Origin of the sequence: Photobacterium leiognathi (assembly GCF_030685535.1) — a bacterium.
Taxonomy (GTDB): Bacteria; Pseudomonadota; Gammaproteobacteria; order Enterobacterales; family Vibrionaceae; genus Photobacterium; species Photobacterium leiognathi.
In genome coordinates, this window is record NZ_CP131601.1 from 1,787,815 (window position 1) to 2,018,500 (window position 230,686).

184 protein-coding genes, 14 tRNA genes, 8 pseudogenes and 3 riboswitches (1 of these 209 cut by a window edge) are annotated in these 230,686 nt (G+C 40.1%); of the genes and pseudogenes, 115 read left to right on the forward strand and 91 right to left on the reverse strand.

Annotation, left to right across the window (positions count from 1 at the left end):
* A pseudogene (locus Q7674_RS15305) lies at window positions 1-795 on the forward strand (inosine/guanosine kinase) (it extends 510 nt beyond the left edge of the window).
* Between the two features lie 180 nt (window positions 796-975).
* Window positions 976-2,805, forward strand: a complete 1,830-nt coding sequence (locus Q7674_RS15310) for a P-loop NTPase fold protein (RefSeq protein ID WP_045063131.1) — start codon at window positions 976-978, stop codon at window positions 2,803-2,805.
* Between the two features lie 63 nt (window positions 2,806-2,868).
* Here Q7674_RS15310 and hrpA read toward each other — a convergent pair whose 3' ends face one another.
* Window positions 2,869-6,708: an ATP-dependent RNA helicase HrpA gene (hrpA, locus tag Q7674_RS15315; protein ID WP_045063146.1), complete on the reverse strand. Its 3,840-nt coding sequence runs from the start codon at window positions 6,706-6,708 to the stop codon at window positions 2,869-2,871.
* Window positions 6,709-7,077: 369 nt separating this feature from the next.
* Window positions 7,078-8,466, reverse strand: a complete 1,389-nt coding sequence (locus Q7674_RS15320; protein WP_305422745.1) for an MATE family efflux transporter — start codon at window positions 8,464-8,466, stop codon at window positions 7,078-7,080.
* A 122-nt stretch (window positions 8,467-8,588) separates the two neighbouring features.
* Between Q7674_RS15320 and Q7674_RS15325 the strand changes: the two genes are divergently transcribed.
* The 3 genes from Q7674_RS15325 (at window position 8,589) to Q7674_RS15335 (ending at window position 11,121) form a co-directional block, all read left to right on the forward strand.
* Window positions 8,589-9,449, forward strand: a complete 861-nt coding sequence (locus Q7674_RS15325) for an AraC family transcriptional regulator (protein WP_052679866.1) — start codon at window positions 8,589-8,591, stop codon at window positions 9,447-9,449.
* A 123-nt stretch (window positions 9,450-9,572) separates the two neighbouring features.
* Window positions 9,573-10,568 carry a zinc transporter ZntB gene (locus Q7674_RS15330; RefSeq protein ID WP_045063129.1) on the forward strand — a complete coding sequence of 332 codons (996 nt, stop codon included), beginning with the start codon at window positions 9,573-9,575 and terminating at the stop codon, window positions 10,566-10,568.
* A gap of 100 nt (window positions 10,569-10,668) precedes the next feature.
* Window positions 10,669-11,121 (forward strand): tellurite resistance TerB family protein, encoded by a 453-nt coding sequence (locus Q7674_RS15335; RefSeq protein WP_045063128.1) that lies wholly within the window; start codon window positions 10,669-10,671, stop codon window positions 11,119-11,121.
* A 120-nt stretch (window positions 11,122-11,241) separates the two neighbouring features.
* Here Q7674_RS15335 and Q7674_RS15340 read toward each other — a convergent pair whose 3' ends face one another.
* Window positions 11,242-13,644: a helicase-related protein gene (locus Q7674_RS15340; protein ID WP_167335098.1), complete on the reverse strand. Its 2,403-nt coding sequence runs from the start codon at window positions 13,642-13,644 to the stop codon at window positions 11,242-11,244.
* 231 nt (window positions 13,645-13,875) lie between these two features.
* Between Q7674_RS15340 and Q7674_RS15345 the strand changes: the two genes are divergently transcribed.
* The 3 genes from Q7674_RS15345 to Q7674_RS15355 all read left to right on the forward strand — a co-directional run bounded on the left by Q7674_RS15345 (window position 13,876) and on the right by Q7674_RS15355 (window position 17,779).
* Window positions 13,876-14,772: a 1,4-dihydroxy-2-naphthoyl-CoA synthase gene (locus tag Q7674_RS15345; RefSeq protein ID WP_008986980.1), complete on the forward strand. Its 897-nt coding sequence runs from the start codon at window positions 13,876-13,878 to the stop codon at window positions 14,770-14,772.
* Between the two features lie 315 nt (window positions 14,773-15,087).
* Window positions 15,088-16,776 (forward strand): NAD-dependent malic enzyme, encoded by a 1,689-nt coding sequence (locus Q7674_RS15350; RefSeq protein WP_045063126.1) that lies wholly within the window; start codon window positions 15,088-15,090, stop codon window positions 16,774-16,776.
* A 217-nt stretch (window positions 16,777-16,993) separates the two neighbouring features.
* Window positions 16,994-17,779: a SanA/YdcF family protein gene (locus tag Q7674_RS15355; protein WP_045063144.1), complete on the forward strand. Its 786-nt coding sequence runs from the start codon at window positions 16,994-16,996 to the stop codon at window positions 17,777-17,779.
* A gap of 329 nt (window positions 17,780-18,108) precedes the next feature.
* On the opposite strand, the gene Q7674_RS15360 is transcribed toward Q7674_RS15355, so the two are convergent.
* Complete coding sequence (locus tag Q7674_RS15360) at window positions 18,109-20,244, reverse strand: TonB-dependent hemoglobin/transferrin/lactoferrin family receptor (RefSeq protein WP_045063125.1); 2,136 nt, start codon at window positions 20,242-20,244, stop codon at window positions 18,109-18,111.
* 382 nt (window positions 20,245-20,626) lie between these two features.
* On the opposite strand from Q7674_RS15360, the gene rplY reads away from it, so the two are divergent.
* Complete coding sequence (rplY, locus tag Q7674_RS15365) at window positions 20,627-20,905, forward strand: 50S ribosomal protein L25 (protein WP_045063124.1); 279 nt, start codon at window positions 20,627-20,629, stop codon at window positions 20,903-20,905.
* A 78-nt stretch (window positions 20,906-20,983) separates the two neighbouring features.
* Here rplY and Q7674_RS15370 read toward each other — a convergent pair whose 3' ends face one another.
* Together Q7674_RS15370 and Q7674_RS15375 are read right to left on the reverse strand one after the other, a co-directional pair.
* A complete protein-coding gene (locus Q7674_RS15370) occupies window positions 20,984-21,127 on the reverse strand; it encodes a hypothetical protein (protein ID WP_008987197.1) in 144 nt (47 codons plus the stop codon).
* A 12-nt stretch (window positions 21,128-21,139) separates the two neighbouring features.
* Window positions 21,140-21,247: pseudogene (locus tag Q7674_RS15375) on the reverse strand (DUF1289 domain-containing protein); the annotation flags it as partial.
* Between the two features lie 269 nt (window positions 21,248-21,516).
* Here Q7674_RS15375 and Q7674_RS15380 point away from each other — a divergent pair.
* The gene (locus Q7674_RS15380) at window positions 21,517-21,834 is read left to right on the forward strand and encodes a hypothetical protein (RefSeq protein WP_008987198.1); all 318 of its coding nucleotides are present in this window, start codon (window positions 21,517-21,519) and stop codon (window positions 21,832-21,834) included.
* Between the two features lie 77 nt (window positions 21,835-21,911).
* On the opposite strand, the gene Q7674_RS15385 is transcribed toward Q7674_RS15380, so the two are convergent.
* The 3 genes from Q7674_RS15385 to Q7674_RS15395 all read right to left on the reverse strand — a co-directional run bounded on the left by Q7674_RS15385 (window position 21,912) and on the right by Q7674_RS15395 (window position 25,733).
* A complete protein-coding gene (locus tag Q7674_RS15385) occupies window positions 21,912-22,442 on the reverse strand; it encodes a YqhA family protein (protein ID WP_023931974.1) in 531 nt (176 codons plus the stop codon).
* A 92-nt stretch (window positions 22,443-22,534) separates the two neighbouring features.
* A complete protein-coding gene (locus Q7674_RS15390; RefSeq protein WP_305422752.1) occupies window positions 22,535-24,919 on the reverse strand; it encodes a DNA polymerase II in 2,385 nt (794 codons plus the stop codon).
* Window positions 24,920-24,962: 43 nt separating this feature from the next.
* Window positions 24,963-25,733: a hypothetical protein gene (locus Q7674_RS15395; protein WP_045063122.1), complete on the reverse strand. Its 771-nt coding sequence runs from the start codon at window positions 25,731-25,733 to the stop codon at window positions 24,963-24,965.
* 241 nt (window positions 25,734-25,974) lie between these two features.
* On the opposite strand from Q7674_RS15395, the gene Q7674_RS15400 reads away from it, so the two are divergent.
* Window positions 25,975-26,301 (forward strand): HI1450 family dsDNA-mimic protein, encoded by a 327-nt coding sequence (locus Q7674_RS15400; RefSeq protein ID WP_023931971.1) that lies wholly within the window; start codon window positions 25,975-25,977, stop codon window positions 26,299-26,301.
* 117 nt (window positions 26,302-26,418) lie between these two features.
* On the opposite strand, the gene emrD is transcribed toward Q7674_RS15400, so the two are convergent.
* The 3 genes from emrD to Q7674_RS15415 all read right to left on the reverse strand — a co-directional run bounded on the left by emrD (window position 26,419) and on the right by Q7674_RS15415 (window position 30,120).
* A complete protein-coding gene (gene emrD, locus Q7674_RS15405; RefSeq protein ID WP_045063121.1) occupies window positions 26,419-27,633 on the reverse strand; it encodes a multidrug efflux MFS transporter EmrD in 1,215 nt (404 codons plus the stop codon).
* A 338-nt stretch (window positions 27,634-27,971) separates the two neighbouring features.
* The gene (locus Q7674_RS15410) at window positions 27,972-28,571 is read right to left on the reverse strand and encodes a GTP cyclohydrolase II (protein WP_045063120.1); all 600 of its coding nucleotides are present in this window, start codon (window positions 28,569-28,571) and stop codon (window positions 27,972-27,974) included.
* A 271-nt stretch (window positions 28,572-28,842) separates the two neighbouring features.
* Window positions 28,843-30,120, reverse strand: coding sequence for an alpha/beta fold hydrolase (locus Q7674_RS15415; protein WP_045063119.1), 1,278 nt, complete (start codon window positions 30,118-30,120; stop codon window positions 28,843-28,845).
* 265 nt (window positions 30,121-30,385) lie between these two features.
* On the opposite strand from Q7674_RS15415, the gene Q7674_RS15420 reads away from it, so the two are divergent.
* From Q7674_RS15420 to Q7674_RS15435, 4 genes are all read left to right on the forward strand, one after another.
* Window positions 30,386-31,852 (forward strand): EAL domain-containing protein, encoded by a 1,467-nt coding sequence (locus tag Q7674_RS15420; protein WP_305422755.1) that lies wholly within the window; start codon window positions 30,386-30,388, stop codon window positions 31,850-31,852.
* Window positions 31,853-32,356: 504 nt separating this feature from the next.
* Window positions 32,357-32,427: riboswitch (Fluoride riboswitch) on the forward strand.
* A gap of 222 nt (window positions 32,428-32,649) precedes the next feature.
* A complete protein-coding gene (locus Q7674_RS15425) occupies window positions 32,650-33,342 on the forward strand; it encodes an iron-sulfur cluster assembly scaffold protein (protein WP_008987207.1) in 693 nt (230 codons plus the stop codon).
* A 65-nt stretch (window positions 33,343-33,407) separates the two neighbouring features.
* Window positions 33,408-34,412, forward strand: a complete 1,005-nt coding sequence (locus Q7674_RS15430) for a GGGtGRT protein (RefSeq protein ID WP_023931964.1) — start codon at window positions 33,408-33,410, stop codon at window positions 34,410-34,412.
* Between the two features lie 253 nt (window positions 34,413-34,665).
* The gene (locus Q7674_RS15435) at window positions 34,666-35,571 is read left to right on the forward strand and encodes a manganese-dependent inorganic pyrophosphatase (protein WP_045063117.1); all 906 of its coding nucleotides are present in this window, start codon (window positions 34,666-34,668) and stop codon (window positions 35,569-35,571) included.
* 74 nt (window positions 35,572-35,645) lie between these two features.
* Here the strand turns inward: Q7674_RS15435 and Q7674_RS15440 are convergent, their stop codons facing one another.
* The gene (locus Q7674_RS15440) at window positions 35,646-35,879 is read right to left on the reverse strand and encodes a hypothetical protein (RefSeq protein WP_201798087.1); all 234 of its coding nucleotides are present in this window, start codon (window positions 35,877-35,879) and stop codon (window positions 35,646-35,648) included.
* 453 nt (window positions 35,880-36,332) lie between these two features.
* Here Q7674_RS15440 and Q7674_RS15445 point away from each other — a divergent pair.
* Window positions 36,333-37,578 (forward strand): annotated as a pseudogene (locus Q7674_RS15445) (outer membrane protein transport protein).
* Between the two features lie 36 nt (window positions 37,579-37,614).
* Window positions 37,615-40,011, forward strand: coding sequence for a VolA/Pla-1 family phospholipase (locus Q7674_RS15450; protein ID WP_305422756.1), 2,397 nt, complete (start codon window positions 37,615-37,617; stop codon window positions 40,009-40,011).
* 114 nt (window positions 40,012-40,125) lie between these two features.
* Here Q7674_RS15450 and Q7674_RS15455 read toward each other — a convergent pair whose 3' ends face one another.
* Window positions 40,126-41,376 carry a patatin-like phospholipase family protein gene (locus Q7674_RS15455; protein WP_045063114.1) on the reverse strand — a complete coding sequence of 417 codons (1,251 nt, stop codon included), beginning with the start codon at window positions 41,374-41,376 and terminating at the stop codon, window positions 40,126-40,128.
* Between the two features lie 425 nt (window positions 41,377-41,801).
* Here Q7674_RS15455 and Q7674_RS15460 point away from each other — a divergent pair, with 425 nt between their 5' ends.
* The 3 genes from Q7674_RS15460 to panP all read left to right on the forward strand — a co-directional run bounded on the left by Q7674_RS15460 (window position 41,802) and on the right by panP (window position 45,264).
* The gene (locus Q7674_RS15460) at window positions 41,802-42,032 is read left to right on the forward strand and encodes a hypothetical protein (protein ID WP_052679865.1); all 231 of its coding nucleotides are present in this window, start codon (window positions 41,802-41,804) and stop codon (window positions 42,030-42,032) included.
* A 433-nt stretch (window positions 42,033-42,465) separates the two neighbouring features.
* A complete protein-coding gene (locus tag Q7674_RS15465; RefSeq protein WP_045063113.1) occupies window positions 42,466-43,437 on the forward strand; it encodes a DUF2860 domain-containing protein in 972 nt (323 codons plus the stop codon).
* A 159-nt stretch (window positions 43,438-43,596) separates the two neighbouring features.
* The gene (gene panP, locus Q7674_RS15470) at window positions 43,597-45,264 is read left to right on the forward strand and encodes a pyridoxal-dependent aspartate 1-decarboxylase PanP (protein ID WP_045063112.1); all 1,668 of its coding nucleotides are present in this window, start codon (window positions 43,597-43,599) and stop codon (window positions 45,262-45,264) included.
* Window positions 45,265-45,836: 572 nt separating this feature from the next.
* Here the strand turns inward: panP and torR are convergent.
* Window positions 45,837-46,550, reverse strand: a complete 714-nt coding sequence (torR, locus tag Q7674_RS15475) for a two-component system response regulator TorR (protein ID WP_005368225.1) — start codon at window positions 46,548-46,550, stop codon at window positions 45,837-45,839.
* Window positions 46,551-46,752: 202 nt separating this feature from the next.
* Between torR and torC (Q7674_RS15480) the strand changes: the two genes are divergently transcribed.
* The 8 genes and pseudogenes from torC (Q7674_RS15480) (at window position 46,753) to Q7674_RS15515 (ending at window position 57,664) form a co-directional block, all read left to right on the forward strand.
* A complete protein-coding gene (torC, locus tag Q7674_RS15480; protein WP_008987216.1) occupies window positions 46,753-47,919 on the forward strand; it encodes a pentaheme c-type cytochrome TorC in 1,167 nt (388 codons plus the stop codon).
* 94 nt (window positions 47,920-48,013) lie between these two features.
* Window positions 48,014-50,542 (forward strand): annotated as a pseudogene (gene torA, locus Q7674_RS15485) (trimethylamine-N-oxide reductase TorA).
* A 130-nt stretch (window positions 50,543-50,672) separates the two neighbouring features.
* Window positions 50,673-51,320, forward strand: coding sequence for a molecular chaperone TorD (gene torD, locus Q7674_RS15490; protein WP_008987218.1), 648 nt, complete (start codon window positions 50,673-50,675; stop codon window positions 51,318-51,320).
* 455 nt (window positions 51,321-51,775) lie between these two features.
* Window positions 51,776-52,912, forward strand: a complete 1,137-nt coding sequence (locus tag Q7674_RS15495; RefSeq protein WP_305422763.1) for a hydrogenase small subunit — start codon at window positions 51,776-51,778, stop codon at window positions 52,910-52,912.
* Window positions 52,913-52,915: 3 nt separating this feature from the next.
* The gene (locus Q7674_RS15500) at window positions 52,916-54,619 is read left to right on the forward strand and encodes a nickel-dependent hydrogenase large subunit (protein ID WP_008987220.1); all 1,704 of its coding nucleotides are present in this window, start codon (window positions 52,916-52,918) and stop codon (window positions 54,617-54,619) included.
* 11 nt (window positions 54,620-54,630) lie between these two features.
* Window positions 54,631-55,374, forward strand: a complete 744-nt coding sequence (gene cybH / locus Q7674_RS15505; protein ID WP_045063111.1) for a Ni/Fe-hydrogenase, b-type cytochrome subunit — start codon at window positions 54,631-54,633, stop codon at window positions 55,372-55,374.
* 5 nt (window positions 55,375-55,379) lie between these two features.
* A complete protein-coding gene (locus Q7674_RS15510; RefSeq protein WP_045063110.1) occupies window positions 55,380-55,925 on the forward strand; it encodes a HyaD/HybD family hydrogenase maturation endopeptidase in 546 nt (181 codons plus the stop codon).
* On the forward strand, window positions 55,922-57,664 hold the full coding sequence (locus tag Q7674_RS15515) for a Kae1-like domain-containing protein (RefSeq protein WP_045063109.1): 1,743 nt from the start codon (window positions 55,922-55,924) through the stop codon (window positions 57,662-57,664). The genes Q7674_RS15510 and Q7674_RS15515 overlap by 4 nt, the downstream gene beginning before the upstream one ends.
* Window positions 57,665-58,223: 559 nt before the next feature.
* On the opposite strand, the gene Q7674_RS15520 is transcribed toward Q7674_RS15515, so the two are convergent.
* Window positions 58,224-58,997, reverse strand: a complete 774-nt coding sequence (locus Q7674_RS15520) for a phosphotransferase enzyme family protein (RefSeq protein ID WP_045063108.1) — start codon at window positions 58,995-58,997, stop codon at window positions 58,224-58,226.
* A gap of 13 nt (window positions 58,998-59,010) precedes the next feature.
* Window positions 59,011-59,484, reverse strand: a complete 474-nt coding sequence (locus Q7674_RS15525) for a GNAT family N-acetyltransferase (RefSeq protein ID WP_045063107.1) — start codon at window positions 59,482-59,484, stop codon at window positions 59,011-59,013.
* A 370-nt stretch (window positions 59,485-59,854) separates the two neighbouring features.
* On the opposite strand from Q7674_RS15525, the gene Q7674_RS15530 reads away from it, so the two are divergent.
* The 3 genes from Q7674_RS15530 (at window position 59,855) to Q7674_RS15540 (ending at window position 63,591) form a co-directional block, all read left to right on the forward strand.
* A complete protein-coding gene (locus tag Q7674_RS15530) occupies window positions 59,855-61,537 on the forward strand; it encodes a phosphoethanolamine transferase (protein ID WP_045063106.1) in 1,683 nt (560 codons plus the stop codon).
* A gap of 96 nt (window positions 61,538-61,633) precedes the next feature.
* Window positions 61,634-62,326, forward strand: a complete 693-nt coding sequence (locus Q7674_RS15535) for a response regulator transcription factor (RefSeq protein WP_305422766.1) — start codon at window positions 61,634-61,636, stop codon at window positions 62,324-62,326.
* Complete coding sequence (locus Q7674_RS15540; protein WP_045063104.1) at window positions 62,323-63,591, forward strand: sensor histidine kinase; 1,269 nt, start codon at window positions 62,323-62,325, stop codon at window positions 63,589-63,591. The genes Q7674_RS15535 and Q7674_RS15540 overlap by 4 nt, the downstream gene beginning before the upstream one ends.
* 346 nt (window positions 63,592-63,937) lie before the next feature.
* Here the strand turns inward: Q7674_RS15540 and Q7674_RS15545 are convergent, their stop codons facing one another.
* From Q7674_RS15545 to hypB, 5 genes are read right to left on the reverse strand one after another with little or no spacing between them, the layout of a single operon-like run.
* A complete protein-coding gene (locus tag Q7674_RS15545; protein ID WP_045063103.1) occupies window positions 63,938-64,279 on the reverse strand; it encodes a hydrogenase maturation nickel metallochaperone HypA/HybF in 342 nt (113 codons plus the stop codon).
* A complete protein-coding gene (gene hypE, locus Q7674_RS15550; RefSeq protein ID WP_045063102.1) occupies window positions 64,279-65,310 on the reverse strand; it encodes a hydrogenase expression/formation protein HypE in 1,032 nt (343 codons plus the stop codon). The genes Q7674_RS15545 and hypE overlap by 1 nt, the downstream gene beginning before the upstream one ends.
* Window positions 65,311-66,429, reverse strand: a complete 1,119-nt coding sequence (gene hypD / locus Q7674_RS15555; RefSeq protein WP_045063101.1) for a hydrogenase formation protein HypD — start codon at window positions 66,427-66,429, stop codon at window positions 65,311-65,313.
* Window positions 66,426-66,668: a HypC/HybG/HupF family hydrogenase formation chaperone gene (locus tag Q7674_RS15560; RefSeq protein ID WP_008987232.1), complete on the reverse strand. Its 243-nt coding sequence runs from the start codon at window positions 66,666-66,668 to the stop codon at window positions 66,426-66,428. Before Q7674_RS15560 ends, hypD begins: the two co-directional genes overlap by 4 nt.
* A 5-nt stretch (window positions 66,669-66,673) precedes the next feature.
* Window positions 66,674-67,408 carry a hydrogenase nickel incorporation protein HypB gene (gene hypB / locus Q7674_RS15565; RefSeq protein ID WP_305422768.1) on the reverse strand — a complete coding sequence of 245 codons (735 nt, stop codon included), beginning with the start codon at window positions 67,406-67,408 and terminating at the stop codon, window positions 66,674-66,676.
* A 335-nt stretch (window positions 67,409-67,743) separates the two neighbouring features.
* Between hypB and Q7674_RS15570 the strand changes: the two genes are divergently transcribed.
* Window positions 67,744-68,313 (forward strand): hypothetical protein, encoded by a 570-nt coding sequence (locus tag Q7674_RS15570; protein WP_045063100.1) that lies wholly within the window; start codon window positions 67,744-67,746, stop codon window positions 68,311-68,313.
* A 161-nt stretch (window positions 68,314-68,474) separates the two neighbouring features.
* On the opposite strand, the gene Q7674_RS15575 is transcribed toward Q7674_RS15570, so the two are convergent.
* The 4 genes from Q7674_RS15575 to hutW form a co-directional block, all read right to left on the reverse strand.
* Window positions 68,475-68,882, reverse strand: a complete 408-nt coding sequence (locus Q7674_RS15575) for a hypothetical protein (RefSeq protein WP_023931937.1) — start codon at window positions 68,880-68,882, stop codon at window positions 68,475-68,477.
* Window positions 68,883-69,095: 213 nt separating this feature from the next.
* On the reverse strand, window positions 69,096-69,653 hold the full coding sequence (gene hutZ, locus Q7674_RS15580) for a heme utilization protein HutZ (RefSeq protein WP_008987237.1): 558 nt from the start codon (window positions 69,651-69,653) through the stop codon (window positions 69,096-69,098).
* Window positions 69,654-69,704: 51 nt separating this feature from the next.
* On the reverse strand, window positions 69,705-70,220 hold the full coding sequence (hutX, locus tag Q7674_RS15585; protein ID WP_080892188.1) for a heme utilization cystosolic carrier protein HutX: 516 nt from the start codon (window positions 70,218-70,220) through the stop codon (window positions 69,705-69,707).
* 28 nt (window positions 70,221-70,248) lie between these two features.
* Window positions 70,249-71,646: a heme anaerobic degradation radical SAM methyltransferase ChuW/HutW gene (gene hutW, locus Q7674_RS15590; RefSeq protein WP_045063098.1), complete on the reverse strand. Its 1,398-nt coding sequence runs from the start codon at window positions 71,644-71,646 to the stop codon at window positions 70,249-70,251.
* A 442-nt stretch (window positions 71,647-72,088) separates the two neighbouring features.
* On the opposite strand from hutW, the gene Q7674_RS15595 reads away from it, so the two are divergent.
* The 11 genes and pseudogenes from Q7674_RS15595 to Q7674_RS15645 all read left to right on the forward strand — a co-directional run bounded on the left by Q7674_RS15595 (window position 72,089) and on the right by Q7674_RS15645 (window position 83,997).
* Window positions 72,089-72,907: an energy transducer TonB gene (locus Q7674_RS15595; RefSeq protein WP_305422769.1), complete on the forward strand. Its 819-nt coding sequence runs from the start codon at window positions 72,089-72,091 to the stop codon at window positions 72,905-72,907.
* A 3-nt stretch (window positions 72,908-72,910) separates the two neighbouring features.
* Entirely contained in the window at window positions 72,911-73,612 is a 702-nt protein-coding gene (locus Q7674_RS15600) for a MotA/TolQ/ExbB proton channel family protein (protein WP_045063096.1), read from the forward strand.
* Window positions 73,609-74,031 (forward strand): ExbD/TolR family protein, encoded by a 423-nt coding sequence (locus Q7674_RS15605; RefSeq protein ID WP_008987242.1) that lies wholly within the window; start codon window positions 73,609-73,611, stop codon window positions 74,029-74,031. Before Q7674_RS15600 ends, Q7674_RS15605 begins: the two co-directional genes overlap by 4 nt.
* A 61-nt stretch (window positions 74,032-74,092) precedes the next feature.
* Entirely contained in the window at window positions 74,093-74,890 is a 798-nt protein-coding gene (locus Q7674_RS15610; RefSeq protein ID WP_305424145.1) for a heme/hemin ABC transporter substrate-binding protein, read from the forward strand.
* A 61-nt stretch (window positions 74,891-74,951) separates the two neighbouring features.
* A complete protein-coding gene (locus tag Q7674_RS15615; protein ID WP_045063094.1) occupies window positions 74,952-75,989 on the forward strand; it encodes a FecCD family ABC transporter permease in 1,038 nt (345 codons plus the stop codon).
* The gene (locus tag Q7674_RS15620; protein WP_045063093.1) at window positions 75,986-76,852 is read left to right on the forward strand and encodes a heme ABC transporter ATP-binding protein; all 867 of its coding nucleotides are present in this window, start codon (window positions 75,986-75,988) and stop codon (window positions 76,850-76,852) included. The genes Q7674_RS15615 and Q7674_RS15620 overlap by 4 nt, the downstream gene beginning before the upstream one ends.
* Window positions 76,853-77,246: 394 nt before the next feature.
* The gene (gene purR / locus Q7674_RS15625; protein WP_045070453.1) at window positions 77,247-78,251 is read left to right on the forward strand and encodes an HTH-type transcriptional repressor PurR; all 1,005 of its coding nucleotides are present in this window, start codon (window positions 77,247-77,249) and stop codon (window positions 78,249-78,251) included.
* A gap of 177 nt (window positions 78,252-78,428) precedes the next feature.
* Window positions 78,429-78,519: riboswitch (cyclic di-GMP riboswitch) on the forward strand.
* A gap of 136 nt (window positions 78,520-78,655) precedes the next feature.
* Complete coding sequence (locus Q7674_RS15630; RefSeq protein WP_008987247.1) at window positions 78,656-79,246, forward strand: TfoX/Sxy family DNA transformation protein; 591 nt, start codon at window positions 78,656-78,658, stop codon at window positions 79,244-79,246.
* A 739-nt stretch (window positions 79,247-79,985) separates the two neighbouring features.
* Entirely contained in the window at window positions 79,986-80,591 is a 606-nt protein-coding gene (locus Q7674_RS15635; RefSeq protein ID WP_045063092.1) for a carboxymuconolactone decarboxylase family protein, read from the forward strand.
* Window positions 80,592-80,601: 10 nt separating this feature from the next.
* The gene (gene lpdA / locus Q7674_RS15640; RefSeq protein WP_045063091.1) at window positions 80,602-82,749 is read left to right on the forward strand and encodes a dihydrolipoyl dehydrogenase; all 2,148 of its coding nucleotides are present in this window, start codon (window positions 80,602-80,604) and stop codon (window positions 82,747-82,749) included.
* A 97-nt stretch (window positions 82,750-82,846) separates the two neighbouring features.
* Window positions 82,847-83,997 (forward strand): annotated as a pseudogene (locus tag Q7674_RS15645) (ABC transporter substrate-binding protein).
* Between the two features lie 103 nt (window positions 83,998-84,100).
* Here Q7674_RS15645 and punR read toward each other — a convergent pair.
* Window positions 84,101-85,003, reverse strand: coding sequence for a DNA-binding transcriptional activator PunR (punR, locus tag Q7674_RS15650; RefSeq protein WP_045063090.1), 903 nt, complete (start codon window positions 85,001-85,003; stop codon window positions 84,101-84,103).
* 105 nt (window positions 85,004-85,108) lie between these two features.
* Between punR and punC the strand changes: the two genes are divergently transcribed.
* The 3 genes from punC (at window position 85,109) to Q7674_RS15665 (ending at window position 87,212) form a co-directional block, all read left to right on the forward strand.
* Entirely contained in the window at window positions 85,109-86,332 is a 1,224-nt protein-coding gene (punC, locus tag Q7674_RS15655; protein ID WP_023931923.1) for a purine nucleoside transporter PunC, read from the forward strand.
* 219 nt (window positions 86,333-86,551) lie between these two features.
* Entirely contained in the window at window positions 86,552-86,782 is a 231-nt protein-coding gene (locus tag Q7674_RS15660; RefSeq protein WP_008987253.1) for a hypothetical protein, read from the forward strand.
* A gap of 178 nt (window positions 86,783-86,960) precedes the next feature.
* Entirely contained in the window at window positions 86,961-87,212 is a 252-nt protein-coding gene (locus Q7674_RS15665; RefSeq protein WP_023931922.1) for a TIGR03643 family protein, read from the forward strand.
* A gap of 64 nt (window positions 87,213-87,276) precedes the next feature.
* Here the strand turns inward: Q7674_RS15665 and Q7674_RS15670 are convergent, their stop codons facing one another.
* Together Q7674_RS15670 and Q7674_RS15675 are read right to left on the reverse strand one after the other, a co-directional pair.
* Complete coding sequence (locus tag Q7674_RS15670; protein WP_045063089.1) at window positions 87,277-88,308, reverse strand: CobW family GTP-binding protein; 1,032 nt, start codon at window positions 88,306-88,308, stop codon at window positions 87,277-87,279.
* Window positions 88,298-88,858, reverse strand: coding sequence for an LbetaH domain-containing protein (locus Q7674_RS15675; RefSeq protein ID WP_045063088.1), 561 nt, complete (start codon window positions 88,856-88,858; stop codon window positions 88,298-88,300). The genes Q7674_RS15670 and Q7674_RS15675 overlap by 11 nt, the downstream gene beginning before the upstream one ends.
* A gap of 513 nt (window positions 88,859-89,371) precedes the next feature.
* Here Q7674_RS15675 and artP point away from each other — a divergent pair.
* The 4 genes from artP to artM are packed head-to-tail and all read left to right on the forward strand — an operon-like array spanning window position 89,372 to window position 92,267.
* Window positions 89,372-90,100, forward strand: a complete 729-nt coding sequence (gene artP / locus Q7674_RS15680) for an arginine ABC transporter ATP-binding protein ArtP (protein WP_023931917.1) — start codon at window positions 89,372-89,374, stop codon at window positions 90,098-90,100.
* A gap of 59 nt (window positions 90,101-90,159) precedes the next feature.
* The gene (locus tag Q7674_RS15685; protein WP_045063087.1) at window positions 90,160-90,888 is read left to right on the forward strand and encodes a lysine/arginine/ornithine ABC transporter substrate-binding protein; all 729 of its coding nucleotides are present in this window, start codon (window positions 90,160-90,162) and stop codon (window positions 90,886-90,888) included.
* A gap of 3 nt (window positions 90,889-90,891) precedes the next feature.
* Entirely contained in the window at window positions 90,892-91,599 is a 708-nt protein-coding gene (gene artQ / locus Q7674_RS15690; RefSeq protein ID WP_042116949.1) for an arginine ABC transporter permease ArtQ, read from the forward strand.
* Window positions 91,596-92,267, forward strand: coding sequence for an arginine ABC transporter permease ArtM (artM, locus tag Q7674_RS15695; RefSeq protein ID WP_023931915.1), 672 nt, complete (start codon window positions 91,596-91,598; stop codon window positions 92,265-92,267). The genes artQ and artM overlap by 4 nt, the downstream gene beginning before the upstream one ends.
* 58 nt (window positions 92,268-92,325) lie before the next feature.
* Here artM and Q7674_RS15700 read toward each other — a convergent pair whose 3' ends face one another.
* Window positions 92,326-93,525, reverse strand: a complete 1,200-nt coding sequence (locus Q7674_RS15700) for a 3-phenylpropionate MFS transporter (protein ID WP_045063086.1) — start codon at window positions 93,523-93,525, stop codon at window positions 92,326-92,328.
* 259 nt (window positions 93,526-93,784) lie between these two features.
* Between Q7674_RS15700 and Q7674_RS15705 the strand changes: the two genes are divergently transcribed.
* The 6 genes and pseudogenes from Q7674_RS15705 to Q7674_RS15730 all read left to right on the forward strand — a co-directional run bounded on the left by Q7674_RS15705 (window position 93,785) and on the right by Q7674_RS15730 (window position 100,938).
* Complete coding sequence (locus tag Q7674_RS15705) at window positions 93,785-94,141, forward strand: c-type cytochrome (RefSeq protein ID WP_008987263.1); 357 nt, start codon at window positions 93,785-93,787, stop codon at window positions 94,139-94,141.
* A gap of 32 nt (window positions 94,142-94,173) precedes the next feature.
* Window positions 94,174-95,607, forward strand: a pseudogene (ccoN, locus tag Q7674_RS15710) (cytochrome-c oxidase, cbb3-type subunit I).
* Window positions 95,600-96,208: a cytochrome-c oxidase, cbb3-type subunit II gene (gene ccoO, locus Q7674_RS15715; protein WP_008987265.1), complete on the forward strand. Its 609-nt coding sequence runs from the start codon at window positions 95,600-95,602 to the stop codon at window positions 96,206-96,208. Before ccoN ends, ccoO begins: the two are co-directional and overlap by 8 nt.
* Window positions 96,205-98,404 (forward strand): annotated as a pseudogene (ccoP, locus tag Q7674_RS15720) (cytochrome-c oxidase, cbb3-type subunit III). Before ccoO ends, ccoP begins: the two are co-directional and overlap by 4 nt.
* 136 nt (window positions 98,405-98,540) lie before the next feature.
* Window positions 98,541-98,715: riboswitch (Lysine riboswitch) on the forward strand.
* A gap of 85 nt (window positions 98,716-98,800) precedes the next feature.
* Window positions 98,801-100,381 (forward strand): Na+/H+ antiporter NhaC family protein, encoded by a 1,581-nt coding sequence (locus Q7674_RS15725; protein WP_305422780.1) that lies wholly within the window; start codon window positions 98,801-98,803, stop codon window positions 100,379-100,381.
* A 116-nt stretch (window positions 100,382-100,497) separates the two neighbouring features.
* The gene (locus Q7674_RS15730; RefSeq protein WP_305422781.1) at window positions 100,498-100,938 is read left to right on the forward strand and encodes a VOC family protein; all 441 of its coding nucleotides are present in this window, start codon (window positions 100,498-100,500) and stop codon (window positions 100,936-100,938) included.
* A gap of 70 nt (window positions 100,939-101,008) precedes the next feature.
* On the opposite strand, the gene Q7674_RS15735 is transcribed toward Q7674_RS15730, so the two are convergent.
* From Q7674_RS15735 to Q7674_RS15750, 4 genes are all read right to left on the reverse strand, one after another.
* Window positions 101,009-101,659: a Qnr family pentapeptide repeat protein gene (locus Q7674_RS15735; RefSeq protein WP_023931910.1), complete on the reverse strand. Its 651-nt coding sequence runs from the start codon at window positions 101,657-101,659 to the stop codon at window positions 101,009-101,011.
* Window positions 101,660-101,747: 88 nt separating this feature from the next.
* Window positions 101,748-102,140, reverse strand: coding sequence for a cystatin domain-containing protein (locus tag Q7674_RS15740; protein WP_023931909.1), 393 nt, complete (start codon window positions 102,138-102,140; stop codon window positions 101,748-101,750).
* Window positions 102,141-102,265: 125 nt separating this feature from the next.
* Window positions 102,266-102,607 (reverse strand): 5-carboxymethyl-2-hydroxymuconate Delta-isomerase, encoded by a 342-nt coding sequence (locus Q7674_RS15745; protein WP_008987271.1) that lies wholly within the window; start codon window positions 102,605-102,607, stop codon window positions 102,266-102,268.
* A gap of 183 nt (window positions 102,608-102,790) precedes the next feature.
* On the reverse strand, window positions 102,791-103,147 hold the full coding sequence (locus Q7674_RS15750; RefSeq protein ID WP_023931908.1) for a DsrE/DsrF/TusD sulfur relay family protein: 357 nt from the start codon (window positions 103,145-103,147) through the stop codon (window positions 102,791-102,793).
* Between the two features lie 317 nt (window positions 103,148-103,464).
* Here Q7674_RS15750 and Q7674_RS15755 point away from each other — a divergent pair, with 317 nt between their 5' ends.
* From Q7674_RS15755 to tusE, 11 genes are all read left to right on the forward strand, one after another.
* A complete protein-coding gene (locus Q7674_RS15755) occupies window positions 103,465-104,016 on the forward strand; it encodes an adenylyl-sulfate kinase (RefSeq protein WP_023931907.1) in 552 nt (183 codons plus the stop codon).
* 164 nt (window positions 104,017-104,180) lie between these two features.
* Window positions 104,181-107,249 carry an EAL domain-containing protein gene (locus Q7674_RS15760; protein WP_305422786.1) on the forward strand — a complete coding sequence of 1,023 codons (3,069 nt, stop codon included), beginning with the start codon at window positions 104,181-104,183 and terminating at the stop codon, window positions 107,247-107,249.
* Between the two features lie 68 nt (window positions 107,250-107,317).
* Window positions 107,318-107,659, forward strand: a complete 342-nt coding sequence (locus tag Q7674_RS15765) for a hypothetical protein (RefSeq protein WP_023931905.1) — start codon at window positions 107,318-107,320, stop codon at window positions 107,657-107,659.
* Between the two features lie 676 nt (window positions 107,660-108,335).
* Window positions 108,336-109,562 (forward strand): sodium/glutamate symporter, encoded by a 1,227-nt coding sequence (gene gltS / locus Q7674_RS15770; RefSeq protein WP_023931904.1) that lies wholly within the window; start codon window positions 108,336-108,338, stop codon window positions 109,560-109,562.
* 309 nt (window positions 109,563-109,871) lie between these two features.
* Window positions 109,872-111,101 (forward strand): L-lactate MFS transporter, encoded by a 1,230-nt coding sequence (locus tag Q7674_RS15775; protein WP_023931902.1) that lies wholly within the window; start codon window positions 109,872-109,874, stop codon window positions 111,099-111,101.
* 583 nt (window positions 111,102-111,684) lie between these two features.
* Entirely contained in the window at window positions 111,685-112,713 is a 1,029-nt protein-coding gene (locus tag Q7674_RS15780; RefSeq protein WP_107229584.1) for an amino acid ABC transporter substrate-binding protein, read from the forward strand.
* Between the two features lie 129 nt (window positions 112,714-112,842).
* Window positions 112,843-114,042 (forward strand): amino acid ABC transporter permease, encoded by a 1,200-nt coding sequence (locus tag Q7674_RS15785; protein WP_045063080.1) that lies wholly within the window; start codon window positions 112,843-112,845, stop codon window positions 114,040-114,042.
* Window positions 114,043-114,046: 4 nt separating this feature from the next.
* Window positions 114,047-115,144, forward strand: coding sequence for an amino acid ABC transporter permease (locus Q7674_RS15790; RefSeq protein WP_023931899.1), 1,098 nt, complete (start codon window positions 114,047-114,049; stop codon window positions 115,142-115,144).
* Window positions 115,145-115,157: 13 nt separating this feature from the next.
* On the forward strand, window positions 115,158-115,934 hold the full coding sequence (locus Q7674_RS15795) for an amino acid ABC transporter ATP-binding protein (RefSeq protein ID WP_305422790.1): 777 nt from the start codon (window positions 115,158-115,160) through the stop codon (window positions 115,932-115,934).
* Between the two features lie 246 nt (window positions 115,935-116,180).
* Window positions 116,181-116,849 carry a Bax inhibitor-1/YccA family protein gene (locus Q7674_RS15800; protein WP_008987282.1) on the forward strand — a complete coding sequence of 223 codons (669 nt, stop codon included), beginning with the start codon at window positions 116,181-116,183 and terminating at the stop codon, window positions 116,847-116,849.
* A gap of 149 nt (window positions 116,850-116,998) precedes the next feature.
* The gene (tusE, locus tag Q7674_RS15805; protein ID WP_305422791.1) at window positions 116,999-117,328 is read left to right on the forward strand and encodes a sulfurtransferase TusE; all 330 of its coding nucleotides are present in this window, start codon (window positions 116,999-117,001) and stop codon (window positions 117,326-117,328) included.
* Between the two features lie 358 nt (window positions 117,329-117,686).
* Here the strand turns inward: tusE and yccX are convergent, their stop codons facing one another.
* Entirely contained in the window at window positions 117,687-117,959 is a 273-nt protein-coding gene (gene yccX / locus Q7674_RS15810; RefSeq protein WP_045063079.1) for an acylphosphatase, read from the reverse strand.
* 98 nt (window positions 117,960-118,057) lie between these two features.
* Between yccX and Q7674_RS15815 the strand changes: the two genes are divergently transcribed.
* The 6 genes from Q7674_RS15815 (at window position 118,058) to Q7674_RS15840 (ending at window position 127,009) form a co-directional block, all read left to right on the forward strand.
* Window positions 118,058-119,467, forward strand: coding sequence for a methyl-accepting chemotaxis protein (locus Q7674_RS15815; protein WP_045063078.1), 1,410 nt, complete (start codon window positions 118,058-118,060; stop codon window positions 119,465-119,467).
* Window positions 119,468-119,607: 140 nt separating this feature from the next.
* Window positions 119,608-120,798: a class I SAM-dependent methyltransferase gene (locus Q7674_RS15820; RefSeq protein WP_045063077.1), complete on the forward strand. Its 1,191-nt coding sequence runs from the start codon at window positions 119,608-119,610 to the stop codon at window positions 120,796-120,798.
* A 235-nt stretch (window positions 120,799-121,033) separates the two neighbouring features.
* Window positions 121,034-121,657 (forward strand): YccT family protein, encoded by a 624-nt coding sequence (locus tag Q7674_RS15825; RefSeq protein ID WP_008987288.1) that lies wholly within the window; start codon window positions 121,034-121,036, stop codon window positions 121,655-121,657.
* Window positions 121,658-122,002: 345 nt separating this feature from the next.
* Window positions 122,003-125,179: a chitinase C-terminal domain-containing protein gene (locus tag Q7674_RS15830; protein WP_305422795.1), complete on the forward strand. Its 3,177-nt coding sequence runs from the start codon at window positions 122,003-122,005 to the stop codon at window positions 125,177-125,179.
* A gap of 457 nt (window positions 125,180-125,636) precedes the next feature.
* The gene (locus Q7674_RS15835; RefSeq protein WP_373455785.1) at window positions 125,637-126,272 is read left to right on the forward strand and encodes a murein L,D-transpeptidase catalytic domain family protein; all 636 of its coding nucleotides are present in this window, start codon (window positions 125,637-125,639) and stop codon (window positions 126,270-126,272) included.
* 167 nt (window positions 126,273-126,439) lie between these two features.
* On the forward strand, window positions 126,440-127,009 hold the full coding sequence (locus Q7674_RS15840) for a cysteine hydrolase family protein (RefSeq protein ID WP_045063075.1): 570 nt from the start codon (window positions 126,440-126,442) through the stop codon (window positions 127,007-127,009).
* 87 nt (window positions 127,010-127,096) lie between these two features.
* On the opposite strand, the gene Q7674_RS15845 is transcribed toward Q7674_RS15840, so the two are convergent.
* The 9 genes from Q7674_RS15845 to Q7674_RS15885 form a co-directional block, all read right to left on the reverse strand.
* Window positions 127,097-127,363, reverse strand: coding sequence for a hypothetical protein (locus Q7674_RS15845; protein WP_008987292.1), 267 nt, complete (start codon window positions 127,361-127,363; stop codon window positions 127,097-127,099).
* 97 nt (window positions 127,364-127,460) lie between these two features.
* Window positions 127,461-128,114, reverse strand: coding sequence for an HAD family hydrolase (locus Q7674_RS15850; protein ID WP_023931892.1), 654 nt, complete (start codon window positions 128,112-128,114; stop codon window positions 127,461-127,463).
* A 72-nt stretch (window positions 128,115-128,186) separates the two neighbouring features.
* Window positions 128,187-131,141: a bifunctional diguanylate cyclase/phosphodiesterase gene (locus tag Q7674_RS15855; protein ID WP_052679864.1), complete on the reverse strand. Its 2,955-nt coding sequence runs from the start codon at window positions 131,139-131,141 to the stop codon at window positions 128,187-128,189.
* A gap of 425 nt (window positions 131,142-131,566) precedes the next feature.
* Entirely contained in the window at window positions 131,567-132,175 is a 609-nt protein-coding gene (locus tag Q7674_RS15860) for a 2OG-Fe(II) oxygenase (protein ID WP_045063074.1), read from the reverse strand.
* Between the two features lie 137 nt (window positions 132,176-132,312).
* Window positions 132,313-132,642 (reverse strand): hypothetical protein, encoded by a 330-nt coding sequence (locus Q7674_RS15865; protein ID WP_023931889.1) that lies wholly within the window; start codon window positions 132,640-132,642, stop codon window positions 132,313-132,315.
* Window positions 132,643-132,650: 8 nt separating this feature from the next.
* Complete coding sequence (locus Q7674_RS15870; RefSeq protein WP_045063073.1) at window positions 132,651-132,971, reverse strand: hypothetical protein; 321 nt, start codon at window positions 132,969-132,971, stop codon at window positions 132,651-132,653.
* 315 nt (window positions 132,972-133,286) lie between these two features.
* On the reverse strand, window positions 133,287-133,760 hold the full coding sequence (locus Q7674_RS15875; RefSeq protein WP_107229582.1) for a hypothetical protein: 474 nt from the start codon (window positions 133,758-133,760) through the stop codon (window positions 133,287-133,289).
* The gene (locus Q7674_RS15880; protein WP_146146568.1) at window positions 133,760-135,592 is read right to left on the reverse strand and encodes a hypothetical protein; all 1,833 of its coding nucleotides are present in this window, start codon (window positions 135,590-135,592) and stop codon (window positions 133,760-133,762) included. Before Q7674_RS15880 ends, Q7674_RS15875 begins: the two co-directional genes overlap by 1 nt.
* A 146-nt stretch (window positions 135,593-135,738) precedes the next feature.
* Entirely contained in the window at window positions 135,739-136,251 is a 513-nt protein-coding gene (locus tag Q7674_RS15885; RefSeq protein WP_045063070.1) for an RNA methyltransferase, read from the reverse strand.
* Window positions 136,252-136,543: 292 nt separating this feature from the next.
* Here Q7674_RS15885 and Q7674_RS15890 point away from each other — a divergent pair, with 292 nt between their 5' ends.
* Both Q7674_RS15890 and Q7674_RS15895 read left to right on the forward strand, forming a co-directional pair.
* Window positions 136,544-139,381 carry a DUF1565 domain-containing protein gene (locus Q7674_RS15890; protein ID WP_305422799.1) on the forward strand — a complete coding sequence of 946 codons (2,838 nt, stop codon included), beginning with the start codon at window positions 136,544-136,546 and terminating at the stop codon, window positions 139,379-139,381.
* 126 nt (window positions 139,382-139,507) lie between these two features.
* Window positions 139,508-140,896 (forward strand): IS4 family transposase, encoded by a 1,389-nt coding sequence (locus Q7674_RS15895; RefSeq protein ID WP_305422587.1) that lies wholly within the window; start codon window positions 139,508-139,510, stop codon window positions 140,894-140,896.
* Between the two features lie 311 nt (window positions 140,897-141,207).
* On the opposite strand, the gene Q7674_RS15900 is transcribed toward Q7674_RS15895, so the two are convergent.
* The 17 genes from Q7674_RS15900 to Q7674_RS15980 all read right to left on the reverse strand — a co-directional run bounded on the left by Q7674_RS15900 (window position 141,208) and on the right by Q7674_RS15980 (window position 148,351).
* Window positions 141,208-141,292: transfer RNA gene (locus Q7674_RS15900), tRNA-Leu, on the reverse strand.
* A gap of 16 nt (window positions 141,293-141,308) precedes the next feature.
* Window positions 141,309-141,382: transfer RNA gene (locus Q7674_RS15905), tRNA-Cys, on the reverse strand.
* 24 nt (window positions 141,383-141,406) lie between these two features.
* A tRNA-Leu gene (locus Q7674_RS15910) sits at window positions 141,407-141,493 on the reverse strand.
* Between the two features lie 63 nt (window positions 141,494-141,556).
* Window positions 141,557-141,632 (reverse strand) — tRNA-Gly (locus tag Q7674_RS15915).
* 20 nt (window positions 141,633-141,652) lie between these two features.
* Window positions 141,653-141,726: transfer RNA gene (locus Q7674_RS15920), tRNA-Cys, on the reverse strand.
* A 24-nt stretch (window positions 141,727-141,750) separates the two neighbouring features.
* A tRNA-Leu gene (locus Q7674_RS15925) sits at window positions 141,751-141,837 on the reverse strand.
* 63 nt (window positions 141,838-141,900) lie between these two features.
* A tRNA-Gly gene (locus Q7674_RS15930) sits at window positions 141,901-141,976 on the reverse strand.
* A 19-nt stretch (window positions 141,977-141,995) separates the two neighbouring features.
* A tRNA-Cys gene (locus Q7674_RS15935) sits at window positions 141,996-142,069 on the reverse strand.
* A 24-nt stretch (window positions 142,070-142,093) separates the two neighbouring features.
* Window positions 142,094-142,180, reverse strand: a tRNA-Leu gene (locus Q7674_RS15940).
* A 63-nt stretch (window positions 142,181-142,243) separates the two neighbouring features.
* Window positions 142,244-142,319 (reverse strand) — tRNA-Gly (locus Q7674_RS15945).
* A gap of 19 nt (window positions 142,320-142,338) precedes the next feature.
* A tRNA-Cys gene (locus Q7674_RS15950) sits at window positions 142,339-142,412 on the reverse strand.
* A gap of 24 nt (window positions 142,413-142,436) precedes the next feature.
* Window positions 142,437-142,523: transfer RNA gene (locus Q7674_RS15955), tRNA-Leu, on the reverse strand.
* 63 nt (window positions 142,524-142,586) lie between these two features.
* Window positions 142,587-142,662: transfer RNA gene (locus tag Q7674_RS15960), tRNA-Gly, on the reverse strand.
* Window positions 142,663-142,681: 19 nt separating this feature from the next.
* A tRNA-Cys gene (locus Q7674_RS15965) sits at window positions 142,682-142,755 on the reverse strand.
* A gap of 205 nt (window positions 142,756-142,960) precedes the next feature.
* Window positions 142,961-144,070, reverse strand: a complete 1,110-nt coding sequence (gene nspC, locus Q7674_RS15970) for a carboxynorspermidine decarboxylase (RefSeq protein WP_107229692.1) — start codon at window positions 144,068-144,070, stop codon at window positions 142,961-142,963.
* Window positions 144,071-144,159: 89 nt separating this feature from the next.
* Entirely contained in the window at window positions 144,160-145,404 is a 1,245-nt protein-coding gene (locus Q7674_RS15975; RefSeq protein ID WP_045065154.1) for a carboxynorspermidine synthase, read from the reverse strand.
* A 40-nt stretch (window positions 145,405-145,444) separates the two neighbouring features.
* A complete protein-coding gene (locus tag Q7674_RS15980) occupies window positions 145,445-148,351 on the reverse strand; it encodes a pyridoxal phosphate-dependent class III aminotransferase (RefSeq protein ID WP_305422803.1) in 2,907 nt (968 codons plus the stop codon).
* 799 nt (window positions 148,352-149,150) lie between these two features.
* Here Q7674_RS15980 and Q7674_RS15985 point away from each other — a divergent pair.
* A pseudogene (locus Q7674_RS15985) lies at window positions 149,151-149,708 on the forward strand (FAD-dependent oxidoreductase); the annotation flags it as partial.
* Between the two features lie 154 nt (window positions 149,709-149,862).
* On the opposite strand, the gene Q7674_RS15990 reads toward Q7674_RS15985, so the two are convergent.
* The 5 genes from Q7674_RS15990 to Q7674_RS16010 form a co-directional block, all read right to left on the reverse strand.
* Window positions 149,863-150,267, reverse strand: a complete 405-nt coding sequence (locus Q7674_RS15990; RefSeq protein WP_045065157.1) for an MAPEG family protein — start codon at window positions 150,265-150,267, stop codon at window positions 149,863-149,865.
* Between the two features lie 22 nt (window positions 150,268-150,289).
* A complete protein-coding gene (locus tag Q7674_RS15995) occupies window positions 150,290-150,577 on the reverse strand; it encodes a putative quinol monooxygenase (protein ID WP_045065159.1) in 288 nt (95 codons plus the stop codon).
* A 31-nt stretch (window positions 150,578-150,608) separates the two neighbouring features.
* Window positions 150,609-151,061 carry an NUDIX hydrolase gene (locus Q7674_RS16000; RefSeq protein WP_045065161.1) on the reverse strand — a complete coding sequence of 151 codons (453 nt, stop codon included), beginning with the start codon at window positions 151,059-151,061 and terminating at the stop codon, window positions 150,609-150,611.
* Between the two features lie 365 nt (window positions 151,062-151,426).
* Window positions 151,427-151,930: a hypothetical protein gene (locus Q7674_RS16005; RefSeq protein ID WP_045065164.1), complete on the reverse strand. Its 504-nt coding sequence runs from the start codon at window positions 151,928-151,930 to the stop codon at window positions 151,427-151,429.
* Between the two features lie 56 nt (window positions 151,931-151,986).
* Complete coding sequence (locus Q7674_RS16010; protein ID WP_008987311.1) at window positions 151,987-152,778, reverse strand: SDR family NAD(P)-dependent oxidoreductase; 792 nt, start codon at window positions 152,776-152,778, stop codon at window positions 151,987-151,989.
* A gap of 188 nt (window positions 152,779-152,966) precedes the next feature.
* On the opposite strand from Q7674_RS16010, the gene Q7674_RS16015 reads away from it, so the two are divergent.
* Window positions 152,967-153,722, forward strand: coding sequence for a siderophore-interacting protein (locus Q7674_RS16015; protein ID WP_305422806.1), 756 nt, complete (start codon window positions 152,967-152,969; stop codon window positions 153,720-153,722).
* 116 nt (window positions 153,723-153,838) lie between these two features.
* Here Q7674_RS16015 and pgsA read toward each other — a convergent pair whose 3' ends face one another.
* From pgsA to uvrY, 3 genes are all read right to left on the reverse strand, one after another.
* The gene (pgsA, locus tag Q7674_RS16020; protein WP_023931874.1) at window positions 153,839-154,396 is read right to left on the reverse strand and encodes a CDP-diacylglycerol--glycerol-3-phosphate 3-phosphatidyltransferase; all 558 of its coding nucleotides are present in this window, start codon (window positions 154,394-154,396) and stop codon (window positions 153,839-153,841) included.
* A gap of 109 nt (window positions 154,397-154,505) precedes the next feature.
* Window positions 154,506-156,275, reverse strand: coding sequence for an excinuclease ABC subunit UvrC (gene uvrC / locus Q7674_RS16025; protein ID WP_305424147.1), 1,770 nt, complete (start codon window positions 156,273-156,275; stop codon window positions 154,506-154,508).
* 80 nt (window positions 156,276-156,355) lie between these two features.
* Complete coding sequence (uvrY, locus tag Q7674_RS16030) at window positions 156,356-157,000, reverse strand: UvrY/SirA/GacA family response regulator transcription factor (RefSeq protein WP_008987315.1); 645 nt, start codon at window positions 156,998-157,000, stop codon at window positions 156,356-156,358.
* Window positions 157,001-157,944: 944 nt separating this feature from the next.
* On the opposite strand from uvrY, the gene Q7674_RS16035 reads away from it, so the two are divergent.
* From Q7674_RS16035 to Q7674_RS16045, 3 genes are read left to right on the forward strand one after another with little or no spacing between them, the layout of a single operon-like run.
* On the forward strand, window positions 157,945-158,496 hold the full coding sequence (locus tag Q7674_RS16035) for an ECF-type riboflavin transporter substrate-binding protein (protein ID WP_008987316.1): 552 nt from the start codon (window positions 157,945-157,947) through the stop codon (window positions 158,494-158,496).
* 2 nt (window positions 158,497-158,498) lie between these two features.
* Complete coding sequence (locus Q7674_RS16040) at window positions 158,499-160,193, forward strand: ABC transporter ATP-binding protein (protein ID WP_305422808.1); 1,695 nt, start codon at window positions 158,499-158,501, stop codon at window positions 160,191-160,193.
* A 2-nt stretch (window positions 160,194-160,195) separates the two neighbouring features.
* Complete coding sequence (locus Q7674_RS16045) at window positions 160,196-161,038, forward strand: energy-coupling factor transporter transmembrane component T family protein (RefSeq protein ID WP_008987318.1); 843 nt, start codon at window positions 160,196-160,198, stop codon at window positions 161,036-161,038.
* 74 nt (window positions 161,039-161,112) lie between these two features.
* On the opposite strand, the gene lgt is transcribed toward Q7674_RS16045, so the two are convergent.
* Together lgt and Q7674_RS16055 are read right to left on the reverse strand one after the other, a co-directional pair.
* A complete protein-coding gene (gene lgt / locus Q7674_RS16050) occupies window positions 161,113-161,913 on the reverse strand; it encodes a prolipoprotein diacylglyceryl transferase (protein WP_043128647.1) in 801 nt (266 codons plus the stop codon).
* A gap of 168 nt (window positions 161,914-162,081) precedes the next feature.
* Complete coding sequence (locus Q7674_RS16055) at window positions 162,082-163,596, reverse strand: sensor domain-containing diguanylate cyclase (RefSeq protein WP_223295619.1); 1,515 nt, start codon at window positions 163,594-163,596, stop codon at window positions 162,082-162,084.
* A 278-nt stretch (window positions 163,597-163,874) separates the two neighbouring features.
* Between Q7674_RS16055 and Q7674_RS16060 the strand changes: the two genes are divergently transcribed.
* The 5 genes from Q7674_RS16060 to copI all read left to right on the forward strand — a co-directional run bounded on the left by Q7674_RS16060 (window position 163,875) and on the right by copI (window position 171,193).
* Entirely contained in the window at window positions 163,875-164,258 is a 384-nt protein-coding gene (locus tag Q7674_RS16060) for a hypothetical protein (RefSeq protein ID WP_045065168.1), read from the forward strand.
* Window positions 164,259-164,414: 156 nt separating this feature from the next.
* The gene (locus Q7674_RS16065; RefSeq protein WP_045065170.1) at window positions 164,415-165,764 is read left to right on the forward strand and encodes a TolC family protein; all 1,350 of its coding nucleotides are present in this window, start codon (window positions 164,415-164,417) and stop codon (window positions 165,762-165,764) included.
* A 9-nt stretch (window positions 165,765-165,773) separates the two neighbouring features.
* Window positions 165,774-167,489, forward strand: a complete 1,716-nt coding sequence (locus Q7674_RS16070) for an efflux RND transporter periplasmic adaptor subunit (RefSeq protein ID WP_305422813.1) — start codon at window positions 165,774-165,776, stop codon at window positions 167,487-167,489.
* Entirely contained in the window at window positions 167,489-170,611 is a 3,123-nt protein-coding gene (locus tag Q7674_RS16075; RefSeq protein WP_045065173.1) for an efflux RND transporter permease subunit, read from the forward strand. Before Q7674_RS16070 ends, Q7674_RS16075 begins: the two co-directional genes overlap by 1 nt.
* 69 nt (window positions 170,612-170,680) lie before the next feature.
* Window positions 170,681-171,193, forward strand: a complete 513-nt coding sequence (gene copI, locus Q7674_RS16080; RefSeq protein ID WP_023931865.1) for a copper-resistant cuproprotein CopI — start codon at window positions 170,681-170,683, stop codon at window positions 171,191-171,193.
* Window positions 171,194-171,312: 119 nt separating this feature from the next.
* Here copI and Q7674_RS16085 read toward each other — a convergent pair whose 3' ends face one another.
* The 3 genes from Q7674_RS16085 to Q7674_RS16095 all read right to left on the reverse strand — a co-directional run bounded on the left by Q7674_RS16085 (window position 171,313) and on the right by Q7674_RS16095 (window position 173,813).
* Window positions 171,313-172,230, reverse strand: coding sequence for a cation diffusion facilitator family transporter (locus Q7674_RS16085; protein ID WP_023931863.1), 918 nt, complete (start codon window positions 172,228-172,230; stop codon window positions 171,313-171,315).
* A gap of 136 nt (window positions 172,231-172,366) precedes the next feature.
* Window positions 172,367-172,843, reverse strand: a complete 477-nt coding sequence (locus Q7674_RS16090) for a YehS family protein (protein ID WP_023931862.1) — start codon at window positions 172,841-172,843, stop codon at window positions 172,367-172,369.
* A gap of 76 nt (window positions 172,844-172,919) precedes the next feature.
* Window positions 172,920-173,813 carry a hypothetical protein gene (locus tag Q7674_RS16095; RefSeq protein ID WP_237156786.1) on the reverse strand — a complete coding sequence of 298 codons (894 nt, stop codon included), beginning with the start codon at window positions 173,811-173,813 and terminating at the stop codon, window positions 172,920-172,922.
* Between the two features lie 177 nt (window positions 173,814-173,990).
* On the opposite strand from Q7674_RS16095, the gene Q7674_RS16100 reads away from it, so the two are divergent.
* The 5 genes from Q7674_RS16100 to budA all read left to right on the forward strand — a co-directional run bounded on the left by Q7674_RS16100 (window position 173,991) and on the right by budA (window position 181,188).
* Window positions 173,991-175,178, forward strand: coding sequence for a vWA domain-containing protein (locus Q7674_RS16100; protein WP_045065177.1), 1,188 nt, complete (start codon window positions 173,991-173,993; stop codon window positions 175,176-175,178).
* Window positions 175,175-176,641: an MltF family protein gene (locus Q7674_RS16105; protein ID WP_080892242.1), complete on the forward strand. Its 1,467-nt coding sequence runs from the start codon at window positions 175,175-175,177 to the stop codon at window positions 176,639-176,641. The genes Q7674_RS16100 and Q7674_RS16105 overlap by 4 nt, the downstream gene beginning before the upstream one ends.
* Before the next feature lie 665 nt (window positions 176,642-177,306).
* Window positions 177,307-178,497 (forward strand): NupC/NupG family nucleoside CNT transporter, encoded by a 1,191-nt coding sequence (locus Q7674_RS16110; RefSeq protein WP_305422821.1) that lies wholly within the window; start codon window positions 177,307-177,309, stop codon window positions 178,495-178,497.
* Between the two features lie 292 nt (window positions 178,498-178,789).
* Window positions 178,790-180,454 carry an acetolactate synthase AlsS gene (alsS, locus tag Q7674_RS16115; RefSeq protein ID WP_045065182.1) on the forward strand — a complete coding sequence of 555 codons (1,665 nt, stop codon included), beginning with the start codon at window positions 178,790-178,792 and terminating at the stop codon, window positions 180,452-180,454.
* A 14-nt stretch (window positions 180,455-180,468) separates the two neighbouring features.
* Window positions 180,469-181,188 (forward strand): acetolactate decarboxylase, encoded by a 720-nt coding sequence (budA, locus tag Q7674_RS16120; RefSeq protein ID WP_023931856.1) that lies wholly within the window; start codon window positions 180,469-180,471, stop codon window positions 181,186-181,188.
* A 98-nt stretch (window positions 181,189-181,286) separates the two neighbouring features.
* Here budA and Q7674_RS16125 read toward each other — a convergent pair whose 3' ends face one another.
* Window positions 181,287-181,955 carry a hypothetical protein gene (locus Q7674_RS16125; RefSeq protein ID WP_045065184.1) on the reverse strand — a complete coding sequence of 223 codons (669 nt, stop codon included), beginning with the start codon at window positions 181,953-181,955 and terminating at the stop codon, window positions 181,287-181,289.
* Window positions 181,956-182,187: 232 nt separating this feature from the next.
* Window positions 182,188-183,867: an alkaline phosphatase D family protein gene (locus Q7674_RS16130; protein ID WP_107229690.1), complete on the reverse strand. Its 1,680-nt coding sequence runs from the start codon at window positions 183,865-183,867 to the stop codon at window positions 182,188-182,190.
* Window positions 183,868-184,322: 455 nt separating this feature from the next.
* On the opposite strand from Q7674_RS16130, the gene Q7674_RS16135 reads away from it, so the two are divergent.
* From Q7674_RS16135 to Q7674_RS16165, 7 genes are all read left to right on the forward strand, one after another.
* Entirely contained in the window at window positions 184,323-185,549 is a 1,227-nt protein-coding gene (locus Q7674_RS16135; RefSeq protein WP_023931852.1) for an NAD(P)/FAD-dependent oxidoreductase, read from the forward strand.
* A gap of 145 nt (window positions 185,550-185,694) precedes the next feature.
* The gene (gfa, locus tag Q7674_RS16140; RefSeq protein ID WP_008987337.1) at window positions 185,695-186,300 is read left to right on the forward strand and encodes an S-(hydroxymethyl)glutathione synthase; all 606 of its coding nucleotides are present in this window, start codon (window positions 185,695-185,697) and stop codon (window positions 186,298-186,300) included.
* Between the two features lie 162 nt (window positions 186,301-186,462).
* Window positions 186,463-187,032 carry an S-(hydroxymethyl)glutathione synthase gene (gfa, locus tag Q7674_RS16145; protein WP_008987338.1) on the forward strand — a complete coding sequence of 190 codons (570 nt, stop codon included), beginning with the start codon at window positions 186,463-186,465 and terminating at the stop codon, window positions 187,030-187,032.
* A gap of 723 nt (window positions 187,033-187,755) precedes the next feature.
* On the forward strand, window positions 187,756-188,886 hold the full coding sequence (locus tag Q7674_RS16150) for an S-(hydroxymethyl)glutathione dehydrogenase/class III alcohol dehydrogenase (protein WP_008987339.1): 1,131 nt from the start codon (window positions 187,756-187,758) through the stop codon (window positions 188,884-188,886).
* A 306-nt stretch (window positions 188,887-189,192) separates the two neighbouring features.
* On the forward strand, window positions 189,193-190,437 hold the full coding sequence (locus Q7674_RS16155; protein ID WP_305422827.1) for a dicarboxylate/amino acid:cation symporter: 1,245 nt from the start codon (window positions 189,193-189,195) through the stop codon (window positions 190,435-190,437).
* A gap of 304 nt (window positions 190,438-190,741) precedes the next feature.
* On the forward strand, window positions 190,742-190,891 hold the full coding sequence (locus tag Q7674_RS16160; protein WP_008987341.1) for a hypothetical protein: 150 nt from the start codon (window positions 190,742-190,744) through the stop codon (window positions 190,889-190,891).
* A 403-nt stretch (window positions 190,892-191,294) separates the two neighbouring features.
* Window positions 191,295-191,426, forward strand: a complete 132-nt coding sequence (locus tag Q7674_RS16165; RefSeq protein ID WP_272898482.1) for a hypothetical protein — start codon at window positions 191,295-191,297, stop codon at window positions 191,424-191,426.
* Window positions 191,427-191,462: 36 nt separating this feature from the next.
* On the opposite strand, the gene Q7674_RS16170 is transcribed toward Q7674_RS16165, so the two are convergent.
* Window positions 191,463-193,787 carry an ATP-dependent helicase gene (locus Q7674_RS16170; protein WP_045066273.1) on the reverse strand — a complete coding sequence of 775 codons (2,325 nt, stop codon included), beginning with the start codon at window positions 193,785-193,787 and terminating at the stop codon, window positions 191,463-191,465.
* Window positions 193,788-194,035: 248 nt separating this feature from the next.
* Between Q7674_RS16170 and Q7674_RS16175 the strand changes: the two genes are divergently transcribed.
* The 8 genes from Q7674_RS16175 (at window position 194,036) to Q7674_RS16210 (ending at window position 204,931) form a co-directional block, all read left to right on the forward strand.
* A complete protein-coding gene (locus tag Q7674_RS16175; protein WP_045066278.1) occupies window positions 194,036-194,746 on the forward strand; it encodes a DUF445 domain-containing protein in 711 nt (236 codons plus the stop codon).
* A 262-nt stretch (window positions 194,747-195,008) separates the two neighbouring features.
* Window positions 195,009-195,773: a metal-dependent hydrolase gene (locus tag Q7674_RS16180; RefSeq protein WP_305422831.1), complete on the forward strand. Its 765-nt coding sequence runs from the start codon at window positions 195,009-195,011 to the stop codon at window positions 195,771-195,773.
* Between the two features lie 192 nt (window positions 195,774-195,965).
* Window positions 195,966-197,069 carry a phosphoribosylaminoimidazolesuccinocarboxamide synthase gene (locus tag Q7674_RS16185; RefSeq protein WP_045066275.1) on the forward strand — a complete coding sequence of 368 codons (1,104 nt, stop codon included), beginning with the start codon at window positions 195,966-195,968 and terminating at the stop codon, window positions 197,067-197,069.
* A 450-nt stretch (window positions 197,070-197,519) separates the two neighbouring features.
* A complete protein-coding gene (gene torE, locus Q7674_RS16190) occupies window positions 197,520-197,696 on the forward strand; it encodes a trimethylamine N-oxide reductase system protein TorE (protein WP_008987347.1) in 177 nt (58 codons plus the stop codon).
* 43 nt (window positions 197,697-197,739) lie between these two features.
* Complete coding sequence (gene torC / locus Q7674_RS16195; RefSeq protein WP_045066277.1) at window positions 197,740-198,918, forward strand: pentaheme c-type cytochrome TorC; 1,179 nt, start codon at window positions 197,740-197,742, stop codon at window positions 198,916-198,918.
* Between the two features lie 24 nt (window positions 198,919-198,942).
* Window positions 198,943-201,411, forward strand: coding sequence for a trimethylamine-N-oxide reductase TorA (gene torA / locus Q7674_RS16200; RefSeq protein WP_045070598.1), 2,469 nt, complete (start codon window positions 198,943-198,945; stop codon window positions 201,409-201,411).
* A 67-nt stretch (window positions 201,412-201,478) separates the two neighbouring features.
* Window positions 201,479-202,873 (forward strand): IS4 family transposase, encoded by a 1,395-nt coding sequence (locus tag Q7674_RS16205; RefSeq protein ID WP_305422833.1) that lies wholly within the window; start codon window positions 201,479-201,481, stop codon window positions 202,871-202,873.
* Window positions 202,874-203,071: 198 nt separating this feature from the next.
* Window positions 203,072-204,931, forward strand: coding sequence for a PhoX family protein (locus tag Q7674_RS16210; RefSeq protein ID WP_305422835.1), 1,860 nt, complete (start codon window positions 203,072-203,074; stop codon window positions 204,929-204,931).
* Window positions 204,932-205,323: 392 nt separating this feature from the next.
* Here Q7674_RS16210 and Q7674_RS16215 read toward each other — a convergent pair whose 3' ends face one another.
* The 4 genes from Q7674_RS16215 to zwf form a co-directional block, all read right to left on the reverse strand.
* A complete protein-coding gene (locus Q7674_RS16215; protein WP_146146581.1) occupies window positions 205,324-205,776 on the reverse strand; it encodes a hypothetical protein in 453 nt (150 codons plus the stop codon).
* A gap of 115 nt (window positions 205,777-205,891) precedes the next feature.
* Window positions 205,892-207,340 carry a decarboxylating NADP(+)-dependent phosphogluconate dehydrogenase gene (gene gnd / locus Q7674_RS16220; protein WP_008987352.1) on the reverse strand — a complete coding sequence of 483 codons (1,449 nt, stop codon included), beginning with the start codon at window positions 207,338-207,340 and terminating at the stop codon, window positions 205,892-205,894.
* 1 nt (window position 207,341) lies between these two features.
* Window positions 207,342-208,067 carry a 6-phosphogluconolactonase gene (pgl, locus tag Q7674_RS16225; protein WP_045065887.1) on the reverse strand — a complete coding sequence of 242 codons (726 nt, stop codon included), beginning with the start codon at window positions 208,065-208,067 and terminating at the stop codon, window positions 207,342-207,344.
* Window positions 208,068-208,069: 2 nt separating this feature from the next.
* Window positions 208,070-209,569: a glucose-6-phosphate dehydrogenase gene (zwf, locus tag Q7674_RS16230; RefSeq protein ID WP_045065889.1), complete on the reverse strand. Its 1,500-nt coding sequence runs from the start codon at window positions 209,567-209,569 to the stop codon at window positions 208,070-208,072.
* A gap of 605 nt (window positions 209,570-210,174) precedes the next feature.
* On the opposite strand from zwf, the gene Q7674_RS16235 reads away from it, so the two are divergent.
* Window positions 210,175-210,510 (forward strand): PBPRA1643 family SWIM/SEC-C metal-binding motif protein, encoded by a 336-nt coding sequence (locus Q7674_RS16235; protein ID WP_008987355.1) that lies wholly within the window; start codon window positions 210,175-210,177, stop codon window positions 210,508-210,510.
* Window positions 210,511-210,581: 71 nt separating this feature from the next.
* Window positions 210,582-211,049, forward strand: coding sequence for an RNA methyltransferase (locus Q7674_RS16240; protein WP_008987356.1), 468 nt, complete (start codon window positions 210,582-210,584; stop codon window positions 211,047-211,049).
* A gap of 84 nt (window positions 211,050-211,133) precedes the next feature.
* Here Q7674_RS16240 and Q7674_RS16245 read toward each other — a convergent pair whose 3' ends face one another.
* The 4 genes from Q7674_RS16245 to Q7674_RS16260 all read right to left on the reverse strand — a co-directional run bounded on the left by Q7674_RS16245 (window position 211,134) and on the right by Q7674_RS16260 (window position 215,800).
* A complete protein-coding gene (locus tag Q7674_RS16245) occupies window positions 211,134-212,417 on the reverse strand; it encodes a PepSY-associated TM helix domain-containing protein (protein WP_045065891.1) in 1,284 nt (427 codons plus the stop codon).
* Between the two features lie 137 nt (window positions 212,418-212,554).
* Complete coding sequence (locus Q7674_RS16250; RefSeq protein WP_305422838.1) at window positions 212,555-213,358, reverse strand: GGDEF domain-containing protein; 804 nt, start codon at window positions 213,356-213,358, stop codon at window positions 212,555-212,557.
* Window positions 213,351-214,628, reverse strand: a complete 1,278-nt coding sequence (locus Q7674_RS16255; protein WP_305422839.1) for a hypothetical protein — start codon at window positions 214,626-214,628, stop codon at window positions 213,351-213,353. The genes Q7674_RS16250 and Q7674_RS16255 overlap by 8 nt, the downstream gene beginning before the upstream one ends.
* A complete protein-coding gene (locus Q7674_RS16260) occupies window positions 214,625-215,800 on the reverse strand; it encodes a sugar ABC transporter substrate-binding protein (RefSeq protein WP_305422841.1) in 1,176 nt (391 codons plus the stop codon). The genes Q7674_RS16255 and Q7674_RS16260 overlap by 4 nt, the downstream gene beginning before the upstream one ends.
* Window positions 215,801-216,184: 384 nt before the next feature.
* Between Q7674_RS16260 and Q7674_RS16265 the strand changes: the two genes are divergently transcribed.
* Window positions 216,185-216,748 (forward strand): C40 family peptidase, encoded by a 564-nt coding sequence (locus Q7674_RS16265; RefSeq protein ID WP_008987360.1) that lies wholly within the window; start codon window positions 216,185-216,187, stop codon window positions 216,746-216,748.
* Window positions 216,749-217,035: 287 nt separating this feature from the next.
* On the opposite strand, the gene Q7674_RS16270 is transcribed toward Q7674_RS16265, so the two are convergent.
* The 3 genes from Q7674_RS16270 to Q7674_RS16280 form a co-directional block, all read right to left on the reverse strand.
* Window positions 217,036-218,211 (reverse strand): amino acid permease, encoded by a 1,176-nt coding sequence (locus tag Q7674_RS16270; protein ID WP_305422842.1) that lies wholly within the window; start codon window positions 218,209-218,211, stop codon window positions 217,036-217,038.
* Window positions 218,212-218,623: 412 nt separating this feature from the next.
* Complete coding sequence (locus Q7674_RS16275) at window positions 218,624-218,866, reverse strand: hypothetical protein (RefSeq protein ID WP_008987362.1); 243 nt, start codon at window positions 218,864-218,866, stop codon at window positions 218,624-218,626.
* Between the two features lie 189 nt (window positions 218,867-219,055).
* Window positions 219,056-219,439 (reverse strand): DUF805 domain-containing protein, encoded by a 384-nt coding sequence (locus Q7674_RS16280; protein WP_008987363.1) that lies wholly within the window; start codon window positions 219,437-219,439, stop codon window positions 219,056-219,058.
* 258 nt (window positions 219,440-219,697) lie between these two features.
* On the opposite strand from Q7674_RS16280, the gene Q7674_RS16285 reads away from it, so the two are divergent.
* A complete protein-coding gene (locus tag Q7674_RS16285; RefSeq protein ID WP_305422843.1) occupies window positions 219,698-222,238 on the forward strand; it encodes an Ig-like domain-containing protein in 2,541 nt (846 codons plus the stop codon).
* A 358-nt stretch (window positions 222,239-222,596) separates the two neighbouring features.
* Here Q7674_RS16285 and Q7674_RS16290 read toward each other — a convergent pair whose 3' ends face one another.
* From Q7674_RS16290 to Q7674_RS16300, 3 genes are all read right to left on the reverse strand, one after another.
* Window positions 222,597-222,872, reverse strand: coding sequence for a hypothetical protein (locus Q7674_RS16290; protein WP_045065896.1), 276 nt, complete (start codon window positions 222,870-222,872; stop codon window positions 222,597-222,599).
* Between the two features lie 93 nt (window positions 222,873-222,965).
* Window positions 222,966-224,228, reverse strand: coding sequence for a NupC/NupG family nucleoside CNT transporter (locus tag Q7674_RS16295; protein WP_305422844.1), 1,263 nt, complete (start codon window positions 224,226-224,228; stop codon window positions 222,966-222,968).
* Between the two features lie 321 nt (window positions 224,229-224,549).
* Complete coding sequence (locus Q7674_RS16300; RefSeq protein WP_008987367.1) at window positions 224,550-225,464, reverse strand: LysR family transcriptional regulator; 915 nt, start codon at window positions 225,462-225,464, stop codon at window positions 224,550-224,552.
* A 455-nt stretch (window positions 225,465-225,919) separates the two neighbouring features.
* Between Q7674_RS16300 and Q7674_RS16305 the strand changes: the two genes are divergently transcribed.
* From Q7674_RS16305 to Q7674_RS16330, 6 genes are all read left to right on the forward strand, one after another.
* On the forward strand, window positions 225,920-226,741 hold the full coding sequence (locus Q7674_RS16305; RefSeq protein WP_045065899.1) for a phosphate ABC transporter substrate-binding protein: 822 nt from the start codon (window positions 225,920-225,922) through the stop codon (window positions 226,739-226,741).
* A gap of 88 nt (window positions 226,742-226,829) precedes the next feature.
* Window positions 226,830-227,741: a phosphate ABC transporter permease subunit PstC gene (gene pstC / locus Q7674_RS16310; protein ID WP_305422846.1), complete on the forward strand. Its 912-nt coding sequence runs from the start codon at window positions 226,830-226,832 to the stop codon at window positions 227,739-227,741.
* 6 nt (window positions 227,742-227,747) lie between these two features.
* A complete protein-coding gene (gene pstA, locus Q7674_RS16315; RefSeq protein ID WP_045065900.1) occupies window positions 227,748-228,635 on the forward strand; it encodes a phosphate ABC transporter permease PstA in 888 nt (295 codons plus the stop codon).
* Window positions 228,636-228,651: 16 nt separating this feature from the next.
* A complete protein-coding gene (gene pstB, locus Q7674_RS16320) occupies window positions 228,652-229,401 on the forward strand; it encodes a phosphate ABC transporter ATP-binding protein PstB (protein ID WP_008987371.1) in 750 nt (249 codons plus the stop codon).
* Between the two features lie 185 nt (window positions 229,402-229,586).
* Window positions 229,587-230,222 carry an alternative oxidase gene (locus Q7674_RS16325; RefSeq protein WP_023931819.1) on the forward strand — a complete coding sequence of 212 codons (636 nt, stop codon included), beginning with the start codon at window positions 229,587-229,589 and terminating at the stop codon, window positions 230,220-230,222.
* 26 nt (window positions 230,223-230,248) lie between these two features.
* Window positions 230,249-230,584, forward strand: coding sequence for a TehB family protein (locus tag Q7674_RS16330; protein ID WP_023931818.1), 336 nt, complete (start codon window positions 230,249-230,251; stop codon window positions 230,582-230,584).
* Window positions 230,585-230,686 lie beyond the last annotated feature (102 nt).

Consider the following 230,686-nt stretch of genomic DNA (forward strand, 5'->3'; position numbering starts at 1 on the left):
ATGAACCAACTTCGTCCAGAAAGTATTCCTGAATCTGCATTCAAAAAAGCCTCTGCATTGGTGTTATCAACTTACCTTGTGCGTGGTAAGCCAACAGACCCAATGAAAGATGCTGCACTTAAAGCTATCGAATACGCGAAAAAGTACAATGTGCCAGTAGTACTGACTATGGGTACTAAATACGTTATCGAAGATAAGCGCGAGTAGTGGATTGAGTTTCTAAAAGAACACGTAACTTGTGTTGCGATGAACGAAGAAGAAGCTGAAGCATTAACAGGTGAAAAAGACCCACTAACGGCTGCTGATAAAGCACTTGATTGGGTTGATATGGTGCTTTGTACCGCAGGTCCTGCTGGTTTATACATGGCAGGTTACACGGAAGATGAACTTAAACGTGAATCTACTCTGCCTTTACTTCCTGGTAAGATCCCAGAATTCAACAAATACGAATTCAGCCGTCCGATGGCGAAAAGCGAGTGTGAAAACCCAATCCGTGTTTACTCTCATATTGCACCACACCTTGGTGGCCCAGTTGAGATCAAAAACACTAACGGTGCAGGTGATGCAGCACTTTCTGCCCTACTTCACGATATGTCGGCTAACCGTTTCCATAAGGTTAATGTACCTAATTCTGCGAAACACACTGCGAACTTCTTATCGTACTCGTCTTTCTCGCAAATTTGTCAGTACTCAAACCGTGTAAGTTACGAAGTGTTGATCCAACATGCTCCTCGTTTATCTCATGGCCTACCAGAGCGTGAAGACTGTTTAGAAGAAGCATACTGGGAACGTTAATTCCCGTTGTAACCACATTAAAAAAAGGAGCTAATTAGCTCCTTTTTTGTTGGCTCTTACATATAATGACTTCCAACGTTATAAAAGATATGAACCCACTAATAAATATAATACTAACTACTTGTTTACATTGCTAATTATGAGATTATTTAAATAATTAGTTTAGAGAGAATTGAGTATATGTATATTCATGAATTATCCCAACAAGTCACTGATTACTTTAAAACAAATGATTTTCCATCAATTGCACTATTAAATGGAAGTTGGGGAAGTGGTAAAACTTATTATGTCAAAAAACACCTTACAGAAGAATTAAATAAAAACCACCCTTTTTATAGTTCCGATAAAAAGTGCCATAACTACATTTCATTATATGGTATTAAATCGGTCGATGATTTTAATGACCGTTTACTATCAACTATTTTATTTAAAAGTAATTCAACGAATAAAAGCTCATACATTAGAGATATATTAGGATTAATTGGTAAATCATGTGGAGATCAAGGTATTACACAAAGTGTTTTGACAACACTCAGTAAACCTCTGAAACATAAGTTATTACAGTCAATAGAAAACTGCATCATAATTATCGATGACTTAGAAAGAGCATCTACTGACGAATTAGTATCAAATGTACTTGGTGAATGTTTAAACTTAGCAGAAAACCATAATAATGTATGGATATTAGTTATAGCAAATAAGGAAAAATGTAATGCTGAGTCACTACCGCTATTAGAAAAAACCTTCTTTCAAAGTTTTAATCTAGAACATAATTTAAAAAATATTATCGATATAATAAAAGATAAATATAATCATTTTAAAATATTAGATGCTGATGATTACAAAATAATTGAAGATGCGTTTAATTCTATTAACGTTAAAAGTCTTAGAGTTATTTTTAGAATCATAGGAAGGTATATATGTATAAAAAACGAAATCAATAAAAATAAAGATACTTTTGACTTGCACCCCTCACTTGAAATAGCAATCTCTAGTATTACAAAAATATGTAGTGCTCATTTTGAGCACGGCTTTAGTCACGATGAAATTATAAATCAATTGAATCACTATAATGATAACTTGATGTATTATTCTTTTAGAAATGACGAAGAATCTGCAGAATTAATACTAAGTGATAGAGATAAATTATTACAGTCTATTCTTTTTCCAAAAGATAAGTCCCGTATTGATCTTCATAACAACTATTACATTTCAGATCTTTTAATAGAATTTTGTATTGAGATGAGAGCTTCAAGTAATAAACTGATAAGTTCAATTAATTTCCCTAAAATTTCATCTAATTTAGAAAAATTTAATAGCTCAAACATCAAGAATATCAATGAAAATGAATGGTCAGATATTGTTTCAGATGCAAGAAACTTCATCCTTAAAACTTCAGAAAAAAATTTCAGAACTTGGTGTTATACTTTAAAGAATTATATTTTTTATACTAACGCACACTACATAGACGATGATTTAACTGTATTAATAAATGATATCAAGAGTGTTATTTACCAAAATGATTTTTTTGAACAGCCTTTGTTTATAAATTTAGATGCTAAAGAAATATTTGAATATGAACTAAGAGAAGATTTTTCAAAAATACCAGATGAGTTTTTAATTTTTATTAAGAACACATTTGAGTCTATACAACGTTTTCAAAATAAAAATGAGTTTGATTCTATAGAACAACAAATATACCTATCTTACTTATCTGCATTTAAAGATAATCTGCATAAAGCACAATTTCAGAAGTCTTTTATCTCAAGGTTAGATATTGATAAATTAATTTTAGGTATAACTAACAGTTGGAGCGTTGAGGATACAAGAGTCTTTTGTAAAGATTTACAGGATTTATCACATAGTTTTTATTCAATTGAACATAAAGAACTTGAGAAAAAAGCTATTATTCAACTACGTCAAAAATTAGAAGCTAAATCTAACAATATTCGACCGTCGTTAAGGAAAGGCAAATTAATGGAAATAATAGATATTTTAGCAGAATATTAGTTACATAGAAAAAAGCCGACAGTGCTTTCACACTGTCGGCTTTCATTTATTCATGCGTGCTAATTAACACTCACTAATCGCATTACGTACACGTTTATCAGACACAGGATATGGTGTACCCAACTGCTGAGCAAAGTAGCTCACACGTAGCTCTTCAATCATCCAGCGGATCTCTTTTACCTTATCAGGTACTGGCTGCCCTTTCGGGATTTTGTTCAGTAGCTCTTTGTACTCGTTAACTACTGATTCAATCTTCAGGATATGTACACGATCTTTATTTGGATCGATTGGCAGTTTTTCCATTCGACGCTCAATGGCACGCATGTAACGCAGAATGTCTGGCAGACGTTTCCAACCACATTCAGTAGCAAAACCTTTGAAGATCAAACCTTCAATTTGTGCTTTGATATCTGACATCGCAAACGCCATGTTCAAATCAATACGACCTTTCAAGCGCTTACTGATGTTGAATGCCGTTGTTAAGATTGCTTCAACTTGTTTAGCAATATCTACAACCGTGTCGCCAAGCTCTGCACGAACAAACTCTTTCAGTGCTTCAAATGACTCAGGCTGCCATGCTAATCCGCCTTTCTCTTCAATCAGCTTATCAACACCACAAGCAATACAATCATCAATCAGATCAAGTACTCGACCATAAGGGTTAAAATACAAACCTAGCTTCGATTTGTTCGGCAGGTTTGCATGAAGGTACTTAATTGGCGATGGTACGTTAAGCAGAATCAAACGACGTTGACCCGCTTGCATCGCATTGTTTTGCTGCTCTTCGGTTTCAAACAGTTTGATACCCACTGAATCTTTGTTATCCACCAGCGCAGGATACGCTTTAACTTCAAAGCCACCACGTTTCTGTTGATAACGCTCAGGTAGCGCACCAAAGCTCCATGTTTTCAAACCATCTTGCTCGATATCATCATCAGCAACTTGCGATAACGTCTCTTGAACCTTCTCTTTCAAGTTATCTTTCAGACCATAGATATCTTTGCTTTCACGTAACTTACGATTACGGTGATCAACCGCACGGTATGTGATTTTCAAGTGATCAGGGATCTGCTCTAAGTTCCAATCTTCACGCACAATTGTCACGCCACTCATACGCTTTAATTCTTTTTCTAAGGAATCTAGCAATGGCACTTCCATTGGCTTAACACGTGCTAAGAACGCATCGGCGTAGTTTGGTGCTGGTACAAAGTTACGTCGTAACGGCTTTGGCAATGATTTGATCAACGCAACAATCAACTCATGACGTAAACCCGGGATCTGCCAATCAAAACCATCAGGCTGAACTTGGTTCAAAATAGCCAATGGTACATGTACGGTCACACCATCGTTATCTTCACCCGGTTCAAACTGGTAGCTCAGTTTCAGCTTCAAGTTACCTTGATGCCAGAAGTTTGGATAATCCAAATCAGTAACATGGCTTGCATCACCACGGAATAGCATTTCACGCTCAAAGTTTAATAACTCTGGGTTTTCTTTCGATGCTTGCTTCCACCACGTATCAAAGTGGCGACCTGACGTTGCTTTTAAGCCAATACGCTGATCGTAGAAGTTAAACAACTCATCATCATCGATCAGAATGTCACGACGACGAGATTTATGCTCAAGCTCTTCAACTTCACGTAATAGTTTACGGTTTTGATGATAAAACTTATGGCGTGTATCCCAATCCCCTTCTACCAATGCAGAGCGGATAAAGATCTCACGGGATAAAGTTGGATCAATACTGCCGTAATTCACTTTACGTTTAGCAACGACTGGAATTCCGTATAGGGTTACTTTTTCAAACGCATGAACAGCAGCGGATTTTTTCTCCCAATGCGGTTCGCTATAACTACGTTTGATCAAGTGACCAGCTAATGGCTCAACCCACTCAGGTTGAATTTTCGCTGCCACACGTGCCCATAAACGAGAAGTTTCCACCAACTCAGCGGCCATAACCCATTTCGGCTGTTTCTTGAAAATACCGGAGCCTGGGAAAATATTGTAACGAGCGTTACGCGCGCCTTGATATTCATTTTTCTCTTGGTCTTTCATACCAATATGAGAAAGCAAACCGCTTAATAGCGAGATATGAATACTGTCGTAACCAGCTTCATTTCCGTTGAGTTTCAACTCAAGCTCTTTAATCACTTGGTTGATTTGGAAGTAGATGTCTTGCCATTCGCGGATACGTAAGTAGTTAAGGTAATCTTTCTTACACAAACGGCGGAACTGATTATTAGACAGCTCTTTTTGCTGCTCTTGGATGTAATCCCATAAGTTTACAAACGCAACAAAGTCAGAATCTTTGTCATTGAAACGGCGGTGCTTCTCATCCGATTGTTGTTGCTTATCAGATGGTCGCTCACGAGGATCTTGGATCGACAAACCTGCCGCAATGATCATCACTTCACGTAACGCACCATGCTTAGGTGCTTCTAACACCATACGTGCTAAACGAGGATCAATCGGTAAACGTGCTAGCTGTCGACCCATTGGCGATAGACGCTTACGTGGATCCGTCGCTTTCGGGTTAATGGCACCCAACTCTTCAAGCAGGCGAATACCGTCTTGAATATTTCGATTATCTGGCGCTTCTACAAATGGGAAGGCTTGGATATCACCTAAACCAATTGAGGTCATTTGTAGGATTACAGATGCAAGGTTAGTACGCAGAATTTCTGGATCGGTAAACTCTGGACGCGATAAGAAATCTTCCTCAGAGTAAAGACGAATACAGATACCTTCTTGAACACGACCACAACGCCCCATACGCTGATTAGCACTTGCTTGTGAAATCGGCTCTATAGGAAGACGCTGTACTTTGGTACGGTAGCTATAACGACTGATACGTGCCGTACCTGGATCGATAACGTACTTAATACCCGGAACAGTAAGTGAGGTTTCAGCCACGTTAGTAGAAAGTACAATGCGACGACCTGAGTGCGATTGGAATACCCTATTCTGCTCACCTGCCGACAAACGTGCGTACAGTGGCAAAATTTCAGTATTACGCAGCTTACGTTTTTCTAACGCATCTGCTGTATCACGAATTTCACGTTCACCGTTCATGAAGATCAGGATATCGCCTTCACCTTCATCGCACAGTTCATCAACCGCATCAAAAATCGCATCCAATTGGTCACGATCGGTATCATCACCATCTTCAACCACAGGGCGGTAACGTACTTCTACTGGGTAAGTACGACCAGACACTTCAATAATGGGTGCATTGTTGAAATGTTTTGAAAAACGCTCAGGATCAATGGTTGCCGAAGTAATGATTACTTTTAAATCAGGGCGCTTAGGTAATAACTCACGCAAGTAACCCATAATAAAATCAATGTTTAGGCTACGTTCGTGGGCTTCATCGATAATGATGGTGTCGTACTGATTTAAGTAGCGATCGTGTTGAATTTCAGCCAGCAGAATACCGTCTGTCATCAACTTCACATGGCTATGCTCAGAGACTTGATCGTTAAATCGTACCTTGTAACCTACGTGCGAGCCCATTTCGCATTCCATTTCTTCTGCAATACGAGAAGCAACAGAGCGTGCAGCAAGACGACGAGGCTGAGTATGACCAATCATGCCGTGGGTACCACGACCGATCTCTAAACAGATTTTAGGTAACTGGGTCGTTTTACCAGAACCTGTTTCACCCGCCACAATTACCACTTGGTTATTTAAAATCGCTTGTGCAATTTCATCTTTCTTTTGGCTTACAGGCAGCTGTGCTGGGTAAATAATTTTTGGACGCTGGGTACGACGACGCTCAACGGTTTGCATTGATTTCGCAATATCTACTGCAATCTCATCAAATACCGCATGTTTGGATTTTTCGTTTTTAATTTTTGATGCGCCTTGTACACGTTTGTGTAGACGAAACTGATCGCGCATCATGCAATCTTTTATCGCAGACTTTAATGTTTTTTCGTTATTCAACACGTCTGCTTGAGTATTATTCGACTGACTCAATGTAATTCCTGTCTTTTCAATGACTAATGGATACCGAGAGTATCATGATGAAAGCTCGCTCAGTATCACTTGGCAATTCGAAATTTTTGTTAATTCTATCACAATTGAAACGGTGTGAGAGCAGCTTAAAAGACAATTACTGGGGGGTAATGATGAGCATTAAGCCCAAGATGGAAAAGAATGGATAAAATTACGCTAATTATGGTAAGTAAACAGGTGAAAACCCCAAACTTAGTCAATAAATAACAAGTTCGAGGCTTCAATGTGTGGAGCAAATTTCAGAGTAATTAAATGTTAAGCCGCTATTGCTTCTTCATCCTCATTGACTAAGTTCTTCAGCCACTTACGACCATAAATACGATAAGTCGTCAGCCCTGCTTTCACCACTTCTTCAGCCAAAATGGCGGTCAGTACCCAATGTAATGGTAAGCCAAAAACAATACCCGTGAGTACGGCTAAAGGAATGCCAATTCCCCATTGACCAAATATATCAATAAATATGCTGTATTTAATGTCGCCACCGCTACGCAATACACCACCAATGCCTACCATATTAAACACTTTTAAAAACATGCCTAATGCTAAAACCAACGTCACATTGAGTGACAGCTCCAAATTAGGTGTATTGGCTTTTGCTAACCATTCACCCACCAGCCCACTAGAGAACCAAATCGAAACACCCATAATGAACGCAATTGAAACGCTGATAACGAGAAATGACCATGATTGATGAAACGCCCGTTGATAGTTTTCCGCGCCTAACTCATGACCAAGAATGGTTGCTGCTGCCACTGAAAAACCAAAGAAAGCAGAGATCAACACCCCTTCGATTGGTGATAACAAACTAATAATTGCCAGTTCAGTCACACCTAATTTGGCAAAGATAATGCTATACACCAGCACACCCATTGCCCACGCACCATCATGAATAATCATTACGTACGCTACAGTAAAATAACGTTTTCGCGCTTTAGGTGTTCGTGCTGGCTCAATATCTTCAACAGTAGGGAGAACCTTTTTATAACTTATATAGGTAACCACGAGCAAAACCACTGTTTGTGCAGCACGAGAAATGGTTGTACCTAATGCAGCACCTGCTAGCCCCATTTCAGGAAAACCGTATAACCCAAAGATAAGTAATGCATTTAATACCGCATTAACAACCACAGCCAACAATCCGACATAGGTTGGCATTTTAGCTTCACCGATGGCACGTAATGCAGATTCCAGTGGCACAACAACGGCGACAAAGATAATCGTCCAGCCCGATATGTATAAATAGTCATGGGCGTGTTTCACAAAACTTGGATCATCACTGACCAGTGAAACAATCTGCTCTGGAAATACACGATATGCCACAGCAAAAGGTAAAGTTAATAAAATAGCGCATACCCAAGATTGTAATAAGGTACGTCTAACCCCTTCCATCTTTCCTGCGCCAAAATATTGCGCAGCTAATACGCCTACAGCACCGCTAACACCCACAATCAATAGGAAATTGAAAAATACAATTCGGTTACCAATACCAACCGCTGCTACCTGTGCCTCACCCAGTTGTGACACCATAATAACGTCAACTAAACCAAGAACTGCAAATAACATTGACTGTAACGATACAGGCAAGGCTAAGCGCCATGTTTTTTGCCAAAATGTTTTATCTACTGAGCTTCGCCATTGTTGCATGATCGCCACCTATGTATTTGTTTTACTGTGAGAGCGATCATACCTAGCCTTGGCAAAAGGCGTTTATTCTAAGCCATCAAAAACCTTTGCCAAACTATCAACTTTTATTAAATAGGCTTGTTATGGATAGCATTGATACTTTTACAATTTCGCCAAAATGCCAATCTATCATTATTGATCAGATCCAATCCATTGAGCTAGAAAGGCACAAAATCCTCCAATGTGGAATAAATTACGGCAAAGAAGCGTTCAGTATTTACCGACGTAAACCAGAAATGTATATGCTGCTCTATACCACCAAAGGAAAAGGATTAATAAAGACCCCAGAGAAAGAATGGTCATTAGAGGCTGGAAGTGTTATTTACATTCCACCAGCACAAGAGAACTGCTTTATTATCAATCCAGAAGATAACGAAGCATTAGAATGGGATGTTGCATGGGTAATGCTTGAAAGTAATAGTCATTGGGATAAAAGCTTGCCTCATGATGTTTATTACAATGATTCACAGTCGTGTGATTTACTGTTTAAAACTATCACCTGTTTAAATAATGCCTTAAGCTTTCGTTATCCTTTAGGGGATGCATTATGCCGAAGTATTACGGAACAAATTTGCTTATTGGTAGAAAATCGTTCTACATCATATGCCCCTAAAGCCCTCACTCGCTTAGAGCATGTCTTTCAACAAACCAAAAGTCAGCTTCATCACCCATGGCAAGTAAGTGACTTAGCGAAACTATATCCTTGCTCAGAGCCGCACTTTCATCGTTTATGTCAGCAATATTTCCAGCAAAGCCCAATCGCACATTTAACTCAGATCAGGATGGAGCATGCTGCTGGCTTATTAACCACTACTAACTGGTCAATTCAGCATATCAGTGATTTATGTGGCTACCCTAATCCCACCAACTTTAGTACCCGATTTAAAGCATGGAGTCGTTTTACCCCTCGACAGTTCCGTAACCAATTTCAGTCTAAAAAGTAAACAAAACCTGTAAAAACAAGCAGATTATTAGAATTTTTTTCTAACAGAAGCTTATATCAGTTAAGCTAATAACCATTAGATAGTTATTGCTTACACGTATATTGTTAGAGGAACAGGTGATCTATGAAAAACGGCTTTATCTATAGTTACCAACTTGATGCCACCAATGCATCAAAGCCTTTAACGCTAGAACACATTAATCAATGGAGTAGTAATGATGGCTTGCTGTGGTTACATCTCAACTATACCGACCCAGATGCCCTTGCGTGGATCCAAAGCAGTGCTCTACCTGACATCGAAAAAGATGCACTCACTACACGCCGTATTCGCCCACGCCTAAATCAAACAAAAGAAGGCTTCTTTCTTTCATTACGTGGGATCGATATCGAATCTAATACACATTCTGACGTACCAGCAGAAATGGTTTCCATTCGTGGTTACTACACTAAGAATATGATTATCACGACATCTGATCGCCCTGTTCGCGCTTTAGATCGTGTCTCTGCACATATCGTTGGCGGCTTTGGTCCAAAAACCATTGGGGCATTCATCTTATGCCTATGTGATCACTTAACCAGCAATAAGATGGAAGTCATCGACACATTAGATGACAGACTGACGGCACTTGAAGATCAAGTGATGAACAACAGTGACGAAAATTTACGTAATAACATTGCCGTGCTTCGACGTGAAACTGTTTATCTTCGCCGTTATGTCACCCCGCAACGTGATGCTATTGCTAAATTGCTTACCATTGATACCCCATTGTTAAGTCTTTCTGATAAACAGAAAATCCATGAAGTGAATGAAAAGCTCATCCATGTCTTAGATGACTTAAATGCAATTCGTGAACGTGCGAACGTGACACAAGAAGAACTAATGAGTTTACAATCTGAAGCCTTGAATCAGCGATTATATTTTCTCTCATTAATTACCACAATATTCCTACCGTTAGGCTTTCTAACAGGATTATTAGGCGTTAACTTAGGCGGAATTCCTGGCGCACAATATCATTGGGCATTTTTTATTTTCTGTGGCCTATTATTTGGTGTGTTAATTTTGCAACTAGTGCTTTTTTATCGAAAAAATGGATATAAATTAATAATGACAATTAAATAAATCACACTTATGTAATTCAATATTGTCAATTTCATACTTGATTAAATAAAAATATTATTAAATTATTAATATAGAAATAACTAAAATAATAAGGCTAATAATGTTCAAATCTTTACGTACGCTATTCCGACAATTAGTAAACGATACCAGTTGCGGTGATGCTGTTGATACCCCAACCCTGCACTTAGCCATGGCTTCTTTATTGTGTGAAGTTGCCAGTGCCGATCATGAACAGGATCCGAGAGAAGAGATCGCTAAACAACACTTGTTAATGAAATTGCTCGATATTAACGAGGTTGCTGCAAGTGACTTATTAACCAAGGCACAACAACAAAGTGATGCGTCAGTATCCTTATACGATTTTACCAACAAATTACGTTCACTTGAGCAATCTGAGCGCTATCAACTCATTGAAGCTATGTGGAAAGTTGCCTATGCCGATGGTATTATTGACCCACTAGAAGAAGCGGTGATCCGCCAAGTTTCAGAACTTATTTATCTTGAACATTCAGCTTTTATTAAAGCAAAAATCAATGCCAAAAGTACAATGTGATCATTTTTTAATAGAGCTAATTAATTAGCTCTATTATTCCAGCTCTTTATATTATCTTACATTTATTAATCTTTTCCAAAAAATCATAAACAATATAATCTTCACAACGCATAGATTTACTTATTTTATATCAATCACACGGCTGGCTTTTTTATATTTGATCCGCCAACCTTGCCAGCGTGGAAGTTCCCAACGTTTCGGATCCGCTTTACGATTCCCTTGAATATGATTAGCCACTACCAACTTACGTGGAATGTCGTACTCAATCGCCATGACTAAATCCGTAAGTTTGACTTCTCTTGGGTACTGCTCATCAAATTCTTGCCTCTCCCATTCTGGGATCCCATCAAAAATAAAGTCACTAGGCTCGAACAACGCTAAGTCATCGATATGTTCAATGCCTAAATCATCAATTTGATCTGTTAGCCACTGAGTAATATCAACAGGCTTAGGCTGACGCTTCACAAAATCAGCGTTATATAACCCTAGTGCCAAATACAAATTCCACTGTGAAATATCTGCAACAATTCGCGGGGCAAGTTCAGGCATAGCTTCACCTGCAAATAGCATATCGATAATCGCAGATCGTGCTGATTGACCTTCTGGTTGTGTCCACGCTGTATCAATAACACGCCCAGCGTAAATACGTTGCATAGCCGTTTTAAAAGAGCCATCGGTTTGCTCAACGGTATCGCCTTGCACAATATCCCCAAGATCAGCATCAACTATTTGTGACATTGTCACAGGTGAACAGCACGTCGCCAAAATACGGTTTTGTTTTACACCTCGCCCTGGTAAAGCAAATTGATCAAACACCAACATCGCTTGAGATAGTTGGTTGTCCTCGACTTTACAATCAATCAGTGAATCTCTAGCACTATTTACTTCTACGATACCATTACTCATGGCTTGCTGACGTTTTTCACGACGAACAAAAACCAGTTCTGGTACTGCATTAATCACCGCATTTTGCCATTGTTCACGCTTAAATCGACTTGCCACGGTGAGATCGGGTAATTCAAGAATTTCACGCATTTGAACTGACAGTAATCGCGCTTCGGCAAGCATATTGTCATCAACCGTTAGCCAATCTGGTAACGCTTCAGATCTCACGATTTTGATCAAAGCGCTAGCGTCACAAAAACTATTACCTAGCCATTGGTATAGCTTTTCTTGTGTTTCTTCATTTTTTGGCGGTTGCCATAACCGCTGAGGAATAGAAAGCGCAGCGGCTAAATCCACCATCGCTTCTTTATCAGCTCGTGTTGCCATTGCCGTAATAAGGTGAGCAAATAATGTATCTATCGGTAGCTGATATAAACAACGACCATAATCCGTAATAACCTCATCTTCTGTCATTGCTTGCATTGCTGATAACGCATGTTTTGCAACAGTAAGCGTTTTCTCTGGCAATGGATCAATAAATGGTAATTGGCTAAATTTAGCCCCACAACAAAGTGATGCTAGATAAGCTTCCACCAGCTCTTCACGTTGAAGTTCTGGCGGAGTAATTAATTCAAGAGCAGCAGCTTTTCCATATAGACGAATACACATCCCGTCAGTCACACGCCCTGCTCGCCCTTTTCGCTGCTCTGAACTGGCTTTTGATATGGCATGTAGCGCTAAAACCGTACGTCCATTACGCTGGTGGGTACGGCGCTCTAATCCAGAATCAATAATCAAAGTGACACCGGGAATAGTCACTGACGTTTCAGCTACATTGGTTGCAACAATAATACGTTGCTTATCACTTTCGGTTAAAGCACGTTTACGTTCATCATCGGTTACTGACGCATGCAGTGGAATAATATCTAACAGCCCGGCAGTAACTTGTTCACTAAATGCTTGTTTCAACGCGCTGTGAGTGGCTGAAATTTCTTTTCGACCCGGTAAGAAAATCAGAATATCTTGCTGAGTATCAATATGCTCACTTACCAAACGAGAAATGCGCTTGTCGATATTCATAATATCGGGCATATCACGACTGTCTGATGCTTGATTAATCACAGTGACAGCAAAGTTACGCCCTTTCGCATGCAGATGCTTTGCCGATAAATAATCAACTAATCGCTGACTATCAATAGTTGCAGAGGTGATCACTAAACGGTGAGATTGTTGCTGTTTTAACAAAGCCAGTAATAAATCGGTATCCCAGCGCCTTTCATGGAATTCATCAATGATCACTGTGGTGAAATCTGCTAACAAACCTTCGCTTAACCAACGCAGTGCCACACCAGGTGTTGCAAATATGATTTGGGTATTTTCATCAAAATGTTGCTCAAAACGGATCGCATAACCCACTGATATCTTTTCAGGGTTCGCTTCATCTGTTGCTAAATATTCAGCCAATGAAGTACAAGCCACACGACGAGGTTCAACCACTAGTACTTTACCTTGGGTTGATGACCATAATGGTAAGCGTGTTGACTTTCCCGATCCCGTTTCTGCTTCAACCACAATATGATCGTTACGTAATAAGGTTTTAAATGGCTGCTCGATACTATCGATTGGTAATGCTTTCAACATAATGCGTCTGTGAGTAAAGAATTCGGGTTCATTTTGGCAAGATTTTGTTTTGTTGTCAGGAGAAAAAGCCATTTGATCAATGATGAAATAACACAAGTTTTATAATTGCCTAATCTGTCACCAACTTACGTTATTTTTCAATGGTTCGTTATGGTTATTTCATCGAAAAATTGACTTTTTTATATAACTCCCTAGCCTTACATCATTAACTTATGGAGGCTACGCCACATGACAACGAAAACCATTTTTAATCCTGAGCTTTGGGACGAAGTTGAAGGCTTTGATTTCGAAGATATTACTTACCACCGTGCGAAAAATCAGCCAACAGTACGTATCGCTATTAATCGTCCTGATTGCCTGAATGCATTTCGCCCTAAAACAGTTGACGAGCTATTCACTGCATTAGATCACGCACGCCAATGGTCTGATGTTGGTTGTGTTCTGTTAACAGGTAATGGTCCTTCTCACAAAGGTCAATGGTCATTCTCATCAGGTGGTGATCAGCGTATCCGTGGTAAAGATGGTTACAAATATGAGGGTGAAGAAGCAGGTACTGCTGATGTGGCGCGTATGGGGCGTCTTCATATTCTTGAAGTTCAACGTCTGATCCGTTTCATGCCTAAAGTGGTTATCGCAGTCGTGCCTGGTTGGGCTGTTGGTGGTGGTCATAGCCTACACGTTGTGTGTGATTTAACCCTTGCATCAAAAGAGCACGCGGTATTTAAACAAACCGATCCTGATGTTGCGTCATTCGATTCAGGTTACGGCTCTGCATACCTAGCGAAAATGATTGGTCAGAAACGTGCTCGTGAAATCTTCTTCTGTGGTTTTAACTACAGCGCACAAGAAGCTTACGAAATGGGCATGGTAAATAAGGTTGTTGATCACTTTGAGCTAGAAGAAGAAGCGCTTCGTTGGGGTAAAGAAATCAACAGTAAGTCACCTACGGCAATGCGTATGCTGAAGTACGGTTTCAACTTACCTGATGATGGTTTAGTTGGTCAGCAACTGTTTGCTGGTGAAGCAACTCGCCTAGCTTACGGTACAGCTGAAGCACAAGAAGGTCGTGATGCATTCCTAGAAAAACGTGACCAAGACTTCAGTAAGTTCCCTTGGCACTATTGATTTAAAATAAACGAATAACGACTATTTGTTTGTTTTTAGCTCAATTTTACAAAGCCATGCTGTGTTATACCGCATGGCTTTTTAATACCTGCCAGACAACTGACATTAAAACGAAACACTAACAGTTGTAACTATTTCCAGTAAATAACTCGAACGAAAAGCCAATAATCAAAAAATACTAAAAAAATTCTGCCGCTTTATCTAAATAAGTGATCATACCCTTTGTATTCTTTTCCTCGACGTTCTAGCATTAGCACCTGATTGAAAACCATCGCTTGTTTTCTCCTTTATCCTTCTAGCTACAGAGTTATTTGCATGAACAACGATAAAAGACCTTTATATATCCCCTATGCAGGTCCTGCACTGCTTGAAACACCACTTCTCAACAAAGGTAGTGCATTCTCTGTCGAAGAACGTATGTTCTTTAACCTTGAAGGGCTTCTTCCTGAAGCTATTGAATCAATCGAAGAACAAACCGAACGTGCTTATCAACAATACCTTAAATTTGATAACGACATGGATAAGCACATCTATCTACGTAATATCCAAGATACCAACGAAACACTGTTCTACCGTTTAGTGGAAAACCACATCACTGAAATGATGCCAATTATCTACACGCCAACGGTTGGCTCTGCATGTGAAGATTTCTCAAATATCTACCGTCGTGGTCGTGGTCTGTTTATCTCTTACCCGAACCGTGATCGTATTGAAGACATGCTAAACAATGCTTCACGCCAAAACGTAAAAGTTATCGTTGTCACTGATGGCGAACGTATTCTTGGTTTAGGTGACCAAGGTATCGGTGGTATGGGTATTCCAATTGGTAAGCTATCGCTATACACCGCTTGTGGTGGTATTAGCCCTGCTTATACTCTACCTGTTGTGCTTGATGTAGGTACCAACAACCCACAACGCCTTTCTGATCCTATGTACATGGGCTGGCGTCATACCCGTATTACAGGTAAAGAATACGATGCGTTCGTTGACGAGTTTATCCAAGCAGTTAAGCAACGTTGGCCTGAAGCATTAATTCAATTTGAAGATTTTGCTCAAAAGAATGCAATGCCATTGCTAGAGCGTTATAAAGACAAAGTATGTTGCTTTAACGATGACATTCAAGGTACAGCTGCGGTAACCGTTGGCTCTCTACTAGCAGCATGTAAAGCGGCAGGCAGCAAACTGTCTGAACAGCGTGTTACTTTCCTTGGTGCGGGCTCTGCTGGTTGTGGTATTGCAGAAGCTATCATTGCTCAAATGGTCTCTGAAGGTATTTCAGATGCACAAGCACGTAGCCAAGTGTTCATGGTTGATCGTTGGGGCTTGCTAATTAATGAAATGCCAAACCTGCTTAACTTCCAACAAGCGCTTGTTCAGAAGAAAGAGCAACTAGCAGATTGGGATGTGGCAGATAATAACATCTCATTACTTGATGTTATGCGTAATGCCAAACCAACTATTTTGATTGGTGTTTCTGGCGTTCCGGGCCTATTCAGCGAAGAAGTGATCCGTGAAATGTACGCACACTGCGAGCGTCCAATCATTTTCCCACTATCAAACCCAACAAGTCGTGTTGAAGCAACACCGTTTGATTTGATCCGTTGGACAGATGGTAACGCGCTAGTTGCGACAGGATCGCCATTTGATCCTGTGATTTACGAAGGCAAAACTTACCCAATCGCACAATGTAATAACAGCTACATTTTCCCAGGTATTGGTTTAGGTGTACTTTCTGTTAATGCACGTCGTGTGACTAACGAAATGCTAATGGAAAGTAGCCGTGCGCTTGCTGAATGCTCACCGCTTGCAATTCATGGTCAAGGTCCACTTCTACCACCGTTAGAAGATATTCAGAAAGTATCACGTAAGATCGCTTTTGCTGTTGCAAAGAAAGCGGTAGAGCAACACAAGGCGCCAAAAAATTCAGATGAGCGTATTCGTGAGAAGATTGACGCGAATTTCTGGAAATCAGAATACCGTCGCTATAAACGTACATCATTCTAATTTATCATTCGTAATAATTAAGAGGTGCCAATATTGGTACCTCTTTTTTTGACTATAAAAACAGCAATGCATTTTATTACTTGTTTTCATTGAATATTATTTAAACGACAGCACTATAAAATGACAAAACGCAGACATTAGACTCTTTATTAATAGACATTTTATTGATTGATTAAGGTAAGATAAATGTCAGTAACTTCATATTTTTTGGATGATTATGAAACTGCTCAATTTGCTCCGTATCTCTGCAGTTATCTGTATCTTATTTGTATCATCACTACTGTTATTAGATCGCTGGATATCAGCCCGCACATCCGATCGTATTTATCATGATATCTCTGCGGTACCTAAGCATTCTGTCGGCTTGGTTCTTGGCACAAGTAAATATATAGCTAAAACATTAAACCCGTATTATGAATACCGTATTACGGCAGCCCTTGATTTATACAAACAAGGTAAAATTGATTACTTTTTATTAAGTGGCGATAACGCCCACCGTTCATATAATGAACCTTGGACGATGAAGCGTGATTTATTAAAAGCAGGCGTACCTGATGATAAAATCGCATTAGATTATGCAGGCTTTCGTACACTTGATTCTGTTGTGCGTGCAAAAGAAGTATTTGATGCCGATAACTTCACGATTATTACACAACAATTTCATTGTGAACGTGCGCTTTTCATTGCTGACAATTACAAAATTAATGCAACATGTTTAGCCGTACACGAACCCAATGGGACTGCTCAGCTTAAAATTCGTATACGAGAAGTATTGGCTCGAGTAAAAGCGATGAGTGATCTGTTTATTTTAAATGTTCAGCCAAAGTTTTTAGGCCCAAAAGTACCCATAGTAAAACCTGAGCCTCCAGTTGAAAAAGGCTCTGCTGCGAGCGCTTCCATCAACTCACCAAGATTACAGTTATCTCCGTCGTCAGTGAACAACTCTATTTCAGAAGCGACTTCTACGGTGGTTTCAAGTGCAATGTCCAGCCAAACTAAATAATAAGCTTAGTATGAGCTTAACTTCGAGCATTTAAGCTTAAGAAGATAAGTTGAACGATCCTATAGTTGCTTAAAAATACCCTCAAGCATTTCTGTTTGGGGTATTTTTATGTTGTCTCTTTGCTAATTGATGTTGATGATTTCTCTTAGCCTTAAACACTTCCCCTTTTCTCCCGCAAACCTTTAATCATAATTGATAAAAAATCAGCTAGTAAAAGAAATAAAGCAGGCATGAGACTTTGACGGTAGACTCTAGTATTCATAAAAAAACGGTCCCCAAAAGGACCGTTCATATGGATAAGTTAATTCTAAAAGACGTATAGTATTTAATTAAAAATCGTATTTCACATTCACACCGAAGTTACGACCAGGTTGAGTACGACGATCTAAACCATCTGTGGTTGGTTTCGCCCCTTCTAAGTCTTGGTACTGCCAGTATTTCTTATCCAATGCGTTAAATAGACCCGCACGAATCGTTAAGTCTTTAGCAGGACGAGCATAAGTCGTTAAATCTACCACTGTGTAACCAGCAGCGTTTACGTTGTCTTTTTCCTGCCATTTATCTTTCGAAGCAACCATGGTGACATCAATTGCACTACCCCATGTTTCTTCTGGTGAATCGTAACCAAGAGAAACGACAGAGGTTAATGGCGCGACAGAATCCAGTTTCTTACCTGTCTTTTTATCTTCGCCGTTCATGTAAGCAACAGAGGCTCTTGCATAAGTACCCATAGGTGCAGCAATCACTTCATCTAGCCACAATTTAGCACCTAGCTCAGCACCATAGATTTTTGCCTCTTCAACGTTTTCATTGATGGTGTAATCAATGTTATTAACGTTAGTCTTGGTTTCTTGGATGAAGTTTTTGTAGTCGTTGTAGTAAGCAGCAACATGTAGTTCACCAACACGACCATTCGCACGTAAACCTACTTCATAAGAGTTACTTTCTTCAGGTTTCAGATCTGGGTTCGCTTGAATAACATAACCACGTGATGAGTTATCTTTTGCGTAGTACATCTCATATAAAGATGGCGCTCGGAAACCTTGGCTGTATTGCGCGTAAGTGCTTAGATTGTGGGTGAAATGGTATACACCACCTAAACGCATTGTGAAGGCATCACTGTTATGATCTTTTAAACCTGATGATGCTTCTGGTTTCGCTTCAAAATCGTCATAACGCACACCTGCGGTGATCACTGCTTTGTTATCTAATAGATAGATTTGATCTTGTAAGAATACCGCGCGTTTTTCAGATTTCGACTTAGGCACTTCTTCAGAGCCTGGCTTAGATGTGTTGCGATCTAAGAAATAATCGGTGTAGCTAATATCAAACTTATCGTTAACTAAGCTCACACCGTAAGTGAAGTTATGCGTGCTGGAGTCAAACGCCAGCTCTTTACCAAACTGCGCGTCAAACTGAGTACTGCTTTCTTTACCTGAACGGTAACGATCACGGTAGCCATACATATCTGTATGGTCGTAGTTATTGTGCTCTGTTTTACGCTCTTGCCAGTTCAGGTGCCATTTCAAGCTATCGAATACAACATTGTCAGCTTGCCATTCGTGCTCAAAACCAAAACGTTTACGGCTATCGTCATCGTTACCGCTTGTGCGCGTATAGGTAAAACCTGGCATAACAGTGTAGCCATCACGAGATGGGATCGCGCCTTCAGCACTACGAGTGAAATACTCACCAGTAAAACCAATACGATGATTATCGTTAATTTGGTAGATAGCTTTCGTTAACACATTGTGAGAGTTAATATCTTGAGGATCTGCTGACTTGCGGTGAATACCTTTACTCTTATCATGCGTGTTATAAGCATCGGTTTCATGACCATTTCGATAAGTATAAATCACCATGGTTTCCAGATCGCCAGTACGGTTTGCCGCTTCAAAACCCGCTTTATACTCACCATTTGCACTGGCATAACCTGAAGTCACACCGACATGGGTATCATCACCATCAAGCAACATATCTTCTGGGTTTTTAGTACGAAGTAAAACCGTACCACCTAGCGCATCACTACCATACAAGGTTGAAGACGGGCCTTTGTTCACTTCAATTGCAGTTAACGTATCAACTTCATAGTTATTGCTGTTCATACGCATGGCTTCTGCACCTGGATTGTAAGAAGCCATTTGCTCAACACCATCCACCATTACTTTGACTCGGCTACCACTCATACCACGAATAGTAATATCTTCCATACCAAAGCGGCCTTGCCCGTTCACGGATACACCCGGCTCATATTTCAATGCCTGTTTCACATCAACAGCTAAATTATTTTCAATCTCTTCTGCGGTGACCTTGGCAATTGAGGCTGGTACGTTTTTGATGCTCTCTTCAGAGCGAGTACCAGTTACAACAACTTCGTCAAATTGAGAAACATCACTTGAGGCGAAAACTGAAGGTGAAAATGCGGCCAAAAGTGAACTGGCGATAAGTGTTAACTTCTTGTTCATATATCCCTACTACACTACTTATTTCTAATAATTACGTGATCAAACTAAATACCACAGAACCGTAACGATAATTACTATCATTTAGATTTGCAATTATTTTTTTGCTATTTATCAGAAAATTAGTATTTTGGGGATGTCATGACGAGAAGAAATACGGAGAGAAAATAACAAGGATAACGTTTGTTGATGGATGATTTACAGACAATTTATGCGCGAAAAACCAGCAAATAAACCAAGTTCACTACGCTCAATTAAATAACGTTATTTTTCAGTTTAATATGCTTGATAAAACGCAATATGACTGTTAGTATTCGCGCTCGTTTTACGACTCTAAGTAAGGTCGCATTACTTAGTGAATCATTAATCTCAAAGAGAATTTATTATGAAATTTGAAGCAGTAGTACGTACTGACCTAGGTAAAGGTGCGAGCCGCCGCCTACGTTCTGAAGGTCTTTTCCCTGGCATCGTTTACGGTGGCGAAGCAGCTCCAGTTGCTATCACTCTTAAGCACAGCGATGTTATCAACCAAATGGACAAGCCTGAGTTCTACGAAGGTTTCGTACTAGTAATCGACGGTCAAGAAGTTAAAGTTAAGCCTCAAGACATCCAACGTCACCCGTTCAAACCAAAAGTTGAACACATGGACTTCAAACGCATCTAATTGCGGGTTCATAACTCTTTTATAAAGCACTCTTCGGAGTGCTTTTTTTATATCTATTACATTGCCATGCCGCATTTATCAAAATAGCGACTGTTGCGGATCTTCTTCAATCCCTTTGGCCTTATCCAATTCCTGCTGTACTTTTGCACGATGTCGTCTTCGCACTTGCTGCTCTCGTCGACGACAAATATCAAGCACCTGATGCTTTTGATCATCAGTCATTTGCAGCCAGTAAAGACGCTCTTGCCTACTGCGATAACACCCCTTGCAATATCCCCTATTGTTGACTTCACATATACGTTTACAGGGGCTTGGAATATCAAAAAAGTCTTTCTGCTCCATATATCCCCATCCAAACTAAACCCAAAACAGACCACTTCATTTGAGAATAATAGATCATAATGATTTATGCTTTTCTTTAGTGAAATATGAAAGCAAAAGTTTACTAAATAGTTAATTTGGTTTTATTTTTATGAAAAATTAGACGGCTATATCAGTTGATTTCATTACCTCAACTCTGCTAAGGTTATTCGAGTTGTCACGGTTGATAACTAATTATTTACATTTATATCTATAATTCAGTGAATTAAGATATATCAGAGGAGGGAACCATGGATTTTTTTGTACCATCGGCAACAGACCTTGAGCAAGCAAAAACAGTTTATTCATCTATTGCTGCGCATGTATCAGCGCCAGTTCCTAATGATGATAAGCGAGTAAGTAAGCTTGTATGGTCGCATGAAGATACAGTTTGTATTGCTGAAGTTGGACAGCAGCCACCTGAAATTTTCCGTGCGCCAGAAGAGATCCTTGCTATTTTTGAATGTGGTGATGTTTACAAGATCTGTACCCAAAATCGTGGTGTGATTAATTTCGATCCTATTCTAGCTAATACAAAAGATGTATCTAAAGTCGAATACTTTAAATAGTCTTATCGGTTAGCCATAAAAAACGCGCTCATTGAGCGCGTTTTTTATTATTAGGAAAAGAGATAATCAAAGGAGTATTACTCTTTCTCTTCAATGCGATCTTCTGACTCTTCCGCTAGATTTAAAAACTTCAAACCTAAGCTCAAAAGTAATATTGATACTGGTAGAATTAAGATCTTCCAATCGAGATGATCAAAGTTAACCAATACTGCCTCTAAGAACTTCACAAAGAGAATGATCACAATCACTTCGGCTAATACGTTCTTCAAATGCCCAATATTTGGGGTTTTGATCCAAGCCAGTACGTTTTCTTTGTCCGCGTCAGCTGGCTTTTTATTAGAGATAAACAGCGTAAAGACACCGTGAGCAAAAATAAACAACACAAAAGCAATTAAGAAGGTATCTAGCGATTTGATCAAATAGTAAGTCGCGATATCTGCGGTATCTAAATGCGCCAAGCTGTTGTGTGGTACTTCATTAAGAAACACAACAGCAAAAGCGGTATAGGTTTTCATTGCGCCAACAATAAACAGCAATAATGACCCAAAAGTTGAACAGATAATGGCTAACCAGCCAGCATAACGAAACGCGTTAAATGTTTTTTTCATAATAAATAGTTATCTAAAATTTTCGACATTATAAGGAATTAGCAACCAAATAGTTAATACCTTTTAACAATAAAATTAGATAATAAACGCGCTTAAAACAATCCCAATTGTGGTGCAGTGATATCATCGAAGTACTTACCAATAAATGGCAAGATCCCATCAGCAACGGGTTTTAACTGTTTATCAATGTAATGATTGTAATCAATTGGGCTTTGACGATATTCACTCGGCTCTGCCCCTGAGGTAGTAAACACGTACTCAATTGTACCTTTGTTTTGATACTGCCTTGGACGCCCCAATTTTACATTCATTTCATCAGCTAAACGGGCTGCACGTACTTGTGGTGGAATGTTCTTCTGATAATCAGCAAGGTTACGTCGTAACCTTTTACGATAAATCAACTGATCATCAAACTCCCCTGCCAATGTACGCTGGGTGTATTCGCGAATATAATCATCAACAGGCTGATCGTGGAATACCATTTGATATAGCGATTGCTGAAAATGCTGTGCTAATGGTGTCCAGTCGGTTCGTACAGTTTCTAAACCTTTAAAAACGATTTCTTCTTTATCACCACGCCATACTAAACAAGCATAACGCTTTTTACTGCCCGTTTCCTGTCCACGAATAGTTGGCATAAGAAACTTGTGATAATGGGTTTCGTACTCAATTTCTAATGCCGATGTTAAACCGTATTCGTCACAAAGATGATCAGTCCACCACTGGTTAATATACTCAACCAGATCATTGCCTATCTGATCAGCATCTTGCTTTGAATGGGCTTTTTTCAATGACACAAACGTGGAGTCGGTATCACCGTAAATCACTTCATAGCCTTTTGCTTCAATCAATTCACGAGTAAGTTTCATGATCTCATGAGTACGCATGGTAATAGATGATGCTAAACGGTGATCAAAGAAACGACATCCTGAAGAGCCAAGCACACCATAAAACGAGTTCATGATGATCTTAATCGCTTGTGAGAAAGCCTTTTCACCATCTCGCTTGGCTTGATCCCGTGCCGCCCACAACTCTTCAATCATCTTGGGTAAGAAGTGTTTCGTTCGATGGAATCGTCCACCACGAAAACCGCTAATGGCTTGATCGTCAGCTTTGCCCTCTTGCAAGGTTAAACCTTCCACCAGCCCCATTGGATCGATACGAAAAGAACGAATAATCGATGGGTATAGCGATTTGAAATCTAAAACGAGTACTGAATCATATAAACCCGGCATAGAATCCATGACATATCCACCGGGGCTTGCAATCCAGTTATCACTGATCAAGTTCGGTGCAATATAGCCAGCACGATGTAATTGCGGCATATAAAGATTAGTAAAAGCAGCCACAGAACCACCCACACGATCGAGCTCAACACCTGTTAGGCGGCAACGTTCGATAGCAAAATCAAGTAAGTGAGTATGATCAAAAATGCGTGTCACCAACTCACAGTCTTGTAAGTTGTATTTGGCAAGTGAGAGCTTATCGTGACGGAACATATGGTTAATTTCCGCCATACGATCATGAACATTATGAATGGCCTTACCTTCACCCAATAACTCTTGAGAAACAGACTCTAACGACCATGAGCGGAAGTTATAGGTTGCGGTTTTTAGTGTATCAATACCATCCATCACCACACGACCGGGAATAGTAATAAATCCTTGGTTCGGATTTTGCGATGATGGTCGGTAATGCGGTGTTTGTCGTCCACGTCCGATACGTAGATTAACTTTATTCCACTCGGCACGATGGAGCAGCAAACGAAAATCGAAGTCGATAACATTCCAACCGATGATCACATCAGGATCAAACGCAGTAAACCAAGACTCTAATGCTTGTAGCAATGCCTTTTCATCATCAACCCACTCAATCACTAAATTATCGGAATCTTGATAATTATCAGGAGCTTGTCCTACCATGATCACTCGACTATCAGCTTCACTATGTAAGCCCACAGAATAGAGAACGCCCTTCTCTGAACATTCAATATCGAGAGAAACTACGCTTAATTTAGGCACATAATCCGCAGGTTTTACTTTGGTATTGGTAACTTCGGTATACCCTAACTTTACTTTGTGATCGCCAGTAAAAACTAAACCACCACGAACAAAACGCTCCATTAGGAAGCGATCCGCTAAACGTATATCAGATTCAAATACATCAATATATTCTTCTGCTAGTGCTTTGGTTGCACTAAACCCGTCCCGGATTGTTTGGGTGTAACAAGCGGAAATCGCATGATGTTGAAAGGTTTTTAATGGCAGATCGTTGAAGCGAACGGGAATATTGGCTTTCGCTAACACTTGTTGTGCTTGCGCTTTTTGCTCTGTGCGAACGAAAAATACCGGATTATCACCCACAATAGACAGACGGTGCGGCCCTTGCTCTGTTTTTACCCAGAGTATAATTTCCGTTTGCCCTTTAATGTCACGACTTTGGCGAGTGAGTACAAAACCCGTTGTTAACGACTGCAAATAAAACCTCGATTACCTTTTTCTATTCAACCTAGCTTGCTGTTTATCCGATTTTCTTTTCGATTTTTTCAAACTCAGCCACAATCCATTGACCAAATTGTTCTATTAAAAAGAGTGATGCCCTTTTTGGCACTTGCGGCCCATGAATTAAGATCTGAATACGTTCAATTTCTACTGCTTTATCTGGATAAAAATGAAGAAAGTAATCGGCACATTGTTGCTCGCTATAAGCAAGGCTCGATGTACGGTGTGCCACTAACATAAAGCTACTGCGTAACATCTTCTTACCTGCTATACGGCACAGTGCGTTATATTCAGTAACGCTTTTGGTTGCCATGATTTTTTGACGACAATCAGCAAGTACTGCTTTTATATCACCATTAAAAGCTTTAGCTATTTCCCAGCTTGGTTCAAACAGACCAAACTTACTCGCTAAATCTTCACCGTATAAACACACGCTGCAATGTTTTAGCCAGAATCCCCATTTAAAAATTGCGCTAAGTGTCATGACTTCATCAAGAGTAACAACCCGAATATCAACACTAGGCACAACATCATAACGATACGCAATATGGTCACATAACGTTGCGACTGTACATTTTTCTATTGCCGTTAATTCACGATTAACAACCATTGTCAGATTAATATCGGACTCTCCCACCGTTGCACAACGCGCAGCCACACTACCATTTAAATAAATACTGTGAATTTGTTGGGATAGATCTGCTTGTAATTGCTTTACCAGTGTTAGCAATACCGGCATGTAAGGCGCTTGGAATGGTGTAGATTGATCAAGTATTGGTAGTGTTTTCATTACAAATACATACTCGTAAACAGCGTAAAATGTACAATGGCAACAATAACGAATCGAAATAACAGCTCAATTCTTTATGCTTCATCTGCTTATATACTACCAAACCCCGCCTACTAATAGTAAAAACGCGTAATCTGTGTTTTTATGATAAATTTTCGTTCAAATCATCATAGTCATCGCATCTTATCTTGGTTTCAGTATAATCAGCAGTTCTTACAAACCAAGAGACAGATCTAAATCTATGGAAACTCAAAACCTGATTTCTTACGATGACGTTATCGAAGCGGCATACGATATTTTCTTAGAAATGGCGCAAGATAACCTAGAGCCAGCAGACGTATTACTATTTACAGCTCAATTTGATGATCGCGGCGCAGCTGAAATTGTTGAAACTCGTGATGACTGGGCTGAGCACACAGGTTTTGAAGTTGATGGCGAACTTTACGCTGAAGTGATCATTGGTCTTGTTAACGAAGAAAATGACGAACTAGACGACATTTTTGCTCGTATGCTGATCAGCCGTGATCCTGAGAACAAAGGCTGTCACATCCTATGGAAACGCGACTAATCTCGCAGCCATCGTATTGTGTAAATTAATATAGCGCAGATACAAAAAGGCGGTATCGACTTTCTCATATAGGAAAGTGATACCGCCTTTTGTTTATAAGCGATAACGGTTTACACCTTAGTTCGCCAATACACTTGTATCTTGACGCTCACTATGACGAATCCACAGCAAACTAAATACCACAATCAGTGCCATCACAGACAATACCGCACCTAGGTTGAACTGATCTTGTGCGCTCATCGCAGAAGCTGCCAATGTCGCTAAACCTGCACCTAAGTTTTGCAAGCCACCTAATACTGCACCTGCTGTACCTGCGTGTTGTGGGAACGGTTGAATCGCTAAGGTCGTCGCCGCTGGAAATAAAACACCAGCCCCGATGAAGTAAATAAACGCCCCACCAATTAAGCTCGTTACTGTGACTAACCCTTCCATACCAGGGATAATAATTGTCACCGCACCTGCAAGCAATGCGAACATACCAAGAAATAATACACGGTTAGTACCTAGACGCTTCATTAAGATATTAGAGCCCCAAGATCCTAATAAATAACCAGGTAACGGCAGAATGAATAGCCAACTTACCATACTTGGATCTAGCTTTAATACGCTACCTAGTAATACGCCTGCTGATGCTTCAAACGTTGCAACACCAGCAAAAGTCGCAATTAGACACACGACATAACCTTGGAAACGACGATTTGAAAGCACGTAACGATAGCTTACCCACACTCGCTCATGGCGACGATTTTCAATCGGTAAAGTTTCACCAAATGAGCGCATTAATGCCACTGTAACAAGCGCACCAAACACTAATAGGTAAACATAAATCGATTCCCAACCTAGATGCTCTGATAGGTAACCACCTAATACTGGCGCAATCAATGGCGAGAAAATAACACCCATGCTCACTAGGCTGTTTACTTTGTGTAGATCAGCACCATCATAGCAGTCACGTGTCACTGTACGGCTCATTGCACCACTTGTACCTGTACCCATACCTTGAATAAAACTTGCTAATAATAAGATTTCAAAGCTAGGTGCAACTAACGCGATCACCGTACCAATAAGGAAAATCACCATCCCTGAGATCATCACAGGACGACGACCAATACGGTCAGATAATGGGCCATAAACGAACTGTGACAAGCCGTATGGGATCAAATACGCCGCCATTACTGCTTGTAAGTAAGCCGCTTTAACACCAAAGTATGTTGCCATTACGGGGATCGCTGGCACATACATTGTTTGTGTCATTTGCCCTACGGCAATAAAGATAATGAGCAAAAATAGGAACTTGCCCATACTAGAAGACGATTGCTTAACCACAACCATTACCCTCAGACAGAATAATATCTCGTAAAAGATTCGAAATATGAAAAAACGAACCCATAAAAAGAATAAAATTCCAATTTAAAAACAAACAACAAAAACAACGTTTGATATTTACTATTATATTAGAATCTATGACTAAAAAAGATACGAGATGTTAATCCTCTACATGCATTTAAACAAGCAGATATTGCAGTAACTAGCACGAAATAATTTTAATTTTGGATTAGATTTTCTAATGGTGAGAATTTACTGGTTATGAAAAGCATATTCATTCAGGCACAAAAAAGCCCTGCATCAAACAGGGCTTTTATCATTAACATTAAAGGTAATAGTCAGAATTAGCTTTCAAAATTAAAACGATGGTGACCATGACTTGCTTTGGTCTTTAGATAACTTTCATTACCATCTTTAACATGTGCTTTAGTACCAACGACTTCCACGATGTTAATGCCATTTTCGCTCAGTTCACGGATTTTTTTCGGGTTGTTAGTAACAAGGCGAATATCCGTTAGACCTAAGGCTTTAAGCATTTGTGCTGCTTCACCAAATTCACGTAAATCGTCACCAAAACCTAGATGATTATTCGCTTCATAAGTATTCATACCTTCACTTTGAAGCTTATAAGCATCAATTTTATTGTAAAGACCGATACCACGACCTTCTTGGCGAAGATAAAAGATAATACCGCCTAACTCACCCATCTTTTCAATGGTTTCATCAAGCTGCTCACCACAGTCACAACGTGATGAGTGAAAAACATCACCCGTTAAACACTCAGAATGCATACGTACTAATGGCGCGGATGTTTTATCAGCATCTTTAAAAATCACCGCAACGTGTTCTTTACCAGACTCAAGCCCATTGAACGAAAGCAAATCTGCAGGAATATTGCTTTTAAGACCGACTTTAAAAGGCACTCTCGCCCTAACATTTACCATATTCTTCCTAAGCACTTTGCTAATACTCAATCATAATAACTGGATTACTTATGATGACTATCGTCGTAATTTCTTCTTTCGTAGATAATAGCGAAAATTGTCATCTGACAACAGTACTGCACATTCAAACAGAAAGTATTACGTTATAAATTCCTGTAAAAGATCATCGCTAAATCATTTTTATTGCGATTGCTACAGGTGACCTCAACAATGATAATTGTCTTTTGTTATAATATAACATATTTAATAACCAAGCAATTGACTCAGGTAATTAGCTTTGATCGGCAAGTGCCATCAACTTAGATAAGATAATCTCGCCAGCTACACCTAAACCGTTATGCTCATACTCATTAGTTATCCACGCTTTTGCTGAATGCATTGATGCTAGTGTTTGGCAACTTAAATCATATTCAACATACATATCATCCACATAAACAGCAGCAACAACTGGGACTGTATTGTTCGCAAGTTGCTCTGCATCATAAAGCGCAGGCCAATCTGTTTTAGCTGCAAGTATGTCAGCAGCGGCCTTTAGTGGTTTCAAACACTCTAGCTGTTCAAACATCCACGAATAAACCATTTCACCTGTGAACATAAATGGCTGCCCTTCGGCGTAATTAAACACTGGGTATTCATTACGTACTCGTTCTGCTGACCAGTTTGATGCTTGATGTTGACAATAAATAGACTCATGCAAAATCGCATAAATAGGATTAGTTTGGTAACTCTGCTCTGAAAGCATCTGTTGTAAGAAGCTATAACTCAGTTGTGGTTTTCCATTTACCTCAATGAAAGCTTCATCTAGCACGTAATACATAGCAAGATCACCACCACTACGGCCCAAATTAATTCCCCATAATTGGAATTGTTCAACCGTAAAGCGCTGAGCATTAGGTAAGCGAACATCATTATTTAATAGATGCTCAGCAATCTTGATACATTGCTGCTGCGCTGCCGGAAAGCGCTCAAAGAATTTTGTATTTTTCCCCAATACACGTTGATAAGTGGCACGATACACTTCATCAGCATGACCTGTGATAGGTGGAATACCACCCGTTAGATAAGCACGAGTTAAAGATTGAGGATAAAAAGACAAATAATGTAGCGAGCAAAAACCACCGAAACTTTGCCCTAAAATAGACCACTGTTTAATACCTAAGGCTTCACGAATGAACTCCGCATCTCTAACAATGTTGTCTGCTCTAAAGTGGCTTAAATATTCAGCTTGTTGCTCTGGCGTTTTCATTGCCAGTGTTTGATGCGTAATTGGGGTACTTTTACCTGTACCGCGCTGATCTAACAACAATACACGGTACTTAGTTAACGCTTGTTTTAACCAACCTGCATTTCCAGTTGGACGAGGAGATGGAAAACCAGGACCACCTTGTAGATAAACTAACCAAGGTAAATTTGAATTATCATTATTTTGATGGGTTACTTCACGAGCAAAAACATCAATATTTGAACCATCAGCATTGTTATAATCTAGTGGTACTGAAAAGTAATGAGGTTTAAATAATAAACCATCGCACTTAAATGCATCTTGCACTTTGATATCCTCTTGTAATTTTTTGCTGCATGAAAAGATAATATACTTTTACAAACTGGTTAGTAATAGGTTAAGCAACACTCTTAATGGCATTTTCATACTAGCAATATATTCATAAAAAGAATTTGAGATTGAAAGATATTCTTGAAGCAAATAGAATATCCACAACTAAGATACTCAGTCATTTTTATTTATGAACAACACTTTATGGCTTCGTTGGCGACAGCCTTTAATCATTTTTATTTTGGTTTTACTGACCCTTTCAATGATGCAGAATTTCATTAAATACGCATTGTTTGAACATGAGCTTAGTCACCGTGTTAACTTACCATTAGATGTTAACGATGCAAATGCCATTCTTATCAGTACAGCGATTAATAATCTATTGCCTGAACTATCAATGACATGCTCTGATGATGATATCGATGCGCTGCGCCTAGCAAATGACACTTCAACTAATATTCAATTTTTGCAGTTAGTCACTACTGATAAGGGTTGTTCTATCTATGGCAATGTTGCACCTGTTGGTGATGATAGCCATGCAAGACATAAAATAACGGTAGGAAATTTAACCATTTCTCCCTACACCAAGAACCGTGTAAAAGTGATCTATCATCTAAATAATGGCAGCTATGTGTTAGCTATATCAGAGCCATTTAGCCAATTTTTATATAGAAACCAAACAAATAAGCATAATATTGCTGTCTATTTGATCTACAAAGATCAACATATCCATTTACAAAGTAAAAAAAGCCTATCTGAAACATATCAAGTATTTCAAAAGTCATTAACGCAAAATTTTATACTTCAAGTTTATGCCACAAAGAAAGGTATTGATGATCTAACAAAACCAGATATTGCATTTATTAATCTATTCTTGGTACTCATATTATTCATTTTCAGCTTTTTACTGGGATTAAAAAACACTCACCAGAAAACTGTTAAATCAATGATTGAAATTGGGATCCGTAAAAAGGAATTTATCCCTTATTATCAACCTATTATTAATAGCCTTTCAGGTGAAATTATAGGCTGTGAAACCTTATTACGTTGGCATAAATCTAACGGTGATATCATACCGCCAAATGCCTTTATTGATATTGCTGAGAAGAACAAACAAATATACGAGATCACAGATCTACTTATTGATCAAGTTACTGCTGATATTTCCAGTTTAAAAGGCCTTGATGATCAGTTTTATGCAAGTATTAACGTTCTACCACGTCAATTAGAGAATCAGACCTTTGCTACTAAGTTACTGCAAAAGCTATCTGAGCATGAGATGCCAAACCATCGTCTAGCGATTGAAGTGACTGAGAGCACTCCATTTACTGATCTCAAATCAGCTAAAAGTGTTATGCAGCGCTTAATCGATAATGATATTTCAATTAAATTAGACGATGCGAGTACCGGTTTTGGTGGTTTCAGCTACTTGCAACAACTGCCATTTAATACCCTGAAAATAGACAAAATGTTTATTGATACCATTGGTACATGTGACGTTAAAGCTAACATATTAAATGCCATTATCACCTTTGGTAAGAAAGCGAAATTAACTATGATTGCTGAAGGCGTAGAAACATTAGACCAAGTAGAGTACCTAAGAGAGCAAGGTGTGTACCTTATTCAAGGGTTCGTGTACGCCAAACCTATGCCATTTGATGAATTAAAAACATTTATTAATGCTTGTAAAAGTAATGATGATAACTGCCTTGCTTGTCGTTTAGACTAAAATAACAGAGCAATATATCGTCTGTATAAATACAATAATTTAGATGTAAATATACTCACTTTTCATTATAGGAAAGTGAGTTTTTTATATCATAAATATATAAACCACTATCAATAAGCCACACAGTTTTAGTATCTTGATTTCATTTAAACAATAAAAAGAATAATCTTATTTAGTTGCAAATACTCAATAATATAAAGATTGAGTTCGATAATAATGGAAATAAATTATCGCAGGCACGCTATATTTCTTATTTAAAATATATGCTAAACCTATCCCCTTTAATTTATTACAGAGATTTATTCATCATCAAGTTTCGAAAGAGAGTAATAGTTAGTACCGTGATACATTTTAATTGCAAATGATATATATTCTCATTCAAAGATTTCAATTTTGGAATCTTTCTTTTGTTATTTAAATAACGCGGATAAAGAAAAAAAGAGTATATTGAAGTCATCAACGAAGTAGATATATTTATCACTAACCGTTTGCCATAAATAGACTTTTATGGCAGGAGATGATGTTCCTCCTTTAACCGCCTTTTCAAATAAAAGGATAATGACGTCTAACAACATTCGGCTTTAAATAGTCGAGGACCGTGTATTTGTTTAAATGGATATTTTACAGTTCGAGTTAGAATTGTACTAATTTATGCATTCGTCGCGTTGTTATTTCATTTTTGTCCTCTTCTATTTTCTGCTCGATAAAGAATTATCAATTCAACACGGCTAAGCGTTATAACTCTCCCCTATTTTGAGTTTTATAATTCGCAACGCGGTGTCAAGTGAGGCAGAGCAATGCAATACTCAACTGAAGTACAAAATATGTGTCCTATCTCTCGTGGTCCTCGTCACGAGTCTGCACCAATTCCTGTTGAAGGTCGTTGGATCAATCCAAAAGACGTTATTGCAATTTCTGGTGTTAGTCACGGTGTTGGTGCTTGTGCGCCACAACAAGGTGCTGCAAAACTAACGCTAAATGTTAAAAACGGTATCATCGAAGAAGCACTAATCGAAACTATCGGTTGTTCTGGTATGACTCACTCTGCGGCAATGGCTTCAGAGATCATCACTGGTAAAACAATCCTTGAAGCACTAAACACTGACCTAGTGTGTGATGCTATCAACGTTGCAATGCGTGAAATCTTCCTTCAATACGTTTACGGTCGTACACAAACTGCATTCTCTCTAGACGGTCTACCAATTGGTGCTGGTCTTGAAGATCTAGGTAAAGGTCTACGTAGCCAAGTAGGTACACACTACGGTACACGTGAAAAAGGCCCTCGTTACATGGAGATGGCTGAAGGTTACGTTACTAAAATTGCACTAGATGATAACGACGAAATCATCGGTTACCGCTTCGTTAACATCGGTAAGATGATGGAATCTATCGGTAAAGGTGTTCCAGCTGCAGACGCGATGGAACAAGCAACTGGTCAATATGGTCGTTTCGACGAAGCGGTTCGTACTATCGATCCTCGTCACGAATAATCAGCCAAGCTGTTATCCATATATCTAATTAAACCTAATTTGCTAAATTTATTGAGGATTTTATCATGGCTGCATTATTTGAAAGCTTTGATCGTCGTATCAACCAAATCACTCCAGTTCTAGAAAAATACGGTTTCGCATCACTAGAAGAAGCACGTCAATACATCGAAGACAATGGTGTTCGTGCTTACGATATCGTGAAAGAAACACAACCTATCGCATTCGAAAACGCATCATGGGCTTACGTGCTAGGTGCTGCTATTGCACTTAAAGAAGGCGCAAAAACAGCAGCAGAAGCCGCTGAATTCCTAGGTGAAGGTCTTCAAGCATTCTGTATTCCAGGATCAGTTGCTGACCAACGTAAAGTAGGTCTAGGTCACGGTCGTCTAGGTGCTCGTCTACTAAGCAACGAAACACAATGTTTTGCATTCCTTGCAGGTCACGAATCTTACGCTGCTGCTGAAGGTGCAATCAAAATCGCACTAAACGCAAACAAAGTTCGTACTAACCCACTACGCGTTATTCTTAACGGTTTGGGTAAAGATGCGGCTTACCTAATTGCACGTATCAACGGCTTTAACTATGTACAAACTCAGTTCAACTACACAACAGGTGAACTAGACGTGGTTAACGAGCGTCGTTTCTCACAAGGTACACGTGGCGAAATCAACTGTTACGGTGCTGACGATGTGCGTGAAGGTGTGGCAATTATGCACCGCGAAAACGTAGATATCTCTATTACTGGTAACTCTACCAACCCTACTCGTTTCCAACACCCAGTTGCTGGTACATACAAAAAAGAACGCCTAGAAGCAGGTCTTGACTACTTCTCAGTAGCTTCAGGCGGCGGTACTGGTCGTACACTACACCCAGATAACGTAGCTGCAGGTCCAGCTTCTTACGGTCTAACTGATACTATGGGTCGTATGCACTCTGACGCTCAGTTCGCAGGCTCCTCATCTGTACCGGCTCACGTTGAAATGATGGGTCTTATCGGTATGGGTAACAATCCAATGGTTGGTGCAACAGTAGCTGTTGCAGTAGCAATTGAGCAAGCGCAAAAAGCGTAAGCAGATAATTAAAAGCTTTATCTTCAAATAACGACGAAAGGCGGGGTTTTAATCAACCTCGCCTTTATTTTTATCTGCTAATTCTTTATTTGTTGAATATAGATAAAAAATCTCTAAAATCCTCGGTACAAATGAAACTTGATAACACTTATACCTATAAAAATGCAGGCTTATAGGTATAATCGGTTGTAATTAAGTAATGTCGTATTACATCATCCAGTCTTGTACTGCATGATCGAGTTAAGGAAACATCATGATCCAAGTAGTAGGTCACAAAAATCCAGATAGTGATAGCATTTGTTCTGCACTAGTTTGTACAGCTCTTCTTAAGGCTCGCGGTCTTGAAGCAACTGCAATTCGTCAAGGCGAACTAAACCGTGAAACTCAGCACATCCTAGAAGTGGCTGGCGTTACAGCACCTGAACTACGTACAAGCGTTGCTGGCGAGAAAGTATGGTTAGTTGACTACTCTGATCTAGCTCAAGCACCTGATGATCTAGCAGAAGCTGAAGTTGTAGGTATTGTTGACCACCACCGTCTAGGTGACGTGATGACAATCAACCCACTAGAAGCTTGGATCTGGCCTGTAGGTTGTACTTGTACTGTACTATTCAACATGTTCAAGATCGAAGGTCACGAAATTACTCGTGAACTAGCGCTTCTTATGATGTCTGCAATCCTATCTGACACTGTTGGTTTCGCATCACCAACATGTACTCAAAAAGATAAAGACGCAGTGGCTGAGCTTGCTCAAATCGCTGACGTTCAAGATCTAGACGCATTCATCAAAGCACTACTAATCGCTAAGACTGACATCGAAGGTCTTTCTGCAGCTGAGCTAGTTGAAAAAGATCTTAAAGGCTACCCTTTCAACAACCGTGATGTTGTTGTTGGTCAAATCGAACTTGCTACACTTGAGCAAGTAGAAGACATGATCGAAGCACTAGAAGCTGATCTACAGCGTCGTTGTGACGAAGAGAAACTAGCAATGGCTGCGCTAATGCTAACTGACATCACAACAAGCACTACTCGCCTACTTTACAAAGGTGAGTGGAACAACATCCTAGATACGCACGCAAAAGACGGCGTTCTAATGATGGAAAATACGCTAAGCCGTAAGAAACAAGGCTGGCCTTGGCTACAAACTGTACTAGCTTAATCATCAAGTATTAGTACAACGTAGTTAAAGAAAACGCGATATGAGGCAACTCTTATCGCGTTTTTTATTTATAGTTATTCTAACTCACCGAATGCGATACAAGAGGTAATACCAAGTAAAGCATTTCTCTCTGTCACATAATCAAAATTGGTTACATCAACAGACAATTTATCTGCAAGATTTTTTGATTCTTTCCTACATTTTATTAACAGACTCTTAGTATCAGGCACAAATTGATATTCTTGATATTGAATTGTTAATGTTTCTGAATCTAAGCTGTAATTAAGACCATCATCAGCATCTTTCATCTGTATCGCGTCATATTGGTGAGATGCACAACCATTTACAAATAACAAAATAAAAATTGAGAAATAGAACTTTTTCATTTAGTTAGTCACACGTTAAAGTCCAAAATAATTACTTATTAATTTCATAATACCGTCACTTATACTAGCGATATTTTGTATTCATTTGTTAACGTAAGACACCTAAAGACCACTCCAAATGTGGTTAATAAAAATACTATAAAATATTCATCAGAACACAATTAGAGCAAATACTTTAATTTTTCGCTCATTTTATTTGTATAATAAATATACCCCACGGCTGATATACAACCAAACAAACCTCATTTCTGTGACATTTCTCTAATTTTTCTTAGTATTCCTATTTGGTATACATATACTTCTCTCTCTAAAAATAATGCCGCCATTTATCACACCAATGGCAGAGCAAGAAGCGAATAAAAAGAGAGACAGTCAATGTCCATTAAAAAACGATACATAGCATGCGTAATTGGTACAGCCTTATCAAGTCAAGCCTATGCGGCTGGCTACCAAGTTTCAGAACATAGTGCTGTCGTTTTTAGGTCGAGCTTATGCTGTTGATGCTGCGGTTGCAGACACAGCAGCTGTGATTGCAAGAAACCCTGCTGCAATGACACTTTTCAAAAAAGCAGAAGTCTCTGGCGTTATCAGCGTGATCAAACCTTCGGTTGATATTTATGATCACAGCTTTGGTCAAGGTGCGACCAACATCGCCCCTGTTAGCTTTATACCTGCAAGTTACTACGTTCAACCGATTAACGACAAAGTAGCCGTTGGTCTTGGACTTTTCAGTAATTACGGTGTAACAACTAAATACCCTAACGACTTCAATGCAGGTTCATTGGCTGGTAAAACCTCTCTTGAAACCATCAACTTTAATCCAAACATCGCTTACCGAGTAAACCAACATCTTAGCTTAGGTGCAGGTGTGAGCCTTGTTTACGCTAATGCTGAATTTGACCGTCGATTAGGTGCCCTTTCTCTAGCTGTACCTAATAGTCAACCAAGTGATCATGCCATTAACCTTAAAGGTAACAGTTGGGGCTGGGGTTGGAACATTGGCGCATTATATGAATTAGATCAAAACAACCGCTTTGGTTTAAGTTACCGTTCACAAGTAGATCTTGATTTTGATGGTGACTTTACTGATTACTTAGGTCCAATCACGGGTAAACCACATAACACTGTTTCTGCTAACCTTTCGTTACCACTACCCGCTATTGCCGAATTTTCTGGCTTCCATCAATTAGATTCACAATGGGCTATCAGCTACAGCTTACAATGGACACAATACAGTAAGTTCAAAGAAATTCGTGCCACCAGCGAACAATGTAAACCGGGTTATAACGGTCAAGCTGGCACATGCTTGCTGAAAAAAGAACACTATAAAAATACTTACCGTTGGGCTGTAGGTACAACTTACACCATGAACGATAAGTGGACATTACGTTACGGTTTCGCCCTTGATCAAAATGCTGGTCAAGCAACATTAAGCATTCCAGATACTGATCGCTACTGGTACTCAGCAGGTGCTACTTACCACTTCAACCCAGATCTTTCAGTCGATATGGGTCTTTCATACATTCACAGTAAGAAAGCAACTTTTGTTGAAGATGGCAGTACCTTTACTTCTCGTGGTAAAGCCTACCTTGCTGCAGCACAGATCAACTACCGCTTTTAATGCGTTGTCAGTTATTCATTATTTGGAATATATAACATGAAATTTAATTCAATTGCCTTGGTTATTGCATCAGCATTAAGCGTTGTTGGTTGTGGCGGCGGTAGTCAAACAACGGTGAAACCAACCGTTGATCCTGATATTGCAAACAGCTTGAAAGCGGAAACTAAAGTCGATTTCGATCTGCTTTCTGCAAACAAGAAGATTGTGATCCCTAGCTACCTAGGTATGGATGTACAAGATGGTACACTAGCAACCCGTGAAGGTGCGACAACACCTGAAATCGCAATGGGTCAAACTGATGGTTGGAGCACAACCCAACCGATTACGATTAACTTCACTGGTAAGGCGCTTGATGCTACTACAGCCGCAAATAGCTTTTACTTAATCAAATCAGGCGATCCAACTAATCCTGACGATACCACGGAGCCAACACTGTTATCCCAACAAAATGGGGATTTCATGGTAACGGTTTCTGGCAATAGCTTGATCGTTATGCTGCTTAAGCCTCTAGAACCATCAAGTAACTACATGTTCGCTGTTACTGATGATCTAAAAGATGTGAATGGCGAAGCGGTAGGTATGAGTAACTCATACGCTTTATTAAAAGCTGATAGTACGCCACCAGCTGCTGCATTAGTGCCAGCGCAGAAGATCACCCATGCGACAGAAGCTGAATTTGAGCAAGTCGATGTCAATCGTGACAATATTATCTTCTCAACTTGGTTTACTACCCTCTCATCAGGTGATGTGTTATTTGCAGCTAAAATGGCAACCGAAGAAGCGATGCAATTAGGGGCTAAAAACGTATGGCAAGGATCTGCTATTGCAAGCACCGTAACAGATGAACAACTAGATAATCTATTTACCTTTTCTGAACCAACGAAAATTGAAGATAAAGATAAGGTCACGGGGAATATCAGCATCTATCAAGGTACGCTTTCACTACCTTATTACTTGGATATTCGTGCGAACAAGTTTATGAATACACCTTGGCAAAGTGGTATGCCAAGTCTTGCAAAAATTAAGTATGTATTAACTAATGGCAGTGATGCTGATAACTCTGCCGTTTTAGGTCAATTGTCTGATTTTGGTGTAACACCAGAAGATATGGCAGAGGTCGCAACCAACCCACAAACACAAGTTGAAGTACTGACTAAGCTAATGGGTAAAAAAATCACCTTAGCAAATGGTAAGCAACTCGACCCTGAACGCATTATCACCCGTTACAGTGCTGTACCTGAATTAAAGTCCGTTCAAACCATTAATTACACCTTGGTATTACCTAACAATCCTAAGTGTCAAAGCCTTGGTGCGAACAATGTGACTATTTTCCAACATGGCGTTACAGCAGATAAAAGTGTATTAACAGCGCATAGTGAAGGTTTACCCTCTTTGGCTGAAAGTATTATCGGTGATCAATGTCGTGCGATATTTGCGATTAATCAACCTCTACATGGTGAAGATCGTGGTATTCATATCACGGACGCAAACGGCAATACTCAATACGAAAATGCCTCAACTGATCCATCGATGTACTTAAACTTAGAAAACCTAACGGTTGCCCGTGATAACTTACGCCAAAGCACCATTGATGTGATAAACCTACGTGCCTCTATTGGTAAATTATTTGCTGGCATTAAGCAAAAACAAAATGATGGTACTAATCCTAAAGACGTATCACCATTAGACATGCTTAATCCTAATAATGGCGTCAGCTTTGCAGGCCACTCACTAGGTGCAATCGTGGGTACAAACGTTGGTAATATTGCTAATCGCCCAACCATGAACCCTGCTTTTGATCAGCAATACTTTGCTATTAACAAATTATCATTGGCAAACCCAGGGGCTGAAATTCCTTACCTACTGATGAACTCAGGCAGTTTTAGCGGCCTGATTAAAGCTGGTGTATTACAAGGAACCATTACTAGCCCAACAGAGATTACACCGTATGTCATTGAAACAGGTAAGTTCCTGCAAATACTTCAAACCTGTTATGAAGCACAAGACAGTCAGCATAAAAATTTAAGTAAATGTTACGTCGATAATGTTGAAGGCTATGAAAAGCAGCATCCTGAACTTAAAGCCCAATGGACACAAAATTTCGTTAAGTTTGCTTATGCAGCTCAAACAGTCATGGATCCGGTCGATCCAATCAATATGGCTCATGGTATCCCGCAGTCATTACCAGTGTTTGTACAAATGGTAAAAGGTGATTCAACTATTCCAAATATCACTACGCCATCTCAGCTACCGTATTCACCATTTACAGGTACAGAACCACTGATCAAACAACTAGGTTTAACAAAGCAAGGTGGGAACAAAGCTTGGAAAGAGTATCTGAATGGTACACATACTTCGCTACTAGATGCGACAGCATCGAATACCACCACCAAAACAATGCAAAACGATATGGCGAACTTCTTAAATAGCTAATATCGATATATCCAAGCTACTTATCAAGGCTTGGATACAACAAAGCCTTGGTAATTCTCTCTTCGATTAAAGAGGAATACCAAGGCTTCTTTTTATTCTAATTAATAATGACAGTTACTCTTTCCGTAAGCGCTGCATTAAACTGCTTCTCTCATTCAATATTTGAGAGAAACAATGTACAAACTTACGTCCGATTATTTTCCCTTCGCGATAATCCATTTCCAAATCATCACCACTGCTTAATAATGCGCGGCTATGTAGTGCTTTTTCTGGTGCAATTTGAATAACCTGTAAACCTGTCGGTGGTTCAACCAAAAATTCATTCATGTCTTGATAGGTTTTATAATATTTGGCGAGCATTTCTATTACATCAATATTATTACTTTGCCCTGCCAGCTTTAATAACCGCTCAATATTAATATGGGATAACCAGCTCTTATTTCCAAAGATAGATTGTTTTACTTTTTCATCACTCTTTGTTTTTAAATGCGTTAATTCATCCTGAATATGACGTTTATTCTCATCAATGATGTCTTCTTTTCGGTACTGCTCACGCCATTGTTCAAATCGACCAGTTAACTCCTGATGGATCGTTTTAATGCGATCAACAGGTTCATTTAAACTGAGTTTATTTATGTAATATGGAAAATATAACTCCACACTCTCACGCCAGTCTTCAAAGATCCCTCGTTCTTCTTCCCGTTCATGCTCTAATGGCTCGGTACGTATAACAACAACTAAATCGGCCCCTCTATGCCATGCCTCTTTAACCGGAACAGCAGCACTAACACCACCGTCAACCCATTCCAAATCATCAAGGTTTACAGGCAAGTTATATAGCACAGGGATCGCACAACTGGCACGCAACACTTCTCGCCAGTTCTCCTGATACATTGGCATATAAATATCTTGCAACGTATCTTTACGCGTTGCGCAGGCAAAAGCTTCACGATAGCGCAATGTTTTCTTAGCGGTAATAAAATCTAACGGCAACTCGCCCGATGGAGAAACCACTTGCAGCACCCAATCCAGATTCATCGGCTGCTGTTTACTTAAATATTTATACAAGCTAAAGAATTTGTCGGTTGTGGTGTAGTTTTGAATAAACTGATAACCAAAACGATGCTGGCGGCTAATATAAGAAGAAAGATTCAACGCCCCTGCGGAAGTGCCAATATACATAGCAAAGGGATCAAATTGGTGTTCAAGAAAACTATCTAGTACCCCTGCAGTAAAAATGCCGCGTTGACCACCGCCCTGAACAACTAAAGCGATTTTCTTATGTTGTGAGGCATAAATATGTGACGAAAAAGCTGATACCGATTCTTTATCAAAAGAACTCAAACTAAACGGCAGATAATTCATTTCTCTCCCCACAGGTTAGAAAACATTCTGACGTAAATATACTAACTTAGCTGAGTATTTAAAATGAATAAGCACTTAACAAGTAAAAGAGATAAACCTCAAACTTATCTCTTTTACTTACCAAAGTTTTAAGCTGTTAACGCAACGATGGCGTAACTAAAAATAGTCGATAACGTCAGTGTTACTGTCACTACAGCAAGTTTTAAGTCTTGCTCCATGCTCAACTCCTTATTTATCCCTGTTGGATACGTAACATTTTGTTAACCTAAGTGTAGGCATGTTACACAGATGTTATCAATTTAATTTCTGTCGAATTAAGATAATTATCACAGAAATATCAATACCGTATAACTTGCTCCAAGTTTGTTACAGCCGTCACTGATTATCCTTAGACAACATAGTAGAAGTAACTCCATCATTTTCTTGTGTTAGAAGCACTTTTAAGTGATAAATATCATCAGTACGTTGACGCTTCTCTAGAATGGTATAAAAATCTGGTGGAACTTACGGTACAGAAGCACCCAGATTTAAAAGAAGTCAGTGATTGGCTTATGCCAGGAAGAATGAACCATTTTGAATTAAACCGTGAAGCCTTTGATTGGTATTTAACCAATGATGCCACACATCTAAATTTAGACTCTTCTGTTGAATCATAGCTGAAATTATCGCAACAGGATGTGAAAGCCCTATCACAGCAAAACACCGCATTAGGACAAACGCCAAAAAAAGCGTTTAACGATCGCCAAACCAAACCACATCACAATAAAATGAGTGCGTAGTGCGTTTGCTAATTGATTAACGTACCCAGCCGATATTAAAAAGCCGTTGAATATTTATAATGAAAAAATGCAGCGTTTAGCAGCTATTACATGTAAGTAATCTTAAAAATGCTCTTATTACCAAACAGGGGCATTATTTTGCCAGTACGAATAAGACTGAATATCTCGTCTGTAATAAATAAATTCCGATTGCCTAGTTTTTTATAAAGTCTGACTACGATAAAATTGATCTATATTGTAATTTTATTTTTATTCCGTATTTCATTCACTGCTTGAAGTAATGAAATAATTGGTGAAAAGGACACTCATAATGAAACCGATCTATCTTGGTTTAGTTACCGCACTTGCTAGTTTTAATTCTGTAGCCAAGCCTGCTGATTGGACACCAGGCTTTGGCGGTGATATTTCACTAATGGCAGCCTACACTAATACCAATTCTCAATTTAGTGACGATAATGCTACAACGCCAAACCTAGATTCCCATGGTAAAGATCAAAGCTCAACAATCGTTGCACCATTAGGCACTCTTTCATACACGCTAGATAATGCAAAGCAGCAATTCTTTTTTGGTACAGATCGCTCTGATGTTGCTTTAGGTCGTTTTCACGCTGAACTTGGTTACCGCCAGAAAATGGATAACGGTAGTACGTTATCTGTAAGTTATATTCCAGGTTTATTGGATATCAAAACTTGGCAAGATCCGTACGTAACTAATAAAGCGAGAGAAAAAACAGGTAGCCACATTAAGGCTGTGCGTATAAAAGTAGATAATATTGCAGGTTCGATGTTCTCTGTTGATAGTGCTTATGGTAAGTACGATCTTGATGAAGAGAAAAGTGGTGAAAACTTTGCGGTTAATAAACAACTGCTTGATCGTAATTCAGATATATTCTTCATTGAAGGAAGCCATCTATTACCACTAAGTCAAACCCAGATGCTTCGTAGTGCGTTAAATTACACAAAAATTGATGCTTCAGGCAAAGCAATGGCTGCTGATGTATTTGGTGGCTCTGCAACCTTTATTCAGCTGTTCCAACGCTCAAGCCTTGCCTTTACATTAAGCTATAAAAAAGCCCTGTTTGATGCGGAAAACCCTATCTTCAATAAAAAACAAGATGATAACCAGTTCGGTGCCTTCCTTGCTTACGAATATAAGCAACCATTTGGTTGGAAGGATTGGGGCGTTGTATCTCTAGTGGGTTATAACACCACACAATCTAATATCAATTTCTACGATGCTGATACTATGCTTGTTAGTTTAGGTATGAACTACCACTTCTAACGAGTTTCAACACAATAAGTATTCCCTTTATTTATTGTCTTATAAACGTAATTTATGGCTCCGTTATGATACAGAGCCATAAATTTTACGAGACATAGGTTGGATTTTCCTTTAGATTAACAGCACTTTACCAAAGTTAAAGAAACGTTACTGAGTATTATGGCTGTTAATAATCGCACTGCCGATGCATCGCAGGAATCGTTGCACCGCATTTTTACAGTACCGGAAGCCCCTGATTCCACCTTAGGGATGATCGAAAAAGAGCTATCAGAAAACTTAAATGAGTTTTTACGCACACACATTGCTGCGACTGAAAAGCCTCTGCTCGAGATAGAGAAAGACTTCTCTGATCCTGCTATTCCTGAAACACCGAGTTTTGTCTCAGAGCACACCCAGTTACTATTAAATAAACTGGTATCCCAATCTGTGCACACATCAGCGCCTACCTTCATTGGGCATATGACTTCCGCCCTACCTTATTTCATGATGCCTCTTTCAAAGATCATGATTGCGCTGAACCAAAACCTCGTCAAAATCGAAACATCGAAAGCATTTACTCCACTAGAGCGCCAAGTATTAGGGATGCTTCATAAGCTCATCTTTAATGAAAATGAAAGTTTCTATCAGCAATGGATGCACAGTGCTGACCATTCCTTAGGAGCTTTTTGTTCAGGTGGCACCATCGCTAATATCACTGCCCTATGGGTAGCGCGTAATACGGTGTTAAAACCGGATGGTGAATTTAAAGGTGTCGCACAAGAAGGTTTATTCCGAGCAATGAAACATTATGGTTATGATGATTTAGCCATTTTAGTTTCCGAACGTGGTCACTATTCTTTAAAGAAAGCAGCCGATGTATTAGGCATTGGTCGTGACAGTTTGATTTCAATAAAAACAGACGACAATAACCGTGTCGATCTGGCTCACCTACAAACCACCCTCGCTGATCTTAAGCAACGCAATATAAAGCCTTTCGCTATTATCGGCATTGCTGGTACTACAGAAACAGGCAACATTGATCCCTTAGATCAACTTGCAGACATCGCTGAAGAACATCAATGCCACTTCCACGTTGATGCCGCTTGGGGTGGCGCAACCTTAATGTCGAACAAATACCGTCCTTTACTAAAAGGTATTGAACGCGCAGATTCGATCACTATTGATGCTCATAAGCAGCTTTATATTCCAATGGGCGCAGGTATGGTGATCTTTAAGAACCCTGAGCTCATGACAGCGATTGAGCATCATGCGGAATACATTCTTCGTAAAGGTTCAAAAGACTTAGGTAGCCATACACTCGAAGGGTCGCGTAGTGGTATGGCAATGTTGCTATATGCCAGCTTAAATATCATAAGCCGTCCAGGTTATGAATTGCTGATCAATAACAGTATTGAAAAGGCGCGTTACTTTGCCGATCTCATCAAGCAACAAGATGACTTTGAATTAGTGACGGAGCCTGAGTTGTGCTTGCTCACCTATCGTTACGTGCCAAAACGTACTCAACAAGCATTAGAAATTGCGACACCCGAAGAGCGTGAAATCCTGTTAGAACTGCTTAATGATCTGACGCAGTTTATCCAAAAACGACAGCGTGAATCCGGCAAGACATTTGTATCACGTACACGTATTACACCAGAGAAATGGAACCACAAAATCACCACGGTTTTCCGTGTTGTTCTGGCTAATCCATTAACCACAAATACTATCTTGCAAGATGTTCTCAATGATCAACGTGAGTTAGCGAAGGAAAGTAACATTAGCTTGCCTGAACTGGTGAATTTAACAGACCAAATAATGCTAAAAAGAGATGATAATCTTAATAATTAGCGCGATTTTCTATATAAAAATTTGCAATATTTAGCGTTAAAGCCCAGATTTTCTGGGCTTTTTACATTTTGTTACCTATTAACAATCGAAAAATTGTATGTCTGCTTTATTAATAATCTGCAAATCAACTATTAACAGTGCATTATTGTAGTATGAATAACTGATTTGTGAGGTCAATATTCTACTTCTATCCCTCGCATAGTGTTTCTTCATTTCCTTATAAATATTCAAAGTCTCTTTTTGAACAGCGATCAATAAATTCTCTTATTAACAAAATGACATTTAATTTTCGCAATGTTAAACGCAATGAATCCAAATGATTCTAGGTTGTTATCACCATTGTTAATAAAGAGTTTAAATAATCGAATTTAAATACGAGTAATTCTTAGTTATTGATTTTGAATAAAAATTGCACAAAAAAATATATTTACCTTAATTGATTTCGATCAAGAAATTAGCTCATTTTCTTCTACAAAAAAGGCCATATCATCAAATGACATGGCCTTTTTATTTCAAAATGTTTCACTCACTTAAGAGCGATAAAGTGAGAACAGTGTATGATTTGCGGCTAATTAATCGCCAGCGAACATATAACCTTCACCGTGAACTGTCACAAAAATCTGTGGATTTTTCGGATCTAATTCCATTTTAGAACGCATACGACGAATCAAAACGTCGATGGTTCTGTCGTTTGGCGCTTCTACTCGATGGCTTAACATGTTCAAAATTCGTTCACGACTTAGCACCACATTTGGGTGTGAAGAGAAAGCAACTAATAGCTCATATTCAGCCTTAGTTAGCTTCACAGGTAAGCCGTTATGAGTCAGTGCGCGTTTGTTAATATCAAACTGCCATTCACCAAAACGAATGATGTTATCTTCCTGCATTTCGACCATGGTTTCGTCGCGAGCTTTTTCCACTAAGGTCATGCGCCATAACAAGTTTTTCACTCGAACAAGCAGTTCGCGAAGCTCGAAAGGCTTAGTAACGTAGTCGTCTGCACCCATCTCTAAACCAACGATTCGATCGATGCTATCTGTGCGTCCTGTCACCAAAATAATACCCACTTCTGAGCGGCTACGAAGCTCACGAGTTAGCATCAAACCGTCTTCACCGGGAAGGTTAATATCAAGCATGACGAGGTCGATTTTTTCGGTCGCCATGATCTCTCGCATCTGTGCGCCACTATCCGCTTGGCTAACCTTATATCCTTCGTTCTCGAAATACCCTACCAGTTTAGTACGGGTAACAATTTCATCTTCCACAACAAGTACGTGATGAGTCATGTTTGTCTCTTTTAGTTTTTTAGGTGTTCTTACGAAACGTTAGCACAAACAGCTGTTATTCACAATTTGTCATAAACCTGAGTTTGCTATTCATTCGTGGCATTAACCTTATTCACATCGTGGACATAAGATTACCTCATAAAATTTATAACGTCACCGTAGTCCTACGGTGTGCATTCATTCTTATATGGAATCTTTCAACATGAAAAAACTTTGGCAAATGTTGACTAAGCCAAGCAGCAAGTACTCTGTTCTTGCACTTGTACTAGTTGGTATTGGTATCACCCTTGCGGGCATTTTTGCTGTGCATAAGGGATTTGAACACGCCTCTCAAACTGAATTCTGTATCAGCTGCCACACCATGCAGCAGAACTACGAAGAATATAAGCAATCTGTACACTTCAAAAACGCTTCAGGTGTACGTGCTGAATGTGTTGACTGTCACCAACCTAAAGACCTTCCAGGTGCTGTTCAACGTAAACTTGGCGCTTGGAAAGATGTATACAACCAATACATCACTAAGAAGATTGACACACCTGAGAAATTTGAAGAGCACCGCCTAGAGCTTGCTCAGATTGTTTGGAAGCGTATGTCTGACAACAACTCTAAAACTTGTAAGAGCTGTCACGACTACTCTGCAATGGACCACGCTAAGCAGTCTCCTGAAGCTGCGAAAGCAATGACAGAAGCTGCAGCTAAGAACATGAACTGTATCGAGTGTCACAAAGGTATTGCACACGAACTACCAAACATGGCAGGCGGTTTCCAGAAGGATTTCCAAAACCTTCAAGCTGAAGCAACTGCACAAGGTGCAACAGCAGACAAACTTTACTCTCTTGGTGAGAAAGATCTGTTCGCAACTGACGACGCTAACGGTAAATCAGAAGGTAAATTACTACCTGCTTCTGAAGTAACTGTTCTTGAGCGTAAAGGCGACATGCTGAAAGTTGAAGTAAATGGCTGGTTAGAGAAATCTGGTAAAGGCCGTGTAATGACTGAGTACATGGGTAAACGTGTATTCAAAGCAACTATCCGTGGCGACATCAAAGCGAACGAGAAGATTGTTAAAGAAGAAACAGATCCTGCGACTGACATCGTATGGCAAAACGTTTCTGTACAAGCTTGGATCACTAAAGCTGACATGATCGATAGCATCCAGCCAATCTGGAACTACGCAGAAGAAATGTACGGCTCTACTTGTAACGCTTGTCACGCGGCGCCAGCGCCAGGCCATTTTACTGCAAATGGCTGGATCGCAAGTCTGAAAGCCATGAGCTCATACTACCGTCTGTCTAAGACTGAAGAACGTACGCTACTTAAATACCTACAGAACCACGGTAGCGATACAGGCGGTGCAGGCGCGCACTAATCCCGCGAGCCAATAAACGAATAAATGATAGGCGGGGACGTCCCTAGTCCCCGCCCCATTGATAAAAATTAAAGTTTAAGGATTGACCAAAAATATGGCGACTCAAACGAATAATACAGGCATTTCACGCCGCCGCTTCCTATCTGGCCTTGCTATGGCAAGTGCTGCATCGGTTGTTGGTACTAGCCTACTTGCACCACGCAAGGCAATGGCTGCTGAAGAAGCAAAAGCTGCTTTCTCTGGTGAAGTGCTATCAGGCTCTCACTGGGGTGCTTTCCGCGCTAAAGTAGTTGATGGTGTTTGGACTGAAACAACACCATTTGAAAAAGACAAAAACCCAACTGATATGATCCAAGCGGTACGTGAAGTGGTTTACAACCCTGCTCGTATCAAATACCCAATGGTTCGTATCGATTGGTTAAAGCAAGGCTATAAGTCTGACACAACCCAACGTGGTAATAACCGTTTCGTACGTGTGCCATGGTCTCAAGCGCTAGACTTCTTCTACCATGAGATGGAACGTGTTCAGAACAACTTTGGCCCAAGTGCACTGTACTCTGGTCACACAGGTTGGCAGTCAGTAGGTAAATTGCATAACGCAGGTACTATGATGAAGCGTGGTATCGGTCTACACGGTACGACGCTTGGTAAGATGGGTGACTACTCTACTGGTGCAGCTCAGGTAATTCTTCCTTACGTTGCTGGTGCAATGGAAGTTTACGAACAGCAAACTTCATGATTACTAGTGCTTGAGCACTCTGACACTATCGTTATTTGGGCATCTGACCCAATTAAGAACCTACAAGTTGGTTGGTTAGTACCTGACCACAGCCCATACCAATACTATGAGCAACTTGCAGAGAAAGTGAAGAACAAAGAAATCAAAGTGATCTACGTGGATCCAGTGGTTTCTAGCACGCAAAAAGCCGTTGGTGGTGAGCAGATCCGTGTTAACCCACAGACTGACGTTCCATTAATGCTTGCGCTTGCGCACACGCTATACACTGAAAACTTATACAACAAAGACTTCATTGCTGATTACACAACAGGTCTTGATAAGTTCATGCCTTACGTTCTTGGTAAGACTGACGGTGTTGTTAAGAACCCTGAGTGGGCAGAGAAGATCTGTGGCGTTAAAGCTGATGACATCCGTGCACTTGCTCGCACTATGGCAAGCGGTCGTACACAAATCATCGGTGGCTGGTGTCTACAGCGTATGCAGCACGGCGAGCAGTACGCGTGGATGCTAGTAGTACTTGCAGCAATGCTTGGTCAAATCGGTCTACCTGGTGGTGGTTTCGGTTTCGGCTGGCACTACAACGATGCAGGTTCTATCACGTCTAACGGCCCACTAATGTCAGGCTTTAGCGGTGTAACTGGTATTGACCCAATCCATAACGGTTCTTACAACGGTTACTCTACTTTCATTCCTGTAGCGCGTTTTGTTGACTGTATCGACAACCCAGGAAAGACCATCAACTACAATGGTCAGAAAGTGAAGTTCCCATTCATGAAGATGGCTATCTTCAGTGGTAACAACCCATTTGGTCACCACCAAGACCGTAACAAGATGATCAAAGCTTGGACTAAGCTAGAAACTGTTGTTTCGATTGATCACCAATGGACAGCGACATGTCGTTTTGCAGATATCGTATTACCTGCTACAACTACATACGAGCGTAACGACATCGAACAATACGGTAACCACTCTAACGCAGGTATTATTGCCCTACGTAAGATTGTTGAGCCTATGTACGAATCTAAAGATGATTTCGAAATCTTCCGTGAGCTATGTTCTCGCTTTGACCGCGAAGAAGCATTCACTGGCGGTAAGACGCAAATGGAAATCATTGAAGAGATCTACAACGGTGCGCGTCTGCAAGGTCGTGGTCTAGGTGTTCGTATGCCTAACTTCAAGAAGTTCTGGGATGGTGAAGGTTTCATCGAGTTTCCTGCGGGTAAAGAGTGGGTTCGCCACGAATCATTCCGTAAAGAACCTGACCTTGAGCCACTAGGTACGTCTTCAGGTATGATCGAAATCTACTGTAAGACTATCGCAGATATGGGTTACAAAGACTGTCAAGGTCACCCAATGTGGTTTGAAAAGACTGAACGTAGCCACGGTGGTCCTCGCTCTGATCGCTTCCCGATCAACATGCAGAGTACGCACCCGAAAGATCGTCTACACTCACAGCTATGTTCATCAACTGATTTCCGCGCAACTTACGCTGTTGCGGATCGCGAGCCTATCTTCATGAACACTGAAGATGCTGCGGCACGTGGTATTAAATCAGGTGACATCGTTCGTGTATTCAACGATCGTGGTCAAGTGCTTGCGGGCGCTGTAGTAACAGACGATTACCTACCAGGTGTTTGTCGTCTACAAGAAGGTGCATGGTACAGCCCATTAGAAGGCGGTAAAGCAGGCACTATCTGTACTTACGGTGATCCAAACGTACTAACAGAAGACATCGGTACTTCTAGCCTAGCGCAAGCAACATCAGCAGCTGCTGCCCTAGTTCAAATCGAGAAGTACACGGGTACAGTTCCAGCGGTAACAGGCTTTAACGGTCCTATCTACGAAAAAGGTATCGACCCACTGTTCCCTGCAATGGACAAATAATTTAACGAGTTAGTTAAATAAAATAAGGCGATGAACGAAAATTCATCGCCTTTATTTCACCTTTTTAAAATAGATTCCAATATAATGCGTTAGGTTATATTTGAATGTGTTTTATGTGTCTGGAGTGACAATGCAAGAATTTATTGCTTTCAACGAACAACGTGCAGAAATTTACTGGTGGATGTCTTCATTGTTCGCACGCGAACTCACTGATGCGGATCTGCATGAATACCACGGCGGTGAAATGTACACATTCCTTTCAGGTTTAGGCATGACAGAGGAATTAAAAGCACCTGTTGAAGCTTTCCGTGACGCCATTAATCAATCTAACTCTCGCCCAGATGAGCAACTAGAACTTGCAGCTGATTTCTGTGGCTTATTCCTAAGTACACCGAAAACAGGTGCCCTACCGTATGCGTCTATGTATGTGGGTACATCAGGTTTACTTAACGATAAACCAGCACAAGATATGAACGTGCTAATGAACGATTACGCGATTGCGCAGCGTAAAGAGTTCAATGAGCCAGCCGATCACCTTGCGGTTGAATTAGATTTCATGGGAAATCTGATCATCATGGCTAACCAACAAGAAACAGAAGAAAAGCGTGAAGAGCTAATGCAAGCGCAGCTTTCTTTCGTTAATACTATGCTGCTTAACTGGTTGCCGCTATTCGTAAAAGAGTGCCAAAACCGTGACCAATTTGGTTTCTATGCAGCAGCTGCTAACCTGCTTTTAGCTTTCTGTAAGCTTGATGCAGCCTTCCTTGCTGGTGAGTAATCTTTTACATCACTAACGCTCGGAATACAAAACCTCGGCTTATCGCTGAGGTTTTTTGCTTTTAATGAGCAATTAATTGCTATAAAAAGCAAAACATTTCTAATATTGCTCATGCTTGTTGTTCGTCAGGCTGATTATTCATTTTTTATCTTAGATTTATGTTGCATAGCCAAGCAAGTTTTATACATTAACTAACCGATTAACTTATTCCAACATTTTATATAATCCCATAATTTCAATAAGTTAAATCTTGTATAAACATCACGGTTAATACAAAAAGTTCTCATTAACAATATCAATGACTTATTTATGCATAGCGTCATTTTTGATTTTTTATATTGTCATACAAAAAATCAAAATCTGATGTAGATCAATCATTTCCCTCCTCTATCCTCCTAAAATTCTCACGCTATACCCATAGCGCATAAGTATTATTTTATAAACAAGGTTGATAGATGGACTCGCATGCAGCCCTTTTCGAACTTGGCAAAAAACGCCTTGCTGAGTTACGAGCAATGAAACCTCTTCGTGAGGAATCATTCAAAGATAAATTAGAACAAAATGGCATTACCCGTCGTGACTTCATGATTTGGAGTGCCACCATCACATCACTTCTCGCCTTACCCCTACCTTTTAGCACCATGGTAGCTGAAGCGGCTGAGCTTTCAGATCGTGTGCCTCTTATCTGGCTAAGCCTTGCGGAATGTACTGGTTGTTCAGAGTCTCTAACTCGTACAACAACACCTGATATTAGTACCCTTTTGTTTGAACATGTTTCTCTTGAATACCAAGAAGTACTCATGGCAGCGGCTGGTCAACAAGCTGAAGAAAACCTAGAAAATGCAATGAAAGCGTACAAAGGCAAATACCTATTAGCAGCAGAAGGTGCAGTTCCTACTGCTAATAACGGTATTTATCTTACGCTTGGTAGCAAAGCTGAAACTGGTATGTCACTGATCAAGCGTGTGGCTAACGATGCAGCTGCGGTTATCTGTGTTGGTACTTGTTCTTCTTTCGGTGGTGTACAAGCGGCTCGCCCTAACCCAACCTATGCGAAAAGCGTAGGTGCTGTGATTGATCGCCCTGTAATTAACGTTGCGGGCTGCCCGCCAAACCCTGCCAACATCACAGGTACACTAATGTACTACATCATGTTTGGTCGTCTTCCTGCCCTTGATATGTTCAACCGTCCTAAGTGGGCGTATGGCGCACGTGTACATGATAACTGTGAACGTCGTGGTCACTTTGATGCTGGCGAATTCGTGACTGAATTTGGTGACGATAACGCTAAACAAGGTTACTGCCTATTTAAGATGGGTTGTAAAGGTCCATACACTTACAACAACTGTCCTACTGAGCGTTTCAACGCACACACTAGCTGGCCTGTACTTGCTGGTCACGGTTGTATTGGTTGTTCAGAACCAGACTTCTGGGATGAAATGGCGTACTTCGAGAAGCCATTAAGCCGTAAGCCATTACATGGTTTAGATGCCACTGCCGATACCATTGGCGCAGTGACACTAGGCGTTACCGCTGTGGGTATTGGTGCTCACGCAGTAAGTAGTATTTTTGCAAAGAAAGTCGAGGAATAATTCATGAGCAAGCGTGTCGTAATCGATCCCATTACTCGTATCGAAGGCCACTTACGCATCGAAGTTGAACTTGATGCCAACAACGTTATTGAAAAAGCATACGCCTCTTCTACCCTGTTCCGTGGTTTAGAGATCATCATGAAAGGCCGTACGCCTTACGATACTGGTCTATTAATGCAGCGTATCTGTGGTGTATGTACTTCATCTCACTACTTATGCGGCACATTGGCGGTTGAAAATGCAATCAATGCGCAAGTGCCTATTAACGCAAAATACATTCGTAGCCTGATCTTAACCTCACTTGAAATGCACGACCACATTGTGCACTTCTATCTACTTCACGGCCTTGACTGGGTTGATGTGGTGTCTGCTCTAAGTGCAGACCCAGCAAAAGCTGCACAAGAAGCAATGAAGTGGTCGAAAACACCAATGGCGGCAGGCGAAGGTGAACTACGCGCTGTACAAGAGAAAGTACAAGGCCTAGTAAACACAGGTAAGTTAGGTCCGTTTGCTAACGCATACTGGGGCAATAAAACTTACGCTTTCACACCAGAGCAGAACCTTATTGGTCTATCTCACTACCTTAAAGCACTAGAAGTTCAGCGTGTTGGTGCTGAGATGATGGCTATTTGGGGTGGTAAGAACCCTCACCCACAATCAATTGTTGTTGGTGGTGTGACTTGTGTTCGTGACATGCTAGATCCTGCGCGTCTACAAGAGTTTAAACAGAAGTTTGCCCACGTTGCAGAGTTTATCGAACGTGCATACCAAGCTGATATTTTGATGGCAGCCTCTGCATTTGGTAAAGAGCCAAGTGTTCTTGGTGGCTGTAACATCAGCACCTTCATGTGTAGCGAGTCTATTCAGCTAAACGAAGAAACCCATCTATTCACTAGCGGTGTAATCCGCAATAAAGACATCACTAAAGCAGAAGATGTGGATCTAAGCCTGATCGCTGAAGATGTGACTCACTCATGGTACAACGCAGATAAGCCACAGCACCCTTACGATGGTACAACCATCCCTGAACATACGCCGTTCATTGAACGTGACACTCTTGAAGGTAAGCGTCCAACCATTAACGAAGCTGGCAAATACTCTTGGGTTAAATCACCACGTTACAATGGCGAGCCAGTAGAAGTAGGTCCACTAGCGACTATCGCTGTGAACTACGCAAAAGGTAACCCATACGTAGTGCCTGTGGTTAACGAGTTCTTAAAAACAACAGGTCTTCCAGCAGGTGCCCTATTTACTACATTAGGTCGTACTGCTGCACGTATGCTGCATACATTGATCATTGCTCGTAACGGTTTAACCACCTTTGAATCTATGGTGAACAACCTAAATTCAGATCAAACCACTTACATTGAACCAACTATTGATCCAGCTAAAGAGTACAAAGGTGTGGGTGTAATTGAAGCGCCTCGTGGCCTGCTAAGTCACTGGATCCGCATTAAAGATGGTTTAGTCGAAAACTACCAAGCTGTTGTTCCAACCACATGGAACGCAAGCCCAATTGATGGTAACGGCAAAATTGCACCTTACGAAGCCTCTTTAGTTGGCTTGAAGCTAGAAGATCCAACTAAGCCACTTGAAGTGCTACGTGTGATCCACTCATTTGACCCATGTATGGCGTGTTCTGTACACGTGATGGATTACAAAGGCCAATCTTTGAGTGAGTTCCGTATTCCTGCACAAGCGATGTAAGGAAGGAATTTATGTCAACAGATACAGTGTTGTACAAACGATCCTATGTTTTCTCTTTTATTATACGTCTCTGTCACTGGCTACGTGCTTTTGCCATTTTTGGCTTAATTGCAACGGGCTTTTACATTGCGTGGCCTTTCTTGGTTGCGCCAGATAGCACCAACGTATTAGAGCAAGGCTGGATCCGTTTTGCACATGAAGTTCTTGGTTTTGTGTTAATCGCAGTCACCTTAATTCGTGCTTACTTGTTCTTCTTTAGTCGCAGTAACGTTGAGCGTCGCTCGGTGAAAGATGCAGTCAGTCCGACAAGTTGGATTAAACAGATCAAAGCCTACTTCTGGATCGGTCAACCGCCTCACCATGGCGCATACGGCCCATTACAGTTAGTGGTTTATGCGGGTATTTCTATTGCCGCTATTTTCATGTGTGTAACGGGCTTAACCCTGTATGCCAACGTTTATCATTTAGGTATGGGCGGCCTATTCTGGCAACCTGCTGAATGGGTAACGTACGCGATGGGTGGTTTAGCGAATGTTCGTGAATGGCACCATATCGTGACTTGGGCATTCATTGTGTTCGTTCTGATCCACGTTTACATGGTGATTTGGACAGGCATCCGTTTCCGTAATGGCTCAGCTGACGCCATCATGTCAGGTTACGACTACCACCCTGTGCATGTGAAAGAAGAGAACCACGGTGAACACCCGGTTCAACATCACGCACACCACGCAAATACTGACCATAAAGGCCACTAGCACTAATGAAGATATTGCTACTTGGTATTGGCAATGTCTTGTACGCCGACGAAGGTGTCGGCGTACATTTCGTCAATTACCTCACCGAAAACTACCGCTTTTCACATCCAGAACATCAGATTGATCTCGTGGATGGCGGTACCCTTGCTCACAGTTTAATTCCAACCCTGACCCAGTACGATCACTTGGTAGTGATTGATACCGTTAATGCCGCAGGCGTTGATGCAGGTGAAGTCTACTTCTTTGATTTTGATAAAGCGCCAGCCGAGATCGATTGGCAAGGCAGTGCCCATGAAGTTGAAATGCTGCAGACCTTGATCATGATGGAATTGGTCGGCGATCGCCCTAAAACTTTTGTACTGGGTGTAACACCTACCGTATTAGAGCCAATGCACATGGGCTTAACACCGAAAATTCACGCTGCGATCCCTGTCATGGAGTCTGCGATTCTTAATCATTTGCGTGAGCTAGGTGTGACTTGTGAGCGCATCAATAACATCGAAATTAATAGTTTAATACCAACGGCTTATAAGCGAGGTGTGGAAGCATGAAATTAATCCAATTTTCATTTAAATGCTCTCGCCAAGTCCCGTTTTACGCCCAGTTATGTAACGATTATTTAGCTAATGAGCCGTATGAAATCACTATCGGTTTCGTCAAGAATCGCTACATTATTGAAGCTGTGGGTGAGCAAGCGCAATTAGAAGCTTTAGCCGATAAAATTGCCCATGATTTCTTACTGTCTATCTGGTTATTAGACACCAAAGTAGAAGAAATTAGCCATCGTGAAGGTGGCGTTGTTCCACTGGTAAATACTTCGCATCAATTACCATTCTGCCAACATTGTGAGCCATTATTAGGTGATAACCAATCGCCACAATTTGGTGAATTAAGCTTGCCATGCGCATGCTGTCACGGTGAAAAGCGTCTACCTGCTGCGGTTAGCTTTAATCAAGTAAAAGCGTGGGCTGATGATGTGATCAGTAATGGTTCGGTGATTTTCACCTTAACCAACGAGCAAGGTAAACATCAGCTATTTCAGCTAAGTACATCACCCGTTTCTACTTCGTCGCAGAAACGTCCACAAGTGCTGGTTTGTAATCCCAATACAGTGCCAATGCACTTTATTACCCCATCAGCACATGTGTTGGCCTTATCTAGCTTAGAAAAACCACGAGTAACGGTTCAACCTAAAGCGCAACATCAGCAATTACATGCACCACTGTACGATTTATGTTTTAGCTACAATCGTGTTCTTACAGTACTGACCGAGGTATTACGTCAGCAAGGTATTGATTATGTATACCTTGACACCAACCACTGGCAACCCTTGATCACTTGGATTGAAAACGGTTGGAGTCAGATCGACAGTGATCCAGAAGTGTCCCTACCCGTTTCTATCAAAGCGCTAGAGCCTCTGCACGATCAAGCGTGCATTAACGGACTAAATGCTTACTGGCATAAACGTCGTATTCACTTCGACCACCAGCCTAAACATGCCAATGATGTGCCTGCACATGCACTTCCGATTTGCGCTTTACATGGTGGCAATATTGAATCAGGTAATGGTCGTAATACCACGGTGATTTATTTTGGTCGTTATGCGGCAGGTGAAATTGTTAGCCAAGATAAGTTTACTCGTACCGATAGTTTCTTAGTGCTACCGAGCCTACCTCATACAGGTCATGAGATTATTCGTGCAATGGCTGATGGTGAACAAGCGACCATATTAGCCAAATTTAAAGATGCGCAGCCTGAAAGTTATCAAGCATTAAGCCAAATCGACATTAGCCAATGTTATAACCAATTAACTGGCTTGTTTGCCGTTGCCGCAACAATTTTGGGCTTAGCGACTTCTAGTACAAATAGTATTCAATACTTAAATGATGCCTTAATTGCCAAAGCACTACAAAACAGCGGTCAAAAAGGTCATCGTGTTGATTACTCATTAGATATGATTGATGGTAAGCGTACGATTGAATGGGCGAAAACATTAGGCAGCTTAATGAGTTTCCGTTTAGTGGTCGATGAATCCGAGTTAGACAAACTCGCCTTTGGCATCATGGATTCACTGGCAGACTACATAGCAAACTGGATTGAACGTATTGATGAGACCACAGGCGTTAAAGCAGTTGTTCTTGCTGGTAGCGACTTTGCCAATGAAGTATTAACAGAACGTTTATCACTTCGTGTCGGTAAAAACTTCAACATCACAGTGAATCGTCAATTAGAGCTGGATGGTAGTAACTTAAGTGCTGGCGCCTTGTATTTAAAAATGCGTCGCCGCTAATTTAATAACGTCTTTTTGACGGATCAAAGAGACGTTTCTATTTACTAATAGAAAACTTTAATAAAAAACCAAAAAAGACCACAAGTTTTATTAAATTCAGTTTATTTTATAAATTATAATTTCATTTTTTATTGTACTTAATAGTTTATTCTTGATAAATAACAACCCTGCCTGTCATTTTTTTGACCTTAATTACTAATTTTGTACAAAATTAAGAGCAAATAAATACAATTATCTATATATGCATGTACCAAGATCTCAAAACGATTATTATCTGTTTTGAAATTATCGCCTAATCATATAAAGTTAGATTCATACCTAGCTAATATTTAGGCTCCTTGCCAGTAAATAATCTGAATCTATTGATTATTAAGCCTCATTTTTTAATGAGGCTTTTTTTATTCCCGAAGGACATAACCGTTAATGATGAAATGCTCATGAGTTGCTGTAGTGAGTTATTCTAAAACAAACATAAAATGCTTCATTATTTGTTTAAAATTACGATTTTATTACATCCTTTAATAACAACAATACCAAACAAATAGCCGTCAAAAAAATATCACTCCATTAAACCTGCAATAATTTGTTTGCCATTCTGCTGTAAATAGTCAATGTCAGCTAAATAACTCAAATGATGACCATCCGCTAAATTTGCAATAAATTGAGTATTCCCTTCAGTCGCTTGTTGCTTCATAAAATCAACCAGAGCCTGTAGTCGCTCAATCATCGTCGCTACCAATTGCTGACGCTGACTTTTTGTCATACCGTATGCATCACAAAATAGCTTGGCGCGATAAATCTGATCTGGCAACTCTCCTAATTTGTCATAAACATGGGTTTTAAACGGAGCCCAACAATAAATAGCATACGCAAGATCCCATAACCTTGGTGCAGGATGAGCAGTATCAAAATCGAAAATACCCACCACCTCATTACCTACTAATGCAACATTATAAGGTGCATAATCACCGTGGCACATTACCTCTACAGGCTCACGCACAGGTAGCATCCATTGTTGGTATTTGTAACTTGCATCTGCAATAAATCCAACCGATGCATCATGCAAGCATCTCAGTAGCTTCCCTGCACTTTTCACTGCTGCATCTGATGCTGCTGCTCCTGATAATGGGTAGTTCACGGTCTGTCCTTCAACAAAGGTGACAACCTCATTGTCGCCATCAATAGCAACAAACCGTGGAACGCCTTCAATACCTTGTTTTTCAAAATGTTGAAGTAACAAATGAATACTTGATGAATACGAATTTAACGGCCTAACAACCGTATCATTACGTTTGAAAATTGCGTTTTCACGCCCGCCAGAAAGTATTTCCATCTCACTCTCTTAATTAACTTTGCTGCCAATGCTTAAAGTCATAACACATAAATAAGCTATGAGGATCAGGTAAGTAGTCAGCAAATGGCTCACAATATTCAAAACCAAACTTTTCATATAAACGACAGGCTGACTCAAAAAAATTATGTGAACCTGTTTCTAAGCTAATGGTTTTAAACCCCATGCTCTTGGCTTCAAATAATACATGTTCTAGTAACCTTGCCCCCACCCCTTGATTTCGTGCTTCAATCTTCGTTCGCATTGATTTCAGCTCAGCACTTTCAGCATTTAGACGTTTAATGGCAACACAACCAAGCAACATATCTTGCTTCCAGCAGGTGTAAAACGTCACATCCTCTGCCTGAAGAGCATCTAAATCTAACGCATGAACACTGTCAGCAGGCGATGTAGCATACATATCTTCTAGATGTTCCATTAACAGTTGAATGACTTGTGGGTGTGTTAAGTCACCAATTTTAATATCCATGTTAAATTCCTTTTCATCGTATCTGCATCACCAACGATATTCCTTGAAGATACGGCTTCTAACATGATCCTATCGAGTGAAGATCGACTTACCCATTAGTTATAAAGTCCCAACATAACGAGCTTTACAATTCTGCCGCAATATCTCATTCGTTTGGTATAAACACTCTCTAGATTTGCAACTAAGCTAAATAGAGCACGTATCAAAAATGAGACAAATGGCATCAGCGTTGATTAATCAGAGATAAACCGTTTCAACATTTTTTTCACCTTTCAGTGTTTATAACTTACGGCGATTAACGACGTGGAGACAAAAGGAAATCATTCCGCTTATTTACATCGGTTTGGTTTGCAGCCTTTCGAAATAAACAATGAATATGATTAAGAAAAAACTTATTGGTGGTATGTCCTATGTCACCTTTACTTTCCTACTCGCACTGTATTTTACAGTGGTAGTAAATCTACCTGTATATAAAGCACTGATTGGAATATTTAGTCAACTTGAAACCGTCAAACTTGGCTTTGTACTCACGATCCCGCTTTTCTTTCTCGCCAGCTTAAACTTTCTTTTTTCACTATTTAGCTGGCCTAAGATAAGCAAACCGTTCTTTATTATCCTGCTGATTTTATCAAGCATAGTGAGTTATGCCGGATTTAATTACGGTGTCATGTTTGACTACGATATGATTATCAACATCATGGAAACAGACAGCAGTGAAGCTAGTTCATATCTCAGCTTATACTCTGTCATATGGACACTACTAATCGGCGTGATACCCGCGCTGATTATCTATAAACTGCCAATCAAGCCAATAACAAACCCTATTACATTTATTACAGCCAAGTTTGTATCAATGTTTATTTCATTAGTGGTGGTTGGATTAATTGCGGCTGCGTATTACCAAGATTACGCTTCGGTTGGACGTAATAATAGCTATCTAAAAAAGGTGATTATTCCCACTCAGTTTGTCTACAGCACTAGTCAATATGTAAAAGACACCTACTTCACGACTCCACAACCTTATAAGCAAATAGGTTTGGATGCTAAACAAAGTGACGCTACCTTAGCTCAAGCACAAACAAAACCAACACTGATGATCATGGTAGTAGGTGAAACAGCTCGCGCGCAGAATTACGAATTAAATGGCTATCACCGCAACACCAACCCTTATACCCGTGAGCTTGATATAATCTCGTTTCAAGACGTAACAGCGTGTGGCACAGCAACAGCAGTATCAGTACCTTGCATGTTTGCCAATATGACCCGAGATAATTTCAATCGCTCACAAGCGGATAACCAAGATAACCTACTTGATATTCTGCAACGTGCTAACGTTTCTCAGCTATGGAAAGAGAACGATGGTGGTGATAAATCAGTGGCGAAAAATATTACTAAGATCGAGATAGATCGTTCCCGTAAGGATGATATGTGTAATGGCTCAACTTGTTACGACATGGCGCTACTTGAAAATATCGATCAAGATATCGCAGATCTAAAAGGTAATCGCATGATCACGCTTCATTTAATCGGTAGTCACGGTCCTACTTACTATCAACGTTACCCGTCAAATAAAGCGATATTCCAACCTGATTGCCCACGTGCTGATATTGAAAACTGTAGCCAAGAGCAAATCATCAACAGCTACGATAATACGATTTTGTATACTGACTACGTGATCAGCCAAATGATCGACAAACTAAAGCAACTGGATGAGCAATATAATACCGCGCTGGTTTATATCTCAGATCATGGTGAGTCACTCGGTGAAAACGGCACGTATTTACATGGTATTCCCTATCGCTTTGCCCCTGAATACCAAACCAAAGTACCGTTAATGGTATGGATGTCACCAAGTTTTCAACAAACTAAAAATATTGACTATACGTGTTTAAAACAAGCGGCTAGAAAAACAGGTACCTACTCTCACGATAATATCTTTCATTCCATGTTGGGCGTGATGGATGTCAGTACCCAAGAATACCAAGCGCAATTAGATATTTTCAGCCAATGTCGTAATAAATTTGCAACTGAAGTTACGAAAAACAACAATTAAGTAACACGAACCAAGGAATAAGAGAAAAGAGAATCTACTAACCGATCCTCTTTTCTCTTCACTTATAGTGCTGAACAACCATCGAACTTATACATAATGAAATTATTACTAATTGAAGATCACCAAGACATAGCCAATATCATCTTCGACTTTTTTGAAATTAAAGGCTATACGCTAGATTACGCAAACAATGGTCTCCAAGGATACGAACTGGCAAAGCAACATCATTATGATTTGATCGTACTTGATGTCATGCTGCCACGTATGGACGGCTACATGGTATGTCAACAATTACGTAAAGATGGCATCGATACTCCTATACTCATGCTTACAGCCCGAGATACTCGTGAAGATACATTAGAAGGCTTCGCAACCGATGCTGATGATTATTTAATTAAGCCTTTTGATTTAGAGATCCTTGAAGCAAGGATTACCGCTTTAACCCGCCGCCGTAAAGGAAACACAGCGGCACAAATACTACAATTTGGTGATTTGTTCCTTAATCTCAAAACTCACATCGCCACCCGTGAAAACACAAAGATATCACTGAATCCTACCCAATTTACTATTTTGAAATTAATGCTATTACGAGCACCAAATATCCTAAAGAAACAAGAAGTAATGAATACCTTATGGGGCGATGATGAACCTGAAAACAATGTACTACGTAGCCACATCTATCAGCTAAGAACTCAAATAGATAAAGGCTTTAGTCATAGCTATATCAAAACAATCCCTAAGGTGGGCTACCAACTCATCAAACAGATTAAAGAAGATAATCAGAAATGAAAAAACTACGCTCTGCACGCGAAATAACGTTTTTCTATTTTGCTGTTGTCGCTATAGCAATGATCACCATCCACTTCTCCTTAGTTGAATCAACAGTGGATGAACTCGAATTATTAAATGCACAAAATGCCCTAGAGCACAAAACTGAGCAAGCAATTAATAAACTACAAAACACGCCTTCAGAATTACAATACATAACTAAAACCAGTCAAAGTTATGTTGGTTTAGCCAATGTTCCTAAACATTTTGATATTAAGGAAGATCTACCCTATAACAAAGCGGTCGAAGTTTACCAACCCAATGGATACGCAACAGACTACTTTGTAATGAAAAGCTTAATGACCGAGCGTAACGGTCATCATACCGATCTCTATACCTTTTACTTCGATGAAATTTACGAGTTTAGCGAAGATCAGATCTTTAAAGAGAATATCAAACAAGCCATTATTTCAGTCATACTATTGGTTACCACCTTGATGATTGTGATGTTAATTTCACGTCGCCTAAACCATCCTTTATCTGTTCTAACCCATCAACTGCAACATCGCTCAGCCAATGATTTAAGCCCAATCGTCCTCCCTCATGGTGTTAAAACACAAGAGTTGACCATGCTTGTTGATAGCTTAAACCAGTACCAAAATCGTATTAAGCTATCCATCGAACGGGAAAGAGCATTTAATCGATATGCAAGTCATGAACTTCGCACACCACTAATGGTAATAAAAGGTGCAACGTCTTTATTAGCGCATTCTTCAGCCCCTGAGTTTATTGAAAAACAACGTGAGCGTTTGTCTAGCGCCTGTGAGGAAATGAACGATTTCGTGACAACGTTACTTTCTCTTACCCGTGAAGAAAATCTAAATGAGCTACAAAATCGTGAATTAACCAAAGAAGAATTAGAAGAAGTAGTACAAAGTCACTTGCATCTATTAAAGAACAAGCCCGTCGAATTCCGTATTGAATTGAACCACTCTATTGACGTTAAAATTCCTAAAACCAGTTTAAAAATCCTAGTGGGAAATTTACTCAAAAACGCATTTGCTTGCACCGAAAAAGGCTCAGTGGTGATTAGTGTTACACCATCACGTATATCAATCATTGATACTGGTATTGGATCAGAAAAGAAGCCAAGAGGCGTTGAAGGATATGGATTAGGATTACTGATAGCCCGTGATATATGCCATAAATACGGTTATGAATTCGAGCTTCTGAATAACCCATACGGTGGTTGTAGTGCGCAAATTAGCATTCAGCCAGATCAGTAATTTCACTAATATACCCAAACAACTTCAAGATGCCTGATTCAGAGCGAAGTCACTGAGTTGAATTCAAGGAAGACAACGAAGCGGAATAGCGAGCTCTTTCCAAGTTGTCTGACGCAAGAAGTCGGCTCAGTGACACGCTCCCAAAGGGCGAGCGTCCTTAGCTCTCAGACTTTGTTAACTATTCTCAATGTAGAACCACTATATCTACGAATCGTTGCCGCGCCTGAGAACTAAGGTCGTCTCGCTAAACACTGCATCTTGAAGTCGCTTGGGTATATAAACATAAAGAAAGGCAGCCTCTGTATCCGACAGAGCTGCCTTTCGTCTTCATGATAGAATGTTTGCTTTATTCCAACTCAAGTTGCATCAACAGTAAATCTTCACCATCTATCACTTGAGTATGATTACTTTGGCAATGGCTACAAACCACACTACGCTCGTTATCTGTCGTTTGCTTACCACAAGCTAAACAAGAGAGTACCAGAGGCTGAATTTGCATTTCAAACGCAGCCTCACGGCAAATGCTTTCTAACTTAAAGGTTTGAAATGCCGTCTCTAACAACGCAGGTTCTACCCCGCTTAAGATACCGACTTTAATTGCAACACGAGTAACCTTAGTGGCATCGTTAGCAACGGCATGTTGCTCACATTGTTCTATCAAAGCACCAACAATGGAATACTCATGCATTAGCAAATCCTCGGCAATAGCTCACCTTGCGGTAGATCTAGATAACGACGACTCCCCCACGGACTGGTTAAAATCACACGTCCTTGATGTTCATCATTCACTTGACCAATTACCGCAGCATCACCACAGGCAGCAAACGCACTTAATACTTCTAATGCTTTTTCTGCTTGCTCTTGCGGTAATGCAATAATGAATGTGCCTTCATTTGCCAAATCAAAAGGTTCAAAGCCATAAAGCTCGCACAAACCACGCACTTCTTCACTTACAGGTACATCTTCTTCACTAACGGTAATGCCAACGTTAGATGCTTGCGCCCATTCGTTAAGTACTGCAGATAAGCCTCCACGTGTTGCATCACGCATCGCATGAATATCAAGATCTGCTTCAATCAAGGCTTCAACCGCAGTCCATAGTGTATTGCAGTCACTAACCAATTCAGATTCTAATGTTAAACCTTCACGTGCCATTAAAATCGCAGCGCCATGACGACCAATATCACGGGATACAATGATCACATCATCTTGCTTTAGGTTACGAACTGAAATGCCTTGTTTAACAATCGAGCCAACACCTGTGGTATTGATAAATAGCCCGTCAGCACAGCCTTTCGGTACAACTTTAGTATCGCCACAGACGATTTTTGCGCCTGAAATGCTTAACTCTTTTGCCATGCTATCAACAATTGTTTTTAAGTTTGCAACATCAAAGCCTTCTTCGATGATCACACTACAGCTTAAATACTGAGGTTTTGCCCCCATCATGGCTAAGTCATTTACTGTACCCGCAATGGCTAATTTCCCGATATTGCCACCAGCAAAAAATAGCGGTGAAACAGTAAAAGAGTCTGTGGTAAATGCCGTTTTACCTTCAAAGGTTAATACTGCTGCATCTTCTTCACTACGTAAAATATCGTTATCAAAGGCTTTAAAAAATAAACCTTTGATCAACTTATTCATTTCCTGACCGCCACCTCCATGACTTAACTGAATAGACTTGGTTGAAGACAGGGTTGTTAAATCAATCTCACTCATTTACACACCTCGGTAACGGAAATAGGCATTGCAGGCACCTTCAGAGCTAACCATGCAGCTACCGAGTGGTGTTTGTGGCGTACAACCACGACCAAAAACTTTACAATCTTGTGGTTTGGCTAAGCCGCGAAGAATATCGCCACATTGACAGGCTTTATGATCGTCAATGGGTGCCATGGGTAAGCAATCAGCAAAACGTACTTCTGCATCGCGATGTTTGAACGTGTTATTGAGTTTAAGTGCAGAGTTTGGAATGGGTCCTAAACCGCGCCAGCGGAAACTATCACGCACATCAAAACAGCATTTCACTGCTTGTTGAGCAACAGTATTGCCTTCTTCAGTCACAGCACGGGTGTATTGCACATCAAGCTCTGGCTCACCCGCAATTTTTTGTTTTGTTAAACGAAGGATTGACTCCATCACATCAACAGGTTCAAACCCTGCAACCACAACAGGTGTGTTGTATTTCTCAACTAACGGACGGTAAATTTTCGCCCCTTCAATCACACTCACATGTGACGGGCCAATAAACGCATTCACTTTAACCGCAGGATCAGCCATCACCGCATCAACAGCAGGTGGCACTAATACATGATTAATGTGGAAATAGAGGTTATTGATTTGACGCTGCTCGGCTTGTTCTACCAAGATGGCCGTCATTGGCGTGGAGGTTTCAAAACCAATCGCAAAGAACACCACGTCTTTATCTGGGTTTTCAGTTGCAATAGTTAAACAATCAAGCGGATCATAGATAGGTCGAATATCACAGCCTTTAGCACGGTATTGCGCCAAACTGCCTTTTGAACCGGGAACACGGATCATATCCCCAAGCGTTACCAAAATAACATTCGGTTGGCATGCCAAAGCTGCGGCATGATCAATACGCTCTTTTGGCATCACGCAAACCGGACATCCAGGACCATGTATAAAGTCGATATTATCAGGCAATAACTGCTTTAAACCGTACTTCATAATGGTATGAGTATGACCGCCACATACTTCCATCACTTTTAGCGGCTCAGGCAATTGTGGCGCTAATACTTTAATTTGCTCAGCAAGGTTAAGCACCGTATCTGCATTACGAAAGCCTTGATATAACTGTTTTAAATCAAAACTCATAATGCTAGTGGTCCAGTTTCAGCTAATAACTGACGATACATTTCAAGGCTTTCTTGGGCATCTTTCTCATCAATTTTGCTCATCACAAAACCAATGTGAATTAAAACGTAATCACCAATATTGAGTGGCTCTGTTAATAGATGACAGCTCACCGTGCGTTTAACGCCCATGGTATCAACCGTCACGCTATTATCTTGCTCATGAACCTCAACAACCTGAGAAGGAATAGATAAACACATGGTAATTACTTTCCTGCTACTTGGTTGTTATTGATCCACTCAACTAAAGGCTGGAAGCTTTCAGGTTGCTTGGTTGATAGCGTGATAACTTCAACCTCAGGGTTCAGTTTTTGTAGCTGTAATTTTGCTTCTTCAACACTGAAATCAAAGTAAGGCAGTAAGTCGCACTTAGTAATAAGAACTAAATCTGCGCGACGGAACATCACTGGGTACTTTTCGATTTTGTCATCACCTTCTGGTACAGACACCAACACAATGTTTTTATGTGTACCAACATCGTAGCTAGCAGGACAGACAAGGTTACCCACGTTCTCAACGAAACAAATGTCTAACTCATCTAAATTGATGTGGTGAAGTGCAGAATGCACCATGAATGCATCAAGGTGACAAGCAGAGCTAGTCTGGATTTGGTAAGCATTAATGCCATGTGCTTGTAGTCGGTCAGCATCACGAGAGGTTTCTAAATCCCCTTCTACCACCGCATATTTAAGTGGTGTGTACTGATGTAGATGTTCTAACAGTGTGGTTTTGCCACTACCAGGGCTACTCATCAAGTTAAATGCAGTTACATTCTTCGCATTAAAATGCGCACGGTTATGTGCCGCTTCCACGTCATTTTTATCAAGAATTTTATGAATGACAGATAATGTTTTTTTATCGTTTAATTGTGGATTAGCTTGTAATTGATGATGGTGATGATGATCACCTTGAGGCAGTGAACAACCGCAATCTTGACACATAGGAACTCCAACCTACATCGGCTTACATCAGGCTTTTGCGATACACAAAAAAGTTGTCAGCCCTGCAAAACCAAAATGGATAATGGCTATTTAACATGCAATAGCCTAAAAATTTGAGCTGAGATTATCTATGCTATAGAGGAATAATGCAATTGTATGATGATTTATTTGCGTAGAACTATGATTTACGATATTAGTAGTTAAACGGCGATGAAGCTGAGATACGAGCATTTGTCAGCTAATATTCAGACTTCATGACAATCACCTGACAAAGACTGTTTTTACACATCGTATCTTACGCTTATGCTGTATTAACAAAGAAAAGAGAAAGTAATATGCATTCTAAAACTTCAAGCTTAAAAACAAAGTTACTAAAGGCTGCTGTTCCACTAGCTCTTGCATGCGCATTTACCGCAGCACCAGCTATGGCAAAAACGGCAACAACTGTACCTGCTGCTGCGCCGCAAATCACAGCTGAACAACAACATATCGCCCAACGTATTGGTGCTATTCAGCAAGAATTAGCAGGCATTCGTAGCCAAACACTTCAAGCTCATCCTGAACTTGTAAAAGAGCTTAAGGCTTACGAAACAGCATTTAACAACAAAGTTAAAGCTATGGGTTACCAACCTGAGAAGCTAATTAAACGCGCACAAGAAATTCAGCTTGAAGCACGTAAAGAAGGTCTATCTAACGCAAAACGTACTGAGCTTGTTAAAGAGTTTGCAAGTATTCGTACTGAGCTTGCTAAACAACAACGTACTATCCTTTCTGATCCTGCGATCAGCAAACAAGATAAGCAAGTACAACAAGACGTTATTACAGCAATGAAAAAGCAAGATCCTAAAGCATCAAAGCTTCTTGCTGAATTAGATGGCTTAGTTAAGCAATTTAAGAAAAGTTAATTTTACTGATTAGCTTTAACTCAACAAAAAAAGGATAGCGATCGCTATCCTTTTTTATAAATGAACTTTCGACCTACTGTGATCGATTTGCATTAATATAAAAAAGAGTGGCTATCTAGCCACTCTTTCTTTTTATCTTAGCGTTTCTTGAATAGCTAAGCTTACAAACACATTGGTTTGTTTTGGCTTAGCATACGCATGCCTTTAACGATTTTGAACAACCAGTAAAGCACTGCTATAGCTGCAATCACACCACCAACAAATGGGATCACGTTAAGCACACTATTCATCACATCGTGAAGCATTGAGCCTTGAACCCAGTAATCAGCACCAGCAACCATACCTGTTGTTGTTGCCGCTGTTACACCCAAAACCACGAAAAATGTAAAGAACAAAAAGAAGCTACGGATAATGGAGTAATAGTGACTGTATGTAAGCTCATCAGTACCTTTATTTAATTGGTAACCAGCATAGATGATTGCCACGATACCTGAAGCCAGTAGTGTAAATGGTGTTAAGAAGCTTGCGATATAAGCAAACCAAACGCCTTTCTTATTATCTTGTGTCATAACGTTGATCCAAATCAGCAATAAGGTAATGATTTACCCCTAATTATCACAGGTATTTCACTGACTTCAAGTTTCGCTGCAAATTACGATGATCAGGATCAAAACAGCCCATTTACACTTCGCTAAAGTCTGCTATAACACCCTAAACAAACAAGTGCCCGCATATGACTATGCGGGCACTGGATAAGATTCAATCACTGTTAAATAACTTAATTACAGCTTCTCTTCTGCTGATTCAATTTCACTGCCGTCTTTAATACGACGGTGTCCTTCTTGAAGATGAACAAAATCCACTAAATCATCACCACTCACTTGGAATGCCTGACCAAAGCCTTTTACAAATAAGCCTTGCGTTGGTGCTAATCGGAACAAGCTGAAATCCTCTAGCCCACTTAGTCCTTCTACAATCTCACCAAAACGTGCTTGCAGTGCTGCAACACCTTGCTGCCAACGTTCAGAATTACGTTCAACCACACTCACATCCGCTTCAAAGGTTAAGCGTTTACGAGCATAAAGCACTTTTGATGCCGATTCGTCTTCAATCATCATCAATGATACTTGTGGGTTTTCTAATAAGTTACGTGCGTGTTTTGCAATCTGGCTAATTAGCACGTAGTAACCATCATCAAGTAAAGCAAACGGTGCATAACTTACATTCGGTTTCCCATTGGCATCAACAGTCGCTAACTGTAATGTTTGGCAGGCTTCACGGAACTCTTTAATTTCTGGGCCTAATCGGTTTTGTAAGCGTTCCTGTTTTACTTCACTCATTATTTCTTCCTCGAATTTGCTGACTTTTGTAACCTAAATCTACGCTTAGGTTTATTTCATTTGTTTTAACTGCTGGAACTTTTCAATTTGCTCAGGGAACAAGTTACGCTGCTTATCACGACCTAAGTAAACCTTAAATACGCACTCACCCGTTGCTGCAAAAAAGCCAATAAAGTAACTTTCTTGCCCCATAAATGGCTTACTGACTAATGCAATATCTGACACATTTTCTAGGCGAAGATGTCCGTGAAGCTCACCCTCTTTACCCATTAAATTATAATAACCACGGGCTTCTTTCCCTTTAGGAAAGCTGGCTTTAACCTCAAAAATCGATCCCATTGAATGCACGATAGTGGTGACGGGACCCCATGATGGCAATGCTTCTAAAATAGTTTTAGCTAGACTTCCCGGTAATAATTGCACCATGTCATCAGGGTAAGACAAGACGATTTCACCTTCAGTAACACCTAAATCTTCAGAAATAGATACCGCATGAAGTTTCGGGTTTTCTGTCAGTAGTGCTGCAACGCGAGTTTTTAACTCTTCTCGTGTGTATTTATCAAACACCTTCATTTTCCTTATTTGTCAGTGCGTTCTATGCTGCTTGCATTGTTGAATCATTAACTTTATTAATCACTTTAATCATGGCTTGCGCTAGAGTGACAGCCCAAAACTGTCCTGCTAATGTCAACGTGACATATTGGTGTTGCTCTGTTGTATTTAAAGTAACAAAACCATGCTGTTGCCACGCTTTAAATAATGGCAAACAGTAATCGAACACATTCCAACCCGCTTGCTGCTCTAATTCAATTTTAGACACAACCCCACGATCAAAAGCACATTTGATCGCCATGGTAGTCGCAGCATTAACGGGTTGCTTTATCATCATCGCCACAGGCATTGAGCCCTGCTTAATAGCTGCTAAATAACCATCAAGAGTGCGATGCTGCATTACGCCATAGCCACCAATATTGCCGCCCGCTCCTGCGCCTAATGGCAAAACCTCTGCGGTTGTTTTCGCTAGGCTGTTGTATAAGCTGCGTTCTCGATTGTCTCTTGCCCAATGGTTGACGCTTAAACGATTAAAATGATGTGCATCCATCGCAGCAACACCCGTTTCAAACATCGATGCTTTTATCGCAGTGCCAGCAGGTTGTGGTAATCGGCCTTTCTCAACCAAATCCGCCATTGGTGTGCCATTCATTTCGACTAGTTGGTATAAATCAACACCATGAGCCCCTGTTGCAAAAAAGTCGGATAAATCCTGCTGCCATATCGTCAAATCTTGATATGGCAAGCCATAGAGCAAATCAATCACAATGGGGGCTTGATCATATTGTGCTAAACGCTGAACACGAGATAACACCACCTCACGATCATCTAACCGCTTTGCTTTACGTCGTACTTGAGTATCAAAGCTCTGCACACCAAATGAAAATCGGTTAAAGCCGCCTTCTAACGCAGATTCAAACATTTCATCGTCAAAACGATTGATCCGACCTTCAAGGGTTAACTCACAATCCGTAGTTAACGGAAAATGCTGGCGTATCATCTTGCCTAGTTGTTCAATTTGCTTAGCTGATAAATCTGTCGGTGTTCCCCCACCAATATAAACCGCTTGAAAAGGAGCTGCTTGCGTCCAAGGCTGTTTTGCCTTTTCTACCAGCTCAATCATTAAAGCGGCAAAGTAATCGTCCACCAGCTGTTTGCTCGATGCATATTGGAAAAAGTTACAATACGTACAGCGCACACGACAAAATGGGATATGCACATATAAACAACGTATTGCTATGCCACTTATCGTGGATTCGCTACGTGATTCACTCTTCCCTTGCAACAAGGCTGCCATCAAGGATTGATGCTCATCAGGCTTTATCGGTTGAGAATGACCACCAGCATGCGCCGATGTTTTCTTCACAAAGCCAAAACGCAAAGGATCTGGCGTATTTTCACCGATAACATCCGTGGTTAATTGTTCCTCTGGGACTGACATCCCCTTTCCTAACGTCGAACTTTCATGGGTTTTACGCATAACTATTGGCTAATCGCCCCTCGGTTGCCCTGTGCTTATTATTAATACAAGTCACAAGGTAGAGCCCTCATAGGTTGGCATGCTATGCACAGGCTCAAGAGCAAATGTATTAGCTGTTTACTTTCAATCTTGTTGCTTTTCGCAATCTAAGCGAATGATCTTGTTTAAAAATCATCCACATAATTTTTTGTTTTAATTATCATATTGAGCATTAAATAATATTGCAAATGATAATTGATATTATTCGCATTTCATGGATAATAAATTCAAAGAGTGCTGCACTAAGTACACCAGCACCTAAATAATTAAGCTAATTCATTGAATAAACGGACTTACATCACGATGCAAATTATCACTTCCGATCAATACCTAATCATGGCTATCAGCAAATAAGGTTGTTGTTGTGAATTTAAAACGCTACGCCATTGCAGGCAGTGCTTCCATTTTGTTCCATAGCCTTCTTGTCTCTGCAATGCCTGACAAAAAAATCATCACAGTGCCAGTTTCTGAGCCTGCTAGCGTAAGTGTGAATCTGGTTTCTTTACCTATCGCCAAACCAGAACCTGTTATTCAGCCTGTCGTTGAAACGCCTGTTGAACCGATAAAGCCTGTCGCAAAAACGATGACGCCAGCGCCAAAAACAGAGATGAAAAAGCTGGTTCAGAAAACCAAGCCAGTAACAAAACCAAAAGCTGAACCTAAGAAGAAAGCTGTTCCTAAAAAACCAGCACAGCCGACACCTAAAAAAACAGTGACTAAAAAAGCTGACGTTAAAAAGCCCGTTCAGAACAAAACGGTAAAGAAAGCACAACCAACGAAACCTATTACTACCAGTAAAAAATTTACGTTAGATAAACCCAATAATAAGCCAGCCATCAAATCAGTGGTTGAGGTCAATAAAAAGACCAAAAACCAGCAAGCAACACTGGGTTCCAGCGAGCCGCAGTTGGTCTCAAAACCGACATTTGCAACTAGACCTTCCCCTGTCAGCTATCCACGTTTGGCTAAGCGTCGAGGTATTGAAGGCACTGTTTTAGTGGAAGTGTTAATTGGTAAAGACGGCAAACAACTAAAACAGAAATTAGCCAAATCATCCGGTGCTAGCGTGCTTGATAAAGCAGCACTGAAAGCAATCAAACTGTGGCGCTTTTCTCCGCACATTATTGACGGAAAAGCTATCGCCCACCGTGTACAAATTCCTGTTCGTTTCAAATTGGATTAAATCATGAGCTTTTTAGACAACCTGACCCAACAACTTGGCCTGATGGCATGGCCTCTCATTATCTGCTCTGTGCTCACAGTAATGATCCTTGTGGAGCGTTTAGTTCAAGTTTTGCTTTGCACTGGTGTTGGCAAAACTAAGGTAAACGCTATTCTTGCTAAACAGAATCGTCACGATGATTGTGCTCTAGATAAACTGACTGAAGAGTTAAAACAGCAACGCCCTCTACTTTATAAAGGCATTGCTATGTTGATTGCTCACCGCCATTTCACCAAACCTCTACGTGAAGATGCAGCTGCTATTTGGCTTATACAAAAACGTACTGAACTGCGTTCAGGCTTACGTTTGCTTAGCTTAATTGGTGTAATCAGCCCGCTATTAGGTTTGCTTGGCACCGTTTTAGGGCTAATTGAAATGTTCAGTGGCATTTCACAATCGACAGGTTCAGTAACACCTAGCGATTTAGCCGATGGCTTAGGCTTAGCCATGCGAACAACAGCAGCAGGCTTATTGATTGCCCTACCGGCTATTACAGGTGCACAGCTTTTAGGTTTATGGGCAGATAACGTAACAGCCAAATTAGAACACTGTTTGAATCGCTGTAACTTATGGCTTGAGGGCATGAATATCGAAGTGGAAAACGGCAAAACAACCGCTTGTGATACTTGTGAACAAAACCCAGCGGTTAACGGTAAAGCATTATGATCAGAGCTAATAGCAGCATAACTCAATCTGATGATATGGCCCCAGATCTGACACCTTTACTCGATATTATCTTTATTGTGATGGTGTTTTTACTGCTTACCGCTACGGTAAAAATTAAGTCTTTGGATGTCGATTTACCGCAAACTGCCACTAAGACATTACAAACCACACAGGCCGATCCTATCACCATCAATCTCGTTGCTAATGCGCCACATTGGGCGCTTCAGGGCGAAAAAGTCAATGACTGGGACAGCTTTAAGCAATCCCTGTTACAAGAAGTAAAAGCCAGCCCCAATAAGCCTGTTGTGATCGGGGCTGATAAAACAGCCTCTGTTGAACAGATGCTTAAACTGCTCGCTTTCTTACAAGAAAACAATATCAAAGCAACTCAGCTACTTATGGAAGAATCATCATCATGAAACGACGCACACTTTTAAAAACATCTTTGCTGACGATCACATTAGGATTGAGTAGCTTTTCATACGCCAATGCAGATACCAACACAAAAAAATCATCAGTGCTGGCGCATCAATTACACAAATCATTAACGCTTTAAACGCGCAAGATCAGATAGTAGCCGTAGATCTCACCAGTAAAGCACTCGTTGATAAATCTGTGCCTAAAGTAGGCTACCACCGCCAACTATCTGCTGAAAACTTGATGTCATTATCGCCAACAAACGTCATTGGTTCAGATGAGATGGGGCCACAAAGCACATTAGATTTACTCAAGCAATCAGGCGTTAGTGTGGATGTCGTAAACTCAGGTGAAACCGTCAAAGATTTACTGCAACGTATCGATCAAATCGCCTCATTGACTCACCATCAACAGCGTGCAGAGGTATTAAAAGAAAAGCTCAGTAAACAACTAAACGAGATTAAACAAGCCACTGCTAACATCAAAACCGCTAAAAAAGTGCTGTTTTTGATGATCCATGATGGTCGACCAATCAATGTCGCAGGCAGTAACACCACTGCAGATAGCATTATCTCGTTAGCAGGTGCCGTGAATCCTGCAGCTGAATCAGTCAGCAATTACAAACCGATTTCTGCCGAAGCAATTGTGACTATGCAGCCAGATATCATTCTTTTAAGCACTCGTACTGCAAGTAAGATCAAAAGTATGAAAGATCTGGTTAAGCAAATGCCGCTCATTGCTGCAACACCAGCGGCTACCAATAACGCCTTATTAACCATTAACGGTACAGCGTTAATTGGTGGTTTAGGGTTAGAAAGCGTGAATGAAGCATTAAGACTTAATCAAGTTATTTACCCTTAATCATCTATCTCAAAATAACGTCATATTCGATTAGTGCCTCATGTTTTAAGGTTGTTTTTTCATGTACGCAAAACGATTTTCAGCCCAACATATTTATATTTTAAGCATTGGCTTACTGGTGTTAGCAGGGCTTTCTTCTATTGTGATTGGCCCAATGGCAATCAGTTATAAACAAAGTCTACTTGCGCTAATACCTGGTGATCATCAGCTGGCGCAACATGTCAGCTTAGTGATCCATCAAATACGTTTACCTCGCACCCTACTCTGTTTTGCCATTGGTGCGATTCTGGCGATTTGCGGCAGCGTACTGCAAGGGCTATTTCGTAATCCTCTTGCTGACCCCGGTATTATTGGTATTACAGGCGGTGCAGGATTAGGTGCTGCATTAGCCATTGTGTTATTCGCTCCACTTACCAGCACTTTCCCGCAATTACTTAACTTTGCCATTGTTCCTGTGTTTGCGTTTATTGGTGGTGCAATTAGCACAGTTATGGTTTACCGCTTAGGCACAGATAAAAACGGCACATCAGTGATGATCATGCTACTAGCTGGGGTTGCGATTACCGCAATTTCAGCAGCAGGATTAGGCTTACTTAACTATGTTGCTGATGATGAGGCACTGCGTGATTTATCACTGTGGTCAATGGGCTCACTGGCTGGCGCTACGTGGTCTGGGATCCTTCTTGCCTACTGTACTTTAGCGTTACTATTTAGCTACTGTTATCGCCATTGTAATAACTTGAATGCGTTCTTATTAGGTGAAGCAGAAGCCAGACACATGGGCGTCAATACTCAGCACTTAAAACGTAATCTTATTATTGTCTGTGCGGCTGGTGTTGGCATTACCGTGTCTATTTGTGGCCCTATCGGATTTATCGGCTTAGTCATCCCTCATGTCGGACGTATGCTGACAGGTCCAAATCATAAAACTTTATTGCCTATTTCAGCCCTATTAGGCGGCTTAATTTTATTAGTTGCAGATATGATCGCCCGTAGCGCTTTTTCACCACAAGAATTACCCGTTGGCATTATCACCGCTATTTTAGGTGCGCCTTTCTTTATCTATTTACTTAGCGCTCAAAAGAGGCACATTTCATGACAGCAACTGCCATTGATATTGATTTACTTAGTTCGACAGAAAACAGTTCTCAAAATAACACTTCTCTAAATACAACCAGCGTTATTCAAGCAAGAAACCTCAAACTTCGTTACGGCAATAAAATCTTATTAGATGATCTAGATTTAGATATTCATTCAGGCGAAGTCACTGCCCTTTTAGGCCCCAATGGCGCAGGGAAAAGTACCTTATTAAAAGTACTCTGTGGCGAAGTAACACCTGAATCTGGAGACGTCTCTTTTTTCGGGCAACCATTATCATCATGGGACAGAGCTACACTGGCTAAACATTTAGGCATACTGCCGCAACACAGTGCACTTTCTTTTGCGTTTACAGCAAAAGAAGTGGTGGAGTTAGGCGCAATCCCGTTACAACTAACGTCACCACAGCTTAAGTCTGTGACACAGATGATAATGGATTATGTGGATGTCGAAAACCTTGCAGATAGGCTTTACCCGACGCTTTCTGGCGGTGAAAAACAACGAATCCATTTAGCTCGGGTATTAACCCAATTAAGCCAAGCTGGTGAGCACTGTATTTTAATGCTGGATGAACCAACATCAGCCCTTGATCTAGCACATCAACATCACACCTTACAAATAGCGAAGAACATGGCAATGCAAGGTGCTGCGGTTATTGTGGTATTACATGATTTAAACCTTGCAGCGCAATACACAGATCGGATGATTTTCTTAAATGATGGGCAAATAAAAGCGGATGGTACACCGTCACAAGTACTCACTGCTGAAGTCGTAGAATCACTGTATGGTTGGCCTGTTACTGTGCATACCCACCCTATAGAAAACTACCCTTATATTTTGTCAGCAAATCATCCTATTCTTTAATGACCAGTCAGTTATTAATACTGTAAGGATGCGATAAAAATCGGATTAAGCGTGACAACGACCTGCATTTTTATAACTTATCATCAATAATTTCACTCAAGATGAACAGAAAGATTGCACAACGCAAAACACACAGTAAAATGTGAGCGCAAGCGATTACACATGTAAAAGTTGTAATAAAGATTTCGATACACTGATGCCGCATTTATTGCGGCTTTAGTTGTTTATAAGCGGTGCTCTATAAAAACGGTGCCAAATTGAATAATTAAGTAGTTAATAATTAAAGAATTTCATATCTACTAGTCTCTCAACTAGCCATCTACTACGTAATTAATCAATTGGGTACCACAACCTTTTGTCAGATCTCTATCTGACCATAATTAGAAGAATAAATATGGCAACCATTAAAGACGTTGCACGTATGGCAGGTGTATCAACCACAACTGTGTCACACGTGATCAATAAAACACGCTTTGTTGCAGAAGCAACACAGAAAAAAGTGCTGGCTGCGGTAGATGAGCTTAACTACGCACCAAGTGCTGTAGCGCGAAGCTTAAAATGTAATACAACTCGTACCATTGGTATGTTGGTAACAAAATCAACCAACCCATTTTTTGCTGAAGTTGTACATGGCGTTGAAGAGTATTGTTACGGCGCAGGTTACACCCTGATCCTATGTAACACTGAAGGCAATCTTGAAAAACAACGTGATTACCTACGCATGCTGGCAGAAAAGCGTGTTGATGGCCTACTGGTAATGTGTAGCGATCTTGATCAAAAGCTACTTGAACTACTAGAGCGTCAAAACGATCTGCCAATGGTTATCATGGACTGGGGCCCAGATAAGCCACATACAGACAATATTCAAGATAACGCTGAAACTGGCGGCTATATTGCGACTAAACACTTTATCGATAACGGCCATAAGAAAATTGGCTGTCTATCAGGTCAAGGTGATAAGTCTACTTGTCATGAGCGCCTAAAAGGTTTCCGTAAAGCAATGGCCGAAGCAGACTTAAGCGTTAATGAAGATTGGCTACTTGAAGGTGACTTCGAGTGTGAATCAGCGGTTGAAGCGGCGAAAAAGTTCATTGCAATGAAAGAGCGCCCTACTGCTATCTTCTGTTTCAACGACATCATGGCAATGGCAATGATCAGTACCTTTGAGCAAGCAGGCCTACGTATTCCTGATGATATCTCTATCATTGGTTACGACAACATTGACCTTGCACCGTACTTTGCACCGCCACTAACAACAATCCACCAGCCTAAGCGTCGTTTAGGTAAAACTGCAGTGGAAATTTTGCTAGATCGTGTTAAAGACAAGAATCACGCTCGTCAAACTTTTGAAATGACACCAGAGCTTGTTGCGAGAAAGTCGGTTAAAGATCTCAACTAACGAGATTGACCTTGGTAAGTTTAGAAAAAGCCGATAAGTTTAACTTGTTGGCTTTTTTTTACTTTTTTAAAAAAGATTTATGCTCACCATAAGATAAGAACAATTACCTGAAGCAATATCACACTTTTGAGAGCTTGGATTTAATATTAAAACTAATATTTAATATAACTTTATATAGTCACGAACAGGCAAATTAATTGAAAGATTAAGACGCAAAACTTCCGGCCTAAAAATTAATTTTTTAATTCATGGTAGCGGAGTTACCGAAGGATTATAATTAGGCCGCCAATATAATGACATTTATTTTAACAATATATTGACAAGCCTAATGTGAAGATTAATTAATCTAATTCCTCGCTCTTGATGTTTAGGTGACACTCATATTTTTTTCACCGAGTAGAAGCATGGATAAACCAATATTAAAAGATTCATTAAAATTATTTGACCATTTTGGATCTGTAAAATCACGGTCGATGTTTGGCGGTTTTGGCATTTTTGCTGGTGATACAATGTTTGCATTAGTTGTGAATGATAAACTTCATTTACGAGCAAACGCTGAAACCGAAAAGGAATTCAAACAAGCTGGCTTGGAGCCTTACGTTTACAAAAAACGTGGGTTCCCTGTTGTAACCAAGCACTACGCAATACCAGATAACTGGTGGGACGAACCTGAAAAGATCGTTGCACAAGGTAGGTATTCCTTGGAAGCCGCAGAAAAAGACAAGCAAGAAAAGGAGAGTTGTGTACCTGACCGTATAAAGGACTTACCAAACCTACGGTTATCAAATGAAAGAATGCTTAAAAAAGCAGGCATAGAGACTATCGAACAACTTCAAGCAGCTGGTGCATTAGGTGCATATCAAGCGCTACAAAAAGCGCAAAACAGTCCGCTTAGTCTTGAATTGCTATGGGCGCTTGAGGGTGCAATTAGTGGACAGCATTGGTCTGTTATTCCTGAGCAACGTCGAAACGAATTATTATCTGCCCTATCCTAAGAAATACATTCTTCGACAATTCGCCTTCACTTAGAAATAAAAGATGTTCATTCTTTTATTTCTAAGTATACCTGTTAAAAATATATTCTAAATAAATCCCTTCACTCTGCTCTATTTTATATCTTTTAATACATAAACCTCTTAATGCGTAATTGCCAAATATTGCAACTAAAAGTATTTAATAACTTCTTGTTTTATATCAATGCTAAAACATAAATATTTAAAATTGTTTTTTATAACGTCAATTATTTAACGCTTTATTAATTTCAGCTCTCATTTATCGTTATTTATAAATAACCAGTGTTTTTTATTTCTCTCACCATTGGTTTTATTTTCACCAACTGATTGTAGAAAAAGCCATAATTCTTAGTAAATGAAATACAATACGGGTAGTTCAGGTCTATACCCAAATAACTTCAAAATGCAGTGTTCAGCGAGACGACCTTAGTTCTCAGGCGCGGCAACGATTTGTAGATATAGTAGTTCTACATTTAGAATCGTTAACAAAGTCTGGGAGCTAAGGACGCTCGCCCTTTGGGAGCGTGTCACTGAGCCGACTTCTTGCGTCAGACAACTTGGAAAGAGCTCGCAATTCCGCTTCGTTGTCTTCCTTGAATTCAACTCAGTGACCTCGCTCTGAATCAGGCATATTGAAGTCACTTGGGTATACATATATTCATATCTTGCCTTTACGCAGGATCTTTACCCTAACTCTTGAGTATCTTTTTAAGGAATGGCTGTGCGCATCTCAATCAAGAAAATCGATTCACTTTGGGTAAAACCATTGTTATGGCTACAAGCTCGTCATTATGGGCAAGTGCTTAATCCAGCCAAGCTATGGGGTCGTAAGCCTGTGCTGTTTTGGTTAGTCGCGGGATTCTTTGGTTTTCTGGATCGCAAAAAGTCCCCTATCCAAGATGTGATGCGTTCGCTTATTTGTGTTCGTGTATCGCAACTTAATGATTGTGCTTTCTGTGTCGATGCTAATGGCATGAAATTGGCGGAGCGTTGCGATTCTGAAGAAAAAATCAAAGCGCTGGCAAACTGGCAGCATTCTGATTTGTTTACACAGCAAGAACGCGCTGTGCTTGCCTACACGGAAGCAATGACCATTACAGGTCAACGTGTTACTGATGAGATGCTTCATGCCCTCCAGCAGTGGTACAGCAGCGATGACATCATAGAGATCACCGCATTAGTCAGCTTCCAAAACCTATCAGCTAAATTTAACACCGCATTGGATGTGCCAGAGCAAGGTTTCTGCACCCTGCCTATTAAACCGAATAATACTGCGGTTAGCCAAGAGCAAGACAAACCAAAAGCTGATACTCAGCAAACTAAATAAGGTGAGATACATGGATAAGAAAAAGCTCGCTTTACTCATCGTGATTGTCAGTCTAATTGCAAGCTGGATCCATTTCGATCTAGGGCAATACCTCACGCTTGATTTTATCAAGCAAGAGCAATCAGCCCTGCAAGCGAAAATTCAAAGCCAACCGATCGTGGCTTATGTGTCGTACTTTGCGATTTATGTTCTTGCAACTGCCTTATCCTTACCGGGTGCTGCTATTTTAACCTTGCTTGCTGCTGCCATCTTTGGTTTCTGGCCGAGCCTGATCATTGTTTCGTTTGCCAGCACCATTGGCGCAACATTGGCGTTTCTTTCAAGTCGATTTATTTTACGTGACTGGGTACAACAACGTTTTGGCTATCGCTTAAAAACTATTAATCAAGGTATCGAGCAAGAAGGCGAATTTTACTTGCTAACTTTACGCTTGATCCCTGTTTTCCCGTTTTTCCTGATCAACTTATTGATGGGCTTAACACCAATCAAAACACGTACCTTTTATCTGATCAGCCAATTGGGAATGCTGCCTGCCACAGCTATTTTCATTAATGCCGGAACCCAGCTCAGCAACATTGAATCACTGCGTGGGATTGTTTCTACGCCTGTATTACTATCGTTAGCTCTTCTGGGAACGTTCCCACTCATTGCCAAGTTCATCGTCAACGCGATAAAGCGACAAAAAGTTTACCAAGGCTTTCAGAAACCTCGTTCATTTGATCAAAACCTTGTCGTTATTGGTGCAGGTGCTGGCGGTTTGGTTAGTTCATATATTGCAGCCGCAGTAAAAGCCGAAGTGACCTTGATTGAACGTCATAAAATGGGTGGCGATTGCTTAAATACAGGCTGTGTTCCCTCTAAAGCTTTAATTCGTGCCGCCCACAGTTCACATGAAATCCAGCAAGCAAAACAGTTAGGCATTAACGCCAACATTGAAGCTATCGATTTCAAAGCCGTCAGGCAACGAGTACATCAAGTTATCGCTGATATCGAACCGCATGACTCTATTGAGCGATACACCAAGTTAGGCGTGAACTGTATTCAAGGTGATGCCACCATTGTTTCTCCTTGGCAAGTGAAAGTGAACGATAAGATCATCACGACACGTAACATCATTATTGCCACAGGTGCTTCGCCGCTATTGCCAAACATTACAGGTTTAAAAGCAGTTAATCCGCTAACTTCCGATACCTTATGGCAACTAGAACAACAGCCACAAAAACTGCTTATTCTGGGTGGTGGTCCTATCGGTTGCGAATTAGCACAAGCGTTCAATCGTTTAGGTACGTCTGTCACCTTGGTTGAAATGGCTGAACAAGTGCTCAATCGTGAAGATAACGATGCTGCTAGCGTCATTCGAAACAAACTCACTGACGAAGGCGTAAACGTATTACTTCAGCACAAAGCCGTAAGCTTTAAAGCAACCAGCAATGGTTATCATCTCGTACAGTTGAATGATCTTGCTAATAACCAAACAGTTGAAGTGGAGTTTGATCAGGTCATTGTCGCCCTTGGTCGTGTTGCCAATACCCAAGGTTTTGGTTTAGAGACTTTAAACATTGAAACCACCCCAAAAGGAACAATCAAAGTTAACGACTATCTACAAACCCAATACCCAAATATTTATGCAGTCGGTGATGTAGCAGGTCCTTTCCAACTGACGCATGCTGCAGCACACCAAGCATGGTATGCCTCTGTTAACAGCTTATTTGGTGCGATTAAGAAATTTAAAACCGATTACTCTGTGTTGCCAGCTGTTACCTATACCTCTCCAGAGTTGGCTCGAGTGGGATTAAACGAGAAAGAGGCACAAGCCCAAGGTATCGAATACAAAATCTATACTTATGATATTGCGGATTTAGATCGTGCGATCACTGACAATACCAATGAAGGTTTCATCAAAGTGCTGACACCGCCTAATAGCGACAAAATTTTAGGTGTAACCATTGTTGGTCATCATGGTGGTGAACTATTGGCGGAATTTACGTTAGCCATGCGTCACAAGTTGGGATTGAACAAAATTTTATCGACAATCCATCCCTACCCAACCATGAGTGAAGCCGCGAAATATACTGCTGGGGTGTGGAAGCAACATAACGCCCCGCAAAAGCTTTTATCTTTAGTACAGCGTTACCACCAATGGATGCGTAAACAGTAAAGGAATACACATGAAAACCACAACTATGCCACTGCTTAGAAAACTATCCCAAGGTGTCACTTTATCCGTTGCCTTGTCAATTACACTGTCAGCTTCTATGTCTGCGTCAGCAACTGAGCCAACAGTAGCTGCGACCCTCAATCATGGCAACAAGTGCTTGATAAGGCTAAAGGTCAAACCGTTTACTTTAACGCTTGGGGTGGCAGCCAAGAGATCAACGAATACCTCAAGTGGGCAGATAGACAACTGCAGCAACAATACGGTGTCACGTTAAAGCAAGTCAAAGTCACTGACATTGCCGAAACTACACAGCGTTTGCTGGCAGAAAAAGCCGCTAATAAAAACCAAGACGGTAGCGTTGATATGGTTTGGATCAACGGTGAAAATTTCCGCTCTATGAAACAACATCACCTGTTGTATGGTCCATTTACTCAACGTTTACCTAACTGGAAATACGTTGATACATCATTACCGATAGATAAAGACTTCACCGTACCAACAGACGGTTATGAAGCGCCTTGGGGCGTGGGGCAGCTAGTGTTTATTTACGACACGACTAAGCTAAAGCAACCACCACAAAGCTTTCAACAGCTATTGGCATTAGCACAACAAAACCCAGGGAAAATTAGTTATCCTCGCCCACCAGAGTTTCACGGCAGTAGCTTTTTAAAAGCGGCCTTGCTTGAACTCACAACAGATAAACAAGCGTTATACCAACCCTTGTCGTTACCTGCTGAAAAAGCCTTGTTTGATAAAGTCACCGCACCACTTTGGCATTATTTAGATCAGCTTAATAAAGTCGCATGGCGAGGTGGTAAGCAATTCCCAGCAGGTACAGCAGAAACGGTTCAATTATTAGATGATCAACAGCTGTTATTAGCGATCACCTTTAATCCCAACGCCGCCCTAGCAGCCATTGAAAACGGCAACTTAACTGACACCGCAAAGACTTATGCTTTTAAAGCTGGTGCATTAACTAATGTTCACTTTTTAGCTATCCCTTGGAATGCAACAGCAAAAGAAGGGGCATTAGTGGCGATTAACTTTTTAATGAGCCCAGAAGCACAAACTCGTAAGGCAGATACAAAAATATGGGGTGATCCAACCATATTAAAACCACAAGCATTTAAAACCTTGTCAGAGCCATATAAGAGCCAATCGTTTCAGCTTTACCCTGCTATTGCCGAGCCAAACCCTACATGGTTAACAGCAATTGAGATCGAATGGCAAAAGCGTTACGGTCATTAATCGACACTTTCATTCACAATGAATACCCTTTGCCCCGTCAGATGATGGGGCAAATTTTTTGAAGTGCTTTTTGAAATCTTTTTTGAAACACTTTTAGAAACGTCTAGCGCATCCATTCATGGTGAAGCTGCTCACTATCACCTAGGTAGTCAAGTAACCAACTTACCGCAGGGCTCATACTTTCCGTATTCCAGGCTAAACAACACGGGCTCATCGACGGCTTTACTGCTAATTCCTTTTCAACAAGCTTGCCTGATTCAATTTTACTGATAGCCATGTGGCTCGGCACAACCGTAATACCCAATCCAGCTTCTAAACACTGAAAAGCACTGTACCAACTTGGCACCATAATGCGACGTTGGTTATCCATCAGCCAAGTGGTACGTTTTGGCAAAGTGCGTGAAGTATCTTCTAAGCAAATTGCAGGATATTGAGCTAGCTCATGGGACTCAATAGGATGATCAACAGCTACTAATGGATGATCAGGCGCTACCACAAACTTCCACGTTAAAACGCCCATATCACGATAATCAAAACTACCACCAATAGGCACTGCCGCAGTTGCACCAATGGCGATATCAGCACGACCATCAGCTAAGGCATCCCATACGCCATTAAACACTTCCATGGTTAAGTGCAGCTCAACATCTGGAAAATGCAGATAGAAATCACGCACTAAGGTATTCACTCGACTTTGGCGAACCACAGTATCAAGTGCCACCGAAACATTTTCAGACCACCCATTCGCGACCCGTTGAGTTTGGTATTTGATGGTATCCATTTGTTTGATCAGCTTGCGTGCTTCTTCAACAAAATACTCACCTGCTGGCGTTAATTTCACCTGCCTGTGTAATCGAACAAATAATTCGACAGCTAATCGCTCTTCTATTAACCGAACTGTATAACTTATCGCACTGGGCACTTTGTGCAATTCTTCCGCTGCCGCTGAAAAGCTGCCACGACGGGCGACAACGTCGATAACTTGGAGATCATTGTATGAAAACATATCAAATCAAATTTTTTGAAAGCAATGTTGAAATATTAGCGTTTCACAGCGATGAAAACCAGCATTACACTATCACTATGTCTTATAGATATAGTTACTATAAAAATGAAAAAAGAACTCGCTAAACCATCAAAAATCACCCTATTCTGGTTCGCATGCCTAAGTATGCTGGGCTTTTTAGCTACAGATATGTACTTACCTGCGTTTGAAACAATCCGTGCCGACTTTGCTACATCACAATCTCTTATCGGCCTATCGTTGAGTGTTTTCTTACTGGGTATGGCATTAGGCCAACTGGTTTACGGTCCACTGTCTGATCGTATTGGTCGTATCAAAGTATTGGTTGGTGGTATCGCGCTATTCAGCGTGGCTTCTATCGCATGTTCATTTGCACCTAACATCGAAGTGTTCCTACTTGCGCGTTTTGCTCAAGCATTAGGTGCATGTAGTGCAACAGTGATTTGGCAAGCGGTGGTTGTTGACCGTTACGAAGGCAAAACATCTGAGCGTGTGTTCGCAACCATCATGCCTTTAGTTGCGTTATCGCCTGCATTAGCACCATTACTTGGCGCATTGTTAGAGCATAACCTAGGCTGGCGCAGCATCTTCATCGCACTTGTAGCATTTGGTGTTGTACTTGCAATGCTAACGCTGAAAGAAAAAGAAAGCGCAGCATTAGATAAAGAACAAGAAAGCGTGACGGTTCAGCTACGTAAAGACTACAGTCAAATCCTACGCTCTAAAAAGTTCTGGGGTAACATGGTGATTTTCGCAGCGTGTTCTGCGGCATTCTTTGCTTACCTAACAGGTTCACCATTTGTTATGTCAGCAATGGGTTACTCAGGTGCAGACATCGGTTTAAGCTACGCACCACAAACCGTTGCATTCATCGTTGGTGGTTACGGTTGTCGTACGCTACTTAATCGTTACTCTGGTAAGCAGCTTCTACCTTGGATTTTAGCGCTATTCTTTGCAAGCGTAGCAGTCATGTTTGTTATCTCGGTAACAACTACAGTAACAACAATCTGGCCTATCCTGATCCCATTCTGCTTCCTAGCAGTGGCAAACGGTGCGATTTACCCGATTGTTATTAGCGCAGCACTGTCTGACTTTAAAAACTGTAGCGCAACCGCTGCTGGTCTACTTAACTTCATGCAAACTATGGTATGTTTTGCGGCAAGTGGTCTAGTTTCAGCATTTGCTGTACACGGTCTACTAACAGTAACAACTGGCATGTTCATTACTGGCTTTATCGCACTATTTGGTTTCTCTCTAGTGGTTAAAGCACGTAAAGAAGAAGCACAAGACGCTGAACTACAAACAGCGTAATGCATAGCAATACGTAATATAAATTCTAAGGGGAGCTGATCATCAGCTCCCCTTTTTGTTTTCTAGCTGTGATATTTGAACCAGCTCGCAAAACACTATCCACATCATGATACTTCATAATAAAACTGACGATGAATACAAAGAATCACTAACCCGCCATTGCATCAAACAAGAATCCTAATTAGTACGTTGAACTATCACTCAATTAAGGACTTGCTAATGCTAGATACGTACCTGTCTTACTTTAAAATTTTGCTAACAGACTTCGTGAAATACTACCTAGCGACGGTACTTGTTCTTGGCATCAAAGGTGAACTATTCAATATCGGCTTGCGTGTTTGGTCAGACAACCAAATGTCATTTTATGAGGATGGTTTGTGGCAAATAACGTTGATCTTATCATTCTTAATTACTTGCTGTGTGATGGTACATAAGTATGCGCCTGAGTAGCTGTGTTATATAAAGTTTCTTTAATCTTAAATCCGCACAAATAAGCCGCTAAATTGTTAGCGCCCTATTTCTATCGTATCGCATTTCTATTTTTAAAATTATCGCTATTAACATCAAAAATTAAACTTTATATCAATCAATTACGTACTAGCTTTGATGTGTAAATGGAGAGTAATTGATGACAAACACACAAGAGTCACTATCACGTATCATAGAGATGGCTTGGGAAGATAGAACCCCTTTTGAGGCGATTGCAATACAATATGGTCTAAATGAGCAAGGTGTGATCAAGTTAATGCGGCAACACCTTAAACCAAGCAGCTTTAAATTGTGGCGAAAACGCGTATCAGGAAGGAAAACTAAACATTTGAAGTTACGCTCTCCCGATGTAAACCGGGGATATTGCCCGACGCAGTATAAACAGCGTTAACCAATTAGGGCTATAAGCAAGCCCTTTTCTACCTTTGCTAAAAGCATCTTTAGAATGCAGTTATTCATGATATTTCACTCATATCGTTAACAATCAAACAATTTAAAAGCTTGTCTTCCAATGTATCATCTATTGTTTCAGCGATAATTTCGACACGGCTTTCCGTACACTCATCAAGCTCAACTTCCGTTAGTCCATCGGCTGTTTTGTTATAACCAAAGATGCCGTCAAACGTGATAAAGACCGCTTTCATGCGCTCAACATGCAGCATTTGAAATAGAATTTGTAACGATTGACGATTAAAGACTTTATTAGCAGCAAAGCGCCAACCAATACTTTTAAAATCTTCACCTTGATTGGTCGCTTTAATAACGCCACTTTCAGGCATAAGAGCTTCGGATAATCCATCTTTAGATGTTCGCTGCTTATTACGGTGAAGATAAGATGGCTGTAATACATCTATATGAGTTTCACCATCGAACTCATCAAATGGGATCACGCCGTGCTTAGCAAAAATCACTTTTGTTTCCGGACTAGCAACTGGTGCCACAAAAGCTTTTAATTTTTCTTTATCACCTGTTTGATACAGATCGGTCTTATTTCCTACTACTGTATCGGCAATCGCAATTTGTTGTCTAAAGGTGTCATGTGAGGTGTAGCGAGGATCGGATAACTTTCTTGCATCCACTAATGTGATATTTTTCTGTAACGATAGGACATCACGATAATATTCAGTAGAAAGCACTTGCATCACTTCTTTAGGATGACCAAGCCCTGTGGGTTCGATGATCAAGCGATCAGGCTTTGCTTCTGAAAGTAATTGATTAAGCGCAATCTGCATCGGCAAACCTGCAGTACAGCACATACAACCGCCGGGGACTTCCTTAATAAAAATCTGTTGCTCGTTACCACTTTGCCCTTGCAACAAACTACCATCGACACCAATTTCACCAAATTCATTCACCAGTATCGCCCAACGCTCAGAATCAGGTTTGCTTTTCATTAAGTGAAGAATGGCTGAGGTTTTACCTACCCCAAGAAATCCAGTAATAATGTTGGTTGGTACACCAGAAATAGGTGATATTTTAAAGCTCATTAGCAATCCTCCTGTATCCCTGAACCAGTTCATGGTTAGCAGATACAACCGATTCAGAAAAAGCGGAATATTCAGGTGGGACTTTCGAAATACTATTTAAGTCAAAACCTGCACCAATATTGGTCATTGGCGGGACGTGAAATTTTTCAGGCAGATCTAATCCATCTACAACGCAGTTATGACGGATCACACACCCTTTACCAATGACAGCATTAAATACCACTGAATTGAAACCAATAAACACATCATCATCCACTTTACACGGCCCATGAATAATTGAGCGGTGAGCAATAGAAGAACGTTCACCAATAGTCACTGCAGCCCCCGCTTTCGAATGAATAACTACACCATCTTGAATATTGGTATCGCGTTTAATCACAATCGCGTCCATCTCACCCTGTTCATTCACTTCATCAGCACGTATCACCGCATAAGGCCCAATGAATACGTTATCTTCCACAACCACTTTGCCGCAAATAATAGCGGTAGGATCAATAAATGCAGTTTCAGATATAATTGGGATATGCCCTGTTGGATTTCTTCTTAACATCTCTTTTTCTCTTCACTATTCTCTAAATACTTCACAGCTTATGAAGCTGTCACCAAACTTGCGAAATTCGTGCAAACAAGGAAGCGGCACTATCGTTACTTAAGTATTAAACCAAAAATAACCGTTACGTTATAACATAACAGTTATGGGTTATCTATATGCTAGATATACAAAAAGATCTGTGTTGTTTATTAGCGTTTTATTCCTGTCTTCGCCCTATCCCAATACTCTCATCATTGCACTCAAAACCACCTCTCTCCCATTTGAATAATTACCCAACCAACCCCACATCAATAAATCTAAACTTTTTGCACAAATGTAAATATTCCACTAAAGCTATTTAACATTCCTAATTCACCAATTTATTTTCGCTATCTCAATAGGATATAAAACCAACAAATGATGATTATTTAAACAATTATTTAACAAATTAAAATTTTTTTACTTTTTTATTGCATAGATGAACAACTTGGGTAATATAAAACCAAGTGAGAATAAATGCAGAATAATCGCATGGGTATTCAAGTAAAGAACATTAATAAATTCTACGGCAACCATCAGGTTCTACATGATGTGACTTTTGATTGTCATAAAGGCGAAACCTTGGTTTTACTTGGCCCAAGTGGTGCAGGTAAAAGCTCTTTGCTACGGGTATTAAATCTGTTGGAAGATGCTTCGGCTGGTGAACTGAGTATCGCTGAAACCTACTTTAATTTTAAAAAGGCGGTGGCTGAAAAAGATGGATTAAAACTGCGTCGTAAAGTTGGCATGGTATTCCAGCAATACAATTTATGGCCGCATAAAACGGTGCTGGAAAATTTAATAGAAGCACCTGTAAAAGTGCTCGGTATAGATAAAGAACAAGCCATACAGGAAGCGATGACGCATTTAGCTAAATTGCAGTTAGCAGATAAAGCGGATGCATGGCCTTTGCAACTGTCTGGTGGTCAACAACAGCGTGTGGCAATTGCCCGTGCGTTGATGATGAAACCTGAAGTTTTACTGTTTGATGAGCCAACTGCGGCGCTTGATCCTGAGATCACAAGCCAGATTGTGCAAATCATCAAAACTTTAAGCGGTACTGGCATTACTCAAGTTGTGGTTACCCACGAAGTGGATTTTGCTAAGAAAATCGCTAGCCATGTGCTTTACATGGAAAACGGAAAAATTGTTGAACACGGCAGTAACGAGGCATTTAGCAACCCTCAAACACCGCAGTTCGCAGATTATTTAAAACACTAGTTAAAACTTAACGTTATATCCTCTTTTATACGTTCGTTTAAGACGCATGGAGTATCGCGATGAACAAAATTTTATTAGCAACGATTATCGGTTTGGCTTCTTCTCAAACAATGGCGCAAGAGATCAAGTTTGCAATGGAAGCCACTTACGCTCCTTTCGAGTACATGGATGAGAACAATCAAATTCAAGGCTTTGATGTCGACATTGCCAATGCACTATGTAAAGAGCTGGATGCGACTTGTACTTTTCATAATCAATCTTTCGATAGTCTGATCCCTGCTCTTAAATTCAAGCGATACGATGCGGCGATTTCAGCCATGGATATTACTGAAGCCCGCCAGCAACAAGTGAGCTTTAGCCAACCTTATTACGATAACGCTGCTGGCTTTATTTCTATCAAAGGCAAGGTTGCAGATATTGATGCTCTAAAAGGCAAGCGTGTTGGCGTACAAAATGGTTCGACTCACCAAAGCTACCTAACAGATCAAATGCCTGACGTTACTACTGTGCCTTATAACAGCTATCAAGATGCATTCATTGATATGCAAAATGGCCGTATTGATGCGGTATTCGGTGACACAGCAGTGGTTGCTGAGTGGTTGAAGAAAGACGACAAACTAGCGTATGTAGGCAAGCCTGTAACGAACCCTAAATACTTCGGTAATGGTTTTGGTATTGCAGTAAATAAAAACAATCAAGAGTTACTTAAGCAGTTGAACACGGCACTTGCGAAAATTAAGCAAGACGGTCAATACCAAGTAATTTTTGATAAGTACTTTGGTAAGTAAATTATGATGTTATCGGGATATTCACTTTCCCTGTTAGAAGCAAGCTGGATGACAGTCCAGCTGGCTTTTACCAGTTTAGTTGTTGGATTAGTGTTAGCGATGCTTTTTGCTGGCGGTGAGATGTCTCGATTTCGCCTTGTGGCATGGCCGACAACGGCTTTAGTAACGGTGTTAAGAGGCTTACCTGAACTTCTTATTGTGTTGTTTATCTTTTTTGGTTCAGGTCAGATCTTGTTTTATATCACGGGTGATTATGTCGAGATCAGCCCGTTTCTATCCGGTGTTATCGCACTTTCTTTGATCTTTGCATCTTATGCAGCACAAACCATTCGTGGTGCAATCCGTGCTGTACCAAAAGGTCAACGTGAAGCTGCGAGCGCATTAGGGATCAGTAAAAGCAGAACGTTTTTCGCCATTATTGTGCCGCAAGCAGTGCGTCATGCCCTACCGGGGTTAACGAACCAATGGTTGGTGCTATTAAAAGATACAGCATTGGTGTCATTGATTGGTGTAACGGATCTATTAAAGCAAGCGCAATTAACCTCTGCCGCAACCCATGAAAGTTTTACATGGTACGCAACGGCTGCTGGGGTGTATTTGGTGATCACCTTGATCACGCAAAAGATCATTAAGATTATTGATGCAAAATACAGTGCTCAAGATGGCGCAAGTAAGTCTAAGTCGCCTGTGGTTGAAGGAGCAATGGCATGAATGAACAACACTTCTGGCAATTGATGGATGGCCTTGCCACCAGCTTACAGTTAACTTTAGTGTCATTACTAGTGGGCTGTACGCTTGCACTATTAATGACAATGACGCTGATTTTAAGAACCTCTGTTTTGCATTGGATCAGCCGTGGCATTATTACTCTATTTACGGGTACGCCTTTGTTAGTTCAGATCTTTTTGATCTACTACGGCCCAGGTCAATTTGATGTGATCCGTGAGAGTTTCTTATGGGATTGGTTAAGTCAGCCGTGGTTCTGTGCCATGTTAGCACTGGCTTTAAATACTGCCGCTTACAGTACCCAATTGTTTAAAGGTGCATTTGACGCTATTCCAAAAGGACAATGGCAAGCCTGCCGTGCTCTAGGCATGGAAACAAAAACGACCCTAAGCACTTTGTTACCATTTGCGATTCGTCGTGCGGTACCTGCTTATTCCAATGAAGTGATCTTGGTGTTTAAAGGCACCTCCCTTGCCAGCACCATTACGATTATGGATATCATGGGTTATGCCCAACGTATTAATGCTCAAACCTACGACACGTTAACGGTGTTTGCGATTGCAGGGGCAATGTACTTAACGGTTAATGCGATACTTTCTATCCTCTTCCGCTTGTTAGAAAAGAAAGCACTGGCTTTTGAAGCTGCAAATTAAACACAAAGCCGATGTAATCTATACATCGGCTTTTTTACACTTCACTTACTGGTTATCGCTATGCAGAAACAAGCGTTTTGGTTTGAAGTACTGACGCTTTACTTCCACATGGTTTAGGTTGTTTAACTGTTAGGAAAATACATGGGATCCCCATCACAGCCATAAACCAAAACATGCTGATATCCGAATGATGCATTAACCAACCACAAGCAGCAGAGACAATAGCTAATACAAAACCCGCTGGAATAGCATGGTATAAAGATTGTAATGCAACGTAGTTGTGTTTTCTGTTTTCTTCAACGTAACGAACAGACGACAGAATGGTTCCAGAGAAAGTAATGCCGTGTAAGATTTGGCAGAAGATTAAAACAGGTAAATCTGTTGAAACCGCCATTAACCCCCAACGAAGTACAACGGCTACGACTGCTAGTTTAAATAATGTAGACACTTTCCAGCTAGAAAACGCTTTACGGCTTACTAGATAAAAAACAATCACTGAAATAGTTGATAGGCTCCACAAATAGCCAATGGTATCTGAGTCTAATCCTTTTTCAGCCCAATATACGGTACTAAAGAAGTAATATCCGCCATGACTCCCCTCTAGCAATGAAGCAACGAGTAGGAAAACCAATGTTTCTTTACAGCATAAGACTTTAAAGATATTTGGCTTTTTCTCTTCTTCGTTATGATGACAAACCATAGGAACACTGGGTTTCATTAAAGTACCAATGAATGTAGCACCTAAACCGACTGCGCCCATTACAGGGACTGCACTCACGCCAAAATGTTGAATAACCCATCCCATACATGCTGACGCAACCGTTAATGCTACCGCTCCCCATAAGCGGGTATAACCATAATCAAGACGATTATCACGTGCATAATGATTTGAAATAGCATCTGAGATCGCAACGGCTGGGCCGATTGCTAAGTTAAAAATCACTAGCAATAACGCAAGAGTCCAGAAAGATGGTGTAATAGTTCCAAGCCAAATGAATGCGATAAAACCGAGTAAGCTTAAAAACATTGACCAACGAAGGAATGGAATGAGATGTCCAACTTTGTGGAAAAAAGGAGTTAACGTAAAATTAATCACACAACGAGCAGCTAGACCAAACCCTACCAACATTCCGACATCAGCATCTGAAATGCCTAATTTTTCAAGCCATAATCCTCTGAACGGTAAATATACACCGTAAGAAAACCAGAACATAAATTGATACGTAGACATCCATAGTGATGGTCGGCATGTGAACATTGGCACACTCCTTTTTTGTGTATATCAACGGTATCGAAAATGGTTCTCATTAACAATTTGAAGAAATACCAAAAAATCACTAAAAACAGTCATGCCGTTCACTACATTCCGTTCGATAGTCTTTCACTGCAACAGTAAATATTCTCTTTTTTGAGTTGATGTTAAAAACTGACATTGATAAGCGCAGAAAACAGCTATCTTTAAAACTGTGTCTTTGTATTGCTAATTCTATAAATAGAGTTTTTAAAGGGAGGTGGGCATGTCTTTTATCCTATCCATTAAACGGTTCTTGTTTGTAGTGTTACTCGCAACACCTCTTGTCGCTTTTGCCGATGAAATAACGCCGGAGCAACAGTTTGAAATAGGTAAACAGAAGGCCCTTGTGTGTGTGACCTGCCACGGGGTTGACGGTATTTCGGCTACTGAGACTTACCCCAACCTGCAAGGTCAAAAGCAACAATACCTAATTGCAGCTCTTAAAGCATATAAACAAAACCAACGTATTGATGGGCTAGCAATATTAATGCAAGGCTATGCGAAACATTTAAGTGATCAAGATATGAGGGATCTTGCGTATTACTTCAGCCATGTAAAAACAGAAAATCATGATCAATAAAAATAAACTGCATCATTGCTAAGGTTATGACGATGGATACTCGGTACAACTATAAAATCGTTCAATACTTTATGGTTGCCAGTGTTATTTGGGCGCTAATTGGCATGTTAATCGGTGTGATTTTAGCAGCGCAACTTTACTGACCAGCCTTGAATTTAGATTCTGAGTATTTCCAGTTTGGTCGTCTTCGCCCTTTACATACTAACGGGGTGATTTTTGGCTTTGTGGTTAACCTCTTGATGGGGACATCTTTCTATATAATTCAACGTACCTGTAAGCAGCGACTATATAATATGTCGATTGCTTGGTTGGTATTTTGGCTCTGGCAATTCATCTTAATTCTCGCAGTTATCACCTTACCAATGGGCTTTACCACCTCAAAAGAATATGCCGAACTTGAATGGCCTATCGACATTCTCATTGCCATCACTTGGGTGATGTATGCAATTGTTTTCTTTATGACAATAGCCAAGCGTTCGGTACATCATATCTTCGTTGCTAACTGGTTTTATGGTGCGTTTATTATTGTTATTGCGATGATATTTATTGCTAACAATCTCGAATTACCTGTCACGATGTGGAAATCTTATTCCATTTATTCCGGCGCAGAAGATGCCATTGTGCAATGGTGGTGGGGTCATAACGCAGTAGGCTTTTTACTCACAGCAGGGATCATTGGGATGAATTACTACTTCATTCCGAAAGTTGCTGAACGCCCTATTTATTCTTACCGTTTATCTGTTATTCATTTTTGGGGATTAGTCGGCTTTTATACTTGGGCGGGCACGCACCATTTAATCTATTCATCAGTACCTGATTGGCTGCAAAATCTCGGTATTGTGATGTCACTTATTCTATGGCTACCGTCTTGGGGTGGCGCATTTAATAGCATGATGACCTTGCTTAACAATAAGCAAAAGCTCAAACATGACTATATTATGTGGTTCTTCTTCTCTGCGATTGTGTATTACGCCCTTGCTACTTTTGAAGGCCCATTACTGGCAATTCGTTGGTTTAATATGATCGCCCATAATACTGATTGGGTAATTGGACATGTTCATTCTGGCGCATTGGGCTGGGTAGGTATGTCTGCCATTGCGACCTTCTATTACTTTATTCCTCGCCTGTATGGTCATGAACAATTGTGGTCTAACCGTTTAGTGAAATGGCATTTCTGGTTAGCCCATATTGGGATTGTGTTATATGCCGTTGCCCTATGGATTGCAGGTATTGGACAAGGCTACATGTGGCTAAAAGAAGAGCCAAATGGCTCACTCAGTTATAGCTTTGTCGAAGCCATGAACTTTAGTGCCCCTTGGATGTTAGTTCGCTTTATTGGCGGTGCACTGTTTGTGCTTGGCGTAGTATTGATGATTTATAACCTTTACCGCACGGTGAAACAGCCTAAACCCAAAAACAATAATAACGCTGACACCGTAACAGAAAAGGTAGATGCGCATGATTAATAAAGACTTTACTTCATCGGTGGTGATTTTAATTGCGTCAACAGCAATTGTTGCTGCTTTCTCTTTCCTTGTTTGGGTTCTACCTGCCTTCTTCTATCAAGACAAGCTGATTGCAGAATCGACAGCAAAACCGTTAACGGCGTTACAAGTAGCTGGACGTGATATTTACATCAGTGAAGGTTGCCATACTTGCCACTCAATGATGGTTCGTCCGCTTAATGCTGAGATAAAACGTTATGGCAGATACAACCGAGAGAGTGATGATATATACGAGCATCCAAATCTTTGGGGTTCAAAACGAACAGGGCCAGATTTAACCAATCTTGGGCGTAAATATTCAGATCAATGGCATATTATTCATCTGCGTAATCCTCGTGATGTAGTACCAACATCGATCATGCCGTCTTATCCGTGGTTATTTGAGCAAGTATTAGATGGTGAAGACATTGAAGCTAAGCTCACAGCCCTACGCACTTTAGGTGTGCCCTATAGTGACAAAGAAATTCGCCAAGCGAGATTAGAGGTGAAAGGTAAAACCAAAGCACAAGCATTAATCGCCTACTTGCAAAGCTTGGGACAAGATCAAGGAGTACGACCATGAGTGCTTTTTGGAGTAGTTGGGTCATAATCTTAACGCTGATTTTTTTAGCGTTCATGACTGCAGTCGTTGTGGTGTATTGGAAAAAGAACCACTCAGCCAATGCAAACCGAACTGTTGAGAGCTTTGATGGGATAGATGAAAACGACGCGGCTGTACCCAGTCTGCTGCTTTTATCCTATCTTGCTGCGTTCATTATTGCTGCGGTTTTCTTAGTGCTTTATCCCGGCATGGGAAATTGGCAAGGATTAATGAAATGGCAGTCTACCAGCGAAGCAGAATCTACCGCTCCGACTTCACTGCAGGCACAAATCGCTCAACTGGGTGGAGATAACTTAAGTTATAAAGATTTGAGTAAATCCCCTGAAATCGTCAATGCTGGCCTCGCTTTATTTCAAACCCATTGCGCCGCCTGTCATTTAAATCAAGCCCAAGGACAACTACATTTTCCCAATTTAAGCGATACAGTTTGGCTATATGGCGGCAGTGACGAAGCGATCCATCATTCCATTGTTCACGGCCGTAATGGTGTCATGGCTAGGTTGGAAAGATATTCTAACCGAAGAAGAAATTGAGCATGTTTCCTCTTATGTCGCTTCACTTGAAAAAAATCGCATTATTGCTGAGCCTACTATTAACCTTGAACTCGGTAAAACCGTATTTGATGCAAACTGTACCGCTTGTCATGGCAGTGATGCAAAAGGTAATCAAGCTTTAGGTGCGCCGAATCTCACCGATAATATTTGGCTTCATGACGGCAGTATTGAAGGCATTAATGCCACCGTCACATATGGCTTAAATAACGTTATGCCCGCTTTTGAAAACCAACTCACTGATGATGAAATTCAAGCTCTAGGGGCTTATATACGTCATCAAGGTAATGAGCAACAAAACAAACTTGCAGAGCTCGATCAAGATATGGTCAGTAAAGGACAGTATCTAGCCTACGCAGGTGACTGTATTGCTTGCCATACAGGTGAAGGTGGTGAACCTTTTGGTGGTGGTTTAGGTTTCTTAACTCCGTTTGGTACGCTTTATTCAACCAATATTTCAGCTCACCCTACCTATGGTATTGGTGATTACACCTATGAGGAGTTTTACGACGCACTACACAAAGGAAAAGGGAAACACGGTTATTTATACCCTGCAATGCCTTACTCGTCTTATCAATATGTCACCGATGAAGATACTCAAGCGTTATGGGCGTATATGCAATCGCTTAACTTTGTAAACACCCGTAATCAAGAGAATAAGATGATGTTTCCAAGTAACATTCGTTTGGGGCTATTAGGCTGGAATATTGCTTTCTTAAACACTGCACCACTGGAATACCCCGATGATATGACCGAGCAATGGAAGCGTGGTAAATACCTCACCATGGGATTAGGTCACTGTTCGGAATGTCATACACCACGTAACGTAGCGCAAGCCTTGATCGAAAAAGAGCTATTCCAAGGTAATTTAATTGATGGTTGGAAAGCTCCTGATATTACTGCAACAGAGCTTTATCAAGACCGTTGGGATGTGAAAACTTTAACGGATTTTTTAAAAACGGGTCATTCCGATAAAGGAACCGCATTTGGTGGTATGGCGGAAGTGGTACAAAACAGTACTCGCTTCTTAACAGAGAAAGACGTCGCAGCCATTGCGGAATACTTGATCACTGGTGATAAATATAACGAGTTAGATAGCTCGGTTCCTCAGCTTAACCCTCCAGGGTTTGGTGATTTAGTGCCAGCCGATGTTGATATTCAAACCGTTGAGCTAAAACCGTTAAGTAGCGACGATCCTGAAAACGAAGCCAAACTCTATGGTTTGTATGTTCAAACCTGTGGTGCATGTCATGGTAAAGACGGGAAAGGCCGAAAAGGTATCGCCCCTACACTGCTTAATAACGGGATAATTATGCACAGTGATCCTTACGATACTATTGCCGTTACTATTCGTGGTTTATCGCCAAACTTTATGGAGCAAGACACCAATTTCATGCCAATGAGTAGCTTTAACTCAGTGATCAGTGACGCTAACTTGGCAAAACTGATCAGCTTTGTTCGTGCGAAATTAGGTGATCGTACAGTGCCAGTTACCCCGCAAGAAGTTTCTGATGTGCGTAAGGCATTAGTTGAAGGTGGTTACGCTGGAAATATTCACAGCATGACACTACCAGAAGCTAATGAGCCAAATAGTTTTACGGAATAAGCGGATATCTAAACAGTGTACAGTTTCATTATCTGCTTAACATTCCATCAACAGTAATAACTTTTACAATTTTTATGCAATTTTTCACTGTTTTATATTGCCTCTGTAAAATTTATAAGTATCATCAAATTTCAATCCTTTGAGTAGAGGCGCGCTGCCTATTAGTATCCAGATGGAGGGTGACACCTAAGAAGTCTGGGGAAAGGAGTCGGCGCCGAAGTCATTGTTGTGTCATCAACAGTGGCTGGGTCTGCATTAAATAAGTGCAGAACTGCCATAGTTTACGTAGTCTATGGAGCGCTACCCTAAGGGATACGACGAAGTATTTTTTCTACAGAAATCTGTTTCTCTATCCTTTCGGTAGATCTCCACCTAATATAGGTGTTTAAGAGATCCATGAATCTAGTTCAATATTCTGACTCCCTTTTATCAGTCGTTCCGGCATTACTTGCTGTTATTTTAGCTATCGCCACTCGTCGCGTATTGCTATCACTTGGTCTTGGCATTGTTGCTGGCGCAATCCTTCTTAATGATTACAACCCTTTAGCTGCGCTAAAATACATTGTTCATCAAGTCGTTGGTCTTATTTGGTCTGACGGTGCGGTAAATAGTGGCAACGTGAATATGATCATCTTCATGTTGTTACTAGGCGGTTTGATCAGCCTAATGACAGCAACAGGTGCAACCCGTGCATTTGCTGAATGGGGTTACCGCCGTTGTAAAGATCGCCGCAGTGCAAACATGCTAACAAGCCTAATGGTTTTTGCTTTCTTTATTGATGACTTCTTCCACAGCTTGTCTGTAGGTCCTATTTGTCGTCCTGTGACTGACCGTTTCAACATTTCACGTGCGAAACTGGCATACCTACTGGACTCAACTGCAGCGCCTGTTTGTGTCATTACACCTATTTCATCTTGGGGCGCATACATTATTGCAATCCTTGGCGGTATCCTAGCAACGAACCATATTACTGATATCAGCGCGATTTCATTATTCGTTCAAATGATCCCAATGAACCTATACGCGGTGTTCACACTGCTTATGGTTATCGTGGTTATCTTCTTCCAACTAAACATTGGTCCAATGCGTCAACACGAAGCATGGGCAGAAGAAGGTAAACTATGGGACGAATCAAAAGGTCACCCTAAAGGTCTAGAGATCACAACAGAATCTTCAGGCAAAGGCACGATGATCGACATGGTACTGCCGATCCTAACGTTAACAGTATCAAGTGTTATCTTTATGGTGATCAGCGGTGCAGACGTTCTAGCCTCTCGCGGTGAAGCATTTAGCCTAATTAAATCACTTGAACACACTGATTTAGGTTCATCACTGGTCAACGCCTCACTATGTAGCCTTGCTGTTTCAATGGTATTAGCACTTCGCTTAAAGCTATCACTAAAAACATGGCTAACAGCAGCACCACAAGGTATTCAAGCAATGATGCCTGCGATCGTTATCCTAATGTTCGCATGGACTATCGGTACTGTAGTAAGTGACATGAAAACTGGTCTGTACCTAGCTTCATTAACGAAAGGTGGCTTCCCTACTGAACTACTACCTGCATTAGTATTCGTTCTATCTTGCGCAATGTCTTTCGCGACAGGTACAAGCTGGGGTACGTTCGGTATCATGTTGCCACTAGCGGGTGATATGGCGGTAGCAAGTGATGCTCACCTACTAATGCCTATGCTTTCTGCGGTACTTGCTGGCTCTGTATTTGGCGACCACAGCTCACCAATTTCAAGCACAAGTATTCTGTCGGCAACTGGTGCTGGTAGCCACCACATGGATCACGTGATGACTCAGCTTCCTTACGCTGTAACAGTGGCATTCGGTGCATTATTAGGTTACTTAACCATGGGTATTATGTCGTCAACTATCGCTGGTATCGGCGTAAGTGCACTATGGTTCCTAGCATGTTGTACTATCCACCTTCGTCGTCACAGAAAATACCAACAAGCGGTAACAGCATAAGCTAACTGTCTAAATTCATAATAAATGAGATAACTCCCCGTTCGTTTTATCCTGTAATTGCTTTATGCTTAGGGTTAAACAACGGGGATTTTTTACATCAAATTTAGGAAAGAAACATGGAATACTTACACACAATGATCCGCGTGAGCAACCTAGATGCATCACTGGACTTTTACTGTAATAAGTTAGGATTGGTTGAAGTTAACCGTAAAGAAAGTGAGCGTGGACGCTTTACCCTTGTGTTCCTTGCAGCACCAAGCCAAGCGGAAGCAGCAAAAGAGACCAAATCACCGTTGCTTGAACTGACTTACAATTGGGATCCTGAAGAGTACACTGGCGGTCGTAATTTTGGACACTTAGCGTTTACAGTTGAGAACATTTACGAGTTATGTGCGCGCCTACAAGATAACGGGGTTGTTATCAATCGCCTACCACGTGATGGACACATGGCATTCGTTCGCTCACCTGATGGTATTTCTATTGAATTACTGCAAAAAGGTGATGCACTTGAAGCGCAAGAGCCTTGGGCATCAATGCAAAACCAAGGCGAATGGTAATAAGCGATTCTTGCTACTTGTCAGTGCAAGAGTGCTGGCAAGTAGCTTTTCAAGAAGTGAGGAAATTAAGCTATAGAACAATAATGCCTAGCTGACTTAATAACTGCTCTTGTTGCCAATCACAAATTTTCACTCCTTGTAGATTCACGCGTCGAATATCAACCCCTTCTAAATCCACATGACAAAGATCTGCCCCTTCAAACATACATTGCTGCCAATGTTCAGAAGAAAACTCACCTCGGCTAAGATCAGAGCCTTTCAAAGAAGTGGCTAATAAATTTGCCCCATTCCAACGATTTTCAAACAGCTCGCATTGCTCCAGTTTTACATCTTCAAAGTTGCTATAGCTTAAGTTACAGCCCGTAATATATGCTGAACTAAAGAAGGTATTTTGAGTGATGTAGTTGGAGAACGACGCATACTGAAAATCGGCTCCCTGCAAGTTTGAGCCTCGCATTTCAATGCCAAAGCACTGCGCATGACGAAAATTCGCCATTGATAAATTACAGTTTTTAAAGCTGGCATCTTTGAGTTTAGCGTAGGAAAAATTAGCACCCTGCTCATCACCAGCTTCAATAAAACTACAGCCAATAAAGCTTGCTTCTAACAAATTAGCTCGTGAAAAATCACAGCGATAAAACTGGCAGTTTTCAAAAATTGCTTCAGACAAATCTTGACCAGAAAAACACTCAGACTGATAACATTTACCTACAACATGCATAATTTCTATTTATTCCTTAGATAAAAAAACGCTGTTATTGATTACTCAATAACAGCGTTTCGATTTTACATTAAAGCAAACAAGCTAATTAGTTAGGTACATCACAGTTAGACACTGCAGATGGTACTTGTTTAATTTCTTTAACTTGGTAAGTGTTTTGTAGGCTACGGAACACTTTAGCACTGTAGTAATCACCATTATCAATGCTGAAAGTAATAAGGTAATTCATACCTGCAACCACTTGCTGACGCACTTCGTAAATTTTACCTAGCTGATGATCACCTGAAATTTCTTTCACAGCTTCTTTTGCAGCTTGTTCTACTTCAGGAGTGATTTTGCCTTGAGCCCAACCACCAGCAATTGCTTGAGTGAAATCACAACCTGTTTGCACATTTGCCTCTTCTTTTGTTTCGTTTTTTGCAGAGCTACACGCAACTAATACAATTGAACTTAAAGCGATCAGTAAAATTTTCTTTTTCATTTTCTTATCCTAAATACACAACCTTTCTATATATATGACCAGAAAATGTGACCAAACGCAAACAATTTTGTTTAAAACGTCATTTTATTGCTGAAAAAAGCCATAAATACAAATTTATTTGCATTTTAAATAACGTACTTTCTATATGACTCCTGATTAATATCCTCAATCTCTACTGTCACACAGATATCATTATGGAACATAGCTGCTACTTGATGGAGGATAACTTCAGCGAGATTATCTTTTTGCTTAGGATCCCTACCTGGCAGCACTCTTACCGTAATATGAACAAAAGGTTTCTCTGTTGTTCCCGTTCGATAAAACTCAAAAGGGATTGCACGTGTTTTGATGTCTTCTTCATCAAACAGACCTGAACTAAAAGTCGCATAATGGGTGGTTGCCATTAGTTCGTTAATATTGATATCAGTTTCAAGATCTTTGGCATACTCAATAATGCAATGCGGCACAACAACTCTCCTTTCCATTGATGTAATGTTTACACGAAAACACTAGCACATATAAAAACGAGAACTCATAGCAAGATCTGTTTTTTGATAAAAATCATTACTAACAACTGGGTTATTTTAGTTTCTGTGATTTATGCACGGGATCGGTAAAAAATAAGTTGTGACAATGTTACTCACGTTATTTTAAAACGTTAGCACCTTATCTGCGATTAACGTCCAGTGAGCTAAATCATCTAATGTACCTATTTCACAACCCTCAATCAGCAGTTCTTGTGATAAACCACGAGCACTACAGCATGTTTTACATAACGACACTTCACTCCCCTGTGCTAAGGCAATTTCAACCATTTGCTGAATATCATAACCTTCAACAGGATTTTGCTTATGCATTGCACACATCACAGCATCAGACATTAAGAACAGCTTAATTTGAGTGGATTGTTCTTCTTGCTCATTTAACTTAATCGCTAGACGTAACGCATTAAATGGACGCTCTGAACCATAAGGGGCATCATTAATAACAATTAAAATGGTTTGCATAACATACTCTTTCAAAAACCGGATCGATAAGAAAAAGATTGTCACACAAATATAGTGGGATTAATACAGCGTCTAATTCATTACTCCTCGTGAATAGCAATGAATAATTTAGTAATAGAGATCACATTTTAAGTGCTTTTCTCTTTAACGTGCGTTTACAAAACACTCTGTTAGCGCAAATAATTGTCGCAAATTCAATTTATATGCACATTCTGCTATTAACCGTTGAAATAATTTGGCACATTACCGCCTCAGTTGGTTTACTGCTTGATTTCCTCCAGCTGTCATGTGTTTAACTTCTAGCTAGAGATCATCAAATGAGCCATCGTCTCCAACTTACTCATGCCCCGTCAGTCCTGTTTTTATTTGGCCTTTCCGGTGCAGGTAAATCGTTCGTCGGTGATGTAATTGGCGATCACGATGATTGGTTTGTTTATCATGCTGATGATGATCTTACCGATGAAATGCTAGATGTTATTCACGCAAACCAACCATTCACTGAAGAAATGCGTGATAATTTTTTTGAACGCATTAGCAAAAAAGTAAACCAATTCCGTAGCCAATATTCTCGTGTTGTTGTCACTCAAGGCGCTTATAAAAAGAAGCATCGTGATTATCTACGTCAAACGATTAATGATATTGAATTGATTTACGTCACAGCGACAGATTCACTCATTCATCAACGTTTGGAATACCGTATTAACGGCATCTCTAATAAGAGTGCTGAAGCGATTAAACACATTTTTGAAGTACCAGACTCATCAGTTAAAACCATCTTTAACTATGAAGGTAAAACATCAATTATCGAACAGCTAAACAATTTTTATAGTGAGAAATTAATTGAAAGCAGTGAAACAATTTGCGAATAGTCATTAGATTAGCGTAATTTTACTGAAAGGTTTCTTTAATCCATATTTAATCTTTAATATTAAATAGTTCGTTCATCACGTTTCTGTATATTCACCCTTAAACATATGCATATTTTGGCATAAACTTACCCTTGTATATGTTGTGCTTATTTTAAGGTGTGTATGTGAGTGGGTTAAAACCGTATCTTGTTGTCATCTTTATGCCCTTAGTGGCAATTGTGGCTATTTTAAGTCTTTACTCTTATCAGAAAGACAGTATTCAATTAACGGAACACATCAAAGAGAATGAACTTAGTCAGTTAGAGTCTCTCATTCACCTTACTAATCTTCACCTTAATACGGTTTCCGAAGATTTAAATAGCCTTACATACCAACTGCAACAAGAACCGCTTCATGAACCACTACGTGTATTAGAAAAAGCACGTGTTTTAAAACAATTTAAAAGCCTTTTAATCAACTCCGATTTATACGACTCTATTCGCCTTATCGACTACAAAAACACCCAAGTGCTTTTCTTGAAAAAAGCAGAAAACGGCTTTTACATTGATTACAATCACACGATTAATGATGAACAGCAATTAAGAAATATCGACCATACCTTTTCTATTGAAAATAAAAAGAATTATATCGATAAATCAGATAACACGATCTCATTCTACCAACACCTTAAAATGGAGAATAGCCATTGGGTGATCCAACTAAGTTATCGCCATCTACCTATTAACGATCTCTCAAATAATAACGGACGAGTGAATTTCATTATTAACCATGATGGACAGTGGATCTCTCCTCCTTACTTGCAAAAATCATTGACGACAGAGCAGATCAATTCAAATACAGCTGAAGATGTTTTATTTTCTGATGCTTACCCATATTTATGGAATACAGTTAAACGGTTAGATAAAGGACAAACCATTATTGGTAATTACCTTTATAGCTATAGCCCAGTGATTTTTAATAGCGATCAGCATGAAGATAACCTAAGCAATGATATTTCTGAATGGGTTTTAATTTCCTCTATTAATATAAGTAAAGAGCTTAACAGCTTATATTTCTCTAACTTTACCCGTATTCGATTAGCTGCAATCTGTGCGACATTCCTAGTGCTTATAGGCAGTACTGCATTACTTGTGTGCCGACTGGTTAAGAAGCACAAGAATGAACAAGAGCTACGTCAACAGCGCGACGATAACCTTAATCGTTATGCTGCAATCATTAAAAATAGTGAAGATGGCATTATTGTGCTTAACAATAAGCGCGTGATCACCGCTATTAATGATGCGGCTTTTACTATTTTAAACCTTCACGGTAACGCTCTACACAAACCTTTAATTGATCTATTTAAATCCGAGCAAATTAAAACTGAGTTAGTTAATTTACTTAATACTATCGATCTCTTACCTAACTCTGAACATTTAAAAACCCACATCAAATTAAAATTCAGGCGTTCAAAACACTTAGAAGTTATTGCAACTAAACAAGTCAATAACGTTGACGATAACATTCTGCTTCATATAGCCGATGTCACTTATTGGGTAGAACGTGAAAAACGATTACAAGCTCTTTCTCTAGCAGCAGAGCAAAGTACTGAATCTGTTGTGATCACGGATAAAAATGGGTTTATTCAATATGCTAACGGTGCTTATTTAAAACAAAGTAATAAAACATTTAAAGATCTAGTCGGTAGCCATAGCGCGTCTTGCTTTGATGATTATTTTGATAACGATAAAGAACGTGAAACTTTATTTAATAAATTAATGTCAGGGCAATCTATCCAGCATGTTATTGCTAAAAAGAAAGAGAACGACATTACTTATATTGATTACACAATCTCACCTATTCGCGGTGATGATGGCAAAATTTGTAACTACATCGCGACCAGTAAAGACATAACAGATCGCATTACTTATGAAAATAAGCTTCATCGGTTGGCGCACTACGACTCAATAACACAATTACCTAATCGGACACTGTTTAGTCAAGATATTGGCCGTAGCGCATTAGAAGCAGCAAAGCATCAAGCTCAAATTGCTGTCATGATTATCGACTTAGAGCTCACTAAACAACTACATGAATCCATGAGTAATGAGGAGATTGAAAAAATCCTCTTAATCTTATCTAAGCGGATTAAATCTAACTTAGATTCAAATGATATGTTAGCGCGTATTGATACTGATGAATTTGGCATTTTAATTCACGCATTTCATGACACTCAAGTCATTAACCAATTAGCGAAGCGACTCTTACAAATCATCAGTTCACCACTTTCGCTTGATTGCCAAGTTTTTTCTGTCTCAGCAAATATAGGTATCGCACTCAGCTCTAATAGTGAAACAGATCCTAAAATACTACAAAAATATGCGCATATTGCCCTATATCGTGCAAAGGCATTGGCTGGCAGCAACTACTGCTACTTCACTGAAGCAATGGAAGTGGAAAATGTACAACGACTATTACTAGAATCAGATTTAAGACGAACAATTGGTACTGACAGCTATGAATACTTTTATCAACCCAAAGTTAGTACTATTACCCACCGCTTATGTGGTGTTGAAGCGCTTTTAAGATGGAAAAACTGTAAAGGTGAATACCGCTCCCCTGCTGATGTGATCCCTATTCTTGAGTCATCAGAATTGATAATAGAAGCTTATGAGTACCTTATTCAACAAGCTTGTAAACAGCTTAAACAATGGCAAGATAAAGAGTATTTCTTTGATCTTGCAATTAATATCTCAGCTAGACAGTTACTTGAAGCCGATTTAGTACAATCAATTACTGATGCAATCTCTCAATCAGGTTGTGACCCTCGCTATTTGGAGCTTGAACTGACTGAAAGTGTATTAATGTGTGATGTGCAATTTGCATTAACGCAACTACAGGAACTGCGTGATTTAGGGATAAAAATTGCCATTGATGATTTTGGTACTGGCTACTCATCACTTGCTTATTTATCACGCTTTCCAATCAATATTCTTAAAGTTGATAGAGAATTTATTAAGGAGCTACCTTTTAATAAAGATAGCATTACCATTTGTCGCTCAATCATTGAATTAGCACATAACCTTAATCTCACCATTGTCGCTGAAGGTGTTGAGAATCAAGATCAACTTGAGTTTTTAGAGTCTCTCGGTGTAGAGGAGCTACAAGGTTACCACTTTGATAAACCACTCCCTCTTACTAGTTTTGAAGATAAGTACCTTATGGAAGAAACAAAATCACCAGTTTTAACTTGATACAGGTTCTCATCAATTCAATTGTGGCTTATCATTATAAAAGAATGATTGTTATGTAGGGTGCTTTGATGAGCTTTGATGAACATTTAAATAACTTTATCAAGCAGCGAGAACAGTTTGGTACGCCTAGTCAGCAACGACAACAAAAACGCAATGCTTATGTTGTCGTTGATGCAACGGATCAAAGTAAAGCTCGTGAAGCTATGGCGAAAGAGCAAGAACTCGCCTCAAAACGTGCAGAGTTCGAAACAAAACAGCATCATGATCGTATTAAAGGTCGCTGCGTATTACCGGATGAAGCAAAAGCATTAGAAAGTACTCAAACACATGCTAGACCAGCTGATCCTGGTCGTATTGCTTATATCCAGCAACTGAAAAAAGATCTCAAACTAAAAAAGTACAGCAACTAGTCTTAATTTTGAATAAACAAAGAGGAAGCAAATCGATTGCTTCCTTTTTTGTATGCATAGGGTTGATAAATTTTGTACTTTTAATGCATAAAAATTCGTAATAAATTTTAGTTCTCTACATAAATTTGACAAAAAACAACCACCAATTACAGCATTCAGTACTATTAAAATCGGGATTTCAAACTTTTTTCGAATTTTTATTAAAATAAATCCAGGAAAATATGCTTGTAAAATAATCAATCTTACTGTGTGAGAATAAAGGCTTTTTTTTAAATTGCATTCATAGCAACTAAAATTGCATTTTAACCATCGTATTACAGCGATGATTTCGGATTAAATAGGCTCATGTGCATTGATTTACACATTATTTGTAAAGCAACTCTATGTTTTTAAAGTCATTTGGAAATTTAAAGATCATAATTTTGTAAATTTTCTTTGCACTTTTACTCAGTGTTAAAACACAACAAAGAATCCTTTATTTAAAAACACATTATTTACATTTAAATAAATAAGAAATAACAACAATCTTCATTTTTGATAAATATATTCGATAATACATACAATTAAGCGATTAAATTCTTAATTGCCTACTATATTAAGTAATAAATAGCAATATGGTAAGAACGGCTTTTACAAGTTAAAATTACCGTCAAAGAAATACAATAGAAGATTATCGATGAACACAACTATTCAAATTAATGAGCTCGAATCTTTGCTCATAGCAATAATCGTGCTTTTTCTCGGTTACTTTATTAACAGCAAAGTTGCGTTTTTAAGAAAATATAATATCCCTGAACCTATTGTTGGTGGCTTAGTTGTCGCTGTTGTTATTACTATTTTCCATTTCCAAGGTTTTGACATTGTTTTCAAACTCAGCATGAAAAATGCACTAATGGAAATGTTCTTTGCAACTGTTGGTTTAGCTGCGAGTTATAAATTATTAGCGAAGGGTGGATCCCGCGTTTTCCTTTTCTTAGCGCTAGCCACTGTTTTTATCGTTATCCAGAATGCTGTAGGTGTAAGTTTAAGTAAGCTACTTGGTCTAGATCCTTTACTTGGTCTTGTGGTTGGTTCAATTACCCTATCAGGTGGTCATGGTACAGGTGCAGCTTGGGCACAAACCTTCTCTACTGATTACGGCTTAAATACGCTTGAACTGTCTATGGCTTCAGCAACCTTTGGATTGATCATGGGTGGTATTATTGGTGGACCTGTTGCACAGCGTTTGATCAATAAATACAACCTAAAATCTGATTTTGGTGAAAGTGGTAACCACCACATCGATCACCCAGATCTTGTGACTTACAGTGATAAAGAAGAAGATCGCATTACTTCAAAAAACACCATTGAAGTGCTGTTTATCCTTCTACTTTGTGTTGCAGGTGCATCACATGCTAAAGACTTTGTAGACAGTTTTGGTATTAGTGCCCTACGCATTCCTGAGTTCGTTTACGCACTATTTATCGGTGTGTTTATTACTAACTTGTGTGAAGGTACTAAGTGCTACAAAATCAACAAAGAAACTGTTGATGCATTAGGTACAATTTCATTATCCCTATTCTTAGCAATGGCACTGATGAGTCTGCATTTATGGGAACTGATGGATCTTGCACTACCAATGCTTGTGATTCTTGTTGTACAGACTATCGTACTCGCACTGTTTACTTACTTTGTCACTTTCCGTGTTATGGGTAAGAACTACGATGCAGCAATCATTGCAGGTGGTCACTGTGGTTTTGGTATGGGTGCAACACCAACAGCAGTAATGAACATGGGTGCACTTGTATCGCGTAATGGCCCATCGCCACAGGCATTTATGGTAGTGCCAATTGTAGGTGCGTTCTTTATTGATATTACGAACCTTCTTGTTCTTCAAGGTTATATTAGTTTCCTTGGTCACTAATAGTTCGCAATAAGCAGAAAAATACCATTAAGGGGAAAGAGAAATCTTTCCCCTTTTTATTTTCTCAAGAAAACACCCTCAAAAAAATAAAACAATTCATTTACAAATAATCTTATTAATCTGTGATTCTAAATTCGGATTCCATTTTATTTTTGTCATTTCCCTTCATTTGTAACAAAGAATTTCTATCCAATTTTAAATTTGAAAAATCTTGATAATATTCGCCAACTTTTAAAACCTACGTTTGAACAAATAACCTAGATTTTGTTGGCGAAAGCTTTTGCTTACAAAGTGCTAATTGAGATAAGTATGAAAAAATTTGATAGAGCGATGCAGATCCTGCTTGCAGGTTTCTGTATCAACTTGTGTATGGGTATTCTTTACGCGTGGAGTGTTTTCAAAAAAGCACTTGTTGTTGATCTTGGCTGGTCGAATGCCGATGCATCACTACCTTACACAGTAGCGATTATTACATTCTCATTGTCATTACTGGTTGCAGGTATTCTTCAAGACCGCATGGGTCCTCGTCGTGTACTTATTCTAGGTACTATGATGGTAGGTCTGGGTATGATCGTTTCAAGCTTTGCTACATCGCCAGCAATGCTGATCGTTACCTTCGGTATCATGACAGGTTGTGGTATTGGTTTTGGCTACGCATGTTTAAGCCCATCAGCTATGAAGTGGTTCCACCCTTCTAAAAAAGGTTTAGTTAATGGCTTAATCGCAGCAGGTTTTGGTCTAGCGGCAGTTTACCTTGCACCACTAACGTCTTTCCTAATTAAAGATTTTGGTATTAACAACAGCTTTATGATCCTAGGTATTGCGATCATTGTTATTGCTGTGCCACTAGCATTTACTATTAATAATCCACCAGCTGACTACACACCTGAAGTACCAGCAGGTTATGATGCGAAAAACAAATCTGGCAATGCTGCTGATTTAAATTGGCGCTCAATGCTTAAAACACCTCAATTCTACTCACTATGGGTGATGTACGCATTTGCTTCAGCGTCTGGTCTAATGATCATCGGTAACATTACGTCTATTGCTGCAACGCAAGCTAACATTACAGATGCAGCTTACCTTGTTGTGATTTTAGCTATCTTCAACTCTGGCGGCCGTGTTGCAGCAGGTATTCTGTCTGACAAGATTGGTGGTATTAAGACTCTGATGATCGCTTTCATTATGCAAGCAATCAACATGGTGATGTTTGCAACGTTCAAGTCTGACTTTACCTTAATTATCGGTGCAGCGGTTGCGGGTGTAGGTTACGGTACGCTACTAGCGGTATTCCCGTCTATCATTGCTGACTTCTACGGTCTAAAGAACTACGGCGCAAACTATGGCGTTCTTTACACAGCTTGGGGTGTGAGTGGTTTCATCGGTCCAGTTGTTGCAGCATTCGCTGTTGATACAACAGGTACTTACACACTAGCTTACACTGTGTGTTCTGTAATGCTTGCGGTTGCTGTTGTACTTTCTTTTCTTACTAAGAAAGTAGATTCTGAAGCATTAGCTAAGAAAATGGCCAACGCATAACACCAGAAATACTTAATGAAAGGCTCAGTTAATCTGAGTCTTTCTTTTTTCTAAGATCATTTCATTAATTTTAAAAATAAACAATACTCCGTTAGTAAACCCACAGATATTAGGCATAAATACCATTATAATTAAAGAAAATACTTCTTTTATCTACTAACAAAGATTTTACCAGTTATTTTACCCAGGATTTTAAAATCGCAACAACCTGCATATTTAATCAAAATTTTGAATATACCCTTCTGTAAATCCAATACTTACCCTCCTATTTCTCTGACTGCTTTAATTTTTTATACAACTGTTTAAATCCTGTCACCGCGTAAAAAGACACGAAAATATCTAAACAATCATAATATTACCTAAACTTAATATTGATGATTTTAAGCAGTGAATAATTAATCACAAATCGTAACTATTCCTATTTTGTTCGTTTTTTCATCTTGTTAGCGTTCCGTGATCTTCATCGCGCCAATCACTAGACCTTTTTTTTTCTCTTTCTATAATTAACAACTGTTAATAGTTTGTTAATTTATTTGTTTTTACAGTTTTAATTTCACATCAGGACCAACAAAGGAAGGTACAAATGGCTAATAAATTATCAGTTGTATTTGCGGCGTTAGCCTCTTCAACTGCCCTTTTTGCTGCAAATGTTAATGCTGAAGCCACGCTCGATAAGGTAATGAAGCAAGGTTATATTCAATGTGGTGTCAGTGCTGGTCTACCTGGTTTTTCTAACCCAAATGCTAAGGGTCAATGGGAAGGACTTGATGTAGAGTTTTGTCAAGCAATCGCTGCTGCAACGATTGGCGATAAATCTAAAGTCAAATACATTCCGCTAACAGCAAAAGAACGTTTCACTGCCCTACAGTCTGGTGAAATTGACGTGTTATCACGTAACACAACATGGACACTGCACCGCGATACCGCGCTGGGTTTGAACTTTACAGGCGTTAACTACTACGACGGTCAAGGCTTCATGGTGAAAAAAGACATGGGCATCAAAAGTGCAAAAGAGCTTAACGGTGCTGCCGTTTGTGTACAATCAGGTACAACAACTGAACTCAACCTTGCCGATTACTTCCGTGTAAACGGTATGGAATACAAGCCCGTAGTATTTGATACTGCGCCACAAACGTCTAAAGGTTTCGACTCAGGTCGTTGTGATGTGCTAACTACCGACCAATCTGGTCTATATGCCCTTCGCTTAAACCTAAAAGATCCAAGCTCTGCGGTTGTCCTACCAGAAATCATTTCAAAAGAGCCATTAGGTCCTGTCGTACGTCAAGGTGATGATCAATGGTTCAACATCGTACGCTGGACGCTATTTACCATGATCAACGCTGAAGAGTTTGGTGTGACATCAGCCAATGTAGATAAGCTGGCTAAAGAGTCAAAAGATCCTAACATTCGCCGCCTAATTGGTTTAGATGGACCAAAAGGTAAAGGCTTGGGTCTGAAAGACGATTGGGGTTACCAAATCATTAAACAGGTTGGTAACTACGGTGAGAGCTTTGAACGTACTGTTGGTGAAGGTTCTCCTCTGAAAATTAAACGTGGTCTGAATGCGCTATGGACACAAGGCGGTATCCAATACGCACCACCAATTCGTTAATCTTTTTCTCCCAAGTTACCTCGCGGTACCAGGGTAGATCACCTTTTAAGATAATAAGAAACTTCGCAATACATAGGGATTCGGGATCGGATCCCTACTTTACATCTCAATAGGAACTGAGGTTGTTTTATGGCTCCTACATCACAAACGTCAGATGTATCACGTCTAAAATCTAAACAAAGCATTTTCTATAACCCCACTTTTCGCTCTGTGATATTTCAAGTGGTGGCTGTAGTTGGACTAGTGTTCTTTTTTTACTCTATCGTAAATAATGCGCTAACCAATTTAGAGTCTCGTGGTATTTCTACAGGCTTCGACTTTCTAACCCAAGAAGCAGGTTTCGGGATCGGTTTAACTCTGATCGAATATGATGAAACTTATAGCTATGGGCGAACATTTGTTGTCGGATTACTTAACACTGCATTAGTAGCGGTATTAGGTATTATCCTTGCAACAATCATCGGCTTTATCATGGGCGTGGCTCGCCTATCATCTAACTGGTTGATCAGTCGATTAGCCGCCGTCTACATTGAAGTATTTCGTAATATCCCACTCTTATTGCAAATCTTTTTTTGGTATTTTGCAGTGCTTCAAGCACTCCCTTCGCCACGACAAAGTGTCAGTTTGGGTGAAGCCATCTTTCTTAATGTTCGTGGATTATCGATCCCAAGCCCTATCTACGGCTCAGGCTCAGAAATCATCGGCTGGTGTTTGGCCATTGCGGTGGTGTTATCGATTATTTTCTACCGTTACGCTAAAAAGAAACAGCAACAAACAGGACAACAACTGCCTGTTTTATACACTGTCGCGGGGCTTGTTTTAGGCTTACCTTTGATTGCGTTTTTCGTCACAGGCATGCCGATCACACTAGAATATCCAGAGCTCAAAGGTTTTAACTTTAAAGGTGGTATCACCATCGTGCCTGAACTGGCAGCCTTGTTACTGGCATTAAGTATTTACACGGCCTCTTTCATCGCAGAGATTGTACGATCTGGTATCAACGCGGTTAGCCATGGGCAAACAGAAGCAGCCGAAGCACTTGGTTTATCCAAAGGTAAAACGTTACGTCTGGTAGTGGTGCCGCAAGCACTGCGTATTATTATTCCCCCACTCACGAGTCAATATCTAAACCTCACCAAAAACTCATCGCTTGCAATGGCAATTGGTTATCCAGATCTTGTCTCAGTCTTTGCTGGTACAACCTTAAACCAAACAGGACAAGCGATTGAAATCATTGCTATGACTATGGCGGTGTACTTAACACTAAGTTTATTAACTTCGTTATTGATGAATATCTATAACAAGAAAGTTGCATTGGTAGAGAGGTAACACGATGAAGAAACATGAATTTCTACCAGACTTGCCGCCACCAGCAAACACCGTTGGTATTATTGGCTGGCTACGAACGAACTTGTTTTCATCAATCACTAATAGTATTGCAACCCTTCTACTGGGCTATTTTGCTGTACTTGGGATCTGGTACATCATTGATTGGGCATTTATTAATGCCGATTGGTCTGGTGACAGCCGTGATGCCTGTACCAGCAGCGGTGCTTGTTGGACGTTTATCAACGTACGCTTTGATCAGTTTATGTATGGCTTCTATCCAACAGAAGAGTTATGGCGACCACAATTATTCTACGCCACATTAGCTATCTTCATTGGTTTGTTGGCCTACGAAAAAACGCCGTATCGTGGCTGGATTTGGCTGTTCTTCGTTAACATCTACCCATTTATTGCAGGTTTCTTACTTTACGGTGGCGTATTTGACCTACCTGTTGTGGAAACCCACCTTTGGGGCGGATTATTAATCACATTAATCATTGCCATTGTTGGTATTGTCGTCTCACTTCCTATCGGTGTCGTATTAGCCTTAGGTCGACGTTCTGAAATGCCGATCATCCGTAGTATTTGTACGGTATACATTGAACTATGGCGTGGAGTGCCACTAATCACTGTACTCTTTATGGCATCAGTGATGTTGCCGCTATTCCTATCATCAGAAATGGAAACCAATAAACTGATCCGCGCCTTAATGGGTGTTGTGATGTTCAGCGCCGCTTACATGGCAGAAGTCATACGTGGAGGCTTACAAGCGATCCCTAAAGGGCAATATGAAGCAGCTGACGCACTTGGGCTTACTTACTGGAAGAAGATGTACCTTATTGTGCTGCCACAAGCGCTGAAAATTACTATCCCATCGATTGTGAATACTTTTATTGGCTTATTTAAAGATACCAGTCTTGTTCTCATCATCGGCATGTTTGATGTGCTTGGTATTGGACAAGCAGCGACGACCGATCCTGAATGGTTAGGCTTTGCAACCGAGAGCTATGTATTCGTTGCACTGGTCTTCTGGATCTTCTGTTTTGGTATGTCACGTTACAGTATTTATTTAGAAAACAAGTTGCACACTGGACACAAACGTTAGCAAGGAAAGCATTATGACGAGTAGTACTTCAAAACCTCAAACTGATAACACCAGCTCAGATCTGATGATCCAGCTAACGGATGTGAATAAATGGTATGGTCAGTTCCATGTTCTCAAGAACGTCAATTTAAACGTCAAGAAAGGCGAAAAGATCGTTATCTGTGGCCCTTCTGGATCGGGAAAATCCACCATGATCCGCTGCATTAACAGTTTGGAAGAACACCAGAAAGGACAAATCATTGTTGGCGGCACTGAGCTTACAGACGATCTGAAAAACATTGAGTTAGTGCGCAAAGAAGTGGGCATGTGTTTTCAGCACTTTAACTTGTTTCCGCACTTGACCGTGTTAGAGAACTGTACCCTCGCCCCTATTTGGGTAAAGAAAATGCCCAAGAAAGAAGCAGAAGCGTTGGCAATGCAATATCTTGAACGTGTTCAGATCACCGATCAAGCCAATAAATTCCCCGGTCAACTGTCTGGTGGACAACAACAGCGTGTGAGTATAGCCCGTTCACTGTGTATGAACCCACAAGTCATGCTGTTTGACGAACCCACTTCAGCCCTTGATCCAGAAATGGTAAGAGAGGTACTGGATGTGATGGTTGAACTGGCTAACGAAGGCATGACCATGCTTTGTGTGACTCATGAAATGGGCTTTGCACGACAAGTTGCCGATCGGGTAATTTTTATGGATCAGGGCGAGATCATCGAAGAAAACAACCCACAAGATTTCTTTGATAACCCTAAATCAGACCGTACTCAGTTATTCTTAAGTCAGATCCTTCATTAATGGCAATTGCTGAATGTTTCAAAGAAAACAAAGTATTAGTAAAAGGCTCTGTTTCCTCTTTGAAACATTCAGTTACACATTAAACTCAATTTCACCACTTCGTTTAAGTATTATACTGGGTAGCAGTGTTAACGTGCTTCAACACAAAGATTTTAATATTGATGGCGTCGTTATACTTGCTTTTGTGGTAATTTAGCCTCATATATAAATGTATAGTCTTAATATAACTACCCTAAGGGGATTTTTATGAACGATCGTATAGTTAATCGTGACGGCGGTTACGAAGGCTTACTATCTACCAATAAGGTTTTACGTAACACCTACTTCTTACTTTCGTTAACTTTGCTATTTTCTGCTGCTGTAGCAGGAATTGCGATGGCAATGAATGTACCGCCAGTACACTGGATTGTGTTACTCGTTGGCTTCTACGGCCTAATTTTCTTAACTGAACGTAACCGTAACAGCAGCTTAGGTCTGTTCTTTGTCTTTGCACTAACCGGTTTCATGGGCTTTACCCTTGGTCCCATCCTGAATCTATATGTTAGCGCAGGCCTAGGCGATGTGGTTGTAACGGCTCTTGGTGGCACAGCGTTCACTTTCCTTGGCTGTTCAGCTTATGCATTAACAACCAAGCGAGATCTGTCATTCTTGAACGGTATGTTAATGGCTGGCTTTATCGCTATTATTGTTGCTATGGTTGCTAATATCTTCTTGAAGATGCCAATGCTGTCACTGGCTATTAGCGGTATGTTTGTACTGTTCTCATCAGCTGCAATTCTGCTGACTACTCAGTCAATTGTACGTGGCGGTGAAACAAACTACATCTCAGCAACAGTGACGTTGTATGTATCTATCTACAACCTATTCCTAAGCTTGTTGCAAATTCTTGGTGTTATCAACAGCGATAACAACTAAGACATTACTTAGTCGAATTTCAAATGCCCGCTATTTTGCGGGCATTTTTGTTTCTGAATACCTTTTCGCTAAACATATTATCGACTTTTACTTGCAGCAATGCTGCTCTCTCACTATCCTTTGAGCCGAAATGAATACCGAGGCTCATCATGCTTGAATTTAATAACAAAGAAATCGAAACTGACGCACAAGGTTATCTGAAAAACGTTACCGATTGGTGTGAAGAACTGGTGCCCCTACTTGCAGCAGATGAAGGTATCGAGCTATCTGAAGCGCACTGGGAAGTGATCCGTTTTGTGCGTGAGTTTTACTTAGAATTTAATACATCACCTGCTATTCGTATGCTAGTGAAAGCGATGGCGAAACAATACGGTGAAGAAAAAGGAAACTCGCGTTACTTATACCGCTTATTCCCTAAAGGTCCTGCAAAGCAAGCAACCAAACTTGCAGGTTTACCTAAAGCAGTGAAATGTATCTAAGAGATAACATCTCTATACCCAAGTGACTTCAATATGCCTGATTCAGAGCGAAGTCACTGAGTTGAATTCAAGGAAGACAATGAAGCGGAATAGCGAGCTCTTTCCAAGTTGTCTGACGCAAGAAGTCGGTTCAGTGACACGCTCCCAAAGGGCGAGCGTCCTTAGCTCTCAGACTTTGTTAACTATTCTCAATGTAGAACCACTATATCTTCGAATCGTTGCCGCGCCTGAGAACTAAGGTCGTCTCGCTGAACACGGCATCTTGAAGTTACTTGGGTATATCCTAATAACGACCACAACGGTTTAATATAAATACCAATGTTGTGGTCGTTTTAATATTCGCTTGTTTTTGCAATGTTTATTTAATCGCGAAACCATCCATATGCCGCCATTCCAATCGTTCCGTATTAATTGACTGAACATCAGCAAGCTTTACTCCGCTTGCAAGCCAAAGTAACAATGAATCAATATCTGACTCCTCACCACAGGCCATGATTTCAACACTGCCATCCGGTAAGTTTTTCGCATAACCTTTTAAGCTATATTTCAATCCTTCATGGGCGGTATGAAACCGAAACCCCACCCCTTGAACGCGTCCTGTTACGTTCGCTTTAATACAAAGTTGTGACATCCATCACCTCAAGTTTTAACTCACTTCGTCGATATAATTGTTGTATCTCCCACCGAGTTACTCAGCACACTTTTATATATACCAATTAGGATTTAAGCATGAAAGAAGTCGCCTTTCGATGGATCGATAAATACCTTATACACCTAAAGTTAACTGAAAAGTTTTACTTACTTTTTCTTCTTCCTTTTATCGCAATTCTCTTTGTCTCTGCTATTTTAGTTGATGCAGCTGCAACACAGCGTTCAGAAATAACACAACAACAACTGCAGCTAACCGCAAATATTTTCCAACAGCAAAATATCTCATCCTCAGATGCTGCCATTCTATTGCAAAATAGCGCTATAAAAGTGTCGAATACCTCTTCTTCTGACGCTGTTCCTGTTAGTGGACAAAACTATGCACTAGAAGCTATCTCTCAATCTGGGTTACTTAATTACTTATCAACAACACAATGGATTGTAACGGCTATTTTACTCGTTATTATTCTTGCCGTTGTGTACTACATCATGACTTTTATCGGCGGTGCTATGTTTAATATGCACAAAGCTCTCCAAAGTTTAGCCGATGGAGACTTAACTCACCGTCTTAACTTCTTCCCTGTCCGTGATGAATTTAGCCGTATTGCTATCACGATTGATAAAGTCGCTGAACGTGAACAACAATTAGTATTAGCAACACAACAAGCCGTCGCGCTAATGCAGCAGATCAGTGTTGATTTACGTCAACGTAGTAATAACAGCGGTGATTTATCACAGTCACAACAAAGCCATTTAGATTCTCTCGCAAGTGCTACTGAAGAAATGGCGACATCAATTCGCGAAGTAGCAACCCATGCCCATGAAACTTCGCTACAAACTCAAGAAGCACAAGCTGTGAGTGAAAACGGCCGCGTAAAAGTCAGCGAAACTAAAAATGCGATTTCTATTCTTTCAAGTGAAATCAATGCCGCAGCACAAGCCGTATCTGCACTTGATAGTAATGCAGCAAAAATTGATGATGTGGTCACAACCATCAATGGTATTTCAGAGCAAACTAACCTACTGGCGCTCAACGCAGCCATTGAAGCAGCACGTGCTGGTGAACAAGGTCGTGGTTTTGCCGTGGTTGCAGATGAAGTACGTACCCTTGCTGGTCGTACCCAAAGTGCAACCGTTGAAATTCAGCAGATGATTGAATCACTACAACAAAACAGCCAACAACTGATTGCTGTGATGCAAAACACCGTTGATAACGCTGTTAACAGTGAGCAATTGATGGATTCGGTTGATAACGAAATCGGTCAAATTAACGAACGTAACCAAGGGATCTCGGATCGCAGTTCTGAAATTGCAGCCGCCGCTGAGCAGCAAGGTGCTGTTGCAGAGAGTATCGCAAGTAGTGTTGAACAAGTCCGTACTCAATCTAATCAAATTGCGACCATGATCAGTGAAGCAAACAGTGAAATTGATCAGCTAAACCAACAAGCCCAAACATTAGAACAACTAATGAGTGGCTTAAAAGCATCATAACAACAGCCACCAGCAAAAGTAATCTCGCTTTTTTATGCCGTCATCTTATTCGTATCCGATAAGTTGGCGGCTTTTTCATTTGATTTTATATGCCTAGAGAAAGATAATACGCCCCTTTCGAATTCCATACTGGGCATGTCATGACAGCTTCTATTTATTTGGTAAAAGGCCGCGAAAAATCATTACGTCGTCGCCATCCTTGGGTTTTCTCTCGCGGTATTGATCGCATTGATGGTAAACCTGGCTTAGGCGAAACCGTAGATATCTACGACAACAAAGGCGAATGGTTAGCAAAAGGTGCTTACTCACCACAATCACAAATTCGCGTTCGCGTATGGAGTTTTGAGAAAAACGAAAACATCGACGTTAACTTCTTCATTAAGCGCCTCAATCAAGCACAAGGTTTACGCGATATTCTAGCTGCACGTGATGGTCTAACTGGCTATCGTTTAATTGCAGCAGAATCTGACGGCCTACCGGGCATTACCATTGACCGTTACCAAAACTTCCTAGTCTGTCAGCTGCTAAGTGCTGGCGCTGAAGCACAACGTGATGTGCTAATTGAAGCGCTACAACATTGCTACCCAGAATGCAGCATTTACGAGCGATCTGATGTTGCTGTTCGTAAAAAAGAAGGTCTAAAACAGCGTACTGGTGTTCTTCACGGTGACGAGCCACCGCAATTTGTTACCATCGAAGAAAATGGCGTTAAAATCAACGTTAATATCGTGGGTGGTCACAAAACAGGTTTCTACCTTGACCAACGTGACAGCCGTGAAGCATCAGTAAAATATGTTAACGGTAAACGTGTACTTAACTGCTTCTGTTACACAGGTGGTTTCGGTCTTTATGCCCTTAAAGGCGGTGCTAAAGAAGTGGTTAACGTGGATGTTTCTCAGCATGCACTTGATACCGCACTGAAAAATGCACAAGACAACGGCTACCCTGTTGAGAATGCACAATTTTTAAATGCGGATGTATTTAAACTGCTACGTGAATACCGTGATCGTGGTGAGCTATTTGATGTAGTAATTATGGATCCACCTAAATTTGCTGAATCTAAATCTCAGCTTGTAGGTGCTTGTCGTGGTTACAAAGATATCAACATGCTAGCAATGCAAATTCTTAAGCCAGGCGGTACGCTACTGACTTACTCTTGCTCTGGTTTAATGGATAACAACCTATTCCAAAAAATCATTGCTGATGCTGCTCTTGATGCACACCGCGATGTTCAATTTATTGAGCGTTTCAGCCAAGCAGCTGATCACCCATTAGACAGTGCTTACCCTGAAGGTTTCTACCTAAAAGGCTTTGCGTGTTACGTTAAGTAATCACCACTGCGCCTATACTAGATATACAATATCGCGAAAGCCCGATGTATGCATCGGGCTTTTTGTTTTTCTACTGTTTATGCTCAAGCGTCCTCATGTACTTTGCAGTTATTTAGCTAAAACTGTCTACACGCTTAATTACATACAGACACCATTTGTCATAGGTATTAATAAAATAATACAATAAGAAAATACCAATAGCGCATTTTGCTACGGACAAATACAAGGAATTAACATGAAACTACGTACAGCACTTTTAACCCTAGCCGTTTGTGGTGTGAGCTTCTCTTCTTTTGCTAACGTTTCGCTTACCCTACCAGACTCTGCTGATCTTGTTCTTGTAAACGGTACCAAAGCGCAAGGTAACGATCCGCTTTCACTGAAAGATGGTGATAACCAAATTGCTTTTCGTTACGAAACTAACTACCGCGAAAATGGCGATACTCACCTATTCAAATCTGAAGTTGTGATCGTGACATTCAATGGTAAAGATGCAAGCTACACATTATCGCTACCAAAAATCCATAGCCAATATGAAGCCAAAGCATTTAACAAACAGCCTCACGTTACGATCACTGATCAGCAAAATAACGATGTTGCAATTAAACAAGACGTTTTAATCAAGAATGGCGTTCAAATTGGTCGTGATTTTCAGCAAGAAATTGCGAAGTACAATCTAAGTGGCGCACCAGCGGCATTAACATCAGCAATTTCTGTTTCTGTGCCACAGGTACAAAATGTTGCGGTAGAAAAAAGTGGAAAAGTTGATCAAGCCTACGTAACTAAGATGCTTAATTACTGGTACGAAAAAGCAGATAAAGCGACACAAGACCAATTCAAAGCATCAATTAACAAGTAACACATAAAGCAATACTCGTTAAATATCATATGGATAGCTATAAAATTTTAGCTATCCATTCCTTTTAGTCCTATCTAATACCAAATTTATACCACTTCTCACGTCATCATTTTGACTCTTACTCACTCCCTTTTCGTGTTGAACAGTTGCTTTTAATTCAACTTTGCAAAAAATATTTACATTTTTTTTACATACTTCCGAGAGCAGCCTTGAATATCAGAACATCTTACCGTGCAATATTGGGTATCAGCTTTATAGTTTTTTTACGGCGCTCAAAAAGATTTAAAAAAGAATAATTGCCAGGCTGGGTGCTGATATTTATTAACTGAAACTAAAGGATACCTAATGGATAATGGTAAACATGGAACGATGAGGAAAGGGATATTCACTCTTAGTACTCTAACTATATCATGCTTCTTTGCTCTCAATGCACAAGCTGCAGTTGATTGTACAGACCTTGCAGAATGGGAAAGTAATAAAGTTTATACTGGCGGCGACCAAGTTCAGCAAAATGGTGTTGCGTATAAAGCGAATTACTGGACTCAAAATAACGCACCGAAAGATTTTAGTGGTCAATATTCACAATGGGTTGAGTTAGGACTTTGTTCTGACACGGAGATCCCTGTTGAAAATGTTGCACCATCAGCAAGCATCACAGCTCCTACCGCAACAAGCTCAATCACGACCGGTGAAACGGTTCTGATCAAAGCAAATGCAACAGACACTGATGGCACGGTTGCTAAAGTAGACTTCCTTGTTGACGGCACTGTTGTAGGTAGTTCAACAACAGCTCCTTATGAGTTTGCTTGGGTTGCTACAGAAGGCGCACATAGCCTAGCAGCTGTTGCTTACGATGATAAGAATGCAGCAAGTAGCCAAGCAACTGTAAACGTTGATGTTGCACCTGAAGGTCCTGTTAACCAAGCACCGACTGTTTCTGTTGCCGTTTCTGCAGCAACTGTAGAACTTGGTGAAGTAGTAACGATTACTGCTGACGCAGCTGATGCTGACGGCACAGTAGAGAAAGTAGATTTCTATGTTAATGGTGCCCTTGTTGGTACAGCAGCAACTGCGCCTTACGTACTTGAATACACAACGGCACAAGCGGGTTCTGCAAAGATCTTTGCTCGTGCAACTGATGATAAGAACAAAACATCAGATTCTGCAGTAACTGCAGTTACCGTCAATGGTGCTGTTGTTTCTAACGGTTGTCGTCCTGACGGTTTATACCAAACTGAAGGTGTAAACGTTCCTTACTGTTCTATCTACGACGAAGAAGGTCGTGAGAAAATGGGCGCGGATCACCCTCGTCGTGTGATCGGTTACTTTACTAGCTGGCGTGCGGGCGATGATCCACAAAGCAGCTACCTTGTTAACGATATTCCATGGGAACAACTAACGCACATTAACTACGCATTCGTTAGTATCGGTTCTGACGGTAAAGTAAACATCGGTGATGTTAACGATCCATCAAACGCTGCAGTCGGTATGGAGTGGGACGGTGTTGAAATTGATCCAGCACTGGGCTTTAAAGGTCACTTCGGTGCCCTAGCAACAGCGAAAGCAAAACACGATGTTAAGACATTAATCTCTATCGGTGGTTGGGCTGAAACTGGCGGTCACTTCGGTACAGATGGCAACCGTGTTGCTGACGGTGGTTTCTACACCATGACAACGAACTCAGATGGTTCTATCAACCATGCTGGTATCGAGAAATTCGCAGCATCAGCGGTAGAAATGATGCGTAAGTACAAGTTCGATGGTCTAGATATCGACTACGAGTACCCGACTTCAATGGCAGGTGCGGGTAACCCATACGATAAAGACTTCATGGAACCACGTCGTCCATACCTATGGGCTTCATACCAAGAGCTAATGAAGGTTCTACGTGAAAAACTGGATGTGGCTTCTGCTGAAGATAACATTCACTACATGTTAACCATCGCAGCACCATCATCAGGTTACCTACTACGTGGTATGGAAACATTTGATGTAACGAAATACCTTGATTACGTTAACATCATGTCATACGACTTACACGGTGCATGGAATGATCACGTTGGTCACAACGCTGCTCTATTCGACACAGGTAAAGACTCTGAGCTTGCTCAGTGGAACGTATACGGTACAGCTGCTTACGGCGGTATTGGTTACCTAAATACTGACTGGGCTTACCACTACTTCCGTGGTTCTATGCCTGCAGGTCGTATTAACATTGGTGTTCCTTACTACACCCGTGGTTGGCAAGGCGTTTCTGGTGGTGATAACGGTCTATGGGGTCGTGCAGCACTGCCTAACCAGTCAGAGTGTCAAGCAGGTACAGGTGAAGGTGAGAAGAACAACTGTGGTTACGGTGCAACGGGTATCGACAACATGTGGCACGATCTTGACCCAGATGGTAAAGAAATGGGCGCAGGTTCTAACCCAATGTGGCACGCTAAGAACCTTGAGAACGGTGTCTTCGGCTCATACGCATCTGCTTACGGCCTAGATCCAGCAAATGATCCTGAAGATAAACTAGTAGGTACATATACTCGTAACTACGATGATGTTGCTGTAGCACCATGGCTATGGAACGCAGAGAAGAGCGTATTTATCTCAACGGAAGATAAAGCCTCTGTAAGCGTGAAAGCTGACTACGTAATCGATAAAGAAATCGGTGGTATCATGTTCTGGGAGCTTGCGGGCGACTACAACTGTTACCTACTAGATGCTAACGGTAAGCGTACAAGCACTATTGATGCAACTGAAAAAGCGTGTGCTTCAGGTAATGGTGAGTACCACATGGGTAACTCGATGACAAAAGCTATCTACGATAAGTTTAAGTCAGCAACGCCATACGGTAATACTGTTGCTACAGGCGCTATTCCAACACAAGCTGTCGATATTGCAGTGAAAGTTGATGGCTTTAAAGTGGGTGATCAAAACTACCCTATCAACCCAACAGTAACCTTTACTAACAACACAGGTGTTGACCTACCAGGTGGTACAGAGTTCCAGTTTGATATTCCAGTATCTGCTCCAGATAACGCGAAAGATCAATCAGGTGGTGGTCTGAAAGTGATTGCATCAGGTCATACTCGTAGCGATAACATTGGTGGCCTAGACGGCACAATGCACCGTGTAGCCTTCTCACTACCTAAGTGGAAGACACTACCTGCAGGTGAAAGTTACGAATTAGACTTCATTTACTACCTACCAATCTCAGGTCCAGCTAACTACTCTGTTAACGTTGACGGAAATGAGTATGCATTTAAGTTTGAGCAGCCAAATCTACCAATTGGTGATTTAAATGCAGGTGGCGGTAACGGTGGTGGCGACAATGGCGGTAATAACGGCGATTGTGATACGACAGGTCTAAATACTTACCCTGAATGTGCACAAACAGACTGGCAAGGTACACCAACACACGCTGGTAGCGGTGACCAAATCATCCATGATGGTGCGGTATATAAAGCAAACTGGTGGACATCATCAGTACCAGGAAGTGATGGTAGCTGGACGAAAGTTTGTAACATCTAAACCTAGCGTCTAAGCAACGTCTAAAAGCAGGTAGTTTTCTACCTGCTTTTTTATTCAATAAAGCATAAAAAAGCAGACATATATACAGATTGAAACGATTACATGATTACTTTATACGCAAACTTGTATTTTTTTTGCAAAAAGAAATTTTTATTACCAAACTATTAGCACTATGTTTTTATCTTTAAAAATCATACCCTTAAAAAAGACACTGTTAATAAACATACAAATAAATTGTAGATAATAAAACTCACACTCTAAAATATAATTAAATGCTGTTCATATTTATAATATACTGTTATTTATTACTTTATATACCATATTTTATTAAAAAAAGACGTGCAATTGTATTTAATGTATACACTCTTACAAATTAACTCGTTATATTATTTACCATTTTTTATGATAAAGTCCTTGGCTCTAATTCCCCCTAAGCATTGTTAGATGGTAGTACTTAATGAAAAAAGCGATATATCTAATAATCCTGATGATGTGTTACCTGCCGTTTCAGGCTTCGGCTCATGTTCTAAACACAGAAAGAAAGAATGCCGATATTGTTGTGAATTACGTCTATCAAAAGGCGCATTTAAAAAACCAAATTAACTATAACGTTTTCAAGCAAGCATTCATCGCTTACAACAAAACCAAAGGTAAGAAAAAGTCACTTTTAACGATCATTGACTACAGTAAGCCATCGACACAAAAAAGATTTTATGTGATTGATTTAAAACAAAATAAATTACTTTATAAAACTTATGTTTCTCATGGTATGAATAGTGGATTACTAAAAGCTAATGAATTTTCGAATAGAGTAAATTCGCATAAGACTTCATTGGGTACATTCCTAACTGAAAGTACATATAACGGTGGTAATGGCTATTCACTGAAACTTAACGGCTTAACCCGCGGTAAAAATGATAATGCATTAAAACGCTACATTGTCATTCATGGGGCAAAATATGTCTCTGAGTCGTTTATCAAGCGTAATGGTTATTTAGGTCGTAGTTGGGGTTGTCCTGCATTACCTGAAGCATTAGCTAAAAAGATCATCAACACCATTAAAGGTGGCAGTGTTATTTTTGCTTACGCTTAACAACATCTCAAATTAGAAGGCTGTTAGTATTTAGTTTAAAAATTAAATGCTAGCAGCTTTTTTTTGCCTGATGATTATTACTCTACATTTATCTTTGACAACAAAATCAATTATTAATCTTGGATTCATTTACACTCACTATAATAGTTTTATTTAGCGAGGTGATTATGAAACGTGCACTGATTATTATTGATTTCATAAATGATATTGTTGATCCTAACGGTAAAATTCCTAGCTGCGCCCAACAAGTCACCGCTAACAGCACGATTAAACATGCTAACCGTGCAATCTCATGGGCTCGTGAAAACGATATTCCCTGTATTTTTGTCAAAGTTGGCTTTCAAAGTAATTATTTCGATCTTCCTCGCCACTCCCCTATTTTCGGTAAAGCGGACACAATTGGTGCATTGAATCTCAATGGTTGGGGAACACAATTTCATCAAGATATTGCCATTGAAGAAAATGATCTGGTGATCTGTAAGCCACGTGTTAATCCATTTCATAACACACAATTGGCTAGCGTATTAAGCGCAAACAACATCACTGATATTTATTTATGTGGGGTAAGTACTACGTGGGCAATTCAGTCCGCAGTAAGAGATGCGCATGACCGAGACTATCAAGTCCATATTATTTCGGATGCATGTGCCGCAGCGACAGAAGAAGAGCACCAAGATTCGTTAACAATGCTATCTCGTTTAGCAACATTACATAAATCAGATGAACTAAATTTATAGGCTTATTATTATCATAGAAAAACCGCATCCCTTTTTATTGGTTTTCATTAAAAATCGACAAAAAGTAATGCGGTTTATTTAGTTAGACTAGATATCGTCTTCCCAAGGCATTTCAGGTAATGCGGCAAGGTTTTCGCTATAGCGTTTTAGGTCAAATTTACCTTCGTTCTTCATCACGTCAAACACCTCTATTGAAAGTGCACAAGCCATCATTTGAATAGCTTCTTCACGTGGTGTTCCTGTCATTACTAAACGCATTAGTGTTTCTTTTACAACTAAAGGTTCGCCATCAGATAGTTGATTTTCAATCGTTTCAACAAGCATATCGCCTGTCATAATCTCTTCGTTTTCCATGCTATTCGCCTTTAAATAAATTTGGCTCATTCTATCGTATTTACGGATATAACACCTACTATTGCGCTATACCTTTGCATCGGTTAGCGATAGTTCACTAGTGCTTCACGTTAAATAAAGAGAGTAATACTGGTGTCGCTTCTGTCATCGAAGCAAAGGAATGATTCGCATGTGCTGGTAACTTAGGGCTGTGTGAATTAACAAAAACCGCATGTATATTGGCACTCAGTGCCGACATTAAGCCCGTTCTGCTATCTTCTACTGCCACCGCCTTTTCTGGCAAAACATGCATTGTTTTACACGCTTGTAAGTACACATCAGGCGCAGGCTTATTGTTCGTCACCTCGTAACCACTAAACACATTATCAAATAGTGATAACCAACCATGATGGGCTAACACACCTGTCACGTAATCTCTTGGAGCACCAGTTACGACCGCCATCGGCACTTTGCCTGATAATGTTTTAAGTAAATCATCGACACCAGGCATCGCTGGAATGCCTTTTTCAAGAATCATCGCTTCTGTTAAGGCTTCCATCTCATTGATCATGGCAGAAACTGTCGTAGAAATATTATAGTGAGAGATAAAGTGCTCAGCGATGTGAGGCCAAGTGACACCAGCGTACTGAGACATAAATGTATCAATACTTAACTCAACCCCATGACCTGCTAAATACTGGCTCCAATTCGCAGCATGAAAGCGTTCCGAATCAACTAATGTCCCATCAAAATCAAAAAATAACGTTTGCATGTATTACCTGATAACTACTGTCCACTGTTACCTTATAGCACGACTATTGATAATCATGTATCTAACAAGTGATTAGCATGGGGTAATTGCACACACATTACTCTGCTTAAGCAGTACCATCGCCGCATCAATATTCACTGCTGGGCTAAAATAAAAACCTTGAATGTAGTGGCATCCCATTTTAGATAACAGTTGAAGTTGTGCTTTTGTTTCAACACCTTCCGCCACAACATCTAGATGAAGTTTACGGCTCATATCCATAACAAGTGAGACTAAAATCTGACTTTCAACACTCTGCTCAATATCAACAATGAAATTGCGGTCAATTTTTATCACATTCGGCTTATTCGCAATAATTGCCGACATCGACGAGTAACCTGTACCGAAATCATCAATCGCAACACAGATACCTTTTTGTGCGAACTCTGATAATAATTCTAAAATATTATTACCTTCATCAAGTGCAGCAGACTCAGTGATCTCAATCATGATCTTGTTATACGCTAACCCATGCTCATCAATAATGTCGTAAATATACTTTTGATCGTACAACGCAAATTCACGAACAGAGCGATTGATAGACATACAAATGTCATCATAGCCTTGGTTATGCATGTAGGCTAAATCACGACAAGCTTGTTCAAATACGACTCGCCCTAATTGCCCTATCAAACCATAGGTTTCTGCCATCTCTATGAAGATAACGGGCGATATGTACCCTTCTTCTTCATCAAACCAGCGTGTTAATGCTTCAAACTTGCAGATTTTACCAGTTTCAATATCAACAATAGGTTGATAATAAACTTGGATTTTTTTCTCTGTAATAGCTTTAATTAAACGATCTTTTAGACGTAATTTTCGAATGTATTCAGATTGTAACTGCGCATCGTAAATTGAAATCCCATTACGCCCATTCCGTTTTTGCTCGTACATGGCATAGTCAGCATTCTTTAACAATGCTTGATGGGTAACACCACTTTCAGGGTAAGTTGATATGCCAATACTAATGGTGACATTAAACTGAAGTGCATCAATAAGAATAGGCACTGATAACGCACGCATTAATTTTCGCGCATACTGCTTGGCAAACTCTGATGATTTCCCTTTAAGCAATATAGCGAACTCATCGCCACCATAACGGCACACTAAGGTCTCTTTCGAACAAAAATCTAATAAGATCTCTGCAATATGCTTCAGCAACTTATCGCCAACATCATGACCATAAAGATCGTTGATTGACTTAAAATCATCTAAATCAATAAACAACACTGAAAACTCTTGGTTGCAGCCACCTTTTTTTACTTGCTCACATACCGAATTGATCTCCTGCTCTACTCTTTCAGTAAAACAGCGACGATTCATTAATGTGGTTAAAGCATCATTATTTGCGTAGAACAACAACTCTTTTTCTGTTTGTTGACGCACGCTGATATCATGAAACACACCAACATAATTGACAACTTCATGGTTATCATCCTCAACTTTGTTGATCGTCATTTCTTCAGGATAGACATTGCCATTCTTACGACGATTGTATAGCTGACCTTTCCATTGCCCTGTGTGTTCAACACAATCCCACATTTCTTCGTAGAACGCTTTATCATGAAATCCTGATGCCAAAATTCGAGGATCTTTACCAATCACTTCTTCACTGCTATAGCCTGTTACAGCCTCAAATGACTGGTTCACGGTAACAATATGATTATTGCTGTCAGTGATCACGATACATTCAGATGTGTTATCAAAAACAGTTTTAGCCAAATTCAGCTGCTGAACGGTTGAGACAGAATCTGTAATATCTGTCAGTACACCAGCAACCTTTTCGGTGTCACCAAACGCATTAACAGCAACCACTGAGCCCTGACATTGAAACCAATGCTCAATATACGAAATGTTTGTCACATATTTAGGGTTCAAACGAAAATCAAAGCATAGCGATTGAGAATCGTTATTTCTCAATTTTCTAATCGCATCTAAAACAACTTTTCTTTCGTCTTTATGAATTAAACGCATTAACTCATACAATGAGTGAATCACACGTTCTTCTATTTTTAATATGTCCCAAACTTTTGGAGATGTGACTTTTTCACGAGTATTAAAATGATATTCCCATACCCCTTCAGCGACGGCATTATATGTAATATGTAACTTATCTGAAGTTTTAGATAACTCTGTAGAAATGTGATAAAACTCGCTTATATCTTGAATAATGCCACGAATAAGCGTTGTTTTACCATTATCATCTTTAATAAGTGCTGATTCTTTACGAACGTACTTTATTTTCCCACTAGGTAATAAAAGGCGATAAATAATATTATATCCCGTATGTTCGGAAGTAATAATATTATTCATAAAGGTAATAACACGCTCTCTATCTTCAGGATGGATTGAGCTGTGCACAAATTTAAGATCAGGATGCAAGCAATTCTCTAACTCGTAAATACGGCAAGCTTCTTTGCTCCATGTATAGGTATTGGTTAATACATCCCACTGCCAATTACCTAATTTAGCGACGCGTTGGGACGCCTCCATCTCACCAAGTAGCAGTTTTTGCTCTGATAGTAATGCCAAATATTGTAATTCTGAGCCAAGTAAATGCCCCATCTCTTCAGACCAATCGATCTGTTCTTGTGATAAAACAAACGGATGCAGAAATAAGCATACGACGATACCAATAACATCGTCATGAGGAGAGATAACTGGAATACCAAGATAGGATTCAAACTGATGTTCAACCATCAATTTATCTTTGGGATAATCAGAGTATGCGTGAGCTTCGATGAGATAAATCGCACCGCTTTCTAACACTTTCAGACATGGCACATCCTCTAATAGATAACTTATCGCATTATCAGTAATGACACCGTCAATGTAATAGGCTAATGATGTTGCCTTGGTGCAACTCTTATTAAAATAGGCGATGTAGTAATGGTCAGGCTGTAACTCATTAAATATTGACTGCATGGTATGTGATATAAAATCTTTACCATATTGATTTCGCTTTAATGCTTTTAATGCAGTAACCATTAAATTCTCAAACCTAAGATAATTGTAATATGTCAAAAAAGTATAGAGCGCATAATGTACAATACCACTTTATTTAAAAGAAGTTTATTGACAATTAACTTTCGCTTTATTACTTCAATCTTGATTTATATCAGTTTACTTATTACGCTCGCACTAATAAATAATATCTTTTATTACTCTTTTAAATATCCATATAAAACAACATGAATATTATTAATTCTCAATCATATGTTTAATTAATTCTCATTGTTTTATTGGTAGTACTAATAATTAACACAGTAACGATAAAGTAAAACAATTTTAAAACACATCCTGAATATTTATTCCCAATCAATAATGTAAACACTACGCACTCTCATAAACCGATCATCTGACCTGATTCAAATACAAAAAAGAGAGTCAAATGACTCTCTTTCTTTTAATGATTAGCGTGCAATATCTAACTGATTACCTGTTACACCATTAGTACGGAACCAACCTGCGATACTGAAACGTCGCTGTGTAGCTGGTAATACTTCGTGTGGAAACATTTCTGATAAGAAGACCACCAAACGTCCCGCTTTTGGATCTAATGTAGCAAGCTCATTATCGTCAAGATCATACATCTTAAGACGACCACCATGCTCAGGCTTCCAATCATCATTGAGATAGAACACAGTAGTAAGTTTACGGTTCTCTTGACCACGGAAACAATCAAGGTGTTTTTGGTAAAAGTCACCTTGCTCATATTTGGCAAAATGCGCTTCGTATTCGAATAAACCAAGATAGAAATGACGATTCACTTCTAAACGGATCTCATTCATGCGCTTTAGAAAGTCAGCGACAGGCTCACCCATCTCATTCGATAACCATTGAATTTTATCACTTCGAATAGACTTTTGGGTCATGTATTCATCATTACGACCAATGCCAGCTTGGCTCCAGTCTTGCGGAATACAATCTTTTAGTGCTTTAACCTCATCCTGAGTTAAAAAGTCATCCCAGACAAACCAACCTTGAGTAAATAAGGCATCAATAAGTTTGTCGTAATTCATATTCGTTCCAATCGAAATAAAAAAGGCTTTATAGCGCTAGATCTCTCATACGACAAATCATAAATTTTATACTTAACTTAAAAATTTCTGCTCAATAAACACATTGTTACACTGTTAATTATTCGTCATATCACATACTAAAATAGATGGTACTGAGCTTGTCCATGTCGTTTTAAATCATCTATAGAATCAACCTGTTGAAAATGCTCAACCCAAGCAATATTGCTTCGTGGAAATTCAACTTTAACGGCTTTTTTTATCTGTTTTTTTAACGCGTTGGCATCTACCGTTATCATTTGATCACTATAGCCAAATTGTTTGAAGCTATATTCAGCTTCAGACTGTTTTAAAACGCAAAAACCACGATCTTTTTTAAAGGTCAGCACTTCAAATGCATCACCAATCGTCATGGTTTTTATAAAGCGTTCACAGCTGACTTCTACATGAGAAATATGAATCTTTGACATATCGCCTCCTAATCAAGTAGATCGGTCTTTGCTAACAACTTACAGAAATGTGCCTTTATTAATACATCACTAATAAAGAAAACAGTAATCGTATTATCGGCAACGGTGAATGCCACTCGAAAAGCAGTATCAGCAGCAACTACGATCTTATATTCCAGTACTCGATGTTTTTGGTACATGCCATGAGGTACTGATTTAATCTTGCCATTATGTAGCGTTAGTAAGGTAGGAAGACGCTCATGGAGATCATTCATAATCGCTGCTTCATGTTCCGCGTATTGATGAAAGAACTTACGTAAGTGACGATTTTCGGCAATAAAAATATTCATAATCAACCTGATATAACGTATTTCATATAAACATACGCTCGTCTCTTTATTTATTAAATATGAATTATTTAAAACAAAGGTTCAGAAAATCTTAACCTAATGTTTAAGCAGAAATGATGAGAGAAAGGTATGTGACCGTTATAACTGGCATTTGGAGTCGTCAATGTAGAATTAGTGTCCTTACCCTCAATCTACGAAAAATGACTCCAAGTGATAAAATAGGAATTATCAAATTTGCATATAGATATGCTTTATAAAAGAGTCGGCAGCATGAAGAGTTTTGATTTAAAGAGTGACTAAAAAGTAAACGTTTTATCAATCCAAAGATAACGAGTAGTTAATTAAAGAGCGCTTCCCTAAAATATCTTCAATTACAATTCTTTTTGCATAAAGGCTCCGTGCTTGTTCGTCTAAAACTATTTTTGAACTAAAAAAAGAATTATTTCCTATATAACCGTTAGCACGATTCATTACAAACTTACCATTATAATAGTAAGCATTATGAAAATTGATATACTCCAAGTTAGATAGTATTAGAGTACCATCAGAATAACTAAACCTCTTTTTGGCTGCTTTTTCATCATAAACCATTATCATCATCGTTGAAGAATTAGACAATTTTATATCTTCTTTTTGTGTCTTCGCTTTTATCTTATATTGCAATACAGGCTTGTGATCGACTAATTGATATTTCTCATATAAGACTCCACTCATAACAAAAACACCACTGGCAGCACATGCTGCCAGTGGTTGTAAACATGTAATTAATACAAGTAAAACTTTTATCATTATTGCAGTGTAGTTAAGAAATCACACTGTACAAAAACACCATCATTATTCTTTTCTTCACATGAAGGAACAATAGTATCTAGTTTTCCGCCAGTAATAGTGAAGTTCAACTCGTGGCTTGCAGGCATACCTTCTAACATATAGCCATAAGAATCATGATTACCTAAATACTCTCCTTTAAACTTTTGTATGTAACAAGTAGGCGAGTTCATATACTTAGACATCTCATTATCTATTACACATGTGTATTTATTTTCAGATATAGATAAATCTTCTCGCCCAATCGCTGTATTTAGCATGTATGCTGCTTGAATATTCAATTTCGCTTTTACATCATCATCTGAAAAATCAAATAACACATCAGCCCCATTATCAGCTTGTAAATGTTGATTCAAGTTATCAAGTAATGGTTGTAAATCTGTAAGTTCTTCTTTGTTTAAAAACTCAGATAAATCCACTTTAGTATCTGCGATTTCAACAGCGTCACGTAATGATTTTAAAGCTGTTGCTAAATAAATAGGATCTTGGCGTAATGTAAATACAGTCTTATCTTCAATCCACTCAACAGGAAATGCTGAAGCTCGCTCATACTCAGCAGAAACAATAGGGTAATCAACAGATCCTAAATAACCAAACTCATATTCAACTGGATCTGGATTAATATCACCATACTTCCCAGCTTTCACTGTTAAGTTCTTCGCAGTTTGTACCAAGTAGTTTTCATCACTTCCTGCATTATATGCAGCAATAGTACTTAGCATATTAGCGACAGTTAAAGCTACCACACGTAAAGACTGTGCATTTTGGTAAGTTAAGTGGTTCTCTTCACTTTGAGTATAGATAGCGACACGATTAACATTTGCAAAACTAACAGCAAGCTTATCACTCGCAGCAATTAATTTATTCGCTAATGTAAATAGTAATTTAGAGTCAGCGTCTGTCGAAGCCAAAGCATGATTAAAGTCACCTTTAATGATTAATTCAGGTGTTTTATTTACTGCATAATCAATAGCTTGTGGCAGCAAGCTATCATAGTTAAATAGAGCATCAACTTGAGAATAATCAAACTCAACACGTTGCTTTACATGTTCATCATTTAGTACTTCTGCGATTTCAATCACAGCCTTAAGCACATCAATATCAGCATTGTTACTATCATCACCTTGATCAAGGATCTGCTTGTATTCAGCTAACTTTGTTTGATAATTTTGTTTATGCAATTCAGGAATAATTGATTCTATATCTTTTACGATTTTTTCAACAGCAAGACTATGGAAGCCTTTCACTTTTGGTACATTAGAATCAAGATGTTTTTTTGCATCAGCAAATGACACTACATTTTCAGTAGGAACACCTGCATCAATAAGTGCTTTTAAGAAATCAGTTTCTTCTTTATCAAAAAGATCTGATGGTAGTTTAGATGCATCATATTCAGCAACATTAATACCATTTTCAGGATTTCCATCTGCATCTATACTTTGCAATAAAGACGCAATTTTAACAGCATGTGACGCAGTACCTGCAATAGCATAAGGTGTAATAATAGATGAATCTGCAGATACTTTTGTAGAACCTAGCTTAAAACTATTTAAACTAAAGTCACATTGTTGGCCATCTTTAGTCTTAAACAGACCTTCAGAATCTGTTTGACCATTGTTCTCGCCACAAATATAAGTTAGACCAGAAACGGCACTATCGATAAATTTTGCATCAATTACCGTTTTTTTGGATTCAGACGCTGATGAGTCAGAGTCACTACCTCCACAACCAACAAGACCGATAGATAAAGCTGGAATCAATAAAGCCAACGCTGTTTTTGGATATCTCATCATTTTTCTCTTTATAAACAATAAACAAAGCACAAAAGTGCAACCATCGAAATAATACATCATACGCACCTTTTTGCACGTGATATTACCCGCAATTAATTGCTTATAAAGAGTGTGTTTATGTTGAACTATAATCGGTAATAGGTGGGTTAATTTACTTTCACTCTTAACTTATTCTTATTGTCACGATTCTGACGAATATGCTCATCACTTTGGATCATATCTGGTTGTTTTGCTAGGCGATCATAAAGTACAACGTTAACTGAAGCCGCCAAGTTCATACAACCAACTGTTGGTACATACACAACATGATCAGCTTTATCAGCAACGTCCTGAGCAATAGAGCCATCTTCAGGGCCAAAGATATAGATTGCTTTTTCAGGGTGTTCAAAGTGAGGTAATAACGTTGCCCCTTCTGCAAAATCCACACACACAATTTTCATATCTTGTGGTAAATCGTCAAGGAAAGATTCAACACCTAACAACGGAATTGTCTGAGCCATCTTCTTGGTATCTGTCTGAAATTTCGCTGCCAAATCATAGCGAGTCCCCGTATATGTCACTGCGTCTGCTTTATAACAACCCGCCGCTCGCAATACTGCGCCCACATTAGTTGGACTCTTCGGATTAGTTAATCCAATAATCACTGACGCATTTTTCATGGCTCGAATTACCTTAAATATTACATATAAACAAAGTCGGCATTGTACTAAGTGGTAATACACTCAACAATCAACTTCGTCATAATTATTTCAAATCACTAATAACGCTATTTCTTGAACGAATATCAGTAAACCTTATGTAAGCTTGTATATATAAAGTACTTATTCTTCAAGCTATCACATTAATAGCAATATATTGCCCTTCTTATCTATTAGTCACGATTCAACACGCTAAGCTGAAAAAAAAATTAACAAATCAACTGTTTTTATGCCTATTAATCAAGGAATAGATATGAATAGAAGCCTTAGTTACCTTACACTTTCACTATTTAGCGTCGGGGCTATTGCAGTACCAATCGAGTGGATTAATGGTAAAACCAAGGTCGTTAATGGCGATATCGTTACATATAATGAACAATGTTATATCGCGCAAAATAACCCAGGATCATGGGAGACACCTTCACCATCGTCTAATTGGTTTTGGCAACCGACCGAATGCGGTGGTCCCCCTATTCCAACATGCAATGATAATCAAGAGTTAATCGATGGCATTTGTATCGATATTGTTGAGCCTGTGATTTGTCCAAATGGTCAAATATTGGTTGATAATATCTGTGTTGATGAAACAACACCTCCGGTATCTGATATCACGTTATGGATTGCGGGAGAAACAAAAGTTAATAACGGCGATATTGTTAGCTACCAGTCTCAATGCTTTGAAGCTAAAAATAGTCCGGGAGTATGGGAAACACCTAAGTCATCATCATGGTTTTGGAATGAAACGAATTGTTCAGATACGTCCATAGAACCTATTGAGTGCCCTGATGGCTCTAGCGCACCAACGATTGAAGAGTGTCCTACTGAACCACCAACAGAAGTTACTTGCCCTGACGGCACTATCACCGAAAACTACGATAGCTGCCCTGCAACACAAGCTATTTTTGTTAGCCCTGATGGCAACGATAATAATAACGGCTCATTCACTAAGCCTTACAAAACCCTAAAGAAGGCTTTATCTCAAGCTAAAGCAGGCAGCATTATTGAACTGGCAGAAGGTCGTTATAAAACAGCAGAAGTCATTGATAAGGCTAATGGAAACAGCGAAGCACCCATAGTGATCAGAGGAAATAACAGCGTCTTTGATGGCACCATAGATATTACGACACCATGGCAACGACACGACGGTAATATTTACAAGACACAAATCAATCAAGATATTTGGCAATTGTTTATTGACGATAAAATGGTGATGTCAGCACGTTGGCCTAATGCTCAATTAAGCGATGGTTCACTGTGGGATATGAAGACGACATGGCGTCATCAAGCCCCTGAAAGTCGTTTCGGTGAAATGATTGATGAACGCCCGTATGAAAAGATCACTGTTAAAAACAGTGGTAATGAATATCAACCTCTTCCTAATGGTATAAACACACAATCGCTAGCTGATTCAGGTATTGATGCGACAGGTGCCATTGCTATCATGAACATAGGCTCTTGGCTTAACTGGGCACAAGTGATTGATAGTCACACGGTTGGTAGTGATCGCTTTACCTATAGTACCGATTTTTCTAAATCAGGCACTGCGATGAAAAAAGCCGCTACTAATATGCTCTCAAAAGGCAATTTTTGGGCAAATAAAAACGGCAAATATGAAGAAGGCCACTATTACCTTGAAGGTAAACTTGAGCTGTTAGATAGTCCCAATGAGTGGTTCTTTGATAAGCAGACGAAAACCGTTTACTTATGGGCTCCCAATGATGCCGATCCTAACCAACTTCATGTACGTGGTAAGCAGCAAACCTATGGCTTAACCATCCGAAATTCTAGCCACCTTATTTTCGATAATGTCGACTTTTTTGCGACAGCATTTACGGTGATTAGCTCAAAATCTATTACTTTTAATGATCTGGATGCGCAATATTACGCGTATTCAAAGCGCATGTTAGGTGACTTAACTCGCCCTCAAACCATTAAGTTTATTAATAACAATAAAGCCATCACAGAAACACAGAACAAGATCACCAATAGCTACCTAGCTTACACTGATGGGCCTGCGTTTGAGATGATCAAAGAAAACAGTAATGTGGTTGATAACAACCTGATACATGATATTGATTATTCAAATCTAGGAACTGGTGGTGAAGGCTCCATTAATATGGCTTCACAAAGTCAGAATATCACTTTTAGCAATAACACTTTCCATACCGCAGGTAATTCTGAAGGTGTACGCGTTGGTGCTCGCTCTAAAGTAATTGGTAACCATGTGTACAACACCAGCCTATTACAGCATGATGGCGCAGCAATCAATGTGGGGATTGATGAACAAGCAGGCACAGAGATCGCTTATAACTGGGTTCACGATACACCAAAAGCAGGTATTCGTTTTGATGGTGTCGAAGGTGCGGCTAAAACAGGTAAAGATGGCTTAGTCCATCACAACGTTGTGTGGAATAGCGCTTTCAATATTATTAAGGGTGATACGCAAGGTACCTACAATAACTTGATGTTTAATAACATCATCACTGATTTAATCATCTTCAATAAAGCGTCAGCATATGGATTAAATTATAGTTCTGAAACGCTAAACAACTTAGTCGGAACACTGCAAGGGCGTAAATCGGGTACTAGCGAGCAATTAGCTGTTCCGGGAATCGTGGCAAATAATATAACAGGCAATACATCTGAGATCTTAAGTCACTTAAAGGGCGCTTATTGGGGTGACTTTAGACCGAAGGATAACGCCGTGATCATTGATATGGGAACAAGCAATAGTAGCTTGATGACAATTGAGCATCTTGGCTCTTCCCCTGATATTGGCGCTTATGAATATGGAGCCCCTAACACTTGGATTCCAGGTCATAGCCATTCAATCGCCTCTAACCCTGTCCCTTTTGATAAGGCAACCAATGTTGATCTGAATATTGAATTAATGTTCTCACAGGATCTCAAGCGATTTAATTATGATGTCTACTTAGGTAAGAATATCGACGCCTTATTACCCGTCGATAAAATAGATAATAAGTATAACTTGAATGATCTTTCACCAAACACCCAATATTATTGGCGCGTTGATGTGATAGAAAATAATAAAGTCACGACGGGAGATATTTGGTCATTTAGTACCGAGTAATAACGAAAAAAGCCTCAATATTGCTGTCTCTTATACACAAATCCCTAAGCCAATGCTTGGGGATTTTTTTGAACTAATTTTATGTTTCATGATCTGATCATCTAAGCAATGATAAGGATGATTATGATGACCTATATAGAACCAACTCTTTGGGCTCAAAAACAATTCGGTCAAGCCGATCTTAATGACCCAAGACGAACTCAAAGACTCGTTGCTCTAGCTACCTCTCTGGCTGAACAACCTGGTATCCCTATCTCAAAACTCATCATCTCCCCAGCCGATATGGAAGGGGCTTATCGCTTTATTCGTAATGACCAAATCAAAGCAGAAGATATTGCAGAAGCTGGATTCTATGTCACAGCACAAGAAGCTTTTGAACAACAAACACTGCTTGCATTGGAAGATACCACTTCTCTAAGTTACTCACATCACAGCATACAAGATACACTCGGGCATTCCAATCAAGGTAATCGACACCGAGCAATGTTCGTTCATTCAACGTTGCTTTTTGCTCCCGAAACTCACACTGTAGTTGGTTTAATCGAACAACAACGCTGGACCCGAGATATTGAAAAACGTGGTCAAAGACACCAGCATGCAACTCGACCATACAAAGAAAAAGAAAGTTATAAATGGGAACAAGCATCTCGCCATGTTGCAGAGCGACTAGGCGAGAAAATGTCAGAGGTTATTTCTGTATGTGATAGAGAAGCCGATTTATTCGAGTACCTCACTTACAAGCACGAGCAACAACAACGATTTATCGTTCGCTCAATGCAAAGTCGCTGTATCGAGGAGCATGATAATCGTCTTTATGACTACGCTTCCAAGTTGTTATCAGCAGGAAGCAAAGAGCTAAAAATACCGCAAAAAGGCGGTCGTAAGTCCCGCACGGCTCATCTAGACATCAAATATGCTCCCGTGACACTTAAGTCTCCCGCTAATAAAAAAGAGTTCGATAATATCTCTCTCTACTATGTTGGATGTATAGAGCAAGGTGAGAGTGACGACAAGCTCGCATGGCATTTACTGACATCAGAGCCTGTAACGAACAAAGAGGAAGCACTTAACATCGTCAGTTATTATGAGCGTCGTTGGCTGATAGAAGATTTTCACAAGGTTTGGAAAAGTGAAGGCACGCAAGTTGAACAACTGAGAATGCAAAGTAAAGATAACTTAGAAAGGCTCAGTGTTATTTTGGCATTTATTGCTACTCGTTTACTCCAGTTAAGATTTATGAACGAATCTAAAGAGTTATCTAGTAGCTGTTGTGAACGGGTGTTAAAAGGTAAAGCGTGGAAGCTTATGTGGTTAAAATTGGAGAAGAAAAAGCTGCCCAAAGAAGCACCAAATATATCGTGGGCTTACAAAAGTATTGCACGGTTAGGTGGTTGGAAAGATACCAAGCGGACGGGTCGCGCTTCTGTAAAGACATTATGGCAAGGATGGTTTAGGTTACAAACCATCCTTGAAGGATATGAACTAGCTAAGTCTCTTGAACACAATGACTTGTGATCAAGAGACAGCAATATTGAGGCTTTTTTGCTATTTAAATAAAGAATACCGCATGGCATTTTTCACACTGATATTTATTATGTTTTTTATGTGTGAAATGACGTTCTACAAAATTACGTTTGACTTTATGTCTATATGCTTTTTGTTTACAAGCTGGGCAAATCACGAAAGATACCACGATTAGATAAAAATATATTCTACCCTTAATTGATAATTATATCAACATGGTTGCATATTGGTGTTTGCTATAAACACAGCATTTCAAGTAATAACAAAAAAGCCTCAATCTTTCGATTGAGGCTTTTTATATATGGTGCCCGAGGACGGACTTGAACCGTCACTCCCGAAGGAAACGGATTTTGAATCCGTCGTGTATACCAATTTCACCACTCGGGCTTAAATTCTTATATAATGGAGGCGCGTCCCGGAGTCGAACCGAGGTCCACGGATTTGCAATCCGCTGCATAGCCACTCTGCCAACGCGCCATTTTGTTTTCTCTATTAAATAGATGGTGCCCCGGGCCGGACTTGAACCAGCACAGCGCGAACGCCGAGGGATTTTAAATCCCTTGTGTCTACCAATTCCACCACCAGGGCACGCAATTTCTTGCGATGGTTAGACACCATCTGTGATTACCGCTTTCGCCATAATCTTTAATTTGGAGCGACACACGAGGTTCGAACTCGTGACCTCAACCTTGGCAAGGTTGCGCTCTACCAGCTGAGCTAGTGTCGCAATAGATTCTCATAAGAGAATGGAGGCGCGTCCCGGAGTCGAACCGAGGTCCACGGATTTGCAATCCGCTGCATAGCCACTCTGCCAACGCGCCATTTTGTTTTCTCTATTAAATAGATGGTGCCCCGGGCCGGACTTGAACCAGCACAGCGCGAACGCCGAGGGATTTTAAATCCCTTGTGTCTACCAATTCCACCACCAGGGCACGCAATTTCTTGCGATGGTTAGACACCATCTGTGATTACCGCTTTCGCCATAATCTTTAATTTGGAGCGACACACGAGGTTCGAACTCGTGACCTCAACCTTGGCAAGGTTGCGCTCTACCAGCTGAGCTAGTGTCGCATAGATTCTCATAAGAGAATGGAGGCGCGTCCCGGAGTCGAACCGAGGTCCACGGATTTGCAATCCGCTGCATAGCCACTCTGCCAACGCGCCATTTTGTTTTCTCTATTAAATAGATGGTGCCCCGGGCCGGACTTGAACCGACACAGCGCGAACGCCGAGGGATTTTAAATCCCTTGTGTCTACCAATTCCACCACCAGGGCACGCAATTTCTTGCGATGGTTAGACACCATCTGTGATTACCGCTTTCGCCATAATCTTTAATTTGGAGCGACACACGAGGTTCGAACTCGTGACCTCAACCTTGGCAAGGTTGCGCTCTACCAGCTGAGCTAGTGTCGCATAGATTCTCATAAGAGAATGGAGGCGCGTCCCGGAGTCGAACCGAGGTCCACGGATTTGCAATCCGCTGCATAGCCACTCTGCCAACGCGCCATTTTGTTTTCTCTATTAAATAGATGGTGCCCCGGGCCGGACTTGAACCGGCACAGCGCGAACGCCGAGGGATTTTAAATCCCTTGTGTCTACCAATTCCACCACCAGGGCACGCAATTTCTTGCGATGGTTAGACACCATCTGTGATTACCGCTTTCGCCATAATCTTTAATTTGGAGCGACACACGAGGTTCGAACTCGTGACCTCAACCTTGGCAAGGTTGCGCTCTACCAGCTGAGCTAGTGTCGCATAGATTCTCATAAGAGAATGGAGGCGCGTCCCGGAGTCGAACCGAGGTCCACGGATTTGCAATCCGCTGCATAGCCACTCTGCCAACGCGCCTCAATATTTCTAAAGAAGTTACCATCTTTAGAATTTTTTACCCTTAGCGAGTCACCCCGCTGCGGTACGTGGTGTAATTTACTGATTTTACAGAATCAGTCAACGAAAAATTATGACTTTTTATTTAACTGGTTAAATTCCATAACATCGAACCATAAATCAGCCCATAAATGATCAAAAACCAGACAATCTCAGCATTTAAACTTTAACTTACAGATGAGATTGCAGAGCGCGATAACGATGTAGCAAAATCGTCATAACTAAATTCGTTGAGTTTTTCGATATTGCCATTACTACGACGGCAATAAATACTTGGCATACGCAAACCATTAAACCAATTTAACTTCACCATGGTGTAACCCGCACTGTCTGCAATATGTAATTTCTGTCCAATCGTTAATGGCTGTTCAAAACTAGTAACACAAAATTGATCGCCAGCAAGACAAGAGCAACTGCCAATCACGTATTCATGACTTCCCTCTTCTGAGGACTCTGTTATCGTTGCTGGTTCATTATAAATTAAGGTATCAAGTCGATGCGCTTCTGTCGCACTATCTACAATGGCTGTTTTCATACCGTTCTCGACAATATCAACCACAGTCACCACTAAGTCAGTAGTTTGGGTAATAATGGCTTCGCCCGGCTCAAGATATAACTGAATACTAAATCGTTCTGCAAATGCTTTTAAAACCGTTGCCAATTTTTCTAGTTCGTAATCCGGCCAAGTGAAGAAAACGCCACCGCCTAAGCTGACCCAATCAAGCTTTAATAAGTAGCGTCCAAAACGCTCTGATATTGAGTCGAGTAATGTAATAAATGCATCTGCACTTTTGTTTTCACAATTCATGTGAAACATCGCACCATCGAGAGCATCAAACAATTCATCTGTTAATAGATTTTCTTGAACCCCTAAGCGTGAAAACTGACGAGCAGGATCCGCCAAATCTTGTCCTGCACAACTAATACCCGGATTTAAACGCAGACCAACAGAGGCTTTACTGTCGGCTAAATGTCGATGCGCTTGTAATTGAGAGATAGAGTTGAAAATGATCTTATTACAGTACTGGAGAACATCTTCTACATCTTCTTGGCTATATCCCACACTATAAGCATGTGTTTCACCACCGAATTTTTCAGCACCTAACCTAACTTCAAATGGCCCACTACTGGTTGTACCATCAAGATAAGGCTTCATAACATCAAACACGCCCCACGTGGAAAAGCACTTCAATGCAAGGACGAGTTTTACTCCGGATAATTGTTTTAACTTTTTAGCTTGTTCTAAATTGTTGAGCAGCTTCTGCTCATCAATCATGAAATATGGCGTTTTCAATGCAGCTTTCTCTTTTATATAAATAAGAAAGCGAGCCTGCTTTTATACAAGCTCACTTAAATAGATGTGTCTTATTTCAAGATATGAATATCAGGCTGACCAACAGGCAATTCTTGAACATGCCAATCTAAACCAATCGTCGGCATTGTTGCTAAGAATGGATCTGGGTCTAACTGCTCCATATTGAACACACCTTTATCTGCCCATTTGCCATTAAAGAACTGTAATGCGGCAGTTATAGCCGGAACACCCGTTGTGTATGATATTGCTTGATGCTCTACATCTTCATACGCCACTTCATGATCAGCGGTGTTGTAGATAAACACACTGCGCTCTTTACCGTCTTTTTTACCTTGGACCCAAGTACCGATACAGGTTTTTCCTGTATAGCCCGGAGCAAGCGATGTTGGATCAGGTAATAACGCTTTCAAAACATGCAGTGGTTGTACGACAGTACCATCATGCAGCGTTAGTGGATCTGGACTTAATAAGCCAATATCACGCATACAATTAAAGTAATTTAGGTATTTGTCACCAAAGCCCATCCAAAACTCAATACGTTTTGCTGGAATAAACTCCTGCAATGAACGTACTTCATCATGTGCCATTGAATAAACTTTATGCTTACCGACTAACGGGAAATCAAACTCAAGCATGCGGCTATGACAACCGACTTGTTTCCATTCACCGTTTTCCCAATAGAATGAATCACCTTGGATTTCTAACATATTGGTTTCAGGGTCAAAGTTAGTCGCAAACTTCTTACCGTGATCACCTGCATTCACATCCATGACATCAATGGTGTCAATTTCATCGAACAGGTGTTTCACAGCATAAGCGGCAAACACACTAACAACACCCGGATCAAAACCTGCACCTAAAATGCCAGTGATCCCCGCTTCCTTGAACTTCTCACGGTAACCCCATTGCCAATCATAGGCTTGTGGAACTTGCTGACCTTCAGAGCACAAATCAACCACAACAGACGTATCTAAGTAAGAAACCTTAGCTTGATAACACGCTTCCATGATTGTCATGTTGACCCAAGGAGGACCTACATTGATCACAAAATCAGGTTTTACTTCTTTAATTAAAGCGACTAATGCATCAACATCATCCGCATTGACCGCTCGTGCTTGTAGCTTCTTGCTTGGATCTTTTAGGTTATTTTTCTTATCAATTGATCTAATGATCTTTTCGCACTTAGCAATAGTACGTGAAGCGATCGTGATATCACCCAATACATCATTATTTTGCGCCGCTTTATGTGCAACAACCCAGCCAACACCACCAGCACCAATTTGTAAAATAGCCATTATTTCTTTCCTTTTAAATTCATATCTATAAATGGTTGTCTTACTGAATTAAAGACGATAACGATTGACCCAATTGAGCGATTTTATTCAATAAGGTTTTAAAATCATTGATTGTTAAGCACGGATTTAAAATCGTGAATTTCAGTGCCACTTTGCCATCGACAAGGGTTTCCCCTAATACCGCTTCACCTTTAACTAAAGCATCGATACGAAGCTGTTTATTTAGGTGATTGAGTTCCGATGCTGTTATATGTGCATTGTCACCCACATAGCGGAATAACACAGTCGAAAGCGCAGGATCAGCAAGCAGTTCAAATTGCGGTTGTTGGTTGACTAAGTCAGCCACATACTGCGTTTGGCTCAACAGATGATCATACATCTCACCAAGCGCATCAGCGCCTACACTTTGCATTGTCATCAACACTTTCAGCGCATCAAAACGTTTGGTGGTTGCAATCGACTTATCGACCAAGTTTGGCAATAAATCATCTTCACGATTGAGGTAATCAGCATGATGAAGCAGGTATTTAAAGTGAGATTTATCTTTCACTAATACTGCGCCACAGCTGATCGGTTGGAAGAAAAGCTTGTGAAAATCAACACTTAGCGAATCAGCCTTTTCAATGCCATGTAATCGACTTTGATGACGACTTAAAATCAGCGCACCGCCATAAGCGCCATCAACATGAAACCAAAGGTTATAACGAGCTGAAATATCTGCTAGGCCAGTTAAATCATCAATCGCACCGTGATCGGTGGTGCCTGCTGTACCTACCACAGCAAACGGGATCAAGTCTTCGGCTTTTAATGCTTCAATAGTGGTAATTAATGATGCTAATTGAATAGTGCCATCAGGGTTAGTATCAACACATACGACAGACTGCTCACCTAACCCCATTAATGATGCTGATTTTTGCACGGTGAAGTGGGATTTTTTCGAGCATAATATACGTAGTTTATCTGCGTATGATGGCAAACCTTGTTGCTGAATATTATGACCAGAGATAGTGTCAGCCGCCCAATCACGAGCCAGCAATAACCCCATCAAATTACTTTGTGTGCCGCCACTGGTGAACACACCGTCAGCTTGATGACCGAGTTGATAGATCTCACATAACCAATCTACAATTTTTTGCTCAACAAATGTCGCCGCACTGGCTTGATCCCAAGAGTCCATTGACTGATTTAAAGCTGCAATAAAAGCTTCTGCTGCAATAGCAGGTACAAGTGGCGGTGTATGCAAGTGAGCAATACAGTGCGGATGTTGCACCATGATTGAGTGTTTCGCGATAAGATCGCCTGTTTGTTCAATCACAGCATCTAATGAAGATTGTGGTTGATTTAAATCGATACCATTAATTAAGGTCTTGAGTACTTGAGGATCTAAACCAGAATACGGCTGATTAGTTTGCTCAAACACTTTCTTCAGCACTTGCGTAGTGTGATTGAGCGCCTCTTCAAACGTTTCAGAACCCCCTTTCCCCGTTTGAATAAAGTGTTGTTGCCAATTAGATATCGGAGTATCAACAACTTGAGTTTGAGCAACCGGCGTAACATGCGCTTCAATTGCCGCTTTCATTGTTGCTAATACAAAATCCAACTGCTCAAAACTCATGATCAATGGCGGTAAGAAGCGTAATACAGAACCTTGTCGGCCACCTTTTTCAATGATCAAACCACGCTCAAGAGCTGAACGTTGGATAGCAGCAGTTAAATCAGGATCTGCCACAGGCTCACCAAATTTGTTCTTACTACCATCTGCTTTAACAATCTCAACACCCAGCATTAAGCCTTTGCCACGCACTTCCGCAATACAGCTCGTCTCTGCTGCGATTTTTTCTAAACCACGACGCAGATACATTCCTGCTTTTTGCACATGCTCTACCAAACCATCACGTTCAATAATTTCTAATGCTTTGGCACCTGTCGCCATTGCCAGCTGATTACCACGAAATGTGCCCGTATGCTCACCCGGGTTCCAGCTATCAATGTCTTTATTGAACACCAATACAGACATTGGTAAACCGCCACCTACCGCTTTTGATAGACATAGAATATCTGGCATGATGCCCGATTCTTCAAAAGCAAAGTTAAATCCTGTTTTACCTATACCACATTGAATTTCATCGAAAATCAGTAAAATACTATGCTCTTGCGTTATTCGGCGTAATTCTCGCAGCCAAAAAGCAGGCGCAGGAATAACACCGCCCTCACCTTGCACAGGCTCAACAATGATTGCCGCTGGTTTTTGAATGCCGCTTTCATCATCACAAAGCATACGCTCGATATATCTCAGGCTTTGTTTAGCGCCTTCATCACCAGACAAACCATACGGACAACGCAGTGAATAAGGAAATGGTAAGAAATGCACATCAGCCATTAAGCCTTGACGACGAGACTTAGTATTTAAATTACCCATCATCGCCATCGTGCCGTTTGTCATACCGTGATAGGCACCGTGGAAGGCTGCCATGGTATTTCGACCCGTGGTTTGCTTGGCTAATTTAATCGCAGCTTCTACGGCATCAGCACCTGAAGGGCCACAAAACTGTATACAAGCATTGTTTGCAAATGACTCAGGTAGGAAATTAATCAGTTGTTTGATGAAGTTATCTTTTGCTGCCGTTGTAATATCAAGGGTTTGATATGGCAAGCCAGATTCTAATTGTTCAACAATCGCTTTATTGATTTCGGGATGGTTATAACCCAGTGCTAATGTACCTGCCCCTGCTAAGCAATCGACAAACAACTGCCCCCGGGTATCTTCGACTAACACACCCGCCGCTTTAGCAATAGCAAGTGGTAGTCGTCGCGGATATGAGCGAACTTCTGACTCATAATGCTCTTGGCTTAGTAATAACTCATCAAGCGTTAAATCATATAAGTCATTAACAACAGGTACAGTTACAGAGAGATCTGTTTCTTGAAAATTAAAAAGTGTAGACATGTCTCGTTCCAATCATTACCGCTCCATTACCACCTAACAGATGTGACAAAAGAGAAGTACATAGTTGTACAACTAACAATGTAAGCACCTGATTTGGGTGCTAATGAGATGGAATTACGTATTTAAAGTGTGTCAAAAACGCCTTTTACCTGCGTAAAAAGCTGAAGACGCACTACAAACGTAATATTCGATCAGGAACGATCAAGGCTCCGTGATAACACGGTATTTCGGTAAGTGAAAACCAAAATGGAGTGATAGCGATATTAGATTCACTGTTGGGTTCCTTCAATATGTGTTCGCTTTCTTATCAGCAAAACAGCGTATTAATTCCCTTCTATTTATGCATCGATTGCACAAATACCTACGGCGCAATTACAGTTCAATTACTTATCGTCCTGCTTATCAGCAAGGATTGCGCAGAAAAATAGCACAAGGCTGAATAGAAAAACAACATTCATTAATAAAAAAACATAATCTTTTACATTGATTTTAAATTACTCGGTAGCTACCGAAATACATTCTAGAACAAACAGTATTTATTACTAATTTATCTAACCAAAACGATATAAAACAAATAAGTGCATTTAAAAACAATAAGATAAACTTAACTCATGATTAATAAATGCTTAAAGCTGTAATATGCCACCTTGCAAATTCACCTTAAAAAAACACATAAATAGTTGATTTAACAGGACTACCCCTAAAGAGGTATTTAGAATACCTCTTGATTTAAATCATATTTCTTCACAATTTGACTTAATACACTGAACGCAATTTAAAGCATGGTTAAGTAGGTGTTATGAGTAAAGTCAAATTGGCGATTATCGGCAACGGTATGGTCGGCCACCGTTACATCGAAGAGTTAATTGATCGCACAGAGATCGATAACTATGAGATCACTGTCTTCTGTGAAGAGCCTCGCGTCGCTTATGATCGCGTGCATTTATCATCTTATTTTTCTCACCACACAGCGGATGAGCTCTCTCTTGTAAAACAAGGGCATTACGAAAAACACGGTATTAATGTGCTTTTAGGTGAACGTGCTATTAACGTTAACCGTGAGCAAAAACTCATCCTATCTAACACTGGCCGTGAAATTCGTTACGACAAACTCATCATGGCAACAGGATCCTACCCTTGGGTTCCACCTATCAAAGGTAGCGAAAACAAAGACTGTTTTGTTTACCGCACTATCGAAGATCTCAAAGCCATTGAAGCAACCGCAAAACGTAGTAAAAGCGGTGTTGTTATCGGCGGTGGTCTTTTAGGTTTAGAAGCCGCAGGCGCATTAAAAGCACTAGGGGTTGAAACCCATGTGATCGAATTTGCCCCAGTGCTCATGGCAGAGCAACAAGATTTATCAGTATCAAGCAACCCGTAAGGTAAGCTAACGCAATCAAATAAAAAGGCACTTAGCATTTCTATTTCTAGTAATAACTTAACCCAAGTGCCTTTTTAAATACGTTTTGTGACCATATTTTTAATAATCAAAACAATAAGAACAACTCAACTTACAGCCAAGCCATTATCGCGGTGATAAATAATCCAATAAGCCCCAATAAACTCACCACGAAAAAGATGCTGCGTATTACTTTTAAATTAAAGTAATAGCACAACATATGCCCTACTCGCCCAAATAAATAAACCACAGCGAAACCATTAACCCAGTGGGCCGTGGGCTGAGAAAATAGCGCAAACAGGACGAATACAATAAAGATCCCAAGGCTTTCATTACTATTGGCTAATGCTCTATTAGCTCGGAATAAAAAGTGTTCATGGTTAGCTTCAATGGCAAAACCGGGGATGTGCTTTTTACTAAGAATCACCACATCTAAAACGATTAACTGTAGTAACAACAACAGCCCCACCAAGCCAATAACCCAAATCGTAATTTTATAGGGAAGCAAAAATTCCATTGAACTGTCCTTTTATCAATATTTAATCGTTCTCGGTATGCCACACCTCATAATGACGTTCTACATTAATGGTAATTCTTCCCCATTCAGATGCTGTAACACGCCTTTGATGATGTTCAAAAGCATTATTGTTAGAAAACTCTTCATAAACATCAAAATAACAGGGAGAGTGTGAGCGTTGGTTAACATTAAACACTATACATCCGGGCTCTTGCTTTGTTAGTGCGACGTGTTTCTCAAGCGCTTTACTGACGATGTTCAATTCATCGTCAGGAACAACAATCAATCCTTTTAATATCACTTTTCCCATTTCTTTAATTTCTTCGTTAGTGTAAAAAATTCTACTTAATATTAACCTTAAAAAGAGGATCGATAGGCTTATCAACAAAGTAAGCCCATACATGATCAAAAACACGATGCTGATTAGGAAATGGCGTTAACGCTTTCGCTTCTTCTAATGTGCACCATTGATAATCCGTATGTTCATGATTAAGTACTACGGCTTGATTGGGAGGGCATATAACAACGAAAACAGGAATGATTTGCAGCACATTCACATTGGCTTCAAAAAATTGTTGCAGATATTGAGCGTTGTAAAGATCGACAATATTGATTTGAGTTTCTTCATAAAACTCACGGACGATGGCTTGCCAAGCGGTTTCTTCTCCTTCGATAGAGCCACCAACATGGCACCAATATCCACCTTTTACTCGTTTCATCAGTAGCATTTTCATCACGCCATCAATTTCAGATAACGCAACCCCTGCCACAATGGAAGAATCTATCGGGATCATAATCTCACCTCAACATACTAAGTCTCATCAAACCTTAGCAGGTTATAAAAGTGAATACTTTATGATCCCGATATGAATATTTATACCCAAGTGACTTCAATATGCCTGATTCAGAGCGAAGTCACTAAGTTGAATTCAAGGAAGACAACGAAGCGGAATAGCGAGCTCTTTCCAAGTTGTCTGACGCAAGAAGTCGGCTCAGTGACACGCTCCCAAAGGGCGAGCGTCCTTAGCTCTCAGACTTTGTTAACGATTCTCAATGTAGAACCACTATATCTACGAATCGTTGCCGCGCCTGAGAACTAAAGTCGTCTCGCTGAACACTGCATCTTGAAGTTACTTGGGTATATGCTTGCGATAAAATTCTAATTATTTGTATTCAAAGCGCTTTCCCAGCGTTGAACAAAATTCGTTTTAGTTCTTTGTTCCACAATCATTGTGACAACAAAAGCTATGATCGCCACAATCGCTGATGCTGAAACCACAGGAACTAAAACAACGCCAAAATAACGTGTCCAAAGAATAGCCAATGCCACGAACCAGCCAAATAGGAACATGGTGTTATTTAAAGAAATAGAAAGAAGGCTTGGTAGTTTAACTGATGATATTTGCGGTTTTAAATGCGGTGATTGTTTCATTGTGTGTGAGCTAAATAGCTTCGCGGTGATAAACGAAAGTATTGCACCTAAACCAAAAGACAGTGAAACCGCCTGTCCCCAAACAGATACTTCTGTTGTTGAAATCATGTCAAGAGACATAGGAACATGCAATTTATCCGCAAAAGCATGTGAAGCAACAAAGTAATTGATCACAGCATTAATTACTGCACCAATAATGGAATCTTTCAGAGATATTTTTACTGTATTCATAATCGTAATAAAAAAGAGGCCGTAAATACGGCCTCTTATTAATAGCATTCAACTAATTAGAAGCTAACTTTGTCCGCATCAAAGTAGTAACGTGCAGGTGCGATATTCATACCGCCTGTAACAGGTAAACAAACACCTGTAATAAAGCCCGCCAAATCACTCGCTAGGAAACTAACAGCATTCGCGATATCTTCAGGCTCTCCCATTCGCTTAATCGGCTGCGTTGCTAAGAAGTTATCAATGAACTCTTGGTTCAAGTTGTTCTTCACCGCATCCGTTGCAATCATGCCCGGTAGAACCGCATTACAACGAATACCGAAACCCGCATATTGAATCGCGATTTGACGAGTCATATGGTTAATCGCATTTTTCGCCGTACCATATGAGATGCTCGACATCTCAGCACTTAAAGAAGACAGTGATGAGATGTTAACAATGCTACCACCACCATTTTTTACCATCGTTGGGATCACGGCTTTTGACGGAATAAACACGCTATTGATGTTAGCAAGCATATTCTTTTCCCAATCAGCAACATCAGTATGTGCTAAATCGCGGTCTTTACGTAAATCAACACCGCCAAAGTTATTCACTAGCACATCAATCTTGCCTTCTTTTTCAAGAATAGAATCAATCAGTGGTGCGTAAGAATCATTATCAAAGGCATTAAAGAACATGCCTGTCGCTTTACCATTGTTTTTCTTAATTTCTTCTGCTGTTGCTGTTGCTTCATCAACATTCCAATCAGCCACGTAAACATTGGCACCTTGAGAAGCTAATAGCAGGCTACATGCTTTACCAATGCCTTGTGCGCCCGCAAGTACTAATACTGTTTTATTCTGAAACATAACCGATCCAATTTTGAACATCGTTTTATTAAGCATATTATACATGTCCCTTATAGAGAATAAATATAGATATTCAGCCAAATATTCCCATTATCTTTCCAGTTAGAGGTGTAAAAACACGTAAATAACATACCTTGTTACACTCTGCCCTGTTAGTATAAATAAAAATCATTATCAATTGTAAGAAAATGAATAACGAAGTTAGAGTGATAAACAACATACAAATCACACCCAATATGCAACGAGTCACTTTGCAAGGAGAATGCTTATCTGCATTTTCTAAAAATTGTGCGGGAAACTATATAAAATTGCTTTTTGCTGAAAATGGCAGTACTGATATTAGTCTTGTGCCGCAAGGGCAACGTCCTGTAATGCGTACCTATACTATTAGAAAGCATATTCCGGAAGAAAATAGTATTGAAGTCGATTTTGTTCGTCATGATACAGAGCAAGGTGATCACAGCTATGCTGCAAAATGGGCGAAGCAGGCATCATTGGGCGATAAAATTAGTCTATTAGGCCCAGGGGAAATTAAAGACCTCAATCATGATGCAGATTGGTTTTTTATGGTTGCCGATATGACAGCCCTGCCATCATTGGCGACAAAAATACAAAGGCTACCAATTAACGCTACGGGATACGCCGTTATTCAAGTTATCGATAAAGAGGATATACAGCCATTATCTACGCCTGAAAATATTGAAGTGTTATGGATAACAGCCTCTGAATCGCTAGCTGACACTGTCACGTCATTACCTTGGAAGGACGGCAAGGTTTCGGTTTGGTCGGCCTGTGAATTCGATACCATGCGTGAGCTACGACAATATTTCCGTAATGAAAAAAACGTCGAAAGAGAGTTCATCTACATTAGTAGTTATTGGAAAAACGGTGTGTCAGAAGATGGCTACAAAGACATTAAACGTCGAGATGCTACGAACATATGAAAAGTATTAAGCACTTTTGTAGGTTATAAATGGCACAGAAGCATTAATAATGACTCAAAAAACTAGAGATATAAAAAAAGGCCTGATTAATCAGGCCTTTTCCTAAATAGTGCTTATTAATGATTTTCTGCGTTTAGCAAATCACCTTTGGCTGCCTTTAAGTATTGCACCATTGACCAGTAAGTTAACACCATTGCCACGTAAAGCGATGCGTAACCTAACCAAACAACATACTCATGTGGATGCCATAGTAATAATAATAAAGCGAACATCTGCGATGCGGTTTTTACTTTACCGACCCAAGACACTGCAACACTTGCGCGTTTACCAATCTCAGCCATCCATTCACGTAGTGCAGAAATAATAATTTCACGACCGATCATAGTCACGGCAGGAATCGTTACCCACACTGAATGGTAATGTTCTACGACTAACACTAATGCTGTTGCTACCATTAATTTATCAGCAACCGGATCAATAAAGGCACCAAAACGGGTTGTTTGATTTAACTTTCGAGCTAAATAGCCATCAAACCAGTCAGTGACACCAGCAATCCAAAAAATCAACGCTGTAGCAAAAGCAGACCACTCGTACGGCACATAAAAGGCAATAACAAAAAATGGGATGAGCAGGAGCCGAACGAAACTTAAGATGTTAGGTATTGATAAACGCATAATATTATTCTTATGTTCAAAATCAGAGTTTAATCTACTCGACAAGCCTACTCCAAAGTATGCTTATGTGCGAATTTATCAGTAAATTAAACCAAAAAAGTGCAGCAAACTAACTATGTTGCAATGCATCGACTATTTTTTCTGCTAAAGCAGGGCTAATGCCAGGTACTTTTGCGATTTCTTCCTTACTTGCTTTTTTCAGCTCTTGCATACCACCCATATATTTGAGCAACGCTTGGCGTCGTTTCGGTCCAATACCTTCTACATCTTCAAGACTACTGCGCTTACGTACCTTGGCACGTTGAGCACGGTGACCACTAATCGCATGGTTATGACTTTCATCACGAATATGCTGAATTAAATGCAGTGCGGGAGAATCACTTGGCATCGATATTTCTTCACCAGTGACAAAAATTAACGTTTCTAACCCTGGCTTACGTGTTGTCCCTTTCGCAACACCCACCAACATAGGACGCTTTGATAAATCAGCGATATAAGGTTTTACTACATCATACGCTCTTGATAATTGACCTCTACCCCCATCGATGAAAATTATGTCTGGAATTTTATCTAATTCCATTTCTTTACTATAACGACGCTCTAAAACCTGCGCCATTGCTGCATAATCATCGCCGCCCGTAATGCCAGTAATATTATAACGACGGTACTCTTGCTTATAAGGGCCATCTTGGTTAAATACCACGCAAGAAGCGACCGTTTTCTCGCCCATGGTATGACTGATATCAAAACATTCCATGCGGGAAATAGGCTTTAAGTTTAATGCTTGTTGCAGAGCAAAGAAACGCTCTTGTATTGTTAAACGGTGATTTATTTTGCTGGTTAGCGCTGTTTCTGCGTTGGTTTTCGCCAATTTTAAATACTGCGCACGACTTCCCCGTGGATTGTATTTAAAACTGATATTACGCCCCGCCATCTCCGTTAACGCCTTAGCAATGGTTTCACCCTCATCACCCAGCGTTTCACTTAATAAAATAGCACTAGGGATCACTCGACCTTCAACCTGATTGAAATAATACTGAGTAACAAAACCCGTTAATACTTCAGTTAATGTAGCGTCGGCTGGCACTTTAGGAAAATAACTGCGGCTGCCTAAGATCTTACCTTGGCGAATATATAGACCATGAATACAGGCTAAACCGTTGCTATGTGCAATACCGATAACATCAATATCATCTTCATTATCTTGGCTAACGAATTGTTGCTCTTGAATACGTCTTAATGCTTGAATTTGATCGCGGTAAGTCGCAGCTCGCTCAAACTCTAACGCTTGGCTAGCTTGCTCCATTTTTTCGACCATAATGCTGATCACTTGGCGATCTTTACCCTTCAAAAATAGACGTACTAATTGCACCTGCTGTTGATATTCTTCATCGCTGATCAAACCTTCAACACAAGGTCCTGAACAACGACCAATTTGATACATCAAACAAGGTCGACTACGATTTGCATAAACAGAATCTTCGCATTGACGCACAGGAAAGATTTTCTGCATTAAATGCAAACTTTCTCGTACAGCACCAGCATCAGGGTATGGGCCAAAATACTCTCCTTTACGACGCTTAACGCCACGGTGAATCGACAAACGAGGATGTTTGCTCGCACTAAGAAGAATATAAGGATAAGACTTATCATCACGCAGTAATACATTGTACTTCGGCAAATACTGCTTGATGTAATTGTGTTCAAGGATAAGCGCTTCTGTTTCGGTATGGGTGACCGTCACATCCACGTTGCAGATATTTTTCACTAATGCGCGAGTTTTTTCACCCGCGACATTAGTACGAAAATAGCTAGATAGACGTTTCTTTAAATCTTTCGCTTTACCAACATAAATAACCACACCAGCGGCATCGTACATACGATAGACGCCTGGCTGATGTGTTACGGTTTTCAGAAAAGCTTGAGGATCAAAACTTTTTTCGTTTGGAACATCTGACACTATAACGTCTCTGTATCAAGCATTCCGTGGCGAATAGCAAGGTGAGTTAACTCAACATCACCGCTAATATCTAGTTTGTTAAACAAACGATAACGGTAACTATTCACGGTCTTAGGACTTAAATTCAACTGCTCTGAAATGTCAGTGACTTTTTGTCCTTTGGTGATCATCATCATGATCTGAAGTTCACGCTCAGAAAGCTCTTTAAAAGGATTTTCAGAGTTTGAAGCAAACTGACTTAAAGCCATCTGCTGCGCTATTTCAGGTGAAATATAACGCTGACCACTGTTTACCATTCGAATCGCATTAACCATTTCATCAGGACCTGCCCCTTTAGTTAAGTAACCAGCAGCACCTGCTTGCATTACTTTCGTTGGGAAAGGGTTTTCTGTATGAATCGTTAAAACAATAATCTTTACATCGGGATTGAATCGTAAAATCTTACGGGTTGCTTCAAGTCCACCGATACCTGGCATATTCATATCCATAAGAATGATATCTGCATGATTGCTACGACACCATTTTACGGCTTCCTCACCACTGACGGCTTCCCCTACCACTTTAATACCACGGACATCTTCAAGAAGACGTCTAATCCCTGTGCGAACCAGTTCGTGATCATCTACAAGGAATACATTAATCAAGCTGTATCTCCAATGATTTGGCTCTGCACCCAGCCGGAATGGCAGGATAGCTACTACTAATACTACATAATTCTACCTTAACTTAACACTTCGCCTTATGCTGATTCTGTGTATCAGTCCAAAGTTTCGTACCAAGTTAAGGCTTGACATTAGACTTTCTAATTATTCTTTTTTACGCTCTTCAAAATAAAAAACGCTAGCCGATTATTGACTATTTGATAGAAAAAATAAAGTTAAAAATATAATCTTTCCAATTAGTTATAATTATCAATCTGATAACGTACCCAAATTGACCTTATAGTTTATAAATTACAAACTCAACCGTAAATTAAAATAAATTTAAAACTAGCTGTCCCTTTGAGTGTAATTGATTCCGTGATTTTTTTTACTTTAATCGCAATAAAAGTGCAAAAAAATTCAAGTTACCAAATGTGTCAGACACCTAGGCGTTGCCCCCAATCTCTCATGAGGTTGTGCGGATTTTATCTGTAACCCAAGTGAAAAAGAATAGGAATTCTCGTCCAGTGATAAACAGATATATAACTCAATAACAACTGAAAATACCACTAAATAACAATATCTTATTACCAAGTTTTCATTGATTTAATTTATTTTCACGAAAGTCGATTATTCTTTAGACGTCTAGATGTAAAGCATTCCTTTCTTCAATTTATTACTGTATTATATGCGCCGCTTTTGGTTCTATTCTTTTTACGTTCTTTATGAGTTCAGAATTTAGACCAACACCGCTCTTGTTTAATAATGGATTATTCGCGTTGAGTGGCAACAGCTAGCATCTCTAGCGATGACTTGCCCCAACCTTTGGCACGGCTGCCAAATCGGTGACATCACTTTACCCAAAAGCGCGCGAATCGAATCCAGTTTTTATCTGTGTTGTTCCATTTATACGATGAACAACCATCAAGAGTTTACAAGGTTTAGTTATGAGTCTTTCAGCCAAAACGGTTGTTTTGATTGCTATCGGTGCTGCGTTATACGGCATTGGCGGTTTACCTATGTTTGGTATTCCTGTATTTGCAAACACAACCTTAAAGCCAGCAATGGCAGTACTGGCACTGTTCGCTGTTTTATTTGGTCCGTTAGTAGGCTTTCTGGTCGGCTTTATTGGTCACTGGGTAACAGACTTATTTGCTGGTTGGGGCGTTTGGTTCACTTGGGTTTTAGGCTCTGGCATCGTTGGTATGATCATTGGCTTATATCCAAAGCTAACCCGTGAGCGTCTTGAGAAAGGCTTATTCTCTAAACTTGATTTCACCCTTTTCGTCTTTCTTGCATTTTTAGGCAACGTGATTGGCTACGGCACATCAGCATTTCTTGATTCCGTACTTTATGCTGAACCGTTCACCAAAGTATTAGCACAGTTAGTGATTATCGCAGCAGGTAATACCATCCTGATCGCGGTTGTTGGACACTTTATTTTGACATCTGTTGCGAAGCGTAAGCAGCAAAGCTACAACCTCAAAGAGGCATACTAAGCATGGCAATTCAATTTACCGATTTCTCTTTTAAATATTGGGCACTTGAAAAGCCAACGCTTAAGAACATCAATCTAACAATTAATGACGGCGAAAAAGTCGTGATTGTTGGACCAAGTGGCAGTGGTAAATCAACATTAGGTCAGTGCCTAAATGGCTTGATCCCACATGCGATTAAAGGTGATTGCTCAGGCTCTTTGACAATTAACGGCAATGATACTCAGACAATGAAGTTAGACCATTGCACGAGTATGGTTGGTACTGTACTGCAAGATACTGATGGTCAGTTTGTTGGTTTGAGTGTAGGTGAAGACATCGCTTTTGCGCTTGAAAACCAAATGATCCCGCAAAAAGAAATGCGTGAGATCGTACAAGCCACTGCTGATATGGTTGATTTAAATTCAATCATTGATCACTCACCTTTTGATTTAAGTGGTGGTCAAAAACAACGTGTATCACTGGCTGGTGTTATGGTTGATGACGTCGATATCCTGTTATTTGATGAACCTTTAGCAAGCCTTGATCCGAAAACCAGTAAAGCTGCTATCGAGATCATCGATAATCTGCATAAAGACACAGGTAAAACAGTCATTATCATTGAGCACCGTTTAGAAGATGTGCTTCATCGCCCGGTTGATCGCATTATCATGATGAATCGTGGTGAAATCGTTGCTGACATGACGCCTGACGAACTATTAGCAAGCTCTGTACTTGAGCAACACGGTATTCGTGAACCTCTTTATATCTCAGCAATTAAAGCTGCAGGTTGTACTGTTTCACCTGAAGATCATCCTGCATATTTCTCAACCATTAACTTAGAGAAATTCAAGCCACAGTTAGAAAATTGGTTCCAGCAAGTCGCACCTGTTCAACCAGCCCCACAGCAAGATGTATTGCTAAGTGTTAAGCATCTTTCTTACTCGTATGATGGCGTTAAAAACACCCTTGATGATGTCAGCTTTGATGTTCATAAAGGCGAGTTTGTTTCTATTATGGGTAAAAATGGCTCAGGTAAATCAACCATTACGCGTTTGATCATGGGTGTATTAGAGCAAGATAACGGCACGATTTCACTCAATGGTGAAGATCTTGCTGGTTGCTCTATTTTCGAACGCAGCCAAAAAATTGGTGTTGTACTGCAAAACCCTAACCATATGATTTCACATCATATGATTTTTGATGAAGTGGCATCAGGTTTACGAAATCGTGGTGTTGATGAAGCGATAATTAAAGAAAAAGTAAACCACATGCTGGAGCTATGTGGTTTAGGCCGCTACCGCGAATGGACAATTGATGCTTTGAGCTTTGGTCAGAAAAAACGCGTTACTATCGCAACAATGCTAGTGCTTGAGCCTGAATTACTGATCTTAGATGAGCCAACAGCAGGTCAAGATTACTATCATTACACTGCAATGATGGCGTTCATTAAAGAGCTGAATGAAAAGCTTGGTATTACTATCATCATCATTTCACATGATATGCACCTTGTATTGGAATATACCCAACGTGCGATTGTGATCGCAGATAGTCAGTTACTGGCAGATGACAGTGTATACCGTATTTTCAGCCAGCCTAGCCTACTTGATAAAGCTAATTTAACAGTAACAAGTCTGTACACTTTAGCTGAATCACTGGGTATCACTCGTATTGATGACTTTATCCGTTGTTTTATTGAGCACGAAGCAAAAACGAAATAATAATGAAAACCAACAAATTCAAGTTTGGTATTAGCTACATTAATACCCAGTCATGGCTACATTCACTCAACGGTATTACCAAGTTCGTTCTTTTTATGGCTTGGGTAACCATGGTATTACTGACTTTTGATCTACGTGTAATTTGTGGATTGATTATTTTAGGTTTGTACCTATTAAAAGAAACAAAAGTGCCATTTAGCGTCTATAAACCTTTGCTAATGGGTACAACCGTTGTGCTATTAATGAACGCCCTATTTATGTTCTTAATCGCGCCTCAACAAGGTACAGATTACATGGGTACTAAAACAGTATTACTACATGTATTCGGTCATTACGACATTACATTAGAAACGCTGTTTTACTTGCTAACAGTAACACTGAAATATTTCAGTATGTTCCCGATTGCGTTGGTGTTTGTATTTACTACTCACCCAACAGAGTTCTCTGCAAGTTTAAACAAACTGGGCGTACCATACCGTGTCTCGTATGCTGTTAGCTTAACATTGCGTTATTTACCGGAAGTAATGAAAGACTTCACCAATATCATGCATGCACAACAAGCGCGCGGTGTTGATATTTCAAAGAATGCGCCTGTGATGACGCGTATTCGTAACGTTGCCAAAATCTTAGGCCCTTTAATTTTCTCAAGCCTAGATCGCGCTGACGTAATTTCAAATGCAATGACGCTACGTGGTTTTGGTCGAAATAAAAAGCGTACTTGGTACAGCTTAAAGCCAATGACTAAAAACGACTATGTCGCATTAGCCGTAATTGCCGTTGTATTAGTATTTGGTATTTTACACCGTATGGAATCCACCAGCTTATTCTGGTATCCATTCCATTAATAAGTAGAACAAGAAAGCCAAATAAAAGAAAAGCCGATCATTTGATCGGCTTTTTCATATCTATGCTATTAGTCTTATTTACTTTTGGCGTGTTGTAATCGACGTTCTTTTTGACCTTTAATTACAAGGAAAATACCAACAAGAATAAACGGAATACTTAGTAACTGGCCTGTATTAATCATCATTCCTGTTGAGTAATCTGCTTGGTGAACTTTAATAAATTCAAGCAAGAAGCGTACTGTCATCACAAGCACTAAGAACCAACCAAGGAGTAGACCCTTGTATTGACCAATGTCTGTTTTACGATAAAGCGCAAACAAGAAAATAAAGATTGCTAAGTAGGAAAAACCTTCATACAGCATCACAGGGTGACGAGGGATCATATCTACACGTTCAAAGATCACAGCCCACGGTAAATCACTTGGTTTACCAAGGATCTCTGAGTTAAAGAAGTTACCTGTACGGACAAAGAAGCCAAATAGCGCAGTGGCAATGGCTAGTCGATCTAATAACCATCTGAAGTTAATGTTGTAACGTTTGGTGTAGAAATAAACAGCTAGAATAACGCCTAGACCGCCACCATGACTCGCTAAACCACCATTCCAAACAGCAATGATCTGCCCTGGATTTGCCCAGTAGTAATCAGGGTCGTAAAACACAACATGAAATAAGCGCGCACCAACAATAATGCCGACAACCGCATACATTAACAGTGAATCTAAGCTTTCTACTGGCTTATCTTCACGAATATAAATTGACTTCATGACTTGGAAACCAGCGGTAATGGCTAAAGCAAATAACACACCATACCAATGAATTTTCAAGCCTAAAAATGACACCATTACGGGGTCAATATTCCAAACAAAATGGTCCAAACGAGATTACCTTCTCAGCAATATATAGCCCAAACAATATGAGCTACTTAGAATCAACACAGGTTATCAAGAAAAGTCATTATGGTGAATAAACAGCAGCTTAATTTACAAAAAATTAATGCTATGAAATCGCAAGTAAGTAAATAAGGTAAACTCTATAACAATAAATCAAGGTAAAATAGAAAAACAATTACGACCTTTTTTCTTACTTTCATACAAAGCATTATCTGCTCTTGTCATCAACGTTTCAACATCATCACTTTGATGAAAAATTGCAGCTCCCACACTTAATGAACAGTAGACTTCATTACCTTTATAATGCAGTAATGTATTATTCACTACTAAACACATCTCAGATAATAGTTTATCTAATTTTTCAGGATCTGTTTGTTGTGTGATTATACTAAATTCATCCCCTCCTAAACGAAACAACTTATCTGAACGGCTTAACTTTGATGAGATAATTTTAGCGACATGAATCAAAGCTTGGTCACCAAAGACATGTCCAAATTGATCATTAATAACTTTAAATTTATCTATATCAATCCCAATTAATGTAAAAGTCTTATGAGCAACAATCATACCCTTTATATGGTAATTAAATGAGCGGCGATTTCGTAATTTAGTTAACGTATCTCTATTTACAAGAAACTGTAATTCCTTAGTTTTAATTTTAAGCTTAGCTTCAATTCTTGCTTTCTCGTCACGTTGAAATGTAGCAATGTAATAGACAAGTATCGCAATAATCAATCCAGCAACAGAAACACCTAATAAAACCCATACATCTTGGGCTTTTTTACTATTTGATTGCTTAAATTGCACTATCCAAGTGCGATTAGGTAACTTCACCTTTCTTACTAACACTTCACCTTTCTCTGAATCCCAACCAGGACTTTGGTACATAACCGGATGAGAATTCGCACCCAACCCTGTATCAATAATTTTTATCTGGCTATAAATACCATTTAGAGAGCGATGAATAATAGATTTCATATAAACGGTTAAATCAACAACACCAACCACAATACCTTCCATATGTTTGGTGTCATTTTGAAAGACTGGATAGTAAATAAGTAAGCCGCGTTTCTCTCTTTTTATCGCGTCTTGAGTAATAATACTTTTTTTCTGCCTATTAAACTTAATTAACTCTAAGGTATCAGACAAAATAGAAACACTATCAGAGACATTTGGTTGTCTTGAGTCGCTAATATTGTGAATAAATGACTGAGTACGAGGACTTTCCGAATAAAAACCCAATATATCTAAATTATTATTGGCTGTAGGGTATATTTCACTGACAACAAATATAGATTTGAGGCCATCAAATTTACCGTTAAATGTGTAAACTTTATGATCAGAGATAGTATAAATCTCGAAGTCAGGATAGCTGTTACGTTGATTTTCAATATAGTTGTCAATATTGTTTGGTGTTACTTCTTCTAACCATTGCAAACTCATCAAGCTTTCAGAGTTTTTCACAACCTCTCTAGCAAACAAATGAAAATTAACCCAATTAGAACGAGTACTTGATTGAAAGAAATTTGCGGTAGATCCGATAAAATCAATATCACTATTAATTTTTTCACGAAGTAAGTCAGCTTGGCGGGAAGCTGCCGATTCTAATACAACTTGATAATTATTATCTTGAATCTTGTTGATCACAACAAGCAGTAAAATAGTCATACATAAAACAATAATCGACGCTATTGCAGGCATCGATTTGAAGCTCACTACTTTTACTCGACAAAAATTCAACAATTTTCTAACTCTCAAGAAACAAAACCCTATAATCTAACATTATTTTATTTATCAAAAACAACACCAGCCTTTATCAGAAGAATAACAAGCGTATTTCTCAAAAAGAGTGACGTTGAATCTAAGAAATAAGAGAAACAATTGACTGATTACTAAAATTTCATCCTATAATTATAAACAAATAGTCTTTATTACATGGAGCCAAGATGTCAAAAAAACATCTTTGCAAAATATTGATTACAACTTTTACACTAATTACACTAACGATAACAAGTGTTGTATCAAGTGCGCCTGTTATGACTATAAAAATGCTCAGCATGTCTCAGAATAATTCAATGGACGACCATAAATATTGTTCTGAGCTTTCAGAAAGTGAACACCATAAATCGATAACAGGCGGCAAACATTGCAAGCAAGATATAGCCAGTAAAGACATCTGTTGCTCTGTGGCTTGTATCAGTTTTTTTGCTTATGTACCAAACCATGATGTCTTTTTCTCTTGGCCTTCCCAACTAGTTAAAATAGTTATTGATACATATAATAAATATTCCGCTTACCCTCACTCCCTCTATCGACCTCCAATCGTCTAATTCTGAACATATCTTTACACACTACCAGCTCTACATATCGGCTGTAGTTAAGATTCCTTGTATCTCTAGATCGTACTAGGCTCTGCTTTGTTGTATCTGGAGTACACATAGCCACGTTGATACCTATCAGCCGCTATGACTGTTCGGATAAATAATATGAACATGAAACCTCTTTTACAGACATTAATCGTTGTAACTGCTGGCTTAACATCTATTGCATCTCAAGCGACAACACCAATCACCACTACTGATGTTCCTGTACTTATTCAGCTTATTGAAAATGCAGTTATTAACGATAAAAAGCGCAGTGAAATTAAGGCTCAAACTCAAGCAATATTAGAAAACAGTGTTGCAGCTTCCAGCTTGCCCGATCCAAAACTTAAAATGGGATTGGGTAGCTTGCCAATTAATAGTTTTTCATTTGATAGCGATCCCATGACCATGTTTTCTGTTGGTTTAATGCAACAGTTTAGTCGTGGTGCAACACTCGATTTGCAACAACGAAAAGGTGAAATTCAAGCCAAAGGTATTGAGTTACAACTTGGTGTGCGTGAATTAGACATTGCTAATGCCATCACACAACGTTGGTTAGAGCTTGGTTATTTGCAGCACGTTGAAGCCATCATTAACAAAAATAAGCGTTTATTTACCGAGTTAGCACAGGTAACAAAAACTAATTACGCCAACGGCACCAATGAAGCGCAAGATGTTCTACAAGCTGAGCTGCAAATCAGCAAAATTGATGAACAGCTAAATAATAATCTGCAACAACAGCAACGCTTAATTTACCAATTGTCTGAATGGTTAGGTCCGCAATGGTTATCCAGCGCAGACACAATGAATGCCAAACAACCATTACATTGGCAAAAGCTCAATACGCTGCTTTCTCAATTAGAAAATCGAACAGAGCACTACGCTATTTTGCGTCATCATCCGATGGTAAAGATTTCTGATACGGCGATCTCAGCCAGTGAAACCCAAGTGGATATTGCAACCGAAGCCTACCAACCCCAGTTTGGTGTCGAAGTGATGTACGGTGCCCGTTTTGCCAATGGCATGAATGGAAAACCTGCATCAGACATGCTGTCGGCTTATCTCACCATGGATGTCCCATTGTTCACAGAAAACAAGCAAGACCGAACCTACAATGCCGCTCAGCAGCAAGTTATCGCAGCGAAATCTCAACGTGATTTATTGCTACAACAGATGAACGCCAAGGTAAATACGCTGTTGATTGAACGCCACAATCTATTAAGTCGAATTGAGCGTTACAAAACGAGCCTACAACCCCAAGCAAAAGCCCGCAGCCAAGCCGTAGAACGTGGCTATCAAAATAATACAGCCTCATTTAAAGACGTGATCACCGCAGCCAATGATGAGTTAAACCTGAATACTGAACGTGTACGTATCGAAACCGATCTGCAATTAACGAATAGTCAATTGGCGGCATTAACCAATGGTTTCGACATTCAATTTCCAACATTATCCAACAATAATAATCAGTAAGGGTTAACCATGAAAATGCATTCTACTTTTGCCATCGCGGCGCTTGCTCTTGTTATTGGTGGCGTGATCGGGGGTGTGGCTGCACCGTATTTTTCAAGCCACTCAGGACATCAAAATCAAGCAACAACCTCAAATGATGAGCCGCTTTACTGGGTCGCACCGATGGATCCTAACTATCAACGAGATAAACCGGGTAAATCGCCAATGGGGATGGATTTGATCCCTGTTTATGCTGATGACTTAAACGGCAACAATGACAAACCCGGTACGGTCAAAATCGATCCCGCCGTTGAAAACAACCTTGGGGTTAAAACCGCACTGGTGACAAAACAAGTGTTGTCACCACAAATTACCACGATCGGTTACATCGCCTTTGATGAAAGCCAATTATGGCAAACGAACTTACGTGTCAGTGGTTGGGTTAAAAAGCTGTATATCAACGCCGAGGGTGAAAAAGTTAAGAAAGGCGATGTGCTATTTACCCTTTATTCACCTGAATTGGTGAAAGCCCAAGAAGAATTGCTAAATGCATACCGTAGCGGTCGTTCAGGATTAGTGTCTGGCACAAAACAGCGTCTGCTTTCTATGGGTGTCGATCAAGCTCAAATCAACCAAATACTACAAACAAAAAAAACCAAACAAACCATTGATATTAAAGCATTAGGCAATGGGATCATCGCTAGCTTAAATGTGCGAGAAGGTGGTTACTTATCACCAAGCCAAACCGCAATTAGTGCAGGTACTATTAATGAAGTATGGGTCAACGCTGAGATTTTTGAGCGCCAAGCCCACTGGGTAAAACAAGGCACGCCAGCAACCATGACACTAGAAGCAATTCCAAACCAACAATGGCAAGGTAAGGTGGATTATATCTACCCTATTTTAGATCCCAAAACACGCACGCTGCGAGTACGCCTAAAATTTGCCAATGATAATGGTGATTTAAAACCAAACATGTTTGCCAATATCACCTTGCAGCCTCACTCAGAAGACAGCGTACTGACTATCCCTTCTCAAGCAATTATTCGATCTGGTGGCATGAGCCGTGTGGTGCTATCTGAAGGTGATGGTAAATACCGCTCAGCCAAAATCATTGTGGGTCGAGATGCCAACAATATCACTGAAGTCGTTAAAGGCTTAAAAGAAAACGATCGGATTGTTACTTCTGCACAATTTATGCTCGATTCTGAATCGAGCCAATCAGCCGATCTGTCACGCATTAATGGTCAAGATGAAAAACAAACATCTGTATGGGCTACAGGTACCATCACAGACATCATGCTTGATCATAATATGCTCACTATCAACCACCAGCCAGTACCAGAGTGGAGCTGGCCGGGCATGGTGATGAATTTTGATCTTACTAAAAATATCGACACCTCAACGCTGGCTAAAAACCAAAATATTGAGTTTGAAATTCAAAAAACGCCACAGGGTAAATATGAAATCCTTGCGTTAAAAGTATCTGACAAACAAGCAGCAAAAGCGCATTGGATCACAGGCAAAATCACTATGCTCATGGCGGATTTTAATATGATCACCGTCAGCCATGATGCCGTCGATGATTGGCAATGGTCAGCCGACGAAATGAACTTCACCACTGATGGCAGCATTGATTTAAATGCCTTTAAAGAAGGTGAATCTGTTTCTTTCTTACTCGAAAAAGAGAACGCAGATTACGTGTTAAAAGCGCTTAAACCTGCTACTAATAAGGGAGATAAATAATGATCCCTGCCATTATTCGATGGTCGATCAACAACCGCTTATTGGTGTTGATTGCGACGCTATTTCTCACTCTGGGTGGCTTATACAGCGTTAAGAATACGCCTGTTGATGCCATTCCTGATCTTTCTGATGTACAGGTGATCATCAAAACCAGTTATCCCGGTCAAGCGCCCCAAGTAGTCGAAGATCAGGTGACCTATCCGTTAACAACAGCCATGTTAGCGGTACCGGGGGCTGAAACCGTTCGTGGTTATTCTTTCTTTGGTGACTCCTATGTCTACATTATCTTCAATGATAAAACCGACATGTATTGGGCTCGCTCACGGGTATTGGAATATTTAAGCCAAGTTGCGCCTAAACTGCCCGCTAATGCCAAACCAACATTAGGCCCAGATGCCACTGGTGTGGGTTGGATTTACAGCTATGTATTACAAGATAAAACAGGCAAGCACGATCTGGCAGAGCTTCGTAGCCTGCAAGACTGGTTCTTAAAATACGAGTTGCAAACCGTTGAAGGGGTCTCCGAAGTTGCCACCGTTGGCGGTATGGTGAAGCAATATCAAGTGGGAATCGATCCCGCTAAGTTGCGTGCTTACGATTTGACGTTGCAACAAGTCAACATGGCAATCCAAAACGGCAACCAAGAAACAGGCGCATCGGTGATTGAAGTCGCTGAAGCTGAACACATGATACGTACCACAGGTTACTTAACCAGTATTGATGATATTAAATCACTACCGCTAAAAGTCACGGCGACGGGAACCCCTTTACTGTTAGGTGATGTCGCAACCATCAACCTTGGTCCACAAATGCGTCGTGGTATCTCTGAATTTAACGGTGAAGGTGAAGCGGTTGGTGGTGTTATCGTGATGCGATTTGGTGAAAATGCCAGTGCCGTGATTGATAAAGTCAAAGCAAAACTCGAAACGTTACAACGTAGCTTGCCTGATGGTGTTAAAATAGTCGCCACTTATGATCGCTCTACCCTTATCGATCAAGCAGTAGAAAACCTATGGCAGAAACTGGCTGAAGAATTCATCGTTGTTGCCATTGTCTGCGCCCTCTTTTTATTCCATATACGCTCATCGCTGGTGATCGCCATTAGCTTGCCGATCGGTATTTTATCTGCGTTCATCATCATGCATTGGCAAGGCATTAACGCCAACATCATGTCATTAGGCGGCATCGCTATCGCCATTGGTGCCATGGTAGATGGTGCTATCGTGATGATTGAAAACTTGCATAAACACATTGAGCGTACTCCACTGACCAATGAAAACCGCTGGCAAGTGATCAGTAAAGCGGCTGAAGAAGTCGGTACACCTCTGTTCTTCTCGCTACTGATCATCACATTAAGTTTTGTGCCTGTGTTTGCGCTTGAAGGTCAAGAAGGCAAGATGTTCTCTCCCCTCGCCTTTACCAAAACCTATGCAATGGCGGCAGCCGCAGGGTTAGCGATCACCTTAGTACCCGTGTTAATGGGTTACTTTGTTCGAGGTCGAATTTTACCTGAAAGCAAAAACCCGATTAATAAAGCTCTGATTGCGCTTTATCGCCCGATGCTCAACATCAGCTTACGTTTTCCTAAAACCATCATTGCAATTGCAATTGCGTTAATGGCGTCGTCTTACTACCCGATCACCAAGTTAGGTAGTGAGTTTATTCCGCCATTAGACGAAGGCGATCTGATGTATATGCCGACTACCTATCCGGGGATCTCAATTGGTAAAGCCCGTGAGTTATTACAACAAACCAATAAATTGATCAAAACCGTACCGGAAGTAGCAACTGTGTGGGGCAAGGTGGGACGTGCAGAATCGGCAACCGATCCCGCACCTTTAACCATGATCGAAACGGTGATCCAATTAAAACCGAAAGATCAATGGCGAGAAGGCGTCACTAGCGAATCACTGCGTAAGGAATTTGATCAATTAATTCAATTTCCGGGCTTAACTAACGCATGGGTCATGCCGATCAAAACTCGAATTGATATGTTGGCAACGGGGATCAAAACCCCTATCGGGATCAAGATTGCAGGCCCAGATCTGCAAGTGATAGAGAAAATTGGTGCGGAGCTTGAGCCGATTCTTAATAACATCACAGGGACTGCTTCTGTGTATGCTGAACGTGTTACTGGCGGTCGCTACATCACAGTCGATATTAAACGTCGTCAGGCGGCACGATATGGCTTGTCCGTTAAAGATGTTCAACAGGTTATTTCAACTGCTGTGGGTGGTATGAACGTCAGTGAAAGTGTTGAAGGTTTAGAGCGTTACCCGATTAACGTGCGTTACCCGCAATCTTACCGAGATTCTGTCACTAAGTTACAAAACCTTCCGCTTGTAACACCCAATGGCGCACGTATTGCCTTAGCTGATGTCGCTGATATTCGCTATGAAGACGGTCCACCTATGATCAAAACCGAGAATGCTCGCCCTAATGGTTGGGTGTTTGTTGACATTGATGATCGCGACTTAGGCTCATACGTGGCTGAAGCACAAAAAACAGTGGCAGAGCAGCTTAAATTACCCGCAGGCTACTCACTGGCATGGTCTGGTCAATATGAATACATGGAGCGTGCCAAAGCCCGTTTAAGTATTGTTGCACCATTAACCATTAGCATCATCATGCTGCTGCTTTATTTTAGCTTCCGCCGAGTCACTGAAGTGCTGGTGATCATGGCAACCCTACCTCTCGCAATGGTGGGTGGCTTATGGCTGATGTGGTACTTGAACTTTAACTTCTCGATTGCCGTTGGTGTGGGTTTCATTGCCCTTGCTGGTGTTGCTGTCGAGATTGGCGTCATCATGTTGGTATATCTCAACCAAGCGTGGAGCTTTAAACAGCAAGATTGTGTAGAGAAAACGCTCACCACTGTCGATCTCCATGCTGCGATTCATGAAGGAGCCGGACAACGCGTTCGCCCTGTGATGATGACAGTACTTACCGTGATCATCGGTTTAATTCCCATTATGTATGGTGCAGGAACTGGCTCTGAAGTCATGCAGCGTATTGCGGCACCTATGATAGGCGGCATGGCATCAGCGCTGATCCTCACTCTACTTGTTATCCCTGCCGTATTTAAACTTTGGAAAAATATGGCAATGAAAAAGTCGGCATAAACAAGCTCAATCACGTGGTTATCTAATCAGGGTAACCACGCTACTTACTTCAATATAAAGGAATAGAAAATGAAATTATTCAATCACACATTAGCTGCATTATTACTTACCACCTCAAGTGTGGCACTAGCTGAAATGGATCACAGTAAAATGGACCATAGTAAGATGGATCACAGCGGTATGGATATGGAAGGTATGTCTGCTGTTGGTATGCCAGCGAAAGGTGCAAAACCTGATAAGGTGGTACATGTTATCTTATCAGATGACAACAAAATCACCTTTAAAAAAGACGTTGATATCCAGCCCAATGATGTCGTGCAGTTTGTTGTAATGAATACAGGTAAGATTGATCATAACTTCACCATTGGCTCAGAAGAAGAGCAAGCCAAACATCGTAAAATGATGGCAACAATGGATCATAGTAATCATGAACATGACCACGATGACGGTAGCAGCGTAACCGTCGCACCAGGCAAAGCTAAACAAGTTTTATGGCATTTCCACGGTGATAATAATGTTGTTCTATCTTGTAATATGCCAGGGCACTCTGAAGCAGGCATGACGAAAACATTAACGCTTTAAGCCAGATTAATCACTGCATAATTTACCGTGGCTGCAATCTCTTCAGCCACGGTTTTTATGTAATGAGATAAGTGAATCTAACGATAGTATTAGTCACAATGCTATATACAGGTATGTATTTAATTATTCGTAACACCACAGGATTGGTGATCTGTTTTACATACAAAATCAGCCGCTTCTATTTGCACCGTAACATGCTCAATATCAAAGTGATCGTGAACATGATGTTTAATCTCATCAGCTAATGATTGTGCTTGTAAATAATCGTCAACGACTAGATGTACCGTCATGGCATTTTCAGTGGTACTCATCGGCCATACATGCAGGTCATGGAAAGTGGCAACATTTGGCAATGCCGCTAAATACGCTTTTAATCCTGCCATATCAACATTGCTTGGTACTGCATCTAATGAATAGTTAATTGAATCTTTTAGCAGTCCCCATGTACCAATTAAAATGACCACCACAATAGCTAAACTGGTGGCTGGATCTAACCAATCCCAGCCTGTAATATTAATAATAAACGCTGAAATAATGACACCAAGCGATACTGCGGCATCCCCTGCCATATGCAAAAATGCCCCTTTCATGTTCAGATCATGCTTTTGACCTTTAGCAAATAGCATGGCAGTGGCGGCATTAATCAAAACACCAATAAAAGCAACCACCATCACAGTAGTTCCAGCAACTGGTCGAGGATCTGAAAAACGCTGAATCGCTTCCCATGCAATCGCACCTAAAGCCAATAAGAGTAAAAACGCGCTGGTAAGGGATGCCAAGATGGTAACTTTACGAAAGCCGTAAGTACGTTGATCTGTTGCTGCTTTTTTTGCGAGTGCAAACGCGCCCCACGCTAACACTAACGTAACCACATCACTTAGGTTATGCCCAGCATCGGCAAGTAACGCTAAAGAGTCGGTAATAACGCCGTAAACTGCTTCGACAACGACGTAAATAAGGTTGAGTGCGATACCGATAGCAAATGCTGAATTGTAATTAGAAACAGAGTGTTCATGATGATGGTGTGAATGCGCCATTGGTCAATATCCAAATAATAATTCTCTACTTTAATCTTACTACTTTTGCAAAAAACAGCATGCAACCTCATCTTTCACATATAAAAAAAGCAGCCGAAGCTGCTTTTTAAAATACAAACTAGCAATGCAATATGAATTATTCAGCGCTAGATTCATCACCACGTAAGTTAATTTGCAACGCTTGAAGGAAGTTACGAAGCACTTGATCTTTACATACACGGTAATGTTTATGATCAACTTTACGGAAAAATGCACTTAGTTCGTGCTTGCTTAAACGAAAATCCACCAGCTTAAACAAATCCAATACTTCATCAGCTTTTAGATTTAATGCAATTTGAAGCTTACGGAAAATAATATTATTGGTTAATTTCGTTTCTGGTGCAGGTTGTGGACCTTCTTTCTTACCGCGCTTTTGATTTATAAAACCATTTAAGAACGAAGCAAATTCTTCATCTGAACAGCTTTTGTAATCATCGCTATCATCAGGTTTAAGCCAGTTACATACTTGCTCACGAGTCACAGTTACATCAGCTTGAGCATAAATTTCAATTACTTGGCTATCATTTAAATCAAAGATATAGCGAATACGGCGTAAAATATCGTTATTAGTCACAATTTTTCCAGTTTAGTAGGCTGTCACACGGGGCATAACAGCAAAATTTGCGCAGATATTACCAGATGCAGCAATATTATTCACTGCCCTTCATCAGTGATGATACATCTACCGTTGCTATCATGGCTTTTGCCAGTGGGTTCTTTTCACTGGTGATCAAAAGCTGATTATCTTTATACCAATTCACAGCCTCCCACTGGGAGTAAATACGTAATCGCTTGTACTTCGCAGTCGACCAATCAATTTGATTATCTCTCACTTTGATCAACCAAATAAACGAATAACCCAGTAACACTTCTTTACGATAACCCAATAGCACTAACGTCGAGGTGTTAGGATCATAATCGGCACTAGTGATCAGCCCTTTTACTGGATAATTCCCTTCCGGTGCTACCATCTGCTGCTTTTTTATCGGGTTTAAGCGATATAACTTGGTGTGCTCATCTTGCCAATTTTTACTAAATAGCCACAGTTGATCATCCACAATCGTCATTGCTTCACTATCAAAATTATGCTGATAGGTTTTCCCATGCTCAAAGTCTTTAAAACGATAACGCAACGTACTCACAGGCTTCACTGTACGCTTATTATTTAATGAGCTTAACGATACTTTATAGATGATCCCACCATTACGACGGGTCGAGTTATTACCCGTATCACCGATATATAGATAACGTTGGCTTTGTGCTAACGCTTCCCAGTCATAATTACGGCTGTTCTGCACCGTTAGTGTTTTCGTAATGGTTTTAAAATCAGGTGATAATTGATAGATCTGATTCTTACTACCACTGTCATTGTGAGACCATACTTTACCGTTAACGATGGCTATTCCAGAAGATTCATCCAACGTTGTCGGTAAGTTAGCGATAACATCAACATCTAATGGCTTTCTCACTGAATAGGTTGTCGCTGAACTACAGCCCGATACACTTAATAAAGCCACCAGCAGATATACCTGTTTTTTGAACATACCCATCACTTACATCAACACCCATTACTCATCATTTTTATTATCACTTTACGGTAGCTCCGTTAGAAAATGTCATCGCTAAATTCAGCAAAAGAAGCGCATAAAAACCATACTTAGAAAGTTAGATTTACTCGAAAAACAAAGCTTAGTGCTTAACACCTTGATATGCGAGACATTATGCTGATACGGCTTTTATTACTCATATTCGTTACATCCGTTCCCACCTATGGTAGCAGTGAACAACAGCCGCCTCCCCTTGAATTACCTGAAATTCTCCAACCTGATAAATCAGAAAAGCCAGTAGCACCGACTCCTTTTGTAAGAACTGGTCCTACGATTCAAGTCGCTATTTTATTAGATGCCAGTGGCTCTATGGGTGGCTTAATCGATCAAGCAAGAGAGCAGATCTGGTCAATCATTAATGCTATTGCATTGGCAAACAAGCATGAACAGCCAGTGACATTGCAAGTTGGACTGTTTGAATATGGCGTTGAACATCAATCAAAACATGATGGTTACATGCGTTTACTGTCGCCATTAACCTCAGATCTTGACCAATTTTCCGAAGCATTATTTGCGATCAAAATTGGCGGTAGTAAAGAATATGCACCTAAGGCCATTAAAGAGGCCGCTAATCGCTTACAGTGGAGCCAACATCCTGACGATTTACGTTTAATTATCATTACCGGTAACGAAGAGTTTCAACAAGGTGATATTCCCATTAGCCATGCAGTGCCCTTAGCCGTCAGTAAAGGGATCATTATCAATTCTCTCTACTGTGGAAATCATGCAAAAGGCCGTGATTTACAATGGGCTACCCCTGCGCTTTTAGGTCATGGACGCTATCTCAATATTGATCATAAAAAACATGCTCCACGAATTGAACCCCCTTATGACGACGACATTATCTTATTAGGACAAAAGCTCAACGATACTTATATTGGCTATGGCGCTAAAGGTAGCACTAAAAAGCAGCAGCAAGTTGCGCAAGATAGCAATGCCTCTTCACTCTCTAAATCAAGCAGCACTGAGCGCAGTATTGCCAAAGCTGGCAAACAGTACAAAACCCAAGATTGGGATCTTATCTCGCTAGCAGAAGAGAATTTAAATCAAGGTATCGCGCAAGCCAAAAAAGATCAGCTACATTTTAAAGGGCTTAATGATGAGGAAATCAGTAACAAGCTCAAACAAAAAATCAGCCAGCGACAGCATATCCAAAAGCAAATAACTGATTTAGAAAAACAGCGTAACAGCTATATAAAACAAGCAAAAAATAATAAAACCAACAAAACTGATGACTTGGGAAATGCGATCATTTTAACCATTCAGGATCAAGCTAAAACAAAAGGCTTTAGTTTCCAATGAACGCACAACACTATAAACAGATCCGCACATGGTGGATCTGTCTTTCCTTGATATTGGCTTCTTTTAGTGCCGTAGGGTTAACCCTCTCTCCACTTGCAGGTCCCACTTATACAGGCGATCTTTCTGTATTAGAGAAAAAACGAGTAATACGGGTGTTAGTCTCTGCTGATCTAGGATTCTATTACATAGAAAATGGCTCTCCCAAAGGGATCATTGCTGAATTACTCCATCACTTTGAGCTCGATATCCATAAAACCTCCCCCAAAGTGAACATTCAAGTGATCCCTGTTCATCGTGATAAGTTGCTAAGGTATATAGTTAAGGGTTATGGCGATCTCGCAGTGGCAAATTTAACTGTCACAGAACAACGGAAAAAAATGGTCGCTTTTAGTGATCCCGTCCTTAATGGTATCAATGAAGTTATTATTAACAACGTTGACGCTCCTGAAATTACGGACATCGTACAACTTAGCGATCAAGAGATCTGGGTAAGAAAAAGTTCGAGTTATTATCAAAGCTTGCTTGAGGTTAATAACCGCTTATTACTGCAACATCTCCAGCCAATGAAGATTCATTTTATTGAAGAAACGCTAGAAGATTATGAGTTACTTGAAATGGTCAATCTCGGGCTGATGAATATGACAGTGCTCGATGAGCATAAAATGAAAATATGGAAAGATTTACTCCCTAAACTACGTATTAATACCGCTTTCGTATTACGCAGCAATGGAGAAATTGCATGGGCGATGCGTAAAGATAGCCCTAAACTGATGGCATTAGTGAACGACTATATCACGCAAATAAAATCAGGCACCTTGTTAGGTAATGTTATTTATAACAAGTATTTAGATAGCCAAGGCTGGATAGATAACCTACTCAGTGATAACAATATAGATAAAATGGAGAAACTTTCTGATCTGTTTTACAAATATGCCTCTGAATATGACTTTGATTATTTGATAATGATGGCGCAAGGCTTTCAAGAGTCAGGTTTAAATCAACAAAAAATATCACATAAAGGTGCTGTAGGTATTATGCAAGTGTTACCAAGTACTGCACGTGATAAATATATTGATATTCCAAACATATATAATTCTGATAACAATGTTCACGCAGGTATTAAATATATGCGCTACATTCAGAATAATTATTTGAATGATAACCGCCTTAATTACGACAATAAAATTTACATGACATTAGCGTCTTATAATGCAGGTCCCGGTAATATTCGAAAAATGCGTCGTTATGCCAAAGAGAGTGGTTATAACCCTGATATTTGGTTTAATAATGTAGAAGTGGTGACCAGGAAACATATAGGTAAACAACCAATTGTGTATGTTACCAATATCAACCGATATTACATTGTTTATAAGCAATTAATGAGCTTGAAGAAGTACCGAGAGAAAGGCGTTAAACCTTTTGCCCCACCTTACCGATTTGGTGCAACGAGCGTGCTGGATTAAGATAATCGCTTACGTTGATAAACCTATTGATTAGTGTTTATCAACGTAATTCGAGTACAAGGCATTATTTAGACTTCAATCGTTTGTTTAGTCTGGTATCGCTACGCTGTTCATGTTTATGGAAATACCATAACTTGCGATTCTTAGATGATTTTTTCATCTTAAACTTTCCACAAAAGAGTAAATTTAAAACAATTTAATTTTGTTATACAAAAGTGTATTGAATCATATTCCTCAAAAACTGAAATTTTTTTATTCTAAATATAATTTTCCATATTTAATGAACACAATTAAATATAACAATTTTAATACATCGTAAATACAAGTGTTGAATTAACATTCAAAATAATCTCCTAGATCTTATCAAATATTCAAAATAGTCCTTTTTAGATCGATATAACTAAAAACCTGAATGAGATTTAGCTCACAGTTATACCATTTCGGCATATTGATGATACTAATATTTAAGCGTATAACGACAGCTCAGTAATTACGGGGCTCTTTCGATCAGCAATCGTTTGCCGCAATCGTGATTCTTTGAAACATCTTTGACTGGTGCAAAAATGACCAGACATAAAAATGAGATTTGAATCACTTTTAGAACGAAAGAAATGATTAACCATAAATATATTGATTGATAAGCATCACACTGAGAGCGAACCTACATGGTCTATCTACATTTCATTTTCGGGCTAGTCGTTATCGCAGCCCTAGCACTTGCTGCGAGTAACAACCGAAAAAATATTAAGTTCAGATACATTCTCCAATTACTCATTATCGAAATGGGATTAGCCTACTTCTTATTGAATTCATCAATGGGTACGGGGATCGTTAAAGAGTTTGCCGATGGCTTTAACGGGTTATTAAATTTTGCAGCTGAAGGCACGAACTTCGTTTTTGGTAACCTTTCCAATAATAATGCATTCAACTTCTTCCTTAACGTGTTAATGCCAATTGTCTTTATCTCCGCACTGATTGGTATTCTTCAACATATCAAACTTCTTCCTCTGGTTATTAAAGCACTTGGCTTCTTGCTTTCTAAAGTCAACGGCATGGGTAAACTTGAATCCTTCAATGCCATTAGCGCTTTAATGGTTGGTCAATCTGAAAACTTCATTACCTACAAAGATATTCTTGGCAAAATGTCAGAACGTCGTATGTACACCCTTGCCGCAACCGCGATGTCGACTGTATCTATGTCTATCGTGGGTTCTTACATGAAGCTTATCGATCCGAAATTTGTTGTTGCAGCACTGTTCTTAAACATGTTCAGCACCTTTATTATCTTGTCGATCATCAACCCATACGATCACGAAACGGAAATGAATATCGATGAGATGATGAAAGCAGAAAGCGGTGAAAAACTGACATTCTTTGAAATGTTGGGTGAATACATTCTCACAGGTTTTAAAGTTGCCGTTATTGTTGCAGCCATGCTGGTTGGTTTCATCGCACTGATCTCAATGATCAACGCAGGCTTTGATACTGTGTTTGGTATTAGCTTCCAAGATATTATTGGCTACGCTTTCTACCCATTTGCATGGATCATGGGTATCCCTGCCCATGAAGCTCTACAAGCAGGTAGTATCATGGCAACCAAACTTGTTGCTAATGAATTTGTAGCAATGATGTCACTACAAAAACAAGTCAGTGAATTAACACCGCACACTGTGGGTATTGTTTCTATCTTCCTTGTGTCATTCGCGAACTTCAGCTCTATCGGTATTCTTGCTGGTGCTGTTAAAGGGGTTAACGAAGAAAAAGGTAATATGGTGGCACGCTTTGGTTTACGCCTTCTTTATGGCTCAACCCTAGTAAGTTTCTTATCAGCTTTAATTGCTAGTATCATGATTTAATCTCAAACACGATAAACTTACCCAACGCCAGTCTCTTTGACTGGCGTTTTTATTTCCCTCGCTTAATTTCTTTACGCTTCCTATCCGCCCTTTTTCTATATTCTTCACATACTCCTGAAATCATTACGTTAACAGCAAAATATCACCGTCACCCTTGAAATATTAACTTTCAATTTCAACAGTTTAATTTGTATGATAAATAATTAGAATTGCGGCACTCATCACATAAATTTCGAATTTACGAAGCATGTCCTGAGCCTAATTAACTAATAACAATAATTTTGAGGCTTATATGTCGGATAAAACCATTTCAGGTGCTGAACTTGTCGTTGAAACGCTAAAAGCACACGATGTGCCACATATCTTTGGTATTCCTGGCGCAAAGGTTGATGCTGTATTTGATGCCGTTTGTGATAACGGCCCTGAAATCATTATTTGTCATCATGAACAAAATGCGGCATTTATGGCTGCGGCAACAGGTCGTTTAACAGGTAAGGCTGGTATCTGTTTAGCAACTTCTGGCCCTGGTGCATCTAACTTAGTCACTGGTGTAGCAACGGCTAACAGTGAAGGCGATCCTGTGGTTGCATTGGCAGGTGCTGTACCGCTTTCTATGTATTCACACAATACACACCAATCGATGGACACACGCTCACTGTTCAATCCGATCACTAAGTTTTCCGCAGAAGTCATGGACAGTGCATCTGTACCTGATGTTGTTCACAAAGCATTTCGTATTGCAGAGCAACCAACCCAAGGCGCTAGCTTTGTCAGTTTGCCACAAGACATTCTAACTAATCGTATTCCTTATCAACCTGTACAGCAGCCTAACCCTATTCTATTTGGTGGTGCACATCCGCAAGCGATCCGCCAAGCCGCTGATCGTATTAATGCTGCGAAAAATCCAGTGCTATTGCTGGGTATGGATGCAAGCCAACCTTTTGTTGCTGATGCTATTCGCCAGTTGTTAAAACAAACCCCTATTGCGGTTGTTAACACCTTTGCCGCTGCAGGTGTGATTTCACATGATTTATACAACTGTTTCTTAGGTCGTGTGGGTCTATTTAAAAACCAACCGGGTGATATTGCACTAAACAGTGCTGATTTAATCATTACCATTGGTTACAGCCCAATTGAATATGATCCGATTCTTTGGAATAAAGATGCGAATACGCCAATCATTCATATTGGTTACCAACAAGCCGATCTCGAAATTAGCTACAATCCAGTGTATGAAGTGGTAGGTGATCTAGCTGTATCTGTAACATCCATTGCAAGTGAGCTGGATAAACGTGAATCGCTAGAGCAAAATCAACAAATCCAATTACTTCGTCACGATCTGCAAAACATCATGCAAATGGGCGCGAATAAAACCTCTAACCATGGTGTTCATCCACTGCGTTTTGTTCATGATCTTCGTCGTTTTGTTAGTGACGATACCACTGTGTGTTGTGATGTTGGCTCTATCTACATTTGGATGGCACGTTACTTCCACAGCTTTGAGCCTCGTCGCTTACTGTTCAGTAATGGTCAGCAAACATTAGGTGTAGCACTGCCTTGGGCAATTGCTGCCTCTTTATTACATCCAAACGAGAAAGTAATTTCCATGTCTGGTGATGGTGGCTTCCTGTTCTCATCCATGGAGCTTGCTACCGCCGTTCGCCACAAATGTAATATCGTGCATTTTGTATGGACAGATCACAGCTACGACATGGTGAAAATTCAGCAACTTAAAAAATATGGTCGTGAAAGTGCTGTTAGCTTCATAGGTCCAGACATTGTGAAATACGCTGAAAGCTTTGGCGCACATGGTTTAGCTATTAACACCGCTGACGATATTGAACCAGTACTGCGCAAAGCAATGAGTTTAAGTGGTCCAGTATTGGTGAACGTTAACGTTGATTACAGCGATAACGGCCGCCTACTTGATCAACTACACCCTTGCCAACAAGATTAATCACGGAGCTTTTTATGAGTAACTCAACCAACAATAAGACGTTTTACCAAACCTCCATGATGAGTGCGCTCATTGCTGGCTTATATCAAGGAGATTTCACCATAGGTCAATTACTTGATCACGGTAACTTTGGTATTGGTACTTTCAATGATCTTGATGGTGAGATGATTGTAATGGGTGATGAAGTTTATCAATTAACTAGCACAGGTGACGTTCATCTTGTTGATCATGACATCACAACGCCATTTGCCTCTGTGGTGAACTTTGCACCAACGGACAAACTAAGCTTAATTGAGCTGAGTAAAAATGAGTTTGAAGCGTGTTTAGAACAAGACTTATTAGCTCATAACGCCATTAATGCTATTCGTTTAACCGGTAAATTCTCATACGTAAAAACCCGTACAGTGCCAGCACAGCACCGCCCTTACCCACCTATGGTAGAGGTGGTAAAACATCAACCGATTGCTGAAATGACTCATGTATCAGGTGTTATGATTGGTTTTAAAATCCCCGACTACATGATTGGTATTAATGTACCGGGTTTCCACTTCCACTTTATTAGTGATGATCGCACTCAAGGTGGTCATGTCAGTGATTTCATTTTGACTGAAGGTGAGGTAGAAGTTGAAGTGTTTAAAGATTTCCACTTACGTATGCCTGCTTCACAAGAGTTCGACCAAGCCGATCTTCACCCTGAAGATTTGAAAGCCGCAATTCATGTAACAGAGAAATAATTATTCATTTCTCCTTATGAGTTTTTGTGACTTATAAAACTGATAAACGATAAAAAGGAGCCTTATGGCTCCTTTCTTATTTGATACTTTATCTCAATTTATTGCTTTTCACTCAGCTTGAAATTATTGAGATCAAATACCCATGTTTGAGCAGGGTTACCCGGTAAGGCAACTGTAATCTTGTCTTTATTATTAGTAATTGTCGGGATATCACTGCAATTACCAAACTCAGTTGTGATCAAAGGGAGTGAATCCTGCCTTGCTACAACAAACATGAACATAGCAGGACAAGCTGTGCCACCTGTCGATAGCCAAATCAAGCTCACCTTGCCATCCGCAATAGGAAACTCTTTTTCAACCCCTAAATTACCGTACTCATCCGATGCATAAATTTCATTATCATCTAAATATAAACTCGCTGTACCGTCTTCTGTATTCTTAGTAAATTTTAGCGGTTTCACCTGTGGGCCTTGGTCAAATTTAGGCTGAAAATATTGGCTATTATCGGTGTAAGTTAATATCGCCCCTTTTAATGTGATCTCTTGCCCTATCTTATCCATAATGAAGGGCTCGTTATTTTCATTAATACGTAATTCATAACTGCTCCCTTCAGGAGTGACTAACCAATAATTGAGCGTCGCATAATTAAGCTTTCCCGTCAGCGTCGCTGGGATCATCGATTCCAGCTCAGTCGCATGAGTAGGCACTGCCGCAACTGCCCCAAGTAACAGTAATGATTGAATAAATAACTGAGATTTTTTAAACATAATAAAGCCTTCCAATGACATAGATACACGTAACAGCAGAATTCCACCGCCACATTGCGTTACCTTACGCTTTAAAAGGCAAAGTTTTATGATATAAATCAAACTATTAAGAGCCAAAATAAAAGTATCGATTACTTATATTTTTTGAGCAGATATTGAGATAGGCATGAAAACCTGACTCATTCACCAAGTGGCAATTCATCAGGTTATTCATTGTTAAATATAAATAGATTTAGCTGACCGTTAATCCATTTTTAGTCACCAATTGCTGGCTTTCTACTTGGTACTCTTTCTCTTTTACCGTCGACACAAAGTGCCACGTTGAAAGCACTTGCTGATGATCAATATCTAACCGAACAAAGCCGCGTTGTTTTAAATTAACCCATTGAAGATCAGAAACTAATTGCGGAATAACAAACTCCATTTGCCCTATAGTTTGCAAGTCTAATCCTAAATATTTCTCTAATCCGGGAGAGGTCACTGAACTTGTTGCAAACTCAACACCAACCCCTTTCCCTTTATGATCACTTAATTCACTACACCAAGCATTATGGCTATCGCCTGCTAATGTAATGAGCTGTTTATTGAGTTTTGTCGTTACACCGTATAGCCATTCACGCTCCATATAAAAGCCATCCCAAGCATCTAAATTATATGGAAGTAAATATGGGTCTGAACTTGGATCTGTTAAATAGGCTGTTATTGCATTCTGTACCGCGTTCATCGCAGCTAGCTTATTTGCATCATTTGCCTGAAATAATTGAAATAGCCCCATCATGACACTACTTGGCATTTCAATCTTACCCATTAGCACTTGTTGTCCTAACAATGACCACTTAGCCGTATTCGTTGACATACGCTCACTAAGCCATTGCTTTTGATCATTTCCAAGTAACTTGCGCTCAGGAGCGCGCGCCTGTTGAATTAACCCAGAGATAGATTCAATCGATGTATCTGTCAGTGAAAAGTAGTCAAGCGGTTCATCTCGTGCGACAACGCGGGTATCTAACATATATAAGTCAAACAAATCACCAAAACTAAAGTCTCGATAGGTGATCATAGAAGAAACAGGGTTTTCTCTTACAGGTAACCATTCTAGCCAAGCAAGTGCAGCTGCAGCTCGACGCTGAGAAAAATCACCGTCTTGCTGTTGATGATTCTCTGCCCCTTCTCGCCATGTATCATTGGCTATTTCATGATCATCCCAAATAGCAATCATTGGTAACGCTGCATGTAGGGCTTGAAGATCACTGTCGCTACGATATTGCGCATAACGTTTACGATAATCATCTAAAGTGACACATTCTGACTCTTTACTTGGAATCCGATTCAAACGTTGTGCATCTTCAGTGGCATACTGCCCAGCCCCATATTCATAAATATAATCGCCTAAATGCAGCACAGCATTTATAGGTGACGTTTTGTGCTGTTTAACTATCTCTCGATACACATTAAAGTATCCAGCAGGAAAATTAGAACATGACACAACAGCAATAGACGCTTTATCTAGCTCACCTTCAGCTAAAGTCTGAGTCTGCCCTACAGGGCTTGTCGTATCATTTGCTTCAAAACGATAATAATAATGTTGATTCGGTTGTAGACCGTTAACATCTACCTTTACAGTAAAATCTTTCGTGCTATCAGTCGAAGCCTCACCTGACGCAACTATCTGCGTAAATTGTTCATCAGTCGCGACTTGCCATTGAGCGTTAATTAAGCGTGCTTCTGTCGTAATACGCGTCCAAATAATAACGCTATGCTGTAAAGGATCACCACTAGCAACGCCGTGATTAAATCCCACCTCTATCTTCGATTTTCCTTGTTGGTCATCATTACTATTACATCCTGTTAGCGAAGTAACCATCGCTGCTGATGATAGTGCTTTTACAAATCCTCGACGTGATAACGACATATCTATTCCTTTAAATAACTGGTCAAACCAGCAAAATATCGCATTCATTGATGACATTTTTGTTTGAGTAACATGTAACTTTTATTAACAAAGAACTTAATAAAACAGACGACACCAAAGAAAAAATACTCAAAAGGAATTCAATTATTACCAACAGGTAAAAGTAAATTGACATTTATGGTGATTATAATCTTGCTAGAAACAAATATAATAACCTCATCACAGCAAAGTTAGTTTGTTTAAAAAAAATAACGCTTTGGCTCACAAAACTTGAATTTTGATGAATTTAATTGTCTTATATCAAGGAAATTCATCTCACAAATGATAGGGCATACCATTCCATATAGGTATACCCAAATAATTAAACGAGTAGCAACGGATTGGCTCATTGATTTAACGATGGTAAGAACCATCCCCTGAGGAATGAAGTCCAGGGTGCCTTTTGAGGAATTCGTATGTCACGAATCGTTATTGTAGGTGGCGGTGCCGCAGGTTTAGAGTTATCAACTCTATTAGGAAAAACCGTACGTAAAGAAGATGAAATCATTCTTGTAGAGCCAGAAACACATCACTTCTGGAAACCACGTCTACACGAAATCGCAGCAGGTACTTTTGATAGCGATCTAGATACAGTTTGTTATTTCACCCATGGCGCACGCCACGGCTATCAACATTATCAAGCAGCAATGACTGATGTTGATCGTGAAAACAAAATGCTATCAGTTCGTCGCCCTGATGGTACTGAAGCAGCTATTAAATATGACTACCTTATCATTGCGATCGGTGCGGTAAGTAACGACTTTAATACCACTGGTGCTAAAGATCATTGCTTATTCTTAGATTCAGCAAGCCAAGCACGTCAAGCATGGCACCAAGTGAGTCAAATCCTTCGTGCAAGCGAAGATCGCTCAGTAAACATTGTTGGTGCTGGCGCAACAGGTGTTGAACTTGCAGCAGAGCTTGCTCGTGTAAGTCAAAAACTACAGCGTTACAACGGTGCGCCTCTTCATATCAATTTGATTGAAGCTGCAAATCGCGTATTACCAAATAGCCCTGAAAAAATGTCTGAAAAAGTATTAAAAGAACTAGAGCGTAACAACGTGAATGTGCTTTTGGACACACGTATTCGTGAAGTAACAGACAAAGGCATGCTAACTGTTGATAACCGCGAACTAGACGCTGATGTTCAATTCTGGGCTGCAGGTGTTAAAGCACCAGATTGGCTAAACGGTATTGGTGGCTTAAGCTACAACCGTATGAACCAAATTCAAGTAAATGCGAACTTAACAACAACCATTGATGATAGCATTTTTGCACTAGGTGACTGTGCCTCTATCCCACAAGCGGATGGCAGCTTTGTTCCACCTAAAGCACAAGCAGCAAACCGTGCAGCAGTACACCTAGCGAAAAGCTTAGGCGGTATGCTACGTGGTAAACCATTAACTGACTTTGAATTTAAAGACAGCGGTATGGTTGTTGCGGTAGGCCACCACTTTGCAGTTGGTTCATTTGCACCAGGCTCAAAGATGGAAGGTAAAATGGTACTACAAGGTCGTTTGATCCGTCGTTTATACGATACGATCTTCCGCCTACACCAACGTACAGTGACAGGTATGTTCACCGTTTCACGTTTAATGATTGCTAAACGTCTTAAAGCGGTATTTAAGCCAAACGGTATTTAATCTGTAAATTGCCTTTCTACTATAACGGTCAATATAACGACTATATTGACCGTTATTAATCTCTCTGAATTAAATTATAAATATCCAACATCTTACTATTTTCGTTAATAGTGAATCCGTACACCTAAATTAAATAAGTCTAATAATGCTAAATCTATTCGCTAAAATTTTTAATCGTAAAAACAAACCGACTATTATTAATATCCACCCTGCTGTTAATCGTGGAATTAATCCAACGAATAACACATTAAATGGCGGTAAATTACAGTGTCATTGCCGACATAATAAAGTTGTTGTTAATTTAGAGTCACAAACAGCACATAACCATATTTGTGGTTGTTCTAAGTGTTGGAAGCCTAAAGATGCTTTATTTTCACAAGTTGCCGTTATCCCTCGCGACAAATTAAACGTAACAGCTAACGCTGATAAATTAGCGATTGTCGATGACGCAGCAGTGATTAAGCGTTATGCATGTAAAGACTGTGGTGTACACATGTACGGCCGTATCAAAGATACTAACCACCCTTTCTATGGCCTAGACTTCGTGCATACTGAACTATCGCCAACACAAGGCTGGTCTGCACCAACATTTGCTGCTTTTGTTTCTTCAATCATTGAAACAGGCACAGACGTAAAAGACATGGCTGCTATCCGTGCTCGCATTGAAGAGCTAGGTATGGAATCTTACGATTGCCTATCTCCAGACTTAATGGATGCCATTGCTACTCATATTGCACAGCAAAACAAGTAATAATTTAATTTTATTGTTTCTAATCAGTAATAATCATTTACTGGAATACTTATTGTTTAATAACAGTAAAGTTTTAAAATACTTTCATTCGCTAATTAAACATTGTTAGTTGAATAATTAAAATAAAAAATAATACCCTACTTATAAAATAAGAATATTAATATGACTATTAAATTACACCCATCTATTGATAATGGTTTTAATCCAACAAAAGAAAACTTTGCTGGCGGCGTATTAAACTGTAAATGTGAAAGCAATACAGTTCGCGTAAAACTTGCAGGTCAAACAGCACATAACCACGCTTGTGGTTGTTCTAAGTGTTGGAAACCTGAAGGTGCAATTTTCTCTCAAATCGCTGTTATCTCTCGTGACAATGTAGAAGTTGTTGCTAACGCAGATAAACTAGTGGTTGTTGATGAAAATGCAGTGATCAAGCGTCATGCATGTAAAGAGTGTGGTGTACATATGTACGGTCGTATCGAAGATACTAACCACCCATTCTATGGTTTAGACTTTGTTCACACTGAGCTTTCTACTGACGAAGGTTGGTCTGCTCCTGAGTTTGCTGCTTTTGTTTCTTCAATCATTGAAACAGGCACAGATCCTAAAGATATGACTGCTATCCGTTCTCGCCTTAAAGAGCTAGGTCTAAATCCTTACGATTGCCTATCTCCAGCACTAATGGATGCTATCGCAGCTCACGTTTATGCTCAAAACCATAAAGACGCATAATCAATAAAACAAATCCAATAACGTTTTAAGCCCGAATCTTACCGCTAGGATTCGGGCTTTTTTCTACACTAAGCCTTAGTAAACTGCAAAATGATCTCACCTCGTTATTTTCCTACATCCAAAGCATCTTAGGGACTGAATAAGAAAAAGGTCTTCATGCAGTTCTAAATGCATAAAAAATCAGTTTCTCATCTGCGTATAATGGTAGAGTCACGCATGAAAGATTGCCCCAACAGATGCCCAATTTATGTAGCAAGCGATTATTTGCACCTACGGAAGCAAAAAATTTTTATATTAGATGATGTTATATCTAAACGTTTAGTGCTGATTCATTACGATATTGCTTACCTCCATCTTTCAATTCCAATAAACGATTCCCTTACATAGTAGGAATTATAAAAAAACAGTGCAACAATCAGCGAATACGATTAAAAATCAATCATTTAAAATTAAAAAAAGCAATAAACAAGCATTCCTTATTAACATAAACTACACTAGCCTATAGTTGCTTAATCGTAAGTAGGCATTACTTTTTATGCTTATAGATCAAGAAACAAACCATTATTATTACCATTAAGTAATAATAATTTTCCATTTGGTGGGATTATCAATAGCTAAGAAATAAATATAATGGTGCCATCAAGACGACATGGAGAGATGACTTTTCATGTCGACACGAACAAAAAAATCGCCATAACGTTGGCTTAACGGAGTGAATGAAACATGACTGATAAATTTATCAAATCAAAAGCAGCAATTGCATGGGGTCCTAAACAACCACTATCAATCGAAGAAGTAGATGTAATGCTTCCTCGTAAAGGTGAGGTACTAGTTCGCATCGTTGCTACTGGTGTTTGTCACACTGACGCATTCACCCTATCTGGCGACGATCCAGAAGGTATCTTCCCAGCAATCCTTGGTCACGAAGGTGGCGGTATTGTTGAAATGGTTGGTGAAGGTGTAACAGGTCTAGAAGTTGGTGACCACGTTATCCCACTTTACACTGCAGAATGTGGCGAGTGTAAATACTGTAAGTCTGGTAAAACAAACCTATGTCAAGCAGTACGTGAGACACAAGGTAAAGGCCTAATGCCAGACGGCACAACACGTTTCTACAAAGATGGTCAACCTATCTTCCACTACATGGGTTGTTCAACTTTCTCTGAGTACACTGTTCTTCCTGAGATTTCGCTAGCGAAAATCAACAAAGAAGCGCCACTAGAAGAAGTATGTCTACTAGGTTGTGGTGTAACAACAGGTATGGGTGCGGTACTTAACACAGCTAAAGTTGAAGAAGGTAGCACTGTTGCTGTATTCGGCCTAGGTGGTATCGGTCTAGCAGCTATCATTGGTGCAACAATGGCTAAAGCAAGCCGCATCATTGCTATCGACATCAACGAAGACAAGTTCGACCTTGCTCGTAAACTAGGTGCAACTGATTGTGTTAACCCTACTAAGTTCGACAAGCCTATCCAAGAAGTGATCGTTGAGATGACTGACGGTGGTGTTGACTACTCATTCGAATGTATCGGTAACGTAAACGTAATGCGTTCTGCGCTTGAGTGTTGTCACAAAGGCTGGGGTGAGTCTGTAATCATCGGTGTTGCAGGTGCAGGTCAAGAAATCTCTACTCGTCCATTCCAACTAGTAACTGGTCGCGTATGGCGTGGTTCTGCATTCGGTGGTGTTAAAGGCCGTTCAGAACTTCCAGGTATCGTAGATCGTTACATGGCGGGCGAGTTCCAGTTAGATGACTTCATCTCATTCAACATGGGTCTAGACAAGATCAACGAAGCATTCGATCTGCTTCACGAAGGTAAGAGCATCCGTACTATCATTCACTTTGATAAGTAATTTGCCTCTTATTTAAGCTACATCCTGTCTTCGTAACGACTGCCTGTTACGAAGACAGGCGAGATTTTTATCTCACACCTTTGTTCAAAACCTGCTACGGATCAGCACTTCCTCTTTTAGCGAAAGTAATAATAAACCGAATTTTTTCTGTCAGTCGTAAAGACAACCGACTTATCGTTAATTGAGAATTGGCATTTGCCACGCTCTGGTACTCTGTGTCAGAGCGCTTTTTCTTATAAAAAACTTATAATAACACTCACTCTTATTTTTTAATTTTATTCTCAACGAACGTTACAAGAGATTCTCATGCATCGCCGTTTATTAAAATCATTACCATTTCAATTACTTATAGCTGGCTTGTTAGCATGGGCGTTAGCAACACTGCTACCACTATCGTCAGAGTTTGAAACAAGCACAACCTTCAAGCTCCTTATGCTATTAAAAACCACTTATATTGGTTTACTTAAAATGCTTGTTGGTGCCGTAGTGCTGTTTTCATTGCTACGTGGTATCACCAGTATCGGCTCGACCATTCGATTAAAAGAGCTTGGTTTAAAAACAGTTTCGTTTTATGCCTTTACTTCAACACTTGCGATTGCGCTAGCCTTAGGTGTTTCACTGTCACTGCCTAAATGGACACAATTAGTCGATACTTCAAAAGTTCATGTCGACAGCCATGTTCAATTAATCGATCAAACATCAGCTTCTGGTGGCGCGATTGTTGAAAAGCTCTTTAACATGGCATTGGTTAACCCTTTTCAAGCAATGGCAACAACTAACCTATTAGCCATTGTTGTATTTGCGCTATTACTGGGTATTGCACTGCTAGCAAGTTTGCCAGAGAAACACCCTGTATTTGAGGTTATCGATGGACTAAATACTGCCGTTAACCGTGTGGTATCGTGGATCATCAAGCTAGCACCACTGGCTGTATTTGCGATTGTTTTCCAATTTACTCTACAAAGCGGTAATGCCATTTTTGGTGAACTAGCCCGCTTTGCGTTACTGGTATTTACCCTAACCTTTATTCACGGTGGTTTTGTTTTACCTATCATTGCAAAAGTGGTGACGGGTATTAAGTTCAAAGACTTATTTAGAGCATTATCTGCACCAATGGCAATGGCATTTGCAACGTCATCAAGCTCTGCAACGCTGCCACTTTCAATGCAAACAGCAGAAGAAGAGCTCAACATTTCGCAGTCCACCAGCAGTATGGTGTTACCGCTTGGCTCTATTATGAATATGGATGGTACTGCCCTTTTTGAAGGCGTAGCCGCTATCTTCCTAGCACAGCTTTACGGTATTGATTTAGGTACTGGTGGTCTGATCATGATTTTTATCATGGCGATGGTTTCTTCTGTTGGTGCACCAGGCATGCCATCAGGCTCAATGTCAGGCATGCAGTTAGTCATGCTGGCTGTTGGTATTCCTTTAGAGGCGATTGCTATTCTACTGGTGATTGAGCGCCCATTAGATACATTCCGAACAGCTGTGAATGTAGAAGGTGATTTAATCGCGGCATTAGTTGTTGATAAATGGCAAAACAAATAATCACTTTTCATAAAAAGTGCATCAAATAATTCAATATTATGATGCACTTTTTTCTTTTGACATTTTTTATACTGTTCCATAGAATCGCCATCAATGAGTCCCTTCTCAGTCGCAACACCATTCTTAACATCCTTTATATCACTAGGATTACAATACTCACTTCGTTTATTACAGAACGATGATACAACTTAGGTTCAGTATTACTTGGTATATTTGGAGCATAAAGGAACGCTCAATACGATGTTATTTAATAATTGTCTGAATTTATTTATCAATAAGTTCAAATGAGTTAAAAGGTTACAGAATGTTAAAGCAATTTCTTCACAATGTTTTCCATAAACGCCAAATCAATAAATCCCAACAATTAAGAACGCGTCTTGAATTTGTTATCCAGCAGAATCTAGGGCAACGAGAAGCACGTTATAACCGTGAACAACGCTATTCTGTCGATTAATGATAATTATCATTATTTAGTATCCGTCATTACCAGCTTTAAAAATTATGACGAAATATTATCGATATTGATAAGTTAAACAATTATTTATAAATTATCTGTAAATGCGAACACTTGACTGCTTGCATTTAAGTTGTTGTTTTTTATTAATTTAAAAAAACAAGATAATAATCTAATTTTAAACACAATACAGTTGGTTAGTCTTTAAATGTATAAAATAAAGGCATTTAAGTCTATTTTAATGTTGTGTCTTAATAATGAATCAGCTTTTTAAGCGCGAAAATACTTATTAGGCATCATATCTATAATTATAAGAAATATACAAAAACTATAGAATTTATCCGTAATTAACGGTTATCTCCGTTTTGTTATAATATTGTTATAAGTAAGGTGAGGATAATTTATGATTAAACAGTTGCTCGCATCTATGATGAATAAAAAGCATCAAAAGAAAAAACAACAAGCATTAAAAAATCGTCTCGATTTTGCAATGACACAAAATGTTGTAATTAAGCCGACACCCAACCATGATTAATATTAAATATATCAACAAATCGGCTGCATGCTTTAATTAGCTATATCTTCTCGCTTTCGCTTTAGCGATAACAATAAGCCGATTGACCAACACTTTCTCTTTCGTGGCATCAGCTTTCTTTAGATCTCGTAATATTCTGTTTAATTCTGTTTCTAAATATTTTGCTGTTTTAGTTTTCACCATATTACGGATCAACTTTTCTGCGTTATTCGGCAAAGGTTGCTCTACCGCCCACAAATAACCATAAGCAATTTTTCCATCTTGTCCTGATGCAGGTAATACAATTTCTACCGGCTCTGGTGCTGATTGCATCTGCTCGATACGTCCTAAACGGGTGTAGTAGCCCTGTATGATAGGTGACTTGTGATAAGGTAATTCATTGCCCTCTTGATACAACAATGGGCCAATTTCTTGCGCTAACGGCGCTTTAGCTTCGAGAATAAATTGGCTGGCGTTCTTATCTTTACGTACATAGCTCTCTTTCTTACTGTTCTCTACCGAGTAGTAGATCTTGGCACTGTGTTTTGCACGTGTGATGGCAACATACGCTAAGCGACGCTCCTCTTCGGTATCAGCAGAGATCCCAACAGACGAACGATTAACATAAGGAAAGGCGTCTTTATCCCAATAAGGCAAATAGACTTGGCTATACTCACAGCCTTTCGCCCTAAAGATTGTGGTTAATTGCACTTGTGACATTGAGGGTTCAGTTTGGCGCAATGAATCTGAACGTTGGGTATAATACTCAAAGTAATTCAATGCCTTTTCACACTCTTGATCCATAGACGCTAGCACAGTCTCGACACTATCTAACCTTTCGACGGCTTCTTCAATCTCAGATGCTGTCGCTTCGGTTTTCCAAATCCAGTTATCCAACTCACTATCACGACGATACTGTCGATAAACATCCAGCGCTTTAAAACTACCTTTACGGCGTAGTGTCATCAATAATTCTACTCGTGCTGTAAAGTTATCAAGATTTAAATTGGGTTGTACCTTCTCTGTTTTACTTAACACGTTTAGCCACTGATCTATAGGTGTGTTAGCGAGCTCATCACACAATGGGCGTAAATTTGCATTCGGCACATAACAGTGAGGAAACGACATTAAGTTAAACACTAATGTCGCTTTTTCAAACGGCTGTAATTGGTTATAACGCCCGGTAGCAAAACGCATTACATCCATTAACAGCTTTACTTCTCGGCTATTAGAAAGCACCGAGCCCACAGGCATATAAAACGGAATATTCTTAGTTAGAAATGCCAATTCAAATAACATGGTTTGTGACCAGCGACGAACCAAAATCGCCACATCAGATGCATTACCGCCTTGCTCGATAAATTCAGCAATTGATTGGGCAATTTCCCCCACTTGACGGGCAGTGCCGATCACCTCAACTGGCGTATCATTCACAGACTGATGAGAAATAGTCTGAAAATCATGGAAACGTTGTTTGTTGTTGGCAATTAAATGACTCGCAGCAAGTGCTAGGCTATGACCAAAACGAAAAGTATGTGACAAACTATAGGTTTTCGCAGGCGCAAAATCTTGCTCAAAATTAAGCATAAACTGCGGCGCACTACCACGCCATTTATAGATACACTGATCCACATCCCCTACCGCAACAAGTTGTGCTTGAGGACCTAATAACAGCTTTAATAAACGATATTGTGCGGTATTGATATCTTGAAACTCATCCACCACCATAAACTGGATCTGTTGGTGATAATGGGCACGTAAAGCATCATTGTTGGTAAGTACATTGACGGTTTCCACCAGCCAATCATCAAAGAACAACTGCTTACGCTCTTTGCGGATAGTTTCAAAATTCCAATACGCTTCAATAATGAAATGGTATTCATCACTAATATCAGATAGCTCAAACACTTCTTTTGGTGGCAACATATGCGCTTTCACCAAGCCAATGAAGCTCATCAATAATTCTATAGTGCGAGGATCTTTAAACGTCTGTTGTTTTTGGTATGACTTTTCATTCGCCGCCATTTGGCGCAGCAACTGTTTCGCAATCGCCTTATCGCTGTCACCATTCTTAAAATCAACCTGATAACCAGTTTCCGCTAAATAGCCTGACTGGCGTAATAATTGATAACAAAAGCTATGAAAAGTATGCACAGGTACATTAGCACCAATACCATTGCGCTCAAGTTTGGCTTTAAAATCAGTGCGAATATCGCGGTTAAACATCAACACCAACATGTTCTGTGGTGCGATTGTCGTCAATTTATTCTCAACTAATCCTACCAAGGTGGTGGTTTTACCCGTCCCCGCTCCTGCAACGCAAAGTGCATTACCAGTTTGGTGATTGATAAAAGCCGTTTGTTCAGCAGTAAAGCTTGTCATGACATACACCACATGATGGTAGAAAAATGAATGGGCGAGTATAACAATTACCGGATCAGGTTTAAATTCATTGCTGGTGATATATACAGCACTTAACAGTAACCAGTTGCTAATGCACTATTATCTTGACCGACAAACGGTAGTATTCACCCTGCTCTATTGCTAAAATCTCGACCCTATTAGCCATGTCTTAGGCTTACCTCTTTTTAAATATATTCTGTGTGATCCACACTGAGAACAAACCTGCTATGAATAACAAAAGTTTCCTCACTAACCTTATTTCACTGATTTTGCTGCTCATTGGTTATGTTACGAACCAACAAGTGATCCTGTACTGCGGACTATTTGCTTTCTCTGGTGCTTTGACTAACTGGTTAGCCATTCACATGCTATTTGAGAAAGTGCCTGGTTTATACGGCTCAGGTGTTATTCCTGCACGTTTTGAAGAGTTTAAATCTGCAATTAAAAACCTGATGATGGAGCAGTTCTTCACCCAAGAAAACATCAGTCGTTTTCTTAACAAAGAAATGGCTGGCGCAACTAACTTAAACCTTCAGCCTGTGATTGAGAAAATCGATTTTGCACCCGCTTATGATTCGCTATTAGATGTGATCATGAATTCACAATTTGGCGGCATGCTTACGATGATGGGCGGTACTGAAGCATTACAACCGTTACGTGAACCGTTTATTGAAAAAATGCAAAGTGCTGTGACAGATATTAGCCAGCAAGATAACTTTAAAGCGGCACTAAAAGATCAACTCGCTGCACCTGAATCTCTGCATGATATTGAAGGCACTATTGAAGAAATTATTGATCAACGCCTAAACGAACTAACACCAAAAATGGTGAAAGAGATGGTTCAAAAAATGATCAGCGAGCATTTAGGCTGGCTAGTGATTTGGGGCGGTGTTTTTGGTGGTGTGATCGGTATTATCTCTGCGCTAATCGCAGGTTAACTTCATCTTTTCTCCACATATCTTTTTAAGCCTTACTTGAGCCAATAACACTCAAGTAAGGCTTTTTCTTTGAAACTTCCTTTTGGTAGAGAGAGCAAGCAAGTTTCATCTCCATTTCTATAACGACAGACTAATGCTCCGCTTCGATGGTTATTTATCCGAATAAACCTAAATCAAGTGCTAGAATTGTGATATTGGTTGAAATTTATGACTTTAAAATGATAAATACAACTGTATATATACCCAGTTGGACTTTTCTTCCTTGGCAAACTTTTCTACTCATTTTAGTGTTGCAGCCGTTGCTAGTGGTTTAACCGCTACTGCCTTTCTTTCGGCTGATCACATCACGCCTTCAATGGCGATATGGATGACCTTTCTAGGCACCATTGGCGGCTTGCTGCCTGACATCGACTCAGATCACTCCACATCAATGAAAGCCTTATTTAATATTTTGGCTGGCTTTTGCTGCTTCATCTTGATCAGTCATATTTATACCCAAGTCACTATGCTAGAACTGCTGCTTTATACCGCAGCTTTATTCATTACTATTCGTTACATGGGCAAAGCAGTATTTGAGCGTCGTACCGTTCACCGTGGCTGTTGCCATTCCATTGCCTTTGTATTATTGATCTCACTGTGCTGTGTACATGTGAGCTCTATTATTGGTCATACTGCGGAGACTAGCTGGCTTGCAAGTGGTTTTGTCTTATTTGGCGGCTTAGTTCATCTGGTGCTTGATGAAATTTACAGTGTGGATTTATCTAACCAGCGTTTAAAGAAATCCTTTGGTACCGCTTTGAAGCCTTTCTCATTTGCTAATCCTTTAATTAGCTTGGCGCAAATCATTGCTATTGTTTTGCTATTTACCACAGCCCCGTCTTACCACAAAACGCTGCATATATTGAGTAACTGGCATCACTTTAAATTTAGCCCTGCATGGTTTAACTGGTCTGATATTGAAATATGGGTGAATCATGTCATTCACCAAGCACCACAAAAACTCAGCACAATTCACAAGCTGTTCTAAAACGAATTATGGCGATAATCATCTTTATGAATATCGCCATTTTTATTAATAAAATCACAAGGCAAACGTTTGCTTTTTCTCTGGCAGTCAATTCTATAACCTTGTATGATGCGTCTACGATGATGTTTCGCCATATGTTCTTGTGGTAAAAACTCTGCATTTCTGCGTAATCATTTGAATAGGATTTTCACGATGAGCCTTGCCGATCAAGTTTTAGCTGTTAATGATGATCTCCCAATCCGTACTGACAAGCCTGTACATAGCGGTAAAGTACGCTCTGTTTACTGGCTGACTGAAGCTGACAGTCGACGTTTGATTAAGGAAAAAGGCTACAATGTCCAACCTGATGCACCATTAGCCATTATGGTGATCAGTGATCGTATCTCTGCATTCGATTGTATTTGGCATGGCGAAGGTGGCTTAAAAGGTGTACCTGGTAAAGGCGCAGCACTGAACGCCATTTCAAATCACTGGTTTAAGCTATTTAAAGACAACGGCTTGGCTGATAGCCATATCTTAGATATTCCCCACCCTTTTGTTTGGATCGTCCAAAAAGCCAAACCTGTGATGGTTGAAGCTATTTGCCGTCAATACATCACAGGCTCAATGTGGCGTGCATACAGCAAGGGGGAGCGAAATTTCTGCGGTATCGAACTACCTGAAGGGCTAAAGAAAGATCAAAAACTGCCTGATCTACTAATGACGCCATCAACCAAAGGTATTTTAAAAGGCATTCCTAATGTTCCTGAAGCTGATGATGTCAATGTCACCCGTAACGATCTAGTCAATAATTACGCTGCATTTAACTTCCGCAATACTGATGATATCGCACAATACGAAAAGCTATTAGCTGAAGGCTTTAACGTGATCAGCGATGCACTCGCAAAACTCGATCAAATCTTTGTCGATACCAAATTCGAGTTTGGCTACGTCACCGATGCTAGTGGCAACGAGAAGCTGATTTATATGGATGAAGTAGGCACACCTGACTCTTCACGTATTTGGGATGGTGTAGCTTACCGTGACGGACAAATCGTCGAGAACTCGAAAGAAGATTTCCGCCAAGTGCTGCTAAACACTTTCCCAGATCCTGATGTTTTATTAAATAAAGATCGTATGGAAGAACGTTTCGCTCTTGCTCGTGATAACGAGTTACCACAAGAGGTACTGATGCAGATCTCTAAAGTTTATACAGGGATCGCTGAAAAAATCACTGGTGAGCCAATCACACTAAGCCGAAATCCGAAAGCTGAAATCATTGAGATTTTGCGCAATCAATATCAATTGATCGACTGAGCACTTCAAAATCCTTTCTCCTACATAAAAACAGGCATTCATACAATGCCTGTTTTTTCGTCGCTCTCAGCTATTAATATTGTTCATATTTACGTTAATTTGAAATAAATTTGCTATTTTTATATTTATTACTAGTCTTATTCCATTGTATTAACCGATACGAACTTTAGCTCCCTTCATAACAATTGCGATACAAATGGAACAATTTACACAAATAAACAACCCTTACTATCCTTTCACCTCATACACATTACTTCATATTTTTTAATATTTTTATTTTTTATGCTTTTTGCTATTAATGTATGCGTTTAAAATCAAAAAATCCTATAAAACATAAGCATAACCCTTAAGTATTAATTGAATTGTAGGTAATGGTTATTTTATGATCGCAATATAAATAGATTTAATAAAAATATTTATATCTACTCATTTTTAAACACAGGAGGTTCTATGAGCAGTGTTACTGATCAAGAAGCCAAGCAAACACGTAGCCGAGAATGGAAGATGTTCCTTTTTATTGTCATCTTTTTGTTTCCTATTCTCAGCGTCATTTTTGTCGGCGGCTACGGCTTTACCGTTTGGATGCTACAACTATTTGTCTTTGGTCCACCAGGACATGGCGGCTAATCCCCACTAATTACCGTGAGCATCCATTTTAAGAGAATCGATAATGAAATCATTTTTAGCTAAAGCTTGGCAGACCCTATCACGCCCAAGCGTCCACATTAGCCTAGGTGTCCTAACCCTTGGTGGCTTTATTGCTGGTATCATTTTCTGGGGTGGTTTTAATACTGCGCTAGAAGCAACCAACACCGAAGAGTTCTGTGTTAGCTGTCACGCAGATAACGTAGCACCAGAATATGCAAATACTATTCACGATAAAAACCGTTCTGGTGTGCGTGCAACGTGTCCTGACTGTCACGTACCACACGATTGGACAGATAAAATCGCCCGTAAAATTCAGGCAAGTAAAGAAGTCTTTGCTCACATGGCAGGTTTCATTGATACCCCTGAAAAATTTGAAGATCGCCGTATTGTGCTAGCCCAGCACGAATGGGAACGCTTTAAAGCCAACGGCTCACAAGAATGTCGTGACTGTCATGATTACAAAGGCATGGACTTCACTAAGATGTCTCCAGTTGCACGTGTGCAAATGAAGAACGCGGCAGAGCGTGATCAAAGCTGTGTAGATTGTCACAAAGGTATTGCTCACCACTTACCAAAAGACATGGACACCAGTGGCGGTATGATTTCAGAGCTTGTACAACTTTCTCACAACACTGAATACAACAAAGGTGAAGAAGTTTACAGCGTACGTTTCCTTCCAGTTTACGAAGACAAAGATCTTAAAGTGGAAGCTGGTCTACTTAACCCAGCATCTGGCGTGAAAGTGATTGATGAAACAGATAACGCCGTTGAAGTTGAAATTGCAGGCTGGCGTAAAGACAAGGGTTACGGCCGTGTGATCCAAGAAGATTTCGGTATGAATATCCCTGTGGCTTCACTACTGAAAGAATCTGCACAAAACGACAAAGTTGTTAGCAAGTACGAAGAAAAAGTTGACGATCTAACAGGTCTTCCATGGCAGCGTGTAACTGCAACGGTTTGGATGCCTAAAGACTCTCTTGTAAATGACATCACACCAGTATGGGAAAAAGCGAAAACCGCATACACCACTAACTGTTCTGTATGTCATACCCAACCTGCTGAGAACCACTTCGATGCCAATACTTGGCCGGGCATGTTCGACGGTATGTTAGCGTTTGTTAACTTTGACCGTGACAGTGAAGCAGTTGTACGTAAGTACCTTCAGAAGCACTCTTCTGACTTCTCTGAAGCACAACACTAAGTATTGATGGAGTAAAGAATTAATATGTCTGTATCAAGAAGAAGTTTCCTTAAAGGCATTGCAACAACAAGTGCTGCTTCTGTGATTGGCCCTAGCCTACTTGCATCATCAAAAGTGTTTGCGGATGACACTATCGGTCAAGGCACGTGGCGTTTCTCTGGCTCACACTGGGGCGCATTCCGCGCCCACATCTATGCGGGTAAAGTTCAAGAAATCGAAGCGATTGAGATCGATAAGAACCCAACTGAGATGCTAAAAGGCATCAAAGGTGTGATCTACAACCCTTCTCGTGTTCGCTACCCAATGGTGCGTCTAGATTGGTTGAAGAAAAACAAATTCAGCGGCGAAACTCGTGGTAATAACCGCTTTGTACGTGTGACTTGGGATGAAGCGTTAGATCTGTTCTACCGTGAACTTGAGCGCATGCAAAAAGACTACGGTCCATGGGCCATTCACGCAGGTCAAACTGGCTGGCGTCAAACAGGTCAATTCCACAGCTGTACTAGCCACATGCAACGTGCAGTAGGTATGCATGGTAACTACATCACTAAAGTAGGTGACTACTCAACGGGTGCAGGTCAAACCATCATGCCTTACGTGCTTGGCTCTACTGAAGTGTACGCGCAAGGTACTTCATGGTCTGAAATCCTAGATAACTCGAAGAACGTTATCCTATGGGCAAACGATCCTGTTAAAAACCTACAGGTGGGTTGGAACTGTGAAACACACGAATCTTTCCCATACCTAGCGAAACTAAAAGAGAAAGTAGCTAACGGTGAGATCAATGTGATCTCTGTCGATCCTGTTAAAAACAAGACTCAACGTTACCTAAACAACAAGCACTTATACATCAACCCACAAACTGATGTGCCGTTCATGTTAGGTGTTGCTCATACCCTGTACACAGAGAACCTTTACGATAAAGAGTTCATCAAGATGTACTGTTTGGGCTTTGACGAGTTCATTGGTTATGTGAAAGGCGAAACCAAAGACAAAGTTGAGAAAACACCTGAGTGGGCAGCTCCAATCTGTGGTGTTCCAGCTGATCAAATCAAAGAATTTGCTCGCATGCTGGTAAAAGAGCGTACTCAAATTCTGTTTGGTTGGTGTATTCAGCGTCAAGAGCACGGTGAACAGCCTTACTGGATGGGTGCTGTTATTGCCGCTATGGTTGGACAAATTGGTCTGCCGGGGGGCGGTATCTCTTACGGTCACCACTACTCAGGTATCGGTGTGCCATCAACGGGCTTTGCAGCACCAGGTGGTTTCCCACGTAACGTAGACGAAGGTCAAAAACCTAAGTGGGATAACAACGACTTTAACGGTTACAGCCGTACTATCCCTGTTGCGCGTTTCGTTGATTGTATTCTAGAGCCGGGTAAAGAAATTAAGTACAACGGTTCTAAAGTGATCCTTCCTGGTTACAAGATGATGGTGATCAGCGGTAACAACCCTTGGCACCACCACCAAGATCGTAACCGTATGAAGCAAGCGTTCCAGAAACTACAAACTGTTGTCACCATTGATTACGCATGGACTGCAACCTGTCGTTTCTCAGATATCGTGCTGCCTGCATGTACGCAGTTTGAACGTAACGATATCGACGTAATGGGTTCATACAGTGGTCGTGGTCTATTAGCGATGCATAAGTTAGTTGACCCACTATACCAATCTAAAACTGATTTTGAGATCTTCACCGAGCTAACACGTCGTTTCGGTAAGAACAAAGAATACACTCGTGGCATGGATGAAATGCAATGGGTTCGTATGCTGTACAACGATTGTCGTAAAGCAAACGAAGGCAAATTCGATATGCCTGAATTCGACGTATTCTGGGAGAAAGGCTTCCTAGATTTTGGTACAGGTAAACCTTGGGTTCGCCACGCAGCGTTCCGTCAAGATCCTGAAATCAACGCACTAGGTACACCATCTGGCTTTATCGAAATCACTAGTCGTAAGATTGGTCGTTACGGTTACGAGCACTGTCAAGAACACCCAATGTGGTTTGAAAAGACAGAACGTTCACACGGTGGTCCGGGCTCAGATAAACACCCGTTCTGGCTGCAATCTTGTCACCCAGACAAGCGTCTGCACTCACAAATGTGTGAAGCTGAAGAGTTCCGTGCAACGTACACAGTACAAGGTCGTGAGCCTGTTTACATCAACCCTCAAGATGCGGCAGAAAAAGGCATTAAAGATGGCGATGTCGTACGTGTATTTAATGACCGTGGTCAGCTATTAGCAGGTGCTGTACTAACTGATAGCTATCCTCGTGGTGTTGTGCGTATCGAAGAAGGTGCATGGTATGGTCCATTGAACGAAAAAATTGGTTCAATTGACACTTACGGTGATCCAAATACCCTAACTATGGATATTCCATCATCTGAGCTTGCGCAAGCAACCAGTGCACAAACCTGTATTGTTAACTTCGAGAAGTTCAAAGGTGAACTACCGCCAGTAACATCATTTGGTGGTCCAATTGAAGTAAGCTAATTCACTTCATTGTGTAAACAAAAAGGCTCCTTTTTCGGCTGTCTCTTATACACAAATCCCTAAGCCAATGCTTGGGGATTTTTTTGAACTAATTCTTTGGGCTCAAAAACAATTCGGTCAAGCCGATCTTAATGACCCAAGACGCACTCAAAGACTCGTTGCTCTAGCTACCTCTCTGGCTGAACAACCTGGTATCCCTATCTCAAAACTCATCATCTCCCCAGCCGATATGGAAGGGGCTTATCGCTTTATTCGTAATGACCAAATCAAAGCAGAAGATATTGCAGAAGCTGGATTCTATGTCACAGCACAAGAAGCTTTAGAGCAACAAACACTGCTTGCATTGGAAGATACCACTTCTCTAAGTTACTCACATCACAGCATACAAGATACACTCGGGCATTCCAATCAAGGTAATCGACACCGAGCAATGTTCGTTCATTCAACATTGCTTTTTGCTCCCGAAACTCACACTGTAGTTGGTTTAATCGAACAACAACGCTGGATCCGAGATATTGAAAAACGTGGTCAAAGACACCAGCACGCAACTCGACCATACAAAGAAAAAGAAAGTTATAAATGGGAACAAGCATCTCGCCATGTTGCAGAGCGACTAGGCGAGAAAATGTCAGAGGTTATTTCTGTATGTGATAGAGAAGCCGATTTATTCGAGTACCTCACTTACAAGCACGAGCAACAACAACGATTTATCGTTCGCTCAATGCAAAGTCGCTGTATCGAGGAGCATGATAATCGTCTTTATGACTACGCTTCCAAGTTGTTATCAGCAGGAAACAAAGAGCTAAAAATACCGCAAAAAGGCGGTCGTAAGTCCCGCACGGCTCATCTAGACATCAAATATGCTCCCGTGACACTTAAGTCTCCCGCCAATAAAAAAGAGTTCGATAATATCTCTCTCTACTATGTTGGATGTATAGAGCAAGGTGAGAGTGACGACAAGCTCGCATGGCATTTACTGACATCAGAGCCTGTAACGAACAAAGAGGAAGCACTTAACATCGTCAGTTATTATGAGCGTCGTTGGCTGATAGAAGATTTTCACAAGGTTTGGAAAAGTGAAGGCACGCAAGTTGAACAACTGAGAATGCAAAGTAAAGATAACTTAGAAAGGCTCAGTGTTATTTTGGCATTTATTGCTACTCGTTTACTCCAGTTAAGATTTATGAACGAATCTAAAGAGTTATCTAGTAGCTGTTGTGAACGGGTGTTAAAAGGTAAAGCGTGGAAGCTTATGTGGTTAAAATTGGAGAAGAAAAAGCTGCCCAAAGAAGCACCAAATATATCGTGGGCTTACAAAAGTATTGCACGGTTAGGTGGTTGGAAAGATACCAAGCGGACGGGTCGCGCTTCTGTAAAGACATTATGGCAAGGATGGTTTAGGTTACAAACCATCCTTGAAGGATATGAACTAGCTAAGTCTCTTGAACACAATGACTTGTGATCAAGAGACAGCCTTTTCGGAGCCTTTTTTATTTCTGTTATGCCATAATTGCATAGAAATATATTAAATCCACGCCAACAATGATTCCAAAAAGGAATTCATACATCTTTATTTAATAGTCTTATAACTTTTTTGTCATATTTGAGAACTACCATCTGCGCGTTTATTGTTATTCTTATAAATATCAGGAAGTAAGTCATGACGACTAAAAATGTGCAATTTAGTGACATCATCAATAAAGGTTTGAGCCGCCGTAAATTTCTTCAAACAACCACCACGGCTGCTTTTTTTGCTGCATCCCCTACGATTGCATCTGCTACAACACAAACGAAACAAAAAGAGCCTGCCATCAACTTCAAGCCTGTACCCACTTCAGTCGCCGATACAGTCGTTGTACCTGAAGGCTACCAAGCTGAAGTTTTAATTTCTTGGGGTTCACCACTGTTTGCAGATTCTCCAGCTTTTAGTCCTTCAGCGAATAGTGACGCTCAGCTAAAGCAATTTGGCGATAACAACGATGGTATGGCGTTCTTTACCCTCACTAATGAGCGTGCAGTACTCGCCGTAAATAATGAATACACCAATTACGAATACTTATTGCCAAACCAGGGTAAAACGCTCTCTGCTGACGATGTGAAAAAAGCCCAAGCTGCTGTAGGTAACTCAATCGTAGAGTTGGTATATAAAAACGGTCAGTGGATCGTGAACCAAAACGGTCGTTTAAACCGCCGTATCACTGCAAATACACCAATGGAAATTACTGGTGTTGCAGCAGGTCACCCTCTTCTAAAAACCAAAGCCGATCCAACCGGTACACGTGCTTTAGGTACTTTTGCCAACTGTGCAAACGGTGCTACACCTTGGGGTACTTACCTCACCTGTGAAGAAAACTTTGATGATTTCTTTGGTACTGATACAAATATTGCGGTCGATTCTAACCAAGAACGTTACGGCATCAGCCCTGAAAATAAAGATTACCGTTGGTATGAGCACGATCCGCGTTTTGATATTGCTCAAAACCCTAATGAGCCAAACCGTTTTGGCTGGGTTGTAGAAATCGATCCAATGAACCCAAATTCAATGCCAAAGAAACGCACTGCATTAGGACGTTTCAAACACGAAAACGCCGCAGTTACTATCAACAATGACGGTTATGTTGTGGTTTATTTAGGTGATGATGAGCGTGGCGAACACTTGTACCGCTTTGTATCAAAGAACAAATATAACCCAAGCAACCAAGAAGCTAACCGTGATCTTCTTGAAGAAGGCACACTGTATGTCGCTAAATTCGACGCTAAAGACGGTGAATTAAAAGGTACAGGTCAATGGATTGAACTTACGTTCGGTAAAAATGGCCTGACACCTGAGAATGGCTTTGCTAGCCAGGCTGAAATCATGATCTTTGCTCGTAAAGCGGCAACGCATGTGGGCGCAACAACAATGGATCGCCCAGAATGGGTAGCCGTGAACCCGCATACAAGCGAGGTTTTCTGTACCTTAACCAACAATAAGAACCGTGGTGTGAAACCTAATCAACCTATTGATGCGGTAAACCCTCGCGCGAAAAATCCGTATGGTCACATCCTGCGCTGGAATCCATCCAACGGTAACCATACCGCTAAGACTTTTGACTGGGATCTTTACCTCATTGCTGGTAACCCAACGGTACACAAAGATTCATTGATGGCTGGTAGTAAGAACATTAACAAAGACAACATGTTCAACTGTCCTGATGGCTTAGGTTTCGATAAAGACGGTCGTTTATGGATCCTAACAGATGGCGATGACTCCAATGAAGGTGACTTTGCTGGTATGGGTAATAACCAAATGCTTTGTGGTAACCCTGTAACCAGTGAAATCCGTCGCTTCCTAACAGGCCCTATCGCTTGTGAAATCACAGGTATTACCTTTAGCCATGATAGCAAAACCATGTTTGTTGGCGTTCAGCATCCAGGCGAAGAGCAAGCACCATCGCACTTCCCTGATGGCGGTCGCAGCACTCCTCGCTCTTCTATCATGCGAATCACTCGTAACGATGGTGGCGTGATTGGCGCATAATTCACAGCGCTAACAACCAAGATCTCCCCGATGATTAAGGTTCGTTAAAATGTGAATTGCTTATATACCCAAGTAACTTCAAGATGCAGTGTTCAGCGAGACGACCTTAGTTCTCAGGCGCGGCAACGATTCGAAGATATAATGGTTCTACATTGAGAATCGTTAACAAAGTCTGAGAGCTAAGGACGCTCGCCCTTTGGGAGCGTGTCACTGAGCCGACTTCTTGCGTCAGACAACTTGGAAAGAGCTCGCTATTCCGCTTCGTTGTCTTCCTTGAATTCAACTCAGTGACTTCGCTCTGAATCAGGCATATTGAAGGTCACTTGGATATATTAAAGCCCTAGTATTATTTACGTCTCTTATTGAATTCGTATCCGATACTAGGGCTTTGTTTATTCTTTATTTTTACTTTTAACTAAACGGCATTGTGCCAAAACTTGCTTTTTTTTGATTGGATATTGGCTACCGAGATCCAAAGAACAGGTATAGTTTGCATTGAATGTATTCAAGTTAAAATCAAGCGAATGCTCCCCCCAATGAAAATCTTCAAACCACATATCACCTTCAGGATCATCTTGTAAATTCACCACTTGATGATCAGGCAGCCCAACCTTACAAATCTGTTGCGATAATGTCAGCCCTTGGCTTGTTCCTTCTTTGTAGTTCTCAAGTGTAAAGCAAGGATTCACTTCTGAATTAAACACCACAACGCGAAAGGTGCCTAAGTTATCAATCCATTGAGTCGAAACAAAATCAATGTCGACCGATATAACAGGAGCAGGCTTAGCATGAACTTGAAATGCAGTGAGTAAACAAAACCCTAGCCATTTGGTGTATTTCATCATCTCTTTCTCAGTATTTATCTAAATTAATGATGTTGCTTGTTCTGTTACTTTTAAAACTCATGTAATAAAAAAGCCACCGCAAGCGGTGGCTTAGTATGTTTACGATGTTTAGATATTAAACGTCGTAAGTAGTAGAAGCAGTGTTACCGCCTGTACCAGTCCAGTTTGTGTGGAAGAACTGACCACGAGGCTGATCGATACGCTCGTAAGTGTGAGCACCGAAGTAGTCACGCTGCGCTTGGATCATGTTTGCAGGTAGTTGTGCTGTTGTGTAGCTATCTAGGAACGTTAGACCAGATGTCATTGTTGGCATTGGTAGACCGATTTCTAGAGACTTCGCAGCAACCTTACGCCATGCAGCCATGCTGCTTTGTAGGATATCTTTGAAGTATGGGTCAGAACCTAGGAATTTAATGTCTGGGTTCGCTTCGTACGCATCACGGATATTGCCTAGGAATGCACTACGGATGATACAACCACCACGCCACATTAGAGCTACGTTACCGTAGTTTAGATCCCAGTTGAATTCTTCAGAAGCTTCACGGATAAGCATGAAACCTTGCGCGTAAGAGATGATCTTAGATGCTAGTAACGCTTGACGTAGTGCATCAACCCACTCTTTCTTATCACCTTCAACAGGAGCAATTGTCTTACCGAATAGCTCTTGCGCTTCTACACGTTGATCTTTCATTGAAGATACACAACGTGCGAATACTGATTCAGTGATTAGTGTTAGTGGAATACCTAGATCAAGTGCATTAATACCTGTCCACTTACCAGTACCTTTTTGACCAGCAGTATCTAGGATTTTTTCAACTAGTGGTTGACCATCTTCATCTTTGTAGCCAAGGATTTCAGATGTGATCTCAACTAGGTAGCTGTCTAGCTCAGTTTTGTTCCACTCTTGGAAGATAGATTGCATCTCATCGTGAGATAGACCAAGACCTGACTTCATGAAGTGGTATGCTTCGCTGATAAGTTGCATGTCACCGTATTCGATACCGTTGTGTACCATCTTAACGAAGTGACCAGCACCGTCTTTACCAACCCAATCACAACATGCTTCACCAGCATCTGTTTTTGCAGAGATCGCTTGGAAGATTGGTTTGATTGCAGGCCATGCAGCTTCAGAACCACCAGGCATGATTGAAGGTCCGAAACGTGCACCTTCTTCACCACCAGAAACACCAGAACCTACGTATAGGATGCCTTTCTTCTCAAGTTCAGCAACACGACGGTTAGTGTCTGGGTAGTTTGAGTTACCACCATCAATGATGATATCGCCTTTATCTAGCAATGGAACTAGTTGATCAATAAATGCATCAACAACGTCACCAGCACGTACCATTAGCATCACTTTTCGTGGTGCTTCTAGCTTAGCTACTAGATCTTCTAGAGAAGTAGCGCCAATGATGTTTGTGCCTTTTGCTGGGCCTTCAAGGAATTCTTCCACTTTTGCTACAGTACGGTTGTAAGCAACAACTTTAAAGCCGTGGTCATTCATGTTTAGGATCAGGTTTTGGCCCATTACTGCCAAGCCAATTACACCGATATCGCCTTTCATATTATTCTCCTTGCGCCAGCAGTTTTGCCGCTGCTGAATCTAAAAACCATTCTGTTTTGCCATTTACGGCTTTAATCTTCGCTGCAGGATACGCTAATGCTTCTGCAGGATTATTATTAATTTCTTGTAGTACTTCAGCCTTGCTTTCACCTAACACTAGGTAGGTAATGCGATCTGCATTTTCAAGTAAGCGTGCTGTTTTTGAGATGCGCTTTTGACCGCTCTCTGGATGTGTTGCAATCACAGATAACGCAGGATCATCGAAGTTGGTTTGGTTAGGGAACAATGAGGCTGTATGGCCGTCAGTACCCATGCCCAATAAGATCCAATCAAATGCAGGCATACCATTTTTATGTGGGATTGCCGCTTCCATCTCTTGGGTAAAGCGCGCGGATTCTACAGCAGGATCTTCTTCGCCACGAATACGGTGGATGTTTTCTGCTGGGATCACCACATTTTGGAACAATAACTCGTTCGCTTCACCGAAATTACTTTCAGGATCAGTTGGCTCTACACAACGCTCATCGCCCCACCAAAAATGTAAGTTGTTCCAATTAACGTCTGTCGCATAAGGCGCTTGCGCTAATGTTTTGAACAGCAATTTTGGTGTGCTACCACCTGATAACGAGATATGTACAGGCTTTGCTTGCTTACTCATCGTCATCATGGTGTCAGCCAATGAAACGACAACGTCCTGCGGTGTTTCAAATACGCGATAATTAATCATGCTTATAGCTCACAATAATCAGTGTTTGCTAAGTTCTTACAAGGGAAACGCCATTCACGATTGCTTGATGCTAATAAATCGTCAGCTTCTTTTGGTCCCCACGTTCCTGCGGCATAACCAAATAAGTGCTCTGGGTTTTCTTTGTATTCAAGAATTGGCTGAACAAATTTCCAACATGCACGAACAGCATCAGTACGAGCAAACAAAGTTGCATCTTGCTTCATACAATCAAGCAGTAGACGCTCGTAAGCAGTTAGCATGTTAGTTTCTTCAAGTTTGTCGTAATGGAAGTCCATTGACACTTCTTGAGATTCAAAACCTGCACCTGGTTTTTTAAGGCCGAAGCTCATTAAAATACCTTCATCAGGCTGAATACGGATGATCAATTTGTTCTCTGGTGCTTTAGCGCCAAATACTGGGTGCGGGGTTTTCTTAAAGTGGATAACCACTTCAGTTACACGTGTAGGTAGTCGCTTTCCAGTACGTACGTAGAATGGCACACCATTCCAACGCCAGTTTTCGATAAACATCTTCATACCGACGTAAGTTTCTGTACGTGAATCTTCTGCTACACCCGGCTCTTGACGGTAACCTAAGTAGTGCTTACCACGTACTTCAGATTCAGTGTACTGACCAAGCACTAGGTTATTTTTCAGATCATCTTCCGACAATGGCTTAAAGCTTTGCATTACTTTAACCACTTCATCACGGATAGAATCAGCATTAATTGCTGCAGGTGATTCCATACCTACCATAGCTAAAACTTGTAGCAAGTGGTTTTGGAACATATCACGTACCGCACCCGCGCCATCGTAGTAACCACCACGATCTTCTACGCCTAATGCTTCTGCTGCTGTGATTTCAACGTAATCAATAAAGTTACGGTTCCATAGCGGCTCAAACATACCGTTAGCAAAACGGAAAACCAGTAGATTTTGTACTGTTTCTTTACCTAGGTAGTGGTCGATACGGTAGATTTGGTGTTCTTTGAAACAAGCGTGAATTTGCTTATCTAGAGAAATTGCAGATTCCAAGTCGTAGCCAAATGGTTTTTCAACAATCAGGTTTTTCCAACCTTCTGTTTCATCATTTAGACCATGTGCCGCTAGACATTCAGGGATCACACCGTAAAGGCTCGGTGGTGTTGCTAGATAGAAAACCGCATTACCGTGAGTGTTATGGGTTTCTTTAAAGGTATCTAAACGTTCTTTAAGTACACCGTATTCATTTTGATCTGATGTATTTAACGCTTGATAGTATAAGTGCTGACAGAACTTCACCAATGTTGCTTCATCGATTTTTTCATTTTCTGTCAAAGATTGCTTTAACTTATCACGAAATTCTTGATCGCTATAAGATGTACGGCTTACCCCTAAAATTGCAAAATCTTCAGGTAATAACCCATTAGCATAAAGGTGATAAAACGCAGGTATTAATTTTCGGTGAGTCAAATCGCCTGACGCACCAAAAATTACAATTGAGTTATTTTCTGGTTTAACCATATCATTTTCCCATTAATTTCAGATCTTCAGACCTGCGGCAGCAATCAATTGCTTGGTATAACGGGGGCTTATTATGCCGTATTTTTTTCATCGATTACGCAAAAATATGAAAAAAATAAAAAGTTTTCGTTATACCTTATTATTTTTGTTAAAAAACGGAACGATTATCAACTTCATTCAATAGACATAAGACACTGAATGAATAGCGTTTCAATCCTTCACGCTGAAATTTATTGAGCCATATGTTAACAAGATTTGTTATCAGTGCCAGTCGAAATTACCTATCATGGTGATAGGCTACGCCTTTTATTATCACTGTTCCCTCTTGTAATTTTTAAGCTAATCACTATTTAAAACGCTCGGCAATCTAAAATGAAGTCCGACCATTGCAAACGTTTAAACCCTCACCAAATCACACAGTTTATGTATGGTTATGTGTTATTCATTGTGGTTTTGTGCGCGCTAATACCCTGCGCTAACTATTGATAAGCGCCCTAATGGCGGTTATTATGCCCGCAATTTCAACCACCTCTGAGGTGGTTTTTTATTCATAACAATTAATCAGACACCTTTGTTTGATTACTTCATGGTAAGTAGGTTCACCCATGTCTAAATTCTTCTATAAAGGTCGTATCGAAAAGAAGCCGAAATACGAAAGCTTTGGCTACAACACGAAACGCGCAACTAAACTGGGCACGGAAACCAACCCTCTCACATTGATTGTGAATAGCGAAGAACGTAAACAAGCACTACTACAGCAAATTGAAGAAAATAACCTTTTCGCGAATATCACTGTAGATGCAAACGTTGCAGAAAATACTGCCGAGTTCGATGGTATCTTCAATAAGCCAAAAACAACGGTATTTGAAAAAACACCAAACCGTAATGATCCATGCTCATGTGGCAGTGGTCAGAAATACAAAAAGTGTTGTGGTAAATAACATCCTATAAAGCAGGTATTCGTACCTGCTTTATTTTTTCAGCTCCATGTAAAAATTAAGTAGATAGTCGTATGAGCAAAAATAGCCAAGGGTATTCTTGTATTGGTCTTTTTAACCCTAAAACGCCTGAAAATGTCGGTTCTGTAATGCGTGCTGCTGGCTGCTACGGTGTCAATTCTGTTTTCTATACTGGCACGCGCTATGATCACGCTGCACAGTTTTGTACTGATACTAAAAAAGCAGCTTTAGACATTCCGCTAATTGGTGTTGAAGATCTGCGTGACATCATTCCTGTTGGCTGTGTTCCTGTTGCCGTTGATCTGATTGATGATGCAAAACCATTACCTGAATATAAGCACCCTAAACGTGCGTTTTATATTTTTGGCCCTGAAGACGGTACGTTAAAAAAAGACATTACTGATTTCTGCCGTGAAACCATTTATGTGCCAACTAAGGGCTGTATGAACCTTGCAGCAGCCGTTAACGTGATTTTGTATGATCGACTAGCGAAAGGCGATAATTTCTCAAACCATAAGTAATATCGCTGCTATTCACATCACATATGCTAGAAAAGAAAGCCTCGAAAATGCTTAACAGCTTCGAGGCTTTTCTATAGAGGATAACTAAGATGCGGCAGACACTAAACGGATTGTTTTCTTCAATATTTTACTGATTAACCACAGTGTCATTATTGCCAATAGACTTATGCCAAACATAGGTAGAGTAATACCAAGTAACAACATACTCCCCCACAACAATACCCCAATTTGTTTATCTCGTGCTGCTTTAGGTAAACCGAAGCTCTTTTTAGGTTTACGCAAACAATAAGAAACCAAAGCACTGGCACTAAGCACAGCAGTTAATACGCAAAGTCCTAGCATAAAGTACCAATTTGCTTGACCAAAGAACTCCCCTTGGTGAATCCGCATAACAACGTGTCGCCCATTACTAAGTGCGCCAACATCAGACCAAGAGAATGCTTTGATCACGTTACCAGTGTACTGATCGACATGGATCTGTTGCTGATCTTTTAATGATTCTGCACGGTTGCTAATACTGTAGATCCCTTTAGGGTTTGTTGGAATTGTGATGGTAACAACCCCTGCTAAGTCTTTATCTTTTGCAATTGTTACCACATCATCGAGATCTAATTTTTTAGCCGCTTTATTTGGATCTGATTCTAATCCTCTACCGTGGTATCCCGTCGGGTATCCAGTGTCAGTCTGATCACGAACGGTTTTAAAATTACTCCCAAACAATTCCGTCCAAGGTAATCCACCAGCCAATACCAGCATTAATGCTAAAGATAACCAAAAACCACATAAAGCATGCAAGTCACGATAAAAAGTGCGTTTACCTTGTTTTACTCGAACGCGAAATAGTGTCCTGATCTCAGCAATAGAACGAGGAAAGAACAAATACAGCCCAGTTATAATGAGTACGACTAGCCAACTCGCGACTAACTCTATAACCCAACTTCCCTTTTTCCCAAGTAACAACTCACCATGTAATTTCCTGACTTTCTGCATCAAGGTATCTTTTCGTGCAAACTGCCCTGTCACTTCTCCCGTGTAAGGATTCACAAAGGTATAGCTCTCTGACGAAAAGCGTCCTGCGATAAATTGCGTCGCTTGATAGTCAGAATCAGGCAGGATCATTTGGGTCGGTATCGCTACCCCGTTTTCTTTTGCCGCTTTCTGAGCGATATCTAGTTGCTGCTGATAAGTAAGATATGAAACAGACGGTGTAACCTGAGTCATTGAACGATAAGTTTGTTGCTCGTAATCGGCTTTAAATAAATAGATAGCACCTGTTACAGAAAGTAATAGGATGAAAGGTAGTGAAATAAGCCCTGCAATAATATGCCAGCGCCATAACCAATGGTGTATTTTCTTTGCATAGAACATAACGAATCCTTGTTATTGTCTGCTAATTTTCTTTTAGACTAACAAGATACACGCCATCAATGTGCTTCACTGGCTAATTTTTTGATTTTGATGCGATAAAAAAGCCATAACACTTTCATGTTATGGCTTAATAATAATTAACGAGGAGTTAACCCTGTAGATTCATAGAATGCTTTTTTATCTAAATACATCGCTTTATCAGCAACTTGATAAATATTCTGTGCATCATGCGATTCCGTACTTGCACACCCCATCGCAAAATGAATTTTCACTTTATCGCCATTAGGCAAGCTTGCGTAATGCCCTTGTTCTAGCAGTGCTCGGAGTCGTTGCTTTAACAACTCACAGCCTGTGTTATCGCCAAGTTTAACAATAATCGCATATTCATCACCGCCTAAACGATAGACCTTATCTGTTTGACGGCACACACTTTGAATTAGATGTCCCGTATCAATCAGTAATTGATCCCCCATATGGTGACCATACTCATCGTTTGCTTGCTTCAGGCCGTTCACATCAATCATGAATAAGCCAAAGTATTGCTCAGGATAACGCTGTGATACTTTCAGCCATTCTTCTAAATCGACATCAAAAGCTTTACGGTTACTCAAACCTGTTAGTGGATCTGTAATCGCAATTCGCTCCAACTCTTCGTTTAGTAATCGCCCTTCTAGTTCCGCTGAAAGTTGATACACGAACAGTGAAATTACCTCAAAATCATCACGTTCGATGTTTGGGTACTTCATTACGATAATGCCTAATGTTTCATCGTGGGTATCCATGATTTTGAAACATTGGAAGGTTTTATCATTATTGTTAGCGCGGAAGTATTCACTGCAATGAGCTTCAACATCAATGCTCGCTAAATCATCAGGGTTAATCCCTTCACAAACCCATTCACGTTTTTGATTAACGTATAGCTGCATTGCCCAGCTAGGCATAAGGATATAAGCTAACCAGTTGCGTCATCACAGTTGAATGAATATCACCATGCTGTAGCTTATTACTGAACGATAGTAATGATTGCAACATGGTACGACGCTTTTCTTCACGCTGTAATGTCTGAGTTAGCTGAAGTGTTTTCTCATGCACCTTCTTTTCTAACTGCTCATTAAAGCTCATCAATTTGGTATTTTTATCTTCTAAGTCATCAAACTGCGCTTTAATGGTACTTGTCATTTTCTGAATTAAATCATTAACCATGATTAACTCAGCAAAACGTAAGTCTTTATCTGGAATGCTATAACTACCACTCAAGCAAGCGCGTACACTATCCATTAAATACGTTAATGGCTTAGCAAACCAACGATAAGAAATGGTCGCGGTTAACAATGCTAACATCACGATAATAACGGTGACGATGGATAATATTTTCAATGAATTAGTAAAAGGATTCTCACCCAAGTACTTATTCATAAACACTTCAGCCTCGTAAGACATTGGCTCTGAAATATACTTATTAGCAATCGTGACTTTTTCCGTCTTTGATACGGTTGGTACAGCAGGATCTAATTTGCCTTTATATACCGAAATGTTATCCATACCATCGTGTTTAAAGACAACATGCTCACCGTCTTTCAAATATGGTCGAAGGACTTTAATGATATTTTCAACAGGGACAATAACAATTAAATAGCCTAACGGTTTTCGTTTTAATCCTTCCGTCAATGTTGATTGAAAGATAGGAACCCCTATTACAACCCCTTTACGACTAGGGTTGTACTTTTTAGGCATTAATTGTTCAGCATCATAGTTAAATACCCACTGATTACCGATGCTTTTAGTGGTATCAACACGAACAGTTACGAGACTTTTCAAGCTTTCAAACGATTTGATGCCATTAATACCGTTATAATTTTCAACCTCATTCCAGTCTGCATTAACTAGGTAGGCAGCTTGGATCAAAGGCGTGTTATCAACAAGGTTTTCTAACGTTGCATCAACATGACTCGTCAGGAAAAAGTCATCAATGCCCTGCACAAGCAACCTATCGCGGGAAAGCACATCTAATGCTGTTGAAAGCAAATAAAAACGATAATTGAATTCTTGTTTTAAGGTTGTTGATAAACGATCAATTAAGTCTAAACGATAATTAGTTTCAACTTCCGTTTGCTGTTTAATAAGCAAACCACCAATGATGGAGGCTGGCAACACAGCAACAAAAACCATTAACAGCGCCAATGAGGATTTAAGTTTTAATTTTAATTTCATTCGTTTTTTAACCGACGCATTTGCTGCGTAGCAATATGCTGCATATATTCTGCAGACTCTTCGGCAGATAACCCATCTTCATAACGCTTAAAGCCAATAGCGATCGCTTGCCATGCTATCGCCATTTTAATGCTAGAAGGCATAGGTTTAGACAGTTCAAACTGTTCAAATAACACTTTGTCATTACCTTTCGCTTGTTTTTTATACTCACCTAATAGATGTTCAGAGACAGGTAACAAACGTGTTTTTTCATAAACCAATGTTTGGATGCTAGGACGCTGAACAAACTTAGCAAATTTCTCGATCAGCTTCTTTTCTTGCTTTGGACGTGATGAATAATTAGGTAATGACAAGACAAAGGTACTCTTCATTGAACGCATCTGACTACCATTGATTGTTGGTAACAATGCGACACCTAGGTTTTCACCCATAGTATTTTTTAAGTCTTGATATGCCCAATCGCCATTAATGGCATAGGCTTCTTTTCCTTGAACAAAATCGGCTTGTGAACAGGTATAATGGCATTGTTCATCAACCACTTTTTGCTTAGCGAGATCACGATAATATTTTAACGCAGCTACCATTTCTGGTGTATTTAGAGATATTTGATTATCCGTAATTGACCAACCATTAAATGCAGACAAAAACGGAATAAAATAATACATATCTTGGTAGTTCCAGCCTATTGGCAAGATATTTTTATCAATATATTGCTGCTTACTCGCTAACAGACTTTCCCAAGAACGGGCAAGTTTAGAAACCAATTTTTTGTTATAATATAACAGTAAATTGTTTCCTTGAATGACAGGGATCCCCCAATACTTTCTATCAGCAAAAGCCGTTGATTTTGCTGATGGTGAAATATCAGATAAAAACCAATCTTCGGGAATACGAGATAATTTCATTAAGCGATGTAATCCAACAAAATCTGAAGGAAAAATCACCAAATCCGGGAGACCACCGTATTGAGCACCCAATAAAATCTCTGCTTTTATCTTTTCAGGATCAAACTGGACTAAAGAAATATTGATATTGTTTTCTTTTTTAAACTCATCAACTAATAGATTGATAAAACTATTGTCTTGATGAGAATACCAAAGCGTTAAATTCTGTTCTGCTTTCGATGCCACAGAAAAAAACATACATAACAGTAATACGATATTTCTAAACATAACTAATTCAAATTATTAACCATTAACGTTAAGGGTAAATCAATATCTAACCAAATACATCAATCAAAACGATGAGTGCGACATCATATAGCATTCCATTAAAGAATAAAACGCTGCATTATTATAGTTTGTCGTTACTTGAATAAAGTTTAATTGATTATGAATATAATATAATAAGAATTGGTACAAATTCACGTCTATTAGAAGTCACATCACATATATAAATGTATAAATTTTAATGTATTAGATTAATCACATCTAATATCAATAAGCTGCATGTAATACGGCTGCAACTTCGTAAAAATGCTTACACTAAATAATGCAAAGCGTTATTATGAGTAGTTTAATCGCTCTGTTATTAAACTGAACAATGTAACTATTATTATGACATTACCTAAATCCACATTAGCGCTTTTCAGCTGTTCTCTTTTTTTTCTCGTTGCTTGTGAATCCACGGTAAATGCGTCGCCACAAACAGAACAAACGAAATCTGTACCAGCAGCTCAAAAGCCAGTAAAAGAAGTCCCACTGATTGCACCCAAAAAGCAGCTTAAAAAAGAGCAAGAGATGATCAAGTTTGCTCGTAAGCATATCGGCACTAAATATGTTTGGGGCGGCAATACGCCTAAAGGCTTTGACTGCTCAGGCTTTATCAAATACGTATACAATAAATACGATATTTCAATCCCACGCACAACGGCTGCTTACCCATCACTTTATTACAAAAAAATAGCGCTTAAAGATGCAAAAGTAGGTGACTTAATCGTGTTCACAGGCACAAACCCTAAAATTCGTAAACCAGGCCATGCAGGCATTATCACTGAAGTAGGTAAACACTCTTTGAAGTTTGTTCACAGCTCTTCATCTAAAAAGCATTTCGGCGTTACTGAAACAGATTACTATAAAAGTGGCTACCCTAAACGCTACTTAACTGTCGTTCGTATGTAAGCTTTTATAAATAAAAGAAAAAGGAGCTGGTTAGCTCCTTTTTTTTGACTGTAATATTATCTTTACAGCTAAGAATTTCTTAAAATTTCCAACATCTGGCTCTAGTTTAATAAACTTTGTATTATCTAGCCAAATCACAGCAATCACTAGCGATGCCCTAATCGCACTCCAATAGTCATTGTCTGTTTGATAACGATAAGTTCGGTCACTTTGTCGTTATCTAGAATAAGGGGCTGATAGATCGGTCAATCTAGCAGCCCCACACTCTTCTATTATTTGTTTATGGTTTAAATTACTTGTGCACCAATCAAGAATAAACCAAAGCTAAAACAAACCATCATTGCAATTTGCCCACCTCCAACTTCGTAATACTCATCATTACTTATTGCTGTTTGTGTCTTACCCTCTGATTTTCTTAAGTTAATAGCCATCATCATGGGGATAAACACTGCAATAAACACCATAATTAAGCCTGCATAACTCAATACTGCTAAAAATTTTTCTGCAGCAAATATGGCGCCTAACAGTGGAAGAATAAAAGTTAAAACGTACGTCACCGCACGGTTTTGTTTAAATAAATCAATATTTTGGTCAAATAATGAAAGAGCCACACCAAAGAATGAAGTCAGCAATGCTAGTCCTGTAAATATTGAAAGAATGACATGGATCCCTTCAAAGCGAGTAGCCAGCACATTAATTAACTCGGAAACATTATTGAACTGTGTTAATTGCTCATACGATAAACTTCCCACAACAGCGTAAAGCCAAAGTAAGTAACACACCAATGGAATGAGAGAACCCAATAAAACCATATTGCGTAATTGCGCATGTGTCGCATTTTCGTTATAAGACACTAATGATGGAATAACAGGAAAAAATCCAAAACTGGTAAATAACACCGCACTGGTTTTGATTAGATCAATACTACTGTCATTTGTTGCAGTGAAAAAGTGTGCTAGTGACATATTTGGCACTAAGGCAAAGAGCGTGATAACAAGCACTGCTAACATTAAGAGAAATAACACACGATTTAACTTATCAATCACGCCAGTACCAGCAGCGACAATACCACCAGCAATAACAGCAAACAGAATTTGACTTTGGACTAACGAGATATCTAAACCTAAATTCAGTACCATTTTATGGACTAAGTCACCAGCACCAATGATGTAAGCCATTAATAAACAGATTAATAGTGCGTATAACAATCCATTAGTGATCAGTTGTCCACCCTTTCCTAATGATTGCTTCGCGATAGTATTCATACCTAAACCACCGCGAACTTTAATACTGGCTTCAAGTAATAACAAAGCGGCATAAGTCGTTCCGCTCCAAATAACTAACATCAAAATCGTGCCAGAAAGCAATCCAAACTGAGCTAATACCATCGGGATAGCTAACATGCAAGCACCAAGCGCCGTGCCCGCAATAATTAGCGAGCTACCTAATAATTTTAAATTCACACAAAACCCTTACTTCATATTTGCAGCACTAAACCTCAGCGGTGAGCTGCTATTTCTCGAATATATAAAAACAAAATTGGCGGCTTTTATAAGCCGTAACTAAATCGAGATGAATATAAGGACTGAACTGGTAGGGCAGACGACAGAGAATGTCGCTGTATTGATTTTTTTGAAAGGTCACACAACATTAATCGTACTCCAAAAACGATATTATTTATGATGAGTGGTCATGATGTGTTGTTTCGGTCAAAACGCACATCGCTCATCTGTTGTCATACTAAAACACATTACAGTGGAATGAAATGGGATATTGTATCCTCAGACCAGCATAATGCTTATAAAAGCCTCCAGTAGTTATAACTAAAGGCTTATCGAATACTTCAAAGAGGTAGTTACTCAGAATAATAGGTGGTTATCCCATTTGTTTTTCAGAGGCAAGGCTCACTAATGTTAAGCTGTTAAATGAGCCTGGCTTTACCGCAATTAAACTACCGTCACCAAACTGAATACCATCAAAGAATTGAGAGCCCCACTTTACACGTTTAAAGTGTGCGTAACGTGCTTTGGCATACACAGTTTCTAACGCGTTTAATGCACCATCACGCTTTACTTGTTCAAGAATAGCTTGGCTCAATAATTTATCAGCAATAGACATAGTTGCCTCCTACAAAACAATCGCGTTTTTCCATATCCGCTCATTTCTTTGTACCAAACATAGCAATTTATGCAAGGGCACTATCCTCAGTTTATGTGTTTTTCCAATTATTAGTTTAAAATTCATCCATAAAAAAAGCTCAGCGTATGAATCTGAGCTTTTGAATTTAATGAAAATATTAATTGGCATTTACACCGTGAATGAACCGTTATCTTGTTTTGGATTTGGACCAAATCGGTTATCACCAGGCTTGCTGTCTTGTACCATGAAATAGATCAGCACTAAGATACCCACAATCGGAACAAACATGATCAATGCCCACCAACCTGTTCGATCTTGGTCATGCAAACGACGGACAATCACGGCAATATTAGGGATCACAATAAAGAGTGAATACAATGCTGCTAATAGTCCGTAGCCATCACCAAATGTAGGCAAGCCTAAAACACTATCTGCAACACCGAGAGCCAAACTGACTAACGCACTAATTAAAGTAAAAAACCAAAACTCTTTACGACGAGAACGTCCATTAAACTGTGCGTACTTTTTTAATACCGCAATGTACCAATCCATCTTTCTTCCCTTTATGCCCAAATATAGAACCGAATAAATATGTTTAAAATGTATGCCTTTTCAAGATAGTAGCCAAGTCTTTTATTAGTAACATCTGATGTGAGGCTGCTCGAAAATAAAAATAATAACGACTGTCTATTTTATCGGCATTGTGAGTAAGGTTATAAAGCCTATAAATTATGCATATAGTTTTACGCTTATTGACCTTTCCTATTTCATTATTAGTGCTACTAACACTAACTGCAATAGGGATAGACAATGCAAAAGACACTTCTTACCTGTGCATTAACCGTCGCTTTTAGCGCATCACAGGCATATGCAGCAGATTGTACCAATATCGATGAGTGGCAAGCTGATATCGCATATAACGGTGGCAGCCAAGTACAACAACAAGGCAGCCTTTATAAAGCGAATTGGTGGTCACAAGGTAACGCGCCAAGTAGTCACTCAGGAGATTGGCAGGAATGGACGTTAGTTGATAGTTGTGATGCTGGTGGAAACCAAATGCCAACGGTTGCGCTTACCTCGCCAGTTGATAATGCACAACTCAGTGAAAGCAGTGACATCACTATTGCAGCCAATGCCAACGATAAAGACGGCACAATCAAACAGGTTGAGTTCTTCTTAAATCAACAATCCATCGCTGTGATTGATAAAGCACCGTATCAGATCAATTGGACTACCGTACTCGGTAACCACACAATCACAGCGGTTGCGACTGATAATGAAAACGCAACCCAAACCGATACCGTCACAGTAAGTGTTATATCTGCTAATGAGAACATCGCACCAACGGTTGCTATCAGCTCACCAACGGCAGATGCGAGTGTGACTGAAGGCGATAGTGTTACGATAAGTGCCAACGCACAAGATAAAGATGGCTCTGTTACTAAAGTAGAGTTCTTTGTTGATAATCAGCTTATTGCGACAAGCACATCAGCACCGTTCACTGCCCAATGGACAGCCACTGCTGGAGACCATCAAATCACCGCCAAAGCGACAGATAATGAAGGCAGTGCAACAACCTCAACAGCAATCAGCATTAATGTTAGTGAAGTCATCGTTGGCGGCGGTTGTGGCGATATTCCAACCTTTAAGTCAGGCACACAATATGCGGCTGGTGACTTAGTTGAAAATAACAACCATAAATATCGCTGTGATATTGCTGGTTGGTGCTCTTCCTCTTCAGATTGGGCCTATGCGCCAGGTGAAGGTCAACATTGGAGTGATGCATGGACTGATTTAGGTATTTGTGCCATTGCACCTGAAGTGACATTAACATCATTAAGTGCTCAACAAACTGTGCTTGCTGGCACAACATTAACCATTGATGCAGAAGCGACAGATGCTGACGGTACAATTGCACAAGTCAGTTTCTACGCTAACGATCAGCTCATTGAAACAGATACCAGCGCACCATATAGCGCGCAATGGTTAGCATCAGGTTTAGGTAATACCACCATCAAAGCTGTTGCAACAGATAATGAAGCCAATACAGGCGAAGCAAGCGCAACCGTGACCGTCAGTGATCAAGCTTTAGTCACTAGCCTCACCTCACCAGTAAGTGGATCGGTGGTTACTTTAGGTAAAGCATTAACCCTTTCAGCAACTGCAACGGCACTCACAGGTGATGTGCGTCAGGTTGATTTCATTATTAACGGCAATATTGTTGCTACTGATACAACAGCTCCTTACAGCGCATCTTGGACTGCACAATCAGCAGGCAGTTACACCGTTACCGCCTTAGCAACGACTGGTACTGGCGAAACAGCACTATCTACAGCTGCTAGCATTAAAGTACAGGAGCCTATTGATACTAAACACAACCTAATTGGTTACTGGCATAACTTCGTTAACGGCTCTGGCTGTCCTATCCGTCTTGGTGACATTTCACCTGACTGGGATATTATCGACATTGCCTTTGCTGATAACGATAGAAACAGTAACGGTACTGTTCACTTCAATCTATACAACGGCGATATACACAGCAGTTGTGCTCCGTTAGATCCACAACAGTTTAAAGATGACGTTCGTAAGCTTCGTGCCCAAGGTAAGATCATCGTGCTATCACTCGGTGGTGCTGAAGGTACCATCACGCTAAATACCGATTCTGATCAAGCAAACTTTGTTTCAAGCCTGACTGACATTATCAACGAGTGGGGCTTTGACGGTTTAGATATCGATTTAGAAAGTGGCTCTAATCTGCTTCACGGCACACAAATCCAAGCTCGTTTACCTGTCGCATTAAAACAAATTGAGAAAAATATTGGTGGTGATATGTACCTCACCATGGCACCAGAGCACCCTTATGTACAAGGTGGCATGATTGCTTACTCTGGTATCTGGGGTGCTTACATTCCAATGATTGATCAATTACGTGATATGCTGAACTTGCTTCACGTCCAGCTATACAATAATGGCGGCCTAGCCAATCCATACATGTCAGGTGCTGCACCTGAAGGCTCGGTTGATATGATGGTAGCATCAGTCAAAATGCTGATTGAAGGCTTTGAGCTAGCAGATGGTAGCCAATTTGCCCCACTTCGTGATGATCAAGTCGCTATTGGTTTACCTTCAGGTCCAAGCTCAGCTAACTCAGGTCAAGCGCCTACCCAAAACATTATTGATGCCCTTGATTGCGTCACTAAAGGCAGTAGTTGTGGTTCAGTTGTACCAACAAAACTCTACCCTAATTTTGGTGGTGTAATGACATGGTCAATTAACTGGGATGTGCATGATGGCTTTAACTTCTCAGGCCCTATTGGGAAAAAACTGCAAGAAATGAATAGCCAGCGATAACTAAAGCAGTAAAAACAACAACGCCAAGGCAAATAGCTGCCTTGGCGTTTTTCTGAAAATATACTTTGTGGAATATGGCACAATTTAATATGCAATATAATGAAATAAAAGCCATTTAGTTGGATTAGAAAAAATCATCCCAATAAATAGTTATGCCATGGAGTTAAGGTTTATTTAGATATGGAATGTTCTAACTAACTTACAATTAAGGCAGATATATGGCTAAAACGAAAAGTGGAAAAAAGAAAGTTCATGTTCCAGCGCATACAAAAAAAGATGGAACAAAAGTAAGAGAACACTACCGCTCAACACCAAATTAAAAAATAAAGCCCAATTTTATAATTGGGCTTTATTTTTACTAATAGCGTTTAATTCGCACTACTTTCATGGTCTCGATTTCAAAGCCTGCAACCGTCACCGTTTCAGGGTAATAGGTCATATTCACTTTCGCCCCCTTTAGGCTTTGGTATTTTGTCTTTCGCTTAAACTTAAATGGCACATCATAGCCATCAATCATCAAGGTATGCAGGATCCAATCACCATCTTCACGTTGAGTATGAGAGTGGACTTTTAAACCATCGCTATGGATCAATTCAGCATGTTTAGCTACTAATTTATCAACATCCGATTTCATCGCATTTAGATCCTTTTAATCAATGAATAGCCCATACGCAAACAGAGAGCCTAAGCTCTCTGTTTAATGTTAACCGCTTACTGAGCGATGTTACTACGAAAGTGGAATAAATAAACCCGCTAACGTTGCACTCATTAAGTTTGCAAGTGTTGCAGCAAAAATCGCTTTCATACCCAAACGTGCAATCTCAGGACGACGTTGAGGAACAATACCGCCTAAACCACCCATTAACATTGCAATAGATGTTAGGTTAGCAAAGCCACAAAGAGCAAAAGTCACGATTGCTTGAGAGTGCTCACTCAGTTTTGCAATGGTTTCAGGCTTCATTAGCTCTGCAAATGCAATAAATTCGTTAACCGCAATCTTAGTACCGATCAAGCTTGCTGCCGTTGTTGCTTCAGACCATGGCACACCAATTAACCAAGCAACAGGTGCAAAGACATAACCAAAGATCATATCTAAGCTTAGGTGATGTAGACCATTCCAATCAAAGCCTAACCATTGACCAACAGAAGCTAACCAATTACCTATATGACCTAGACCACCGTTTACTAATGCAATTAAGCTGATCACTGCAAGTAAACTCGCACCTACTGCCATTGCAATTTGTAAACCGCTAAGCGCACCACGAGAAGCGGCATCAACCATGTTTACTGGTTCATCTTCTTCACCGTCATCTTCTTCTTCCATGGTGTGAACACCTTCAGTTTGAGGTACAAGCAATTTCGCCATCATCAAACCTGCAGGTGCAGACATAAAGCTTGCAGCAATAAGGTATTTCAGCTGAACACCTAAACCTGCATAACCCACCATAGTACCGCCAGCAACAGAAGCTAGGCCACCAACCATAACTGCAAACAGTTCAGAGCGTGTCATACGAGACAGGAATGGACGCACAACCAGTGGCGCTTCAACTGAACCAACAAAGATATTTGCCGTTGCCGACATCGATTCTGTACGTGTAGTACCTAAAAAGTACTGCAACACACCACCAATACTACGGATCACCCACTTCATTACACCTAGGTAATAAAGCACAGAGATCAACGCAGAGAAAAATACGATAGAAGGGAGTACGTTAACCGCAAAAATAAAACCTAGTTTAAATTGTGCTAATTGACCAAATAGGAATTCTGTACCCTCATTAGTATATTCAATGATGCCTGATACTGCACCAGAAACACTGTTTAAAACTACACGACCAATAGGCACGTATAAAATAAAGCCTGCAAAGATCACTTGCACGCAAAATGCACCCAATACAGTGCGCCAATTTACCGCGCGACGATTTTCAGAAAATAATAAACCAACGGCAAAGATTACGATAATGCCTAAGATGCCGACCAAATAATGCATGGTCATTCTCCAATGTGTAGTAGTAAACGATTGCGGGGGGATTTTAGGGAGAAATAAAAGTGTGACAAGGATCAAATTGTTATTGCTATTAACTAATCAATAACAACTTTCGCTATAACCGCTGTTTTTTTCAGCTAAGCAAACGAAATACGTGATATTGGTTCCTATAATGAATACTATTGTTTCTATAGTTTACAATTAGAAACGTTTGCGACAGCGTTTGGCTAACCGTTTGCGTCAAGCTGTCGCTTTTTACATCATATAATTGGTGAAAATAAACACGCTAATTTACGCTATTTATTCCCACCAACAGTGTTTTCACTATATTTGGCAGGAAATATTACCCAATTCGATATGCTCTCGGATAAATTCAATAAACAGATTAACCTTTGTTGGCAAATATTTATGGCGAGGATAAACCGCATATAAAGGCATGTGCTGTGTTAATTGCCACTCCGGCATCAAACGAATGAGTTTCCCATGGCGAATTTCATCTTTTAATAAATATGTCGCTAAATACCCTACCCCATTACCTGCAATGGTTGCATCACGGATAGCATCAGCGGAATCGACACGATAATTCCCTGTTACCTTTACTTGCAACTCTTCTTCTTTCAGACTGAAGTTCCAAATATTATCCTTACGCTCACGGCTAAAATAGGTAATACAGTTATGTTGTTTCAAATCATCCGGATGGTAAGGCACACCATGTTTCGCAAGGTAGTCAGGGCTTGCAACTAAGACAAAATCACAATTAGTAAGATGGCGAGCAACAAAGCCTTCTGGCGGTGAGTCCATAAAGCCAATCCACAAGTCAAGTTGCTCGGCAATAAGATCAACACGGTGATCAAACAAACTTAACTCAAGATTTACTAATGGATGGCGCTCGTGAAATTCATTGATGTAAGGCGCAACATGGTTAGACGCAAAAGATTGAGCGATCCCTACCCTTAATGAACCTTGCTGGCTATCACCCAGTGCTAACAACTCACTTTCAGCTTCATTGATCTCGTCAACAACCTTTTCACAATGCTTTGCAAAGATACGTCCCGATTCAGTTAATGCAAATGAGCGAGTGGTACGCTGCACCAATTGAACACCTAAACGTTCTTCTAATTGTTGCACTAACTTACTTACCTGAGTTCGTGAAATCTCAAGCAATTGTGCTGCTTTTGTAAAGCTCTGCTGTTTCGTCAAAGCATTGAACACAACCATTTGCTGCGCTTTTTTTAACATTGATAACCTTTCTAACTTCAAATAGTTGTAATTACTTTTAAGCGTAAAAGCGTACTGAACAACATATTTTCCTATTCTACTATAGATAAGAAGAGCGACAACCAATTGAAACATTGGAAGGAAATCACACTAAAATTCAGATTGAAATATGACTGTCATAAACTTATATGGTCATAAATATCTATCACTTCAGCATAATTAAAATACTTTCCAATATTTCATAAGACACCAAAAAATCATATTTAGCCGCGCAAAAACATATACTTAAAAGAAATAATTCAATGAATTTCAAATAATACGATTGAATTTAAATCAGTTTTAATTCCCATTAAGTATTTATGACAACATTCATAGAGTGTTCAAAGTTCTGAAACATAAGTGTCACATAACTTTCCTAACCTTTGTCACGTTCATTCAAACCTATAGTAATCAGCAAACACGAAAGGACTAGGAAAATGAAAACAAAGATTATCGGCGCAATCGCTTTAGCAGGAACAATGGTAGCTAGCACTGCAGCAATTGCAGGCGAAACTATCTCTGTTGTAGGTTCAAGCTCTGTATCACCATTAATGGAAGTATTTGGTGAAACTTATGCTAAATCAAATGACGTAACAGTTGAGGTTCAAGGCCCAGGTTCATCAGCAGGCATCCGTGCTGCACACGATGGCTCAGCCGATCTAGGTATGTCTTCACGTGACCTTAAAACGTCTGAAGAATCACCAGAAGTGAAAGAAGTGGTTATCGCTCGTGACGGTATTGCCGTTGTAGTAAACAACAGCAACCCTGTTTCAGACTTAACGAAAGAGCAAGTTGCTAAAATCTACAAAGGTGAAGTGACAAACTGGAAACAAGTTGGCGGTGAAGATAAGCCAATCGTTGTTGCTACACGTGATACAGCATCTGGTACTCGCGGTGCATTTGAAGACATCATGAGCCTTAAGAAAAAAATCAATGGCGTGAAAGTTTCTGCAATTTCACAAAAAGCACAAGTGGCAAGTGGTAATGGTCAGCTAAAAACAACTGTTGCTAACAACCCATTTGCAATCGGCTACATCTCTCTAGGCTCTGTTGATAATACAGTTAAACCTCTAGCAATCGACGGTCACAAGCCATCAGTTGCTGCTATCAAGTCTGGTGACTACACAGTTCAACGTCCATTCCTTGTTGTTTACAAAGAAGGTCGTCCATCAGCTGAAGCGCTTAAATTCCTATCTTGGATGAAAACTGCTGACGCACAAAAAATTGTTGAAAGCAAAGGCTTCATCTCTACGCACTAATAAGTATTTTTACGCTCAGCTCATTGAGCTGGGCGTTTTTTTGATTTCTCAGTAACTGGTCACGTTTGTACTGGTTCTGGAGTAAGTAATGACCATCGCGAATATTGAAAAAACAGCAAAGAAGCAAACTTCGCTTAAATCAAAAAAACGCATTGATTGGCGAGAAGTTTTCTTTAAAAACCTCTTCATGCTAAGTGCCGCTATTGGCATTTTATCCCTTATCACTATCGGCTACTTTATTTTCCGTGAAGGCTATGCAGCTTTTGCTCAAGCTGATATTACAGGTATCGTTTTAGGCACAGATTGGTTACCACCAGCGCTTTACGGTATCGCCCCTATGATTGTGGCTTCATTAGTATCAACGGCGGGCGCTGTGGTTATTGGTGTGCCTATCGGTGTTCTAACCGCTATTTTTATCGCAGAAGTTGCACCTAAACGTTTAGCCGATCTTATTCGTCCTATGATTGAGCTACTGGCAGGTATTCCTTCTGTTGTTTACGGTTTCTTCGGCCTTGTTATTATCGTTCCACTTATTCAAGACTGGTTCAACGTTCCAGCAGGTAATACGATTTTAGCCGGTATTATTGTTCTGGCAGTGATGATCCTACCAACGGTAATTACTGTATCAGAAACCTCTATTCGTGCTGTACCACGCGCCTATAAAGAAGGGTCATTAGCGTTAGGTGCATCATCGATGTTTACGATTTTTAAATTACTCGTCCCAGCTGCTCGCTCAGGCATCATGACAGGTGTGATTTTAGGTGTTGCACGTGCATTAGGTGAAACGATGGCAATCATTATGGTAATGGGTAACTCCCCTGCTATGCCTGAAGGTTTACTTGAATCAGCGCGTACGTTAACCGCTAACATCGCTATCGAAATGTCTTACGCAACAGGTATCCACGCAAGTGCACTTTACGCTACCGGTATTGTATTGCTGGTATTCATCATGCTGCTAAATGGTGCGCTTCTATTCTTAAACCGTGAGCGTGCGAGGTAATAAAGAATGTCTTTAACAGCAAATAATTCAGCACTTCAAAGTGCAAACCCTAAAGCCCAAAAACGTAAAGATCAGATTTCTTTAGCACTCATTTGGTTATCTGCAGGTGTCACTGTCGGTTTCCTTCTTTGGGTTATCTGGTACATCTTAAGTAATGGCCTTGCCCATGTTAACTGGTCATTCATCACGTCGGATTACACCACTATCGGTCAAGAATCAGGTATCTGGCCTATGGTTGTTTCGACCATTTATATGGTGCTGGCATCCATTGCAGTTGCTGCTCCACTTGGAATTATGACGGCAATCTACCTAACAGAATATGCAAAAGTAGGTAGCCGTTTAGTAAAAGTTATTCGATTCTGTACAGAATCTCTCGCCGGTATTCCATCAATTATTTATGGTTTATTCGGTATGACTTTCTTCGTAGTTGTGCTTGGTTTTGGTTACTCGATCCTGTCGGGTGCATTAACACTAAGTATTTTGATCCTTCCTGTGATCATCCGTACTACCGAAGAGGCGTTAATGGCTGTACCTCAAACTTACCGTGAAGGTTCTTATGGTTTGGGTGCATCTAAAATCTACACCATTTGGAGACTGATCCTTCCTAGTGCAATGCCAGGAATTGTCACTTCAATCATCCTCAGTGTCGGTCGTATTATTGGTGAATCAGCACCCGTATTCATGACAGCAGGTATGGTTGCACGTATCCCTGAAAGTGTTTTTGACTCAGGTCGAACACTTACCGTGCACCTTTATAAGTTAACTCAGGAGCTTTACACCGTTCACGAGTGGAATCAGGCCTACGGTACTGCCACTGTGCTTATTGTGATTGTGCTTGTTATTAACTTAATTACCAAACTGATTGCTAGCCGTTTCAACACTGCGACTTACTAATTTTGAGGAAGAGAAAATGAATAAATTTAATATTGAAAACCTAGACCTATTTTACGGCCAAAACCAAGCATTAAAGAAAATCAACCTGCCGATCCCAAACCGCCAAGTAACAGCGCTTATCGGCCCATCAGGTTGTGGTAAATCTACCCTACTTCGTTGTTTGAACCGTATGAACGACCTTATTGAAGGCGTAACCATCAAAGGTTCATTAACGATGGATAATGAAAATGTGTACGGCAATATCGACGTATCACAACTTCGTATCAAAGTAGGCATGGTTTTCCAAAAGCCAAACCCTTTCCCTATGAGCATTTACGAGAACGTTGCATACGGCCTACGCGCTCAAGGTGTAAAAGATAAGAAAGTGCTGGATGAAGTCGTAGAACAATCACTACGTGGTGCAGCACTGTGGGATGAAGTAAAAGATCGTTTGAAATCACACGCATTTGGCTTATCAGGTGGTCAGCAACAACGTTTATGTATTGCACGTACCATTGCTATGAAACCTGAAGTGATTTTGATGGATGAGCCAACATCAGCACTTGATCCAATTGCAACCAAGAAAATTGAAGATTTAATGGAGTCTCTGAAGAAAGATTTCACCATTGTTATCGTTACTCACTCGATGCAGCAAGCACGTCGTATTTCTGACCGCACTGCGTTTTTCTTAATGGGTGAGCTAGTAGAACATGATGAAACACAAAACCTATTCACAAACCCACAAGATGATCGCACTCGTGGCTACGTGAATGGTGATTTTGGTTAATAATCAGTTTATTACGATTATTAACATTCTTCCTCCTCGCAGTTTTAAAAAATAATAATAGCGATGGTACTTTTTGCCTCTTCTTCGGAAGAGGCTTTTTTATTGTAACTTTCATACAAAATACTTGTTATACAAATTTAAACATGCATAATAAATACATGTTTAAATTAAGAGCGAGTTACACTATGTCAGATTTTGCCTTAACCCATAGAGAAACAAATAAAATTTCTGAGCGTCTAGCTTATAAAATCACTCAGCTCCTCAAATTTTCCTTAAACATTTTCTACGGAAAAAAGTACGCGAAACGTGCCGTTATTTTAGAAACTATTGCAGCAGTTCCTGGGATGGTTGCTGGGATGTTTAATCACCTTAAAGCCCTTCGCCGAATGAAAGATGATGAAGGCTGGATCAAAGAGTTATTAAGTGAAGCAGATAATGAACGCATGCACTTAATGATCTTTCTCGACATTGCTAAACCAAGTTGGATTGAGCGTGGACTCGTTTTATTAGGACAGGCTGTGTTTATTTGTGTCTACAGCATTATTTATCTTTGCTCTTCAAAAATTGCACACCGCGTTGTCGGCTACTTTGAAGAAGAGGCTTGTAAAAGCTATACCGAATTTTTAGAAAAAATTGATAGTGGTGAACTTGAAAATGTAGCAGCTCCAGACATCGCTATTAAATATTACCAATTACAAGACGATGCAAGACTAAGAGATGTTGTTTTAAGAATCAGAGAAGATGAAGCAAAACATCGTGATCGCAATCATAATTTTGCTGACTGTTATCAAAATAAAGACTTGCCTGCCCATCAAGCGTAATGAATAACAAATACTGGAGAGAGTATATGTCATCTATTCCAACGAACTTTGTTAACTACAAATCAACACCTGTTTTTAATCGTGATACAGTGCCTAAAATGCTGGTACACGAGCACAATACCCGTGAAGGTGTCTATGGGAAAATTAGTGTGGTTGCGGGTGCTCTAAAATTTTACGGTTTTACGCAAAGGCGAGGTGGTATTGAGCAAGAAGTCGTGATCGAAGCAAATAATTCACTAATTAGCCCACCACAATATTGGCACAAGGTTGAGTTATTAACCCCTGAAACTCAATTTCAAGTGCATTTTTATGCTGATGTCGACAGCGATATCGTCAAGCAGCAGTTAAATGAACGTTCATAAGAGCTTTTAAAGCCACGACAATTACCAGAATTGTTGTGGCTTATTCTTACAAAATCTTTAAATTTCCACTTCCAATTTTATAGCCCTCTTTGACATAACTAA

What these genes read in the sequence shown, in the direction of transcription:
- Q7674_RS15740 (WP_023931909.1), bottom strand. Translation starts at nt 102,140, where the DNA reads ATGAAAAAGAAAATTTTACTGATCGCTTTAAGTTCAATTGTATTAGTT.
- Q7674_RS16305 (WP_045065899.1), top strand. Translation starts at nt 225,920, where the DNA reads ATGAAAACAAAGATTATCGGCGCAATCGCTTTAGCAGGAACAATGGTA.
- Q7674_RS16265 (WP_008987360.1), top strand. Translation starts at nt 216,185, where the DNA reads ATGACATTACCTAAATCCACATTAGCGCTTTTCAGCTGTTCTCTTTTT.
- Q7674_RS15730 (WP_305422781.1), top strand. Translation starts at nt 100,498, where the DNA reads ATGGAATACTTACACACAATGATCCGCGTGAGCAACCTAGATGCATCA.
- Q7674_RS15395 (WP_045063122.1), bottom strand. Translation starts at nt 25,733, where the DNA reads ATGAAAACACTACCAATACTTGATCAATCTACACCATTCCAAGCGCCT.
- Q7674_RS15660 (WP_008987253.1), top strand. Translation starts at nt 86,552, where the DNA reads ATGCTAGATACGTACCTGTCTTACTTTAAAATTTTGCTAACAGACTTC.
- Q7674_RS16210 (WP_305422835.1), top strand. Translation starts at nt 203,072, where the DNA reads ATGACGACTAAAAATGTGCAATTTAGTGACATCATCAATAAAGGTTTG.
- Q7674_RS16070 (WP_305422813.1), top strand. Translation starts at nt 165,774, where the DNA reads ATGAAAATGCATTCTACTTTTGCCATCGCGGCGCTTGCTCTTGTTATT.
- panP (WP_045063112.1), top strand. Translation starts at nt 43,597, where the DNA reads ATGGCTGTTAATAATCGCACTGCCGATGCATCGCAGGAATCGTTGCAC.
- Q7674_RS16100 (WP_045065177.1), top strand. Translation starts at nt 173,991, where the DNA reads ATGCTGATACGGCTTTTATTACTCATATTCGTTACATCCGTTCCCACC.
- torA (WP_045070598.1), top strand. Translation starts at nt 198,943, where the DNA reads ATGTCTGTATCAAGAAGAAGTTTCCTTAAAGGCATTGCAACAACAAGT.
- Q7674_RS16170 (WP_045066273.1), bottom strand. Translation starts at nt 193,787, where the DNA reads ATGACAAGCTTTACTGCTGAACAAACGGCTTTTATCAATCACCAAACT.
- Q7674_RS15495 (WP_305422763.1), top strand. Translation starts at nt 51,776, where the DNA reads ATGGACTCGCATGCAGCCCTTTTCGAACTTGGCAAAAAACGCCTTGCT.
- Q7674_RS16035 (WP_008987316.1), top strand. Translation starts at nt 157,945, where the DNA reads ATGAGTCTTTCAGCCAAAACGGTTGTTTTGATTGCTATCGGTGCTGCG.
- Q7674_RS15975 (WP_045065154.1), bottom strand. Translation starts at nt 145,404, where the DNA reads ATGGCTATTTTACAAATTGGTGCTGGTGGTGTTGGCTGGGTTGTTGCA.
- Q7674_RS16280 (WP_008987363.1), bottom strand. Translation starts at nt 219,439, where the DNA reads ATGGATTGGTACATTGCGGTATTAAAAAAGTACGCACAGTTTAATGGA.
- Q7674_RS15855 (WP_052679864.1), bottom strand. Translation starts at nt 131,141, where the DNA reads ATGGTTACTGCATTAAAAGCATTAAAGCGAAATCAATATGGTAAAGAT.
- Q7674_RS16255 (WP_305422839.1), bottom strand. Translation starts at nt 214,628, where the DNA reads ATGAAATTAAAATTAAAACTTAAATCCTCATTGGCGCTGTTAATGGTT.
- Q7674_RS16150 (WP_008987339.1), top strand. Translation starts at nt 187,756, where the DNA reads ATGACTGATAAATTTATCAAATCAAAAGCAGCAATTGCATGGGGTCCT.
- Q7674_RS15685 (WP_045063087.1), top strand. Translation starts at nt 90,160, where the DNA reads ATGAACAAAATTTTATTAGCAACGATTATCGGTTTGGCTTCTTCTCAA.
- Q7674_RS15350 (WP_045063126.1), top strand. Translation starts at nt 15,088, where the DNA reads ATGAACAACGATAAAAGACCTTTATATATCCCCTATGCAGGTCCTGCA.
- Q7674_RS15870 (WP_045063073.1), bottom strand. Translation starts at nt 132,971, where the DNA reads ATGAATATTTTTATTGCCGAAAATCGTCACTTACGTAAGTTCTTTCAT.
- Q7674_RS15705 (WP_008987263.1), top strand. Translation starts at nt 93,785, where the DNA reads ATGTCTTTTATCCTATCCATTAAACGGTTCTTGTTTGTAGTGTTACTC.
- Q7674_RS15425 (WP_008987207.1), top strand. Translation starts at nt 32,650, where the DNA reads ATGCAATACTCAACTGAAGTACAAAATATGTGTCCTATCTCTCGTGGT.
- Q7674_RS15980 (WP_305422803.1), bottom strand. Translation starts at nt 148,351, where the DNA reads ATGTCTACACTTTTTAATTTTCAAGAAACAGATCTCTCTGTAACTGTA.
- purR (WP_045070453.1), top strand. Translation starts at nt 77,247, where the DNA reads ATGGCAACCATTAAAGACGTTGCACGTATGGCAGGTGTATCAACCACA.
- torD (WP_008987218.1), top strand. Translation starts at nt 50,673, where the DNA reads ATGCAAGAATTTATTGCTTTCAACGAACAACGTGCAGAAATTTACTGG.
- Q7674_RS15990 (WP_045065157.1), bottom strand. Translation starts at nt 150,267, where the DNA reads ATGGAATTTTTGCTTCCCTATAAAATTACGATTTGGGTTATTGGCTTG.
- Q7674_RS15500 (WP_008987220.1), top strand. Translation starts at nt 52,916, where the DNA reads ATGAGCAAGCGTGTCGTAATCGATCCCATTACTCGTATCGAAGGCCAC.
- cybH (WP_045063111.1), top strand. Translation starts at nt 54,631, where the DNA reads ATGTCAACAGATACAGTGTTGTACAAACGATCCTATGTTTTCTCTTTT.
- zwf (WP_045065889.1), bottom strand. Translation starts at nt 209,569, where the DNA reads ATGGTTAAACCAGAAAATAACTCAATTGTAATTTTTGGTGCGTCAGGC.
- Q7674_RS15620 (WP_045063093.1), top strand. Translation starts at nt 75,986, where the DNA reads ATGACAGCAACTGCCATTGATATTGATTTACTTAGTTCGACAGAAAAC.
- Q7674_RS16000 (WP_045065161.1), bottom strand. Translation starts at nt 151,061, where the DNA reads ATGATCCCGATAGATTCTTCCATTGTGGCAGGGGTTGCGTTATCTGAA.
- Q7674_RS16295 (WP_305422844.1), bottom strand. Translation starts at nt 224,228, where the DNA reads ATGCATTATTTGGTCGGCATCTTAGGCATTATCGTAATCTTTGCCGTT.
- Q7674_RS15345 (WP_008986980.1), top strand. Translation starts at nt 13,876, where the DNA reads ATGACAACGAAAACCATTTTTAATCCTGAGCTTTGGGACGAAGTTGAA.
- Q7674_RS15750 (WP_023931908.1), bottom strand. Translation starts at nt 103,147, where the DNA reads ATGCAAACCATTTTAATTGTTATTAATGATGCCCCTTATGGTTCAGAG.
- Q7674_RS15520 (WP_045063108.1), bottom strand. Translation starts at nt 58,997, where the DNA reads ATGGAAATACTTTCTGGCGGGCGTGAAAACGCAATTTTCAAACGTAAT.
- Q7674_RS15995 (WP_045065159.1), bottom strand. Translation starts at nt 150,577, where the DNA reads ATGGGAAAAGTGATATTAAAAGGATTGATTGTTGTTCCTGACGATGAA.
- Q7674_RS15530 (WP_045063106.1), top strand. Translation starts at nt 59,855, where the DNA reads ATGAATATGATTAAGAAAAAACTTATTGGTGGTATGTCCTATGTCACC.
- hypB (WP_305422768.1), bottom strand. Translation starts at nt 67,408, where the DNA reads ATGTGTCAAGATTGCGGTTGTTCACTGCCTCAAGGTGATCATCATCAC.
- Q7674_RS16135 (WP_023931852.1), top strand. Translation starts at nt 184,323, where the DNA reads ATGTCACGAATCGTTATTGTAGGTGGCGGTGCCGCAGGTTTAGAGTTA.
- Q7674_RS16250 (WP_305422838.1), bottom strand. Translation starts at nt 213,358, where the DNA reads ATGCCTAGCTGGGCAATGCAGCTATACGTTAATCAAAAACGTGAATGG.
- torC (WP_008987216.1), top strand. Translation starts at nt 46,753, where the DNA reads ATGAAAAAACTTTGGCAAATGTTGACTAAGCCAAGCAGCAAGTACTCT.
- Q7674_RS16055 (WP_223295619.1), bottom strand. Translation starts at nt 163,596, where the DNA reads ATGACTATTTTACTGCTTGTTGTGATCAACAAGATTCAAGATAATAAT.
- Q7674_RS16205 (WP_305422833.1), top strand. Translation starts at nt 201,479, where the DNA reads ATGCTTGGGGATTTTTTTGAACTAATTCTTTGGGCTCAAAAACAATTC.
- Q7674_RS15885 (WP_045063070.1), bottom strand. Translation starts at nt 136,251, where the DNA reads ATGAAAAATGCGTCAGTGATTATTGGATTAACTAATCCGAAGAGTCCA.
- gfa (WP_008987338.1), top strand. Translation starts at nt 186,463, where the DNA reads ATGACTATTAAATTACACCCATCTATTGATAATGGTTTTAATCCAACA.
- Q7674_RS15465 (WP_045063113.1), top strand. Translation starts at nt 42,466, where the DNA reads ATGAAACCGATCTATCTTGGTTTAGTTACCGCACTTGCTAGTTTTAAT.
- Q7674_RS15360 (WP_045063125.1), bottom strand. Translation starts at nt 20,244, where the DNA reads ATGAACAAGAAGTTAACACTTATCGCCAGTTCACTTTTGGCCGCATTT.
- Q7674_RS15735 (WP_023931910.1), bottom strand. Translation starts at nt 101,659, where the DNA reads ATGCATGTTGTAGGTAAATGTTATCAGTCTGAGTGTTTTTCTGGTCAA.
- Q7674_RS15850 (WP_023931892.1), bottom strand. Translation starts at nt 128,114, where the DNA reads ATGCAAACGTTATTTTTTGATTTTGATGGGACATTAGTTGATTCGGAA.
- Q7674_RS16300 (WP_008987367.1), bottom strand. Translation starts at nt 225,464, where the DNA reads ATGTTAAAAAAAGCGCAGCAAATGGTTGTGTTCAATGCTTTGACGAAA.
- rplY (WP_045063124.1), top strand. Translation starts at nt 20,627, where the DNA reads ATGAAATTTGAAGCAGTAGTACGTACTGACCTAGGTAAAGGTGCGAGC.
- pgl (WP_045065887.1), bottom strand. Translation starts at nt 208,067, where the DNA reads ATGATTAATTATCGCGTATTTGAAACACCGCAGGACGTTGTCGTTTCA.
- Q7674_RS16275 (WP_008987362.1), bottom strand. Translation starts at nt 218,866, where the DNA reads ATGTCTATTGCTGATAAATTATTGAGCCAAGCTATTCTTGAACAAGTA.
- Q7674_RS15335 (WP_045063128.1), top strand. Translation starts at nt 10,669, where the DNA reads ATGTTCAAATCTTTACGTACGCTATTCCGACAATTAGTAAACGATACC.
- Q7674_RS15780 (WP_107229584.1), top strand. Translation starts at nt 111,685, where the DNA reads ATGGCTAATAAATTATCAGTTGTATTTGCGGCGTTAGCCTCTTCAACT.
- Q7674_RS15380 (WP_008987198.1), top strand. Translation starts at nt 21,517, where the DNA reads ATGGATTTTTTTGTACCATCGGCAACAGACCTTGAGCAAGCAAAAACA.
- hrpA (WP_045063146.1), bottom strand. Translation starts at nt 6,708, where the DNA reads ATGATGCGCGATCAGTTTCGTCTACACAAACGTGTACAAGGCGCATCA.
- Q7674_RS15545 (WP_045063103.1), bottom strand. Translation starts at nt 64,279, where the DNA reads ATGCATGAGTATTCCATTGTTGGTGCTTTGATAGAACAATGTGAGCAA.
- Q7674_RS16015 (WP_305422806.1), top strand. Translation starts at nt 152,967, where the DNA reads ATGAATAACGAAGTTAGAGTGATAAACAACATACAAATCACACCCAAT.
- hypD (WP_045063101.1), bottom strand. Translation starts at nt 66,429, where the DNA reads ATGAGTTTTGATTTAAAACAGTTATATCAAGGCTTTCGTAATGCAGAT.
- Q7674_RS16085 (WP_023931863.1), bottom strand. Translation starts at nt 172,230, where the DNA reads ATGGCGCATTCACACCATCATCATGAACACTCTGTTTCTAATTACAAT.
- Q7674_RS16040 (WP_305422808.1), top strand. Translation starts at nt 158,499, where the DNA reads ATGGCAATTCAATTTACCGATTTCTCTTTTAAATATTGGGCACTTGAA.
- Q7674_RS15860 (WP_045063074.1), bottom strand. Translation starts at nt 132,175, where the DNA reads ATGAATTACGACAAACTTATTGATGCCTTATTTACTCAAGGTTGGTTT.
- Q7674_RS16125 (WP_045065184.1), bottom strand. Translation starts at nt 181,955, where the DNA reads ATGTTTAAAAAATCTCAGTTATTTATTCAATCATTACTGTTACTTGGG.
- tusE (WP_305422791.1), top strand. Translation starts at nt 116,999, where the DNA reads ATGCTTGAATTTAATAACAAAGAAATCGAAACTGACGCACAAGGTTAT.
- Q7674_RS16325 (WP_023931819.1), top strand. Translation starts at nt 229,587, where the DNA reads ATGTCAGATTTTGCCTTAACCCATAGAGAAACAAATAAAATTTCTGAG.
- Q7674_RS16245 (WP_045065891.1), bottom strand. Translation starts at nt 212,417, where the DNA reads ATGTTCTATGCAAAGAAAATACACCATTGGTTATGGCGCTGGCATATT.
- Q7674_RS15400 (WP_023931971.1), top strand. Translation starts at nt 25,975, where the DNA reads ATGGAAACTCAAAACCTGATTTCTTACGATGACGTTATCGAAGCGGCA.
- Q7674_RS15370 (WP_008987197.1), bottom strand. Translation starts at nt 21,127, where the DNA reads ATGACTGATGATCAAAAGCATCAGGTGCTTGATATTTGTCGTCGACGA.
- Q7674_RS15865 (WP_023931889.1), bottom strand. Translation starts at nt 132,642, where the DNA reads ATGTCAAAGATTCATATTTCTCATGTAGAAGTCAGCTGTGAACGCTTT.
- torC (WP_045066277.1), top strand. Translation starts at nt 197,740, where the DNA reads ATGAAATCATTTTTAGCTAAAGCTTGGCAGACCCTATCACGCCCAAGC.
- gfa (WP_008987337.1), top strand. Translation starts at nt 185,695, where the DNA reads ATGCTAAATCTATTCGCTAAAATTTTTAATCGTAAAAACAAACCGACT.
- Q7674_RS16075 (WP_045065173.1), top strand. Translation starts at nt 167,489, where the DNA reads ATGATCCCTGCCATTATTCGATGGTCGATCAACAACCGCTTATTGGTG.
- Q7674_RS16185 (WP_045066275.1), top strand. Translation starts at nt 195,966, where the DNA reads ATGAGCCTTGCCGATCAAGTTTTAGCTGTTAATGATGATCTCCCAATC.
- Q7674_RS15670 (WP_045063089.1), bottom strand. Translation starts at nt 88,308, where the DNA reads ATGAGCTTTAAAATATCACCTATTTCTGGTGTACCAACCAACATTATT.
- torR (WP_005368225.1), bottom strand. Translation starts at nt 46,550, where the DNA reads ATGACTCATCACGTACTTGTTGTGGAAGATGAAATTGTTACCCGTACT.
- Q7674_RS15325 (WP_052679866.1), top strand. Translation starts at nt 8,589, where the DNA reads ATGGATAGCATTGATACTTTTACAATTTCGCCAAAATGCCAATCTATC.
- pgsA (WP_023931874.1), bottom strand. Translation starts at nt 154,396, where the DNA reads ATGCGTTTATCAATACCTAACATCTTAAGTTTCGTTCGGCTCCTGCTC.
- Q7674_RS15775 (WP_023931902.1), top strand. Translation starts at nt 109,872, where the DNA reads ATGAAAAAATTTGATAGAGCGATGCAGATCCTGCTTGCAGGTTTCTGT.
- Q7674_RS16155 (WP_305422827.1), top strand. Translation starts at nt 189,193, where the DNA reads ATGCATCGCCGTTTATTAAAATCATTACCATTTCAATTACTTATAGCT.
- Q7674_RS15895 (WP_305422587.1), top strand. Translation starts at nt 139,508, where the DNA reads ATGACCTATATAGAACCAACTCTTTGGGCTCAAAAACAATTCGGTCAA.
- artM (WP_023931915.1), top strand. Translation starts at nt 91,596, where the DNA reads ATGAATGAACAACACTTCTGGCAATTGATGGATGGCCTTGCCACCAGC.
- hutW (WP_045063098.1), bottom strand. Translation starts at nt 71,646, where the DNA reads ATGTCAGTCCCAGAGGAACAATTAACCACGGATGTTATCGGTGAAAAT.
- budA (WP_023931856.1), top strand. Translation starts at nt 180,469, where the DNA reads ATGAGTAACTCAACCAACAATAAGACGTTTTACCAAACCTCCATGATG.
- yccX (WP_045063079.1), bottom strand. Translation starts at nt 117,959, where the DNA reads ATGTCACAACTTTGTATTAAAGCGAACGTAACAGGACGCGTTCAAGGG.
- Q7674_RS15385 (WP_023931974.1), bottom strand. Translation starts at nt 22,442, where the DNA reads ATGAAAAAAACATTTAACGCGTTTCGTTATGCTGGCTGGTTAGCCATT.
- Q7674_RS15560 (WP_008987232.1), bottom strand. Translation starts at nt 66,668, where the DNA reads ATGTGTTTATCTATTCCTTCTCAGGTTGTTGAGGTTCATGAGCAAGAT.
- Q7674_RS16175 (WP_045066278.1), top strand. Translation starts at nt 194,036, where the DNA reads ATGAATAACAAAAGTTTCCTCACTAACCTTATTTCACTGATTTTGCTG.
- Q7674_RS15795 (WP_305422790.1), top strand. Translation starts at nt 115,158, where the DNA reads ATGACGAGTAGTACTTCAAAACCTCAAACTGATAACACCAGCTCAGAT.
- Q7674_RS16330 (WP_023931818.1), top strand. Translation starts at nt 230,249, where the DNA reads ATGTCATCTATTCCAACGAACTTTGTTAACTACAAATCAACACCTGTT.
- Q7674_RS15535 (WP_305422766.1), top strand. Translation starts at nt 61,634, where the DNA reads ATGAAATTATTACTAATTGAAGATCACCAAGACATAGCCAATATCATC.
- punR (WP_045063090.1), bottom strand. Translation starts at nt 85,003, where the DNA reads ATGTTTTCATACAATGATCTCCAAGTTATCGACGTTGTCGCCCGTCGT.
- Q7674_RS16130 (WP_107229690.1), bottom strand. Translation starts at nt 183,867, where the DNA reads ATGTCGTTATCACGTCGAGGATTTGTAAAAGCACTATCATCAGCAGCG.
- Q7674_RS15525 (WP_045063107.1), bottom strand. Translation starts at nt 59,484, where the DNA reads ATGGATATTAAAATTGGTGACTTAACACACCCACAAGTCATTCAACTG.
- Q7674_RS15800 (WP_008987282.1), top strand. Translation starts at nt 116,181, where the DNA reads ATGAACGATCGTATAGTTAATCGTGACGGCGGTTACGAAGGCTTACTA.
- pstB (WP_008987371.1), top strand. Translation starts at nt 228,652, where the DNA reads ATGAATAAATTTAATATTGAAAACCTAGACCTATTTTACGGCCAAAAC.
- Q7674_RS15450 (WP_305422756.1), top strand. Translation starts at nt 37,615, where the DNA reads ATGAAATTTAATTCAATTGCCTTGGTTATTGCATCAGCATTAAGCGTT.
- Q7674_RS15875 (WP_107229582.1), bottom strand. Translation starts at nt 133,760, where the DNA reads ATGATAAAAGTTTTACTTGTATTAATTACATGTTTACAACCACTGGCA.
- Q7674_RS16165 (WP_272898482.1), top strand. Translation starts at nt 191,295, where the DNA reads ATGATTAAACAGTTGCTCGCATCTATGATGAATAAAAAGCATCAAAAG.
- Q7674_RS15815 (WP_045063078.1), top strand. Translation starts at nt 118,058, where the DNA reads ATGAAAGAAGTCGCCTTTCGATGGATCGATAAATACCTTATACACCTA.
- Q7674_RS16105 (WP_080892242.1), top strand. Translation starts at nt 175,175, where the DNA reads ATGAACGCACAACACTATAAACAGATCCGCACATGGTGGATCTGTCTT.
- Q7674_RS15330 (WP_045063129.1), top strand. Translation starts at nt 9,573, where the DNA reads ATGAAAAACGGCTTTATCTATAGTTACCAACTTGATGCCACCAATGCA.
- pstC (WP_305422846.1), top strand. Translation starts at nt 226,830, where the DNA reads ATGACCATCGCGAATATTGAAAAAACAGCAAAGAAGCAAACTTCGCTT.
- Q7674_RS15600 (WP_045063096.1), top strand. Translation starts at nt 72,911, where the DNA reads ATGAGCTTTTTAGACAACCTGACCCAACAACTTGGCCTGATGGCATGG.
- Q7674_RS15310 (WP_045063131.1), top strand. Translation starts at nt 976, where the DNA reads ATGTATATTCATGAATTATCCCAACAAGTCACTGATTACTTTAAAACA.
- Q7674_RS15830 (WP_305422795.1), top strand. Translation starts at nt 122,003, where the DNA reads ATGGATAATGGTAAACATGGAACGATGAGGAAAGGGATATTCACTCTT.
- Q7674_RS15455 (WP_045063114.1), bottom strand. Translation starts at nt 41,376, where the DNA reads ATGAATTATCTGCCGTTTAGTTTGAGTTCTTTTGATAAAGAATCGGTA.
- Q7674_RS15825 (WP_008987288.1), top strand. Translation starts at nt 121,034, where the DNA reads ATGAAACTACGTACAGCACTTTTAACCCTAGCCGTTTGTGGTGTGAGC.
- nspC (WP_107229692.1), bottom strand. Translation starts at nt 144,070, where the DNA reads ATGATTGATGAGCAGAAGCTGCTCAACAATTTAGAACAAGCTAAAAAG.
- Q7674_RS15835 (WP_373455785.1), top strand. Translation starts at nt 125,637, where the DNA reads ATGAAAAAAGCGATATATCTAATAATCCTGATGATGTGTTACCTGCCG.
- ccoO (WP_008987265.1), top strand. Translation starts at nt 95,600, where the DNA reads ATGATTAATAAAGACTTTACTTCATCGGTGGTGATTTTAATTGCGTCA.
- Q7674_RS16010 (WP_008987311.1), bottom strand. Translation starts at nt 152,778, where the DNA reads ATGTTTCAGAATAAAACAGTATTAGTACTTGCGGGCGCACAAGGCATT.
- Q7674_RS15575 (WP_023931937.1), bottom strand. Translation starts at nt 68,882, where the DNA reads ATGACACAAGATAATAAGAAAGGCGTTTGGTTTGCTTATATCGCAAGC.
- Q7674_RS15570 (WP_045063100.1), top strand. Translation starts at nt 67,744, where the DNA reads ATGCATTCTAAAACTTCAAGCTTAAAAACAAAGTTACTAAAGGCTGCT.
- Q7674_RS15630 (WP_008987247.1), top strand. Translation starts at nt 78,656, where the DNA reads ATGGATAAACCAATATTAAAAGATTCATTAAAATTATTTGACCATTTT.
- Q7674_RS15355 (WP_045063144.1), top strand. Translation starts at nt 16,994, where the DNA reads ATGAAACTGCTCAATTTGCTCCGTATCTCTGCAGTTATCTGTATCTTA.
- emrD (WP_045063121.1), bottom strand. Translation starts at nt 27,633, where the DNA reads ATGGTTGTGGTTAAGCAATCGTCTTCTAGTATGGGCAAGTTCCTATTT.
- Q7674_RS16240 (WP_008987356.1), top strand. Translation starts at nt 210,582, where the DNA reads ATGAGCAAAAATAGCCAAGGGTATTCTTGTATTGGTCTTTTTAACCCT.
- uvrC (WP_305424147.1), bottom strand. Translation starts at nt 156,275, where the DNA reads ATGTACGATGCCGCTGGTGTGGTTATTTATGTTGGTAAAGCGAAAGAT.
- Q7674_RS15725 (WP_305422780.1), top strand. Translation starts at nt 98,801, where the DNA reads ATGAATCTAGTTCAATATTCTGACTCCCTTTTATCAGTCGTTCCGGCA.
- Q7674_RS15515 (WP_045063109.1), top strand. Translation starts at nt 55,922, where the DNA reads ATGAAATTAATCCAATTTTCATTTAAATGCTCTCGCCAAGTCCCGTTT.
- Q7674_RS15320 (WP_305422745.1), bottom strand. Translation starts at nt 8,466, where the DNA reads ATGCAACAATGGCGAAGCTCAGTAGATAAAACATTTTGGCAAAAAACA.
- copI (WP_023931865.1), top strand. Translation starts at nt 170,681, where the DNA reads ATGAAATTATTCAATCACACATTAGCTGCATTATTACTTACCACCTCA.
- Q7674_RS16060 (WP_045065168.1), top strand. Translation starts at nt 163,875, where the DNA reads ATGTCAAAAAAACATCTTTGCAAAATATTGATTACAACTTTTACACTA.
- Q7674_RS16215 (WP_146146581.1), bottom strand. Translation starts at nt 205,776, where the DNA reads ATGATGAAATACACCAAATGGCTAGGGTTTTGTTTACTCACTGCATTT.
- Q7674_RS15700 (WP_045063086.1), bottom strand. Translation starts at nt 93,525, where the DNA reads ATGTTCACATGCCGACCATCACTATGGATGTCTACGTATCAATTTATG.
- Q7674_RS15605 (WP_008987242.1), top strand. Translation starts at nt 73,609, where the DNA reads ATGATCAGAGCTAATAGCAGCATAACTCAATCTGATGATATGGCCCCA.
- Q7674_RS15665 (WP_023931922.1), top strand. Translation starts at nt 86,961, where the DNA reads ATGACAAACACACAAGAGTCACTATCACGTATCATAGAGATGGCTTGG.
- alsS (WP_045065182.1), top strand. Translation starts at nt 178,790, where the DNA reads ATGTCGGATAAAACCATTTCAGGTGCTGAACTTGTCGTTGAAACGCTA.
- Q7674_RS16045 (WP_008987318.1), top strand. Translation starts at nt 160,196, where the DNA reads ATGAAAACCAACAAATTCAAGTTTGGTATTAGCTACATTAATACCCAG.
- Q7674_RS15420 (WP_305422755.1), top strand. Translation starts at nt 30,386, where the DNA reads ATGATGCAGAATTTCATTAAATACGCATTGTTTGAACATGAGCTTAGT.
- Q7674_RS16235 (WP_008987355.1), top strand. Translation starts at nt 210,175, where the DNA reads ATGTCTAAATTCTTCTATAAAGGTCGTATCGAAAAGAAGCCGAAATAC.
- Q7674_RS15845 (WP_008987292.1), bottom strand. Translation starts at nt 127,363, where the DNA reads ATGGAAAACGAAGAGATTATGACAGGCGATATGCTTGTTGAAACGATT.
- Q7674_RS15765 (WP_023931905.1), top strand. Translation starts at nt 107,318, where the DNA reads ATGAGCTTTGATGAACATTTAAATAACTTTATCAAGCAGCGAGAACAG.
- Q7674_RS15880 (WP_146146568.1), bottom strand. Translation starts at nt 135,592, where the DNA reads ATGATGAGATATCCAAAAACAGCGTTGGCTTTATTGATTCCAGCTTTA.
- Q7674_RS16260 (WP_305422841.1), bottom strand. Translation starts at nt 215,800, where the DNA reads ATGTTTAGAAATATCGTATTACTGTTATGTATGTTTTTTTCTGTGGCA.
- Q7674_RS15790 (WP_023931899.1), top strand. Translation starts at nt 114,047, where the DNA reads ATGAAGAAACATGAATTTCTACCAGACTTGCCGCCACCAGCAAACACC.
- lpdA (WP_045063091.1), top strand. Translation starts at nt 80,602, where the DNA reads ATGGATAAGAAAAAGCTCGCTTTACTCATCGTGATTGTCAGTCTAATT.
- gltS (WP_023931904.1), top strand. Translation starts at nt 108,336, where the DNA reads ATGAACACAACTATTCAAATTAATGAGCTCGAATCTTTGCTCATAGCA.
- Q7674_RS16065 (WP_045065170.1), top strand. Translation starts at nt 164,415, where the DNA reads ATGAACATGAAACCTCTTTTACAGACATTAATCGTTGTAACTGCTGGC.
- Q7674_RS16005 (WP_045065164.1), bottom strand. Translation starts at nt 151,930, where the DNA reads ATGAATACAGTAAAAATATCTCTGAAAGATTCCATTATTGGTGCAGTA.
- hutZ (WP_008987237.1), bottom strand. Translation starts at nt 69,653, where the DNA reads ATGAGTGAAGTAAAACAGGAACGCTTACAAAACCGATTAGGCCCAGAA.
- Q7674_RS15675 (WP_045063088.1), bottom strand. Translation starts at nt 88,858, where the DNA reads ATGTTAAGAAGAAATCCAACAGGGCATATCCCAATTATATCTGAAACT.
- Q7674_RS15785 (WP_045063080.1), top strand. Translation starts at nt 112,843, where the DNA reads ATGGCTCCTACATCACAAACGTCAGATGTATCACGTCTAAAATCTAAA.
- Q7674_RS15430 (WP_023931964.1), top strand. Translation starts at nt 33,408, where the DNA reads ATGGCTGCATTATTTGAAAGCTTTGATCGTCGTATCAACCAAATCACT.
- hypE (WP_045063102.1), bottom strand. Translation starts at nt 65,310, where the DNA reads ATGAGTGAGATTGATTTAACAACCCTGTCTTCAACCAAGTCTATTCAG.
- punC (WP_023931923.1), top strand. Translation starts at nt 85,109, where the DNA reads ATGAAAAAAGAACTCGCTAAACCATCAAAAATCACCCTATTCTGGTTC.
- gnd (WP_008987352.1), bottom strand. Translation starts at nt 207,340, where the DNA reads ATGAAAGGCGATATCGGTGTAATTGGCTTGGCAGTAATGGGCCAAAAC.
- artQ (WP_042116949.1), top strand. Translation starts at nt 90,892, where the DNA reads ATGATGTTATCGGGATATTCACTTTCCCTGTTAGAAGCAAGCTGGATG.
- Q7674_RS15890 (WP_305422799.1), top strand. Translation starts at nt 136,544, where the DNA reads ATGAATAGAAGCCTTAGTTACCTTACACTTTCACTATTTAGCGTCGGG.
- Q7674_RS15410 (WP_045063120.1), bottom strand. Translation starts at nt 28,571, where the DNA reads ATGGTAAATGTTAGGGCGAGAGTGCCTTTTAAAGTCGGTCTTAAAAGC.
- Q7674_RS16285 (WP_305422843.1), top strand. Translation starts at nt 219,698, where the DNA reads ATGCAAAAGACACTTCTTACCTGTGCATTAACCGTCGCTTTTAGCGCA.
- Q7674_RS16095 (WP_237156786.1), bottom strand. Translation starts at nt 173,813, where the DNA reads ATGTTCAAAAAACAGGTATATCTGCTGGTGGCTTTATTAAGTGTATCG.
- Q7674_RS15615 (WP_045063094.1), top strand. Translation starts at nt 74,952, where the DNA reads ATGTACGCAAAACGATTTTCAGCCCAACATATTTATATTTTAAGCATT.
- torE (WP_008987347.1), top strand. Translation starts at nt 197,520, where the DNA reads ATGAGCAGTGTTACTGATCAAGAAGCCAAGCAAACACGTAGCCGAGAA.
- Q7674_RS16160 (WP_008987341.1), top strand. Translation starts at nt 190,742, where the DNA reads ATGTTAAAGCAATTTCTTCACAATGTTTTCCATAAACGCCAAATCAAT.
- Q7674_RS15540 (WP_045063104.1), top strand. Translation starts at nt 62,323, where the DNA reads ATGAAAAAACTACGCTCTGCACGCGAAATAACGTTTTTCTATTTTGCT.
- Q7674_RS15510 (WP_045063110.1), top strand. Translation starts at nt 55,380, where the DNA reads ATGAAGATATTGCTACTTGGTATTGGCAATGTCTTGTACGCCGACGAA.
- pstA (WP_045065900.1), top strand. Translation starts at nt 227,748, where the DNA reads ATGTCTTTAACAGCAAATAATTCAGCACTTCAAAGTGCAAACCCTAAA.
- Q7674_RS16290 (WP_045065896.1), bottom strand. Translation starts at nt 222,872, where the DNA reads ATGAAATCGGATGTTGATAAATTAGTAGCTAAACATGCTGAATTGATC.
- Q7674_RS15435 (WP_045063117.1), top strand. Translation starts at nt 34,666, where the DNA reads ATGATCCAAGTAGTAGGTCACAAAAATCCAGATAGTGATAGCATTTGT.
- Q7674_RS16110 (WP_305422821.1), top strand. Translation starts at nt 177,307, where the DNA reads ATGGTCTATCTACATTTCATTTTCGGGCTAGTCGTTATCGCAGCCCTA.
- Q7674_RS15820 (WP_045063077.1), top strand. Translation starts at nt 119,608, where the DNA reads ATGACAGCTTCTATTTATTTGGTAAAAGGCCGCGAAAAATCATTACGT.
- Q7674_RS15755 (WP_023931907.1), top strand. Translation starts at nt 103,465, where the DNA reads ATGAGCCATCGTCTCCAACTTACTCATGCCCCGTCAGTCCTGTTTTTA.
- Q7674_RS15840 (WP_045063075.1), top strand. Translation starts at nt 126,440, where the DNA reads ATGAAACGTGCACTGATTATTATTGATTTCATAAATGATATTGTTGAT.
- Q7674_RS15440 (WP_201798087.1), bottom strand. Translation starts at nt 35,879, where the DNA reads ATGAAAGATGCTGATGATGGTCTTAATTACAGCTTAGATTCAGAAACA.
- artP (WP_023931917.1), top strand. Translation starts at nt 89,372, where the DNA reads ATGGGTATTCAAGTAAAGAACATTAATAAATTCTACGGCAACCATCAG.